Genomic DNA, 230686 nt, shown 5'->3' with positions numbered 1-230686 from the left:
CAGCAGCGGCCTGCGCGCCCCCAATCCCGCCAGTTCGCCGGCCAGTTGCTCCAGCGCCTGCTCGCCCGCCATCAGTTTGACCGGGCAGAAAAAATCGTAATAGCGACTCATGGTGCTCATCCTCTCGTTCAGCCGGTCAACAGACCCAGGTAGATGTGGCAGGCCCGGCTCAGCTTGTGGCGCGGGTCAGGATAGCGGCGCAGCAAGGGGCGGGCGATGAAGGCCGGCAGGATCAGCGCCTGCAGCTGTTCCAGGGCCCGCACCAGGTGCATGGCGACGGTGAGATCCCCCTCCACCAGCAGGCGGTTCTCGCTGAACGCCTGATTGACCCCGAGCCGAAAGCTGAGGGCGCGAAAGGCGATGGTGGGATGCTTGAAGCGCACCCGCAGCGGATGCAGCCCGCCGGTGTCGGGTGCGGGGCCGCTCTGCCAGCGGCCGGCCGCCTTGTGAATGGTCAGGCCGTGGGCCATGCCGCTCACCTCTAACCGGATGGTGAGCCCGTCCGGCAGGGGGGCGAGCTCCTGGCGTACCGCCTCGTCGATGCGGGCGGCGCGGCACAGGGTGCGGCCGATGATCCAGAGCAGGCAGCTGATCCAGAGGCGGCGACCCTGCGCCGCCAGGGAATCAAGGTGTCGGTTGTGCATAGGCGTGAACTCCCGAGATGGCGGACCAGAACAGGGCGAAGGCGCTGGCTTGCCAGTGGCCGTCCCGTCCCAGTTCAGGTTGGTCGACAAACAGCGAGGCGCAGGCCAGGAACTGGCCCTGGCACACCTCCAGCATCAGGGCCGGTGGAGCTTGCATCAATTCGCCGCTGGCCTGGCCCTGGGCCAGCAGGCGGGGTAAAAAACGCAGGGTGTCGCTCAGGATCTGGCTGCGCAGCGGGCGAGCCAGCAGGGGGGAGTGAAAAAAGCCCAGCACGAACTTGAGCTCGTGGGGGTGGGCCTGCATCCAGGCCATCGCCTGGCTCCAGTAGTGGCGCGCCTGCTCCTGGAGGGGCAGGGCGGCGTCTGCCTCGGTGATGGCGGCGCCGAGGCGCAGCTTGATGTCCTGATAGAGGCTCTGGATCAGCACCTCCTTGCTGGGAAAGTGGTGAAACAGGGTGCCGTTGGCCACCCCGGCCGCCTTGGCGATGCGGGCGGTGGCAGCGCCCTGCAAGCCATCTTCGGCACACAGGGCAAGGGCGGCATCCAGGATCTGGCGGCGCTTGTCGGTCACGGGTGTGTTCATGCTGGTCTCGTCAGCGCAAAAACAGGGCCATCATCAGCCGCTGGTGCCAGCGCCGATAAGGAGGGTGCACCATGGTGCCGGTGCTGAAGCGTCCCCGGCTCAGCACGGTCTTGGCCTTGGAGAAGGTGAGAAACCCCTCGTGGCCGTGGTAGTGGCCCATGCCGGAGGCACCGATGCCGCCAAAGGGCACGTCGTCGGCGGCCACCTGGAACAGGCTGTCGTTGATGGCCATACCGCCGGAGTGGGTCTCCCGGATCACCTTGTGCTGCAGGGCGGGATCCAGGCTCATCAGGTAGAAGGCGAGCGGACGGGGCCGCGCGGCTATGTAGGCGAGCGCCTCGTCCAGCGAGTCATAGGGCACGATCGGCAGCAGCGGGCCGAAGATCTCCTGCTGCATCAGCTGGCAGTGGTTTGGCACTTCGGTCAGCAGATGGGGCAGCAGGCGGTGGGCGCCATCGTCCCGGGCCGGGCTGCCACAGGGGTGTATCTGGGCGCCTGCCCGCTCGGCTTCGGCCAGCCAGCTGGTGAGCCGTTCATACTGGCGGCCATTGATGATGGAGCCGTAATCCGCGCTGGCCAGCCCCTGGGGATAGAGGCGGGCGAAGTGATCGCGATAGGCCTCGACAAAAGCCTGCTCCTGACCGCGCGGCAGCAGCACATAATCGGGGGCGACACAGATCTGGCCGGCGTTGAGGCTCTTGCCGAAGATCATCCGCTCCACCGCCAGCGCCAGCGGCATGTCGGGGGCGATGAGGCAGGGACTCTTGCCGCCGAGCTCCAGGGTGAGCGGGGTGAGCTGGGGGGCCGCCGCGGCCATTACCAGCCGGCCCACGGCGGTGGAGCCGGTAAACAGCAGGTGATCGAAGGGCAGGGCGCTGAAGGCGGCCGCCACCTGGGCGTCACCTTCAATCACCATCACCTCGCGCTCGTCGAAGACGCCGTCCAGCAGCTCGCGCAGCACCCGGTTGGTGTGGGGGGTGAATTCGGAGAGCTTCAGCATGGCGCGGTTGCCGGCGGCGATGGCGCTGATGAGGGGGCCGAGGCTCAGCATCACCGGGAAGTTCCAGGGCACTATGATACCGACCACCCCGAGCGGCTGATAGAACACCTCCACCCGGGCCGGTGCCAGCAGCAGGCCGGTGTGGCGGCGGTGCGGGCGCATCCAGCGCTTGATCCGTTTCTGGGTGTAGTTGATCTGCATGACGCAGGGGAGGATGTCGGCAATCATGCTGTCGTAGTCGCTGCGCTGGCCATAGTCTTTGGCCAGGGCATCGCACAGCGGCTGCTTGTGGGCGATCAGGGCACGCTTGAGCTGGCTGAGGTGGGCTCTGCGCTCGCTCAGACTCGGCATGGGATGTTGCTGACAGGCGTCTCTGAGTCTGGCTAGTCTGGCCGGGAGCGACAACTTGTCGGTGGCCTCCTGCAACTGCATCGCTTCCATGGCATACCCCGCTGGTTAGGGACCGACTGATTGGTCGGTCTAAATCTAGCGTCTTGTTAACTGGCTGTAAAGTTTTGCCCGTTGGCTTAGGATGGGGCGCGGATGACTCACCCGGCGACTGTGCTGGCCTCCACACTTTCGTGGATTTGGGGTTGGTGAATTATCCAATAAGGGGTAGTTTTTGGCTATCAACCGACAAGGAGAGAGTGTTATGACCAGGGAACTGAACAGCTTGTTGGCCCGCCTGGAAGATGTGGTCGAGCGGATGCCGGATTGCTTCAACACCTATGAATTTGCCCAGAAGCTGGCGTTGCAGCATCAGCGCGAGTTTTTTGCCGCGGGTCACTCCCTGGCCGAACAGGAGGGGCGCCTGCTGCGGGTGCTGCATGAGAAGATTGCCGAGGCCCTGGCCGGCAGTGACAAGGTGATCGAAGGGGCGCTGTTGCCCTGCGTGACCCCCTGGGGCGAACGGGCCACCTCGCCGCGCTGGCATCGCAAGCACTGAGCCATCCGTTGAATCAACAACAACAGGGCCCGTCGCGGGCCCTGTTGTTTTATGGTGGTCACTGGGTGAGGCGGCGCGCCTGCCAGTAGCGGCTGTTCCAGTAGACGTTGTCGAGGCGCGAGCGGATCACCCCCTTGCTGGTGGAGGCGTGGATGAACTCCCCGCCGCCGGTGTAGACACCGACGTGGTATTGCTGCCAGCCGGTCTTGAAGAAGACCAGATCGCCGTGCTGCAGTCGGTAGCGATCGACCGGCCGACCCAGGTTGGCCTGGGATTCAGTGGTTCTGGGCAAATTGAAGCCCATCACCTGCTGGTAGGCGAGCTGGGTAAAGGCGGAGCAGTCGAGGCCGGCCCGATCCGAGCCGCCCATGCGATAGGGTACGCCGCGCCACTGCTGATAGAAGCCTTCAAAGGCGCTGCTCTGCTGGCGTGGCGGGGCAGGCTCGGGTGTGCTGGAACAGGCGGCCAGCAACAGGGCCAGCAGGGGCAGCAGCCATTTGCAATCCATGGGGGCTCCTTCGAGACGACAACGTCTCCATCATAAACGGGGTTCGGGGCTCGAACATAGCCTTGCTTGCAAGAAACAGCCTCTGGCTACCTCAAAAGAGGCGAAAACGCAGAGGGTTATAATATTATTTGTATTCATTTGAATAATATTTGGCGATTATCTTGAATGAGTATTTCAATATTAAAGTAGTTATTCCAATCAGCCTTGGCATGAAATGATAATTAACCTTGTTGACGTCGCCCCGTGATCTGTGTCACGTTCTGTCTCAGGGTTAATTCGTTATGATGGCGCCATCAAATAAATGGCAAGGGACCCCGCCATTTTCACCGCCAATATGATGGTAGCACCACAAGATATCTCTGGGTATATTCCCGCAACTGGTTCACATAATAATATTCGGCCAATGACTGGCGTCGGCTGACAATATCACCAGACAGAGGAGGGCCATCCCATGATATCCGGTCCATAGCAGTGAGTGTTCCCTCGCACCAGGAGGCCTGCGGTATCAGGCTGTCGCACCATCGTTCAGGCCGATGGGCGCTACCGCCAAGCCAACGGGCACGGTGCGAGATGCAAGGCGCATTCAGGCGACCTTGAGGGAAGATTGCCATCAGCGCGCGACTCCCGTGTAATAGCATCGGCGCATGCCGAATCATCCACCTTAGATCGCATCGCGATCCTTGTTCTGTCAACAATAAATGCATTCTCCGCCACGCTGTTAATTCACGGCGAAAATAATGAATGTCATGACAGGCAAGCAGAATAACGCCCCGAAATATAACTGTGAATAATATGGTTATGCCGTATTCGTTCATTGTTTAAATAGCTTGGCGTGATTCGACAAGGAGATAACAATGAAAAACAAAAAACCACGCAAATTCATCACGCAAGCCCCCACTCTCAGTCTGCTCGCGCTGGCCTTGTTGGCTGGCAGCGTGCAAGCCGAAGATATTGGCGAACGTACCGACCAGGGCACCGCCATGCTGGCCAGCCTGCAATCCGAACAGGGTCTGATTTACCTCAATGCCGACGTCTGGCTGAAGGGGCAGGGGGCGACGCCGCTCATGACCCGGGATCAGCTGCGCGAGCGGGTGCTGGCACGGGGCGAGCGTCTGTTCATCGATTTCAGCGCCGTCACCGACAAGAATGAGCGACAGCAAGCCAGAAAAGCCATGGAGCAGCTGGCCGGCATCTCTTTTGATGCGGACTGGGTGCTGGTGTCCGGCTACAAGGGGGAGCTGCTGTTCACCCCGCTGGGGGGCGTCGATGATCCGGCCTTCTATCAGGTGATGGAGCGGGTCGAGAGCCTGGATGGGCAGGGCAAGCGCCACAAGCGCTCGCTGACCCAGCCGCCCGCCGCCGAGGCCGGCCTGCCCCACGTGGCCTTCTATCTCAACGTCAACCGCAAGATCAGCGATGCCGAGTGCACCTTCCCGCGCTCGCGCACTTGGAGCTGGGGCGATCGGCTGTTCTGCGATTCGCCGAACATCTCGCTGGTCTACCGGGTCAACCTGGAGCGCTCCCTGCAATTTGGCAACACCGGCTCCGCCACGCCGGATGCCAAGATAGTGCGGATCTCGCTGGACGAAGAGTCGGCCGGTGCCGGCATCCAGCTCAACGAGGATCTGAGCTGGAGCGAGAACATCGCGGACTACCTGCTGCTGGATGGCTGGGCCCGCGACTATGCCACTGATGCCATCGCCCAGGATTACCGCTTCAGCATCGAGGCGTCCAACACCAAGGCGGCGGTACTCAAGAGCCTGCCGACCAACCTCAACAGCAAGTACGAGCATCGCGAGATCTCGGGCTTCGAGGTGGGGGTCACCGGCGGGGTGGAGGTGAACAAGGATGGGCCCAAGGCCAAGCTGGAGGCGTCGGCCAAGTTCAGCCAGCAGCGCCAGCTTGCCTACAACACCCAGGATTACCGGGTCGAACGCTCGGCGCCGAGCGCCCAGAAGGTGAGTTTCAGCTGGGTTCGCGATCAGTACGCGACCGCGGAGTCCCTGCTCTCCTCCAAGACGGCCACCGTCTGGGGCATGGGGTACGACGTGGATCACAACCGCATCCAGCCGCTCAGCTACAAGGGGTTTGTGCCGAATCTGGACGTCATCTACAAGGCGGCACCGGACGAGACGGGCAGCACCGAGTTCAAGATCGACTCCTCGGTCAACATCCGCCCCATCTACACCGGCATCTACAAGCACTACTACGTGGTGGGGGCCCATGTCTCCTTCCAGGGCTTTGAAGATACCGACAAGCGCAGACGGGTGACGGCGTCCACCAGTTTCAAGGTGGACTGGAACCACCCGGTGTTTACCGGCGGTCGCCCGGTCAACCTGCAGCTGGGGGGCTTTGACAACCGCTGCCTGAGCGCAGATGCCAACCATGGGCTGAGCGCGGTAACCTGTGACGAGACCTCGGCCGCCCAGTCCTTCATCTATGACCAGTACGGCCGCTATGTCAGCGCGCAGGATACTCGCCGCTGCCTGGATGGCAACAACCTCGGCCAGCTGCAGAGCTGCAGCCTGAGCCTGGGTCAGCGCTGGGAGTGGAAAGCGGACAGCGATGCGCTCAGCAACCTGAGTGCCCACCAGCTGCTGGGTCATGACAAGCAGAGCGGGGCGCTGGGGCTCTACGACGAGAATGGCAATCCGCAGAATGTGAGCGTACGGACCCTGACCTCCTACACCCGCATCTTCGGGCCACCGGCCAGTCACTGACAGAGCAGGGCCTTGCGCCCAAGACAACAACGCCGGCAAGTGCCGGCGTTTTTTTATGAAGGACGGATCAGGCCTTGTTCTCGATGAGCGGGGCGAGCAGCTCCGCCAGCTTGTAGAAAGTCTGTACCCGGGTGGTGCTGGGGCGCCACACCAGCCCTATCTCGCGATAGGGATGTTCTCCCGGCAGCGGAATGGCCACCAGATCCGTGTTGTCGAGGATGCCGGCATCGATGGCCATCTGCGGCAGGAAGGTGGTGCCGAGCCCGGCGCCAACCATCTGCACCAAGGTGTGCAGGCTGGTGGCGGCAAATGGGTTGATCTTGCTCTTGTCCCGCAGCCGGCAGGCGCTCACCGCGTGTTCGGTGAGACAGTGCTCCCGCTCCAGCAGGAAGATGCTCTGGTTGGGCAGCTCCTTGTAGTCGAACGGGGTGTGCAGGCTGGCCGCCATGCTGGCGGGCATCACCATGTGGAAGGGATCCTGGCCGACCGTCTTGCAGTGAAAGCCGCCGATCTCCACCGGCAGCGCCAGGATCAGCAGGTCGAGCTGACCCTGTTCCAGCTGCTTGAGCAGGTTGGTGGTGGTGTCTTCACGCAGCAACAATTCCAGCTCAGGATAGGTCTTGCCGCACACCTGCAGCAGCTTGCTGAGCAGGAAGGGGGCGATGGTGGGAATACAGCCCAGGCGTACCGTGCCGTGCATGACGCCCCCCTGATGCTGGCCGAGCTCCATCAGATCCCGCGCATCGGAGAGCAAATTGCGAGCTCGCTCGACGATTTCCATGCCGACCGGGGTCATAATGAAGCTCTTGTGGTCCCGTTCCACCAGTTGCAGGTTCATCATGTCCTCCAGCGTCTGGATCCCGGTACTCAGGGTCGACTGGCTGACATGACAGGCCTTGGCGGCGCGGTTGAAGTTCTTGTGCTCGTCGAGAGCAACCAGATATTGCAGCTGTTTCAGGCTGGGCCAACGTTGCATAGGAAAACCCGATTAATGCTATCTATTTAATTTGATTTAACTAATCTACCATCGGGGCTATAGTTTGTCGCTTTAATTAGACGGACTTGGCTCTAGGTAGCCTGATCCTGACAGGATTGTTCACTTCACATAAAGAGGAATTGAATATGGTATTGGTAGGCCGTCCCGCACCCGATTTCACCGCTGCTGCCGTTCTGGGCAATGGCCAGATCGTTGACTCCTTCAACCTGGCATCCCACATCAAGGGCAAGGCAGCCGTCCTGTTCTTCTATCCGCTCGATTTCACCTTCGTCTGCCCGTCCGAGCTGATTGCCTTCGATCACCGTCTGGAAGAGTTCAACAAGCGTGGCGTGGAAGTGATCGGTGTTTCCATCGACTCCGAGTTCTCCCACAACGCCTGGCGCAACACCAAGATCGAAGACGGCGGCATCGGCCCGGTCAAGTACCCGCTGGTTGCCGACATCAAGCACGAGATCTGCAAAGCCTATGACGTCGAGCACCCGGAAGCCGGCGTGGCATTCCGTGGCTCCTTCCTGATCGACAAGAACGGTGTCGTTCGTCACCAGGTTGTCAACGATCTGCCGCTGGGCCGCAACATCGACGAGATGCTGCGCATGGTCGACGCCCTGCAGTTCCACGAAGAGCACGGCGAAGTGTGCCCGGCTCAGTGGGAGAAAGGCAAAAAAGGCATGACCGCCTCTCCGGACGGCGTTGCCAAATACCTGTCCGAGAACGCTGCTTCCCTGTAATCGGGTCGGCAAACCGGATAGTGAAAAACCGATGCCCAGGCATCGGTTTTTTTATGGCCGTGATTCGGCACTCTCGTTTCGCAACGTTGGCCAGCAACCCTTGTTTCAGCAACCTTTGTCCAGAAACCCATGCTCAGCAGGATTGTGGTTGCCGGCTACGTGCCGATAAACGACAGGCATAAAAAAGCGCGCCCTTTGGCGCGCTTTTGTCATGGGTGTCCGGACTACTCGTCAAAGATACCGAAGTGATCTTTGGCGAAGTTGACCCGCTGCTCCACGTTCATCTTCACCTGGCCCAGCTTCTCGATGGTCTTGAGGTTGGGCACCAGACCACGGCCGTTGGCGATCTGGATGGCGAGGCCCGGACGGGCGTTGAGCTCCAGTAGCATGGGGCCGCGGAACTTGTCCAGCACCATGTCGGTGCCGATGTAGCCGAGGCCCGACATCTCGTAGCAGGAGGCCGCCAGGGTCAGCAGGGTGTCCCAGTGGGGCACCTTGAGCTCATAGAGATCGAGGCCGGTGTCCGGGTGGTGGCGCAGCGGATTGCCGAACTGCACCGCCCGCAGCGCACGGCCGGTACGCAGGCACAGACCCACCCCCACGGCGCCCTGGTGCAGGTTCGCCTTGCCGTCGGACGCAGCGGTGGAGAGGCGCATCATGGCCATGACCGGGAAGCCCTTGAAGATGATCACCCGGGCATCGGGGACCCCTTCGAACGAGTAGCCGTCGAACACGTCATCGAAGTTGATGAGGCCTTCCACCAGCGCCACGTCGGGTTTGCCGCCCAGTGAATAGAGCCCGGCCAGGATGTTGGAGACATGGCGCTCCAGATCCTGCCCGTTGGAGGCGCTGCCGTTGGGCTTGTAGAACAGGCCCTCTTCCTGGCGCAGGATCACCAGGATCCCCTTGCCGCCGGAGCCGCGGGCCGGCTTGATGCAGAAGCCCGGCCAATCCTTCACCAGCTCGGTGATGCGGCTCACGTCGTGCTGGGCACGAATGGTACCGATCAGTTCCGGTACCGTGACGCCGGCATCCAGCGCGATGCGCTTGGTCTGCAGCTTGTCATCCACCAGCGGATATAGGCTGCGCGGATTGTAGCGGCTGATGTAGGAGTGGTTGCGCTTGTTCATGCCGAGGATGCCTGATTGGGACAGGCTCCACGGGGTGGTGTACTTTTCCCAGAACCACATCTGTTACTTGTCCTTACCCGGAGTGGCACCCGATTTGATCTCGTCCACCAGCGGCTTGAAGCGCTTGAGTTCGCTCAGCTTGTAGCCGGTGTAGTTGCCCATCAACAGCACGGTCGCCATCAGCACCAGCTGCAGGCCGAGGAAGTTGAAGGTGAGGTGACGGATCAGTTCGTTATCCATGGCCAGATAGGCGATGACGGCCACCAGCAGAGAGCCGCCACCCTGGCGGAACACCTCTTTCGGACCCTCTTCTTCCCACAGGATGGACATCCGCTCGATGGTCCAGGAGAGGATGATCATCGGGAAGAAGGTGATCTTCATGCCGTCGGTCAGCCCCAGCTTGAAGGCAAACGCGGAGAAGATACCGATCATCGAGATCACCATGATGATGATGGCCGATATTCGGGCGACCAGCAGCAGGTTGAGCCGCGACAGGTAGGAGCGGATCACCAGGCCGGTGCCGACGATCAGCAGGAAACCGATGAGACCGGTGACCAGGGAGGTCTGGATAAAGGCGACCGCGATCAGCACCGGCATGAAGGTGCCCGAGGTCTTGATCCCCACCAATACCCGCAGGAACACCACCATCAGCACGCCGATCGGGATCAGCAGCAAGCCCTTGAACAGGGTCTGCTCTTCCAGCGGCAGGCTGTGGATGGAGAAGTTCATCATCTCCGATTTTTCAAATTTCTGGGCCAGCGCCACGCTGACCGGCTGCTCCTGCTCGATCATCGAGAAGCTGACGCGGGAGTTGTGACCACCGGTCACGTCCAGCAGGGCGCCGGAGTTGTATTCCCACAGCAGCAGGTTGGCAGGGCGGCCCTGTTCACCGGTCTGCGGGTTGAACAGCTTGTAGTCGGTCGGGCTGTTGAACACCTGCAGGTAATCCACCAGCTCCTGACGACGGCGGCCATCTTCCAGGCTCAGCGCGTGCACGACACGGGTCGGCACGTCGGCGTTGTTGAGCAGCTCGGCGATCAGGTTGGCACGGCTCTTGTGCTTCTTCAGCAGCTCGGCGTTCTGCTCCTGCTTCTCGATCTCCTTGATGATCTCGCGCGTCAGGGTGTAGCCGTCGGCGGAGCGCTCCTGGGCACGTTCCAGGATCTGCTTCATGGCGGTGGCGTAGGGCTCGCTCTCGATCTGCTTCTCGATGGCCGGCGGCAGCGGGTTGGCGGCCGGTTTGGCATGGGCATCGGCCATCATGTCGACGCGGTAATAGAGCTCCTGACGGCCGGAGGCGCTGCGAATGGACCACTCGGCGCGGGCATCGCCATCCTTCTCGACGAAGGAGAGACCGTAGCCCGGGCTCGCGGCGTTCTCGTTCATCAGGGTGAAACCGGGCTGGGTGCCCGGAATGGCCAGGGAGGCGATCACCGGCTCGCCGGTGGCCTCGAACTCCAGCTTGGCTTCGATGGACCAGATCTGGCGTTTTTCACCCGGCGTGAGCGGTACGTCCAGCGCGATGTGGTGATAGAACGTCATCCCCAGGCCGACAATGTACAGCAGGGCTACCAGCAAATAGAACGGCTTACGGGAAACCATGGATTATTTCACATCCTTGAGCTTGGGTTTGGGTTGGATATATTCGCGGGCCACATCAACCACGGCGATGTCTTTCAAAAACTCACGGCCGAGCAGCACGGGGAAGGCCATGTCGCTGCGGTCCTTCAGGGTAAATTCGGCCTTCTCGGTCATGTCGCCGATGCGCACAGCAAGGCGCACCACCGGACGGCGGTCGAGATCGTCGGCGGAGGCCTGACGCACCCGCACATGGCGCACCAGCGGCGCTTCAATCTGGATCTTGTCGTCCATCTCCTGATGGCTCAGGAAGAAACGCACCCAGTTCTTGCCGTTGCGCTCGAAGATGGTGATGTCCTGGGCGCTGATGGAGGAGGTGGTAGCACCGGTATCGACCCGCGCCTGGAAGGCGTCATTGGCCGCGTCAACCCAGATCCACTCCGCCTCGCCGACCAGCAGCTTGCCGTCGACGGTGTGGCCCTGGCTCGGGGCCTGGCACTTCTCGGTCGGGATCGCCATGGGCTTGGGCGGCTCGGGCGGCAGGGATTCGAGCTTGCTGCCGACTTTGTTCACGGACTCTTTCATGTTGTTGACATCAGTGTTGAGCTGAACCAGCAGGTGCTGTTGCTGCACATACTGCTTCTGTTGCTGTTCCATGGATGTTTGCAGGCGCTGCTCGCTCAGATTGATCTCGTTGCGAAGCTCGGCCAGCGTCAAGGTAGGTACCGGGGGCGCTTTCTCCATACTGACACACCCGCCGAGACTGAGCAGGGAGAGCAGGGTCATTCCTTTTAATTTGCTTTTCATGTCATTCATTTAACTGTGCTTCCTGGAATTGGGTCAGTGTAACTTCCACAGCCGCCATCGGCTAGTCTTTGGCCTTTCTGGCAATCAGTACGGCACGTTTCGGTGCCGGGTGTCCTTCTACCGTGAGTGCGGGATTGGTTGGATCCAGATAATCACTCAGGGATTCATTAATCATCCAGTCGGTACGACGCTGTTCGTCGGTGCTGGTCATATTCTCGTCGACAATCCGCACATCGGTAAATCCGCAGCGCTCGACCCACAGCTTGAGGGCCGCGCTGGAGGGGATGAACCAGACGTTGCGCATCTTGCCGTAGCGATCGGTGGGCACCAGCACGTCGTTGACGTCGCCGTCGATCACCAGCGTCTCGAGCACCAGCTCGCCGTCGTCTTTCAACTGGTTGCGCAGTTGTTCGATGTGTTCGATAGGGGACTTGCGGTGATAGAGCACCCCCATGGAGAAGACGGTGTCAAACGCCCGCAGCTCCGGCAGCTCCTGAATGCCGAGCGGCAGCAGGTGGGCACGCTGGTCGTTGCCGGCGAAGTGGCGGATGGCCTCGAACTGGCAGAGGAACAGCGGGCTCGGGTCGATGCCGACCGCCAGTTTCGCCCCTTCGCCCACCATGCGCCAGAGGTGGTAGCCGCTGCCGCAGCCCACGTCCAGCACGTAGCGACCGGCAAGCGGGCTGATGTGGGGCAGTACCCGATCCCACTTCCAGTCGGAGCGCCATTCGGTGTCGATGTGGATGCCGTGTACCGTGAACGGCCCCTTGCGCCAGGGCATGAAGTGGCGCAGCAGGCTCTCCACCTTCTTGCGCTCCCCTTCGCCAAGGCTCTCGGCCGAGCCGATTTCGACCCGGCTGTGCAGCTCGATGTGGCCGGGGTCCACCTGCGGCAGCTTGTTGAGGGCGCGGTTCCAGCGCGGCAGATCACCGTGCTGGTTGTCGTGCTGCCAGGTGTGCAGCTGGGCGGGCAGGGTATGCAGCCAGTGGCTCAGCCGATTCTTGGCGATCAGCTGATAGAAGTTGGCAAAGTCGATCATGGCTGGGCAGGCTCGCTCGATTTGATGGCAATCATGGAGCCGAAGTTGAAGCACTGGAACCAGAGATCCTGATGGGCGAAGCCGGCGTCTCGCAGGCGGGCCTGATGCACCGGCAGGCTGTCGGTGCGCATCACGTTCTCAAGGGCGGTGCGCTTCTGGCTGATCTCCAGCTCGCTGTAACCGTTGGCGCGCTTGAAGTCGAGGTGCAGGTCGATGAGCAGCTCGTTGACCGGTGCATCTTCGAAGCGGAATTTTTCGCTCAGGATCAGGATCCCGCCCGGGCGCAGCCCATCAAAGATGCGCTGGATCAGGGCGGCCCGCTTCTCGGGCTCGACGAACTGCAGGGTGAAGTTGAGCACCACCACGGAGGCGTTCTCGATGGCGATGTCGCAGATGTCCGCCTCCACCAGCTCCACCGGCACCTCGGACTTGAAGCCGGAGAGGTGGGCGCGGGCGCGCTCGATCATGGGGTGGGAGAGATCCACCGCCGTGATGTGGCAGCCGGGCTGGGTGACGTGGCGACGCATCGCCTGGGTGGCGGCGCCGAGCGAACAGCCGAGGTCGTAGAGCCGGCTCTGGGGCTGGGCGTAACGGGCGGCCATCATGCCGATGGCGGAGATGATGTTGCTGTAACCCGGCACCGAGCGCTGGATCATGTCGGGAAAGACATCGACGACCTGTTCGTCAAAGCAAAAATCCCCCAATCGAGCGATAGGGGCGGCAAAAATCTGATCTTTGGTATGCATGCTGGCGCAACCTGACAGCCGGTGCGCGAACCGACTGTTTTGTTCAATTGAATCGTTGGGTGACACCGGTCCGGGCCGGGTCGTCACCGGTTCACGAACGGGGTGGCGGGCCTTGAGATCCATCGGGCCGGTTCCGTTCGCAATGGACCATCATCCTGGTCCTTTCTGAGGGCGGCACCATCTGCGGCAACGAGTTGCAGCGCACTGGCGTCAGGGCCCTGTTTATGGCGCCGAACGCCTGCCAGCAACGGATTGTACTGGGCTGGCGGTCCGGGTCCTTACTTGGGGCGCTAGTGTAGAGGAAAGGTCGGCGTTTGTCTTGACGCCAAGCCTCGTCCAGCCACAAAAAAACGGCTTTTTTTCGCGGCGGGGAAGACGGGGCGAGGCGGCTGACTAAAAGGGCAGCACGCCCTGCTGCGCGCGATCGTTTTCCCCCGGCCAGGGGGCCATCTCCTCCCCCAGCAGGCGGGCAACCTGACGGGCCAGCTCGGGGGACTGGGCGTTGTCGGACGTATGTATAAAGAGGTAGAGATCTTTTCCCTCCGCCAGCCACTGGCGCCAGTGGGGGAGCCAGCCTGGCAGGAAGGGGTGGTTGGCGGCCGGATCCGGCAGGCCGATGAGCCGCACCACGGGAGCATTGGCGGTGGCCAGCAGGTGCACCGGCAGCCTCGGCTTCTTGCCCTGGGCATCGATCATGGCTGCCGTGGTGGCCGGCACCGAGAACAGCGGCCGGCTGTCGAGCATGATGCGGTTGATGCCCTTCTCCATCAGCAGCCGGTTCAACTGCCGCTCCGCCTCGCCCTTGGCGAAGAAATCGGGGTGGCGCACCTCGAGGGCATAGCGAAACGCCGGTGGCAGCCGCTCGAAAAAGGCCGCCAGACGGGGCAGTCCCTGTGGGCCGAAGCGGGCGGGCAGCTGCAGCTTGAGCAGCCCCAGCTTGTCGTGCAAGGGCTCCAGCAGGCGGATAAAGTCGCTCACTTGCTTGTCAGCGCTCACCAGATCGCTCTGGTGGCTGATGGTTTGCGGAAACTTGAAGCTGAAGCGAAAGTGGGCGGGCACCGCATCGGCCCAGCGCCGGACCGTGTCGGGGGTCGGCGAGGCGTAGAAGGTGGTATTGCCTTCCACCGTGTTGAAGACCCGGGCATAGTGGGCGAGGTGCTCGGCGGGCTTGGCGCCCACGCCCAGCAAGTGACCTGGCCAGGCCGGGTGAGACCATTGTGGCAGGCCCAAAAAGAGGCTCATGAGGGATCCTGTCTGCGGGTTTATCTCGTTTTACCCCCCTTTTTTGCCCCGGGATGTAAAAAACAGGGCAAAGGAGGCTGCTGGCCATTTTACCCAAATGGGGGTTTTCCTCTATAATGCCAGCCCTTTTGTTTGCCAATTTGTTGTGACTCACGCCGCTGTACGCATATTGTGACGACGGCAGCGGCCATGATGCGGCCAAACAACAATCGCTTGCCGATGCCCTCCGCCCGACACCCCGGCCGCTTGCCAGCCGCCTCTGGTCGAGCCGATATCGGCGGCAGGTGTCCGATCCCGGCGGTCGGACGGTACGAGACAGATTTCAAACCGGGCAAGAACAGGATCTGGCCAGCTGTGAGACAGACGGTGCTTGCCAGTCGTGCCCGGCGACCCAGGTTAACCGTCTCTCTACAAATTCGAAGGAAGAAGTCCATGCGCTCTATCTATTGCGGACAGGTCAATGAGGCCCATGCAGGGCAGACCATTACATTGTGCGGTTGGGTCCATCGTCGTCGCGATCTGGGCGGCCTCATCTTTATCGACATGCGCGACCGGGAAGGGATCGTGCAGGTGTTCTTCGATCCGGACAAACCGGACGCCTTTGCCCTGGCCTCCGAACTGCGCGGCGAATTCTGCATTCAGGTCTCCGGCGTGGTGCGCACCCGTCCCGACTCCCAGCGCAACAGCGACATGGCCACCGGTGCCATCGAGGTGTTTGCCCACGAGCTGACCATCATCAACCGTGCCGAGCCGCTGCCGCTGGACTTCAACCAGGTCAACAGCGAAGAGGTGAGCCTCAAGTATCGCTACCTGGACCTGCGTCGCCCCGAGATGGCCAAGTACCTGAAGACCCGTGCCAAGGCCAGTGCCTTCGTGCGCCGCTTCATGGACGAGCACGGCTTCCTCGACATCGAGACCCCGATGCTGACCAAAGCCACCCCGGAAGGGGCCCGCGACTACCTGGTGCCGAGCCGTGTGCACAAGGGCAAGTTCTACGCCCTGCCGCAATCCCCGCAGCTGTTCAAGCAGTTGCTGATGATGTCCGGCTTCGATCGCTACTACCAGATCGTCAAGTGCTTCCGCGACGAAGACCTGCGTGCCGACCGCCAGCCGGAATTCACCCAGATCGACGTGGAGACCTCCTTCATGACCGCGCCGCAGGTGCGTGAAATCATGGAAGAGATGATCCGCAAACTGTGGCTGCACATCCTGAACGTGGATCTGGGCGACTTCCCGATCATGACCTTCGACGAAGCCATGCGTCGCTACGGCTCCGACAAGCCGGACCTGCGTCTGCCGATGGAGCTGGTCGATGTGGCAGATCTGCTGACCTCGGTCGAGTTCGCCGTGTTCGCCGGCCCAGCCAACGATCCGAAAGGCCGCGTGGCTGCCCTGAAAGTACCGGGCGGCGCGGAGCTGTCTCGCAAGCAGATCGACGAGTACACCAAGTTTGTCGGCATCTATGGTGCCAAGGGCCTGGCCTGGATGAAGGTCAACGAAGCGGCCAACGGCATCGAAGGGGTACAGTCCCCGGTGGCCAAGTTCCTCTCCGACGCCATCGTGCGCGAGATCCTGGCCCGCACCGGCGCAGCCGACGGCGACATCATCTTCTTTGGTGCCGACTCCAAGAAAGTGGTGTGTGATGCCATGGGCGCCCTGCGTCTGAAAGTGGGCCGGGATCTGGGCCTGCTGGAGAACAGCTGGAAGCCGCTGTGGGTCATCGACTTCCCGATGTTCGAAGAGGATGGCGAAGGCGGTCTGGCTGCCATGCACCACCCGTTCACTGCGCCAAGCGGCCTGAGCCCGGAGCAGCTGAAAGCCAACCCGGTAGGCGCTTACGCCAACGCTTACGACATGGTGATCAACGGCTACGAAGTGGGTGGCGGTTCTGTCCGTATCCACAACAGCGAGATGCAGGCCACCGTGTTCGACATCCTGGGTATTACCCCGGCCGAGCAGCGTCTGAAGTTCGGCTTCCTGCTGGACGCCCTGAAGTACGGTACCCCGCCGCACGCCGGCCTGGCCTTCGGCCTGGACCGTCTGAGCATGCTGCTGACCGGTACTGAAAACATCCGGGACGTGATTGCCTTCCCAAAAACCACGGCGGCCGCCTGTCTGATGACGGACGCCCCCAGCTTTGCCAACGCCGCCCAACTGGGCGAGCTGGCGATTGCGACCACCGTCAAGGGTGATGAATAAGCCGTTACCGGCAGCAAAGGCCGCAGCAATGCGGCCTTTCCCTTGCATTAGTCATGACCAGTGTTACTGAAATTCAAAAATAACGGAGAGTCCCTATGGCAGGTCACAGTAAATGGGCCAACATCAAACACCGCAAGGCGGCGCAAGACGCCAAGCGCGGCAAGATCTTCACCAAGCTGATCCGCGAAATCACCACCTCCGCGCGTCTGGGTGATGCCGATCCTGCCAACAACCCGCGCCTGCGTGCGGCGGTGGCGGCTGCCCTGACCGGCAACATGACCCGCGACACCATCAACCGTGCCATCCAGCGTGGCGCCGGCGGTGGCGATGGCGAACAGCTCGAGACCATCGTGTACGAAGGTTACGGCCCGGCCGGCTCTGCCGTCATGGTGGAGTGCCTGACCGACAACCGCAACCGTACCGTTGCCGAAGTGCGTCACGCCTTCAGCAAGTGCGGTGGCAACCTGGGCACCGATGGCTCTGTTGCCTATCTGTTCAGCAAGAAAGGGCTGCTGACCTTCGTGGGCGTCGATGAAGATGCCCTGATGGATGCCGCCCTGGAAGCCGGTGCCGACGACGTGGTGACCGAAGAGGATGGCTCCATCGAGGTGTATACCACCCCGAACGATTTCGGCACCGTGCTCGATGGTCTGGAAGCCGCCGGCTTCAAGCCCCAGAGCGCCGAAGTGACCATGATCCCGTCCACCGAAGCCGAGCTGGATGCCGAGACCGCGCCCAAGCTGATGCGCCTCATCGACATGCTGGAAGATCTGGACGACGTGCAGGAGGTGTACCACAACGGCTCCATCTCCGACGAAGTCGCCGCGACCCTGTAATCCGGTTCGTGAACACCCAGGGGGCAACGCTCTGTTCGCCCCCGCTAAAACGGCAGCCTCGGCTGCCGTTTCTTGTGATGGCCTGACACCTGAAGGCTGTGCCGGCCATGGCATTGCCCGCCTTAATTTTCCCTTAAGGTTGGCTTTTTAAGCTGCCTGCCGTGTCCGGGCCTCGCTGCCCCTTGCCGCCATCACCTCGGGAGGAGGGATCGGCAAGCGAGACTGCAACAAGAGGTGCCCTGTGTGGCCCCTGTCCTGCCTGGTTTGTCGGAGTATCGTTATGCGCATCACCCTGGGTGTGATGAAGGTGAATCTGTTGCTGGTGCTGTTGTTTGCACTGGTATTCAACTGGCCCATTTTCCTGCACTTTTACACCATTCTCACCAAGCTGGAACACGTCAAGACGGGCTTTGCCCTCTCGATCCCCTTCGTGCTGCTGGCCGCGCTCAACGCGGTGTTCCTGCCCTTTACCTTTCGCTATCTGCTCAAGCCCTTCTTCGTGCTGCTGATCCTGATGGGATCCGTGGTTAGCTACGCCATGCTCAAGTACGGCGTCATCTTCGACGTGAGCATGGTGCAGAACATAGTCGAGACCAACGCGGGGGAGGCGACCTCCTACTTCAATGCCTCCATCCTGCTCTGGTTCGTGCTGACCGGCCTGCTGCCGGTGTTGGCCCTGCTGTGGGTGAAGATAGAGTATCCCCGTCCCTGGTATAAGGGGCTGGGCCTGCGGCTTGGCTCCATCGCCCTGTCGCTGCTGTTTCTGGTGGGGGTGGCGGCGCTCTATTACCAGGATTACGCCTCGGTCGGGCGCAACAACAAGTCCCTCGGCAAGGAGATAGTGCCCGCCAACTATGTGCATGGCCTCTATCGCTACGCCACCGACATCCTGTTTGCCACTCCGATCCCGTATCAGCCGTTGGGCACGGATGCCAGGGTGGTAGGGCAGGGCGGCAAGCCGACCCTGATGTTTCTGGTGGTGGGGGAGACGGCGCGCAGCCAGAACTACTCCCTCAACGGTTACGGCAAGGCCACCAACAGCTTCACCGCGCGGGAATCGGGCATGGTCTCGTTTCGCAACGTGCGCTCCTGCGGCACCGCCACCGCGGTCTCGGTGCCCTGCATGTTCTCCAACCTGACGCGGCGCGGCTATGACGACATCCTGGCCCAGTCCCGCGACGGCATGCTGGATGTGCTGCAGCACGCCGGCGTCTCCGTGCTGTGGAAGGAGAACGACGGCGGCTGCAAGGGGGTGTGCAAGAACGTGCCCACCATCGAGATCGAGGCCAAGGATTTTCCCCAGTACTGCCAGAAGGGTTCCTGCTACGACGAGGTGATGCTGGAGGGGCTGGATCGGCAGATCGCGCAGATGAAGGGCAACAAGCTGGTGGCCTTCCACCTGATGGGCAGCCACGGCCCGACCTACTATCGCCGCTATCCCGCCAGTGAGCGGACCTTCGTGCCGGACTGCCCGCGCAGCGACATCGAAAACTGCACCAATGAAGAGCTGGTCAACACCTATGACAACACCATCCGTTACACCGACAAGGTGGTGGCCCGTCTCATCGACAAGCTCAAGACGCTGGAGCAGGATTACAACGTGGGGCTGGTCTATCTGTCGGATCACGGCGAATCTCTAGGGGCCATGGGGCTCTACCTGCACGGCACCCCCTACAAGTTCGCGCCGGACGATCAGACCCGGGTGCCGCTGATGACCTGGTTCTCTCCCCAGTTGCAGGCCGATCGCCAGCTGGATATGACCTGTCTGCAGCAGGAGGCGGTCAGCAAGCGCTTCTCCCACGACAATCTGTTCCACTCCATGCTCGGCATCATGGATGTACAGACCCAGGTGTATGACGGAGCGCTGGATCTGTTCAAACCGTGCCGGGCAGGGTGAATCACCGCGTCCTATTACGCCGCTATGCGGCTAATCGAACCTACGCTTGAAGAATCTATCAATAAAAACGGCAGCCACTGGCTGCCGTTTTTTATTTCGCAAGGCCTCAGCCTTACTTCTGCTCCATGATGATCTGCAGCAGGTCCCCTTCCAGCAGGGCCCGCTTCACCAGCGCGAAACCGCCGACGGTGGGCTGATTCTGGAAGCGTGCCTTCACGATGGGCAGGCCACGATGGAAGCTTGGCAGCGACTGGTGCTCCACGCAGCGGCGGATGGCCGGGAACAGGATCTCTTCGGCGGCGGTGATTTCGCCCGCGATCAGCACCTTCTGCGGGTTGAACAGGTTGACCGTGATGGCCACCGCCCGTCCCAGATGCTCACCCACGTTCTCAATGACGCTGCGGGCCAGCTCGTCACCGGCCATGGCCGCCTTGCACACCTCCTGGATGGTGATGTGCTTCTCCTGCAGCGAGCTCAGGTGGCCGCGGCTGATGAGCTCCTTCACCTTGTCAACGATGGCCTCGTTGGAGGCGATGGTCTCCAGGCAACCGAAGTTGCCGCAGTGGCAGCGCTTGCCGAGCGGCTCGACCTGGATGTGGCCGATCTCGCCGACGTTGCGGTTCTGACCGAGGAACACCTTGCCCTTGGTGATGATGCCGGAACCCGCCCCCTGGTGGACGCTCACCAGGATGGAGTCCATGCAGTCGCGGGACTCGCCGAAGAAGTGTTCGGCCAGCGCCAGCGAGCGGGTATCGTTGCCCACGTAACAGGGCAGGTTGAAGTGGTTTTCCAGAAGCTTGGCCAGCGCCAGATTGCGGATCTGGTACTTGGGGGTGTAGATGACCATGCCGGATTCCGGATTGACCAGACCCGGCATGGTCAGCGCGATGCTGATGAGGTTGCGGCTGCGATCCTGCTGGGAGTCGATGAAGGCACCGATCTCCCGCAGCAGCATGTCGACCACCGGCTGTTGCTCGATCTCGGTCACCTGGGTGATGTGCTGATCGAGCTCCTTGCCGTCGAGGTCATACAGGGCGAGCTGCAGGTAGCCGCGGCCGAGCTTGGCGGACACAAACTGGAAGCGATGCTTGATGGTGGTCAGTGAGATGGCGCGCCGTCCGCCGGTGGAGGCTTGCGGCGAGGTCTCCTTGATCAGGCCATGCTCGATCAGTTGCCGGGTAATCTTGGTCACGCTGGCCGGGGCCAGCTGACTCAACTCGGCAATTTTGACCCGCGAGATGGGCCCCTGCAGGTCGATGAGCCGATACACGGCTGCACTGTTGACCTGCTTGATAAGATCTACGTTTGCTATTTGTCCGCCAGTCATAGTGTCACTGTGTTGTGTAGTGTCCGTTAACCACGGTCCCGCAGACCGTGAAGGCCTGATCAAAGACAGTCAGGTTGGCTATTTTTCCGACCTGGATACTACCGAGACGTGAGTCCCATCCAATGGCGCGAGCAGGGTAAAGGGTGGCCATTCTCAGTGCTTCATCGAGCGGTAATCCGACCTGTTTGACCAGATTCTCCACCCCTTCAATCATGGTGAGGGCAGAGCCGCCGAGTGTACCATTCTCGTCGACGCACTGACCATCGCGGAAATAGACGGTTGCGCCACAAAAATCAAACTTCTCAAAGCCTTCCGGTGCCCCTGCCGGTGCGGTCGCGTCGGTGACCAGCACCAGTCGCTCTCCCAGCATCTTGTGCGCGAGGCGCACGTTGGCCCAGTGCACGTGATGCCCGTCGACGATGACGCCGGCGTAGACATCCTTGCGATCGTAGATGGCACCGACCACGCCCGGCTCGCGGCCGTTCACGGTCGGAGTCATGGCGTTGTAGAGGTGGGTGGCAAAGCGGATGCCGTTGTCAAACCCGGCCATGGCCTGGTCATAGTTGGCGGCGGTATGGCCCGCGGAGACCAGAATACCGGCCTCCACCAGCCGGCGGATGTGCTCCGGCTTGTTGCGCTCCGGCGCCAGGGTGATCTTGGCGATGGCATCCGCGTTAGCGCAGAAGAAGTCGATCATCTCGTCGGCGGGCTGGCGGATCTGCTCGGCCGGGTGGATCCCCTTGCGCTTGAGGTTGGTGTAGGGCCCTTCCAGATGGACGCCCAGTACTTCGTTGGGGTGCGCCGCCATGTAGTCGCGGGTGACGGCGACGGCCTGCTTCATGTCTGCGTCCGGACTGGTGATCAGGGTCGGCAGGAAGCTGGTGGTACCGGATTTCAGGTTGGCGGCCTGCATGGTCGCCAGGGTCTGGGTGGTGATGTGGCCGTTGAACATGACGCCGCCACAGCCGTTGAGCTGGACGTCGATGAAACCGGCGCTCAGGTTGGCACCCTTGAGATCAATGCGTTCGATGCCGGTCGGCAGTTCGGCCAGGCGGGAGATGGCGACAATCTTGTCGCCCTCGATGACCACCCCGTAACCGGTCAGCACGCAGCTGCCGGTGTAGAGGGTGCAGTTGGTCAATGCGTACATGGTGACTCCTTACAGACGGCCGATGTTGGCGGCTTCGAGCTGCTGGAAGTAACGCACCGTCTTGACCTTGAGCTCCATGGTGGAGGGCTCGTCACACACCATCATTCCCTTCGGGTGGAGCTGCAGGGTGGAGATGGTCCACATGTGGTTGACGCTGCCCTCCACCGCGGCCTGCAGGGCCTGGGCCTTGCCGTGACCGGTCACCAGGATCATGATCTCCTCGGCATCCATCAGGGTGCCGACACCCACGGTCAGCGCCAGCTTGGGCACCTGCTCCATGTCGCCGCCAAAGAAGCGGGAGTTGGCGATGCGGGTGTCTTCGGTCAGGGTCTTGACCCGGGTGCGGGAGGAGAGGGATGAGGCCGGCTCGTTGAACGCGATGTGGCCGTCGTTGCCGACACCGCCCATGAACAGGTGGATCTTGCCGTAGGACTTGATCTTCTCTTCGTAGCGCTTGCACTCGGCCACCAGATCCGGCGCGTTGCCGTTGAGGATGTTGATGTTCTCGGGGCGAATGTCGATGTGGCTGAAGAAGTTGTTGTGCATGAAGCTGTGGTAGCTCTCCGGGTGATCTTCCGGCAGGCCGACGTATTCGTCCATGTTGAAGGTGACCACGTTCTGGAAGCTCACTTCACCGGCTTTATGCAGTTCAATCAGGCGCTTGTAAGTGTTGAGCGGGGTGCCGCCAGTGGGCAGACCCAGTACGAAGGGGCGCTCGGCAGTGGGTTTGAACCCATTGATACGGTCAACGATGTAACGGGCAGACCACAGGCCCACTTGGCTGGCAGATTTCAACGGGATCAGGCGCATTGTAGATACCTCTGTACGGGTTGCTGCCGGGATGTCGGCGGCAAATAGACTGGGACGGATTCAAGTTGTTTTATAGCGTAAATAAAGATTGCGAACTAAGCCACATCTATCCGCCACCTTTATCTCGTTTGGGTGATAATGATCACGATTATAGGTTTATTAATTTGCGCAGCGAAATAAAAGCCCTAGACTGCCAATCAAGCCTTGATGGCTTATGCGTCAAACGTGATAAGCACTTAATTTCTAGAAAAACATTAACTAAGGAGAGGAACCGTGAACATTCTCGGTTATTTGCAAAAGATCGGCCGTGCCCTGATGGTGCCGGTAGCGGTATTGCCTGCCGCCGCGATCCTGATGGGGGTTGGCTACTGGATTGACCCGAATGGTTGGGGTGGTGACAGCGCGCTGGCTGCCTTCCTGATCAAGGCGGGTTCAGCACTGATCGACAACATGTCCACGCTGTTTGCGGTCGGTGTTGCCTATGGTATGTCCAAAGACAAAGACGGTTCTGCCGCGCTGGCCGGTCTGGTCGGTTTCCTGGTGGTGACCACGCTGCTGAGCCCTGGTTCTGTGGCGATGATTAAAGGCATCCCTGTAGAGCAGGTTCCGGCAGCCTTTGCCAAGATCAACAACCAGTTCGTCGGTATCCTGTGTGGTGTCATCGCCGCCGAGCTCTACAACCGCTTCAGCAGCGTAGAACTGCACAAGGCGCTGGCTTTCTTCTCCGGCCGCCGTTTGGTGCCGATCGTAACCTCCGTGGTGATGATCGTCGTCTCCTTCATCCTGATGGCCGTTTGGCCGGTCATTTACGGTGGTCTGGTGAGCTTTGGTGAATCCATCGTCAGCCTGGGCTCCACCGGCGCCGGTATCTACGCCTTCTTCAACCGCCTGCTGATCCCGATTGGTCTGCACCACGCCCTGAACTCCGTGTTCTGGTTCAACGTGGCCGGTATCAACGACATCCCTAACTTCCTGGGTGGTCAGGCTACCATCGATGCCGCTCTGGCTGCAGGCAAGAGCCTGGATCAGGTGAAAGGCGTGGTAGGCATGTACCAAGCTGGCTTCTTCCCGATCATGATGTTCGGTCTGCCGGGTGCCGCACTGGCCATCTACCACTCCGCCAAGAAAGAGAACAAGGACAAAGTTGCATCCATCATGATCGCAGCTGCCTTTGCCTCCTTCTTCACTGGGGTGACCGAGCCGCTGGAGTTCTCCTTCATGTTCGTGGCACCGGTACTGTACGTCATTCACGCTTTCCTGACCGGTGTTTCCGTGTTCATCGCTGCTTCCATGCACTGGATGGCCGGCTTCGGTTTCAGTGCCGGTCTGGTGGATATGGTGCTCTCCAGCCGCAACCCGCTGGCGACCAACTGGTACATGCTGATCCCGCAAGGTCTGGTGTTCTTCGGTCTCTACTACGTGGTATTCCGCGCTGTCATTGCCAAACTGGGTCTGAAAACTCCGGGTCGTGAAGATGATGAAGCTGCTGCTCCGGCTGCTGCCCAGACCACCGACCGTACCGAACTGGCACGCCAGTATCTGGAAGTGCTGGGCGGTCAGGAGAACCTGGTGACCATCGATGCCTGCATCACCCGTCTGCGTCTGACCCTGAAAGACCGCAGCATCGTTGACGAGCGCAAGCTCAAAGCCCTGGGCGCGGCCGGTGTGGTCAAGCTCGGTGAGCAGAACCTGCAGGTGATTCTGGGCCCATTGGCCGAAATCATCGCCGGTGAGATGAAGGCCCTGCGTTAATCGGGCGCCAAGCTCGCCTCAAGTCTAAGTCCATTGTTGACATAACTAAGGGCCCCGCCTCGGGGCCCCATATAAAAAAAGCCAAGAAAATCCAACCTTTACTTCAAATGAGAGCAGCAGTTATGAACTTGAAACATTCTCTGTTAGCCATTGCCATGTCTACCGTTTTCGTCAGCCAGGTACAGGCAGCCGATGCCGCCAAGCAAGCCGTGGTCGACGCCCTCGCCAGCAACCTCGTCGTCAAGTACGAAGTCGTCACCAACGACGGTGCCGGCGCCGGCCTCGACTGCCAGGCGCTGGGCTCCGAGTGGGCGAGCTGCGGCGTTGCCAAGCTGCACCTGACCAATACCGGTGCTGACGTCACCTCCAAAGACTGGAGCATCTATGTCTCCTCCATCCGTCGTATCCAGCGGGTGGACAACGACCAGTTCACCATCACCCACCTGACCGGCGACCTTTATCGTTTGACGCCAACCGAGAAGTTCCAGGGCTTTGCCAAGGATGCCACGGTCGAAGTGCCGCTGGTGGTGGAGTACTGGGTATTGTTCGAATCTGACATCATGCCGAACTGGTATGTCGCCAGCGAAGGGGCCGAGCCGAAAGTGCTGGCCAGCATGAGCAACATCGACGATGCCACCACCTACGAGAAGCCGATGCCGGCCGATGGCTGGAAGCGCACCAAGGATGACAACAACATCCTGATGAACAGCGAAACCCGTTTCGCCGCCAACCAGACCAGCAGCTTGCTGCCGGCTGGCAAGGTCGACAACCAGATCCTGCCGACCCCGATGAAGCAGGTGGTCAAGGCCGGCCCGCAGGTCGACTTCTCCACCATCAAGCTCAATGCCCTGGACCTGCCGAGCGATCGCGCCGAAGCCCTGAAGGCTCAACTGACCAAGCTGGGTGTTACCCTCTCCGACACCGGCTACCCAGTGACCATCAAGCTCGGCAGCAAGCTCAAGCAGGCCGAAGGCTACGACATGACCATCGGCCAGAAAGGCACAGTGGTGCAGGGTCATGACATCGAAGGCGCCTTCTGGGGGGCCCAGTCCCTGATCTCCCTCTTGGGGGTCAACGACAAGCTGGTTAGCCAGATGCATGTCGAGGATGCGCCGCGCTTTGAATACCGTGGCATGCAGACCGACGTGGCCCGTCACTTCAGAAGCCCAGAAACCCTGAAGAAGCTGGTTGACCAGATGTCCGCCATGAAGCTCAACGTGCTGCACTTGGGGCTGACCAACGATGAAGGCTGGCGTCTGGAGATCCCGGGTCTGCCGGAGCTGACCGACGTCGGTAGCCAGCGTTGCCACGACGAGTCTGAAACCAAGTGCCTGATGCCGCAGCTGGGCTCCGGCCCGACCAGCGACAACCAGGGTTCCGGTTTCTACAGCAAGGCCGACTACATCGACCTGGTACGCTATGCCAAGGCCCGCGGCGTGACCGTGATCCCCGAGATCAACATGCCGGCCCACGCCCGTGCCGCCGTGGTTTCCATGGAAGCGCGTTACAAGCGCCTGATGGCTGAAGGTAAAGAGACCGAAGCCAACCAGTTCCGTCTGACTGACCCGGCTGATACCTCCAACGTCACTTCAGTGCAGTTCTACGACAAGATGTCCTTCATCAACCCCTGCCAGCCGGGCGCCGCTACCTTCGTGGCCAAGGTGATGGACGAAGTGGCCCAGATGCATCAGGCCGCCGGCCAGCCGCTGACCGCCTGGCACTACGGTGGTGACGAGGCGAAGAACATCATGCAGGGCGGTGGTTACCAGGATCCGGCCGTCACCAAGAAAGAAGAGCTGGTCGCCTGGAAGGGCAATGTCGACTCCAGCAAGCAGGACAAGCCGTTCGGCAAATCCCCGATGTGCCAGAAGATGATCGACGATGGCAAGATCAAGGACGTGGCCGAGCTGCCGGTCTATTTCGCCAAGGAAGTGAGCGAAATGGTCAAGGGCCACGGCTTCTCCACTCTGCAGGCGTGGGAAGATGGTCTGAAGTACGCCACGGATGCCAGTGTGTTTGCCACCGACAAGACCCGGGTCAACTTCTGGGAAACCCTCTACTGGGGTGGCTTCAACGAAGCGATGAAGTGGGCGCACAAGGGTTATGACGTGGTGCTCTCCAACCCGGATTACCTCTACTTCGACTTCCCGAACGAGGTACACCCGGCCGAGCGCGGCTACTACTGGGCCACCCGCTTCAACGACACCCGCAAGGTGTTCGCCTTCGCCCCGGAAAACCTGCCGCAGAACGCCGAGACCTCGGTTGACCGCGACGGCAACGCCTTCGTGGCCAAGGGTGACCAGGATCCGGTCAAGTTCAAGGGGATCTCCGGTCAGCAGTGGAGTGAAACCGTACGTACCGACGCTCAGTACGAGTACATGGTCTACCCGCGTATCTTCTCCATGGCCGAGCGTGCCTGGCACAAGGGTGGCTTCGAGCTGGACTATGTGAAAGGTCGCGAGTTCTCCGGCGAGACCAAGCATGTCAACAAGGCCACCCTGAACAAGGAGTGGAACCAGTTTGCCAACGTGCTGGGTCAGCGCGTGCTGCCGAAACTTGACCAGGCCGGGGTGGAATACCGCCTCTCCGTACCGGGCGCCAAGGTGGTGAACGGCGTGCTGGAAGCGAACGTGGATCTGCCGGGTCTGCCCATCCAGTACAGCCTGGATGGCAAGAGCTGGAGCGCCTACGACGCTGCCGCCAAGCCGACCGTGGATGGCAAGGTCTACCTGCGTACCACCAGCTTCGATGGCAAGCGTACCAGCCGCGTCACCGAGCTGAACTGATAGCTCTCAATCCATAACGCAAGGTGGGTCGCAAGACCCGCCTTTCCCAAGGGCGATGGCCATCGGGCTTGGGAAAGGTTGACTGTGCGTGTGAGCCTTTGTTGTGTGTGTATTGTCTGTTTTTGTTTTTCATCACCTTGAACCCCGCCTCGTGCGGGGTCTTTTTTTCGCCAGTCAGTCAAACCAGCCACCAGTGCAGGGCGTTTTGCGGCGCCAGTACCCCGAAACGGGCAAATTCAGGTTGAGACAGGGCGCGTAATGAGGGATCATATCCGGCTTGACGGCGGGGGTATGAGGGTGCCAGCCGGCACAACTTCCGCCAGTGACGCATTTTTGAGGTGAGCCATGAGTCAGGCGAACAGCCCAACTAACTTTATTCGTCAGATCATTGATGAAGATCTGGCCAGCGGTAAGCACAGCAGCGTGCATACCCGTTTTCCGCCCGAGCCGAACGGTTATCTCCATATCGGTCACGCCAAGTCCATCTGCCTGAACTTCGGCATCGCCCGCGACTACCAGGGCCAGTGCAACCTGCGTTTTGACGACACCAACCCGGTGAAGGAAGATATCGAGTACGTTGAGTCCATCAAGCAGGACGTACAGTGGCTCGGCTTCCAGTGGAACGGCGAGATCTGCTACTCCTCCGACTATTTCGACAAGCTGCACGGCTATGCCATCGAGCTCATCGAGAAGGGCCTGGCCTACGTGGACGAACTCTCTGCCGAGCAGATGCGCGAATACCGTGGCACCCTGACCGCGCCGGGCAAGAACAGCCCGTTCCGCGATCGTTCGGTGGCCGAGAACCTGGCCCTGTTCGAGAAGATGAAGAACGGCGAGTTTGCCGAAGGCGCCGCCTGCCTGCGCGCCAAGATCGACATGGCATCCCCCTTCATGGTGATGCGCGATCCCGTCATCTATCGCATCAAGTTTGCCCACCACCACCAGACTGGTGACAAGTGGTGCATCTACCCGATGTATGACTTCACTCACTGCATCTCGGACGCCCTGGAAGGGATCACCCACTCCATCTGTACGCTGGAGTTCCAGGACAACCGTCGCCTGTACGACTGGGTGCTGGACAACATCACCATCGACTGCCACCCCCGTCAGTACGAGTTCTCCCGACTGAACCTCGAATACACCGTCATGTCCAAGCGCAAGCTGAACCTGCTGGTGACCGAGAAGCACGTGGACGGTTGGGACGATCCGCGCATGCTGACCGTCTCCGGTCTGCGTCGTCGTGGCTATACCCCGGCCTCCATCCGCGAGTTCTGCAAGCGCATCGGCGTGACCAAGCAGGACAACATCGTCGAGATGAGCATGCTGGAAGCCTGCATCCGCGAAGATCTCAACGAGAATGCCCCGCGTGCCATGGCCGTACTGCACCCGGTCAAGGTGGTGATCGAGAATCTGGCCGCCGACGAAGTGCTGACTGCCCCGGCCCACCCGAACAACGCCGAGATGGGCACCCGCGAGCTGAACTTCACCCGCGAGATCCTCATCGATGAAGCGGACTTCAAAGAAGAAGCCAACAAGCAGTTCAAGCGACTGGTGCTGGGCAAGGAAGTGCGCCTGCGCAATGCCTACGTCATCAAGGCCGAGCGGGTCGAGAAAGATGCCGATGGCAAAGTCACCTGCATCTACTGCTCTTACGATCCCGAGACCCTGGGCAAGGATCCGGCCGATGGTCGCAAGGTGAAAGGGGTGATCCACTGGGTCAGCGCCACTCACTCCCTGCCGGCCGAAGTGCGCCTCTACGACCGTCTGTTCAAGGTGCCTAACCCGGGCGCCGAAGAGGACTTCGAAGCGGCCCTGAACCCAGACTCCCTGGTGATCATCGAGGGTGCCCGCGTCGAGGCCTCCCTGAAGAACGCCAAGCCGGAGCAGGCTTACCAGTTCGAGCGTGAAGGTTACTTCTGCGCCGACAACAAGCTCTCCAGCCCGGAGCATCTGGTGTTCAACCGCACCGTGGCCCTGCGCGACGTGTGGGGCAAGGCCGAGGCCTGATAACAGAAGAGGGCAGGGGAGACCCTGCCCTTTCTTGATCTGGGAGCCTGTTTACGATCCGTGACGAGAGGTTGTCAGCAAGGTGAAGCCGCACAGGAACCGGCGCGTATAGAGATACGTGAGGGTTTTGAGCAGCAGGTGAGCCTTGAGCACGACCTCAGAGCAAGAGCTTAAACGGGTTCTAAATGACGGACGCAAAAAAGCCAGCATCACGCTGGCTTTTTTATTGTCTCTGTCGGGCGGGTCAATCTTCGTGCTTGCACTCGCCGGCGGCACAGTGGCCGTACAGATAGAGGCTGTGATTGGTCAGCCGGATGTTGTGCTGCTGGGCGATATCGCGCTGGCGCTGCTCGATCACCTCGTCGGAGAACTCGATCACCTTGCCGCAGTCGAGGCAGACCAGGTGGTCGTGGTGTTCCTGGGTGGCCAGTTCGAACACCGACTTGCCCCCTTCGAAGTGGTGACGGGTAACAATACCGGCATCATCAAACTGGTTGAGAACGCGATATACGGTAGCGAGACCAATCTCTTCACCCTGGTCGATCAGTCGTTTGTACAGATCTTCCGCACTGGTGTGCTGGCAGTCCGGCTGTTGCAGGATTTCCAGGATTTTGACACGGGGCAAGGTGATCTTGAGCCCGGCCTTTTTTAACGCTTGGTTGTTGTCTGCCATATTCTATTTATTCGCATTCTCGAAGGTGTGGTTATTCTGATTGACTGCCGCTGGAATGGCAACCACGAACTCGCTTGGCCTGTCATTATAGGTCGTAGCTCACCTAAAAATAAACCCAGTAATTCAAGGGCTTTAGCGCAGATGGCGCCATCCGGTGGAATTGGAAGGATTCTCGTGACGGCTTGCTCGTTTGGTGAATGTTGATAAAATGTAACCTTCTTCACTCTCTGGTCGGATGAGATCCATGGATTGGCTTTTTGACAATGCGGCCTGGGTGCGCCGCGCCCTCAACGCCTGGCCCCCCTTCTGGGGCGCCGGCATCAAGATAGAGACATTGAGCGATGATTTTCGCTTCTGCCGGGTCACCCTCAAGTCCCGCTGGTGGAACAAGAACGCCAACCGCACCCAGTTTGGTGGCAGCATGTTTGCGATGACCGATCCCATCTATCCGCTGATGCTGATGGGCTATTTCAAGAACCGTTATTACGTCTGGGACAAGGCCGGCAGCATCAACTACATCAAGCCAGGCAAGGGCAAGCTGGTGGCCGAATTCAACCTGACCGACGGCAAGCTGGCTGCCATCGTGGCGGCGACCGACGGGGGAGACAAGCACTTCCCCGAGTTCGAGGTGACGGTGCAGGATCAAAGCGGCGAGCTGGTGGCCCAGGTCAAGCGCACCCTCTATGTGCGGGCCAAACCGGAGCACCGAAGTGGCGAGAGAGCATGAGCCAGAAAACAACAAGGGCCCCGCGGGGCCCTTGTTGTCAGAGAGGCTGGCGAGCCTGGATCACTCCAGCTCGGCCAGGCACATCTCTTCGTGCAGCTGCTTGCACCAGCCCTTGACGCGCTCGGCGGTCAGCTCCGGCTGGCGATCTTCGTCGATGCCCAGACCCACGAAGTGCTTGTCGTCCACCAGAGCCTTGGATGCTTCGAATTCGTAGCCGGCGGTTGGCCAGTTGCCGATGACGATGGCGCCTTTGGCTTCGACGATGTCACGCAGGGTGCCCATGGCATCGAGGAAGTACTCGGCATAGTCTTCCTGATCGCCGCATCCGAAGATGGCGACCAGCTTGTTGGTGAAGTCGATCTCTTCCAGCTCGGGGAAGAAGTCGTCCCAGTCGGCCTGGGCTTCGCCATAGTACCAAGTCGGGATACCGAACATCAGCAGATCGAAGCTGTCGATGTCGGCCTTGCTGCTCTTGGCAATGTCACGGACTTCAATCAGTTGTTTGCCCAGTTCTTTCTGGATCATCTTGGCGACAGCTTCGGTATTACCGGTATCGCTGCCGAAAAACAGACCTACACTAGCCATAGTGTTTAGTTACCCGTATCTGGTGTTAATGCTTAACGGTCAGATTGTGATGCCTGCAGCATGTGCAGACTCAATCTGTTGCTTCAGGATAGATTGGATCAGCTCGGCTCGGCTGACGTTCTGTTGTAACGCAAGTTGGTTCAGGCGTTCCAGCAACTCGGCCTCCACCTTTAACTCTACCCGCTTCAAACCGTTCTCCCGATCGCGCTTGAGCTGGTTGCGCTTGTTGATCTTGAGCTGGGTCTCGCGGGGGAGTGGGTTGGTCTTTGGCCTGCCGGGGCGCTTCTCATTTGCGAACAGATCCAGTGTTGTTCGATCAGTTTGCTGTTTGGCCATACATCACAGATGAAAATAAGTTAGCCGATGCCTGAGCCTTCCCAGCCCAGTTCGATCAGCCCCTTGGCGACAAAACCTGCACAACCCAGGAAGAGTACCAACCAGACGATGAGTCGGCCGAAACGGGGCACGTTGCCGCGTTTGAGCACGTCCTGAATGGCCAGGCCAATCAATACGAAAATGGCCACAAAGAATAACTTCAGGCCCAGACTCTCAATCAGGTCGATATGTTCACTTAGCATGGATTGCGCACACTCCTTATGACGGGCGCACTATATCACAAAGGATTTGAAACTGTTAACCGCCTGTCGACAGGAAATCCACAACCAGTTTGTTGAACAAAACCGGCTTTTCCGCGTGCAGCCAGTGACCGGTCCCGGCGATGACCCGGGCCTTGGCGGCGGGGAATTGCGCCATCACCGTCTCGGTATGCTCGGGCTGCATGTAGTCGGAATCTCCCCCCTTGATGAAGAGCGCTGGGCCCTCGAAACGGCTATGTGCATCGGGCCAGCCCATGATGTTGGCGTAGTTGCGCTCAAGGGCCGGGACGTTGAAGCGCCAGCCCCAGCCGTGCCCGGCTTTGGCAAACGACTTGAGCAGGAACTGGCGTACGCCGGCGATCTCGATGTGCTGCGCCAGGATGGCTTCCGCCTCGCTGCGGCTTTGCGGAGCTTGTTTGAGGGTGGCGTTGAGACCGGCGAACACATTCTGGTGGCGAGCGTGGGGGTAGGCGACCGGCGCGATATCGGCTACCACCAGTTTGGCAACGCGTGTTGGCGCGAGCTTGGCCAGCTGCATGCCCACCTTGCCCCCCATGGAGTGACCCACGATGGCCACCTGCTCAAGCCCGAGCCGATCCAGCAGGGCGAGCAGATCGGCGGCCTGGGCCGTGTAGCTCATCTCGTCGGAGTGAAAGGAGGCGCCGTGGTTGCGCAGATCGACGCTGATGACCCGGTATTGTTCGCTCAGCGGGCGCGCCAGCAGGCCGAGGTTGTCCAGACTGCCGAACAGCCCGTGGATCAGTACGACGGGCTGGCCCTGGCCCTGCTCCTTGAAGTTCAATAATGGGTTTTGTTGCAAAATGACACCTTGTCGGTCGTGAGTGCGTTGCTCGCTGTGATTTAACACACTGGAAAGAAAAGGATTTCACTCATTGCGGAGCAAAAAAGTGTGGTTTTTTTTCTAAAAAAAGTCTGCCAGATCGGCTATCAGTGCGACGGATCACACACTTGGCCCGCTATTATGCCGTATTCTCGATGAGATTCATGCACATCTGTCCGCCCCTTGCTTGGGCTGCCGGGTTTGCCTATGTATAATCGCCGCATCCGAATTTCGACGAGTCCAGCGCATCCCTATGAAAACCATCGAGCTTGATGACGATCTCTACTTCTATATCGCCAGCCAGACCCGGCACATCGGCGAGAGTGCCTCCGATATCCTGCGCCGCCTGCTGGAACAGCCCGCCAACCAGGCTGCGCCGGTTGCCGAGCCGGTGACGACGGCCCAGCCGCACGCCGTGGCCGATGCCATGGGGCTGGAGGCGCTGCTCGACTCCGGCGAGCTGCAAAAAGAAGAGAAGTCCATCAACCGCTTCATGCAGGTGCTCAGTACCCTCTACCGGGATGACCCGGTCGGGTTTACCCAGGCCACCGAAATCAAGGGGCGCAAGCGCGTCTATTTCTCGCGGGATCCCGATGCTCTGCGCGCCAGCGGCAGCACCACCAAGCCCAAGCCGGTGCCACAAACCCCGTTCTGGGTGATCACCAATACCAACACCAGTCGCAAGCAGAACATGGTGGCCCAGCTGATGACCAGCATGGGGTATGGCGATGAGGTGATCGCCCGGGTGTGCGGCGCAATTTAACGCTTCATCAGACTCAGGCCTTGCCGGGCAAGGCCGCCATCAAGCAAGGACAACGCCATGGCACAGCATTCCCACGCCGGTCAGCCGGCCCGTTTGAGCGACCTGACCAACATCCCCCGTCTGGTCAGCGCCTACTACCTCAACAAGCCCGACATGAGCCGCCCCGAGCAGCGGGTTGCCTTCGGCACCTCCGGTCACCGCGGCAGCGCCCTGCACAACGCCTTCACCGAATCCCACATCCTGGCGGTGACCCAGGCGCTGGTGGAGTATCGCCAGCAGGCCGGCATCACGGGCCCGCTGTTTGTCGGCATGGATACCCACGCCCTGTCTGAATCCGCCTTTGCCAGCGCGGTGGAAGTGCTGGCGGCCAACGGCGTCGAGACCCGCATTCAGGCCGGTCTTGGCTTCACCCCGACCCCGGTCATCTCCCACGCCATCCTGCGCCACAACGCGGGCAAACCGGCGGCCCTGGCGGACGGCGTGGTGATCACCCCGTCCCACAACCCGCCGGAAGACGGTGGCTTCAAATACAACCCGCCCCACGGCGGTCCCGCCGAAGGGGAGATTACCAAGTGGGTGGAAGACCGTGCCAACGCCATCCTTGAGGCGAACCTTGCCGGCGTGAAGCGGATGCCGTTCGCCGAGGCCCTCAAGAGCCCGTTCGTGGCCCTGCACGATTATGTCACTCCCTATGTGGATGACCTGAAGAACGTGCTGGACATGGAGGCCATCAAGCAGGCCGGCATCAAGATCGGTGTCGATCCGCTGGGCGGCTCCGGCGTTGCCTACTGGGACGTCATCGCCAAGACCTATGGTCTGAACATCGAGGTGGTGAACTACAAGGTCGACCCGACCTTCTCCTTCATGACCCTGGATAAAGACGGCAAGATCCGGATGGACTGCTCCAGCCCGTTTGCCATGGCCAGCCTGATTGCCCTCAAGGACAAGTTCGACATCGCCCTTGGCAACGACCCTGACTACGACCGTCACGGCATCGTCACCAAGTCCGGCCTGATGAACCCGAACCACTATCTGGCGGTGGCGATCCAGTATCTGTTTACCCATCGTACCGGCTGGTCCAAAGAGTCTGCAGTCGGCAAGACGCTGGTCTCCTCTTCCATGATCGACCGGGTTGCCGGCGAGATTGGCCGCACCCTCAAAGAGGTGCCGGTCGGCTTCAAGTGGTTTGTGGATGGCCTCTACAGCGGCGAGTTCGGCTTTGGCGGTGAGGAGAGCGCGGGCGCCTCCTTCCTGCGCAAAGACGGCACCGTCTGGACCACCGACAAGGATGGTTTCATCCTGGCGCTGCTGGCGGCGGAAATTCTGGCGGTGACCGGCAAGGATCCGCAGGCCCACTACGATGCACTGGAAGCCAAGTTTGGTCGTTCCAGCTATCGTCGCATCGACGCCCCGGCCAACAGCGCCCAGAAGGCAGTGCTCTCCAAGCTGGATCCGGCGCTGGTGGAAGCCTCCACCCTGGCCGGCGAGCCCATCATCGCCAAGCTGACCAAGGCGCCGGGCAACGATGCCGCCATCGGCGGCCTCAAGGTGGTGACCGAGAACGGCTGGTTCGCGGCGCGCCCCTCCGGCACCGAGTCCATCTACAAGATCTACATGGAGAGCTTCAAGGGCGAGGCGCACCTGGACCTCATCCAGCAGGAAGCCCAGCAGATCGTCTCCGCCGCCCTGGCCAAGGCCGGGGTCTGAGTTCGACTCAAACACCTGCGGAATGTGAAAGAGGAGTCTTGATGGCTCCTCTTTTTTTATTGCGCTTGAGTTGAATGGGTCGTGCTCACGGCCTGCCGCACTGACCGGTGCTCGCCCGGCGGGCCTGCCAGCGCTTGAAGAAGTGGCGGGCCGGCAGCTTCATCAGGAACAAGGAGAGCAGGATCACCCCGATGCCGAGCCATTGGCGAGCGTCCAGTGTTTCCCCCACCATCAGCACGCCGCAGGAGACCGCCACCATGGGGTTGGTGAGGGCCAGCATGCCCATCACCTCCGGGCCGTGGCGCTTGAGCCCCCACAGCCAGGCCCAGTAGGCCAGCGCCGTGTTGAGCAGGATCAGCCAGAGCAGGCCGGGAACGCTTGCCGGCTGAGGCAGCGGCATGGGACCGGCCAGCCACCAGGCGAGCGGGATCAGCATCAGGCCGCCCAGCAGCAGCTGCCAGGCGGTCAGCGCCAGCAGATCGCTCACTGGCCAGCGCTGCATCCAGCGGCTGGACTGGCCGATGAGCAGGGTCGCCAGCAGGGCACAGGTCACGCCGACAGGGTCCAGATTGGCGGAAGGGTTGAGCAGCAACAAGACCCCGCCCAGCCCCATCAGGCCCAGCAGCAGCCATTTCAGGGACGGCCTGACGCCATCCTGCAGCCAGGCCAGCAACATCAGGACCAGCGGCAGGGTGGCACCCAGGGTGCCCGCCACGGCCCCCGGCAGCCGGAAGGCGGCCACGAACAGCAGGGCGAAAAACGCAGCGATGTTGCAAAACGCCAGCAGGCACTGCTTGCCCCAAGGCAGGGGCGGCAGGCGCGGGCGTACCAGCAACAGGAGCAGGCCGGCCGGCAACGCCCGCCACACCGCCACCCAGTAGGGGGAGTAGTCGGTCAGAGAGAGGCTGACGACGGCATAGGTGCTGCCCCAGAGCAAAGGGGCCAGCAGGGCGATCAGCATGGGCATGAACTTGTCTCTTTATGAAGTATCTTTAAGTAAAGATAAATTAGCCTCAAATTGGTTTACCATCAAGTATCTCGATAAAAAGATAAGTGGCCGAAGATGGAATCAGATCATGTAGACCTGCTGCTGGCCCAGTGGGCCCGGCAGCGACCAGATCTCGACTGCTCTCCCATGGGCGTGCTGGGACGGGTGGCGCGAATGGCGGCGATCGCCGGACGGGAGGTGAGCGAGGAGCTCAAGGAGTGCGGCCTGCTCGGCAGCGACTTCGACATTCTGGCGACCCTGCGCCGGGCCGGCGAACCGCTCACCCCGACCGTGCTCTATCAATCCGCCATGTTGAGCTCGGGGGCCATGACCGCCCGCCTCGATAAACTGGCAGAGCGGGGGCTGGTAGAGCGGCAGGCCGCCCCGAGCGATCGGCGCAGCTTGCTGGTCTGCCTGACCGACGCGGGCCGGGAATTGGTTGACCGGGCGGTGGAGCGGCACGTGGCCAACGAGCGGCGCCTGCTGGCGCCATTGACCCTGGCCGAGCAGGACCAGCTGGCCGCCCTGCTCAAGCGCTGGCTGCTGGAAAACGAGTGAACTCCGCAGCCTGGTGAGCGGTCGTCATGCGTCCGCAGACAGAATGGCCTGCATCTGGGCCAGTACCGCGTTCACCTTGGCGGCGGGCGGATGGGTGCGGCCCAGCACGCGCAATCCCCACACCATGGTCATCAGCAAGGCGGCGGTGGCGTCGACGTCGCGCCCGGCGGCCAGCTCCCCTGCCGCCTGCGCCTGGCACAAGGCTGCGCTGACCCGCAGCTCGACCTCGGCGAGGTGGCTGCTGGCGGTCTCCTGAATGAGCGGGTGGTGGCGGCCGATCTCCAGCAAGGTGTTGACCAGCAGGCAGCCACGGTGCGCCTCGCTGGCGATGGCATCCCGGGCCACTGCATCGAGCAGGGCCTGCACGCCCGCCAGCGGGGAGGCTGCCGAGCCCAGGATCTGCTCGATCTGCGCCAGGCTCTGCGCCGAATAGCGCTGCAGCACCTCCATGAACAACCCCTCCTTTGAGCTGAAGGCGCCATACAGGCTGCTGGGCTTGAGCCCCATCCGCTCGACCAGCGCGGCAATGCCGGTGTTGCTGAAGCCGGTATCCCAGAAGGCGTTGAGGGCGATTTCCAGTACCTGTTCTCTGTCAAATGATGCGGGTCTTGCCATCTCGAGTCCTGCCTTGTGAAACTCCATTTTGGAGTGATCGCTAAAAAACAACTTGACCATGGGGTGTGGCTCGCTTGATATTGTAGCGACCACTACAAAAAGGATGGTCATGATGCACACACTCGAGCAAAAAATCAAAGCGTACGATGAGCAGAAGCAGCGTCAGGTACCGGCCCCGGTACTGGCTCTGATGGAGGAGGCGACCCGCAACCTGCAGGCAAGCGGGCTGGAGCAGGGGGCGCTGGGGCGCGGAGAGCGGATGCCCGATTTCGCCCTGCCGGATCAGCACGGGGTGGTGCGCCCGCTCTCCCACTATCTGGCGGAGGGGCCTGTGCTGCTCAACGTCTATCGCGGTGGCTGGTGTCCCTACTGCAACATGGAGATGCAGGCGCTCAACGCCGTGTTGCCGGCGCTGCGCGAGCGCGGCGTGAACCTCATCGGCATGACGCCGGAAACCCCCAGTTCGGCGCAGGATACCCTCACCGCCAACGGGCTGGCGATCACCGTGCTGAGCGACGAGGGCAACCGGGTCTCGGCAGAGTTGGGACTGGTGTTCGAGCTGCCGGAGGCGCTCAGGCCCATCTATGCCGGCTTTGGCATCGACATCCCGGCGAGCAACGGCGACGAGAGCTTCACTCTGCCGGTGCCGGCCAGCTACATCATCGGTCAGGACCGCACCGTGCTCTACCACTTCATCAACGCCGATTACACCCGTCGGGTCGAGCCGGCCGCCCTGCTTGCCGAGCTGGATCGTCTGGCGAAGGCGGGGGCACTGTAAACGCACACTGCGCCCAAAGGCGCAGTGTGGATGGTTGACGAGGCGGCCCTGAGGGCCGCCTTTTTTATCCGGTCGACTCAGTAACCGCCGCGGGCATCCTTCACCGCCAGCCCCAGCTGCCAAACCGCCATGGCGTAGTGGGTGCTGTGGTTGTAGCGGGTGATGGTGTAGAAGTTGGGCAGGCCGTACCAGTACTGATAGCCGGTGCCGACATCCAGGCGCAGCAGGCTCGCCTCGCTGTGGTTGCCGAGGGTGCTGGTGGGGGTCAGCCCGGCGCGGCGCAGGGAGGCGACCGGGTAGCGGGTCTGGAAGCCGTGCTCGTAGCCGGGCAACTGGCCCTGACCGCGTACCGCCACCGGTTGCCCCTTCTCCCAGCCGTGGGCCTTGAAGTAGTTGGCTACGCTGCCGATGGCATCCACCGGATCCCACAGGTTGGTGTGGCCGTTGCCGTTGAAGTCCACCGCGTAGCGCTGGAAGCTGGAGGGCATGAACTGGCCGTAGCCCATGGCGCCGGCGTAGGAGCCCTTGGGTTCAGTGGGATCCATCCCCTCGTCGCGGGTCATCACCAGGAAGGATTCCAGCTCGCTGGTGAAGAACTCGGCCCGGCGCGGGTAGTCGAACGCCAGGGTCGCCAGCGCATCCAGGATGCGGGTCTTGCCCATCACCCGGCCCCAGCGGGTCTCCACGCCTATGATGCCGACGATGATCTCCGGCGGCACCCCATACACCTGCTGGGCACGGTTGAGCTCGTTCTCGTACTCACGCCAGAAGCTGACGCCGTTCTGTACGTTATCCGGGGTGATGAACTTGGCGCGGTAGCGATTCCAGGCGCCGGTCGGACCGGTGGGTGGTGTGGTGGTGGGGGCCTGGGCATCCATCAGGCGGATGATCCAGTCATAGCGTTCGGCCTGGGCCAGCACCCGGTGCAGCTCGGCGCCGTCGAAGCCGTGCTTTTGCACCATCCGCTGCACGAAGTTGTCCACGTTGGCGCGATTGGCGAAGTCCCCCTTGCTGACACCCGGCTGGCTCACCTGCCCGTAGAAGGGTTTGCTCGGCGGCGTCTGGTTGATGAAGGCGCTGTTGGGCTGGGGCTTGACCACGGGCTTGGCAGCCGGCGTGCTGCTGCAGCCATAGAGCATGGGAAACAGGGAGAGGGTGAGCACGGAGACAAGGCGACGCATAAGGTTCTCATGAGCCTGAAAAAGAGTGTCGCCATGGTAAAACATTGTCGTCCATGCGCAAGTGTTCCGTAGCGGGCCCTTCCCGCCGTTTGGCCTCAACGCAGGGTGTGGTAACCGCTCCAGAGCCGGGTGAGGGTGGTGATGGCGCAGAGCAGGGCAAAGCCGTAGGCGAGCGGGGCGAAAGCGGCGGGCCACAGGCACATCAGCACGAACAGGGCGATGGTCTCGCTCCCCTCGGTGAGACCGCCCAGATAGTAGAGGGACTTGTGGTGGTAGACCGGATTGTCGATGCCCCGCTTGCCCGCCATGATGGCAAACGCCAGAAAGCTCGAGCCGGTGCCCATGAAGGCAAACAGCAGGGTGGCGGCGGGCAGCGCATTGGCGGGGGCGGCGAGGGCAAAGCCCAGCACCACGGCGGCGTAGAAGATGAAATCCAGCGTGATGTCGAGAAAGCCGCCGCAGTCCGTGATGCCGCTTTCCCGCGCCACAGCGCCGTCGAGCCCGTCCAGCAGCCGGTTGAGCAGGATGGCTGCTAGCGCCCACTCATAGCAGCCAAAGGCCAGCAACGGCAACGCCAGCATACCGATGGCAAAGCCGGTGAGGCTTACCTGGTTGGCGCTGATCCCGACGCGGCAGAGCGGTCTGGCGAGCCGGGTGAGGGGGCTGCGGATAACGGGGATCAGGTGGCGGTCAAACAAGGTGAACTCCTCGGTCAAAAACAGGATTCGGTAAGCTGGAGTATGGTGCCCGGCGCATCGTCTGCGTCGTGGGTCACCAGAATGGCGGGGATGGCCAGTGCCTTGATCTGCGCGAATACCAGCGTGCGAAAGGCGGCCCGCAGCGGCTTGTCGAGGCGGGAGAAGGGCTCGTCCAACAACAATGCCTCGGGCTCGGCCAGCAGTGCTCGCAGCAGGCTGACGCGAGCCTTCTGGCCGCCGGAGAGCGCCCCCGGCAGCTTGTCCGCCTGATTTGTCAGATCCACCTGTGCCAGCGCGGCCACCGCCTTTTCTCGCCGCGCACTTTTTCCCTTGATGGTCGCAGGCATGCCGAACATCAGGTTCTCCGCCACCGTCAGGTGGTCGAACAGCAGATCATCCTGAAACAGCATGCCGATGCGCCGCGCCTGGGGCGGCAGCTGGGTGAGCTGATGCTCGCCGAGGGTCACGTCCCCCTCCAGCCGGAGCGGGCCGCTTGCGGGCAGTACCCCCGCCAGCGCCGCCAGCAGCGAGCTCTTGCCACAGCCACTGGGGCCCATCAGGGTCAACACCTCGCCTGGTGCCACCTGCAGGGCGGGCAGCGAGAGCAGCAGGTTATCCTCCAGATAGAGGCGAAGAGGGGTGGTGTTCAGCATATGGTTATTTCCAACATGAGAGTTCATCGTGAGCCGCCTCCCTTGAGCGCCGGGTTGAGTCGGGCCGGCAGCCAGAGCGCCAGCAGATAGATAGCGAGTGGCAGCAGCAGTTGCAGCAGGCCGTAGAGCCCCGCCAGCCGCCGGTTGAGGCCGCTGCCGATGGCCACCGCCTCGGTGGTGATGGTGACCACCCGGCCGGCGCCAAACAGCAGGGTCGGCAGGTATTGGGCCAGACTCACAGCTGCTCCGACGCCGAAGGCAAACAACAGCGGACGGGCCAGCAGCGGCCCTTTCACCTGCCACCAGGCTCGCCACGGGGTTGCCCCCAGCAGCAAGGCGCTCTGGGTGAGCCGCGCGTCGAACTGGCGATAAGGGCCGTGCAGGCACAAATAAACATAGGGAAAGACAAACAGCAGCTGGCTCCAGAGCACCCAGCCCCAGCCGATACCGTTGCCCCCCCACCCGAGGCTGAACCAGTCTACCCCGAGCCGAATGCCAAACAGCAGGCTGGCCTGCGGCAGCAGCAGCGGCAGGCAGATAAGCCAGAGCGGCCAGGGGCGGCGGCCCGCCTGCGCCTCCAGACTCAGCACCGCCATCACCAGCGCTATGGCTCCGCTCGCCAGCGCCAGCAGGATGCTGGTGGTCAACAGCGGCGACAGAGTCGGCAACAGGTCGAGCCAATAGCGGCCGCTCCACTGGCTTGGCCAAAGGGCGGGAAAGGGCCAGCGCCGGGTCAGCGACCAGAGCAGCAAGGCCCCCAGCACCGCCAGATTGAGGGCAATCAGGGTCGCCACGCTGCCGGTGGCAAGGGCGCGGCCAAGAGCGCTTGGGTTTGCTCGCCGGCCATCGAGCCAGCCGGGTTTGCCAAGGGTTCGATGGGCCAGCTCCAGCAGCCGCAGCAGAGCCAGCAACAGCGCCGTGATGGCGAGCAGCAACAGGGCGCCGCTGGCGGTGGCGCCGCGCCAGACCAGATCCGGGTCCTGATACCAGAGCCACAGGCGCACAGCCAGCGGAGCGGGGGCATCGGGCCCGAGCAGCTGGGCCAGATCCACCACCGCCACCCCGTAGGCGGCTACCGCATAGAGGGGCAGGCGCAGGGCGGGCCACAGCGCCGGCAGCAGCAGGCGCCACCAGATCTGGGGGGTGCTGAAGCCGAGGCTCGCCCCCAGCCACTGCTGGCGCGCCGCCCTGGCGGGGTCTTGCGCGCCGAGCGCCATCAGCAGCAGGAAGGGGGTCTCCTTGAAGATCAGTGCGAAGATCAGCCCAAGCCCGGCGGGATCGCGCAGGGTCTGCCAGTCGGGGGGCAGCGCGAACCCGGTGAGGGTCGGCGAGAGCAGGCGCAGCAACCAGCCGGAGGGGGCGAGCAGAAAGGCAAAGCCGATGGCAAAGGCAACGTGGGGCAGCGCCAGCAAGGGCGAGAGCAGCCGGCGCAGCCAACCGACGGCCCGGCTGTCGCTGTGGGCCAGCAGCAGGGCGGTCAGCAGCAGGCTGGCCAGGGTCGAGGCGGCGGCAATCCACAGGCTCAGCAGTGCCGAGTGCCACAGGCCCGGCTGGGCCAGCAGCAATTGCAGGTGGGGTCGGGTCAACCCCTCAGCCAGCAGTTGCCAGCCCCCCGCCAGCAGCGGGAGACCAAAAACCAAGGCGCACCCGGCAGTGAACAGGGGGCGCCAATCAAGCAAAGAGCGGCCGAACCGGCTCATCAGTGACCGTAGCGCTCGGCCCAGGCCGCTTCGAGCCTGAGCTGCCAGCTGGGGTGGGGTTCGGCCACCGCCTTGAAGCGCAGCGCCGGCACCGGCTGCTGGGAGGCGGGCAGGGTATCGGCCCGCAGCACGCTGGGATCGCCCCAGAAGGCGGGCTCGGCCTTGCGCGCCTGGGCGGCTGGGCTTAGCAGGAAGTTGGCGACCACCTTGGCGCCGGCGCGGGCGTTGGCATTGAAGGGGATGGCGAGGAAGTGGCTGTTGGTGAGCGCCCCTTTCGCCATGGCCACCGCCATCACGCTGGGGGGCAGGGTGCCATTTTGTACCGCGCTCTGCGCTTCCTGCGGGTTGAAGCTGATGGCCATCGCCAGCTCGCCGTCATCGAGCAGCTGGCGGGTTTCGGCGGCGCTGGTCGGAAACAGCTTGCCCTTGCGCCAGAGTGCCGGGTGCAGCTCATCGAGCCAGGCCCAGAGCGGGGCTGTGATCCTGATGAACTCGGCATCGGTCGCCTCCCGATAGAGGGGGGCGGGGTCGGGCGTCAGCTCCAGCAAGATCTGCTTGAGAAAGCTGGAGCCGTGAAACTGGGGTGGCTTGGGATAGGTAAAGCGGCCGGGGTGGGCCTTGGTCCAGGCGAGCAGGGCCGCCGCCGAGGTGGGCAGCTGTTTGACCTCTTCGCCGTTGACCATCAGGTTGAGCTGGCCGATGCCCCAGGGGGCTTCCAGCCCCTCCACCGGCACGGTGAAGTCCTCACTCACCGGCAGGGCGCCGTCGACCAGCGCCATGTTGGGCAGCTCACGGGTAAAGGGGGCGCCGAGCAGCCCCTGCTCCTTGAGCGCCTTGAAGTTCTCGCCGTTGACCCAGAGCAGGTCGATGGGGCCGCCACTGTGCTTGCCCGCCTGCTTGTTGGCCAGCAACTGGCTGACGCTCTGGGCGATGTCATCCACCTTCACCTGCACCAGCTTGACCTGGTATTCGCGCGCCAGCTCCTGGCCGGCCCACACCAGATAGGCGTTGATCTCCGGGCTGCCACCCCAGGCGTTGAAGTAGACGGTCTGCCCCTTGGCCTTCTCAAGGGTCTGCTGCCACTGCGGGTTGTCGCCGGCGTAGGCCTGGGTGAAGAGGAGGCTGCCTGCCAGCAGAGGCAGGGCGCGCAACAGCTGTTTGAACGAGGGCAATGAGTGTCGCATCTGGGTTACCTGGAGTTGAGTCAGGCGCGGCGGCGCCAGCGGTGATAACGGGTCAGCAGCGCCAGCAGGGTGGCGGGCTGACGGGCCCGTCGCCACTCGCCAGCCAGATACTTGTTCCCCTCCATCAGGGTGGGGTAGGCGTGGATGGTGGCGAGGATCTTGCCAAGGCCGAGGTGGTGACGCATGGCGAGCACGAATTCGGCGATCCGCTCGCCGGCGTGAGTGCCCACCAGGGTGGCACCCAGGATCTGATCCTTGCCGGGCACGGTGAGCACCTCGATGAAGCCCTGACGCTCGCCGTCGGCGATGGCTCTGTCCAGTTCGGCCAGCTCGAAGCGGGTCAGCTCGAAGGGGATGCCCTGCGCCCTGGCCTCTTTCTGGTTGAGGCCGACCCGGGCGATTTCGGGGGTGGTGTAGATGGCGGCCGGCATGACCCGATAGTCGGCCCGAAAGCGCTTGAACGGGCTGAACAGGGCATTGATTGCGGCATACCAGCCCTGATGGGCGGCGGCATGGGTGAGCTGGTAAGGGCCCGCTACGTCCCCCACCGCCAGAATGCTGGGGAAGTTGGTGGCAAGGAAGCCATCGACCGCCACCGTGCCGCGCTGGGTCAGCTCCACCCCCAGCGCTTCGAGCCCGAAGCCGCTGACGTTGGCCACCCGGCCCAGCGCCAGCAGCAGCTGATCCCCTGCAACGGTTTGCGTCTCATCGCCCCGGCGCAGTTGCAGCCGGATGGGGAGATCTCCCTCGGCTGCGGGCAGATAGTCGGCTCGCTCGGCGCGCCAGCCGGTGAGCACCCGCACGCCATCGCGGGCCAGCTGTTCCGCCAGCAGCGCGGCCACTTCCCGCTCTTCACGGGGCAGCAGCTGATCCGAGAGTTCCACCAGGGTAACGGGCACCCCTAGCAGGGCAAAACTCTGGGCCAGCTCGCAGCCGATGGGGCCGCCGCCCAGCACCAGCAACTGGCGCGGCGCGGTGCGCAGTTGCCAGAGGGTGTAGGAGGTGAGCCAGGGCACCTGCTCAAGGCCCGGCAGCGTGGGCACCAGCGGCCGGGCGCCGGTGGCGATAACGATATGACGGCTGGCAAGGCGCTGGCCGTTCACCTCCACCTCCCAGGGGGAGACCAGCCGCGCCTCCCCTTCGATACACTCCACCCCCAGCCCCTGATAGCGCTCGATGGAGTCGTGGGGCTCGACCTCCTTGATGACGCGGGCGACCCGTTCCATCACGGCGGCGAAATCGGCGCTGGCTTGACTTGGGCTAAAGCCCAGTTCACTGGCCCGACGCTGTTCGGCGGCAAAGCGGGCGCTTCGGATCAGCGCCTTGGAGGGGACGCAGCCGCTGTTGAGGCAATCGCCGCCCATCTTGTGCTTCTCGATGAGCGCCACTTTGGCCTTCACCGCCGCGGCGATATAGCTGGTCACGAGGCCGCCGGCCCCGGCGCCAATCACCAGCAGGTTGTAGTCATAGTGTTTTGGCTTGCGGTAGGGGGCGTGCAACCGATGCAGGGCGAGACGCCGCTGCAGACCCTTGAGCAGCATCGGCATCAGCCCGAGCAGGGTCAGCGCCACCATCAGACCGGGGGAGAGGATATTGCCGGTGCTGGTGAGGTTGGCAAGCTCGCTGCCTGCCAGCACGTAGACGAAGGTGCCGGGCAGCATGCCAAGCTGGCTCACCCAGTAGTAGGTGCTGACTCTGATGGGAGTGAGCCCCATCAGCAGGTTGACCAGAAAGAAGGGGAAGATGGGGATGAGGCGCAGGCTCAGCAGATATAGCGCCCCTTCCTGCTTCATGCCGGCCTGCAAGCTGGCCAGCTTGTCGCCAAAGCGCCGCTCGACCCAGTCGCGCAGCAGAAAGCGGGCACTGAGAAAGGCCAGGGTCGCGCCAATGCTGCTGGCAAAGGAGACCAGCAGCAACCCCCAGACGACGCCGAATACGGCGCTGCCTGCCAGGGTGAGCAGGCTGGCACCGGGCAGGGAGAGGGCGGTGCTCACCACATAGACGGCGACGAACAGCAGGGCGGCGCTGACGAAATGGCGGTCGACCAGGGCGGCCAGCTCGGCCTGACGGGCCTGCAGCTGGGGCAGACTCAGGTAGTGGCCAAGGTCGAAGGCGAAAAAGGCGCCGATGAGGCAGCCCATCACCAGCACCAGCAGCAGGCGGGAGCCTCTCATCAGGCGTCCTTGTTATCCGGCTGGGCCGGACGCACTGGCTGCACCGGCAGTTGGCAGAAGCCCTGCGGGGGGATATCGAGGGCGGCGTTGAACTTGGCCGACATGTTCTGGAAGGCGATGAGGCCGGTGAGCTCCACCATGGCATCGTCGTCAAACCAGGGCTTGAGGCGGGCGGCCTGCTCATCGCTGACTCCATCAAGCCCCGTCATCGCCTCGGTGTAGTCGAGCACGGCCCGTTCCCGCTCGTCGAACAAGGGGCTTTCGCGCCAGTTGGCGAGCGCCTCCACCTTCTCGCTGGAGCCCGCCCGCTTGATGAGGGTCATGGCATTGATGTCGACGCAAAAGCGGCACCAGTTGAGCTGGGAGACCCGCACCGTCACCAGGGAGCGCAGCACGGGGTCGATGGGGGAGCGCTTGCGGTTGATGACGCCATAGAGGGTGGCGACGGCGGCAAACAGGCGCGGCGAGCGGCCCCAGCACTTGCCCGGAATGAGCACCTGGCCGTAGTGGCGCTGTTGCAGCCAGAAAAAGGGGCGGATAAACCAGGCATATTCCCGATCGGCTTTCACCTCGACGCGCATGGATGACCTTCTTATTGCTTCAAGTTGGGTTTGTAGGCCTGACCCAGCCGCTCGTTGAGGCGGATCAGAAACTCCTCTATGCGGGCCCGGTTGGTGCCCAGGTCGCTCTGCCCCTGACGGGAGGCGGAGCGCATGTCGATGCGGGTCTCCTTGGGCCCGGCAAAGACCCGCAGCGCCACGTCATCCTGAAAACCAAACCAGCCGGTGGTGACCACCGCCTCGAGTCCTTCCGGGCTTGGCCGCACTTGCCAGCCGAGCTGCTCCATCAGGGCGTGGGCCTCGGTGATCACCTCGACCGGGGAGGCGCTGGTAAAGAGAGGACCGGGTTTCCCCTCAACAGCTTTCAAGGGGGCCGGATTAATCGGCAGATCCTGCGCCGTTCTGAGTTCGCTGGCCCAGTGCAACTGGGGCGGGTTGTTGGGATCCGTGCTCACATCGTTGACCAGCGGCGTGCGCAGCGCCTGCACCACGAAGGCCAGGGGCAACAGCAGGGGTACGGCGCCCCAGCCATTGGCGCAGCGATTGCGAGACCAGGGCAGGCGAGCCAGCAAGACGAGGGAGACGAGGGCCCCGAGCAGGCAGATGGCGAACCCCAGCCACCAGGGCCAGAGGTGAACACGGCTGCCGAGGGCGCCGGCGAGCGGCAGCAACCAGGCCAGAAGCGGCCACCACAAATATCTGGGCATAACGGGGATCCACTGGTTATGATGGACAAGTGCCCAGAAGGATAAACTTAATTGACTGATAACGTTAGTAAATTTATCTCAATCCTGCTGCTTTTCCCAAGCGTTCCGCTGTGGGCGGACAGCGCCGTGCTGGCGGCGGGGGACATGTGGCGCGCCGAAGCCGTCTACGAGACCCTGCCTGGGGTCAGCCGGGTGGAGCCGGGCTACGTCAGCCAGCTGGCGGCGACGGGGTCGAGCTGGCGGGAAGTGCCGCCGCGGCGCCAGGCGGTGCGCATCGACTATGACCCGGTCAAGGTGGGTTATGGCGATCTGCTCAACGTGTTCTGGCAGCTGGTGGATGGGCGCGATGGCGAGGGCCAGTATTGCAATCGGGGGCTGGCATTTGCGCCGGCCCTGCTGCCAAAGGATGACTATCAGTGGCGCTTGGTCCAGGTGAGCCTGACGCGCTGGCAGGCGCTGCACGGGCGGCCGAGCCGGGTTGCGCTTTGGCCGCAGAGCCGGTTCACCCCGGCGCCGGAGATGGAGGACTGGGCGGCTCGCCACCCCTGGCGTTTCGGCTTCTATGCCCGCCGCTGCGGCGGCTGGCCGGTGGAGTTGAACCCAGAACCCTGAACCGGGCCCTGAACTCAGCTGCGGTAGAGCACCTTGATAAGGTGGAAGCCGAACTTGGTGCGCACCGGGCCGAGCACGGCCAGCAGCTCGCCCTTGAACACGGCATCGTCAAACGCCTTGACCATGTCGCCCTTCGAAAACTCCCCCAGATCGCCGAAGCGCTTGCTGGAGGCGCAGGTGGAGAAGCGCTTGGCCATCTGGCCGAAGTCGGCTCCCTTGGCAATCTTCTCCTTGATCTCCAGACACTCTTTCTCGGTCTTGACCAGGATGTGCTGGGCACAGGCTTTTCTCATCGGGACGCTCCTCGGCGGTGGGCAAATCGGGGGCGCAAAGAGTACTCCAATTCCTGCCGCGCGTCAGCCGTCATGGCAAATTCAGCTGCGGGCACGGGCAGCAAGCCGGGTTCTGGGCCGTGCCTGCCAGAGGATCTCCAGCCCGAGCAGGGCATGCAGGCTCCAGATGGCCAGCGGATTGAGCCAGTTGCCCCCCAGTTGCAGGGTCGCCAGGGCGCTGCCCGCCAGCAGCAAGGTGATGCCCGGCAGGCGCCAGTGGGCCGGCAGCGGTGCCAGCATGGCCATGCCCAGCAGGATGGCGAGCCCGAACGGCAGGTTCAGCGCGGTGAAGGCCAGCGCCTGCTGGCCGTTCATGCCGGTCAGCAGGGCCAGCAGGGCGCTGCAACAGGCGAGAAAAGTGATGAATTCGAGTCGGTCGGCGATGTAGTCCGCCATCTGTTCGCTGCGTGCGTGCATGCGGTGTCTCCTCTGGTGGGATGCGAGCCTTGGTGCAATGACCCCAGTGTGGGCGAGAAGTGAGCAGGGGGGCAGCGGGATAAATCGATTGGGTTGAACGAGGCTTTGATTGGGCGATGGCAACTGTTTGATCCTGCAAGATAAAATGCACTACCTCTACGGGAGTGGGGCAAGGCGGGCGGCCCAGTGGCAAGGAGGATGCAGCTGGCGGGCCCGCTGAGAGAGGGACTTGCCGCTATCTTGACCAGTTGCCGACAGTTGATGTCGCGCCCATCGGCCAACAAGGGGTGGCGCGATACCGGGCCGGATGGGCCGCCAGGGGCCATCTGGCATGGCCGTGTTGGTCATGGATTGCCCTTTTTGGCCCGCAGTGGCATAAGTCTGCGGGGGAAAGTGTGAAAAATGCGCGGCCTGCGCGGGCAAAGGCTTCAATAATATGGCGAAATTCGGTGTCACCCCGCTCTGATGTCGGGCCGGGGATATGCTAGGATGAGGCGCGTTTGCGATCGAGTGAGCCTCATATTCGTTCTGAATATCGCATTATTTTAATCATGTTCTTCGGGGAAATTGACGTTTGACAGGATGCAATCCGCCCCTGCCTGCAGGGATCTCACCGCCCGCACGGGCCTTTCGTCGTGGGCTTCGCGCGCTGGGACTGAGCCTCTGTCTGCTGCTGTTCGTCACGCCCGCCATGGCGGCCAAACTCACCTATCAGATCAAGGGACTGAAGGGGGAGAACAAGGACAACGTCGAGGCCTACCTCAACGCCCTGCCGGTCTATCAGGAGCGCCAGTACCGTCCGGCCCGCGCCAAGATCACCGAGAGCGTGCAAAAGGCGCTGCAGGTCTATGGCTACTATCAGCCCAAGATCACCCTGAGCCGCGACAAGAAGGCGCCCGCCAAAGTGATCATCGAGGTGGAGCCGGGCAAGCCGGTCATCATCTCCCGTCTCGACATCCTGCTGGAAGGGGATGCCAGCAGCGACGAGCTCTACAGCGAGCTGTTGGACAAGCTGCCCCTGAAAGAGGGGGACCCCCTCAACCACGGCAAATACGAATCCATCAAGGCGGATCTGGGCAGTCTGGGGCTGGCCCGCGGCTACTTCGACGCCAAGATCAGCAAGAGCCAGGTCAAGGTGTTCCCGGATCAGGGCACCGCCGAGATCTACATCCTGTTTCGCTCCGGCCCGCGCTACCACTTCGGCGAGATCCACTACGACGCCACGCCGGAGGCGCTGCGCCTCATCCGCCCGCTCATCAACATCAAGAGCGGCGCCCCCTATCTGGCGATCCGGCTGGCGGAGATGTCGCAGGATGTCTCCTCCACCAAGCTGTTCAAGCAGGTGGACATCAAGCCGCTCATCAGCCAGGCCGAGGGCAACCGGGTGCCGGTGCAGGTGACCCTCTCCAACCGGGTCGATCACGAGATTGAAACGGGTATCGGCTATGCCACCGACGTGGGGCCGCGCATGAGCGCCACCTGGGAGAAGCCCTGGGTCAACCGCTACGGTCACCGGCTCAACGCCACCGCGAAGGTCTCCCAGCCCGAGGCCGAGCTCAGCTTCGACTACCAGATCCCGGTGGGCAACCCGCTGCGGGACTACTACTCGCTGCAGGCCGGTTATCAATACAAGGACAACAACGATACCCGCTCCGACCTGACCACCCTCAGCGTGCACCGCTGGAAGCGGCGGCCGGAGAGCTGGGACCGGGACGTGTTCATCCGGCTGGAGAACGAGATCTATACCCAGGGCGCCGACGAGGGCAACAGCTTGCTGCTGATCCCCGGCGTCTCCTGGTCGCGGCTGCGGGTGCGCGGCGGTCTGGTGCCCGACTGGGGCGATCGCCAGCAGCTCACCCTGGAGTTTTCCGATCCCTATTGGGGCTCCGACATCAGCTTCGTGCGGGTGTGGGGGCGCAGCAAGTGGCTGCGTACCCTGGGGGAGGATCACCGCTTCCTGCTGCGGGCTGAACAGGGGGCCATCATAGGGGACAGCTTCTCGCTGGTGCCGCCTTCGCTGCGCTTCTTTACCGGTGGTGACCAGACGGTGCGCGGCTACGGCTACGAGACCATCTCGCCGCGCGGCAGCGACGGCAAGCTGCTGGGGGGTCGCTACGTGAGCGTCGCCAGTGCCGAGTACAACTACCGCTTCAGCGACAAGTGGCTGGGGGCCCTGTTCGTGGACAGCGGTACCGCCACGGTCGACTATAGCGAGGCCTGGAAGATAGGCACCGGGGTTGGCGTGCGCTGGGTGACCCCCATCGGTCAGGTCAGGCTCGATCTGGCGGTGGGCATTTCCGAGGAGGAGAAGCCGCTGCGACTCCACTTCGCGCTGGGGCCTGAACTATGATCCGGCCACGCTCCACTCCTCTCATCTTCTGTTCTCCTGACCGGCCGCTGCGGCTGCATCTTTCGCGGGGGTCTGCACTGTGATCTGGGTAAAACGTATTTTTCTCTGGCTGATGGGGCTCATCTTCCTGCTGCTCATCGGTGTCAGCCTGCTGGGCTTCACCCATCAGGGCAACAAGTGGCTGTGGCAGCAGGCCAGGGCCGCCCTGCCTTCCCTCAAGGGGGAGCTGGTGGCGGGCCAGCTCGGCTATGGCTGGACCCTGGAAGGGGTCGGCTGGCAGGACGAGCTGGTGGACGTCACGGTAGATCGCGCCGTGCTGGACTGGGATCTGGGCAAGCTGCTGCAGGGCAAGCTCTGGATCAAATCCCTTAACGTCACCCACCCGGTGGTCAAGGTCGCCGACTCCGAACCGACCCCGGAAGAGCCGTCAGAGCCCTTCGTCTGGCACCCGCTGCCCCTGAAAATTCAGGTCGACAGCCTCCAGGTGGCGGATCTCGATGTGACGGTGCCCGGGGTGGGGGTGAGCCTCAAGTCCCTCGACATAGGCGCCACCCTCAGCCGCAAGGGGCTGATCGTGCAGGGGCCCGTGCTGGATGGCCTCAAGGTGACCCTGGCCGAGACGCCGGCCACCGAGGCTGCCAAACCGGCTGCCGCCAAGGCAAGCTCCCAAGACAAGGCTGCGGCCAAGTCGCCTGTCACCGCCAAGGCGAAGCCGGCGGATGAGAGCAAGGCGCAGCAGGCAACCAAGGCAGCCCCCATCGCGCTGCCCGCCATCCGGCTGCCTTTCCCCATCCAGCTGGAAGGATTGCAGGTCACGGCGTTTCGCTATCAGCAGGGTGAATTGATTGAAGGGCTCGACAAGCTGCTGCTGTCGGCCAGTGCCGAGGGGAGCGACATCGCGCTGCGCGAGCTCTCCCTGCGCCACGCCATGGCGGATCTGGCGCTCAAGGGCAAGATCCAGCTCAAAGACGATTATCCGCTGGCCCTGACCCTGGATGCCAAGGCCCGCAAGGGGCTGCTGGATGGCGAGCTGCAGGGGCAACAGGCCAGCCTGACCCTCGGCGGTTCGGTGGGCAAGCTGGCATTGTCGCTGCAGGCCAAGGGACAGGTGGCCGCCAGCCTCAAGGGGTCTCTGGCGGCCCTCGACCCCGACTTGCCCTTTGATGCGGGGCTGGAGTGGAAGAGCCTGGGCTGGCCGCTGCACAAGCCTGCCAAAGATGAGCCCAGCTACCGGCTGGACAAGGGCAGTTTGAGTGCCAAGGGCAAGCTCTCCGGCTACCAGTTTGCCTTGAATACCGCCGGCAAGGGCACGGACGTGCCCCCCTTCAAGCTGGCGCTGACGGGCAAGGGGGATCTGACGCAGCTGAACCAGATCAACCTGCTGCTCAACGCCCTCAAGGGGGAGCTCAAGCTGGACGGCAAGCTCGCCTGGGACAAGGGGGTACGCTGGCAGGGCACCACGGAATTCAAGGGGATCAACCCGGCCGAGCTGGTGCCCGAGCTCAAGGGGGCGCTGGCGGGCAAGATTGCCAGCCGTTTCGAGCTCGATGAGGCGGGCCACTGGCAACTGCAACTGCCCGAGCTGAAGGTGGATGGCAAGCTCAACCAGTATCCGCTGGCCATCAAGGGCAGCGCGAGCGGCAACGACAAGATGGAGTGGACCATCCCGGCGCTGGCGCTGCAAAGCGGCCCCAACCAGCTGCAGGCCAAGGGCAGCCTGAGCCAGCAGGCGTGGAAACTGGATGCGGATCTCAATGCCCCCAACCTGGCCGGGCTCTACCCCGGCCTCAAGGGGGACATCAAGGGGCAGGTGCGCCTGACCGGCAATCAGCAGGCACCACGGGTCACCACCGAGCTGGCTGCCAGCCGCCTCTATTATGCCGGCACCGATCTGAAGGGGATCGCCATCAAGGGCAATGCCCTGGTCGGTGACAAGCCGGCAGGGGAAGTGGCCCTGACGGTGGCCAGCCTGGTACAGGGGGCGACCAGCCTCAGCCAGCTGGCGCTCAATCTGAGCGGCGATCTCAACCAGCACGCCCTGTCGCTCACCATGAAGGGCGACCCGGTGGCGGCCAACCTCAAGTTGAGCGGCGGTCTGCGCGGGGATCGTTGGCGCGGTGCCCTCAGCGAGCTCAAGTTGAAGACACCGCTGCGGCGCTGGGAGCTGAGCGCGCCCTGGGCCCTCGACCTCGACCTGCCGCGTCAGCGGCTGACCATGGGGGATCTCTGCCTCGGCTCCCAGGGGGCCAGCCTCTGCGTCAAGGGCAGCCAGGTATCGGCCCAGCAGGGCAGCCTGGAGTTTGCCCTCAACCAGTTCGACCTCAAGCGTCTGCGGCCCTGGCTGCCGGACAACTTCCGCTGGCAGGCGGTGCTCTCTGCCGACGGGCGGGCCAGCTGGCGCGGCAATCAGCCGACCCTGCACGCCACCGTGCGCACCACGCCGGGCACTTTTGTGGCCGACGAGCTCAAGACCGACTATCAGCGCCTCGAGCTCGGGGTGGACTTCGAGCGCCAGCAGGCGGCGATCCGGCTCGACTTTGCCTCCGAGCAGATCGGCAACATCGATACCAAGCTCTATATCCGGGATCCGTCCGGTCGCGGCAATCTCTCCGGCCAGCTCAAGTTTGACGACCTCAAGCTGACCACCTTCGCCCCGCTCATCCCCGAGGTGCGCTCCCTGCAGGGGGTCATCTCGGCCGATGCCCGCTTCGACGGTACCCTGGCCTCGCCGCTGCTGTTTGGTCAGCTCAACCTGCTGGATGGGGAGGTGCAGACCCACTCCGACATGGTGACCCTCTCCAAGCTGGTGACCCGCCTCAAGATTGAAGGCAACCGGGCCGAACTGGACGGCACCATGCTGGTGGGCAAGGGGCCGTTGGCACTGGGGGGCTGGCTGAGCTGGGCACAGCTGCCGGTCACCGGCAGCCTCACCATCCAGGGCAAGGAGCTGGAAGCCCAGTATCCTGGCATGGGCCGGGTGCGGGTCTCCCCGGACATTGCCATCTCGCTGGGGGAGGAGACCCGGATCACCGGTCAGGTCGACATCCCCTGGGCGCGGATCCTGGTCAAGAGCCTGCCCGAGAGCGCGGTGGCGGTGTCGGACGACGTGACCGTGGTCTACGACGATCTGCCGCCGGTGCCCAAGGCGGCGCCGCTGCCGATGGCGATCAAGCTGGCCATCCGGCTGGGTGACGACGTGCGGCTGGAGGCGATGGGGCTCAAGACCAAGGTGGGGGGCGGCATCAACATCCGCCAGGATCCCTCGCGGCCGCTGGCGGGCAATGGCCAGCTGGTGCTCAACGACGGGCGCTTCAAGGCCTATGGCCAGAACCTCATCATCAAGGATGGCCGCATCCTCTTCTCCGGCCCCCTCGATCAGCCGTTCCTCAACATAGAGGCGTATCGGGATCCCGATACCATCGAGGACAAGGTGACGGTGGGGGTGCGGGTGACCGGACCGGCCAGCAAGCCCAAGATCACCGTCTATTCGGAGCCGCAGCTGGCCCAGTCCGAGCAGCTCTCCTACTTGCTGCGCGGCAAGGGGCTGCAGACCAGCGGCGAGGATGGCGGCTTCAACGGCCTGCTGGTGGCGGGCGCGGTCAGCCAGGCCAACGGCGTGGTCTCCAGTCTGGGGGAATCCCTCGGCATGAGCGACGTGGCCCTCGACACTGCCGGCAGTGGCGACAACACCCAGGTGACCCTGTCGGCCTACCTGCTGCCGGGGCTGCAGTTCCAGTACGGGGTCGGGGTGTTCAGCCCCATCGCCGAGTTCAAGCTGCGCTACGAGCTGATGCCCAGGCTCTACCTGCAGGCCATGAGCGGGGTGGCCCAGGCGGTGGATATCTTCTATCGCTTCACCCTGTAGCGGGCAGGAAGAGACAAAAACGGGAGGCACAAGCCTCCCGTTTTTATTGGTGGCATTGATGCGGCTGATGCTGATGTTGATGAACAGAGAGGGGATGCTGAAAAGCGAAAACCCGGCGCGAGGCCGGGTTTTCTTGAATGATGGTGGAGGGAGAAGGATTCGAACCTTCGAAGGCAGAGCCGTCAGATTTACAGTCTGATCCCTTTGGCCGCTCGGGAACCCCTCCACGGGGTATTGCCAATTTTGTTCACGACGGGTGCCGTGACTGCACTTGAAATGGTGGAGGGAGAAGGATTCGAACCTTCGAAGGCAGAGCCGTCAGATTTACAGTCTGATCCCTTTGGCCACTCGGGAACCCCTCCACAAGTGCGAGGCGCATACTAACAGATCTGCCGGGGTTGTGAACCCCTTGGCGGGATTTTTCCTGCTTAAAGGATCGGATTTGCGGCCGATAAAGGATGAAACCACCGTTTCCAAGAGTTATCTCATGCTACCCAGCGCCATTCGTGAGCAGTGGCTGGTGGACGAGGCCCAGCTGGGGCAACGTCTCAACCAGGATCTCCAGCACGGAGACAGGGCTGACTTTCGCCTGCATCTGGCCCTGCTGACCGATGCGGTGGAAGAGCAGCCCTGGTTCGATCCCAGGCAGCCAGCAAAGGGTGAGAGCCGGGTCTGGCGCAGCCGCTTTGAGCTGCCGCCAGCCACGCCCTTGCAGGGCAGTGCAAACGATGAAGAGGCCGCTCTGCTCAACGAGCGGCTGCAACAGGGGGGCTCCATGGTGGATGTGCGGCTCTGGCTGGCGCTGCGCTCACCGCCGCTGCTCGGCGCCCCGCCTGCGCTGGAGCCCGCCGTCTATGACAACCTCTCGCCGCTTGGACGGGAGCGCTGGCAGGGCAAGCTGGCGGATCAGCCCAGACGCGACGATCCCCTGCTGATGCTGCCGATCCTCGATACGCTCAAGGCGGGGGTGGATGCCAGGCTGTACTGGCTCAGTGGTTGCTGAAGGCGACAAACGCCGGCATTCGGACAGCAAAAAGGCGGGGAGATCCCGCCTTTGTCGTTTCTGGTTGTGCCGTGGCGCAGTTTAGGCGTCGGCTTCATCCTCTTGCGGCACTTCCTTGCCAGCCGCTGCGGCGCGACGGGCGATGGGTTTCTCGGTGTGGCGGTTGATCTGGCGCTCCAGCTTTTGCCCCAGTTCGGTGATGGCGGCGTACAAGTCCTCATGTTCTGCCTGGGCAAACAGCTTGCCGTTGGGGATGCCAGCAGTGGCTTCAACGATGAACATCAGACGCTCTTTGGAGACAATCACATGGGGTGTGATAAGAGGCACCTGAAGACGCTCGAGCTTGTCAAAACGGGATTCAATGCGCTCGCGGATAGCCGGGGTGATGTCGATGATTTTGCTGGTAATTTCGATTTTCATATTGGCCCCCTTCGGGTCGTCTTGCTTGTGTCTTCACCTTCAGATTACTCATGGCTGAACATTAAAATGTGATCTATGTCACGAACTGTGGCCTTGCTTCCGAGGGGAGGAATAAATTGTGATCTTTTCCCGTTCTGCACCAAAAAGCGCTTGAGCTCCACGAAACTGGCAGGCAGTATGGAGAAACTTGGATCGTTTCTGTCCCTTCGTGGCAGCGCCGCATGTCGACCTCATGTCCGGTTTTCACCGCTTAGTCTCGCATCTTTTGCACTTTCTCCCCGCACCGCCCTTGCCGACGTGCGCGCTGTGAATGTGGGCGCTGCCAAGTCGTCAGGGGCTTGAACGTGGTTGTTGTGGTGTTGGAGTAGTACATGAAACAGCAGGCCACTCAGATGATGTGGTTTTATGATCGGCAACACGCCCAGTGGAGTCTGTCCGATCATGCCTCCTACCAGCTCTGGCAAGGAGAGGGGCCTCACCCCTGGTTCGGGCAATTGGCGGCAGATGACGAGGCCGGCTTTGCCGACTTTCTCGCCAGGCTTTACCACTCACAGCAACCGGCCCAGTTCATCGGTCACCTCTGCGAGGAGGGTGGCGAGGTGCGCCATGTGCTCTGGAGCGGCCAGTACGTGCCGGCCCAGCAGATGTGCTGCGGCTGGATTGCACCGCTCGACACCACCCGCAGCACCCAGCTGCCTGCCGACCTCTCCCAGCAACTGCCGTTGCTGCAAGACCCCTTGTTGACCCAGCTGGCGCAGGCGCTCTCTGCCAGAACCGGGCTCGATTTCTTCAATACTCTGGTCAATCAGCTCGCCCACATCCTGGTGGCGGACGCGGTCTGGCTGGCGGAGCGCACCGGCGGCGGACGGCTCAAGGTGCTGGCTTGCCATGGCATCGACCTCAAGGAGTACGAACTCGACGGCATGCCCTGCCAGCAGGTCTATCTGGCGGGGCAGGCCTGCGTCATTCCCCTGGCGAACGATCTGCCCTCCTGTACCGGTTTCAAAGGGGGGCAGGGTTACTACGGCCTGCCGCTGTGTGATCGCAACGGCCAGATCCTGGGTCACCTGGCGCTGATCTTCTCCGATCAGAGCGCGATCCCCAATCTGGGGTCGGTGCTGACCACCTTCTCCATGCGCATGGTGGCGGAGCTGGAGCGGCTGCAGAGCGATGCCCAGCTGCGCCTGTCGGCCGTGGCGTTTGAAACCCATGAAGGGATCATCATCACCGACCCCGATTTCAAGATTTTGCGGGTCAACCACGCCTTCAGCCAGATCACCGGCTTTGACAGCCAGCGGGTGATCGGCCTGCATCTGGGCAACGATCTCTGGTGCGGGCTGGGGGGACTTGGCTACGAGCTCGGCACCCTGAGCCGCTGGCAGGGGGAGACCCAACGGCTGCACGCGGATGGCTACCCCTATCCGCAGTGGGAGATAGTCACCCCGGTGCAGGATGACAGGGGGGAGATCAGCCACTTCGTCATCTGTTTCGAGGATATCTCCGAGCGCAAGGAGGCCGAGCGCCGCATCCAGGATCTCGCCTATTACGACGAGCTGACCGGCCTGCCCAACCGCCGCCAGCTGCACGAAACCCTGGCCCACGCCTTTGGCGAGGCGAGCCGCGACTATTTGATCGGCGCCTTGCTGTTCATCGATCTGGATCACTTCAAGACCATCAACGACTCTCTCGGCCACGCCACCGGCGACTGGTTGCTCAAGGAGGTCGCCAGCCGGCTCAAGCGGCTGGTACGGCAAGGGGATTGTCTGGCGCGACTCGGCGGCGACGAGTTCGTGCTGCTGCTGCCCTCGCTCTCGGCGAGCCCCCCCCAGGCGGAAATGCAGGCCGACCTCATTGCCGAGCGGCTCATCAGCGAGATTGCGGCCCCCTACAACCATGCGGGCCAGGTGCTGCACATCGGCGCCAGCGTCGGCATCACCCTCTTCCCCGGTCGGGAGCAAGGGGTGGACGATCTGCTCAAGCAGGCGGACACCGCCATGTATCAGGCCAAGTCGGCCGGTCGCAAGACCCGGCGCTTCTTCGATGCCTCCATGCAGTTGCAGGCGGATCGCCGGCTGCTCATTCACAACGAGCTGCGTAGCGCCCTTGACCAGCAGGAGCTGACCCTCTACTACCAGCCCCAGCACATGGTGGAGGGGGGCGACATCATCGGCGTCGAGGCGCTGATCCGCTGGCAGCCGCCAGGCCGGGCTCTGGTGTCGCCCGCCGAGTTCATTCCCATCGCCGAGGAGACGGACCTTATCGTCGACATCGGCAACTGGGTGTTGTACGAGGCCTGCGCCCAGTACGTGCGCTGGGAGGAGAACGGCATCCACATCCCGCAGCTGTCGGTCAACGTCAGTGCCAAGCAGTTTCACGCCACCGACTTTGTCGATCGGATCCACGACGTGCTGGCCTCCACCGGCATGGATCCCGCCAGCTTGAATCTGGAGATCACCGAGTCCGTGGTGCTGGGGCACGCTGAAGACACCATCAGCAAGATGAGCGAGCTCAAGGCGCTCGGCATCAGCTTTGCCATCGATGACTTCGGCGCCGGTTACTCCTCCCTGAGCTACCTCAAGCGGTTGCCGGCGGACGAGCTCAAGATCGACCGCTCCTTCATCCAGGACATCCCGCGCGATGGCGACAACATGGCCATCGTCGAGGCGGTGATCGCCATGGCGCGCCACATGGGCTTCAACGTGACGGCGGAAGGGGTGGAGTCGCGCCAGCAGCTGGAGTTTCTGCAGGCCCAGGGCTGTCACTTCTACCAGGGCTACCTGGCTTCCAAGCCGCTGCCGGTGCCTTATCTGGAGCGCTACGTGCAGCGTCTTGCCCGTAGCGAAAGCCCGCTGGCCGGGGGTAAAAATAGTCTCGCCGGCGAGCTGTAGCCCCTCGGGTTAACGGGTAGAATGAGGGAATATGACACCACCGCCAACGGGCGGTGGCATTGCCTCTCAATGGAGACGTCTCTCGTGAAAGCCGTGCAGGGAATCATTTTATCGGCGCTGTGTGTGCCGGGGCTGCTGACGCAGGTTGCGGCGCAGACTCTGGAACAATCTCTCTATCGCCAGGCTTATGACGCGGTGCGGGCCGACGATCAGGCCCGTTTTCGGCAAATTCGCGCCCGTTTGACCCATTATCCGCTGCTACCCTATCTCGATTACTACCAGTTGGCCTTTCGGCCGGGGGCGGCGGAGTATGACGACGTGACCCGCTTCATCCGCGAGCACGGCGACACCCCCCAATCCAACCGGCTGGAGCGCAGTTACCTCACCTATCTGGCCCAGAGCCAGCAGTGGTCTCAGTTCCTGCGCTTCTATCCGGCCAAGCCGAACTCCACCGACCTGCTCTGCATGCACTATCAGGCGCGCTACTACACCGGCCAGCAGAGCCAGGCACTGCAGGAGGCGGGCAAGCTCTGGCTGAGTGGCCAGTCTCGCCCCGATGCCTGCGATCCCCTGTTTCAGCTCTGGCAGCAGGCCGGCTTGCGCACCCAGGAGAAGATCTGGACCCGCATGACCTTGGCCTTCGAGGCGGAGAACCCGAACCTTATCCGCCACCTCGGCGCTCAGCTTGGCAGCGGCATGAAGGCGTACGGGGATCAGATGATTACCCTGTTCGAGCAGCCCGCCAAGGCGATGAACACAGCCTATTTCACTACCGCCGCCCCCTCCAAAAAGTTGCTGCTGCTGGGGCTGGCCCGCTATGCCAACCAGCAGCCGGAAGCGGTGCTGGGTCAACTCGGCTATCTGCGCTCGCGTTTTGCGCTGAGCGCGGCCGAGCTCAAACCGGTGGAGCGGGCGGTGGCCAGACGGTTGCTGCTGGACCGTTCAACCGCCCAGCGCAACTGGCTGGATGCTACCGTAGTGCGCCAGGCCGACCCGGATCTGCTGGAGCTGCGGGCCCGGCTCGCCATCTGGGAGCAGGACTGGAAAGGACTCTCCGGCTGGGTCAAGCGGATGCCCATGGCCCTGCAGAAGGAGGATCGCTGGCGCTACTGGCTGGCGCGCTCGCTGGAGGTACAGGGCCAGCAAAAACCGGCACGGGATCTCTATCTGGAGACCGCCAATCTGCGCGGCTTCTACGGCTTCATGGCGGCGCAGCGCAGCGGCGTGCCCTATCGGATGAAGAATCAGAGCGTGGCGAAGAAGGTGCCGGACTGGCGCACCGCCAGCAGTCGCTGGCCCTTCCTGCTGCGGGTGCGCGAGTTGCTCGACATGAACGAGATCACGGCGGCGCGGGCGGAGTGGATCCACAACATGGATCGCAATCCGGTGGCCCAGCGCCTCGAGTTCGGCCACATCGCCCTCAACCAGGGCTGGCATGAACTGGCCATTCTGGCCAGCATCCGGGCCGAGGCCTGGGATGCCCTTGATTTACGCTTCCCGCTGCCGCTCAAGCACACCTTCTCCCAGATGGCGCAGGAGCGGACCATGAACACCAGCCTGCTCTACGCCATTTCCCGTCAGGAGAGTGCGCTCTACCCGCTGGCACAGTCGCCGGTCGGGGCGAGGGGACTGATGCAGCTGATGCCGACTACCGCCAAGGAGACGGCCAGCAAGCTGGGGGTGCCCTATCGCAACGAACAGCAGTTGTTTGATCCTGCCATGAACATCCGCCTTGGCAGCGCCTATCTCAAGCGGCTGCTGGATGTGTACGACGGCAACCGGATCCTGGCGGCGGCGGCCTACAACGCCGGCCCCGGCCGGGTCAAACGTTGGCGCGATCAGAGTGCGGACAAGCCGATGGATGTCTGGGTCGAGAGCATCCCCTACAAGGAAACGCGCAACTATGTGCAGAACGTGCTGTCGTTCGATCTCATCTATCAGCACAAGCTGCAGCAGCCGCTGCGCTTCATGTCCGAGCGCGAGCTGAGTCACGCTTATTGAGACGGCTGCCGCCCTGGCGGCAGCCGGATTCCCATTCCCTCCCCAAAATGGTTATTATCCCATAAGGTTTTGTTACAAAAGGAAACCTGCCAGGTGATCGGGCGCCATCTCTTGGTCTGGCAGGTTCGTTATAATCGCCCGTTCAACACAGACAGGCTCCCCCAACAAAGGAATTGATAGTGGCAACGATTAAAGACGTTTCCCGGTTGGCTAATGTGTCCATTTCAACTGTGTCGCGAGTCATCAACAACACGGCGCAGGTGGCACCAGAAAAGCGTGAGGCCGTCATGGCGGCCATGAAGGAACTCAATTTTCGTCCCAACAGCTTTGCCCAGGCGCTGGTCAGCAAGCGCTCCAACTGCATCGGTGTGCTGGTGGGGGATCTGTGTGGTGGCCCCTTCTTCGCCCAGATGATGCGCGGCATCGAGAGCGTGGTGGACAAGGCGGACAAGTTCACCATTGTCATGTCCGGCAATCACGACGAGGTGCGCGAGCGTCACGCCATCCAGGCGCTGCTGCAGCGCCAGTGCGATGCGCTGATCCTGCACAGCAAGGCGCTGCCCGACGAGGAGCTGAGCGAGCTGGTGGCGGGCAGTACCCCGGTGGTCTTCATCAACCGCCAGGTACCGGGCGCCGAAGATCGCTGCGTCTGGCTGGACAACCAGGCCGGCATCACCACCGCCTGCCAGCACCTGCTGGATGCGGGCCATCACAAGATTGCCTTCGTCACCTCGGACGATGAAGAGTTCGTCGATGGCCAGCAGCGGATGGCGGGGTATCATCACGCCTTGAAGCGAGCCGGCATTGCTATTGATCCTGCCCTCATCGGCCGCGCCTTTGCCGACGAGAACGGCGGTTACGTGGCGATGGGCGAGCTGCTGGATCGGGGGGTTGAGTTTACCGCCGTGCTCGGTTTCAACGACGCCATGGTGGCGGGGGCCATCTCCTGTCTGCTGGAGCGGGGATACAAGATCCCGCAGCAGATCTCGGTGGTGGGCTTCGATGACATTCCCTATGCCCGCTATATCTATCCCAAGCTGACCACGGTGCGTTACCCCATCGAAGAGATGGGCGGCCGGGCTGCCGAGCTGGCGCTGAGCCTGCTGGATCACAAGCCGGCCGAGGGGCTGGAGCTCAAGTTCGAGGCCGAGCTGGTCAGACGGGAATCCGTTGCCTGAGTAGCCGACATTGGCCCTGAATGGGCCAATGTCGCTCCCCTATTTTGCGGAAAAATTGAAAGCGTTTTCAGAAATCCTTTTCAACTGTGATCCGCTTCAAAGCTTTTTGGACTGCCTGCCACTAGCATAGGCCCCACGAATTAGGAGCCTGCGCTCCCGATTTTCCCGCTGTGGGAGGTAACTGGTTAATCCAGCTATTTCCTTCGTTACTTTCGACGGTCATCATGGATGGCCGTTTTTTTTTGCCAGGATTTTGTAATGACAACAAAGAGTGAATACCAGACGGGGATCGTGGGCGCTGGCTGGCTGGGGTTGCCGCTGGCCCGGGTGCTGCAGGCCGAGGGTCGCCAGGTGGCGGTGACGGTCAGCTCGGCCCAGAAAGCCGCGCAGCTGACCGCAGAGGGGCTGCAGGCCTGGCCGCTGCAACTGGGCACCGGGCTGACCGCCCTGCCGTTTCGCTGCCGCGAGCTGGTGATCTGCGTGCCGCCGAGCAAGGTTGAGGATTACCCGGCCGCCATCGGGCGGGTGGCCGAGCTGGCGCGGGCCGCCGGTGTGCAGCGGTTGTTGTTCGTGAGTGCCACCTCGGTCTGGGCACCGGGGCAGGGGGAGGATGAACACCCCATGCCTGCCCACGAGCGCGGGATGCGGATGCTGGCCGCCGAGCAGGCGGCGATGGGGGCTGGCATTCCCTGTGCCATGGTGCTGCGCCCGGCCGGGCTGTACGGGCCACAGCGTCATCCCGGCCGCTTCCTGGCGGGCAAAACCCTGGAAGGGGGCGGTCAGGCGGTGAACCTGGTGCACCTGGATGACGTGGTGGCCGCCTGTCAGCTGTTGCTGGCGCAGGGAAAGGATGGCGATGCCTACAACCTGAGCGCACCGGTGCACCCGCGCCGGGAGCAGTTCTATCCCTTTGCCGCACGTCAGCTTGGCCTGCCGGCCCCGGTCTTCATCGAGCCGGCCGGCCGGTTTCTCCCCGTCGAGGGGCTGCGCATCTGCGAGCAGCTCGGCTTTGTCTATCGCTGGCCCGATCCGGCGCACTGGTTTGCCGAGCTGGCGGCCCGGGGTCACTGAGCATTCCGCACTGTGCTATAGAGTGGGGCACAGGTGGCTCCAATGGGGTGGCGCGGCGGGCAATTGAGGTTTGCCAAGGGGGGGCTCGCCCCCTATCATGCCGCCATCCATACAGAGAGAGCGGTAAAGATGGTAGATACAAGACGTCACCCCGATGGGGAACTGTTGCTGAGAACCCTGGCAATGCCAGCCGATACCAACCCCAATGGCGATATCTTCGGGGGCTGGATCATGTCCCAGATGGATATAGGTGGGGGCATCATGGCCAAGGAGCTGGCAAAAGGACGTATTTGTACCGTATCCGTCGAGGGCATGACCTTTCACAGCCCGGTCAAGGTGGGCGACGTGGTGTGTTGCTACGGGCGCTGCTTGAAGATCGGTCGCAGCTCCATGCGGCTGAAGCTGGAGGTGTGGGTCAAGCCGGTGCTGCGTGAAAACGAGGCCCAGCGCTACTGCGTGACCGAAGGGATCTTCACCTATGTCGCCATCGACGAACAGGGAAAATCCCGTCCGGTACCGGTCTGATCCGGCTCAGATAAGCCGGGCGTTGATGATGGATATTTCCTGCTCAAACCCGGTTTTTTGCCGTATCATGCGTTCCAGCATCTCTTCCGAGCCGACGCACTGCTGGGTGTCGAACAGGCAGAGATCGCACTGGGGATCCCGTCTGATCTGATAGACGGTGGAAAGCTCCACTTGATGACAATTTCCTTGTTGATCATAAAATGTCACGCGGTACTGGTGCTGTCTCGCCATCGTTGAATTCCTTCTGGATGAGCCGGGCCGGACACGAGCTATCAGCCTAGTCGGCAGCGATGACATTTGTGATGGTCAGGACACAATGCAGAGGCAGGTGGTTGTTAGCCAATGAAAAATAGTTATCGCATTCTGGGTACGTCGCTGCTGACGTTGGGACTGGTCGGCTGTTTCGAGGTGCCGGATCAGGATCACCTGGTCACGGCGCAGGGCATCATTCCCGGCGCCAACTGCCAGAAGCCGCCGCTGGTGGCACTGGCCTCCACCGCCTTGCCACGCGAGTTCGGCATTACCGTCTGGAATCTCTACAAGGGTCAGCGTAAAAACTGGCGCGAGGGGCTGGACGAGTATGCCAAATCCCAGGATCTGGTACTGCTGCAGGAGTCGGCGACCCGCCCCGACATGCTGGAATGGCTGAAGGCCGGTGATTTTCAGTGGCAGCAATTGCAAGCCTTTACTCAGGGCGGCGTCTCCTTCGGCGTGATGACAGTCGCCAAGACGCCACAGGCGTTCGTGTGCGGCGTGCGCTCACCCGAACCGCTGCTGCGCATCCCCAAATCCGGTCTGGTCAGCCTCTACCCCTTGCAGGGGGATCCTGACGGCGTGCTGGTGGTGAACCTGCATGCGGTGAATTTCGAGCTGGGGATGGCGACCTTTCGCGAGCAGCTCAACGATCTGACCGCCCTCATCCATCGCCATCAGGGCCCGGTCATTCTGGCCGGGGATTTCAACACCTGGAGCGACAAGCGCGAATTCTGGCTGAACAAGCTGGTGGGCGAACTGGGGCTGCAGGAGGCGATCCCGGTGCCGGATCTGCGCCGGACCGCGTTCGGCCGACCGCTCGATCACCTCTACTACCGCAACCTGGACCTGGTGGAAGTGAGCAGCCCGGCGACCGATGCGTCGGATCACAACCCCATCATGGCCCGTTTTGCGGCTCAGGCCATCACCCCCTGAATCCGTACTGGCCACCAGGGTGGCCTGTTCCAGATAAAAAAATACCCCGCTTTTGGCGGGGTATTTTTTTATGAAGCGATGAACGATCAGCTGTTGTTCTTCACGAACAGGGTCAGCTCCTGACCCGGCTTGAGGTAATCGCTCTTGCCCAGCTGATTCCAGCGCATCACATCCATCACGGCAACCTGAAAACGGGCTGCGATAGAGGAGAGGGAATCGCCACGGCGCACCTGATAGACCATGGACTTGTTGCTGCTCTTGCCCTGCTTGGGCCAGACCACCAGCTTCATGCCCGGCTTCAAGGCCGACTTGGCGTTGAGACCGTTCCACTTGGCCAGCTCGTCATGGGTAACCCCGTGCGCCTGGCTGATGCTCCACAGATTGTCACCGGCACGCACCTTGTACTGGATCTTGCCGGCACTGCGGCTGGCGAGCTGCTGTGGCTTGCTCTGGGCGCTCTGACTGACCACCGGCTTGCTGCCGCTGGTCGGGATCATCAGGGTCTGGCCGCGGCGCAGGTGGTTGCCACTCAGGTTGTTGGCCAGCTTGAGCTGCTGCACGCTCACCCCGTGATTCTGGGCGATGCGAGAGAGGGTGTCGCCGCTGGTGACCTGATAGGAGCGGGTGCGGATGCGCTCGCTCTGGGGCAGATCGGCCAGGGCCAGCTCCAGGGTATCGGCATACTCGACCGGTACCAGCAGGCGATAGGGCCCCTTGGGTGAGGTCGACCAGCGCGTCAGGGCCGGATTGACCTCTTTCAGCTGAGCCGGACGCAGGCCTGCCAGCTGGGCAGCCACGTTCAGATCGATCTGGCCGCCGGTGTTGACCACCCGCAGCTGAGGCTTGTTGGCCAGCACCGGCAAGGTGACATTGTACTTGTCCGCGTTGCGGATCATGTCGGCCATGGCCAGGATCTTGGGCACATACATCCGGGTTTCGCGGGGCAGATCGAGTGACCAGTAGTCGGTCGGTCGGCCTGCCTTCTGATTGCGGGTGATGGCGTTGCGCACCCGTCCTTCACCGGCATTGTAAGCCGCCAGCGTCTGCAGCCAGTCGCCGTCGAAGAAACGGTTCAGGTACTCCAGATAATCCAGCGCGGCGTTGGTGGAGGCCAGTACATCGCGGCGGCCGTCGTACCAGTTGTCGTGGCGCAGGCCGAAGTTCTTGCCGGTCGCAGGAACGAACTGCCACAGACCCACCGCATTGCTGCGGGAACGGGCGTGGGGATCGAACATGCTCTCAATCATGGGGATGGTAATAAGCTCCATTGGCAGCTCACGCCGTTCGATTTCCTCTACCATCAGATACAGGTAGGGCTCAGCCCGGCTGGCAATGGTCGCCAGATGCTTATCATTGCGCAACAACCAATCACGCTGCTGGCGGACACGGTCGTTCTCCTGCGGATCAAACTGCATATCATCGCTGATACGCACCCACAGGTTATCGGTGTCATCCAGTTCGTCGATCTGTTCGTCTCCGAACAGGAAGCGCGCCGAATGTTTTTTATACGCTTTTTTGTTGACTTGGGGGGACTTGATCGGCTCGATTGCCGTTAGCGCCCGGTCATCCTGATGGCTCAGGTTTTGGCAGCCGCTGAGAAACAGCGCCGCCAATAAGGCCGTTCGTACCTTCATCTCGCTCAGGTCATCTTTAGGAAAAACAGCTCGCATCATAAGGGGCAATGGCCCCCTGATCAAGGTTTGTTCAAAAAACGTCCTTCCAGGATCGCAGCACGGTGAAGGTATCCTCTGGATTTTCCAAGCATTTTAAGGCGTGTTTCTCAGCAGAAAATTTCACGGAATCCTGTTCGCATCGCAGAAAAACGTTGAACTCCCGCTCATCCCCCAGCCGTGATGGCAGACTCGGCAGACCCTGCTGGCGCAGCTTGCTGATCAGCCCGATCCGCTGCTGGATCGCCTGGTTGTCCGGCTCGGCCGCGTAGGCGAAGCGCAGGTTGGAGAGGGTGTACTCATGGGCACAATAAATGAGGGTATCGTCGGGCAGGGCGGCGAGCCGCTGCAATGAGGCGTGCATCTGGGCCGGGGTGCCTTCGAACAGGCGGCCGCAACCTGCACTGAAGAGGGTATCGCCACAAAACAGCATGCCATGGCCGTAATAGGCGATGTGGCCATGGGTATGGCCGGGCACATGGATCACCTCAAGGCTCAGGCCATGCCAGTTGATCTGATCCCCGTCATCGAGCCACTGGCCGTGATGAGCGGGCATGGGGTCAAGTTTGGGACCATAGAGTCTTGCATGGGGGAAATGGCCGAGCAGGGCGGTGACGCCTCCCACATGATCGTGGTGGTGATGGGTCAGCAGGATCGCGTCGAGCTGCAGCTCCAGTGCGGCCAGCCGCTCCAGCACGGGTTCGGCATCGCCCGGGTCGACGACCAGACAGTGATTTTCGTGTCGGATCAACCAGATGTAGTTGTCGTTAAAGGCAGGAACTGTGATCACTGGATACATGAGTCTGCTTCTCTTTATGGAGGGTATCTTATATAACTGGATGGCGTTCGAACCCCAAGTTGAGCCCTATTATGCAGGTGGCACGTACCGAACAACAAATCGAGATCCCGACCAGCTGGTCGGCACTGCCCATGGGGGACTGGGTAGCGGCCGAGATCCAGGAGCGGCTCGACAGCTGGTGCCCACATCTGTTTGGTTATCATCTGCTTAAAGTCGGGGCACTGAGCGCCGAACTCTCCTGCGGCTGCTCTTCCATTCGCCACCAGATAGGGGTTGCCCCCAGCGGCAGACTGCTGGATCTCAAGGGCGACCCACTGGCCCTGCCGGTGCGCACCGGCAGCGTGGATGCCTGCCTGCTGGCCCACTGTCTCGACTTTTCGCCCGATCCCCACCAGGTGCTGCGCGAGGCTGAGCGGGTGCTGACCGACGATGGCTGGCTCATCGTCAGTGGCTACAATCCGCTCAGCCTGGTCGGCATCGGCCACTGCCTGCCTTTCCTGCGTCAACATCTGCCCTGGTCGGCCCGCATGTTCACTCCGGCGCGGGTCACCGACTGGCTGCAGCTGCTCGGGTGTGAAGTGATGTTTGACGAGCGCTTTGGCTACTCGTTCATGGGCAAGCAGAGCCGGATCGGCTGGTGGCGGGAGAGTGTGGGGCGGGATTATTGCAGGCCGTTTGCGTCCGTCTACGTGATAGCGGCGCGCAAACGGCGCTTTCCGTTGACGCCGGTACGCCGCCGCTGGCGCTTGCCCGAGTCGATTGCGACGCCGGGCATGGCGCGTCAGGGCTGGTAGCCTGTCTCGGGCGCCCTGGCTGGCGAGCGACCCTGACGGGTGAGACTGACCGGGATCAGGGCTGGTAGCCGGTATCCTCTGCCAGCTGCTTGCCACTGGCGGCCTCGCGGGCCAGCTCGTCACAGCGTTCGTTTTCCGGGTGACCGGAGTGCCCCTTGACCCAGAGCCATTCGATCTGATGGCGCGCCACTTCCGCATCCAGCGCCTGCCAGAGATCGACGTTCTTGACCGGCTGACGGCTGGCTGTCACCCATCCTTTCTTCTTCCAGCCGATGATCCACTGGGTGATCCCCTGGCGCACATACTGGCTGTCGGTGGTGAGTCTGACCTGGCAGGGCTCGTTCAGGGTGCGCAGCCCCATGATGGCGGCCATCAGCTCCATCCGGTTGTTGGTGGTGAGGCGAAAACCGCCGGCGAGCTCCTTGCGGTGCTTGCCATAGACCATGACGGCACCATAGCCGCCAGGGCCCGGGTTGCCGAGACAGGAACCATCCGTATACAAATCGATCTTTTTTAGCATGAGTCTTGGGGTAAACTAGCGGGTAAAGCCGAAGTTTGACATAGATTGGATCATGAACACACCCCAACTGAATCGCCAGATCATTCTGGATACTGAAACCACAGGTATGAACACCGCCGGTGGCCCTGTCTATCTGGGACACCGCATCATCGAGATCGGCTGTGTGGAGGTGATCAACCGCAAGCTGACCGGTAACCACTTCCACGTCTACATCAAGCCGGATCGGCTTGTGGACCCCGAGGCCATCCAGGTGCACGGCATCACCGACGAGTTCCTGCGTGACAAGCCGTCGTTCAGCCAGATAGCCGACGAGTTCATCGAGTTCATCCGCGGTGCCGAGCTGATTGCCCACAACGCGCCGTTTGACGTGAGCTTCATGGACTATGAGTTCGGCAAGCTCGGCCTCAATTTCAAGACTGCCGACATCTGCGGCATCACGGATACCCTGGCGATGGCGCGGGACCTGTTTCCGGGCAAGCGCAACAACCTCGACGTGCTGTGCGATCGCTACGGCATCGACAACTCGCACCGTACCCTGCACGGGGCTTTGCTCGATGCGGAGATCCTGGCGGACGTCTACCTGCTGATGACGGGTGGCCAGACCAAGTTGAATCTGGCTACCGAGAGCAGTGAAAATGAGAGCAATCAGGACACCAGTATCCGCCGGTTGGAGAGCAATCGCCCACCGCTCAAGGTGATCCGTGCCAGTGCCGAGATTGAGGCGGTGCACGAAGCGCGGCTGGATCTGGTGCAGAAAAAAGGAGGAGCCTGCCTGTGGCGGCAATGAGCAAGCTATGGAGCGGCCTGCTGTTATTGGCCTCGCTGACTGCCTCGGCCAACGAGGTGTTTGCCCCCTCCGACATTCCCCTGCTCGACAATCGCTTTCGCATTGATTACGGGGTGAAAGAGATCACCTTCATCGTGACGCGCAAGCCGGGCACCCCGTCGGTGATCCTGGTGCGTCCGGACGGCAGCAAGCTCTATGTGGGCAAGGTGACGCCCCCCGATGTGGGCTGGCTGGCGCTCAAGGATCAGGATCTCATCACCATCCGCGATCCCATGCCGGGCCCCTGGCAGGCCATCGGTGAGGTGGATCCGGACAACCGGGTGCGCCTGCTGTCGAACATCAGGCTGGAAACCGATCAACTGCCGACCCAGCTCTATCAGGGGGAAAGGGTCAAGCTCAAGTCCTGGCTGCTGATCGACGATGCACCGCCCAAGGCGGGCTATTACCTGACCGACCTTGGCATGACGGTGCGATTGCAACGTTTCAATGATGCCAAGCAGGAGGGTGAGCCCATCGTTGACGAAGTGCTCGGCCACTATCGTGACGATGGCAAGGGGCTTGATGAGGTGCCGGGTGACGGCATCATGACCGCCGAGGCGGTGCTGGATGTGGCTGCGGGAAAATACCGGGCCATGTACAGCACGGGCAATCAGGTGTTCTCCCGCGCTCGCTATCAGGACGTGCTGATCTACCCGTTGCCGGTCAACTATACCCTGGCGCCTCCCTCGCAGGAGTTTGGCGCCAAGCTCTCCTTCCTGATCGATGCCGATGAGCTGGATCCGGCCTCCGTGGTCATTGAGGGCAAGGCGACCAACACGGTGGGAGCCAGCATGGCGTTCAATGCGGTGGCGACCGAACCCCGGGTGGAAGTGGATCTCTCCGCCATCAAGGAGGTTGGCCAGTATGAGGTGAACGCCACCCTGTTTGGCACGACCCGGCTGGGCCGCGAGATCCAGGTCACGCTGCCGGTGAAATCGTTCAATATCTTCCCGGTGCTGGCGGCTGAGCCATCGGCGGCCTCTGCGGCTTCTGAAACCTCGGCGGCAGTGCCCAACCAGGTGAAATTCGAGGAAAAACAGAGCAGCGGTTGGCTGATCTGGTTGCTGGGTGGGGTCGGCATCCTGCTGGTCTTGCTGGGGGGCGTCGGTTTCATCTTGCTGCAAAAGCGGCGGGCACTGAAAAAAGCGATGGCGGCGCAGAAAGCCGAGAGCGAAAGCGCCAAGCCGGAAGCCAAGCTGGATCTGAACCTGCCTGAACAATAACCGGGTAACCACATGAAAAAGCCGCCCATCGAGGCGGCTTTGTTATTTATGGGAGAGCAGGTTAGCAGCAACCCTTCAGCATCAATGTTCCCCGACGTAGATGTCCTTGTGTTGATCGCGGATCTCGAGGAACTTGTCGAGGTTGGCCAGCATCAGTTCTACCAACTGGGGATCGAAGTGCTGACCTTTCTCCTCCTGGATCAGCGCCAGCACCTTGTCCAGCGGCCAGGCCTTTTTGTAGCAGCGATCCGAGCCGAGCGCATCAAACACGTCGGCCAGCGCCACTACCCGCCCTTCCAGCGGAATGGCATCACCTTTGAGGCCACGGGGATAGCCGCTGCCATTCCACTTTTCATGGTGGTTGCCGGCGATGGTGGCGCCAATCTGGAACAGCGCCAGATCGCTGCCGGAGAGCATGTCTTGTCCCAGCTGGGCGTGGGTCTTCATGATCTCCCACTCCTCGGGGGTCAGCTTGCCCGGTTTGTGGAGGATGGCGTCGGGGATGCCCACCTTGCCGATGTCGTGCAGCGGGGAGGCGCGCTTGATGAGCTCGCTCTGCTCCTCGCTCATGCCAAGCAACTGGCAGAACAGCTCGGTGTAGAGGGCGACCCGTTTCACGTGCAGGCCGGACTCCTTGGAGCGGGTCTCCACCAGCTCGCCGATCCGATAGATGATCTCGCGCTGGTTGTCGGCGATGACCTCGTTGAGCCGGATGTTCTCCAGCGCCACTATGATGTTTTCGGTAAACAGGCTGAGCAGCCCCATGTCCATCTGGCTGAGCTGACGAGTGGTCTCGATATGAAACAGCAGGTGATGACGGGGGTTCTGGCAGTAGAGCACCATCTGGTTGCCATCATAGACGTTGGCACGATTGGCCATGGCCTGGCGCAGAATAAAGGGTGCATCCGCCAGTCGCAGTGACGGGTGGCCCGGCAGCAGGGGCTCCAGAATTTGATCCCGCACTTCGTAGGCGAACTGCTTCACGTCGTAGATTTGCGACTCTTCCAGACTGAGCAGGGCCCCGAGCTGTTCCTGAGCCCCTTCAACAAACTGGCGCAGCGCCCGTTTCTCGAAGATCCCCTTGGAGGCCTCGATGACTTTTTCCAGCCCCTGGCGATTGCTCTCCAGCGTACGGATGTCGCGGTATGAACGCAGACTGGCCCGCAGCAGGGTGCGCAGCTTCTGGGAGGTGAGCTCGGTCTTGTCCTTGTAGTCGTTGATGTCGTAGTTGGTGACCACGTCATCTTCCGGGGCCTGACCGGGTTGGCCGGTACGCAGCACGATGCGCACCATCTTGTTTTGCAGATCCTCGCGCACGAATTTGACCACATCGAGGCCGGCGTGATCGACCTCCATGACCACGTCCAGCAGCAACAGTGCTACGTCCGGGGTCTTGGCGAGCAACTCCCTAGCCTGGGCGGCTGAATAGCATGCAAAAATTCAATGGGTCTATTATCGAATTCAAACTTGCTCAGGGTGATCTTGGTGATGCGATGAACCTCGGGTTCATCGTCCACAATCATCACCTTCCATCCAGCCTGCTGGTCATCGAGAAGGGGCAGATCGTCATCGTCAATAATCAGGATTTGGTCATCCATCATGCAATCCTGTTTGGGATCCTGTGCTTACATTAACTGCTTCACTAAGGATAGGAAACTTATTGAGAAATAAAATTTGATCTGTGAAATCTCTTTGTCGTCATCCTGTTCCAGCCCCATAAAAAAACGCCTCCACATGGGAGGCGTTTGACTATCTATGTGTCTGTCAGGCGGCTCTGTGATAGGCCGATGGCTCGAACAGTGCCTTGTTGGCCACCAGGTCGATGGGATCAAAATCATCGACGTTGATGGTGTGCAGGCGGCTCTCTTCGGCGCGGCGCAGCAGGTCCGCTTCGGTCTGGTTGAGTACTCCCTGCGCCAGGCCGATCTCTGCTACCTTGTCCAGTTGCATAAACGGACGCTTGATACCGTCAGCCTTGCATACTTTCTCAAACAGCGGTTCGGCAGAGAGCACATCGTCCAGCGCCTGCTCCAGCAGGCCGAAGGGGTTGCCCTCTTCGCGGGTGAGATATTGCCCCTGGGCCAGACGGCTGCGGGTTTCGCTCGGGGTCTGCAGCAGGCGGGCGACCTGGCTGTCCAGCTTGTCGCTCGGGCGCTTCAGGTCGCGACCCAGCGGCAGCACTATGACGCGCAGAGCCAGGCCAATCCAGCGATTCGGGAAGTTGCGCAGCAACTCGTCGATGGCTTCCTGGGCCTTGAACAGGGCATCTTGCAGCGCCCAGTGCAGCAGCGGCAGGTCGGCGTGCTGACGACCCTCATCCTGATAGCGCTTGAGGGCGCTGGAGGCCAGATAGAGCTGGCTCAGTACATCGCCAAGACGAGCGGAGACCCGCTCCTTGCGCTTGAGCTCGCCACCCAGGGTGCCCATCGCCATGTCTGACAGGAAGGCCAGGTTGGCAGAGAGGCGGGAGAGCTGCTGGTAGTAGCCCTTGGTCTGATCCTTGAACGGCGCGGCGGCGAAGCGAGCTCCGGTTAACCCTAACCAGAAGCTGCGCACCAGATTGCTGATGGCAAAGCCGACGTGGCTGAACATCGCCTTGTCGAAGTCCTTGAGAGCCTGCTCCTGATCCGGGTGGCTGGCGGCCAGCATCTCCGGCAGCACGTACGGGTGGCAGCGGATGGCGCCCTGACCGTAGATGATCATGCTGCGGGTCAGGATGTTGGCCCCTTCGACCGTGACGGCGATGGGGGCACCCTGATAGCCGCGGGCCAGATAGTTGTTGGGGCCCATGCAGATGGCCTTGCCGCCGTGGATGTCCATGGCATCGATGATGCACTTCTGGGCGCGGTCGGTGAGGTGGTATTTGACGATGGCAGAGATGACCGAGGGTTTCTCGCCGAGGTCGATACCGGTCACGGTCAGGTTGGCGGCGGCCCCCATGATGTAGGCGTTGCCACCGAGACGGGCCAGCGGCTCTTCAATCCCTTCCATTTTGCCGATGGGCAGCTTGAACTGGCGACGGATACGGCTGTAGGCGCCGGTCGCCAGGGCCAGCATCTTGACGCCGCCGGTGCTGTTGGAAGGCAGGGTGATGCCGCGCCCGACTGACAGACACTCCACCAGCATGCGCCAGCCCTGACCGGCCATGGCCGGGCCGCCGATGATGAAGTCGAGCGGGACGAATACGTCCTTGCCGCGGGTCGGACCGTTCTGGAACGGCACGTTGAGCGGGAAGTGGCGGCGGCCGATGTCGACCCCCTTGATGTGGGTCGGAATGAGGGCGCAGGTGATGCCGAGCTCTTCTTCGTCACCCAGCAGGTGATCCGGGTCGCGCAGTTTGAAGGCCAGACCCAGCACGGTCGCGATGGGGGCCAGGGTGATGTAGCGCTTGTTCCAGGTGAGGCGCATGCCGAGCACCTCTTCTCCTTCCCATTCACCCTTGGCGATGATGCCGAAGTCGGGGATGGAGCCGGCGTCAGAACCCGCTTCCGGACTGGTGAGGGCGAAGCAGGGGATCTCCTTGCCGACCGCCAGACGGGGCAGGTAGTAATCCTTCTGCTCGTCGGTGCCATAGTGTTGCAGCAGCTCGCCCGGGCCCAGCGAGTTGGGTACGCCGACGGTGGAGGCCAGCACGGCGCTGGCGCCGCACAGCTTTTGCAGCACGCAGGATTGGGCATAGGCAGAGAATTCCAGCCCGCCATATTTCTTCTTGATGATCATGGCGAAGAACTTGTGGTCCTTCAGGTATTGCCACACTTCGGGAGAGAGGTCGGCTCGCTCGTGGGTCACTTCCCAGTCGTTGACCATGCGGCACACTTCTTCAACCGGACCGTCCATAAACGCCTGCTCTTCGGCAGACAGCGTGCTGACCGGAATGGCGTGCAGCTTCTTCCAGTTCGGGTTGCCGGCAAACAGGTCTGCTTCCCACCAGGTGGTGCCCGCTTCAATGGCCTCTTTTTCGGTGCGGGACATCTCCGGCATGATGGATTTGTAGAGCTTGAACAACGGTTTGGTCAGCTGGTTGCGACGAAAATCCACCAAGTTGAGGGGGATGGCGATCACGGCAAACAGCGCCCAGACCAGCAGGGGGACGTGGCCATAGAGGGTGCCGACAATCAGGGCTGCCGCGGTGGCAAGCGTGGAGGTGAACAGAGACGCCCGGCGATAAGCCATGGCGCCGATCACCAGGATCACTCCGAGCAGAGTGAGGGTCGTCGTCATTTTTCGCTCCTTGCATGAGTTGCCGAAGTTGGGTGAATATGGTTGAACTGATCCAGAGGTCTGACCTGTTGGATATGGTCCCTGTTGTAATTCATACGCACAAACTTATCAAGCTGTTTACAAGCTTGTTACCTTGGCTCTGTGATCGGCATAACGTCCTGCAGAGGGGCGCGTGACGGGCAGGGGGCGACTCCGGGATTGGCTTGTGCGACAATGGCGCGGCCCATATTTTGGAAGAGACATCATGTACCAAGAACTGATCCGCAATGAATTGACCGAAGCTGCCAGCGTGCTCCAGGCGTTCCTGGCAGATGAGCAAAATCTCAAGGACATCGAAGCGGCCGCCAAGCTGCTCGCTGACTCCTTCAAGCAGGAAGGCAAGGTACTCTCCTGTGGCAATGGTGGCTCCCACTGCGACGCCATGCACTTTGCCGAAGAGCTGACCGGCCGTTATCGCGAGAACCGCCCCGGTTATGCCGGTATCGCCATCTCCGATCCCAGCCACCTCTCCTGTGTGTCCAACGACTTTGGCTATGACTACGTCTTCTCTCGCTACGTAGAGGCAGTCGGCCGTCGCGGTGACGTGCTGCTCGGCATCTCCACCAGCGGCAACTCCGGCAATATCCTGAAAGCCATCGAGGCTGCCCATGCCAAAGGCATGAAGGTGATTGCGCTGACCGGCAAGGACGGCGGCAAGATGGCCGGTCTGGCCGATGTCGAGATCCGGGTGCCGCACTTTGGTTACGCCGACCGCATTCAGGAAGTGCACATCAAGGTGATCCACATCCTGATCCAGCTGGTCGAAAAAGAGATGGCCAAGTAAGGCAGGGATCTCGAGCTGGGATAGTCGTGCCTTGTCTGGCCGTGTCCCGGCGGGATCTTGCGCAAGCGGCCGGTGTCAGCGCAGGCTGAGCCGGCCGATTGGCAATGAGATGGTCAAGTAAGCAAGGAGCCCGCAGCCTATGTGCGAACTGCTCGGCATGAGTGCCAATGTGCCGACCGATATCTGCTTCAGCTTCACCGGTCTGATGCTGCGCGGCGGCAAGACCGGGCCTCACAAGGATGGCTGGGGCATCACTTTTTACGAAGGGAAAGGCTTTCGTACCTTCAAGGATCCCGAGCCGAGCGCCCAGTCGCCGATTGCTAGGCTGGTGCAGGCGCTGCCCATCAAGAGCCGCGCCGTGGTCAGCCATATTCGGCAGGCCAACCGCGGCTGCGTCTCGCTGGAGAATACCCACCCCTTTACCCGCGAGCTGTGGGGCCGTTACTGGACCTTTGCCCACAATGGTCAGTTGACGGGTTACAAAGGGTTGGCCACTGGCCGCCATCGACCGGTGGGCGACACCGACAGCGAACACGCCTTCTGCTGGCTGCTCGATCGGCTGGAACAGAAGTATCCCCGGCGCCCTGCCAACTTCCCCGCCATGTTTCGCTACCTGGCGACCCTGTGCGACGAGCTGCGCGGCTTGGGGGTATTCAACATGTTGCTGTCGGATGGGGAGTTCGTGATGACCTACTGCAGCAACAACCTCTACTGGTTGACCCGGCGCGCTCCATTCGGGGAGGCCCGTCTGCTGGATGAAGATGTCGCCATCGACTTTCAGAGCGAGACGACACCGGACGATGTGGTGACCCTGATTGCGACCCGGCCGCTGACCGGTAATGAAGACTGGGTAAAAATGGCGCCGGGCGAGTTCAGTCTGTTTCGACTGGGTGAGCGGGTGGGTGCCAATCAGCAGTGATAATTAGCTGATCCAGAGATAAAAAAATACCAGGGTAGAATCCTACCCTGGTTCTTCGCAGCAGCCATACAGGCAAAAGGGATGAGAGAGGTGTTGCTGAGTCGCATCATTCTCACGGCCGCCATTGTTATTTAATTGTTAGTTTAATGGCAGCATTTATGTTGCAACTCGACCATCTATTGTCTGGTTAGGCGATCCTGATCACGCTTTTCTCACTCACGTCCCATTTGAGTTCGATTTTCTGACGGCGATGAGACGTGACTGAGCCGTGCCGGGCATCTATAGTATGGTCTGTTTGAATACCATCAAGAGGATGACGGAATGGAGTGGCTGGATCAGAAGGTGTTGCGACAGCTGGCGGAAGATATCGGCCAGGAGATGATGCCGGTGGTGATCTCGGTCTTCATCGAAGAGGTGGGGGAACAGCTTGCCCAGCTGCGCCCGCTCTATGAACAACAGGACTGGCCCGCACTGGCCCGGCTTGCCCACAGCATGAAGTCCTCTTGCGGCAGCTATGGTGCCCAGCTCAGTTACCAGCAGGTGGTGGCGCTGGAACAAGCCTGCAAACATGAAGATGGCGAGCAAGTCGCCCGTCTGCTGACCGAGCTGGAGCAATCCCTGCCCCAGGTGCTCTCCCACCTCGCCAACTATCACTGAGCCACTGCAGCCGGCGCATCGGCGCCGGACTTGCCATCCTCTACCCGCCCGCTAGCGTTGATTGACCAGTTGCTGGATAACCCTGTCCAGTGCCAGTTTCAATTTCAGGCGATCGTGCCGATGGGGGAGGGCGGCCTCACCCAGCTCGGCCAGGATCAATCGGCCAGCCAGCTCTGCCGGATATTCCCCCACCGGGGCCAGAATGGCATCGACCCGACCCGCTCCGACCCGTGATTCCAGCCAGCGCCACTGATTGTGCAGGCTGAGCTGGCTGGCAGGGCCATTTTCGGCGACCAGATTGCAGATGAACACCAACATGGCATCACTCTCGTTGATGGCCTGGGCCACCTCAGCCAGCAGCAGGGGCGGCATGATGGAGGTAAGAAAGCTGCCGGGGCCGAGGATGATCATGTCGGCCTGTGCCAATGCCTGTACCGCCTCGCGGGTGGCCGGTACCTCCGGGCTCAGGCTGAGGGAGAGCGGCGGGGTGTCGAGCTGATCGATGGAAACTTCCCCCAGGATCTGGTTGCCACAGGCCGTGTGGGCGCACAGGTCGGTGGGAAATTCAGACATGGGTAACAATTGTGACTCTATTTTCAGCATGTCGCTGATGAGCTTGATAGCATCAAGAGGGCGCACGCAGAGGTTGTCGAGCGCCAGCAGCATCAGATTGCCTAGGTTGTGGCCCGCCAGTTCGCCGCGACCGGCGAACCGATATTCGAACAGCAGGCTGCCGATACTGGGATCGGTCACCAGTTGATTAAGGCAGTTGCGCAGATCCCCCCAGGCGATACACTCCTGGCTCTTGCGCAGTCGTCCGGTAGAGCCACCATCATCGGTGGTGGTGACGATGCCGGTCAGGCGCGATCCCAGAAACGAGAGTGAAGAGAGCACACGGCCCATGCCGTGGCCGCCACCGATGGCGACGACCCGGTCAAAATCATTGATGTTCTTCTGCCACATGCCGTTTTCCTGTGGTTGGGCTCAATTGAATGTGATTCTAATCGATAAGACGGGATAATTGTTTGATTAAGGTATGATTTTTGCTTACCCCCAGCATCATGAACAACTAGGAGATGGTGTTGAACTTCCTGACGGCTCACTCTCTTGAAGAGACTTCCCTGCTGGCTGCCCGGCAGGTCAGTGAGCGGCTGCTCGCTCAATCACCTCATTCCCCTTCGCTGTTACTGGTCTATTTTACTCAGGCTCACGATGCCGAGGAACTGCGCCATCACTTCAAACAGCAGTTCCCGTCGTCTCGGATGATAGGTTGCAGCTCCTGTGGCGGGGTCATGACCCAGACCGGCCATCATGCCCGCCAGGGGATCGGTCTGGCAGTGGCGGCCATCTACGATGACAAGGGAGCCTACGGCGTGGCGGGCCAGGCGGGGGATGCGGTGGATGTGCGCCAGCTGCTGCGCAGTGCCATCGCCGACGGGGGGCGCCCCGGCGAGCTGCCACAACTCATCTTGCTGCATGCCAGCCCGGGCCAGGAGGAGGCGATGCTGGAGAGCATCGAAGCCGAGCTGGGCACGACGGTCCCGGTTGTCGGGGGCTCCGCCGCCGACAACAGCGTCAGCGGTGACTGGCAGCTGTGCTGGGATGAGGGCAGTACCCGCGAGGGCGTCGCACTGGCCGTGCTCTATCCCGATTGCCAGCTGGCGTTCCAGTTTCACTCCGGCTATGTCCCCACCGAATATCGCGGCACCATTACGGCCCTGTCGGGACGGGAGATCCTCACCATCGATCATGAGCCGGCGGCCGAGGTCTACGCTCGCTGGAGCGGACGGACAATCCCCTGGCCGGTGGGTCCCATCCTGCGGGAGACGACCCTGTCACCGCTGGCGAGACAGGTCGGCACCCTGGATGACATGCCCTATTACAAGCTCTCCCACCCGGAAGCCGTGACAGAAGGTGGCGGATTGCGCCTCTTTACCGATACTCAGGTCGGGGAGCGGTTGCTGTTGATGTACAGCAGCCAGGAGGGCTTGCTGCAGCGTAGTCTGAATGCAACCCGCATCGAACCCGAGTACGGCATGGCCACCGAGATGCAGCCGTTTGGCGCCCTTGTGATTTTTTGTGCTGGTTGTCGCTTGGCTCTTGGTGATAGCTTATGCCAATTTGTCGATCAATTTCATACCCGGCTGGGGGACATCCCCTTCATCACCCCGTTCACCTTCGGCGAGCAGGGCCGCCTGCCCCATGGTGAGCTGGCGCACGGCAACCTGATGGTCTCGAGCGTGATCTTCCTCGACAGCTGACATTGCGCTGGAAACAAGATGATTGGTAACACGGAACTGGAAGCCCTCGGCGACAAGCTGCAGACCACCCTGGTGGAGCTGGTGCGTTGCCGGGAACGCGAGGCCAAATACCGCCAGGAGTCGCAAACCCTGTTGTGCGGGGTGGCGACGCTGGCCGATGCCCAGACGCTGGAACAGGTGCTGGACAGCCTCATTCAGGTGCTCAAGCCCTTCATCGGCTTCGAACACGCGGATGTGGTGGCTTGGGAGGGAGAAGGCGGTATTACTCACCTCAGCACCCAGGATGGCGAAGTGGGGCGCAGCTGGCAACTGACCCCGCTCTTCTCTCGCGCCATCGAGGGAGAGACCCTGGTCATCTATGATCCAACCCAGTTGCCGGAACTGGCACCGCTGGCCGATGTGGCGGGCTGGGCAAGCGTTATGATGACGGGCTTGCGCGCTCCCGGTTTTTCCGGCGTGCTCATCTGCCGTCACGCCGTGATGGGGACCTTCGATCTCAAGAGCAAGGCGGCCATGCAGCGCTGCCGTCCACTTATCTCCCAGGCGTTGGTCAACATCGCCTATCGAGCCCGTCTACAGGAACAGGTCGAGCTGAAAACGCTGGCCCTGCAAGCGGGCGAACAGCGTTTTCGCAGCTTTGCCGGCATGGCGTCCGACTGGTTCTGGGAGACGGATACCGAGCACCGGCTGAGCTATGTATCCGCCCCCGGCCAGCAGGGGGACATGCTGGTGCATCAACCCGGCCAGAGCCTCTACGATTACGCCCATGACAGGCGCGACCCCGAATGGGGCAAGTATCGCCGGCTCATCGGTCTGCACCTGCCGGTGCGGGCGGTGCGGGCCCAGGTCAGCCTGGCCAAGGGGCCGCGCTGGATGGAGATCAACGCCGAACCCTGTTTCGATGCGGCCGGCGCCTTCATCGGTTATCGCGGCACGGCGCGGGATGTGGGCAACCAGATCCGCCGTGAGCAGGAGCTGGCCAGGGCGCGGGACGAGGCGGAGGCGGCCAACCGCGCCAAGTCGCAGTTCCTGGCCATGATGACCCACGAGATACGCTCTCCCATGAACGCGGTGCTGGGCATGCTGGACCTGCTGCAACACGCCCAGCTCGAGCCCCAGCAACAGACGCTGCTGGGCCACGCCACCCATGCGGCGCGCCTGCTGCAGACCATCATCGACGATGTGCTCGATTTCTCGAAGATTGAATCCCATACCCTGGAGTTTCACTGCGAGACGCTGCAGCCGGCTCAGCTCTGCCAGTCCCTCATCGAGCCGCTGTTGGCGCAGGCGGACAGCAAGGGCATCGACCTGCGTTGGCGGGTAGACGACGCCGTACCAGCCCAGTTGCAGGGGGATCCGGTGCGCCTCTCCCAGGTGATCAGCAACCTGCTCGGCAACGCGGTGAAATTCACCAGTCAGGGCAGCGTGTTGCTGCAACTGAGCTGGTATGAACAGCAGTTGAGGGTCTCGGTGACCGACTGCGGGATCGGTATCTCGGCCGAGGATCAGGCGCTGCTGTTCGAACCCTTCTCTCAGGTCGATAGTTCGGCCACCCGCCGTTTCTCGGGCACCGGGCTGGGGCTGGCCATCAGCAAGCGGCTGGTGGAGTTGATGGGCGGCAGCATTCAGCTGCGCAGTGCCCCTGGTGAGGGGAGCTGCTTCTGGTTTGATTTGCCGGGCATGGCGCTGCCATGCGAATGCAGCAGCCGGCCGGAGCCGGATCAGCAGCCCATTCAGGATCTGGATGTGCTGGTGGTGGAAGACAGTCCGGTCAACCAGCTGGTGGTATCGCTCATGCTGCAAAAGCTGGTTAGCCGGGTCAGAGTCGCGGCCAACGGGCTGGAGGCGCTGGCCCAAGTAGCAGAGCAACGGCCGGATCTCATCCTGATGGACATGCGGATGCCGCAGATGGATGGACTGGAGGCGACCCGGCGTCTGCGAGAACTGGGTTGTAGCGTACCCATCGTGGCGCTGACGGCCAACGCCATGGCGGAAGACAGGGCTCGTTGCCTGGCCCAGGGGATGGATGACTTTCTGGCCAAACCGATAAGTCTGATGCGGCTGCGGGAGTGTCTGCAGCGCCATTTTCAGCCCGCAGCGCCGGATCGCAGCTAAAAAAAATGGTCAACCTGGGTGGTTGACCAATTCTTCAGCAAATACTGAAGAGAGCACGGGATAAATCGGGTTGTACGATTCTATATGAAAAAGTCGTGCCAACTTTTCAGAACCAGTTTATGCGGCTTGCAGCGCGGTTATTGATTTCTATTGGGCGCTTTATTTGCAAAATGCGAAATTCTTGTTTTCATTATCGGAATATTCGCATTTTGCAATACACTTCTGACTCACTGTGCGATCAGTCGGCGCAAGAATTGACGGGCCGCTTCGCTATTTTGTTTGGCAATCAACATCTGCTTTTCATAGATCGGCATCGGCAGGATTTCGAGCCAGCGTTGGCAAAGCCAGGCCGCATCGTCAAACTGCTTGTCCGGGTAAAGTTCATCCAGCTCCGGATACTGTTCAAACACTTCCCGCAGCCGGGTCACCAGCGGCTTGTCGCTGAAGTCTGAATGGGTGCTCGGCCAGTTGGGCAGGGCTTCGACTCTGGCCCGGCGCAGACCCAGCTCGTCCGTTTCCATCTCGTGGATGCAGAAACGTTCCATGCCGAGTACGGTGACGCCGAGCAGGCCGTCATTCAGGGTGTAAAAGTCGGTGACTTTGACCCGGGTGCCGACCGGCAGGATCCGCCCGGACTTGCCAGTCGTCGTCGCCTCTTCCATCACGATGCCGAAGCCCTGGTCATCGATGAATGACTCTTTGAGCATCTGCAGGTGGCGCGGTTCAAACAAACGCAGAGGAAGCTTGCCACCAGGCAGTATGTGGGAAGGCAAGGGGAACAGTGCCAAGGGTTGAAGTTTCATGTTCCATCCTCCATTGAGTAATTGCTGAATAGGACAATGCAGCGACTGTGCCAGAGAATGAAAAAAGCCACCGGAAGGTGGCTTTTTGCTGGATGGGAGGGCGTTTAGTTGCGCTGCTCCAGGTACATGACAGCAGCTTCCACGCGGCTTTGCGCCTCGAGCTTCTTGAGCAGGCTCTTGACGTGTACCTTGACCGTGCCTTCGGAAATATGGAGCACGGAGGCGACCTGTTTGTTGGAGAGGCCCTTTGCAATTTCGCGCAGGATTTGCATTTCGCGACGCGTTAAGCTCTCCAGCTTCTGCTGCAGGTGATCCAGCTCGTAAATGTTCTCGAGGTAGGGACGCAGCGGCTCGCTCAGGATCTGCTTGCCTGTCATCACGTCCGCCAGCTGGGCCAGCAGCATCTCTGGCTCGGTATCCTTGAGCAGGTAGCCATCGGCGCCGGCCTTGAGCAGCGCCACCACGTCCTGACGGGCGTCGGACACGGTCAGGATCACCACCCGGGAGGTCACTTCCTCGGTGCGCAGCGCCTTGAGGGTGTCCAGACCGGAGAGGCCTTTCATGTTGAGGTCGAGCAGGATCAGATCCGGTTCGGACTCCTTGGCCATGGCGACGGCATCGGTACCGTTGGAAGCTTCACCGACGACTTCGATGTTTTCCTCCAGGGCCAGCAGCTGCACAATTCCTTTGCGCATGAGGGGATGGTCATCCACGACCAGAACACTATATTTCATCTCGTCCATCAGGCATCTCTTGTTAGGCTGGTGGGAAAGGTCAGATGTACGCAGGTGCCTCTGGGCGGCCTTTCGCTGATGGTCAGCAGACCATGCAGCTTGCTGGCACGCTCGTTCATGATGCTCAGGCCATAGTGGTTGACCGCCGAGCTTGCGATCCCTATTCCGACACCATCATCTGAAATCTGAACCTGGATGTTACCATCGGCGAGGGTCTCACAGCTAACATCAATCACTTGCGCACTGGCATGTTTGATGGCATTGAGCACTGCCTCACGGATCAGCTGCAAGATGTGGATGTGCTGACCGGCTTCGAGATCGGTATCGGCCAGACCGTAATGGAGCCTGATGTCGGCCTGGGTCTGCGGCTTGAGCTGCTCCAGCATCACCTTGATGGCTTCACCGAGGTTGGCGTCGCCAATGCTGAGACGGAAGGTGCCGAGCAGCTCGCGCAACTGGGTATAGGCGCTGCCAAGCCCCTCGTCGATCTGCTGCATGGCGGCTTCGGCCTTGACCGTATCCCCTTTGGCGAAGGAGCGCTTGAGCAGGGTGGACTGGATTTTGAGATAGGAGAGGGCCTGGGCCAGCGAGTCGTGCAGCTCGCGGGCGATGACGGCCCGCTCTTCCATCAGCAGCAGGCGCTGGTGTTGCAGCAGGGTCTGATCCTTGTGCAGCACCTGGGCGAGCAGCATGGAGAAGTTTTTCATCAGCCGCTCGTCGATGGGGTGGCTGCTGATGACGTCGAGCCGGCCATACTCCTGCTCGTCCATCTGCAGATAGAAGCTGACCACGGCATCCAGATCACCGGGCCAGCCCTTGCGGCCGGTGATGTAGTCCGGCATGGCATTGTGCTCGAAGCGGGTCAGCCGGATGTAGTCGATGTGCTGGTGGGCCGCCGCCCGCTCCAGCAGCTTGAGCAGGGTACGCCGGCCCAGCGGCGCCGCGTGCAGCTTCTGGGCGGTACTGTAGAGGAAGGAGAGGGTGTCGTTGGCCTGCTGCAGCTTGGCGGTCTTCTCTTCGACCTTGCTCTCCAGCTCCCGATAGAGCTTGCCGAGCTCGTCGGCCATGGTGACGAAAGCTCCTGACAGTTCCCCCAGCTCGTTTTCGCAGTGGGGGGGCAGGGTCAGGTCGAACTCCTGGCGCTGGATCTGGCGAGCGCAATAGACCAGCTGGTTGAGCGGAGCCACCACCTGCTGGCGGGTAAAGCGCACCGTGAACCAGGCGATGGTGATGATGGAGAGCAGCCCCAGCCCCTCGGCCAGCGCCAGCATGCGCACCTTGAACTCCACGTGGTACTGCATCTGGTTGACGAAGTCGTCGATGGCCGCGACGAATTGTTCTGTGTTGTCGGTGTAGCGCCGCGGGGTGGCGTTCTCGATGTGTTCGCGCATCACCTGCCACTGCTGCAGCACCTCGCCATAGGTGCGGCGCAGGGAGGCGGGAGTGATCCAGCGCTGGGTCTCCTGCAGCTCGGCGGCGTGCAGGGTCTGCTCGAACTGATCGAGCCGGCTCAGTACCTGCTGGCCCTGTTCAATCTCGTAGGCCATCCGGTAAGCCTGCATCCGCAGGGAGCCGGAGAGGTTGATCGCCTTGGCATCGGGGACCGAATAGAACAGGGTCACCATGGCCACCACGGCGATCAGGCTTGCCATGAACAGGATGAGCACCATGGAGCGCCCGATGGCGCTGCTGACCGAATGTACCTTGAACCACTTTCCCATGCCGGCTCTCTTCCTTCACTTCAACAATAACCCCACAAAGTAGCATGGGAGTGTACTCCAACTTGTGCTAGCATCGAAAAACTAGATGAACTCCGAGCGGTTTTGCCTAAGTCCTCATGATAGGGGGAAACCGCCGTCAGCCGATGTTCGAGCTGTAAGGGTCAGGAAAGAAATGCCCTGGCCTCCCGTATTTGGAAAGGTGTTTATGTCGCCACTGCAAGATGGTTTTTCCCGTCGTTTCTACTATTTGCGCCTGTCGATCACCGACGTGTGCAATTTTCGCTGTACCTACTGCCTGCCCGATGGTTACCGCCCACCGACCGGTGACAAGGCGGGGCGTCAGCCCTTTCTCTCTCTGGAAGAGATCCGCCGCGTCGTGTCCGGATTTGCCGCCATGGGCACCCGCAAGGTGCGCCTGACCGGTGGGGAGCCCTCCCTACGCCGGGACTTCACCGCCATCATAGAGACGGTGGCCAATACCCCCGGCATCGAAAAGGTGGCCATGACCACCAATGGTTATCGTTTGAAAGAGCGGGCCAGCGAGTGGTTCGATGCGGGTTTGACCGCCCTCAACGTCAGCGTCGACAGCCTGGATCCGCGCCAGTTTCACCAGATCACCGGTGAGAACAAGCTGGCGGAGGTGATGGATGGCATCGAAGCGGCGCTGGCCGCCGGCTTCAAGTCGGTCAAGATCAATGCCGTGCTGCTCAAGGGACTCAACGATCATCAGCTGGATGCGTTTCTGGCCTGGATCCGGCACAAGCCCATCGAGCTGCGCTTCATCGAGCTGATGCAGACCGGTGAGATGGATACCCTGTTTCGCGATCATCACGCCAGCGGGGCGCTCATCAAGCAGCGTCTGCTCGATGCCGGTTGGCTGCAGCAGCTGCGCGGTGCCGACGATGGCCCCGCCCAGGTATTCATGCACCCGGAGTCGATGGGCGGGGTTGGGCTCATCATGCCCTACAGCAAGGATTTCTGTGCCGGTTGCAACCGGCTGCGGGTCTCTTCCCTCGGCAAGCTGCACCTCTGTCTGTTCGGTGACCACGGGGTGGAGCTGCGAGATCTGTTGACGGCCGACGGCCAGCAGGATGAATTGCAGCAGCGGATCCGCAGCGCCCTTGTTGGCAAGGCGGCGACCCATCGACTGCACGAAGGCAATGCCGGCATGACCCCGCATTTGGCCTCCATCGGCGGCTGATCCACGGCAGCCGACAAAAATAGCCATCGATTAATAAGCAATCCTCAAATGGGGGTATTTTGCCTTGCCCCCATTGTTCTTTATTGCGCCAAGGGTTTGATCCAGCGCAAGAATCCCCCCTGATTATCTCCCTGGTGGTATATCCCTGAACTTGTCAGGGCCGCAATATACACCCACTCTTATAATAGGTATTGAAAATACCTGTCATGGGACTCACTCGTGCGCCATTACCAGCAGCAAGGAGCCGTTATGCCGGATGGGGTCAACCTGTCGCGCCGCAGTCTGTTTCGGGGTCGTCTGACATCGAATGAGCCACGGGTGCAACTGCCCTGGTCCGTCGCCTGGTCCGATTTTGCCGCCGACTGCACCCGCTGCGGTGACTGCCTCACGGCTTGCCCGGAGCAGATCCTGGTCAAGGGCGATGGTGGTTTTCCTAGCGTGGATTTTCTGCGCGGCGAGTGCACTTTTTGCGGGGAATGTGTCGCCGCTTGCAAAGTGCCGATATTTCGCCCGACCACGGAGGCACCCTGGCAATACATCGCCCATATTGAAGCCAACTGTCTGGCCCATGGCCAGGTATTTTGCCAGCGCTGCCAGGACAGTTGCGAGCCCCGGGCGATCCGTTTCTCCCCCATGCTGGGCCGGGTGCCGACCCCCAGCATCGATGCGGCAGCCTGCACCGGTTGCGGTGCCTGCGTGATGGATTGTCCGGTGGGCAGCATCCGGGTGGGGGCACCCGCTGGCGAGGAGTCCAGATGAAGCAGGATCTGTGTGAAGCAGGAGTCACAATGAAACAAGAGTTCCATGTATCGAGCCTGGTGGTGCTGACCCAGCCCTCCTTGCGTCACCAGCTCGCAGACGAGATCGCGACCCTCGAGGGAGCCGAGATCCATGCCGTCAGTGATGAGGGCAAGCTGGTGGTGACCCTGGAAGGTCCGAGCCAGCGTCCCATCATGGCGGCCATCGACGCCATCAATGCGATGCCGGGCGTGCTGTCCGCCGCCCTGATTTACCACCAGTTTGATGAGCTCGAGGCCCAGAGCAAGGAGTAGCGCCATGAGGCCGAGCCTGCGTGACTCATCGTAATGGCCGCCATGGATGCAAAGATAAAGCGATGCCGGGGTACGAGTTCGCCGCCCTGAGCCAAAACCAGTTCGATACACTCGACAACTTACGCGATAAGCAATGTGAGGATATGCCATGAAGCTGAGTCGACGCGACTTTATGAAGGCCAACGCGGTGGCGGCAGCCGCTGCCGTTGCTGGTGTCAGTGCCCCTACGCTGGCGGCCAATCTGATCACCAGTACCGACAAGACCGCCATCACCTGGGACAAGGCACCGTGCCGTTTCTGCGGTACCGGCTGTTCCGTGCTGGTGGGTTCCCAGGATGGGCGCGTCGTGGCGACCCAGGGCGATCCCGATGCACCGGTCAACCGCGGTCTTAACTGCATCAAGGGTTACTTCCTGTCCAAGATCATGTATGGCCAGGATCGCTTGACCCAGCCCATGCTGCGCATGACGGACGGCAAGTTCGACAAGAACGGCAACTTCGCGCCCATCAGCTGGGATCAGGCCTTCGACATCATGGCCGAGAAGTTCAAGGCCACCCTCAAAGAGAAGGGGCCGACTGCGGTTGGCATGTTCGGCTCCGGCCAGTGGACCGTGTGGGAAGGCTATGCCGCCGCCAAGCTGATGAAGGCGGGTCTGCGCACCAACAACCTGGATCCCAATGCCCGTCACTGCATGGCTTCCGCAGTCGTGGGCTTCATGCGTACCTTCGGCATGGATGAACCCATGGGCTGCTACGACGACATCGAGCAGGCCGACGCCTTCGTGCTGTGGGGCTCCAACATGGCCGAGATGCACCCGATCCTCTGGTCGCGCATCTCCGATCGCCGTCTGTCCCATCAGGATGTGCAGGTGCACGTGCTCTCCACCTTCGAGCACCGCAGCTTCGAGCTGGCAGACAACGGCATGGTGTTTACCCCGCAGACCGACTTGGCGATCCTCAACTACATCGCCAACTACATCATCCAGAACGACAAGGTGAACTGGGAGTTCGTCAACAAGCACACCCAGTTCCGCAAAGGGGTGACCGACATCGGTTACGGCCTGCGTCCCACCAACCCGCTGCAGCAGAAGGCCAAGAACCCGGACAGCGGCGACTCCACCCCGATGAGCTTCGACGACTTCGCCAAGTTCGTGGCGGATTACGATCTGGAGTCCGTCTCCAAGCTCTCCGGCGTGCCTAAGGACAAGCTCGAGAAGCTGGCCCAACTCTATGCCGATCCGAGCAAGAAGGTGGTCTCCTACTGGACCATGGGCTTCAACCAGCATACCCGCGGTGTCTGGGCCAACAACCTCTGTTACAACATCCACCTGCTGACCGGCAAGATCTCTACCCCGGGCTCGGGTCCGTTCTCCCTGACCGGTCAGCCCTCCGCCTGCGGTACCGCCCGTGAAGTGGGTACCTTCGCCCACCGTCTGCCGGCCGACATGGTGGTGACCGAACCCAAGCACCGCGCCATCGCCGAGAAGATCTGGAAGCTGCCGGAAGGCACCATCCCGGAGCAGGTGGGCTACCACGCCGTGCTGCAAAACCGCATGCTCAAGGACGGCAAGCTCAACGCCTATTGGGTGATGTGCAACAACAACATGCAAGCCGGCCCGAACATGAACGAAGAGGGGCTGCCCGGTTACCGCAACCCGGCCAACTTCATCGTGGTGTCCGACCCTTATCCGACCGTGACCGCCCAGGCGGCCGACCTCATCCTGCCGACCGCCATGTGGGTGGAGAAAGAGGGGGCCTACGGCAACGCCGAGCGCCGTACCCAGTTCTGGCACCAGCAGGTCAAGCCGCCGGAAGGGGCCAAGTCCGACCTGTGGCAGCTGATGGAGTTCTCCAAGCGCTTCAAGGTGGAAGAGGTGTGGCCAGCCGAACTCATCGCCAAGATGCCGGAAGTGAAAGGCAAGACCCTGTTCGACGTGCTCTATGCCAACGGCCAGGTCAACCAGTTCCCGAAAGAGCAGAGCAAGGGGGTCCTGAACGACGAGGCCGAGCACTTTGGTTTCTACGTCCAGAAGGGGCTGTTCGAAGAGTACGCCACCTTCGGTCGCGGCCATGGCCACGATCTGGCGCCGTTCGATCAGTATCACGAAGCCCGCGGCCTGCGCTGGCCGGTGGTGGACGGCAAGGAGACCCTGTGGCGCTATCGCGAAGGGTTCGACCCTTATGTGAAAGCGGGCGAAGGGGTGCGCTTCTACGGCAAGCCCGATGGCAAGGCGGTGATCTTCGCGCTGCCCTATGAGCCGGCTGCCGAAGCTCCGGACAAAGAGTACGACATGTGGCTCTCCACCGGTCGCGTGCTGGAGCACTGGCACACCGGCACCATGACCCGTCGGGTCCCCGAGCTCTATCGCGCCTTCCCGGATGCGGTGCTGTTCATGCACCCGGAAGATGCCAAGGCTCGTGGCGTGCGCCGTGGTGAAGAGGTGATCGTCTCCTCCCGCCGGGGCGAGGTGAAGACCCGGGTCGAGACTCGTGGCCGCAACCGTCCGCCCAAGGGACTGGTGTTCATGCCCTTCTTCGACGCGAGCCAGCTGGTCAACAAGCTGACCCTGGACGCCACCGATCCGCTCTCCAAAGAGACGGATTACAAGAAGTGCGCCGTCAAGGTCGTCAAGGCATAAGGCGGGGGAGCGCGAGATGAGTCGTAGTCGGCGCCAGTTTCTGGCCGACATGGCCAAGGGGGCCTGCGGTGTGGGCCTGCTTGGCGTGGGGCTCGGCGGCATGGCGCGCCAGCAGGTGCAGGCCGTACCTGCCCAGGCGCTGCGCCCGCCGGCCGCCCTCGACGAGGCGCAGTTCCTCAGCGCCTGCGTGCGCTGCGGGCTCTGCGTCGAGGCCTGCCCCTACGACACTCTCAAGCTCGCCCGGCTGTTTGAACCCGTGACCACCGGCACCCCCTACTTCAAGGCGCGCGCCGTCCCGTGCGAGATGTGTGAAGACATCCCCTGCGTGGTGGCCTGCCCGAGCGGGGCGCTGGATCAGACCATGACCGACATCGATCAGGTGCGGATGGGAGTGGCAGTGCTCATCGATCACGAGACCTGCCTCAACTACCTGGGGCTGCGCTGCGACGTCTGCTACCGGGTCTGTCCACTGATCGACAAGGCGATCACCCTGGAGCTGCAGCACAACCAGCGCACCGGCAAGCACGCCATGTTCCTGCCCACGGTGCACAGCGATGTCTGCACCGGTTGTGGCAAGTGCGAGCATGCCTGCGTGCTGGAGGAGGCGGCCATCAAGGTGGTGCCTCGGCAGCTCGCCAAGGGGGAGATCGGCCACCACTACCGGCTCGGCTGGGAAGAGAAGGCGAAGGCGGGCAAATCGCTCATCGGCGACAGGCTCACCCTGCCGACCCGCAAACCGGAGGGGCTATGAGTCGTTATCCGGGAGCCGAGGCCACCGCTAGGCTGGGCTGGTGGCGGTCACACCGCTTCCTGCTGCTGCGCCGGCTCTGCCAGTTTGGTGTGCTGACGCTGTTCCTGCTGGGGCCGCTGGCGGGCATCTGGATCCTCAAGGGCAATCTCTCCAGCTCGCTGTTGCTGGAGACGGTGCCACTCACGGATCCGCTGACCCTGCTGCAGTCGTTGGCGGCGGGCCATTGGCCCATCCCCACCCTCTGGCTGGGGGCCGTCATCGTGCTGCTGGGTTACTGGCTGGTCGGGGGACGGGTGTTCTGCTCCTGGGTCTGTCCGGTCAACCTGGTCACCGATGCCGCCGCTTGGTTGCGGGGTCGTCTTGGCCTCAAGGGCAACGGTCAGTTCAGCCGCACTACCCGCTACTGGCTGCTGGCCATGGTGCTGGTGGCACCGGCCATCGCTGGGGTGCTGGTGTGGGAGCTGGTCAATCCGGTGTCGCTCACCCTGCGCGGCCTGTTGTTTGGCATGGGGGCGGGCTGGGCCTTGCTGGCGGTGTTGTTCCTGTTCGACCTCTTTGTGGTGGAGCGGGGCTGGTGCGGTCACCTCTGTCCGGTGGGGGCTTTCTATGCCCTGGTCAACCGGGTCGGGTTCATCAAGATTTCTGCCAAGGGGCGCGAGCGGTGCAGCAACTGCATGGATTGTTATGCGGTCTGCCCGGAACGTCCTATCCTGCGCGGCCCCGTTCACGGTGCCAAGCGTGGTCACGGGCCCTTGATTGTGGCTCAGGAGTGTACCAACTGCGGCCGTTGCATCGATGTCTGCGCGGAGCAAGTTTTTGAAATCACTGTAGGTTTTGCCGTCAAGGCAGAGAAAACGTCGGAGAACACATAATGAAGAAGCTGATTGGAGCAATGCTGGCCTGTCTGATGGCTGGTTCCTTGATGGCGGCAGTCCCCGAGATCACCAACAGCACGGGGGGCATCAAATCGGAGCGGGGGAGCACGGATCTGGTGACGGATGCCGATGCGGCTCCCATGAAGAACTTTCGCAAGGATGGTGACCTCTACGATCGCCAGTACATGCATCAGCCCCCGCTGATCCCCCACGACACCCGCAACTATGAAGTGGACAACAAGGTCAACAAGTGTCTGGCCTGTCACAGCTTCAAGAACGCCAGCGCCATGAAGGCACCCAAGATCAGCCCGACTCACTTCGAGACCCGTGACGGCATGACCCTGGGCGAGGTCTCGCCGCGTCGCTACTTCTGCCTGCAGTGCCACGTGCCGCAAGCGGATGCCAAGCCGCTGGTGGAAAATACGTTTAAACCAGTTGAAGCGCTGAACTGAGGAGCCCATAGATGAAATTACCCGGTTTTGTGCAGCGTCTGTGGACCACCTTCAAGTCTCCCTCGAAGGCCGCCCTCTGGGTGCTGCTGTTGATGGGATTCTTCGGCGGGGTCATCTTCTGGGGCGGTTTCAACACCGCCATGGAAGCCTCCAATACCGAGAAGTTCTGTACCGGTTGCCACGAGATGAAGGACAACGTGTTCGTGGAGTACCGCGACACCATCCACTACGCCAACCGTTCCGGCGTGCGCGCCAGCTGCCCGGATTGCCACGTGCCGCATGAATGGACCTACAAGATCATTCGCAAGGTGCAGGCGTCCAAGGAGCTGTGGGGCATGCTGACCGGCAAGGTGGATACCCGCGAGAAGTTCGAGTCGCACCGGCGCGAGATGGCCGAGCGGGAGTGGAAGCGGATGAAGGACACGGATTCGAGGGAGTGCCGCAACTGCCATAACTTCGAATACATGGACTTCTCCCTGCAAGGCAAGCGGGGTGCCCAGATGCACTCCACCAGTCTGGCCAGCGGCGAGAGCACCTGTATCGACTGTCACAAGGGTATCGCTCACCAGCTGCCCGACATGACGGGCGTGAAGGGCTTCTAAGCCCATCTGATGCAGGCCGGGTTCGCCCGGCCTGTTCATATTCCGCCCGGTCAGGGCAAAAGCGCCGCCGTGCGCCCTTTTAATCCCCCCTCTGGCGCGAGTTTTGGTAGAATCGGCCCGCCGTGAGTCGCAGCGCGTGACCGACTGGTCAAGGTTTGGTCCTGACGGACACGAGCCTCTCCTCGCAATCGAGCGCTGCCAGCCGGGATCCTGGCCACTTTTCTTCTCTTTGCTTACGGTCCTTTGCCATCAGGAGCTGCCCATGGGACAGAAAAACAACGCATTCATTCCCCTCAAGATCGCCGTGTTGACGGTCTCCGACAGCCGTACCGTCGCCGATGACAGCGCGGGCGACTATCTGGTTTCTGCCCTGACCGATGCCGGCCACGTGTTGGCCGACCGGGCGCTCTGCCCCGACAATCTGTTTCGCATTCGCGCTCAGGTGAGCGACTGGATCGCCGATGAAGGGGTGCAAGTGGTGCTCATCAACGGTGGCACCGGCTTCAACGAACAAAACCGGGTGCCGGAGGCGGTCGGTGTGCTGTTCGAGCGCACCGTGCAGGGCTTTGGTGAACTGTTCCGCCAGCTCTCCTTTGCCGAAATCAAGGGCTCCGCCATGCAGAGCCGCGCGCTGGCCGGGCTGGCCAATCGCACCCTGATCTGCTGTCTGCCGGGCTCCCCCGGCGCCTGCCAGCTGGGATGGGAGAAGCTTGTCCAGGACCAGCTCGACGCCCGCACCAAGCCGTGCAACTTTGTCTCCCATCTTTGAGGGCCTTTGATGAACCCGACCGAACCCAAGCAGACTCAGCCCAATCTGACCCATCTCAACCAGAGCGGCGAAGCTCACATGGTGGATGTGACCGACAAGCAGGTGACCGAGCGTGAGGCTCGCGCCGAGGCATTTGTCACCATGGCCCCCGCTACCCTGGCCCTGATCCTGAGCGGTCAGCACCACAAGGGGGACGTGTTTGCCACCGCCCGCATCGCCGGCATCATGGCGGCCAAGAAGACTTCGGATCTCATTCCCCTCTGCCATCCGCTGGCCCTTACCCGGGTGGAGGTAGAGATAGAACCCCAGGCGGAGCAAAATAGGGTCCACATTCGCACCCTCTGCAAGCTGGCCGGCAAGACCGGGGTCGAGATGGAGGCACTGACCGCCGCCTCGGTGGCGGCGCTGACCATCTACGACATGTGCAAGGCGGTGCAAAAGGACATGGTGATCGAACAGGTGCGGCTGGTGGAGAAAAAGGGCGGCAAGTCCGGCCATTTTCAGCTGGGAGTGACTGACGGAGAGCAAGCATGATCAAGGTACTCTTTTTTGCCCAGGTAAAAGAGCTGGTGGCCTGCGACGAGCTGAGCCTGCCGTGCGACTACGCGAGTGCCGAGCAGTTGCGAAGCGCCTTGAGCGAGCGCGGCGACAAGTGGGCGCTGGCGCTGGAGGCGGGCAAGCTGCTGGTGGCGGTCAACCAGACCCTGGTGCCGCTGGATACGCCTCTCCATGATGGCGATGAGGTCGCCTTCTTCCCGCCGGTGACCGGAGGTTAAGGATGAGCGAGGCAACCATGACCGATCGCATTCTGGTACAGCGGGATGACTTCTCGCTGGCCGACGAATATGCCCGCCTCGCCGCCCGGCAGGATACCGGCGCCGTGGTCAGCTTTGTCGGCAAGGTGCGCGACTTCAATCAGGGGGAGCAGGTGAAAGGGCTGGCCCTCGAGCACTATCCCGGCATGACCGAGAAGGCGCTGACGGACATAGTGGCCGAGGCTCGCAGCCGCTGGCCGCTGCAGGAGTGCACCCTGATCCACCGCATCGGCGAGCTGCTGCTCGGCGATCAGATCGTGCTGGTGGTGGTGAGCAGTGCCCACCGCGAGGCGGCCTTCGAAGCCTGCCACTTCATCATGGATTTCTTGAAAACCCGGGCGCCGTTCTGGAAGAAAGAGCTGACCGCCGAAGGGGTACAACGCTGGGTCGAGGCCAAGGATAGCGACAACACTGCCGCCGCCCGCTGGCAAGCTTGACCTGTTCAAGGGGGCTGGCTCATCGGGAGCCGCGGCCCCTGTTTTCGGGGCCGCCCCCTTGGCTGGGGATACATAAAAGCGGCCCCAGTCAGGAGGTAAAGGAATGAAACCGCTGTTATCCGTTGTTATCGCCGGGGTCTGCGCCAGTGCGCTGCAGGCAGGTGCCGTGCAGGCCGATGAGGTCAAGGTGGCCGTGGCCGCCAACTTCAAGGGCACCATAGAGCGCATCGGCAAGGAGTTCACCGCCAAGACCGGCCACACCCTGGCCATCTCCTCCGCCGCGACCGGGGTGCTCTACACCCAGATCAGCCACGGCGCGCCGTTCGATCTCTTCCTCTCCGCCGACGTGAAAACCCCGCAGAAGCTGGAGCAGGAGGGCAAGGGCAGCGAGCGTTTCACCTACGCCATCGGCCAGCTGGGTCTGTGGCAGAAGGGGGGGCCTGCTCCTGACGAGGCAACCCTGCGCAGCTGGAAGGGCAACCTTGCCATCGCCAACCCGAAAACCGCTCCCTACGGCACCGCCGCCATGGCGACCCTCGATCATCTCAAGATCGATCCCAAGCAGTACCGCCTGCTGACCGGTACCAACATCGGCCAGACCTGGCAGTTCGTCGACACCGGCAACGCCGAGCTGGGCTTCGTCGCCTGGGCCAATCTGGTGGAAGCGGGCAAGACCGGTGAAGCCTGGGCCGTGCCGGCCGACTTCTATCCGCCCATCGAACAGCAGGGGCTGGTATTGAAGAAAGGGGCGGCGGTCGAGGCGCTGGTGGCCTGGCTCAAGGGGCCGGGTCAGGCACAGATCAAGGCGGCGGGTTATGCGCTGCCGAAGTAATGGCATGGCAGATCTGCTAACGGCGGGCTGGCCTTCGGGTCGGCCCGCCTGTGCGATGAAGACACTCTCTCCATGGTTGTCCGCATCTATCCGGGAGGAAGGCGATGAGTGAAGGGGATCTGCTGGCGGTCTGGCTCACCCTGAGACTGGCAGCCAGCACCACCGCCATCCTGCTGCTGCTCTCGCCCCCGTTGGCCTGGTGGCTGTCGCGCAGCCAGCACAGGCTCAGACCCGTGGTGGAGGCCCTGGTGGCGCTGCCGCTGGTGCTGCCGCCAACGGTGCTCGGTTTCTATCTGCTGCTGGCTTTCTCCCCCTCCTATGGGCTGGGTGCCTGGTGGCGCGACACCTTCGGGGCACCGCTCGCGTTCAGTTTTACCGGCCTGCTGCTGGCCTCCATCCTCTACTCGCTCCCTTTCGTGGTGCAGCCGCTCACCTCCGCCTTCGTCAACATGGGCAACAAGGAGCTGGAGGCCGCCGCCACCCTGGGGCTCGGGCCGGTGGAGCGCTTCTTTCACATCATCTTGCCGATGACGCTGCCCAGCTTCGTGATGGCGGCGGCGCTCGGTTTTGCCCACACCCTGGGAGAGTTCGGGGTGGTGCTGATGATTGGCGGCAACATCCCCGGCGAGACCCAGGTGCTCTCCATCGCCCTGTTTGATCACGTGGAGACGATGGACTATCAAAATGCCCACCTGCTGGCGGGTGGCCTGATGGGCTTCTCGCTGGTGATGCTGGTGCTGGTGTACGGGGTGCTGCAGCGCCGGCAACGGAGGCTGTTCGGATGAGCGACACCCGCAAGGCGCAACCTTTGCTGCTCAAGGCGAAGCGGGCGTTTGGCGCCTTTACCCTCGACTGTGAACTGGCCCTGGAGCTGGGGGGCATCCTCGCTCTGTTCGGCCCCTCCGGCTGCGGCAAGAGCAGCCTGCTGCGCATCATCGCCGGGCTGGACAGGGCGCCGGGTGACAAGCTCAACTGGCAGGGCAGGGCGCTGAGCGATCTGCTGCCCGAGGCGCGCCGCATCGGGCTGGTGTTTCAGGATTCGCGTCTCTTCCCCCATCTGAGCGTGCTCGGCAACCTGCAACTGGCGGCTCGCAAGGGGCGAGGGCGCTGGCAGCCCGAAGTGCTGGCGGCGCGGCTCGGCTTTGCCGAACTGCTGCCCCAGCCGGCCCACGGCCTCTCCGGCGGCCAGCGCCAGCGGGTGGCGCTGGCCCGGGCTCTGTTGGCCGAGCCTGATCTGCTGCTGCTGGATGAACCTTTTTCTGCGCTGGACAGGCGCAGCCGCATCCATCAGGCCCACGTGCTCAAGGGCTTGCAGCAGGAGAGCGGTATCCCGATGATCTTCGTCAGCCACGCCATGGAGGAGGTGAGCCTGCTGTGCGATCAGCTGGTGCTGCTGGCGGATGGCCGGGTGGAGGCACAAGGCCGGCCGAGCGAGATCTTCGCCCGCACCGATCTGTCGCTCGCCAGTCGTGACGATGCCGGGGTGATGCTGGCGGCGACCCTCTCTCACTACGATGACGACGAGCAGATGGCGACCCTGCAGCTCGGCGAGCAGCAGTTGCGGGTCACCATGACCCAGGTGCCGGATGATGGCGGCCCCCTGCAGATCAAGGTGGCCGGGCGGGACGTGGTGATTGCCACCGCCCCCATCGAACACTCCAGCCTCTCCAACTGTCTCACTACCCGATTGCTGGCCGAACGCGAAGTGCGTCCCGGCCAGACCCTGTTGCAGTTGGCGCTGGGTCAGCAGATACTGCTGGCCCGGATCACCAGCCGCTCCGCCAGACGGCTGGCGCTCGCCCCGAACCAGCAGATCTACGCCTACATCAAGGCGGTGAGCCTGGTCAGCGAAGGTTGAGCGGATTGTAGAAGAGGCAGAAAATCAGGATGGTTCAGCGGATGAGTCGAGAGGCAATGAACTGATGCGCCGCAATCAGGTGATGAAATCCAACGGTCTTGCCCTGCGCAGCGCGGGGGAGGGCCCCTTGTTGTTGCTGCTGCACGGGCTGGGTTCCTCCAGCCTCGACTGGCAGGCGCAGATCGAACGCTTTTCCGAGCACTACCGGGTGGTGGCGCTGGATCTGCGTGGTCACGGCCAGAGCATGCAGGAGGGGCCGTTCGACGTGGCGACCCTGGCGGCGGACGTGGTGAACTGGCTGGACGAACAGCCTGAGCCCGCCTGGGTGGTGGGGTTGTCGCTCGGGGCAATGGTGGCGCTGGAGCTGGCGTTGCAACTGCCCCACAAGGTGCAGGGGCTGGTGCTGGTCAACGGCTTCAGCGAATTTTTGCTGGAGACGCCAAAAGAGCAGGAGCGCTTTGCCCAGCGCCTCAAGTGGCTGCGCTGGTTCGGCCTGCGGCCGCTCGCCTGGTGGCTTGGCCGCGAGCTCTTTCCCGGCCCCGACCTTGCGCAGGTGCGTCACACCTTCCGGCTGCGTTTCGTGCGCAACAAGAAGAAAACCTACAAGGCGCTGCTGGAGGCGCTGCCCGGCTGGTCGGTGCGCGCCCGGCTCGGCAACATCTGGCAGCCGGTGGCCATCATCTCCACCAGTCACGACTATCTGCCGCTGGCCAAACGGGTGGAGCAGTTTGCCTCCCTGCCCAACGCCACCATCCACACCCCCAACGGCCACCATGCCTGGCCGGCGGAAGATCCCTCCGGCTTCAATCATCTGTTGCAGCGGATCCTCTCTACCCATTGATGATGTGGTGGAGAACAGTGACAGATAAAAAAAGCCGACCTCATGGGGCGGCTTTTTTGTTGGTGCAAAGGCTCGCTGGGGTGATTCACCCGTGCGAGCAGACCGGGCAGTCGGGGCGTTTGGGCAGCTTCATTTCGCGAAAGGTGCCGCCAAGGCCGTCGATCATCAGCAAGCGGCCGCTGTAACTGCGGCCCATCCCCGCCAAGAGCTTGATGGCTTCGAGCGCTTGCAGACTGCCCACCAGTCCCACCACAGGAGCCAGCACCCCCGCCTCGACGCAGGTGAGCGCCTGCTCGCCGAACAGGGCGCTGAGACAGGCGTAGCAGGGTTCCCCCTCCTGCCAGGTGAAGCTGCACAGCTGCCCCTCCAGCCGGATGGCGGCGCCGCTGACCAGCGGCACCCTGTGCTTGCGCGCGTATTGGTTGAGCAGATTGCGGATGGTCAGGTTGTCGGTACAGTCGAGCACCAGCTGATGGCTGGGTAGCAGGGCATCGAGCAGCGCCTCGTCGGCAACAGAGGCGTGAGTCTCCACCTTGAGCCAGGGGTTGAGCGCGTGCAGGGACTGGGCGGCGGAGTCCACCTTGTAGTGGCCGATGCGCTCATCGGTGTGCAGCACCTGGCGCTGCAGGTTGGAGAGCTCCACCCGATCGAAATCGACCAGGGTGAGCTGGCCGACCCCGGCCACCGCCAGATACTGGCTGGCAGCGCAGCCAAGGCCGCCGGCGCCGATCACCAGCACCCTGGCCTGCTTGAGCGCCTCCTGCCCCTCGAAGTCGAAGGATTTGAGGATGATCTGGCGGTTGTAGCGCAAGAGCTCGGCATCGCTCAGGATCTCGCTCACAGCAGCAATCCCCCGAACGGTTCGACGGTGACCGTCTCGCCTGCCGCGACGCGGCCCCGCTCGCGCTCAAGAACGATGTAGCAGTTGGCGCGCGACAGGGAGCTGAACACGGCGGAGTCTTGCGAGCCGGTGCTGCGCACCTCCAGGCCGTTTGGCCCCTGAGTCAGGATGCCGCGCTGGAAGTCGAGCCGGCCCGGCGCCTTCTTGAGCGGCTCTGCAGCAATGGCTGGCAGTTGAAGCGGGCGCTCGAAGCGTTGGCCCGCCAGCTTGGCCAGCGCCGGTTGCACCAGCTGATCGAAGGTGACCATAGCGGAGACCGGGTTGCCCGGCAGGCCGAAGAACCAGGCGTGGGGCAGGCGACCGAAGGCAAACGGCTTGCCCGGCTTGATGGCCAGCTTCCAGAAGCCGATTTCGCCGAGCTCCTCCAGCAGCTGTTTGGTGAAGTCCGCTTCCCCCACCGAGACGCCGCCGGTGGTGATGAGGGCGTCGGCCTCGCGATCGGCCTTCAGAAAGGCGGCGCGCAGCTGGGCCGGATCGTCCGGGATGATGCCAAGGTCGAGGCAATCGCAACCCATGCGATCCAGCATGGCCTTGACCCCGTAACGGTTGGAGTCATAGATGTCGCCGTGGGCGAGCGGGGTGCCGACCGGCTTGAGCTCGTCACCGGTACTGAAGATGGCCACTTTGAGCGGCCGACGTACCGGTACGCTGGCAATGCCGAGGGAGGCCAGCAGCGGCATCTCCCGGGCGGTGAGGCGAGTACCGGCAGCGAGCACGCTGGCGCCCTCGCAGATGTCTTCGCCGCGGCGGCGAATGTTCTGGCCGGGCACCGGCGTGGTCAAAAAGGTGATCCTGTCGCCGTCGGCCTGCGTTTCTTCCTGCATCACTACCGCATCCGTTCCGGCCGGCACCGGGGCGCCGGTCATGATGCGCACGCAGTGGCCGGCGGGCCACTCACCCTGATAGGGCTGCCCGGCAAAGGCCTTGCCCGCCATGATGAGGGGGGCGCCGGCGGCGAGATCCGCCAGCCGCACCGCGTAACCATCCATGGCGGAGTTGTCGAACGGGGGCACGGAGAGAGGGGAGGCGATATCCATGGCGAGTACCCGGCCAAGGGCCTCTGGCAGGGGCAGCTGTTCGCTGTCGCAGCAGCCATCAAGCTGTGCCAGCATGCCCTGCAGGGCGTCGCTCAGGGGGAGTAGTCCGCTGGTATCAAATCCCATGTCATGACCTCATTGTGTGATGGAGGGGGAGTAGAGGGCGGATTATCCCAAAAATCCAGCTGGATGGGCAGGTTGCTGCGGGATAAAACCGACTGGCTGCACAGATAGACAGCGACCGGAGCGAAAGGGCACCCCCGTATGGGGAGCGCCGGCGGGGTAAAATTCGCCGGATTGGCATAAAGTCAGGGAACGGGCTTGAGTTAGCTTGAATAATGACAATAATCGCCGTTTACTATTGCGCCAAAACAGAATGCCGTCATAGACAAGGCGGCCATCACAGTCCCTGAGCGTGGGAGAGGAACAAGATGACGAGCTTAAGTCGGGAAGCCCTGTTGGTCAGGGCCGCCCTCGAGGCCGAGGGCCTCGAAACACCTCTGGTGGCCAATGCACTGGACGGTCAGCAGAAGCGGGAGAAGATCGAGGGCCACATGCGCGCCATCATGGAGACGCTGGGGCTGGATCTGGCCGATGACAGTCTGGCGGAGACGCCGCACCGCATCGCCAAGATGTACGTCAACGAGATCTTCTCCGGCCTCGATTACGCCACCTTCCCCAAGGTGACGGTGATCGAGAACAAGATGAAGGTGGACGAGATGATCATGGTGCGGGACATCAGCCTCACCAGCACCTGCGAGCACCACTTCGTCACCATCGACGGGCTGGCCCATGTGGCCTACATCCCCCGTGGCAAGGTGATCGGGCTCTCCAAGATCAACCGCATCGTGCAGTTCTTTGCCCGCCGTCCCCAGGTGCAGGAGCGGCTGACCCAGCAGATCCTGCTGGCGCTGCAGACCCTGCTCGGCACCAAGGATGTGGCCATCAGCATCAAGGCGACCCACTTCTGCGTGAAGGCGCGCGGCGTGATGGACTCCACCTCCTACACCACCACCACCTCCCTCGGTGGGGTGTTCAAGACCCAGCCCGATACCCGCGCCGAATTCCTGGCCGGCCTGAAGCGCTGATCTGCCTGGAGACGTGCCGCCGCTGCGGCATGTCTCCTCGCTTTTCCCTCCCTTTTTTCTTCCCTTGACCGCCCGCTGGCTGCCAGACAGTCACCCGACGATTTTCCTCAAGGGATTGGCAGACCCGGTCGATATACCTTTTCATGGCTTGGGTGCGCTCTTTGGGAGTGCAGGCAAGCCGGCAAGGTGCCTGTTCCGGCGGTTCTCTCGACCGGGGTCTTGCTGCCGTTTCCCTGCCATGTGCCATTGCGGCTTGGGCTCGGCTGTTGGGCAGATCGGCACTTTGGCAAAACTGTTCGCCTCGTTCATGCAAGGACATAGATTCATCAAGGCTGGATGAGCCGCCATGGAGGCGGTGACCGCGGATCGTATCGCTACGGTCCAGACGAGCGTTATCTGTTCACTCATATCCAGGACATGCCATGAATACCAGTACCATGACCATTGGCAAGAAACTCACCGCCGGTTTTGCCGTGCTCGGCCTGATGATGGCCTTCATCGGTGGCTTCTCGTTGCTGCAGTTCGGCAACATGAACCGGGCGGCCATCGGCTTTACCGACAGCATACTGCCCGCCGTGGTGCGCACCAGCACCCTGGGTGAGACCATCAACACTCTGCGCCGCTATGAACTGGATGTGTTTCTGGTGGCGGCCGACCCGCAGCAGCGAACCCACTATCGGGATCTCAGCGAGCAGAGCCTGCAAGAGGTTGCCCGGCAGGTCAAAGCCCACGATGCCACCATCTGGGCAGAGGATGTGGAGGAGCGTCGCACCTTTGATATCGTCAAGCAGGACTGGGACAAGTACGTCGCCCTACACCAGCGGGTGCGGCTGATGCAGGATGGCGGCCAGCTGGCCGAGGCCCAGCAGTTGTTCATGAGCGAGGGCGTCACCCTCTATACCAATCTGGCCAAGTCGGTGGCGGATCTGATCCGCATCAACCACGGCTACTCCGTCAACTCCCGTGCCCAGGTGGTGGAGGCGTTTGACAGCGCCAAGTTGAGCATCATCATCGCCCTGCTGCTGGGACTGGGGCTGGCGGGCGTGCTGTCCACCGTGCTGACCCGCCAGATCCGCGATCCCTTGGTGATGCTGGCCCGTCAGGCGCAGCGCATCGCGAGCGGTGATCTGGGCAAGGGCGAACTGCAGGAGTGGATCCGCGGCAGTCGCTTCAAGCGTGACGAGCTGGGTCAGCTCGGCGCCGCCATCGATCGCATGCAGGGTTCGCTCGCGGATCTGGTGAGTGAGATCGCCGGCTCGGTGAGCCAGCTCAGCAGCGCGGTGGAGGAGGTGAGCGCCATCTCCGAGCAATCCGCCACCGGCATGGCTCGCCAGCAGAGCGAGGTTTCCCAGGTCGCCACCGCCATGAACGAGATGCAGTCCACCGTCAACGAGGTGGCCCGCAACACCACGGACGCCATGAGTGCCGCCAAGGATGCCTCCCGTACCTCGACCCAGGGTAATCAGGTGGTGCGCAGCGCCATCAGCAGCATCGAGGAGGTGTCGGTCAAGATTGAGCAGGCGGGCGCCGTGGTGCAGCAGCTGGAGCAGGACAGCAACAACATCAGCATGGTGCTGGACGTCATTCGCGGTATCGCCGAGCAGACCAACCTGCTGGCGCTCAACGCGGCCATCGAGGCGGCCCGTGCTGGTGAGCAGGGCCGCGGCTTTGCGGTCGTTGCCGACGAGGTGCGCTCCCTGGCCCAGCGCACCCAGAACTCCACCGCCGAGATCAGCAAGATGATCGAGGTGTTGCAGGAGCGTACCGCCGAGGCGGGCAGCGCCATGCAGCTGAGTCGCCAGCAGATGCAGGAGAGCGTGGGGCTGGCCCGGGAAGCGGGCAGCAGCATCGACACCATCAACGGTGCCGTCACCCAGATCACCGACATGAACACCCTGATCGCCACCGCCACCGAGGAGCAGAACGCGGTGACCGAGGAGCTCAACCGCAGCATCGTCAATATCCACAATGCGGCCGACGAGAACGCCCTGGGGGCTCAGCAGACCGCCCAGGCCTGTGTGGAGCTGAGCAAGCTGGCCAATACGCTGCACCATATGACCCAGCGTTTTAGCCTCTAAGGCTGACCCTTGGTCACAGATAACAGAAGGCCCCGCCAATCGGCGGGGCCTTGTTGTTTTGGCAGGTTTGCTGATCGCAGGGTCGATGAGCGCAGCGCCATCGGTCGGCGCCAGACCCTTTATCCGACCATTTAGCTCAGGCCGAGGATATTGCCGTTATCGTCGATATCGATATGACGGTAACCGGTGGCAGGCTGTCGAGGCGGTGGCTTGGCCGGCAGCTGCCACTCACCATCAACCATCAGCTCAGGCCGACTATTTCGCCGTTATCGTCGATATCGATATGACGGTAGGCCGGCAGGCTGCCAAGACCCGGCATGGTCATGATGGGGCCCGCCAGGGCATAGACGAAGCCGGCACCGGCGCACAGCTTCACCTCCTCGATGGGCACCTCGAAGTCCGTCGGCACCCCCTTGAGGGCCGGATCATGGCTGATGGAGAGCGGCGTCTTGGCCACACAGACCGGCAAGTGATCCCACCCCTCGGCAGAGAGTTGTGCCAGCTGCCGGCGCGCTTTGTCGGAAAGCTGCACGCCGCGCCCGCCATAACCGCACTCCACCAGGGTTGCCAGCTTGGCGTCCAGGCTCGCCTCGTTGGGGTAGAGCAGTTTGACTTTGCCTGGCTGCTCACAGGCGGCCACCACCGCCTGGGCCAGCTCGCTGGCACCGGCCCCGCCCTGGGCAAAGGCGCTGGAGATGGCGCTGCCACAAGCGCCGGCCTGCAGCGCCGCGCGGGCCAGCAAGGCCAGCTCGGCCTCGCTGTCGGTGGGGAAGCGGTTGATGGCGACCACCACCGGCACCCCGTAGCGGCGGGCATTGGCGATGTGCCAGCCGAGGTTGGCACAGCCCTGCTCAAGGGTGGGCAAGTCTTCCCCCAGCAGGCTCTCGGGCAGCGGCTGACCCGGGCGGATATCGAGCAGGCCGCTGTTGGCCTTGAGGCCGCGCACCGTCGCCACCAGCACCACGCAGGCCGGCGCGATGCCGGACTGGCGGTGCTTGATGTTGAAGAACTTCTCCAGCCCCATATCGGAGCCAAAGCCCGCCTCGGTCACCACGTAATCGGTGAGGCCGAGGGCCATGCGATCGGCGATCACCGAGGAGTTGCCGTGGGCGATGTTGGCAAAGGGGCCGGCGTGCACCAGCACCGGGGTCTGCTCGGTGGTCTGCATCAGGGTCGGCTGCAGGGCCTCTTTGAGCAGCACCGTCATGGCGCCCGCCACTTCCAGCTGCTCGGCGGTGATGGGCTTGCCGCTCAAGTCGCGGGCCAGCTGGATGCGGCCGATGCGCTGGCGCAGGTCTTTCAGATCGCTCGCCAGCGCCAGAATGGCCATCAGCTCGGAGGCGGCGGTGATGACGAAGCGATCCTGGCGCTCGACGCCATCGGCGGCGCCCCCTTGTCCAATCGTGAGGTGACGCAGGGCGCGGTCGTTCATGTCGAGGGTGCGCGGCCAGAGGATGTTGTCTGCATCGATATCGAGCCGCTGCAGGCCGGTTCTGGCGCTGAACTGGTCGCCGAGCTTGCGCTCATGGAACAGGCGGGCATCGAGGGCCGCCGCCGCCAGGTTGTGGGCAGCGGTGAGGGCGTGAAAGTCACCGGTGAGGTGCAGGTTCATCTCCTCCATCGGCACCACCTGGGCATGACCGCCACCGGCGGCGCCCCCCTTGACCCCGAACACCGGGCCCAGGCTCGGCTGGCGGATGGTGGCGATGCTGGGCTGGCCGATATGGTTGAGCCCCATGGAGAGGCCGAGGGTGGTCACCGTCTTGCCCTCGCCAAGCGGGGTGGGGGTGATGGCGCTCACCAGCACCAGCTTGCCCGCCGGTTTGGGGAGAGACTTGAGCAGCTCGAGGCTGAGTTTGCCCTTGTAGTGACCGTAAGGATGGAGCTGGTGCGAAGGGATGGCGAGGCGCTCGGCCAGCGCGTGAATGGGGAGACGGGGGGACTGGCGGGAGATCTCGATATCGCTTAGCATCAGCACCTCGTTGGCATGTCAGGTCAAATATGCGGCGCAGTCTAGTGGAATCAACAGGGTTATCCAATGAGTAATAATATTTTGTCCGGCAATCGTGAGCTGCATCTAACGCCCATCGAGCTGGATCTCAACACCCTCTATCACCCGCCCAAACAGCCGTTGACCGCGCTGGGGGTCGTCAGCGCCTTCATTCCGCTGTTTGGTTATGGTTGGCAGGCGATGACCCAGGATCCCGAGACCCACTTTCGCCATGAACTGGGCAAGCGCATCAACAAGCACAAGACCGACGAAGCCAATCTCATCCTGACCCTGCAGCTGGCCGGCATGCTCGACTGCCACTGCCTGCACATCACCCTGCCCTATGCCTTTGACGAGGCGCAGTTGGCGACCCTGCGCCAGCGCCTGCCGCGCTGGCAGCTGAGCCTGCACGACCTGCTGCTGGTGGCCGAGCTGCCGCTGCCTGCCGATAGCGTCGCCTCATAGCCATTCTGTCACCGCGGCAAAACTTAAGCCTTGCGATCCCAGTAGTGGGGGGCGAGATAACGCTCCTGCACGAATTCGATGAAACAGCGCACCTTGGCCGAGACGAAACGGCGGTGCGGATAGAGGGCATAGAGCCCCACCTGCCCCTTCTCCCATTCCGGCAGCAGTGACACCAGGGCGCCGGAGCGCAGTGCATCGCCGACGATGAAGGTGGGCTGCAATATGATGCCCTGGTCGTCACAGGCCGCCCGGGTCAGGGCCACCCCGTTGTTGGCACGCAGCGGCCCCTGCGGGCGCACGCTCAGCTGCTCGCCATCTCGTTTGAACACCCAGTCCGGCTGGGTCAGGGTGTAGAGCAGGCAGTCGTGCTGTTTGAGATCCTCCGGGGTGTTTGGCGTGCCCCGACGGGCCAGATAGGCCGGGCTGGCACATACCTCCAGTCGCATCATGGCCAGCGGCTTGGCTACCAGGGAGGAGTCCGGCAGGTTGCCGATGCGCAGCGCCAGATCGAACCCCTCTTCCACCAGCGCCACTCGTCGGTCGCTGTACTCTATCTCCAGCTTCAGGTCCGGGTAGCGTTCACGAAACAACGGCAGGGCGGGGGAGAGGTGCAGGTAGCCGAAATCCATCGGCACCGACAGCTTGAGGGTGCCCTGGGGCTGCTGGTTGTTACGGGTCAGCTGGCTGTGGGTCTCTTCGAGCTCCGCCAGCAGCGCCTGGGAGCGCTGGTAGTAGAACTGGCCTGCCTCGGTGGGGTTGACCTGACGGGTGGTGCGCGACAGCAGCCGGGTGGAGAGCGACTCCTCCAGCTGCTGCATCAGCTTGGAGGTCATGGCGACCGAGATGCCGAGCTGGTTGGCGGCCTTGGTAAAACTTTGACACTCCACCACCTTGATGAAGGTGCGCATGGCGGCTATCTGGTCCATCTTTCACTCTCAGTTGATAATTATTTTAATAAATCGTTGATTATCTATTCCGATATGGAGGTTAGCATCTTGGCTGTTGTTGTGAACCCCCAATATGAAGGAACGAACGGATGAAAATGACCAAGGCCCTGCTGGCCTCCTGCCTGTTTATGGCGGCTCCCCTGATGGCAGCCGATTACGACGTCGATGCGGCGCACACCACGGTGCAGTTCAAGGTGGGTCACCTCGGCTTCTCCGAACTGGTGGGCCGTTTCAATACCTTCAGCGGCACCTTCAGCATGGACGACGCCAACCCGGCGGCGGCCAAGGCGAGCTTCGAGATCGATGCCGCCAGCGTGGACTCCAACCACGAGCCGCGCGACAAACACCTGCGCAGCCCCGATTTCCTCGACGTGAAGCAGTTCCCCAAGATGACCTTCGTCAGCTCCGGCTACGAGGGCACCAAGGATAAGGGCGTACTGAAAGGTACCCTGACCCTGCACGGCGTCTCCAAGGAAGTGGCCTTCGATCTGGTCCACATCGGTGAAGGCAAGGATCCCTGGGGTGGCTACCGCAGCGGCTTCAACGCCACCACCACCATCAAGCGCAGCGACTTTGGCGTGAACTACATGGTGCCGAACATCCCCGACGAGATGAGCATCAATCTGTTCGTCGAAGGCGTGCGCAAGTAATGGGCGCGGCACTCCTGCTGCAAACCCTGGCGGCTCCTTTGGGAGCCGCTTTGCTGTCGTGGCGCTGGCCGCGGCTGGGGTATCTGTGGGGCGCCCTGGCGCTCTGGTTGGTGGGCTGCCTGCTGGGCGGTGCCTACGGGCTGCCGGTCAAAGCGTGGCAGTGGCTGCCGCTGACCCTGCTGGTGCCCGCCCTGGCGGCGCAGCTGGCCGACCAGCGGGCCGCGCTTGCGCTGTTTGCCGCTCTGGGGGCGCTGGTGTGGTGGCAGGGGCTGGCCTCGGTGCTGGCGAGCGAGCCTGCCATCTGGCTGGCGTTGCTGCCTGCCATCGCCTGGCTGGGATGGACCGGGCTGCGCGGTGACAGCCGCGAGGGGCTCGGCTTTGCCCTCGGCTTCATCTGGCTGGCGCTGGTGATCGGCATCGACGGCAGCCTGCTGATTGCCCAGCTGGCCGGCGCGCTGGCGGCTTTCGCCGGTTTCCGCGCTCTGCTCGGGGCCTTTGCCGGCAGCCAGGTGGCGCCCGCGGCGCTCGGGTTGGCGCTGGCCTTTGTGCAGATGCTCGCCTGGCAATACGTGGAAGTACCGCTGCTGGTGTTGCTGCCGGTCTGGCTGCTGCCCCTGCTGGAGTGGGCCTTGCGCAGCAAGCCCTGGATCCAGCGCTGGGCCATGTTGATCCTGCTGGCGGGCGCAGGAGCCGGACTCAGCCTCTGGAAGGTGTGGCCGGAAGCCTCGTTGTACTGATTTTTAGCATAAAAAACAGACAATTAACCCGAAAGTTGCCGACTTCGTCATAGTCTGCACAGATAAAGATTGAGCCCCATAGTGCTTTCAGATAAAAAGGATTTTCAATTATCTGGACACACACAGAACCCGGTCTGACCGGGTTCTGTTTGCCTGCTTGTTTGCGGCGCGCTAAGGAGGCCACAGTTGCGCAGTCAAGGATCTGAGCATCTGTTTTTTCGCCATTTCACCGAGCAGGGACGTCTCGACGGGCTCTGCATCCTGCTGGTTACCCATCTGCTTCCCGATCGCCCCCAGTTTATCCAGGCCCTCGATCAGATCGGGCGGATCGGCGCCATCCTGCCCAAACCCAAGTCAGTGCATGGACCGACCCTGACCTGGGCCCAGCAACACTATCCGGTACTGCCCCTCAATCGCCAGTGGACCAACACCCCGCAGGGGGTGATCGAGCACATAGCCCCGCTGGTGGCGCCCCATGAGCGGCTGATCATCCTCGATATCGGGGGCTATTTCGCCAGAACCCAGGTCACCCTCAGCGAGTATTTCGGCCCCCGTTTCCTCGGGGTGGTGGAGATGACCGAAAACGGCCATCAGCGCTACGAGCAGGAGATGCTGGCCACCCCGGTCATCTCGGTGGCGCGCAGCCCCCTCAAGCAGGCCGAGGATATCCAGATTGGCCTGAGCGTGGTCTACTCCGCCGAATCCCTGGCCCGCACCCTCAACCGCACCTTCAATGTCTGCCAGGCCGCCCTGTTCGGCTACGGCAAGGTGGGCCGCAGCATCGCCCGTGAACTCAGGTGCCGCAACCTGCATCTGGAGCTGGTGGAGACCGACGTGTTGCGCCAGGTGGAGGCGCTCTCCCACGGCTTCAAGCTGGTGGGCAAGGCCGAAGCCCTCGGTCGGGCCGAGCTGGTGATCTGCTCCACCGGCAACGGCGCGCTGGACTTGGCGGATCTGCAGCAGCTGCGCCCCGGCACCATGGTCGCCTCGGTCACCTCGGCGGACGACGAGTTTGCGTTCTGCCTCGCCCAGCTGCTCTGGCCGAGCGAGGAGGTGTGCCCCCACGTGCTGGCACTGACCCGCCCCGATGGCAGCACCATCTTCCTGCTAAACCGGGGCGAGGCGGTCAACTTCGTCCACGGCGCCGTCATCGGCGAATATGTCTATCTGGTGCTGGCGGAGATCATCGAAGGGGTGCGTCAGCTGGCGTTGCAGCCGCTGGCCCCCGGTCTGTTCGACCTGCCGCAATCGACCATGCGCACCATTGCCCGCCACTGGCTGGCCGACTTCCACGGGGTCGCCCAGTGAGTGCCTTTTTCTTAGCCGCCATTGATGGAGTGACGACATGAGCGACACGACGCTGCCCCCCCCCAAACCCCGCATCGAGATCCGCTACTGCACCCTCTGTCGCTGGATGCTGCGCGCCGCCTGGCTGGCCCAGGAGCTGCTCTCCACCTTCGACAGCGATCTGGGGGAGGTGGCGCTGGTGCCGGCCAGCAAGGGGGAGTTCCGCATCCTGGTGGACGGGGTGCTGGTGTGGGATCGGGTGGCCGACGATGGCTTCCCCGAGGCCAAGGAGATCAAGCAGCGGGTGCGCGATGTCATCGCCCCCGAGCGCGATCTTGGCCACGCCGATCGCAAGCCGGCCGCCGAGTAGGCCACAGCATCAATGACAAAGAGAGGGAGGCACAGGCCTCCCTCTCTCGTTGTGGCGTTCGCTCAATGGTCGTCAGCTGTACACGGCTCATCTTCGGCGGGAAGGCCGATATAGCGGGCCCGCTTGTGGGGCTTGAGGCGGCTCACATCCACCCACACCAGGCCGTCGATGCAGTGGTTGAAGTTGGGGTCGATGCCAAAATCCATGAACTGCACGCCGCCCGGCTCGCACAGCTCGGAGTACTGCTTGTAGAGGGTAGGGATGGCACAACCCAGGTTGTCGAGGCGGGCCTTGAGCTCCCGCAGATCGGCGCCGTAATCCAGCCCGGCAAACAGCGGCGGCGTGGCGGGGTAGGGGCGGCGCGACGGGGCGAGCGCGAGCTCGGGGGCAAAGTACTGGCGATAGAAGCTCACCAGCAGATCCTTGGCCGCCGCCGGCAGGCTGCCGGAGAGCGACACCGGGCCGAACAGGTAGCGGTAGCGGGGATAGCGGGCCAGATAGGCGCCGATGCCGAACCAGAGGTAATCGAGCCCCCGCTTGCCCCAATAGGCGGGCTGGATGAAGCTGCGGCCAAGCTCGATGGCCAGTGCCAGCCTGGGCAGCAATTTCTCTTCAAAGCCGAACAGGGTGTGGCTGTAGAGGCCGCCGAGCCCCTTGCTGGTCAGCAGTTCGGCCACCGGCGCGAAACGGTAGGCGCCGATGATCTCGAGCCGGGCCGGATCCCAGAGGATCAGGTGGTGGTAGTCATCGTCGAAGGCATCGAGATCCCGCCGCCTGCCGGAGCCTTCCCCCACCGCCCGAAAGGCGATTTCCCGCAGGCGCCCTAGTTCGCGCAGGATCACCGAATGGCTCAGCTCGTGGCGCCGGTAGAGGTAGATCCCCTGGCCATCCGGGGTATGGCCGAGCGCCTCGCAGGCGTCGATGGCCTGCTTGAGCTGACGGCGCTCCTCCGGCAGGGCGATGGGGGCCTCGGTGGTCAGCAACCCCCGCTTGCCGCGCCCGACTCGGTAGAGGTGGCTGCGCACCAGCCGGGCCGCGCTCTTGGCGGGCAGCTCCTGCACTCCGCTGGCCGGGATGCGGGCACCGATGGTGACGCCGAGGCGTTTCCCTTGCTGGCGAAACAGCTGCTTGACCAGCAACAGCCCCGCCCAGTCGTTGTGGAGCCAGGCGGCGAGATAGAAGGAGAGACCATTGCTCCCGTCCAGGTGTATGGGCACCAGCGGGGTGCGGGTGCGCTGGGCCAGCTTGATGAAGCCCGCCTGCCAGGGGCCGTCCTTGACCCCCTTGGGGCCGAGGCGCGACACCTCGCCGGCGGGAAAGATCACCAGCGCCCCTTCGCTCGCCAGGTGTTCCCCCATCGCCAGAATGGCGCGCCGGTCGGTCTTGCCGCCCAGGTTGTCCACCGGCAGCAGCAGGGGGCGCAGCGGCGTCAGCTGGGCCAGCAGCTGATTGGCCACTATCTTGACGTCCGGCCGGATGCGGCCGAGCAGGCGCAGCAGGGCCAGCCCGTCGAGGGAGCCGATGGGGTGGTTGGCGACGATGATGACCCGGCCGCTGGCCGGAATGTGCTCGAGCTGGGCCTCGCTCACCCGGTAGTCGAAGTCGAGCTCGGTCAGCGCCTGCTCGACGAAGTCGAGTCCGCGCAGGTGGGGATGGCTCGTGGCGAAGCGTTGAAACGCCTGCTCGTGCAGCAGCCAGCGCAGCCCCTGCCGGAGCAGGGGGCGCAGCAGACCGTGGGCCGAGAGGCGGGGCAGGTGTTGTTGTAGCAGGGCATCGACACTGAACATGGGCTGGGCTCCGATGAGTCGTTGCCCTAGCGTGACGCCCTTCTGTTCCCGCCCCATGGCAGCGGCATGACAGTTTGATGGCAAAGAGGGGCGCCGGTTAACCGGCTCCCCTCTTTGGTCATGGCGGTGACGATGGCCGGTTTAGCCGCGCCAGGCCGAAGTCAGGCGCACCAGCTCCACCAAGGTGGTGACCGCTTTCTCCATGGACTGCAGCGGGATGAACTCGTGCTTGCCGTGGAAGTTGTGGCCGCCGGTAAACAGGTTGGGGCAGGGCAGCCCCATAAAGGAGAGCCGTGCGCCGTCGGTACCGCCGCGAATGGGTTTGATCCTCGGGGTGACGTCGGCGGCCTGCATGGCGGCCTTGGCCAGCTCGACGATGTGCATGTGCGGCTCGATCTGGCTGCGCATGTTGCGATAGCTGTCGGTCAGGGTGAGCTCGATGCGCGCCCTGGGGGCCTCCAGCTGCAGCGAGGCGACCCGCTCCTTGAGCTGGGCCTTGCGGGCGGCGAAGCCCTCGTCGTCGAAGTCGCGGATGATGTAGTGCAGGCTGGTCTCTTCCACTGTGCCGTTCATCTGGGCCAGGTGGAAGAAGCCCTGATAGCCGTCGGTCGCCTCCGGGGTCTGCTCGGCAGGCATGGCGGCGTGGAAGCGGGCGGCCAGAGTCTGGCTGTTGATCATGCTGCCCTTGGCGGTGCCGGGGTGCACGTTGTTGCCGATAAAACGCACGGTGGCACCGGCGGCGTTGAAGTTCTCGTATTCGAGCTCGCCCAGCTCGCCGCCGTCTACCGTATAGGCCCACTTGGCCGGGAAGCGGTCCAGCGGGAAGCGGTCGGCACCGCGGCCTATCTCCTCGTCCGGGGTAAAACCGACCCAGACATCGCCACGGGGGATCTCGGGGTGGGCCAGCAGGTGGTCGATGGCGGTGAGGATCTCGGCGATGCCCGCCTTGTCGTCGGCCCCCAGCAGGGTGCTGCCGTCGGTGGTGATAAGATCCTGCCCCAGGTAGTTTTTCAGGAAGCGGTAATCGCGAATGGCCAGCACCTCGTCCCCCTTGCCCAGACAGATGTCGCCGCCCTGATAGTTTTCGATGATCTGGGGCACCACGTGCGCCGCCTCGTAGTCGGCGGTATCCATGTGGGCGATGAGGCCGATGGCCGGCGCGTCCGGCTGGTTGCCCGGCAGGCAGGCGGTGAGGTAGCCGTATTGGTCCAGGGTGACCCGGCTCAGTCCCATCTGCTGCATCTCGTCGCACAGGGCGCGGGCGAAGACGAGCTGTCCCTCGCTGCTGGGACAGGCGGGATTGGTCGCATCGGAGCGGGTATGAAAAGTCACGTAACGCAGAAAACGCTCAAGCAAGGTATCCATTGGCAAGCCTCGTACCGGTGGGGAGGGGCCATTGTGGCCAATCTGGCGGCGCGGCTTTTTGCGTCAGCGCAGTTTTTGCCGCATTTTTTGGCGAAGATCTGGCTGTAAACGTGTAAGGTGGTTCAGGCTGTGGTTGTTGATATCAAGCACAGCATAAAATATCCAATTGCTGACATTTTTAAGCGGCTTGTGATGTGGCTCGGCAGGCGCTCAGCGCTGAGGGGGTCGGGGGCGACAACGGATGGCGCAAACCGGCGTTATTTTCAGGGTGGAAAAGAGGGGGTGGACGGACTTCTTCCCCCGCTTGCCAGGCCTGCTGGCAGCAAGATTTGATCGCCTTATTAAAAGCAGTTTTTGAACACTATTTTTTATTGTCACCGCTGGCGGTAAGTGTGTACACTCCGCGCCGATCCAAGGGTAACCCTGAGCAGGCAGAGGCCGCCAGACTCCCGGAAGATCAGACGCCTATAGGGCGAGGCACGCAGCAACGACAGACACTGCTAGGGTATGGTTTCTTTAATACCGGTTAGGCTCCGGTATCAGGGAGAACAACGGACACTCAATGTCCAGCTGACCGAGTGAGCCAACGGCTCATCATCTTCCCTTGTCATGGGCGGTCACTGGTGCTGAGCTGGCTGTGGTTGTTGTCGTCTATCAACACGCACGCGTGCTGACGCCTTCGCTTCTCTTCCTTGAAACCTTCCCTTGCTGTCGTAATGGCTGCCGAATGATGAACGGACCGCGTGGCTGATGCTGTCCGTCATCAAAGTACCGCGGCGCTGTTAGCGCAGCACCGCATACCGTTGAGCTTGATGTAAAGCCACCAGCCCCACATCAAGACTCGTTACTTCCCCAAGATCCACCAGGCAGCCTAGGCTTGCCGCGATGTGCAAGGGATGTGACGGAAGGGCCTGAGTCAACCCGCCGCGTAGTGCGCGCAGGTTGCAGGAGTCGCCCTTCCCGAGCCGGCAGGCCGCCTCGGCGCGCCGCACCTTGTCATCGATGGTCTGGATGTGATTGAGGGTAACGAAGGCGGCCACCGGCCGCTCATTTGCGAGGCATAGCCCATGACTAACTGGTCCAGCAAGGACTCCTTGAAGGTCTACAACGTTCCCTACTGGGGTGCGGGTTTTTTCAACATCAATGACGCCGGTCATGTGACCGTCGCTCCCGACAAATCACGCCCTGATGCACAGATCGTGCTCTCCGACGCCATCGAACAGTTGCGTCAATCCGGGCTGACCACTCCGGTACTGCTGCGTTTCCCCGACATCCTCAAGAGTCGGGTCGATGCGCTGTTCAACGCCTTCGGTCAGGCCATTGAGAAGTCAGGCTATGAAGGGGACTACCTGTGTGTTTACCCGATCAAGGTAAACCAGCAGCGTCGCGTCATCGAGACCATCAGCCAGTCCTACAGCGACAAGCCCCGGCTTGGCCTGGAAGCTGGTTCCAAACCGGAACTGCTGGCCGTGCTGTCCCATCACCATGAGCAAGGCTCGGTGATCGTCTGCAACGGTTACAAAGACCGCGAATATATCCGCCACGCCCTCTTGGGCAACCTGATGGGCCACAAGGTCTACATCGTGGTGGAGAAGCCCTCCGAGCTGGAAATGGTGCTGGACGAGTCAGCTCGTCTCAACATCAAGCCCAACATCGGGGTGCGTGCCAAGCTCGCTTCCACCGGCTCCGGCATGTGGGAATCGAGCGGCGGCTCCATGTCCAAATTCGGTCTGTCCGCCTCCCAGATCCTGGCGCTGATCGAGCGTCTGCGCGGGCTGGGCAAGCTGGACTGCCTGCAACTGCTGCACTTCCACCTGGGTTCCCAGATCGCCAACATCCGCGACATCCAGGGCGGCATCCGCGAGTGCGGCCGTTTCTACGCCGAACTGCGTCGCCTCGGTGCCAACATCGAAGTGGTTGACGTGGGTGGCGGCCTGGGGGTGGATTACGAGGGAACCCGTTCCCAGAGCCACTGCTCCGCCAACTACAGCCTCTCCGAGTACGCCAACAACGTGGTGTGGGGCATCGGCGATGTCTGCCGCGAGTTCGACCTGCCGCACCCGACCATCATCAGCGAGTCCGGCCGTGCCCTGACCGCTCACCACGCCGTGCTGGTTACCAACATCATTGGTGCCGAAGGGGTGGAGATGAACGACATCAGCGCACCGGACGACGATGCGCCCACCATTCTGCAGAACATGTGGAAAGGCTGGCTGGACCTGCGCAGCGAAGATCCCTCCCTGCTGGAGATCTTCCACGACTCGGTGGCTGACCTGGGTGACGTCAATACCCAGTACACCATGGGCTTGCTCAACCTGGAGCAACGCGCCTGGGCCGAGATGTTGCACCAGAACACCTGTCTGGCGCTCAAAGAGCTGCTCAACCCGGTCAACCGCAACCACCGTGCGCTGGCGGACGAGCTCTCCGAGAAACTGGCGGACAAGTGCTTTGCCAACTTCTCCCTGTTCCAGTCCCTGCCGGATGCCTGGGGTATCGGTCAGGTGTTCCCGGTGATGCCGCTGGCCGGTCTCGAGCGTCCGCTCACCCGCCGCGGCATCCTGATGGACATCACCTGTGACTCCGACGGTCAGGTCGAGCACTACGTTGACGGTCTGGGGGTCGAGAGCACCCTGCCGATGCCGGTGTATGGCGAGAACGAAGAGTGCCACGTCGGCTTCTTCCTGGTCGGTGCCTATCAGGAGATCCTGGGGGATCTGCACAACCTGTTCGGTGACACCCACTGCGCGGAAGTGTGGCTCGATGACGAAGGCAAGATGGACATTCGCAACGTGGTGCGCGGCGACACCGTCGACCAGCTGCTGCGTTACGTCAACATCGACCCGTCCGTCATCCGCGAGAACTACCAGCGCATCGTCTCCCACCCGGCGCTGGACGACGCGACCCGCAAGGCCCTGCTCGACGAGCTGGAGCTGGGTCTGCAAGGCTACGCCTACCTGGAAGACGAATAAGCCCAAGGCTTGTTCACCCGCCCCGCGAGACCACGTGGTGCGGGCATAAAAAAACGGCGCCTGCGGGCGCCGTTTTTGTTGCGCATGATCCGCAGCAGGCGCCGGCGGGGTGCATCTTGGGTTGAGTGCGGCTGATAGATGTCGGTGTTGGGCCCCATGGGCCGCAGATCCGGCAGATATCCGCGTCGGCCGTCGCTTCCCTTGATCTGCATCAAGTTTGCAGCGGCCGGGTTATCTTACGGTCAGAGTGATGTTGAAGGGATGTAACAAAAGGATGTGCGTATGGAACTTGAAAGGGACCCGAGATGCTATACCGACGTCTGTATCGACGGTAAGTGGTATCACTACGATCACTGCAGCACCCACGTCTACATGCTGATGGGGGGCGCCGCGCCGAGCCTGCAGCTGGCTTATGAGCCCAGCAGCGAGGAGGAACTTATCGAGATGCTCCGCCAGCTCGCCCGCTGCTGAACTACATTGCCAGCATTGCCAGCATTGCCTGCGGCCATCGGCAGCTTGCCGCTGGCCGCGCTTCATTTATCTGCTCAATTGTCTCGGTTTTGCCCCAGCAGTGTCTTGCCGAGCGCCTGCACGGCGATGGCCGCGGCGTAACCGGCGTCCGACTTGCCTATCTCATCGGCCACATAGAGGAAGTGGGAGCGATACTTCTCCACCGCCTCGCGCGGGTTGGCCGCGTCGATGAAATCCTCTTCCACCTCGAACCCCTGCGCCAGCAGCGCCTCTTTCTCGGGCAGGAAGGTGGGGGAGGCCATGTCGATAAAGGTGTACTGCTGCCGGTTGGAGGCCGGGATAGAGAAAAACTGGTACTTCGCCATTTGCGATACCTCGCCTGAACTTGTGTGTCGTGATGCGAGCTTCCTCTCGCCGAACTTTCGTCGAACTGTTTCTCGGGCGTCGAACTGATCCCCGGGCCTGTTGCAGGCAATAAAGGTAACGTTCGAATCTTGTTGTGGCTGAAGATTACCCCGCTTTCTCCTCATCGCACAATGGGCAGTTGATACTTTTTTCGCCAAGAAAAACAATGCAGCCTGACGGTCTGAATTGGCAAAAAAAGCCAGCCCCGGCAAGGGGCTGGTGATGGGGTGAGTGACGGGGGCTGGCTCAGAGCACGAAGCTTTGCACCATGGCACGCAGCTGCTCGGTGAGCTGGTGGATCTGGCGGGCGGCGTCGCGGGCCGCGTTGGCCACCTGCAGCGCCTCGTCGCTGCCATCGGAGATGCGCACCACGTTGCGCTCTATCTCGTTGACCACGGCCCCCTGCTGCTCGATGGCGCTGGCGATCACCGAGTTGGTGTCGACCATGCTGCCCACCCGCTCGGTGATGGCACCAAAGGCCTGCTGAGCCTCCTGGGCCAGACCGACCCCCTCCTGCGCCTCGCGGCTGGCGGCGGACATGGCGCTGACCGAGGCGCGGGCGCCGGTTTGCAACTGCTCGATCATCTGCTGGATCTCGACCGTGGCCCCCTGGGTGCGGTTGGCCAGCGAGCGCACCTCGTCGGCCACCACCGCGAAGCCGCGCCCCTGCTCGCCGGCGCGGGCCGCCTCGATGGCGGCGTTGAGCGCCAGCAGGTTGGTCTGCTCGGCGATGCCGCGGATCACCCCGATGACGCCACCAATCTGGCTGCACTGCTGCTCCAGCTGACCGATGGTCTCGGCGGTGCGCAGCACCTCGCGGTTGATGTGGTCGATGGCCTTGATGGTACGCTCGACCACCGCCTCGCCTTGGCCCACCACGGCCTGCGCCTCCTGGGTCATGCGAGCGGCCTGCTGGGCGTTGCCTGCCATGTCGTGGGAGGTGGCAGCCAGCTCCTTGATAGCGGTGGCCACCTGATGGGTCTCCCCTTGCTGATCGGCGATCACCTCCTGGGAGCGGCAGGTCCGCGCGTCGATTTCGGTGGCGCTCTCCACCACGCTGACGCCGTTCTCCCGCACCCGCAGCATCAGGGTGCGCAGGGTCTGCAGAGTCACGTTGTAATCCCGGCTGATGGCCGCCAGCTCATCCTGGCCGACGATCTCGATCTGCTGGCTGAGATCCTGGGCGTTGACCCGGGCGGCGATCTCCCGCACCCGACCCACGGTGCCGCGCAAGGAGAGGTAGGCGCCGATCATCAGGTAGAGATAGACCAGCAGGATGGCGGTCAGCGGCCCGGTCACCCACCAGAAGTGGTGCTGGTTGGTGGTCATGCGCTGGTGCAGGTCCGCCTCCAGCCGCTGGCGCACCTGACCCGCCAGCGCCGTGATGGCGGCATCCAGCCCATCCCCCAGCGCCAGCACCTCCTTGCTGGAGAGCTGCACCTGCTGATCCTTCATCATCTTGTTTTCCAGGGTGTCGACCCCCTGATGGGCTTGCTGCAGCAGGGCGTCGGTCTGCTGGCCCAGCTCGCTGCGATAGGCGGGGGCCATCTCATAGAGCAGGGTCAGGTCGGCCTCCAGCTCCTGCAGGGTGGCGTTGATGAGGTCGAGGCGAAAGCGCAGGGCGCTATAGCCCTGGGCCTGAAACAGGCCGAAGTCGGCGATGGTGGCGGCCCTGTCCCGCACCTGGGCCAGCAGATCGCGCAGCTGCGGCAGCCGCTCGCTGGCGAGCACCACCATGTAGTAGGTGCCGAGCGCGGGATCCTGCACCAGGCTGCTGGCGGCGGTGATGCTCTTGTAGAGGTGGCGTACCTCGGTCAGCAGCTTGTCGTGGCGCAGGTTGCTCTGATCCACCTCGAGCCCCAGCGCCTCGCTTTGCAGGCTGGACCACTCCTGGGCGAGGGTATCGAACACGGGGTTTTGCTGTTTGGTGGCGGCGAAGGCGGCCAGGCTGGCATCGACGGCCCGGGCCGCGGCCTTGACCTCCTCCTCGCCGACCGGGTTCTGCTCATAGCCGTGCCGGGTGACTAGGTTGCGATGGGTCAGCAGGGCCTGCTCGATGGCGGGCAGCGGCGCCAGCTTGACCACGCCGGCCAGCTCCTTGCGGGCCTGGGCGTTGTCATCCTGCAGCCGACCCAGCAGGTTGGTCATGCTGTAGGCGAGCGGCAGCAGCATCAGGCAGGACCAGAGCAAAAACTTGTACTTGAAGGAGAGCTGATTGCCGAGCCGGATGGCGGGCGTGAATATCCATTTCATATGAAGCCTCGGGCCCCGACGGGGCGTGTAGCGGGATGGCTGGATATTACTCCTCGTCGGGTGGCTCGGCTGGGGGCGGGGTGGAAGTTGTGATCCCCTTGGCTTTTTCCCATGGCGAGGGGGGCTGAATGGGTCAGAAAAACGGGCCACCCTCAGGGGGGCCCGTTGCCGATTGGAGAAGGTCGTGGCTCAGTTGAACGCCAGGAAGGGCGAGACGCAGAGCAGCAGGCCGGTGACGATGATGATGTAGAGGGAGACCCCCTTGTACTTGTGCAGCGCCGGCACCTGATAGACCAGGTAGGCCGGGATGAGGCACCCCACCATGCCGAAGATGGGGCTGCAGATGGAGGTGAAGCTCAGCACCGGGGCGTTGAGCACGATGGCCCCCCAGGAGAGCAGCACGGTGAACAGCATGATGCCCTTGCCCACCAGCCCCTTGTTGATGCGATCTTCCGGCATCACCCGGCGCAGCAGGTTCATCGCCAGCCCCTGACAGGCCTCACGAAAGCCGAGATAGACGCCGAAGTAGGCGGTCATCACCGCGAAGATGTTGAGGGTGAGGCTGAGCAGCTTGAGGGTCTGGCCCGGCATGCCTTGCGCCACCATGGCCAGCGCCGAGATGTTCTCCTCGGAGGCCTTGACCGCCTGCTCGTGGCCCATGGCCAGGGTGAAGGAGACGGCGTAGAAGAACACCACCACGAACAGGATGCCAAAGGCGATGTTCATGGCGCGCATCGCCTTGAAGCGGGCCACTTCCAGGGATTTTTCCCGCGAGCGGTAGGAGATCACCATGGGGCTCAGGCTCTGGATGAAGAGAATGGAGGTGAGGGTGAAGGGGAGCATGACGATGGCATCCTTCAGCCAGTCACCGCTGGCCGGCATGGCGGTGATGTTGGCTGCATCCCACTTGCCCACCATCATCAGGCCGAGCACTGCTACCACGCTGATCTTGGTCAGCACCATGAAGGTGGAGATCTTGAACAAGAGGTTCTCGCCGCGCGAGGCCAGCGCCACCAGGGCGCAGATCAGTACCAGCCCGTAGAAGGGATTCTCGGAGAGCAGTTGCTGGGTGACCCCGAAGCTTTGCAGGAAGGAGGCGCTGTCATTGGTGATGGCGGTGGAGTAGACGAATACCCAGATCACCAGCATCACGAAGTAGAGGGCGCCAAGCAGCACGCCCCAGTTCTTGCCGAGGTAGCCGCTGATGACGCTGGGGTAGTCCTTGCACTCGGGCGAGGTGGCCAGGGTATTGATGAAGAGGCGCTGGAACATGTACATGGCCGGGTAGCCGATCACCGCCGACAGCAGAAACACCCACAGCCCCATCAATCCCACCTGCACCGGCAGGAAGACGATCCCCGCCCCGATGGCCATGCCGATGCTCATGATGACCCAGCCCCAGTCGGTGCTGTCAAAACGAACCGCTTCTTTCCATTCCAGCGTGCCCATCACGGGCCGGGTGAGTGTCGTACTGTGCGCGTCCATAAAATACCTTGTTTTTGTAGGGGTAAAAATCAGGCGCAAATATAGTTGAATAAAAAGCGGCAAAACAATGCTTTTTATCGCCCTTCTACCTAAAGAGGGAGACAGATCACGCTTTCAATTTGCGCCTGCTACCGAATTTATCGCTGTTTTTGCAGGTTTTAGTTGAATGGAATGCCTAATAAGCAAATAATGTTGAACAAGACGAGACTATTGATTGCAAAAATAATTGCATTTTAAGGAGTGGCGATATGAAAAAGATCATCGTGGCGGATGCCGCACCCGATGCCATCGGTCCCTACAGCCATGGCACTGCCTATGGCGACCTCATCTTTACATCTGGCCAGCTGCCGGTGTGCAAACAGCAGGGCGGCGTGGTGGAAGGGGGCATCGAAGCCCAGAGCCGTCAGGCGCTGGAGAACCTCAAGCATGTCTTGGAAGCCGCCGGCGGCAACCTGGATACCGTGCTCAAGACTACCTGCTATCTCGCCGAGATCAGTGATTTTGCCGCGTTCAACGAGGTTTATAAACGCTATTTCCTGAAAGATTGCCCGGCCCGCAGCTGCTTTGCGGTGAAGGATCTGCCGATGGGTGTCAGGGTGGAAGTGGAAGCGATCGCTCACATCGCTGGTTAATGTTGATAGAAAGGGTGTTCTGATGAAGCAAGCGTGGCAGCAGTATCTGCAGATTATTCAACAGGTTGTCAAACCGGCGCTGGGTTGTACCGAGCCCATCGCCGCCGCTTATGCCGCCGCCGTCGCCGCCCGGCAACTGGGCTGCAAGCCCGTCCGGCTGGAGGTGGTGGTCTCGGACAACCTCTACAAGAACTCCATGGGAGTCTATGTGCCGGGCACCGGCAAGATCGGGCTGGCCATTGCCGCTGCCGCCGGTGCCATCGGCGGCAACGCCGAGGCCGGGCTGGAGGTGCTGGCCGCCATCACGCCGGCCCAGGTCGCAGAGGCGCAGGAGTTGATCGATGCAGGCCAGGTGCAGGTGAGCCGTACCTCGGCCCCCGAGTTCATCTATTGCCGGGTCCGGCTGCTGGGCCTTGATGCAGAGGGCACCGAGCACAGCGCCGAGGTGACCCTGTGCGGCGGCCATACCCGCATCGTCGAGCAGCGCCGCAATGATGAAGTAACCTTCACGGCCGAGCAGGGCCAGGGCGGCGCCACCGGTGCCATCTGCGACGGGGTCGACATCAGCATCGCCGCCATTCATGAGTTCGCCACCCAGGTGGAGTTCGAGCAGATCCGCTTTACCCTGCAGGCCTCCGAGCTCAACGGCAAACTCTCCGACGAGGGGATGAACAACCCCTACGGCCTCGAGATCGGCCGCACCATGCAGCAGAACATCCAGGCCGGCCTCATCGGCGAGGACGTGATGAACCGCATCGTGATGCGCACCGCGGCGGCCTCCGATGCCCGCATGGGGGGCGCCAGTCTGCCGGCCATGAGCAACTTTGGCAGCGGCAACCAGGGCATCGCCGCCACCATCCCGGTGGTGGTCATCGCCGAGCGCTTCGGTGCCAGCGAAGAGCAGCTGGCCCGCGCCCTCATCATGAGCCACCTGGGGGCCATCTACATCAAGTCCCACTATCCGCCGCTGTCAGCCTTTTGCGGCAACACGGTCACCAGCGCGGCGGCCGCCATGGCCATGGTCTATCTGGCGGGCGGCAGTTTCGAACAATCCTGCCACGCCATCCAGAACGTGCTGAGCGACAGCGCCGGCATGGTGTGCGACGGCGCCAAGGCCTCCTGCGCCATGAAGGTGAGCACCTCCTCCGGGGCGGCGGTGCGCGGCTTCCTGATGGCGCTCAACAGCCATGCAGTGTCGGGGCAGGGGATCGTGGCGGGCAACGTGGAGCAGACCATTCGCAACGTGGGCCAGATGGTCAAAGACGGCATGTCTGCCACAGACAGCACCATTATTGATATCATGTCCGCCTGAGTGTCCCTGTCGGCTGCCACCCTTGCCCGGGTCGGCGGCCCTTTTATAAGGTTTCAATGTGAAGCTGCAAGAGCTGAGTCAGACCGATTTCGAGATCCTCAAGGCGATGGAGATCATCGTGGACGGCATCGCCGCTATGTATGGTCAGCACACCGAGGTGCTGCTGCACAGCCTGGATGCGCGCAATCCGTCGATCATCAAGATTGCCAACGGCCATATCACGGGGCGCAGCGTCGGTGCCCCCATCACCAACCTGGCGATGATGAAACTCAAGAGCGGGCAGGATATCTCCAGCCCCTACATGACCAAGTGCGCCACCGGCAAGACGCTGCGCTCGCTCACCACCGTCATTCGCAATGGCGAGGGGCAGGCCATCGGCTTGCTCTGCATCAACACCGACATGGATGCCCCGCTGCAATCCGTGCTGCGTACCATGATGCCGGAGTGCTTGCACGGCCACGATGGTCACGCCACCCCGGAGGTGTTTGCCCGCAACATCGACGAGGCCCTCAACAGCACCATCGACACCGTCAGTGCCGAGGTGCGCGGCAATGAGGCGGTGCCCCCGTCCCAGAAGACCCGGGTCATGGTCAACCAGCTGCACGAGCTCGGCATCTTCGAGCTCAAGGACAGCGCCCAGATAGCCGCTCGCCAGCTCGGCATCTCGGTTCACTCCATCTACCGCTATCTGCGGGAGATCAAGAAGGGCTGAGCGCGCGCCGCCAGCCAGCATTAACGGGTCAGCATTGGCCCGTTTTGTTTTTTCCGCCCCCCGCCTGCGCCTTGGCTGCCCCGGCGCATCTGTTATCATGCCTCTTCTGTCTTTGTTATCTCATTGAACCTGCTGGAGAAACCATGTCCCGTACCCTCTATCTGCTGCGCCACGGCCAGACCCGTTACAACGCCGAACTGCGGCTGCAGGGGCGCTGCAACTCCGAACTGACCGCCAAGGGCGAAGCCCAGGCCCTCGCCATGGGGGCTCGTCTGGCCAAGCTCCTGGCGGAGCCTGCCGACTGGACCCTTTACGCCAGCCCCCTCGGTCGGGCGCGCCAGACCGCGGAGCGGGTGTGTCAGCAGCTTGGCTTGGACCAAGCGCGTATCGTCTGGGACGAGCGGCTGGTGGAGTTGGGGATGGGGGAGTGGGAGAGTCGCCGGGTGCCCGAGCTGCTGGCGGCCCACCCCGAGCTGGATCTGGAACAGCCTGACTGGTATCTGCAAGCCCCTGAGGGGGAGAGTTTTCAGAGCATTCAAGGCCGGGCGCTGAGCTGGCTGCAGGATGAGCAGATCGCCGAGCGCGCCATCGTGGTCTCCCACGGCCTGTTCGGCGCCATGCTGCGCGGCGCCTATGCGGACTTGGATTACACCACCACCTGGCTGCAGGAGCTGCCGCAAGATGCCTTCTTCAAACTGAGCGACGGCCGCATCGAGCGGATCCCCTGCTGACCCAGACCAAAATGGCTCGCCATTGGCGAGCCATTTTTTTATGAGCGCAGAAGGCACGTTATTCTCGCACCAGCCTGGGCAGCGCCTGATAAAGGGCCTCACGTTTATGTGCCTGGTTGACGCCATAGTGCAGCTCACGGTGGCAATTAGGGCAGAGCGCCACTGTGTTACTGATGGTATCCGAACCCCCTTCGGCGAGTGTGCGCAGATGATGCACCTCTAAGAAGGCGCCCCCCGTGGTGGCATGAAAAGGGGCCGGTTGTGCGCAGCTTTCGCAATGGCCTGCCGCCGTCATCAATACCCAAGCCTTCACCTTTGGATCTCGCCCATAGCTTGTGTTGGTTGCATAACGCTGCTGTGGTTCTTGGATGCCGATGGGCGTGGGGAGTACTGGCTTGATCTTGTAGCGGCTCACTTGATGCTCAAAAGCAGCCTTGCCGGTATAGGGTTGGCCATCGAGTTCACAGAGCAGTCGCTCTATGATGGCGGCATTGTGGGGGCCCACGTTTTTAGCCGGTTTGAGACCTGATACCCAGGTCCGCCCTAGCAGGGCGCAGATATAGGAAATGTTCTGCATTCGATATTCGAATGCCTTCTCGGTGCGGCCAAACTGGTTAGCAAGTTCGGTGTAATAGCGTTTTTTGACGAAGGGGATGCCATTTTGCTCCATGGTGCGCATCGCCAGGTAGACGCTGACCGTCGCCCTTAGTTCCTCTTCTGTCCATGTCCCGCGCAAAACTGGCTCCTCAGCACTGTTTCTCGGTCGCCTTGAGCCCCGACATGATCGGGATGGCCCCATCCGAGTTACCTGATATGGCGCGCATCTTAATCCAATCGACACCTTATTTCAGCTGTGTTGGCACAATAATGTGTTCATCATCAAGCAATTAGCTGATAGTAAACGGTAGGCTAGAGTGGGTCCTTTAATTAGGGGCTTAGCGCAGGGGCGTCACAAACGTCAGTTCACCCAGGTCAACCACAAGGAGGTGGTGATGGATCCGGTTTCTTATCTTTTCTCGGCTTATCTCAATCTGGTACAGCAGCAGGTATCGGATATTTATGGCACTGAGCTCAAGTCGCTGGTGGTGGAGTATGAGGGGGAACAAATCCCCTTTGCCTTCCAGTTTTGGCAGCTGCAGCCGAAAAGCGTCTGCCGCAGCTACGAGCAGGATGCACGGCGCTTCAGCCAATGCACCGTCAAGGCGGCAGCGCTATTTAGCAAGCTGTGCGATCAGTTGTCGCGCCAGGATGACAGCCACTCACAGCAGCCTCAGTATCGCGCCATGTATTGCGCCGCTTCAGTTAACTACCGCCCCATGATCGCCGACATTCGCGAGAGCAAACCGGATGCGGCCCGGCAGGCTGAGCGCGCCTGCAATCAAGCCATTCTGGCCGCGATGGACAGTGATGATGAAACCCTGCTGGCCCAGCGTGATCAGGCGTGTGGTCCGCAGCAGTGAAGGCCACCGCCGCCTTCACTCAGCTAGCGGCTTTGCTCGGCCATCTTTGCGCCATTCGGCACAGTTGATTGGTAGACAATTGGGTATGATGAGGGCGCCCACAGGCCCGTCTGTCGGGCCAGCGCTATCGACACACATCAGCCAGGAGGGGACATGATCAGCCATATCGACCATCTGGTATTGACGGTCAGTGATATCGAGCGGGCCGTCGCGTTTTACAGCTCAGTGCTCAACATGGAAGCCATCACCTTCGGGGCGGGGCGCCGGGCCCTGCGCTTTGGCAACCAGAAGATCAATCTGCAACTGCTGGGGCAGGAGCCGCGCAACCGGGCGCAGGTGGGTTCGGGGGATCTCTGCCTCATCACCCGCTGGCCGCTGGAACAGGTCATCGCCCAGCTCCATTGCCACGGGGTGGAGATAGTGGAGGGGCCGGTGACCAAGAGCGGGGCCTGCGGCCCCATCGAGTCGGTCTACTGCCTGGACCCGGATCAGAACCTGATTGAGATCAGCCGTTATCCCTGATGGCGCTTGGCATCGGGTGACGGCCAGTGGATGTCGCCCTGCCGGGACGATCGGGGCAAGTGGCGAGAGGCCTCGCGCTGGCCCCATCCTGACGTACAGCCTCAATGAGCCCTGGCCAGGGCTCTCTAAAAGGGAGCCTCGCTCTCCTGCGCATCCTGTAGAAACTGTTCCCGCTCCGCCTGATAGGCGGCTTCGTCTTCGCTGTCCCAGACCGGGGTTGGCTGCTTGCCGGCCGGCGGTTGGGCTGGCGCGGTCAGCGTCTCTATCACCTTCTCCTGCAGATAGGGATAGAAGGGGTTGGAGGAAGTACGGGTGAGGGCGCCGGGGTTGACGATCAGCACCCCGCGCTCACCGCGCAGTGCCAGGCCCCCCAGGTTGATGCCGTATTGTTCCCGCTGCTCGGGCCGTGGCGCCATGCCGTAGAGGGGGTCATCCATCGGGAAGGGCAGGGCCACGTGGGAGAGGGAGTAGATCTCCCTGGGGTAGTCGATGTCGAGAGGCTGGATCTGCTCAGGCCCGCCACCGGCCGGCAAACTACTGGCCTGGGTGCGGGTGCTGGCGGGAGCCTGGTTGCCCACCACCGTCAGCCGGTAGGAGAGCGGCGGGCGCGGCAGCAGGTGGCTCAGCGCCAGTTCGGAGGCGCTGCTCAGCAATGGGCCGAACAGGGTGCCGCGGTTGATGTCGAACAGCACCAGCTCGCTGCCGTTGGCAGGCAGGAAGTGATAGAGATCGGCGATGATGGAGCGGGTACTGACGGTGTAGTCCATCACCGACTGGAAGGTGAGGGTGGGCGGGAAGGCCGCCAGCTCGCCGCTGGCGGCCTGCTCACGCACCTGCTGCTGGATGGCGTGGGTCAGCCGGTAGGACTGGCGTGCGCCGTTGACCGGAAACGAGTTGTACTTGAAGGGGTTGAACTCCGGCATGGTGTCGAGCCAGGCGGCGCTGGCAAAGGCGGGCAGCAGGGCGGGCACCGCCTTGAGGCCGGCGAAGCGGGCAAAGCGGGTCACCCCTATCATGGGGGAGATAAGTACCAGCCGATCCGGCCTTGCCAGTGCCCCAGTCTTGTCACCTTCCGCATCGAGCGCATATTTCACCGCCAGCGCCCCGCCGTTGGAAAATCCCACCAGATGCAGCGGCAGCGGGCTTGGCGCTAGCACCCTGGCCTCGCGCACCGCCAGCCGGGTGGCGGCCAGCCAGGTCTCCCAGTCGATGTCGACCAGCCCGGCCGGCACGGTGCCGTGGCCCGGAATGCGCAGCCCCAGGGCGATGAAGCCCTGCTCGCGGTAGCGCTGGGCCAGGTGGCGCAAGCTGTAGGGGGAGTCGGTCAAACCGTGCAGGAACACCGCCACCCCTTTCACCTCGCCGCTCGGGCGCAGCAGATAGGAGCGGTTCCAGTCGGTTGCAAAATGAGCCGGATTGATGGGGGCATCCTGATAGTAGCGATTGCTGTCGAGCTGCTGCTCCGGCGGCGTTCTAGCGATCACCTCCTTGGTCACCAGCTCGAACAGCTGCTGCTCGTGGGCCAGATAGGCCTGCCAGTCGCTGTTATCGAGCTGCTCGGCGCTGAGCTCGGGCGGTACCAGGGTGTGCCAGGGCTGCAGCGGCGCCGCCTGCCAGGCGAAGTAGGCTACCAGGGCCCAGCCGAGCAGCAGCAAGCCCAGCAGGCTGAGAAGAAGGCGGCGAACGAGGTGGCGGGTGCGAGCCAGCATGGGAGAGTCCTTGGCACTGATAAAAGAGGGGCGGCCCCGCGTCCACGGCGGCCGTACTAAGGGTCGAAAGCTGGCTTAAAGCCTAAGGGAAACAAGGTGATAAGTACAGACAGTGAGCGGCTCATCCGAGCAAACAGAGGGCAGCCCCGGGGCTGCCCTCTGTGGTAATGCTGTCCGTCTTCGTGGTTGCTGGCGGCGTCAGCAGACCCCTTGAGCCAGCATGGCGTCGGCCACCTTGACGAAGCCGGCGATGTTGGCGCCGCTTTCGTAGTTCACGTGACCCGTATCATCCTGGCCATAGTGTACGCAGGTGGCGTGGATGCTGGTCATGATCCCCTTGAGGCGGGCGTCCACCTCTTCCCGGCTCCAGCAGAGGCGTTGGGCGTTCTGGCTCATCTCGAGGCCCGAGGTGGCGACCCCGCCGGCGTTGGCGGCCTTGCCCGGGGCAAACAGCACCTTGGCCTCGTGCAGGCGGCGGATGGCGGCGGCGCTGCTCGGCATGTTGGCCCCCTCGGCCACCAGTTGCACGCCATTGGCAATCAAGGTGACGGCGTCCGACTCATCCAGCTCGTTCTGGGTGGCGCAGGGCAGGGCGACGTCCGTCTGCAGATGCCAGGGGGTGCGGCCGTTGAAAAACTCCAGCCCCTCTTCGTGGGCGTAATCGGCGATGCGTTTGCGCTGCTCGTTTTTGAGCGCCATCAGTCGCGCCAGTTTCTCGGGGGTAAAGCCTGCCGGATCGTAGACGGTGCCGCCAGAATCGGAGGCGGTGATGACCCGGGCGCCGAGGGCCATCGCCTTCTCGATGGCGTACTGGGCCACGTTGCCTGAACCGGACACAGAGACCGTCATGCCGTCCAGGGATTGCCCCCGGTTGGCCAGCATGGCCTCGACGAAATAGAGCAGGCCGTAACCGGTGGCTTCCGGGCGGATCAGGCTGCCGCCAAAGGAGAGCCCCTTGCCGGTAAAGACGCACTCGGCGCTGTTGGTGAGCTTCTTCATCATGCCCGCCATATAGCTCACTTCGCGCCCGCCCACCCCGATGTCACCGGCCGGCACGTCGGTATCGGCGCCGAGGTGGCGATGCAGCTCCAGCATCAGCGCCTGGCAAAAGCGCATCACCTCTCCCTCGCTCTTGCCCTTGGGATCAAAATCGCTGCCCCCTTTGCCGCCGCCCATGGGCAAGGTGGTGAGGGCGTTCTTGAAGGTCTGCTCGAAGGCGAGGAACTTGAGCACCGAGGTATCCACCGAGGGGTGAAAGCGCATCCCCCCCTTGAAGGGGCCGATGGCGGAGCTGTGCTGTACCCGGTAGCCCCGGTTCACCTGCACCTGGCCTCGATCATCCACCCAGCTCACCCGGAACTGGATCAGCCGCTCCGGCTCCACCAGCCGCTCCAGCAGGCCGTGCTGCAGGTAGCGGGGGTGGCGCACCACATAGGGCCAGATGGAGGCGATCACCTCGCTCACGGCCTGAATGAACTCCGGTTGATGGGGGTTGCGGCTGGCGACCTGGGCCAGAAAATCCGCCTGGGAGAGGGAATGACTCATCTGTAACTCCTGTAGTGAAGGGTAAAAGTGGCCTCTTGCCAGAGAAAAGTGCACACCCTGCAACCAAATTTATGGTTTTTGTCAGGCCTGGATGCAGGTGAATATTTGGTGTTTTTCGCGATTGGGCGAAAATTGTTGTGCGAATCGCCGAAAACAGCAGAAAAGAGCGCCGGAAGGGGCAGATAATTCGCGCGAATCAAAATCTTTTTATGCATTTTTGATTAATAAATAGCAAGAAAATGTTGCTGTCATTTGGCTTGGGTTATTGTTTATTGCATATTTCATGCATCTTTATAGCGTAGCGAGAGAACCCCGCACAACGGCGGAAGTGGCCATTACCATGCTGACTTCGGCGGTGCCGGCGGCAATCGAATGGCCGCGCATGACGATGCAATACCGGGGGCTGGCCGCGTGACAGGGGGCGCATTTTGCAAGAAGGGGGCGGGCCGAGTGCAACTATCCGGCGTGTGTCAGGGGGCAATATGTTAATGTGTCGGCGCTTTTTGCCGGACAGGTCGGTAACGGCCTTTTTTGAAGATGGAATGATATGCACAATTTTGAGTTAGTGAACCGGCAGTGTGCCGCCCTGATGACCCGGATCCAGGCCGCAGGCCAGTGGCAGGTGACCCATGCTGGCTGATGAATCCATGCGCCTGAACAAATACATCAGCGAGAGCGGCATCTGCTCGCGTCGCGAGGCCGACCGCTTTATCGAGCAGGGCAACGTCTTCATCAACGGCAAGCGGGCCGGGGTGGGGGATCAGGTGTTTGCCGGGGATCTGGTCAAGGTCAACGGCCAGGTGATCGAGCCGCGCGAGGCGGACAGCCTGGTCTTCATCGCCCTGAACAAGCCGGTGGGCATCGTCTCCACCACCGAGGCGGGCGAGAAGGACAACATCGTCGACTTCGTCAACCACAGTACCCGCATCTTCCCCATCGGCCGGCTCGACAAGGACTCCCAGGGGCTCATCTTCCTGACCAACCACGGCGATCTGGTCAACAAGATCCTGCGGGCGGGCAACGATCACGAGAAAGAGTATCTGGTGACCGTCGACAAGCCGGTCACCGACGAGTTTATCCGGGGCATGGGCGCCGGGGTGCCGATCCTGGGGGCCGTCACCAAGAAGTGCAAGGTGAAGAAAGAGGCGCCGTTCGTGTTTCGCATCACCCTGGTGCAGGGGCTGAACCGCCAGATCCGCCGCATGTGCGAGCACTTCGGCTTCGAGGTGACCAAGCTCGAGCGTATCCGCATCATGAACGTCAGCCTCAAGGGGTTGCCGGTGGGCGAGTGGCGCGATCTCACCGACGACGAGCTGATTGAACTGTTCAAGCTGATTGAAGACTCCTCCTCCGAGGTGAAACCGGCCAAAGGCGGGCAAGCTGCCGCCGGGCAGGGTGGTAAACCCAAGGCATCCGCCGCGCAAGCCGGCAAGCCGGCACCGGGCAAAAAACCGCGCCGGGATGATGACCACGAGATTGGCGGGCGTCCCAACGTGCCGGGGCCGTCGGCATTTGAAAGCAAGAGCCCGGCCGGTAAGGGGGCTGCCGGTAAAGGCGGCGCGGCCAAAGGTAGCGCAGGCAAAGGCGCCCCTAACAAGGGGACCAAACCGGCGGCCGGCAAACCGCGCGCCGGTCAGGGTGGGCGGCAGAAGAAGGGGCGCTAAGCCCCCCTCTCACTCCCTGCGTTGACAGTAAAAAACACCGGCCACAGGCCGGTGTTTTTGTTTTGGCGACTGAGCTAGGCGGAAGGGTTGTCCCGTGTCAACGGAGCCGTGGTTTCGTTGCTGGATTGTCGCATCGCCCTCGGGTAGTAACGCGGGTCGAGGCGCAAGACCAGCAGGCTCATCAGCACCAGGCCGGCCAGCTGCCACTGCCAGGCGGCGGCGAAGTCACCGCTCAGGTGATGCAGGCGGGCCGCCACCCAGGGGCCGGTGGCTGCCAGCATGAAGCCGAATCCCTGCATCAGGGCGCTGAGGGTGCCGGCGCGGCGCGGGTCGGGCAGGTGATCGAGCGCTATGACCATGATGAGGGAGAAGCTGCCGCCAAGCCCGGCGCCGCACAGCATGCACCAGAGGATGGGGGCGGCAGTTGGCGCCAGCCAGAGGCCGCCAAAGCCCGCCAGTTGCATGGCGATGGCCAATCCCATCCAGGGGCGGCGGTCGAGTCGGCGGGCGGCCAGCAGCGGCAGGCCGAGGCCGCTCACGGTCTGGGCCAGTGCCAGCCAGGCCACCAGCTCGCCGCCCTGCTGGGGGCTCCAGCCCTGCGCCATGTAGGCCGGCGCGAGCCAGGCAACGACGATGCCGTAACCGCTGTTGATGATGCCAAAGCAGCTTATCAGCAGCCAGCTGCGGGGCAGGCTGATGAGGCGCTGCTCGCCGCCGCTTGGCACTGCCACCGGCGTCGCGGGCAGCCGTACTCGCCAGCCGAGCCAGCCCATGGCCAGCAGCACCGGCAGGCTCCACAGCGCCAGCGCCTGGGACCAGTCGAGCCGGGCGGCGAGCTGCGGGGTGAGGCTGGCCCCCAGCGCCCCGCCCCCCATCATGCAGGCCGAGAAGATGCCCATCACCAGCGGCACCTTCTGCGCAAAGGCCTGCTTGATGAGGCCGGGCAGCACTCCCTGCACCAGGGCCGAGCCCAGCCCGCAGAGGGCGGCACTGGCGATGAGCAGGGCGCCGCTGGCCGCCTCGAAGCGCATGGCGCTGCCCATGCCCAGCAGCAGCAGGGCAGCCCCCAGCAGCTGACGCGGCCCGGTGCGACTGCGTAGGGCCGGGGTGAGCAGCACGCCGCCGCCGATGAGCCAGAGCGGCAGCAGGGTCAGCCAGGCCAGGGTATCCATGCCAAGTCCGAGCGCCTCGGCAATGTCGCGGCTCAGGGGGCCGATGGCGGTGAGAAACGGCCGCAGGTTGAGCCCGATCAGGATCACCAGCACCAGCAGGGCCTGCTGCTGGCGCCTATCGATGCGGGCCTCAACCATGGTCTGGTGCACCGTAGAGCTCGGCGGCGGCCAGCGGGCTCGGCAGCTTGATAAGCGGCAGGGGGGCTGGCGCGAGGGGCAGGCCCAGCTTGTGGTAGGCGGCCGTGCTGTCAAAGCCGAACGGGGCCGCATCCTCGTTATCGAAGGCATAATAGACGGCGGCAATGCCGTTCATCACCAGGGCGCTCAGGCACATGGGGCAGGGGTGACCGCTGGCGTAGACGATGGCGCCCGCCAGAGGCCCGACCTGGCTGGCCTGGCGCAGGGCTTCCAGCTCGGCGTGGCGGGTGGGGTCGCCATCCTGGTGCATGCCGTTGACGGCGCTGGTCACCAGCTGGTTGTCTCGCACCAGCAGGGCGGCAAAGGGGCGGCCTCCTTGCTGGCGGTTATGAAGGGCCAGTTGCAGCGCCTGCTCCAGCCACTCCTGATGGCTGGGGTTGGCGGTCAGCGACGCGATCAGGCGTGAGCCGGCGGGTTCGGCAAGGGAGTGGGGCATGACGGATCCTCGAGGCAAGGGGAGGAGACCAGCCTAGCGGGGGAATCAGTCATGGGGAAATTAAATGATAGAATGACATCCAGTGGTTTTGTAAATGGAGTCGCCATGCTGGATCCCCTCTTGCTGCGCAGCTTTGTCGCCATCGTCGACAGCGGCAGTTTTACCCGCGCCGGTGAACGGGTACACCTCACCCAGTCCACCATCAGCCAGCAGATGCGGCGCCTCGAACAGCAGCTCGGCTGCCCGCTGCTGGACCGCTCCGGTCGCCAGGTGGTGACCACGGCAGAGGGGGAGAAGCTGCTGGGGCTGGCCCGCAGCATCCTGGCCCTGCTGGCCCGGGCCGAGGAGCAGGTGGCCGAGGCCAGCCTGCAGCTGAGCCTGGGGGTCCCGGAGGATTTTGCCGCCGGCGCCATCGCCCCGGTGCTGGCGGCTTTTGCCCGCGATTACCCGCAGGTGCGGCTGGAGGTGCACAGCGGCCTCAGCCACGAGATCTGGCAGCGCTTCGAGGCTGGCGAGCTGGATCTGGCGCTGGTCAAACAGGCGCGGGGACAGGGGGCGCCGCGCGCCTGCTGGCGCGAGCCGCTGGCCTGGGTCGACAGCCGTGCCTGGCCCGCCAGCGAGCGGGATCCCTTGCCGCTGGTGGTGTTCCCGAGCGAAGGGCTCTATCGGCGGCAGGTGACCGAGGCACTCGACGGGATGGGGCGACGCTGGCGTATCGCCTACGTCAGCGCCAGCCTGGCCAGCCTGCAGGGGGCGGTGAGCGCCGGGATCGGGGTCAGCTTGCTGCCCCGGCGCTTGCTGCAGCCGGATCAGCAGGAGCTGACCCACTGGCCAGCGGTGGTGCCGGTGGAGCTGGCGCTGCACCTGGGGGCGGAGCGCGGCGAGCCGCTCACTCGCCTCTGTGAGGCCCTCATCAGCCTGTGTGATCGGGTGATGGGGCCCGCTGAGCGGTGAGGGGACGCAGGCAGATGCCTGCTTAGCGCACCCTGGTGCGCACGATGAGCAGGGTGATGAGCGCCAGGGTGAAGACGAGCGGAGCCCAGGCACCGTGATGGCTCACCAGGGTGGCGCCAGCGGCAGCCACCCCGGCCACTCCCTGCTGCAGGAAGCCGCACAGGGCCATGGCGTAGGCGCCGTGCTCGCGGCCATCGCTTACCGCCAGCGCCATGCTGTTGGGAAAGAGCACCGCCTGCCCGAAGATGATGAGGCAGTAGCAGGTCATCATGGCCACCAATCCACCGCTGCCCTGCAGGGCGCCCAGTGCCCAGAGCAGCAGCATGCCGCTGGCCGCCAGCAGTATGAGCGCGGCCCCCTGGCGCATCAGCTGGCGGCCTCCCACCTGGGCGACCCGCCGGTTGACCGTCATGGCGCCAGCAAAGTAGGCGATACCGATCAGCAACCCCAGGCTGCCGAAGGTGGTGACCTCGAGGGCAAACCCCTGCTGCAGCACGAAGGGGCTCACCTCCTGCAGGGTCACCGTGATGGCAAAGCCGATGCCGCCGGCGCAGGCCGGCCAGAAAAAGCCGGGGCGGCGCAGCAGGCTGGCGTAACGGGCCCACATGCCACCGCTCGTCGCCGCCGGATTGGGCCCCTGCAGGGGCAGGCTGCTCATCAAGAGCAGCGCCAGCACGCCAACCCCGGCCATCAGCACGAATCCCAGCTGCCAATGGGCATAACGGCTGATGAGGCCGCCTATCCACTGACCGCCGCCGAGGGCGGTGATAAAGGCGATGGAGAGCACCGAGAGGCGGCGCGCCAGCTCATCGCCGTGCCAGTGATCCCGCACCAGGATGCGGGCGATGATGGCCGCCCCGCCGGCCGCCACCCCTTGCAGGGTGCGCAGGATCAAGAGCAGCGGCCCCTGGCTGGTGGTGGCCAGCAGCAGGCTGAGGCCGACGAACAGCAAGAGTGACAGGGCGAGGGGCAGCCGGCGGCCGTAGCGATCGGCGGCGGCGCCCCAGAACAGCACCGGCAGGGCGGCGCCGATGACGAACAGCGAGATGGAGAGCTCGGCCCCTTGCCTAGTCATGGCGAGATCCGTCATCACCACGGGCAGGGAGGGAAGGTAAACGGTGGTGGCCATCTGGGCCATGAAGACGATGAGGCAGGCCAGCGTCATGATGCGGGCGGAGCGGCTCCAGAGACCGGCCTGGTCGAGACATTCCTGGTTATCCATAACAATTCTCGGGCAGTAAGGGAGCCATATCCTTGCACTGCCCGAGCGCCGAGTCAGCCCCTCGTCTGGGTTAAACCTTGCCGGTTTATCAGGGCCGCGAGCACTGGATGCTCAGGCGATGACCTGGCGCGGCAGCACGGCTAGCCAGAGTTCGACCTCGCCGCTGCCGGTGTCCGGGTCAAAGGCGGCGCCATAGCGCTCGAAGTCGGGTTTGTGGGCAGACTGGTAAGCGGACTGCGCCAGCCAGTCCAGCGCCTGCTGCCAGGTATGCGGCATGGCCGAGACATGCCCCTGATGCAGGAAGACGGCATAGGTCTGGGGCTCGATGCGCATCCGCCCCAGCGTCTTGGGCAGCACCTCCAGCGCGGCGACCTCCACCGCACACATGTATTCGCACTCGGTGGCGGTCACGCCGCAGATGACGCCATAGGCATGCTCGCCCAGCTGGCCCGGCAGCGGGCCCAGGGCGCTGAAATCGCGCCATTGGCCACCGAAGTCGGCGTGGGCGAAGGCATGGTGACGACGCAGGCCGCCAAGCAGCATGGGGCGGCCGGTTTCAAAACGGATGGGATCTGTCATGACACCTCCTGGGCAGGATGGGGTGGCAGCGCTGCTGCGCTCAGCACTCCTTGCCTTCGTTGAGCTTGCGCTGATAGTCCGCGGAGACGATGGCCAGCGCCGCCAGGGCGAGGGCTGGCTCAATCCGGTTGGTCTCCAGCAGTTCGATGAGATCCACCGCGAGCTGGACCTCGGGCGGGGCAGTTTCCAATGACATGACAGACTCCATAACGGGGAAAACGCCATTATACAGAGCCGCTCCCGGATGGGGACCTGTCTGGTGTTGCGGGCGACCCGGCTAGAGGTGCTGGCGCATCTCCTGCTCGATCTGCTCGCGCAGGGCCATCAATTTGAGGGCGTACTGTTGCAACTGCCGATCGCTCTCGTTTTGCGGTTGCCACTGGGGCACCTTGCTCGGTTTGCCGTTCTCGTCCATGGCCACGAAGATGATGATGCAGTGGGTAGTCTTGTGGCGCTCCCGGCTGGCCGGATGGCGGCTGTAGACATCCACCGCCAGGTGCATGCTGGTGGTGCCGGTGTGGATCACCTGGGCGTGCACCTCCACCAGCTGGCCTATCTGGATGGGGCGCAGAAAACGGATCCCCCCCACATAGACGGTCACCGCGTAGCCGCCGCACCAGCCGGCGGCGCAGGCGTAGCCCGCCTGATCGATCCACTTCATCACCATGCCGCCGTGTACCTTGCCGCCGAAGTTGACGTCGGCGGGCTCGGCCAGAAACTGCAGGGTCAGCTCGCGGGGTGGGGTCATGGGGGCTCCTTGATTGAGGGTCATTGCCGGTAGCTCTTGCGATAGGCGTCAGCCTGCTGGCAGGGAGCCAGGTTGTTGAGATCGGGCCGCTTGTTGCCCTCGCGCTGACCAAAGCTGGCGAACTCCTGCTGGCATTTGGCAGCCTTGCCGCCCGCCTTGATGCAGGCGTCGATCCGCTGTTGCTTGCCCTGCTCGACCAGCTGCTGCTGGGCCTGCTGGCAGGCGGCATCCAGCTTGGCCTGTTTGGCATCCCTGTCTTCTACCGCGGCCAGCAGGCTGGCCGAGAGGCTGCAACCGAGCAGCAGTATGGCAATTTTCATGGCTTTTCTCCTGAAGGGGGGCGTCCCGCGATGACCAGGGCTATCCCCCCCAGAATGCCCAGTGATGACAATAACAACCGCAGCGACCAGGACTCATCCAACCAGATGAGCCCGGCCAGGGCGGCGAGCAGAGGCACCAGCAACTGCACGCTGGCGGCCAGGGTGCGACCAAGGTGGGGCAGCACCAGATACCAGAGCGCATAGCCAAGGCCGGAGGCCAGTGCACCGGAGGTCAGGGCATAGCCGATGGCGGCGGGGCTGGTCTGCAACTGCCCGAGCAGCAGATAGAGCAGGGCGGCTGGCAGGCTGGCGCGTAGAAAGTGGCCGGCGTTGGCGGCGATTGGATCGGCAAAGCGCGAGGCCCGCAGGGTATAGCTGGCCCAGGCGATGCCGGCCAGGATCATCAGGGCCGCCCCCAGCGGATCCGGCGCACTGAGGCCGGGCAGCAGCAACACCAGCAAACCCGCCATGGCGAGCAGCAGGCCGAGCCACTGACACCGGGGCAGGGACTCCCCGCGCAGCAAGGGCGGTGCCAGCATGCTGAGCTGGACGGCGGCAAACAACAGCAGGGCGCCGGTGCCCGCCGTCAGGGTGAGGTAGGAGAACGAAAAGGCGGCGCCATAGGTGACCAGGGCCAGGGCTCCCCCCCAGTCTCCCTGGCGGGGCGACTGCTTGCGCGCGCCGCACAGCAGCACCAGTACCAGGGCACCGCTGGTCAGGCGCAGCAGAGTGAAGAGGGCGGGATCCATCCGTTCTTCGAACAGGGCCAGCCGGCAGAGCACCGAGTTGGCGGCGAACGCCATCAGGGTCAGCAGGGTCAGCAGCAACAGGCGTGGCAGTGGCATCCATTCACCTTGAGTTCAGTGGGCGCAGCCCAGCATGGAAAATCATGCAAAAGAGGAGGTCTTATGAAACAAATGCTGGAGCAATTGATGGGCGCTGGCAAGGGCTGGCTCAACGAAGGCGGCGACAGCCGCAAGGCGCAGATGAAGGGGATGGCGCAAGGGGGCCTCGCTGCCGGCGCCATGGCCCTGCTGCTTGGCAACAAGAAGATGCGCAAATATGGCGGCAAGGTGGCGGCGGTGGGCGGCGCGGCGGCGCTCGGCGGGCTGGCCTACAAGCTCTATCAGGATTGGCAGGCCCAGCAGTCAAGCCCGGCCCAGCCGACCCAGCCCCTCGATACCCTGCAAGGCAATGCGCTGGATGCCAGAGCCGCCCTGCTGGTGCGCGCCATGGTGGCGGCGGCCCGGGCCGACGGCCATATCGATGCAGCCGAGCGCCAGAAGATCCAGCAGTACCTGACCGAGCAGGGGCAACCCGATGCGGCCCGCTGGATCGATGCCGAGCTGGCCCGCCCGCTCGATCCCCACGCCCTGGCGCGGGAGGTGACCGACATGGAGCTGGCGACCGAGGTCTACCTCGCCTCCCTGCTCGCCATCGACGTGGATCACTTCATGGAGCGCGGCTATCTGGACGAGCTGGCGCGCGCCCTCAAGCTCGATGACAACCTCAAAGGCAGCATAGAGCGGCAGGTGGCCCAGCTGGATGCCCCCGCCTGACCCCCGCTCAGTACATGGATTGTCGATGAGGCCCCGTCACGGGGCCTTGTTATTTCCAGATGCCTGCCAAAGGTCGTTGCGCCCCTTCATGTCTGGCCGGGCAGCCACTATGATGGAGCCCAGACAAAAGGGAGCAGATGAGACTGTCTCATCGCTCAGGCACGTTATCGCCAGGACACAGAGGCAAGGAGCATTCATTGGAAATACGCAAGGCACGTGAGCAGGATATCGACGCCATCCTCGAGCTGAACCGGCAGATAGGAGAGATCCACTTCGAGCAGGCCCCGCGGGTCTTTTGTCCTCCATCCCCCGAGGAGCGGACTTTCTTGCTGGCGGCCATCGCCGCCGAAGGGCGGTTGTTTTGTGTCGCCGAGCAGGAGGGGGCCGTGGTGGGTTTTTTGACCGCCCGCATCGACATCAACGAGACCATCCCGTTTCTCAGCAAAGAGCCGATCTGCCGCATCGGCACCGTGGTGGTCGATGAGGGGCGCCGCTCCCAAGGCATCGGCAAGGCGCTGATCGCCCATTGCGACGAGTGGGGCAAGGCGCACGGTGCCCACCAGATCCGGCTGGAGGTGATGTCGTTCAACGAACGGGCCAAGGCACTCTACGAGGCGTTGGGGTTCAAGATGTTGTCACAGACCATGGCCAGATAAGCCCGTTTCAATCAGATAATTTCGCAAGGAACAGGCCCCGTCATGGGGCCTTTTGGTCTTTGGCGGGAGCTGAGTCCAGCTGTTGGTGAATGAGCTCGGCCAACCGGGTGAGGGCCGCCTCCAGCTGCTCGCTCCAGGGATGGGAGCTGTTGAGGCGCAGACAGTGGTTGTGCAGCCCCTTGCTGGAGAAGAGGGCGCCGGGGGCCAGTGAGAAACCGCTGGCCAGCGCCTGGGCGTGCAGGGCGCGGCTGTCGAGGCGCGGGTCAAATTCGAGCCAGAGAAAGTAGCCGCCATCGGGGGAGGAGATGCTCACTTCCCCCGGCAGCAGGCGCAGCAGGGCGGCCCGCATCTGCTGCTGGCGCTGGGCCAGGGTGTGGCGCAGCCGGCGAAAGTGGGCATCCACGCCACCCTGGCGCAGCATCTCGGCCAGCGCCAGCTGGCTTGGCACATTGGTGGAGAGGGTCGACATCAGCTGCAGTCGCTGCACCCGTTCGGCGTGACGACCGGCCACCACCCAGCCGACCCGAAAGCCGGGCGCCAGGCACTTGGAAAAGGAGCTGCACAGCAGGCTGTCGCCACTGGTATCCCAATACTTGATGGGCCTTGGCCGCTCGCGGCCGAAGTAGACCTCGGCATAGACGTCGTCCTCCACCAGCGCCACCCCGCGCCGGTTGAGCAGTGCCATCAGCGCCTGCTTGTGGTCATCCGGCATGGTGTGACCGAGCGGGTGCTGGACATTGCCCATCAGCCAGCACGCCTTGATGGGGCGCTGGGCGAGGGCCTCCTCCAGCAGGGCGAGATCGATGCCCACCCCCAGGATCACCGGGATCTCCACCGCATTGAGCTTGAGTCGCTCGATGGCCTGCAGGGCGCCGTAGAAGGTGGGGGACTCCACCACCACCCAGTCGCCGGGCTCGGTCAGCACCTGCAGGCTGAGGGAGAGCGCCTCCATGGCGCCGGTGGTGATGATGATCTGCTGGGGATCTACCGCCAGCCCCTCGCCGGCGTAGCGCTGGGCGATGGCCCGGCGCAGCGCCTCGTTGCCGGGGGGCAGATCTGCCACCGTGCTGAAGGGGTCGAGCCGGCGCATGCTGCTGGCCAGCGCCCGGCCGAGCTGGGGGTGGGGGAACAGGGTGGGATCGGCCACCGCCATGCCGAGCGGCACCAGCTCCCGCGACTTGCTCGCCTGCAGCACCTCGAACACCAGATCATTGATGTCCACCGAACCGCTGTAGTGGGCCTGCTGGGGCAGGCTGGCGGCCGGGCGGGAGGGGGCGGCCTTGACGTAGTAGCCGGATTGGGGCCGCGCCAGGATGAGGCCGCGGCTTTCCAGCAGTTGGTAGGCCTGCAGCACCGTCATGGGGCTGAGGCCATGAGTCTTGCAGCTCTGACGGATGGAGGGGATGCGCTCCCCCGGCTGCCAGAGGCCGCTCGTTATCTGCTGTTGCAGCTGATCTGCCAGCTGGCCGTATAGGGACATGGTGGGCTTAAACTGTTATAGGTGTATTTCACTATAACTGCATCTGTTATAGGTGTCATGGACCGTGATGTACTTAACGGGCGAAAACCTGTCTGTTAAATGCAACATAGAGAGTCATGCATGATAAGCCTGGATGATGTGGTCAGCCTCTCCCGAATGCAGTTCGGGGCGACGGCGATGTTCCACTTTCTGTTTGTGCCCCTCACCCTGGGGCTGTCCTGGATCCTGGTGATCGCCGAGTCGGCCTACGTGATGACCGGCAAGGTGATCTACAAAGACATCACCCGTTTCTGGGGCAAGCTGTTTGGCATCAACTTCGTGATGGGGGTGACCACCGGCATTACCCTGGAGTTCCAGTTCGGTACCAACTGGGCCTACTACTCCCACTATGTCGGCGACATCTTCGGCACGCCGCTGGCGGTGGAGGGGCTGATGGCCTTCTTCCTTGAGTCCACCCTGGTGGGGCTGTTCTTCTTCGGCTGGGACAAGCTCTCCCGCGGTCAGCACCTGCTGGTGACTATGCTGGTTGCGCTCGGCTCCAACCTCTCCGCGCTCTGGATCCTCATCGCCAACGGCTGGATGCAGAACCCGGTCGGCGCCGAGTTCAACCCCATGACCATGCGTATGGAGCTGGTGGACGTGGCCGCGGTGATCTTCAACCCGGTGGCTCAGGTCAAGTTCGTGCACACGGTGGCGGCGGGTTATGTGGCCGCCTCCCTGTTTGTGATGGGGGTGAGCAGCTGGTATCTGCTGCGCCGTATGGAGGTGCGCTTCGCCCTGCGCTCCTTTGCCATCGCCTCGGGCTTTGGTCTGGCAGCCATCCTCTCGGTCATCGTGCTTGGCGACGAGTCGGGCTATCGCACCGGCGAGGTGCAGCAGGTGAAGCTGGCCGCCATCGAGGCGGAGTGGCACACCGAGCCGGCACCTGCCTCCTTCACCCTGTTCGGCTTTCCGGATCAGGCCGCCGAGACCACCCATGCCGCGGTGAAGATCCCCTATCTGATGGGCATCATCGCCACCCGCTCCCTCGATGAGCAGGTGACGGGCCTCAAAGATCTCAAGGCGCGGCACGAGGAGCGCATTCGCAGCGGCATGCTGGCCCACGAGGCGCTCGAAACGATGCGGGCGGACGGCAGCAACCAGGCGGCGCGAGCAACCTTCGAGCGTCATCGCCAGGATCTGGGCTATGGCCTCTTGCTCACCCCCTATGCCAAGGAGATTGGCAAGGCGGACGAGGCGGCCATCGCCAAGGCGGTGGCGGACTCCATCCCCCAGGTGGCGCCGCTGTTCTGGAGCTTTAGGCTGATGGTGGGCATCGGCGTGGTGCTGCTGGCGCTGTTTGCTGCCGCCTTCCTGCAGTTGTGCCGGGGCAAGCTGGTGCAATCCCCGCGTCTGCTCAAGGCCCTGTTCTGGTCTATTCCGCTGCCCTGGATTGCCATCGAGGCGGGCTGGTTCGTGGCCGAGTTCGGTCGCCAGCCGTGGACCATCAGCGACGTGCTGCCGGTGTCGGCGTCCGTCTCCTTGCTGACCCCGGGCCAGCTCTGGTTCAGCCTGATCTCCATCTGTCTCATCTACACCAGCCTGCTGGTGGTGGAGTTGTTCTTGTTGCGTCATGTGATCCGCAAAGGGCCCGCCAGCCTGCAGACGGGTCGCTATCAAGGTGAAGTGTTGCAAAACGGGAGTCCTGCCTGATGGATTACGAAACTCTGAAATTGATCTGGTGGGGGCTGGTGCTGTTCATGCTGGTCGGCTTCGTGGTGATGGATGGCTTCGATCTCGGCGTGGCCATGCTGCTGCCGGTGGTGGCCAAGAACGACGAGGAGCGGCGGGTGCTGCTCAACAGCGTGGGGCCGGTGTGGGAGGGGAATCAGGTGTGGCTCATCGCCGGGGCCGGTGCCCTGTTCGCCGCCTGGCCGCTGGTCTATGCCGCCGCCTTCTCGGCGCTCTACGTGCCCTTCATGTTCCTGCTGTTCGGCCTGTTCCTGCGCCCGGTCGGCTTTGACTATCGCAGCAAGCTGGCGGATCCGGTCTGGCGCCGCTGGTGGGATCGCGCCCTGGTAATGGGCGGCCTGCTGCCGACCCTGGTGTTTGGCGCTACCTTGGGCTTTTTGCTGCAGGGGCTGCCGTTTCGCTTCGATACGGCCCTTCGCATCCACTATGGCGCCTTTGACTTCCACTGGCCGCTGCTGTTGACCTGCATGGGGACGGCGCTGGCGCTGCTGTTGCTGCACGGCACCAGCTTCCTGCAGTGCAAGACCCAGGGAGAGATCGCCCGGCGCTGCGCCCGCCAGAGCCTCTGGCTCGGCCCGCTGGCGAGCGGCCTGTTTGCCCTGGGCGGCGTCTGGCTCAGCCAGATGGCCGGCTACCGGGTGCTGGAGATCGGGGATATCAACGGGGCGCTCACCCCGCTGATGAAGGAGGTGGGGGTGGCCCAGCAGGGCTGGCTTGCCAACTTCGTCGCCCATCCCTGGCTCTGGTGCGTGCCGGCGCTCGGCCTGGTGCTGCCCATGGTGAGCAGCCTGGCCAGCGCCCGCGAGCTGCCGCGCACGGCCCTGCTCGCCAGTGGCGGCGCCTGCGCCAGCATGATGCTGACCATTGCCATCGCCCTGTTCCCGTTCGTGCTGCCCTCGTCGCTGGATCCGTCCAGTAGCCTGACCCTGTGGGACAGCACCTCCAGCGAGCGCACCCTCTTCATCATGCTGGGGATTGTCGGGGTGCTGATGCCCATCAACATCGGCTACACCCTCTGGGTCTACCGGGTGGTGCGCGGCAAGATGAGCGCCCAGCAGATCCGCCAGCACGGCCACAGCCTCTACTAACCCTCTTCAACCAAAGGATCATGCGATATGTGGTATTTCACCTGGATTCTGGGACTGGGCTTCGCCCTGTTGTGCGGGCTGGTCAACCTGCTCTGGCTGGAGGCGCGCTGGGCCGCCGATGAGGATCTCAAGGAGTCTTGAGACGCAGCCATGAAAAGGCCGACACAGGTGTCGGCCTTTTTGCATCCGGCTGGAAGGTTCGCTCAGGCGGGGAGGGCAACCCGGGCGGCCTGCCGCTCGCTGACATGGGTGAGGCCGTAGGCCAGCAGCACGATCAGCGCACCGATCCAGGGGGTGTGCATCAACCCCAGGTGTTCCACCACCAGGCCGCCGACGATGGAGCCCAGCGCGATGCCGACGTTGAAGGCGGCGATATTGAGGCCCGATGCCACGTCCACCGCCCTGGGGGTGTGCAGCTCGGCCTGCTTCACTACCAGCACCTGCAGACCCGGCACGTTGCCAAAGGCAAAGGCGCCCCACACCAGCACGGTCAGTACCGCCAGCACCGGGTGCGGCGCGGTGAAGGTGAGCACCAGCAGCACCAATGCGAGACCGGCAAACAGCAGCTTCAGCGCCGGCAGCGGGCCCATCTTGTCGGCCAGCTTGCCGCCCCAGATATTGCCGACGGCGACCGATACCCCGTACACCAGCAGAATGAGGCTCACCGCGCCGGCGCTAAAGCCGCTCACCTGCTGCAGGATGGGGGCGAGGAAGGTGAACGCCGTGAAGGCGCCGCCGTAACCCAGCGCAGTCTTGGCGTAGACCAGCAGCAGGGGCTTTTTGGTGAGCACCGAGAGCTGCTCGCGAATAGTCGAGGCTGCTCCTTTGGGCAGGTTATTGGGGATCAAGAGCAGGCTGCCCACCATGGCTACGAGGCCCAGCAGGCTCACCACCAGAAAGGTTTCGCGCCAGCCGAAGACCTGACCAATCCAGGTGCCGAGCGGCACGCCGGTCACCAGCGCGATGGTGAGGCCGCTGAACATGATGGCGATGGCGCTGGCCGCTTTCTCTTTGGCCACCAAGCCGGTGGCGATGGTGCTGCCCACCGAGAAGAAGACCCCGTGCGCTAGCCCGGTCAGGATGCGGGCCACAATCAGACTCTCGTAACCCGGGGCCTGCCAGGCCAGCAGGTTGCCGGCGGTGAAGAGCGCCATCAGCCCCACCAGCAACCACTTGCGCGGCACCTTGCCGGTCAGTGCCGTCAGCACGGGGGCGCCGATGGCCACGCCAAGGGCATAGAGGCTGACCAACAGGCCTGCGGAGGGGAGCGAGACATTCAGCTGCTCGGCGATGGTGGGGATAAGCCCCACGATCACGAATTCGGTGGTGCCGATCGCAAAGGCACTCAGGGTGAGGGCAAATAACGCCAGTGGCATAACAACTCCTTGGATAGGGACTCCCGACGGGAGAATGGCGCCAGTATGCCGAGGGCGTTTGTTGGTAAAAATGACGGTGACATCAAATTACTTTTGCCAAATAAGCAGCAATGGGGCCGTGGAGTGGGGTAGTGGGAGTGGTTGAAGCAGCGGAGCAAAGCGCGTAGTAGCAAGGCGTACAGACCGGCTAGGCAACAAAGAGGGAAGGGACAAGAGAAAGAGGGCAAGAGAAAGGCGGCAGGGTGGATGAGGACAACTGCACGGGTGGCAGTGGCGCGCAAAAAAAGCGGGAGGCACTGGGCCTCCCGCTTCTGCTGAAAAATACCGTTAAGCGTTATCTGCCCCCTTCTCCCCTGGCGGGAGAAGGGTTGGGGATGAGGGGCAATCTGTATATGCAGCAAAACTAGCCTAGGGTAGCCTGCTATACCGTCATCCTAGCCCTCTCCCATGGGAAGAGGGAACAATCCAGTTGAACCTGCTTATTAGTCCCAATCCGGCGCAAAGTCCGGGTTGGCACAGCGCTCGCCCCGCTCCAGGGTAGCGATGGCGGCCATCTCCTCGGCAGTGAGCGTGACCTTCAGCGCCGCCAGGTTGGCGGCCAGATTCTCCCGCTTGGTGGAGCTCGGGATCACCGCCATGCCCTGGGCCAGCAGCCAGGCCAGCGACACCTGGGCCGCCGAGACGCCGTGGTGCTTGCCGATCTCCATCAGCAGCGGCTCGGTGAGCACCTTGCCATAGGCGAGCGGCATATAGGCGGTGATGGCGATGCCGTGGGCCTGGCAGAATTCGACCACCTTGCGATTTTGCAGCAGCGGGTGGATCTCCACCTGCTGGTGGGCGATGACGCCCGGCCCCAGAATATCGATGGCTTCTTTAAGCTGGGCCACGGTGAAGTTGGAGACCCCGATCTCGCGGGTCAGGCCCCGAGCCTTGGCCTCGACCAGCTGCTCCAGATAGACCGCCATCGGCACCTCATCCTCAGGGGAGGGCCAGTGGATCAGCGCCAGATCCAGATAGTCGGTGCCTAGTTTTTCCAGACTCACCTCCAGGCTCGGGATCAGCTTGCCCGGCCCGAACTCGCTGGTCCACACCTTGGTGGTCAGATAGATATCCTGGCGGGGTACGCCGCTCTCGCTCATCAGCTGGCCCACTTCGGCCTCGTTGGCGTAGATCTGGGCGGTATCGATGTGGCGGTAGCCAAGCTCGAGCCCCTGCAGCAGGGAGTCACGCAGGGGTTGGCCGGTCAGGCGAAAGGTTCCCAGACCCAGGTTGGGCATCTTCATCATGTTATTCCTCAAATAGGTGGCAAAAGGGCGCTCAGCGGCGCGGAAAATCAGGCCTTCAGCGGCTGATAGCGGCGAATGGTACTGCCGGCAAACCAGGGCTCGGCCTTGGCGACGAATTCGGTAAAGTGGGGCTGGCCCTGATGGGCGCTGAGGGCGGCATCGCTCTCCCACACCTCGTAGAGCATCCAGCTGTGGGGATTGTCCAAATCCTGATGCAGCTGGTAGCGCAGGCAGCCAGCCTCCAGCAAGGTGGCGGCGATCAGCGGATCGAGGGCTGCGCGGAACTGGGGGGCGAATTCGGGTTTGGCTTCAAGCTGGGCAATCACAATCACGGGGGATGACATCTGAACCTCCTCGTTAAGACGGGAGTCAGTATGCCCGCCGTCTATCGCGGGAAACAGGGCAGCAGTCGCAAAACACTATTGAGACAAGAGCAGCAATGAAGGGACCGGGGCGAGGTGGTGGTGAGGAAGTCAGGGCGGTAAAAGGAGCAGGGAGCGCCGGGGCGCCCCCTTGTCATCAGGCATTGGCCGGCTCGGACCAGACCGCAAATTCATTGCCGCTGGGTTCGACGAAGTGGAAGCGACTGCCACCGGGGAAGTCGAACAGGGGGCGAATGATGGTGCCACCATGCTGGCTCACCTTGGCCTGGGTTGCTTCGATATCGGCGCTGTAGAACACCAAGAGCGCGCCGCCTTGGGCCGTGCTGCTGCACAGATCCGCCTTATAGAAACCGCCGTCCAGCCCCTCATCGGCAAAGGCGCAGTAGTCGGGGCCATAGTCGACAAATTGCCAGCCGAAGGCGGCCTGAAAGAAGGCCTTGGTGGCCGCGAGATCCCGCGCCGCAAACTCCACATAGTTCAGTTTTTCATGGGCCCTGGTCATGAGGCTCTCCCTGTTGGTGATTATTTCGGTTGCCAGCGTTTTTGCGTGCGGCTCGTGAAGTGGGGCAAAGCGTCCCAAGGGGTCAGCTTGAGCTGCTTGCGTCGAAACCAGAGCCAGGTCGCCATCAGCAGACTGAACCCTATGCCAAACAGCAGGCTCTGGCGCAAAGCAAATGCTGGCGTTACTTCATGTTGCCAGCCGAAGAACCACATCAACACCCCCCAGATAGCGCCAGTGGGGATCCCCAGAGTAAGGACATTGACCAGAAAGCGTTCGTAGTGGGGCGGCCTGATGGTGAACCCAGCTTTTCGCAGCAGCCAGATGAGCGGCGGGTTGTAGTTGAGCGTCTGCACACCCTTCTCTGCCAGCTCCCGATGGGCGGCGGCCAGCCTGCGTTCGAACTCCATGATGTTTTTCCTTGAGGGGGTTGGTGTCATACGATGCCATCTTGCCGCATTCTACTGGCAAACCATCAACGCAATGTGGGCTCGTGATCACGTTATTTATCTGTATGCTTTCCACTCACTCCAAGGCCGCCATGATGGCTGGATGGAGCCTTCTTGCGGCCACCATACCAAGGAAAATGGAGACGAAGAGAGGGAGAGGATTCCAACGGCGTCGATAGCTGCGCCAGTTGCCATTGTGGGGGCGGAAAAGTCGGTAGGTGAGAACCAACAAGCCAATGGCCATTGGAATGACGCAGTGAACTGAAAAACTGATAATGAATTTAACGAAATCGGGCAAGGTGGGGGTCCGTGTCTATAGCTTGTATTACATCTGGTGCCAATTTGCGGCGGGGTTTCAGCCTTTTCCTGCCGCGCTTTCACGGATGGGTTGGCGTGCTAGCTGTTCCCATGGGGTCAAATCAAGCTGCCTGCGCTTCAGCCAGAGCCTGATCAAGGTAACGAGGCCAAACAGGCCAGCGAATAGAGCTGTGCTGAACAAAGATGATACGAAAGATCTTCCCTCTGGGTGCCAGACGAACGTCCACATAATCAGACCCCAGATCGGCGCGATACTGAGGCTGGCACAAAGAAAATTGACCAGCCCGCCCGCGTAATAAGGTGGCTTGACGGTGCAGCCGAGTTTGCGCAACAGCTTGAACATCCATGGGTTGTAGTCATATTTCTTGATGCCTTGGTCAGCCAGAGTCTGATGGGCGATGGTTAGCCGTTCTTCAAATGTCATTGATTTGCCTTATATCGCAGCGGCGTCATATGGTGCTTTTTTGCGGCATTCTACGGATTAGGCAGGCTGAGGGATAGCAGCCATCTCAGATTATTTCTCTGCTAAATACCAGCACAACTACCAGAGCATCCTTGCCAATCCAGGGCCCCCGTGCCTATAAAGGCCCATTACTCTTGTCTGGATTGCAGCAATGAAGACCCATTCTGATGAACTGACCCTGTTTGTGGCGGTGGTGGAGGCGGGGAGTTTTCGCCAGGCGGCGGAGAACCTCGGCATGGACAATTCGGTGGTGAGCCGCGGCATCAAGCGGCTGGAAGAGAAGCTCTCGACCGTGCTGCTCAACCGCACCACGAGGCGAGTCAGCCTGACCGAGGAGGGGAGCTGGTTCTATCAGCGGGCGGTGAAGATCCTGACCGAGATGAGCGAGGCGGAGGGGCTGCTGCTGATGCGCCGCGAGCAGCCGGAGGGGGTATTGCGGGTGGATGCCGCCACCCCCTTTATCCTGCACCGGCTGGTGCCCATCATCGGCGAGTTTCGCCGCCGCTACCCCGCCATCGAGCTGCAACTGCACAGCTCCGAGGGCTTCATCAACCTGATGGAGCGGCGGGTGGACATGGCCATTCGTATCGGCGAGCTGACCGACTCCTCCCTGCGGGCGCTGCCGCTGGGCCGCTCGCGGCTGCGGCTGCTGGCCTCCCCCGACTATTTGCGTGAGCGCGGCACCCCGCGCCAGCCGGCGGATCTGCTGAGCGGGCACGAGCTGCTCGGTTTTTTGCACCCCGATCACCTCAACCACTGGCCGCTGCTGAGCCAGGAGCAGGGGGATCGCTTTCCCATCACCCCGACCCTGCGCGCCAGCAGCGGTGAGACCCTGCGCCAGCTGGCGCTGCGGGGGCAGGGGATCGTCTGTCTGTCGGATTTCATGACCGGGCAGGATCGGATGAGCGGTGCTCTGGTGGAGGTGCTGGCCCGCAGCAACAGCGGTGCCTCACGCCCCATCAATGCGGTGTTCTACTCCGATGCCCAGCGCGACATCCGGCTGCGGGTCTGGCTCGATTTCCTCAAAGAGCAGCTCGGTAGCGAGATGCTGTAGCGCCCGATCTCTGACCGGGCTGCCCGCCAGAAAGGGCCCGCCGTGCTTGGGGTCTGCCTAGGGACGATAGGGGGGTTATCATCGGGGCGGTGCTAAAAAAAGAGAGGCCGACATTGCTGTCGGCCTCTCACGTTTTTCAGCTCAAGGCTGTGTCGGTTGCCCGATCACTCCTCTTCTGCCCAGCGGCGTGAACGTTCCACCGCCTTCTTCCAGCCGTTGTAACGCTTGGCGCGATCATCGCGGTCCATCTGCGGGATGAACTCGCGGTCCACGCTGAACTTGTCTTCCAGCTCTTCCGAGCTCTTCCAGAAGCCGACGGCGAGGCCAGCCAGGAAGGCGGCGCCCATGGCGGTGGTTTCGATGCGGGTCGGACGCACCACCGGGGTGTGCATCATGTCGGCCTGGAACTGCATCAGGAAGTCGTTGGCCACAGCGCCACCGTCTACTTTCAGGGCTGCCAGCTTGATGCCGGAGTCCTGCTGCATCGCATCCAGCACATCGCGGCTCTGATAGGCGATGGATTCCAGCGCGGCACGGATGATGTGGTTGCGGTTGGCACCGCGGGTCAGGCCGACCATGGTGCCACGAGCATACGGATCCCAGTAGGGAGCACCCAGGCCGACGAAGGCCGGAACCAGATAGACGCCGTTGGTGTCGCCAACCTTGGAGGCGAAGTAGTCGGTGTCGCGGGCATCGTGAATGATCTTGAGCTCGTCACGCAGCCACTGGATGGTGGCGCCGCCCATAAACACCGCACCTTCCAGCGCGTAGTTCACTTCCCCTTTCGGGCCGATGGCGACCGTGGTCAGCAGGCCGTTGCTGGAGCGAACCGGCTCGGTGCCGGTGTTCATCAGCATGAAGCAGCCGGTGCCGTAGGTGTTCTTGGCCATCCCTTTCTCGAAGCAGAGCTGGCCGAACAGGGCAGACTGCTGGTCACCGGCGATACCGGCGATGGGAATGCGGGAGCCGCCGCCACGGGTGGTGTAGCCATAGACCTCGGAGGAGGGCTTCACTTCCGGCAGCATGGACATGGGGATGCCCAGCTCGTCCAGCATGCGCTGATCCCACTTCAGGTCGCGGATGTTGTAGAGCATGGTACGGGAGGCGTTGGTCGGGTCGGTGACGTGCACTTCGCCGTTGGTCATCTTCCACACCAGCCAGGTATCGATGGTGCCGAACAGCAGCTCGCCGTTCATCGCCTTCTCGCGGGCCCCTTCGACGTTGTCGAGGATCCACTTCACCTTGGTGCCGGAGAAGTAGGCGTCCAGCACCAGACCGGTGTTTTCACGCACGTACTCTTCCAGGCCGCGCGCTTTCAGCTCTTCACAGATGGCCGCGGTGCGGCGGCACTGCCAGACGATGGCGTTGTAGATGGGCTTGCCGGTGGCCTTTTCCCATACCACTGTGGTTTCACGCTGGTTGGTGATGCCGATGGCGGCGATCTCTTCGCTGCGAAGGCCAGTCTTGGCCAGCACTTCGGTGAAGACGGAGGATTGGGTCGCCCAGATCTCCATCGGGTCGTGCTCCACCCAGCCCGCTTTCGGGTAGTGCTGGGTGAATTCGCGCTGGGAGGTACCGACTATGTTGGCGTCCTGGTCAAACACGATGGCACGGGAAGAGGTAGTACCCTGGTCCAGAGCGACGACATATTTTTTTTCAGCAGACATGATGTTCTCCACGTTTTTATTTTCCACGTTTTTACACGTTGGGGAGGGCCGCTCTTAGGCGGCGGCCTCTTCTTTGTTAGACAGCTTGGCGGCTTCTTCGGTGGCGACGCGGTTGCCCGGCACACAGGGAGCCAACACTTTTACATAGAGGGCAGTACCGATCTGGGCACCGACGATGGGGCCGAGGATGGGAACCCAGAAGTAGGGGTTGTCACGACCACCGGTCATGGCCACGTCACCCCAGCCGGCCAGGAAGGCGAACAGTTTGGGGCCGAAATCACGGGCCGGGTTCATGGCGAAACCGGTTAACGGGCCAAGGGAGGCGCCGATCACCGCGATCAGGATACCGATCAGCAGGGCGGCGGCGAAGCCTTTGGGGGCACCGTTGTTGTTGTCACCCAGTGCCATGATGCCCAGCATCAGCACGGCGGTGATCACCATCTCGACTGCGAAGGCCTGCATGTTGGAGAGCAGGGCATTGGGGTAGGTAGAGAAGATGCCGGCGCTGCCGAGGCTCTCGACGCTGCCGCGCACCACGTTGTGGGTCACTTCCCACTGGGTGAAAAGGTTACCATAGAGGAAGTAGACCAGCGCCGCGAAGCAGAAGGCGCCGGCAACCTGGGCGATGATGTAGGGCACCACTTTGCGCTTGTCGAACCCGCAGAAGGTCATCAGCGCCAGGGTCACGGCCGGGTTGAGGTGGGCACCGGAGATACCGCCGGTGACATAGATGGCGATGGCGACGCCCAGACCCCAGGTAATGGAAATTTCCCATTGCCCGAAGTTGGCTCCCGCCAGCACCAGTGCGGCCACGCAGCCGACGCCGAAAAATATCAGCAGGCCGGTTCCGATAAACTCGGCAATGCATTCGCCAAGCAGGGTATTGGGTCTTTGTATGCTCATACCGTTATTCCTTATATCCACCCAGAGTAGGTTTGATGTTCCGTTTTGTTGTTTTTCATTCCCATTATTGCGTCCGAAAACGTTTCTTCTTGTTTTTTGAGTTGACGCAAACGTTATGCTCGTTTGCGCTCGTTCTCGGACGAGAGAGAAAATAAACCTAAATCGCCCATTCACCACTCCCTCCCCGCAGGAAATGTGGACAAGATCCCACTCATTGCTAAGAAAATGTGACGGAAAGCAAGTTGATACAGTGGTTATACCACTTAGTGGGTAGACAAAAGCCTTGCTACACAAGGGATTGCGGCTGATGAGTGATTGCTCATTTGACACTTTCTTTTGTAATAAAACTGCAATATTTCAGCCTCCATCACAGATTAAATGTTCACATATGAGCACAATAGGCTCGCTTTCGAATTAGGACTCATCTGATTGGTCAGCATGGACAGGGCACCCTCAACCGCCCACAACAACAATAAGGAAGCAGAACATGCTTAGTCTCTTCAGGCCTGCACCACACATAGACAGGCTCCCGGCCGACAAGGTCGACCCCTTCTACAAACGCATGCGTTGGCAGGTGTTTTTCGGGATCTTCTTCGGTTATGCCGGTTACTACCTGGTACGGAAAAACTTCAGTCTGGCGATGCCCTATCTGATCGAGCAGGGCTTCTCCCGCGGTGATCTGGGTCTGGCGCTGTCTGGCGTCTCCATCGCCTACGGTCTCTCCAAGTTCCTGATGGGGAACGTGTCGGACCGCTCCAACGCCCGCTACTTCCTCTCCGCCGGTCTGCTGCTGTCGGCCGGCATCATGTTCATGATGGGGACCATGCACTGGGCCACCTCCAGCATCGCCATCATGTTCGTGCTGTTGTTCCTGAACGGCTGGGCACAGGGCATGGGCTGGCCGCCCTGCGGTCGCACCATGGTGCACTGGTGGTCACAGAAAGAGCGCGGTGAAGTGGTTGCGGTCTGGAACGTGGCCCACAACGTGGGTGGCGGCATGATAGGCCCGCTGTTCATTCTGGGGATGGGCTGGTTCAACGACTGGCGCAGTGCCTTCTATGTGCCGGCTGCCGCCGCCGCCGCCATCGCGGTGATCGCCTTCTTCGTGATGCGCGACACCCCGCAATCGGTCGGTTTGCCCCCCATTGAAGAGCACAAGAACGACTATCCGAAGGACTATAACGAAAGCCACGAGCAGGAGTTTTCCGCCAAGGAGATCTTCGTCAAGTACGTGCTGCACAACAAGCTGCTGTGGTACATCGCCATTGCCAACGCCTTCGTTTATCTCATCCGTTACGGTGTGCTGGACTGGGCGCCGACCTACCTGAAAGAGGCCAAGGACTTCAGCGTCGACAACTCCTCCTGGGCGTACTTCCTGTACGAGTGGGCGGGTATTCCGGGTACCCTGCTGTGCGGCTGGATCTCTGACAAGATGTTCCAGGGCCGCCGTGCGCCGGCCGGCATCCTGTTCATGGTGCTGGTGACCGTGGCCGTGCTGGTCTACTGGTTCAACCCGGCCGGCAACCCGACCGTCGACATGATGGCGCTGGTGGCCATCGGCTTCCTCATCTACGGCCCCGTCATGCTGATCGGCCTCTATGCCCTGGAGCTGGCGCCGAAGAAGGCCGCCGGTACTGCGGCAGGCTTCACCGGTCTGTTCGGTTATCTGGGTGGCGCGGTCGCGGCCAACGCCATGCTGGGCTACACCGTTGACCACTTCGGCTGGGATGGCGGCTTCATGGTGCTGACCGCTTCCTGCGTGCTCTCCATCATCCTGCTGGCGATGACCCTCAAGCACGAGAACCAGTCGATTGCCGCCAAAGCGGCTGCCCATAAGGCATAAAACGTGATCCTGCCCTTATCGATTGGAAAAGGGATCAGGTAAACTCCCCAAGGCCCCGCATCTGCCGGGGCCTTTTTTCGTCTCATCATCGGAGTTCAAGCGTGAAGCAAACCCAACGACATCTGGAGATCCTGGACGTCCTGACGCGGCAGGGCTTTGTCTCGACCGAGGATCTGGTGACCCACTTTGACGTCAGCCCCCAGACCATTCGCCGGGATCTCAACGATCTCGCCGAGCAGAACAAGATCCGGCGCCACCATGGCGGGGCCTCCCTGCATTCGAGTACCGTCAACACCGCCTACAGCGCCCGCAAGGTGATGCAGCTCAAGGAGAAAGAGCGTATCGCCCGTGAAGTGGCCGCCAATATTCCCGACGGCTCGTCGCTGTTCATCGACATCGGCACCACCACCGAAGCCATCGCCCGCGCCCTGCTCGATCACCGCGAGCTGCGCATCGTCACCAACAACCTCAACGTGGCCAGCATCCTCACCGCCAAGGATGACTTCACCGTCATCATCGCCGGCGGCGAAATTCGCAACCGGGACGGCGGCATCGTGGGGGAGGCGACCCGCGACTTCATCGGCCAGTTTCGCATGGACTACGGCGTCATCGGCATCTCGGGCATCGACAGCGATGGCTCATTGCTCGATTTTGACTACCACGAGGTGAAGATTGCCCAGGCCATCATCGCCCACTCCCGCCAGGTGTTCCTGGCCGCCGACCACACCAAGTTTGGTCGCAACGCCATGGTCAACCTCGGCAACCTCAGCCAGATCCACGCCCTGTTCACCGATCAGGAGCCGCCGGAGAAGCTGATGCGGCTGATGTCCCAGCATCAGATCGAGTGCCACATCTGCTGAGTCGCCGTTAACCCGTTCCAGCACCAGGCCGCCATCGGGCGGCCGCTTCGTTTTCAGCCTCTACGCACTTCTGCCCACCTTCACTCCACCGCCAATGTCGTGCTGATGTTCCAAAAAGCGCGATCTCGCTCACAGCCTTGCCCCCGTTTTCCCCAGGTTGCGCCGCTTTATCACCGACCGGCAGCATTTTTAGCATTGCCAAAACAATCGCGATCACATTTTCTCCATAAAATGTTCGTTTATCATTTTTTCATGCTCTAATATGAGCGAAATCAAACATTGCGACGGTTTCGCAAGGTCAAAATAAGAAAGTAGGTGAACATGAGCGAACATTATGATCTGGTCGTCGTCGGCGGCGGCATCAACGGGGTAGGCATTGCGGCTGATGCAGCGGGGCGGGGTCTGAAGGTTGCCCTGTTCGAGGCGCGCGATCTCGCCTCTGCCACCTCTTCCAACTCCAGCAAGCTGATCCACGGCGGCCTGCGCTACCTGGAACACTACGAATTCCGGCTGGTGAAAGAGGCGCTGGCGGAGCGGGAGGTGCTGCTCGGCATGGCCCCCCATATCGCCCGTCCCATGCGTTTTCGGCTGCCCCATCGCCCGCACCTGCGCCCGGCCTGGATGATCCGCGCCGGCCTGTTCCTCTATGACAACCTGGCCAAGCGCGACAAGCTCAAGGGCAGCTGCGGCGTGCGCTTCCTGCCGCAGGATGGCCTCACCGCCGGCATCAGCAAGGGGTTCGAGTATTCGGACGCCTGGGTCGACGACGCCCGGCTGGTGGTGCTCAACGCCATGATGGCCCGCGACAAGGGCGCCGACGTGCAGACCCGCACCCGCTGCGTCAAGGCGGTGCGCGGCTCCAAACACTGGACCCTGACCCTGGAGCGGGAAGGGGGCGAGCAGTTCAACGTCACCTGCCGCGGCCTGGTCAATGCGGCCGGCCCCTGGGTCAAGACCTTCTATGACGAGAGCCTGCACGAGAAATCCCCGCGTGGCATTCGCCTCATCAAGGGCAGCCACATGATAGTGCCACGCATCCATGAGCGCGAAGAGGCCTACATCCTGCAAAACGAGGACAACCGCATCGTCTTCGTCATCCCTTATCAGCAGGACTACTCCCTCATCGGCACCACGGACGTGGAGCACAAGGGCAGCCCGCGTGAAGCCAAGATCAGCGACGCCGAGATCAACTACCTGTGCAAGGTGGTCAACGCCCACTTCACCCGTCAGATCGCCCCCAAAGACGTGATCTGGACCTATGCCGGGGTGCGCCCGCTGTGCGATGACGAGTCCGACTCGCCGCAGGCGGTGACCCGCGACTACACCCTCGAACTGTCCGGTGAATCCGATGGCGCGCCGCTGCTGTCAGTATTTGGCGGCAAGCTCACCACCTATCGCAAGCTGGCCCAGGCTGCCTGCAACAAGCTCAAACCCTGGTTCAGCCAGATGGGGGATGACTGGACCGCCAACAGCCGGCTGCCCGGTGGCGAGTTCGACTGCTCGGTTCGCGAGCTGGCGCGCGCCTTTGCGCTGGAATTTGACTGGCTCGATGATCGCAGTGCCCTGCGCATTGCCGAGGCCTATGGCGCCCATGCCCGCCTCTGGCTGCACCAGGAGCGTGGCCAGCACTTTGGTGCCGGACTGTACGAATCTGAAGTGCGCTACCTTATCGAGCGGGAGTGGGCCTGCAGCCTGGAAGACATTCTGTGGCGCCGCAGCAAGCTGGGGCTGCGTCTGTCCGAAGCCGAGCAGCAGCAACTGGCTGCCTGGCTCAGTGAACACCACCACGCCCTGCCCGAAGCCTGCTGATCACCCCCGGTGGGCGGCCCTGGCCGCCCGCCGTAAAAATGCAATAAACCTCTGTTATAACAATAACCTACATCCCATAAACAATAACAAAGAGCACCGCGCATGAAAAAACACACTCTCTCCCTGCTTGCCCTTGGTCTGGGGGCCGCCCTGGCATTGCCCGCACTGGCAGCCGATGAAGGCAAGATAGTGATCGCCCACCGGGGGGCCTCCGGCTACCTGCCCGAGCACACCCTGGAGTCCAAGGCATTGGCCTATGGCATGGGGGCCGACTATCTGGAGCAGGATCTGGTGATGACCAAGGATGACCAGCTGGTGGTGATGCACGATCACTTCCTCGATGGCATCACCGATGTGGCCGAGCGCTTCCCTGGGCGGGCCCGCCCGGATGGTCGCTACTATGTGGTGGATTTCACCCTGGACGAGGTGCGTTCCCTGCGCATGACCGAGCCGTTCCAGCTGGTGGACGGCAAGCAGGTGCCGGTCTATCCGGCCCGTTTCCCGCTGTGGAAGTCGAGCTTCAAGATCCATACCTTCCAGGAAGAGATCGAGATGATCCAGGGGCTCAACAAGAGCACCGGCAAGAACATCGGTATCTACCCGGAGATAAAAGCCCCCTGGCTGTTCCGCCACGAGGGCAAGGACATCTCCAAGGCGGTGCTCAAGGTACTGAAGGAGTACGGTTACACCAGCAAGAACGACAAGGTCTATCTGCAGTGTTTCGATACCAACGAGCTCAAGCGCATCAACAGCGAGCTGATGCCCGCCATGGGGATGGACTTGAAGCTGGTGCAGCTGATGGCCGAGACCGACTGGAACGAGACCATGGTCTATGACGCCAAGGGCAAGGCGACCCCCTACGGCTATGACTGGATGTTCAAGCCGGGCGCCATGAAGGAGATCGCCGGCTATGCCGAGGGGATCGGCCCCTGGAAGCCGATGATAGTGCCGGAGCCGGGTACCTTGGGCAAACCGACCTTCACCGGCATGGTGAAAGAGGCCCACGCGGCTGGCCTCAAAGTGCATCCTTATACCTTCCGTCAGGATGAGGGCCAGATCCCGGCCTATGCGAAAGACTTCACCGATCTGCTCAACATCTTCCTCTATCAGGCCGATGTGGACGGGGTATTCAGCGACTTCCCCGACAAGGCGGTCGAGGTGATCAAGGCTCACGGCAAATAATAAAAGAAGAGCAACACGGGAATGCAAGCGGGGCTAGGTGCCCCGCTTTTTTATGCCTGTTGGCAAGAGAAAATAGAAGGGTGTAATTATATGTTTACGTTTTTGGTGTGTGGAGCATGCGCGGATCGCTATTTTCTGGCCGAAAGGCTCTCTTTTGTGGTCATTTATCCATCTGTTAGCGAATAAATCCACTGGTTTCACTTGATTGTTTGTTTTTAATTGGTAAGGTGAGGGCGGTTGCGTAACAAAGTGCTGACTTGTGTAAACTAAAGTGAACGGTCGGCGCAATTGGCTTAAAACAGTAGAGAGAATGAGAACATGCAAAGAGATCCCCTGAACAACATCCATATCCAGTCCGAACAAGTGATGATCACGCCTGCCCAGCTCAAGGAGAAACTGCCCATCTCCGATCGCGCGCTGGCATTCGTGCAAGGGGCCCGCAATACCATCGCCGACATCATCCACCGTCGCGATCACCGCTTACTGGTGATCTGTGGTCCCTGCTCGATCCACGACATGGACGCCGCCAAAGAGTACGCAACCAGACTCAAAGCGCTGCATGACGGCTATCAGGACTCTCTCTACATTGTCATGCGGGTCTACTTTGAGAAGCCACGCACCACGGTCGGCTGGAAGGGCTTTATCAACGATCCGAACCTGGATGGCACCTTCGACGTGGAGCTGGGGCTGCACCGTGCCCGCGAGCTGCTCTGCTGGCTGGCCGAGCTGGAACTGCCGCTGGCCACCGAGGCGCTCGACCCCATCAGCCCGCAGTACCTGGCGGAGCTATTCTCCTGGTCGGCCATCGGAGCCCGCACCACCGAATCCCAGACCCACAGGGAGATGGCCTCCGGTCTCTCCATGCCGGTTGGCTTCAAGAACGGCACCGACGGCAACCTTGGCACTGCCATCAATGCGCTGCAGGCGGCCTCCAGCCCCCACGCCTTCATGGGGATCAACCAGCAGGGTCAGGTCGCGCTGCTGCAGACCCAGGGCAACCCGGATGGTCATGTGATCCTGCGTGGCGGCAAGCACCCGAACTACGACTCGGTCAATGTGTCGCTGGCGGAAGAGGCGCTGGAAAAGGCGGGCCTGCTGCCCGGTCTGGTGGTGGATTGCAGCCACGGCAACTCCAGCAAGGATCACCGCCTGCAGCCCAAGGTGGCGGACAACGTGATCCACCAGATCCAGGAGGGCAACAGCTCCATCATCGGGGTGATGCTCGAATCCAACCTGTTCGAAGGCAATCAGTCCAGCGAGCAGCCCAAGTGCGAGATGCGCTACGGTGTCTCCATCACCGATGCCTGCATCGACTGGGAGACCACGGATGCGCTGCTGGCCCGCTGCCACAGCCAGCTGTCGGTACCACTTTTGGCCAGAACCAAGGCATAAGCCGTGGTATCTTGTCAGCACTGATTGAACAAGCGAGGTGTCACCGGCCGAGGCGGTGACACCTTGTTGCCTCTTGAATCACAGGGCGTCGCTGCGGGCGGCGCCGCAGGGACCGGATATGGCTGAAGAGTTGAATGCCCTCAGGGACAAAATCGATGCGGTGGACAAGCAGCTGATCGATCTGCTGGCTGCCCGTCTCGCCCTGGTGGGGGAAGTGGGGGAAGTGAAGAGCCGGCACGGCCTGCCCATCTATGCACCGGATCGGGAGGCGAGCATGCTGGCCCGCCGCCGCGCCGAGGCCGAGGCACTGGGGGTGCCGGGGGACCTTATCGAGGATGTGCTGCGTCGGGTGATGCGCGAATCCTATATTCTGGAGTCCGCCAGCGACAAAGAGCACCACTTCAAGTGCATGAAGCCTGAGCTCGGCAAGGTGGTGATCATCGGTGGCGAGGGGCAGCTTGGCCGCCTGTTCGGCAACCTGTTCAGCCTCTCGGGCTACCGGGTCGAGACCCTGGGTCAGGCCGACTGGCCGCGCGCCGACGAGATCCTGCACGGTGCCGGGCTGGTGATGGTGGCGGTGCCCATCGACGTCACCTGCGAGGTGATCGACCGGCTCGGCAACCTGCCGGCGGACTGCCTGCTGGTGGACGTGACCAGCGTCAAGAGTGAACCGCTTGCCCATATGCTGGCGGTACACCAGGGGCCGGTGCTGGGGCTGCACCCCATGTTCGGGCCGGATGTGGCGAGCCTCGCCAAACAGGTGATCGTCTGCTGTCAGGGGCGCGAGCCCACCGCCAGCCAGTGGCTGCTGGAGCAGATGACCATCTGGGGGGCGCGTTTGCAGCAGGTGGAGGCCAAGGCTCACGACGAGGCGATGACCTTTATCCAGGCGCTGCGCCACTTCGCCACTTTCGCCTACGGCTGGCACCTCTCCCGCGAGCAGGCCAACATCGATCGTCTGCTGGCGTTGAGCTCCCCCATCTACCGGCTGGAGCTGGCCATGGTGGGACGGCTGTTCGCCCAGGATCCCCACCTCTACGCCGACATCATACTGTCGTCGCCGCAGAATCTGGCGATGATCCGCCGCTACTACCAGAACTTCGGCGAGGCGCTGGGCCTGCTGGAGCGGGGGGACCGGGAGGGTTTCATCGAGGCCTTCAGCCAGGTCTCCGGTTTCTTCGGCGAGCGGGCGGACGAGTTCCTGCGTGAAAGCCGCACCCTGCTGGCGCAGGCCAACGATCGTCGTCATCACGGCTGAGAATAACCAAAAGCAAAAGGGGCCTGTCGGCCCCTTTTGCTTTTGCACTCCCGCTTGTGCACTGTACCGCCTCTATTCTGGCTGCGGCAAGCGCAGATCGGCGCCATCCCAGCCCAGCGGCAGGGTCAGCAACTGATCGATCAGCTCCCGCCGATCGGATTTTTCCAGATAGGCGAGGTAGAGCGGACGGCTCAAGGCCTGGGCGCCTTCCACCAGGTGCAGGCGCCCCTGCTCCAGGAAGGGGCTCACCATGCGCCTTGGCAGATAGGCGGCGCCGCCGTTGGCCAGCACGAACTGCAGCGCCATGTTGGCGGAGCTCGAGTGCAGCACCGGGGTCTTTTGCAGGCTCTGCAGCCGGCTGGGCTGGGGTTCGAAACTGGTTCCCCAATCCAGATGAATGTGCGGCATCTGCATCAGGCTGTCGGCGTTGGCAGCGGCATCCCGGCTCACCAGCTCGAACACCAGCTCGCCGATAGGGTGCAGGGCAATCTCGTCGATCTTGGTCGGCTCGGAGAGCAGGGCGAGATCGAGGGAGCGCTCCAGCAACTGGCGGCACAGGTGCTCGCGGGAGGCTGTCTCGAGCCGCACCGCCAGACCGGGGGCCAGGGCATAGACATGGTTGAGCCAGTCGTTGAAGTCGAGCTCCCAGAACACCGCGGGGGCGCCGATGGCGAGCTGCTGGCTGAAACCGGGGGAGAGGGCCACATCCTGCTTGGCGCGGCCCAGGGTATGCAAGATGGCGTCTGCGTAGGGCAGCAGACGCTCACCGGAGGCGGTCAGGCGGATGTTGTTGCGATGACGGGCAAACAGACTGACCCCGAGTTGCTGTTCGAGCTGGCGGATCCGAAAGCTCACCGCCGACTGGGTCAGGTAGAGATTTTCAGCTGCCCGGCCGAAGTGCCGGGTCTTGCTGACCTCGATAAACGTCCGAAGCAGTTCGGTATCCATTAATCGATGGACTCGTCGCTGCCACCACCGCTGCCACCTTCAAAGCCGCCACCACCGGTCTCCTCGTTGGCACCGCCAGCGACGGTGCACAGCCGGTGCACGCGCTTGGGACCGATCACCTTCAGATACTTGAACCACACCTTGGCGTGGGGGTTGCTGCCGGCGGCGCCGGATTTGACCTGTTCGATAAAGGCGCTTTCTACGTCATCGCGCGGGGCCAGATTGCCCTGATAGAGCGCGAGCATGGCGGTGCCGTATTTTTCCAGACTGTCCGCTTCGGCCACAGTGAATTCGCCACTGCGACGCAGGCCACGGGGAAAATGTTTGAAGTCGTTGAAACGCTTGTCTGATTCGAAGCTCATAGTGCTCTTTTTCTGGTTAGTTTGACCTTTGCGGGCAAGTATCATCAGGCCGTCGCAGAGTGCAAAATCAATTTTTTCACTATATGGATAAATATCTTTAATCGAAAGCGGTTTAGCCATGATCCAGTGGGCCTGAGCCGGGGGGAAGGGCAAAAAAGTGAGAAAAAAAGCGGAGTTATGTCAGGTTCTGTAAAGGTTGGAGCCTCTGGTCAGACGACATTTGGCTAAAAATAAAGCGCCATTCGGCGCTCTATTTTGTTGTATTCATGAACCAAAGCGGGAGGTTTGGTCTCGATGGAGACTCACTCTATCATGGCTGGCTGAGCCAGGGTGTCGGCACGCCACAGACGGTAGCGCACTTCATACTCCTGCGGTACGTAGAGCACGAACGGCAGCTTGGAGTTGTAGTTCACGAAGAAGCCCTGACCGTAGATCTGGACGAAGGTCTCTTTCTTCTGGCCATCCGGGCAGGCCATCAGGGTGCTGATGGGATCGGACACCTTGCCGAGCATCAGGTAGTTGTAGCCCCAGCCTTTGACGCTGTGCTGTTCCAGGTTGCCGGCAAAGCGCGGCACATTGCAATCGACCATCATTTTCTTGCCGACCTGCAGCTCGACCATCATGTCGGCTTCGTTCTCGACTTCCGGCAGGCGGATCACCACACGTTCCTGGTTCACTTCGGCGGCCGGGAACATGCTGATATCAAATTTTTTCGGTTCGGCGGCGAAGGCATGGCCGCCCAGCAACAAGGCGCCCAGCAGGCTAAAACGCAATACGGTTTTCATCTGTACCTCATGGGGTTGGTTCAACGCCGCTAGACTAACCGCTCTGCCCGTTTCATGCCAGCGATCTGCTACGTAAAAACTGCGTAAAATGACGCAGATCCGGCACACAATGACGTGTTCTGGCTATTTTCTGACAGGACGAAAGAGAGGCGAAGCGACAGGCCGGGTGCCAAACATGGGTGGCCAGCCGGGATCCTGTGCTCATCGGGATCCCCTGGCCACCCGGCTTCATCAGCGCACCAGCAACACCTGCTTGGCCCAGGCGCCGGGCGCCCGCATGCCGACGGCGCCGCTGGTGATATCCAGATAGGCGACCCCCTTGCTGGCCGGCACCGGGGTCGAGGACCAGAGGTAGACGTAACCGTCGTTCACCTCTTTTCCTTCACCGGCCATGGCGCGGGGGAAGATGGTTTCGTTGAGCGCTGGCTTGTAGCAGGCGGACTCCAGCACGCTGGCCAGCTCCTTGATGGTGGGCAGGCGCCAGCCGCCGTGGCCGCCGAAGTGGTAGAGGGCATGGCTCGGCTCGGTGCGGATCCGCTCGGCGGTCAGCAGGGCCTGCTGCCAGTAAAGCCGGGTCGGCTCGCCTTGGCAGCTCTGGTTGCGCCAGGTCTGGCCGAGCTGGCAGCGCATCCAGGTCAGGCCGGTGGATCGATCCGTGACGGTGCCGTTGCCGCGGTCGATGAAGCGGGCGGTGGGGCTGGTTCTGGGCATGCTGTCATCACAGATGGCGGTGGCCAGGGCGAGGGGGCTGCCAAGGGTCAGCAGCAGGGTCAACATCAAGCGGTTCATCGGGTTACCTCCGCCACCAGTCGCAGTTGCAGACCGTTGGCATCATCGCTGTTTTGAACTGTGGTGGCGTAGTCGGTGCCGGCGTCATCGCCAAGGAAGATATGGGCAATGGCGCTGATGGGAGCGCTCTCCAGCCGGCGCGAGGGGGTCAGGGTCTGGCTCCAGTAGTAGCCGCTGAAATCCTTGCTGGTGGTGCCGACATCGGGGAAGTAGCGCACGTCCATGCTCACCGGCTGGTCGTCCTGGCGGGCGAGGGAGCCGTAGTGCTGCAGGCTCATCAGCTCGCGCGAGTGGGGCATGCGCCAGCTGGTAATGCCGCACAACTGCTGGGCGTTGAGCCACTGGCGGTACTGCTCCGTGGTGCAGATGGCTTCGCCATCCGGGCAGGCGTAGTCCAGTTCTTGCTGGGTGGGGTGATAGTCGCCAAGCTCCCAGGCGAAGGTACGGTGCAGATCGCGCGGGCTGGCGGGATCATCGAGCTTCTTCTCCCAGACCAGGCCGGTGTTGAGATCTTCCACGCACTCCCAGACGGGGGCGTCATCAGCCAGCGGCTGGCCCTTGCCATCCAGCTTGCGATAGTGCAGCGGCGCCTTGTTGAGGCTGGCCTCCTGCCCCGGGTGATCGGCGGGCTCCTGGGTGAGCAGGTAATCGACCCCGTCCGTGTAGGTGGTGACGCCACTGCCGGTGATCAGTGGATGGGAGTGCTGTTGCAGCAGCCGGGCGCTGACGTGCTCCTGCTGGCTGGCCAGCTCGCCGTGCAGGGCAAAGTGGCTGGCCAGCTCGGGCAGCAGGCTGCCGATGGCAGGCCACACCAGCATATGCAGGGTGGCGGTCGAGAAGCCCTCCTGCGCCTTCAGGTCGGTCTCGACGACTGCCTGCAGCAGCTGGCCCAGCGCCAGGTTGAAGTCGCTCAGCCGGGAGAGGGCGGCCAGATCCTGGTCCGGTTGCAGCGGCGCCAGCGCACTCAGCAGCTGGTCGAGGGCTTGCCTCGGGGGCTGCCCCTCGGCGATGCGGTATTGCAGCAGGGTGCTGAGCGGGCTGGGGGTCAGATGCTGGCCGTCGAGCCGGGCGGCGGGGTGCAGCAGCACGGGGGCGGCCGGGTTGCTTGGTAAAAACAGCAAGGTACTGGTCAACAGCGCCGGGGCGCTGCCGCTCAACCGGTGAGTACCGGCCGCGCCGCTGACACTGGGCTCCCCCGCATCACAAGATGCATTCTGGTTGAGGTTGACGCAGAGGGTGCCGGCTTCGGGCAGGGTCACGGTCAGGCTGTAGTCGGGGGCCGCCAGCGGCGCCTCGTCCGAGCCGCCACCGCCACAGGCGGTGAGCAGGGGGGCCAGCAGGCAGGCCAGGCGGGAGTAATGTGGTGTCATCTCTTGTCCTTGGGCAAGGGGGCCTTGGCCCCCTCTTCTTATATATGGGATGGGGTGGATTCAGGTGCGCTGGCGCAGGCGGCGCCAGAGCGTCAGCGGCAGCAACCAGAGCAGGTTGGCTGACCCGCCGCCGCTGCCGTCGTCCACCTGGAAGTGGATGATGCCGTCATCAGGCGGAGTGACCGGCTTGCTGCACTGGGCGCCGGTGCGCTGGCTGATGCTCCAGCCGTTGATGCGGCCCCGATTGCCGGGCTTGCTGTCCACTATCTCCAGGGTCCAGCGGCCGGCCAGCGGCTCCCCTTCCAGCGCGCTGAAGGGCTGCAGGGGCAGCAGCTCGGTGGGGAACACCCCCTTGAGGCGCGGCAATGGGCTGTAGCCCTTGTTCCAGATCTGGATGCGGGTGCCGGAGGGGGAGTTGAGCCAGATCTCCAGCTCATCGAGCGCCGGGTGTTGCAGATCCAGGTTCAGTTGCAGCCGGTCGCTCACCCTGGCCTCGCTGTTCTCTATCAGCAGGCTGGTTTCACTGAGGCCACGCACCTCGTCGCTCATGGCATCGCTCAAGGTGAGCGGCTGGCCGCTGGCACGGCTGACGATGGGGGCGCCGATGGGCAGGGTCAGAGACTGCTGCCACTGGCGCTCGGTCGGGCTGGTGCCGCTCATGGAGAGGCTCACCGGCAGCACCACCTCGTCGCCACAGGCGAGCGGGCTCTGGGCCAGCAGGCGCAGGGTGGTGGTCATGCTGGCACCCGCCGCGAGGGTCGCCGGTTGCCAGCTGTAAGGATCGGCCTGCAACCCGGTTGGCAGGGTGAGAGCCAGCTCATTGAGGGTGACCGGCGCCTTGCCCTGGTTGGTGAGGGTCAGCTGCACCGACTGGCGCTGCCCCAGCTCGATGACGCTGCCATCACTGAGGCCCACATTGACCGGAGCCTGCAACAGGCCATGCTGGCGAAACGCCTGCTCCAGCAGCCTGGCATAAGGGCGCGCCGGGTAGAGCCGGGCGGCGGTATCCACCGTGATGCGGGCCAGTTGCGGCATGCGGATGGCCGGGCCGAGACCGAAGTGGGACTCGATGATCAGGCGATCAAACTCGTCCCGCGCCCCTTCGCCCTGCTCGGCGACCGCGGCCAGCAGCGCCTGGAACAGCGGGGTGCCCCACAGCTGGTCGCCATTGCTGCCGTTGATGGTGCGGTGGGCCGGGTAGTTGTAATCCGGGTGGTAGCGGGCGCGCAGATCGTCCAGCTGACGTGGGGTGCGGTCGGTGAAGCGGGCATCCCAGTTGAACACCATGGCGGGTTCGAACTGGCGGCCGGCTTCGCTGCGCTGGCGGTGGCTGGCGGCCAGGTAGTCGCTGAAGCCTTCGCCGATGGCGCCCCAGTCCGCCTCGTCCCCGAGATCCGGCACTATGTGATGCTGCACCGCATGGCCGAACTCGTGCCAGATCACCATGGGATCCTCGGCATCGGGCACGCCGCTGCGACCCAGCTCCAGCCGGCGCTCGAACGGATCGTAGAGGGAGTTGTCCTGATAGCCGGCCTCGGTGTCGATGTCGAGCGCCCCCGGAATGAGATCGACAAAGCCGAGGCGCTTGAGGTGGCGCTGGGCCAGATCCAGGTGGTAGTAGGCGTTGATGTCGGCAAAGCCGCGATCATCGCGGGTGAGACGAAACGCCTGCGGGTTGTCGGCGCTGAAGGGGGCGGTGTCCGGCTCCATGGCATCCACCACCCGGGCGTGGGGGCCGCTCAGCAGATAGCGTCCACCCGCCAGGGTGACCGGCAACGGCACCTTGTCCTGATAGGCGGCGTCCGCCAGTTGCAGGGCTTCGTGCCAGACCAGGCTGGCATCGCGCAGCTGGGTACGGGGATCCGGATCGAATACCCGAGCCTCCAGCTGGGTGTCGCCGGCGTCGGCGACGCGGCTGGCCCGGGTGGTGGCCGCATCCATCCAGCGACCGAGCTCGCGGCTGCCGTCACAGCTGGCGAACAGCTGCACATAGCTGGCCTTGGCGTTGCCCGCCTGATGCTCGCGTACCCGTTGGCGCAGGGCCGGCACCAGGGTGTCGCCGTCACGCCAGTACCAGGCCTCGACCGGACCAAGGGTGTCGATGTCGCTGCCGCCATCGCGCAGCTGCTCCAGCAAGGGATCCAGAGTGCCAGCGGCGTCACAGCCGGGTTCGCTGCTCTGCAGCGGCCGGCTGTTGTGATAGATGCGCCAGGGCTTGCCTGTTTGATCGACGCTGACGGCGGCCTGGATGGTGGCCACCGGCAGGCCGTTGACCAGCTGGCGGAAGCTGTAGTGATGACCGAGCAGACTGGCCCGCTCGTAGTCGGGGGCCAGGCTCACACCCAGGCGCTGTTCGAGCCACTGCTTGGGTGTGGTGGTCAGCGGTTGTTCATCGACAAACTGCAGCTCGGCCGCCAGCAGCGGCTGGGAGAGCAGGGTTGCCGCCAGCCAGAGGGCCAGGGAAGAGGGTTTCATGGTTTACTCCAACACAAAAATGAGAAAAGGGATCACCGGCGGGCGCCCGCCAGGGTGAGCAGGAAGGCGTACTCGCGGGCCGCCTGCTGGCGCGCGTTGCCCGGGCTTATGCGGTGGCCGCCGTCGAGGGCCGTGCTGAGCAGATAGGGGCCCGGCCCCGTGCTGTGTTCCCGCAGGCGGGCCACCCACTTGAGTGGCTCCCAGTAGGGCACCTGACTGTCGTGCAGCCCGGCCGTCACATAGACGGGGGGGTAGGGGGCCGCATGCAGGTTGTCGTAAGGGCTCAGACGGCGCATGGCGGCGTAATCGGCGGCAATGGCCGGGTTGCCCCACTCGGCGTACTCCTGGCGGGTGAGCGGCAGTTCGGGATCGCTCATGGTGCCGATGAGATCGACGAAGGGCACCTGCAACACGGCCCCGGCGAAGCGGGTCGGCGCCTGGTTGAGGGCCGCCGCCACCAGCAGGCCGCCGGCGCTGCCGCCCATGGCGAACAGCCGGGCGGGGTCGATGGCGGGATCCCGGGCCAGCGCATCGGCCACGGTCAGGAAGTCGTCCACGCTGTGCTGCTTGTGGCGACCGCGTCCGGCCAGATACCACGCATCCCCCAGCATGCCGCCGCCGCGCACGTGGGCGATTGCGTAGACGAAGCCGCGATCCAGCAGACTCAGCACCTGGGGCTGGTAGTAGGGGCGCATGGGGGTACCGTAGGCACCATAGCCGTAGAGCAGCAGTGCCTTGGGAGTGTGGATGTCCTTGCGCCACACCAGGGAGACCGGCACCTTGACGCCATCCTTGCCCACCACCCAGCGCCGCTCGCTCTGGTAGGGGGAGGGGAGGGCGGCCCGGGGGTCCGGCAGCCAGCGGCCGCTGGCGAGATCGAGCTGGCGCTGGTGCGGCGGCTCGGCCATGCCCTGGCGGCGGATCAGGAGCTGCCCGCTGGCGGGGTCGTGGGCGCCCTGGATCCAGGCCGTGCCGGCCCCCTCGGTCAGCAGCAGGCGATGGCTGAGCCGGCCGCGGCCATCCAGCACGTCGAGCCAGTCATCCCCGTGATGGCGATACTGCAGCACCGTGTAGTCGGCAAACAGGCGCCACTTCTCGAGGCTCCTCTGCTCGCCAGACCAGAGCAGTTGCCACTCTCCCTTGGCCACCTGGCTCAGGTCGGCCACCTGATAGAGGCCGAGGGCACCGTCCCGGTTGCTCTTGAGCAGCACCCGCTCCCCCTGGGTATCCAGGTAGTACTCGAGGCCAGCCTGACGAGCCTTGAGCAGAGCCGGCGTGCCCGCGTCCAGCAGGTACTGCTCCGCGCTGTCGTGGTTGTTGCTCTGCAGCAGCAGGTGGCGCCGATCCGTGGTGTGATAGAGGCTCAGCAGCCAGGCAGGGTCCGCCTCCTGGTGGATCTGCTGCTCCTTGCCATCGCGCCAGGCCCACAGCTGCCAGGGGTGCAGGGTGCGAGGTTCGTTGGCGATGGTGTAGAGGGTCTTGCCATCCAGGCTCCAGAGCAGATCGCTGGCCCTGTGGGTCAGGGTGGCCAGGGGCTTGCCGTCGGCCAGATCGAGCAGGGTGATGCGGTAATCCCGATCGCCCTGCAGATCTTCGGCCAGGGCCAGCCAGCGCCCGTTCGGGTGCAGGGCCCAGCTGGCGAGCTCGTAGTAGCCGCTGGCCGGCTGGCGGGCCGCCAGCCGTTGGCGGGGCTCAGCCTGCTCGCCGCCTCGCTGCCACAGGCGGCCGTCGGCTTCCATCCGCCACTGGCTGCCCGCCTCGCGCAGCCACTCTTGCGGCATGGACTCGCCGCGCGTTTGTGCCTGCCACTCGGCCTGCAGCGCCTGCTCCAGCGGTCGCTGCGCGGCGAGCAGCTGCTCGGTCCAGCGGTTCTGCTCGCCCAGCAGGGCCAGCAGGGCGGGATCCTGACGGCTGTCGTCGCGCCAGCCGCCATAGGGATCGAGCCGGGCCCGCTCCCCCGGCATCGGCAACGGGCGGTGAGGAATAAGCGGGGCCACGATCGGCGCCGAGGTGACGACGGCCTGGCTCTGGGTATCGGCAGGTGCAAGGGCGGCAGACTGGGCGGGCGCCGGATTGGCCAGCAGGCTGGCCAGCATCAGGAGTGCGTGCATCAGAGCCCCACGAAGGTGTAGCGCAGGCTGGCGCTCAGGGAGCGGCCCGTCTGGGTGTAGAGGCCTGCATCCGTGCCCGCTTCCTGCCCGGCGACGTCCTGATAGCGGGTGTAGCGGGTGTCGAGCAGGTTGTCGAGCTTGAGGTTGGCCTTGAGGGCGTCGGTGATCTGCCAGTCGGCGGTCAGGGCGAAGCTGAGCCAGCCTGCGGTTTTCAGGCACTCGCCCTGCTGCTGGGTCAGGCTGTTGCCACAGCTAGGTACCCGGCTCATGGCGGCGGCGTAGTCGGCCTGCAGCCCCAGGCTCCAGTCGTTGGCCTGATAGCTGAGGCGGGTGTTGCCCTCGAGCGGGGTGAGGTTGCGCGGTGATTCGCCCTGGCTGGTCTTGCCGTCGACCCAGCCCAGCTTGGTGGCCAGCTCCCACTGCTGGGTCAGCCAGTAGCTGGCGGCGATCTCGGCGCCCCAGGTTTCAGACTTGGCGACGTTGCGGTATTGACGCAGCATGACCCCGTCGCTCAGACGAAAGCCCACCTGACGCCAGTCGACGAAGTTGTAGTAGCGGTTGTAAAAGAGGGCCGGCTTGATGCTCCACTCATCCCCTTCGCCGCTCACCCCCCACTCGAAGCTGTGGCTGGTCTCCTCCTTGAGGGCCGGGTTGGCGATGATCTCGAACGGCGGCAGGGCAAAGTAGTGGGGGATGTTGCCGTACACCTTGTCGTAGGAGGGGGCGCTGAAGCCGTTGGCGTAGCTCAGCCAACTGCGCCACTGCTCGTTGAAGCGGTAGCTGGTGGCCAGGCTCGGCGAGATATGCCAGCTGTGGTTGCTCTCGCCCCGGCCGTCCTGCGGGCTCAGCCACTGCTGATCCATGCGCAGGGTCGGGGTGAACTGCCACTGGCCCAGGGTCGCCACGTCACCCAGCCAGATGCCGGCCCGATCGGTGCGGGCGCTGCTGAAGGGAGCGGACTGGGTGGGCTGGGGGATGCCGGCTTCCAGCATCAGCTTCTCCACCGGTCGCTCGTGCCGGGTGCGCGCCAGCTCGATGCCGTAGCTCAGCTTGTGCGCGATGGCACCGGTGACCAGATCACGGCGGATATCCAGCTCGCTGCCGATCAGCTGTTCGGTGAAGGTGGCCAGCTCCCGCTCGCTGCGATAGCGGGGGTAGCCGCTCAGCTCGTCATTTTGCAGCAGGCTGCGCTTGTTGGCGGTGTTTTTGGCGTAGTTGCCGTGCAGGTTCCAGGTAAAACGGTCGGCCAGCGGGTGGCCGAGATCCTGCGCCTCCCAGCTCAGCTTGCCGCCCTGGGAACGTTGGGTACCGTTCTCGCGATACTGGCGCACCTGCCACTTGCCGTCGGGCTGGGGAATTTCGCGCGGCCCCTGATCCCGCTTGGCATTGTCTTCGAAGTAGTCGAGCTCGAGGCGCAGCAGATGCTGTTCATTGAGGGTCAGGCTGGAGCTGGTGGAGGCGCTCAGGCCATCGAGATCCGCCGGGATGCGGCTCTGGTCGTAGTTGGCGGTCTCGTGTCCCTGCCAGCCGGAGAGGCGCAGCAGGTGGGCGCTCTCGCCCCAGCGGGCCGCGCCGGTGGCGCTCAGTTTCTGCTTGTCGCTGCTGCCGTCGTGCAGCACCTTGCTGCTGAGGTAGGCATCCTGCCCCTGCAGGTAATCTTCCGGCTGCTTGGTGGTGATGACCACGGTGCCGCCGATGGCGTCCGAGCCGTGCAGGGCGGAGCCGGCTCCCTTGGCCACCTCGATCTGCTTGACGTCATCGAGATCGAAGCTGAAACGGCCCACCTTGTCGTTGAGGTCGTCGGCGCCGAAGCCGTCGCTGACCCGGACCCCATCCTTGATGATCAGCACCCGGTTGCCACCGATGCCGCGGATGCTGATGTTTTGCGGCCGGCCCGCCGAGCCGGTCACCGAGACGCCGGGTTCGTTCTTGAACACGTCGGTGAGCTCGGTGGCTATCTGGCGTTCCAGATCCTCTTCGGTGATGACGGTGATGGAGCCGGAGATGTCGGACAGTTTCTGTTCGACCCGCTGACCCTTGACCACTATGGTCTCGCGCGCCTTGGGCGGGGTGGTGCCGGAGGTGTCTATGCCGGCGGGATCGCCGGCGGCCAGTGCTGTACCGGACAGCAGCATGGGCCAGTAGTGAAGCAGTGTTTTCATGTTGAGAATAATTATTATTTGAGCCTGAAGGCCGCGGATTATTGCAGAGAGGTCCAGCCAGATCAACGATTGATAATCATTATCATTTTGTTTTTATGATCCTGATCAGACTGCATTTTTTGATGAGGGCATCAGTAGCGATGCGGGCCAACGTTTGCGCCTGCAGGGCGCTGGGCGGGCAGGCAGGGGATGAAACGGGGTAGGGGGGCAAGGTGTTGGCTGAGGGGGCTGCAGTTCATGCCAAGGTGATATCGGCAATAAAAAACCCGCTGCAGGAGCGGGTTTTCAAGGGGCATGAGGCGGCTATCAGGGGGCGCGATAGAAGCGGTTCAGCTCGTTCATCACCTGGATCATGACGCCCATGTCGGGGGTGCCGTGCTTGATGGGACGGTAGCTGTTTCGCTCCAGCAGCTCGAAGTCACCCTGCTTGTTGAAGTGGGTGATGGTGTTGCCCTGATAGATGGCAAAGTCGCGCTGATCCCCCGCCAGCAGCCAGTTGCGCGGGCTGGTGTCGAACAGGTTGCGGCCGATGCTGTAGTCCCGTGGCGCATTGCGCACCCCCAGCATGCTCTGCATCAGGGTCGGTACCAGATCCAGGTGGCTGCTCACCGGGCTCGTCGGCAGGGTATCGTTGCCGGGCCAGGCCAGCACGAACGGCACTTGCACCTGATAGGGCGAGTAGTTGGTGCCATAGCCCCAGCTGTTGTTCTGGGTTTCGTTGAACTCCTGACCATGGTTGGCTGTGACCACGACGATGGTCTGCTCGCCAAGCCCCTGCTGTTGCAGCTGGGCCAGCATCTGTTCCAGCAACTGGTCGGTATAGAAGACCGCGTTCTTGTAGCGGTTCTCCAGCTTCACCAGATTCTCGGCCTGATAGGCGGTGGCCGGGTTGAACTTGGTGAGCTCCGGCTGGAAGGGCCCCTTCACGTTGGCCGGCAGCTGGTAGTCACCCGGGCTCGACAGATAGACCAGCGAGAACCAGGGGCGGTCCGGCGAGCGCTTGGCAAGCCACTGCTGCCAGTCGCCGATGAGCTGGGTGTCGTCGGTCTGCTCGGAGACGAACACCTGCTTGCGCAGGCCGGAGAGAATGCTCTGGCGGTACTTCTGGGCATCTTCCAGCGCGCCGAACAGGCCGAACTGGTAGTCCTGGCGCAGCATCTCGTCGAACAGCACCGGCGGTGTCTTGTCGTTGCGAATGTCGTCGTAGTAGTGACCCGGCAGGCCGTAGAACAGGCTGAACATCCCCATCACATCGTCGTTGCCGCCGCTCATGTGGTTGGCAAAGTTGAGGTGCTGATCCGCATAACGCTGCAGATTGGGCATGTTGATATTGTTGAGCATGTCGGCCCGCAGGGAGTCGACCACCACGATCAGCAGGTTCTTGTGGGTCAGCGGAGCGTTGACGCTGAGCGGGCGCAGCGGGTAGCGCAAGCGGCTCGCATTGTCACCATCCTGTGATTCGGCCTTTTTCTCGTACTGATCCAGATCCAGCCAGCCGTGCTTGGCGAGGAAGCTCTTGGCGGTCATCGGGTAGGAGAGCGGGAAGTTGGCGCGCTGCATGGTGATGGGCTGATACAGGGTGGCATCGGCCCAGCTGTTGACCACGTGGGTCAGGATGAAGCAGACCAGCAGGGCCAGCCCCACCTGATTGCCGTACTGACGGCGCTTGCGCTTGTTGATCTTGCGCCAGACATAGGCCGACAGCAGCAGCTGCACCAGGAAGATGGTGGGCACCGCCACGAAGATGATGCTCCAGATCGAGCCCTCCTCGGTCTGGGCCTGATCCAGCAGCAACTGCCACACCTGGCCGTTGAGGTGGAATTTGAACAGCTGGAACACCTGGGTGTCGATGAGCAGCAGCACCAGCGCCAGGGTGGCGATGATGGCCGAGATGAAGCGCAGCGGCTTCTCTTTGGGCAGCACGAAACTCAGGGGGAAGATCGTCAACAGATAGGTGACAAAGCTCAGAAACGAGAAGTGACCGATCCAGCTGATGATGAGATAGGTCACGCCGAGCGTGGTCGACGGCCAGCTGATCGCCCCCAGGTAGCGGGTGGCAATCAGCATGGCCAGAATGATGTTGAAGAAGGAGAACCAATGCCCCCAGGTGATCAGGCGAGAAACATTATCACGATAGGGGTTGCCGGTTTCGACCATAGTGATCCATCTGCTTGAAAAACATCAAAGAATGCGAAGAGACTCAGTGAGCATCGTGGCGATGATCCACCGAGGCGGTGAGCGCCTGGATGTATTTTTCGGTGATCGCCTGACGCTGGGCCGGGGCCATGCCATTGATGATATTGGTGGTCAGGTTGCCGAGCACCATCAGACTCAGATCCACCGGCGCCTTGTGCTTCTCCAGGGCGGTGATCAGGTCGTTCATCAGGGCGTCAAACTGCTCGTTATTGTACTTTGATACGATGGGCATAATCTTGGGTTCATCTCGGTTCAAAGCGCCTTATAATACTTCACCCTTTCGGCTAACACTATGGCTTTGTGACATGAGTCTCGATATCGACAAGATCATTCTTCACTCCCTGCGCCAGGGCGGCGATGGTCAACCTCACGCCGACACCCGCAGCCAGCTCCTGCCTGCCGATGAGGCGGTACAGGGGCTGATGGCGGAGCTGCATCGCATTTACAACGGCAAGGGGGGCAAGGGCTTCGGCTTCTTTGCCGACCCCGAGGCCGCCGTCGCCGAGCTGGCGGAGGGTGAGAACGCCCCCAAACAGCCTTCTCCGCTCTTTCGCATCGCCCTCGAACGGCTGCTCGGCGAACAGACCGACTTCGTCCCCTTCTCGGTCGAGATGACCCAGCTGCTGGTCAAGCAGCTGGTGGAGCACGCCCTCGACGAGCAGGGGGTGCTGCTGTTTGCCAAATACAACTACGTGGGGGTGGATTATCTGATGATCGCCCTGCTGGAGGGCAAGGAGAGCGTCACCGTCAGCGAGGCGCTGGAGCTGCGTCACATCCAGTATCTGGATATCGGCAAATTGAACCTGGTGGCCCGCATCGATCTGACCGAATGGAAAACCCAGCCGGATTCACGCCGTTATATCACCTTCAGCAAGGGTCGGGTCGGCCGCAAGCTGGGTGACTTTTTCATGGATCTGCTGGGTGCCCGCGAGGGGATGGATGCCAAGATCCAGAATAAGGGGCTGCTGCAGGCGGTGGACGATTATTGCGACAGCCGTCAGCTCGAGCCGGCCGAGCGCAACGACTACAAGAAACAGGTCTTCAAATATTGCACCGAGCAGGCCAGCGCCGGTGAAGAGATCGAAATCAAGGAACTGTCGGCGGAATTGCCGGGCGATGGAGATCTCGATTTTTACAGCTTCATCGGTCAGGAGTACGAGCTGGAAGATCGCTTCCCGGCCGATCGTTCGACCCTGCGCGGCTTGACCAAGTTCGTCGGCTCCGGTGGCGGGCTGACTTTGAGCTTCGAGCAGAAGCTGCTCAACAGCCGGGTGTTCTACGATCCCCAGACCGATACCCTGACTATCAAGGGGGTCCCGCCCAACCTCAAGGATCAGCTGCTGCGCCAGTCGTAATGTGATCTGCTTTCCAGTTTTGGCAAAAAGACACCGCACTTCGCTGCGGTGTCTTTTTATTTAACGGGGTAGGCAGCAGCGAAACCAACTCGGTGCTTTGTTAACAAATTAAACAGAATAATCCCCGTGAAAGGGTTTTCAGTGAGGTGAAAACCCTTTCACTCGTGTTTTTTTATTTCTCTTTGGTAATTTAATTTCTTAATTTGGCGATAAATATGCCAATAAATGGCGATAACCCCCTGAAATAAGAAAATGTTTTCAGAACTTTCTGGAAGAAAATACGTAATTGCGTTTCAAAAATGCGAGTTGCGTCATGTGAGGCGGTAACGGCTTGGGATAATATTCATCTCGCACACAATGCTCTTACAGCGCGGAACTAATACAAGGAAAGGCTCATGAAAAAGAAATTGCTGTCATCCCTGATCGGTCTGGCTACTCTGGGCGTGGCTTGCTCTGCCACTGCCGCCATTGACGAAGGTCAACTGACCATCTGGATTAACGGTGACAAGGGATACAATGGTCTGGCCGAAGTAGGTAAGAAGTTTGAAGCCGAAACCGGCATCAAGGTGACGGTTGCGCACCCTGATCAGGTGGAAGTGAAATTCCAGCAAGCCGCTGCCACCGGCAACGGCCCGGACATCTTCTTCTGGGCTCACGACCGTTACGGTGAGTGGGTCAAGGCCGGTCTGCTGGTCCCCGTGACCCCGAATGCAGCCACCAAAGCCAAGTTTGAACAGTTCGCCTGGGATGCCATGACCGTCGATGGCAAGACCTACGGCTACCCGGTTGCCGTGGAAGCGGTCAGCCTGATTTACAACAAGGATCTGCTGCCGGAGCCGCCGAAGACCTTCGAAGAGATCGCCAAAATTGACGAGACTCTGAAGAAGAACGGCAAGCGCGCCATCATGTGGGCCTATGACACCCCCTATTTCAGCTACCCGCTGGTGGCTGCCAACGGTGGTTATGCCTTCAAGAAAACCGCTACCGGTTATGACGTGAAAGATACCGGCGTGGCCAACGCGGGTGCCAAGGCCGGTGTCGGCTACATCTCCGAGATGATCAAGTCCGGTCACCTGGAAAAAGGCATCGACTACGGTGTGATGGACGCCAAGTTCAACAAGGGCGAAGTGGCCATGATGATCAACGGTCCCTGGGCCTGGAGCAACCTGGACAAGAGCGGCATCAAGTACGGCGTAGCGCCGCTGCCGACCCTGAAGGGTAAACCGGCCAAGGCCTTCGTCGGCGTGCTGGGTGCCACCATCAACGCCGCCAGCCCGAACAAGGATCTGGCCATCGAGTTCCTGGAAAACTACCTGCTGACCGACGCCGGTCTGGCACCGGTCAACGCCGACAAGCCGCTGGGCGCCGTGGCGCTGAAGTCCTTCCAGAAGACCCTGGAATCCGACCCGCACATCAAGGCAACCATGCAAAACGCCCAGAATGGCGAGCCGATGCCGTCCGTGCCTGAGATGAGCCGTTTCTGGTCCTCCTTCGAAACTGCCCTCAAGAACGTAACCTCCGGCCGTCAGAGCGTTGACGAAGCCTTGGATACCGCTGCCAAGCGTATCGTTCAGTAAGCACGCACTACCCGGGAGGCCGCAACGGCCTCCCACTCTCTCAAATCTCTCTTGGCGTTATAAAGGTTAATTGGCATGGAAGTAGTACCTTCTATTGAATCCTATGCCGGTCCGAAGGATAAGCACACCTGGCTTAAGTGGACCATTGCTGCTCTGGTAGCCATCCTCAACGGTTATGCAGCCGTGATGATGTACGCCAGCGGTGAGTGGGTATTCGCTCTGCTGGATCTGGTGGTGGTCTCCGTCGGTCTGTATGTCTTCATGAACAAGAAGACCTATGCCCACCGCTATATCTTCCCCGGTGTGGCCGGCATGGTTGTTTTTATCATCTTCCCTCTTGCCTACACGATCGGCATCGCCTTCACCAACTATTCGGGATCCAACCTGCTCTCCATCGAGCAGGCGCGGGATTACCATCTGAAAAAAACCTACAAGGTGGCGGGCGGTGAATTCGATTTCACCCTCTTGGGTGGTGAGAACAATCAGTTTCAGCTGCTGCTGAAACAGGACGACCAATCCTTTATCAGTCAACCCGTTACCCTGATGAGCAACAAGGCCCGTGAACTGGCTGTCCGCGAGGGCAGAGTCCATGAACCGGTGCAGGTTGTTCAGCTGCAACACCTGGCAGGGGAGGCCGTGGACAAGGTGGCTCCCATCCGGGCCATCGTCGACCATCGCACCCACCTGAGCGCACTCGATCTGGTGCTGCCGGATGGCGGAACCCACCTGACCTTGAGCAGCCTGCGCAAGTTCGCCGCCCAGAAGCAGCAGTACACCCGTCTGCTGGACGGTGCCGTGCTCAAGTCCGGGGTGGTGATCAAAGACAGCAACCTGCTGCGTGACAACCAGAGCGGCGAGCTGATGCTGCCCAACGGCGACACCGGCTTCTATCAATACATCGACGAGCAGGGCCAGTTTGTCGGCAAGAGCGTGGCGCCAGGCTTCGTGGTGAGCGTGGGCTGGAAGAACTTCGCCCGCATCGTCACCGATCCGGGTATCCAGGCACCGTTCCTGCAGATCTTCATCTGGACCGTGATCTTCTCCGCCTGTTCGGTGGGCTTCACCCTGGCCATCGGCATGGTGCTGGCCTGTCTGGTGCAGTGGGAGTCCCTCAAGGGGCGCGGCTTCTACCGGGTCATGCTGATCCTGCCCTATGCCATCCCGGCGTTCATCTCCATCCTGGTGTTCAAGGGCTTGTTCAACCAGAACTTCGGTGAGATCAACCTGTTCCTGGAAGCGGCGTTCGGCATCAAGCCGGACTGGTATACCAACCCCTTCCTGGCCAAGGTGATGATCCTCATCGTCAACACCTGGCTTGGCTACCCCTACATGATGATCCTCTGCATGGGGCTGCTCAAAGCCATTCCGGAAGATCTCTATGAAGCGTCCGCCATGGACGGTGCCGGTCCGGTGCAGAACTTCTTCAAGATCACAGTGCCGCTCTTGATGAAGCCGCTGACGCCGCTGTTGATTGCCTCGTTCGCGTTCAACTTCAACAACTTCGTGCTCATCCAGTTGTTGACCAACGGCGCGCCGGACATCATAGGCGCCAGCACCCCGGCCGGTACCACCGACTTGCTGGTGAGCTACACCTACCGGATCGCGTTCCAGGGCTCGGGTGGTCAGGACTACGGTCTGGCCAGTGCCATCGCCACCGCCATCTTCCTCATCGTAGGTGCGCTGGCCTTGCTCAACCTGAAATTGTCCAAAGCCGACAAGCAACTGTAAGGAGGCTTCAACATGGCAATCGTACAACCCAAATCAGTCAAATACCGGGTGTGGGCAACCCACCTGGTGATGTGGGGCTTCCTGGCACTGATCATCTTCCCGCTGATCATGGTCATCGCCATCTCGTTTAGAAACGGCAACTTCGCGGTAGGGGAGATCATCCCCTCCAACCCGACCCTGGATCACTGGAAGCTGGCGCTGGGCATGTCCATCACCAACGCCGATGGCAGCATCACGCCGCCGCCGTTCCCGGTGCTGACCTGGTTGTGGAACTCCATCAAGATCGCGGGCATCACCGCCCTGATGATCGTGGTGCTCTCCACCACCTGTGCCTATGCCTTCGCCCGCCTGCGTTTTCGTGGCAAGTCCACCATCCTGCAGGGCATGCTGATTTTCCAGATGTTCCCGGCGGTGCTGGCACTGGTGGCCATCTATGCGCTGTTCAACAAGATTGGTGACTACATCCCCTGGTTGGGTCTCAACACCCACGGCGGCCTGATCCTGGCCTACATGGGCGGCATCGCCCTGCATGTCTGGACCATCAAGGGCTACTTCGAGACCATCGACTCCTCTCTGGAGGAGGCGGCGGCCATCGACGGTGCCACCCCGTGGCAGGCATTCCGCCTGATCCTGTTGCCCCTGTCGGTGCCCATCCTGGCGGTGGTGTTCATCCTGGCCTTCATCGGTTCCATTACCGAGGTGCCCATGGCCTCCATCCTGCTGCAGGATGTGAACAATCTGACCCTGGCGGTCGGGGCTCAGCAGTACCTCTATCCGCAGAACTACCTGTGGGGCGACTTTGCCGCGGCGGCCGTGCTGTCGGGCTTCCCCATCACAGTGGTGTTCCTGCTCGCACAGCGCTGGTTGGTAGGTGGTCTCACTGCCGGCGGCGTGAAAGGTTAAGGTTCATGGCCGGGGGAGCCGACTCCCCCCGCCATCACGATTTGCAAAGATTCAAGAGCGGAGCTCGACATGGCTGAAGTAGTACTCAACAACGTTCGCAAAAATTACGACCCGGCTGTTCACAAGGACACCCTGCGCAATATCAACCTGGCCATCAAGGAAGGGGAGTTCATCGTCTTCGTCGGTCCGTCCGGTTGCGGCAAGTCCACCTTGCTGCGGATGATCGCGGGTCTGGAAGACATCACCAGCGGCGAGCTGACCATCGGTGGTCGTTACATGAACGACGTGCCGCCGGTAGAGCGCAACGTGGGCATGGTGTTCCAGTCCTACGCCCTCTATCCGCACATGAACATCTACGAGAACATGGCCTTCGGCCTCAAGCTCAAGAAGATGGACAAGGAGAACATCCACAAGCGGGTGATGCGTGCCGCCGAGATCCTGGGTCTCGAGCCGCTGCTGGACCGCAAGCCCAAGGCACTCTCCGGCGGTCAGCGCCAGCGGGTCGCCATCGGCCGCTCCATCGTCCAGCAGCCGCAGGTGTTCCTGTTTGACGAACCCCTCTCCAACCTGGATGCCGCGCTGCGGGTCAAGATGCGCATCGAGATTGCCAAGCTGCACAAGGAGCTCAACTCCACCATCATCTACGTGACCCACGACCAGGTGGAGGCGATGACGCTGGCCAACCGCATCGTGGTGCTGAGCCCGCTCAAGGGCGAGGCGACCACCAACCTGGAGCAGTTCGGTACCCCGCTCGAGCTCTACCACAACCCGGACAACAAGTTCGTGGCCGGTTTCATCGGCTCTCCCAAGATGAACTTCCTGGCCGGCGAGCTGGTGGAGATTGGCGAGCAGGAGTGCGTGGTCAAGCTGACCACCGGCGATACCGTGCGTGCCCGGGTCGATGCCCGCAGCGGCGCGGTCGGCGACAAGGTGGAGCTGGGCATTCGTCCCGAGCACCTGGTGCCGCTGGATCACCCCCATGCCGACAGCAAGGTGAGCGGGGTGGTGCAGGTGGCTGAACACCTGGGGGCCGAATCCTTCGTCTACATGGACGTGGCAGGGCACGACTTCACCGTCAAGGCCAGCTCCGACGTGGACGTGGCCACAGGCCAGCAGTACAGCGTCGGCATTCCGGCCGAAGCCTGCTACCTGTTCGATGCCAAGGAGCAAGCCTTCCCGCGCACGGCCAAATACATCCGCACCTGATCAGGGGCGGCTGCCGAGGTTTTCCTTTCTTTAGATTCAATGCCTTTTTGCCGGTCGCAAGACCGGCTTTTTATTGCCTGCCGTTTGGCGAGAACGGCAGGCAAGGTGGCAGGGCTCAACCTTCGAGTGCGGCGGTAATGTCGGGCACGAAGTGCTGGTTGGCCAGCGGTGGGCGCTCATACCCCTCGGTGTTGATGGGGGGCAGGGTGATGGGCTCGTAGTGGATCGCCTCATAGGGCACCTTGCCCAGCAGGTGGGAGATGCAGTTGAGGCGGGCGCGGCGCTTGTCGTCCGCCTCCACCACGAACCAGGGACAATCCTCGGTGTCGGTGTAGGTGAACATGTCGTCCTTGGCGCGGGAGTACTCCACCCAGCGCGAGCGGGACTGCAGGTCCATCGGGCTGAACTTCCAGCGCTTGATGGGGGTGTTGATCCGCTCCTTGAACCGTTTTTCCTGCTCCTCGTCGCTGACCGAGAACCAGTATTTGATCACCGTGATGCCGGCGCGGATCAGCATCCGCTCGAACTCGGGGCAGGCCCGCAGAAACTCGCGATACTCGTTGTCGCTGCAAAAGCCCATCACTCGCTCGACCCCGGCCCGGTTGTACCAGGAGCGGTCGAACAGCACCATCTCGCCGGCGGCGGGCAGGTGCGCCACGTAGCGCTGAAAGTACCACTGGGAGCGCTCGCGGTCCGAGGGGGCGGGCAGCGCCGTGACCCGGCAGACCCGGGGGTTGAGGGGTTCGGTGATCGCCTTGATGACGCCCCCCTTGCCGGCGGCGTCGCGGCCCTCGAACAGCACCACTACTTTCAGCCCCTCCTGCTTGACCCACTCCTGCAGCTTGACCAGCTCCTCCTGCAGATGGGCCAGGTGATGCTCGTAGGTCTTCTTGTCCAGGCGCGGGCGTTTCTTGCTCTTGTCCTTCGGCATGCTCTTCTCCTTATTGACACTTTTCCAGATTGCACCAGGCAGGCGTCACTGCCAAGAGGGTCGTGCTACACTGCCGCCCCGTCAATAGTCGGCACCAGAAACAGGAGAAAACATGAAGCAATTTATGGAGATCGCGGGCCGCCAAATGGCCTATCTGGACGAGGGGCAGGGCCCGGTACTGTTGTTTGGCCACAGCTACCTGTGGGACAGCGCCATGTGGGCGCCGCAAATCGAGGCCCTCAAGGGGCAGTATCGCTGCATCGTGCCCGAACTGTGGGGCCACGGCGATTCCGACGCGCTGCCCGAGGGGGCCTGCACCCTGGCAACCCTGGCCCGCGATCATCTGGCGTTGCTCGATGCGCTCGGCATCGATGAGTTCGTGCTGGTGGGTCTCTCCATCGGCGGCATGTGGGGCGTCGAGCTGGCACGCATGGCTCCCGCACGCCTCAAGGGCCTGGTGCTGATGGACAGCTTTGTCGGCCTCGAGCCGCAGATCACCTGCGAGCGCTACCTCGGCATGCTGGCGATGATCGAGCAGCTTGGTACCATCCCGGCCCCCATCGTCGAGCAGGTGGCGCCGCTGTTCTTTGCCGACCAGCCGGATGCCGACCTGATGAGCGGTTTCAAGGCGCGTCTCGCCGCCTGGCCGGCCGACAAGGTGGCCGCCATGGTGGCGGTGGGTCGCAGCTTCGTGACCCGCGAGGATCGCATCGAGTGGCTGGAAGCGATCAGCGTGCCTGCGCTGGTGATGACCGGCAGTCAGGACAAGGCGCGGCCGGTGCTGGAAGGCTATCTGATGGCCGAGGTGCTGGGTTGCCCGTTCAAGGAGGTCCCGGCGGCCGGCCACATCGCCTCGCTGGAGAACCCCGCCTTCGTCAATGATCAGCTGGGCGCGTTTCTGGCTGCGCTGTAAGCCTGAATTGGCAGCCTGAGCAGGCTGCACTATCAGCCTGACGATGATCGTGAAAAAGGGAGCCGAGGGCTCCCTTTTGTTTGTTCGTATCTCACGGCGAATCACAGTTACCAGATATAGCCGAGGGCAAATCCTGCATAGAGTTCGCCATCGTGCTGGACGATGGGGCTGTTTTTAATATCCCGATCATACAATTCGTAGTTCATGGCAAACATGCCAATCCAGTTGGGGCTGAAGCGATAGCTGGTGATGAGCGCCGCCATGGGGGAGAGGGTTGGCCCCGTATCCCAGGCCGGGCGCTGGGCGGTGGCCTCGCTTTCGGAGATGCCGCCGAAGTAGTAGTTGGCCATCTTGTCGCTGCGCAGCATCACCCCCATCCCCGGCATGATCAGCAGGTTGTCGCGCTGGATGGGGAAGTCGGCCCACAGCAGTAGCTCCTGACCCTTGCTGCGGCCGGTGATGTCGCTGTTGGCCCGCACGGTCAGCAGGGCATAGGGAGTGATGATGTTGCCACCGATCCCGCCTTCCAGCTGCCCCTTGCGCTCGTCCATGCCGGTAAACGCCGGTTCATCGGCGGGATCCAGGTTGCCAAAGCGTACCCGGCCATAACCGTAGAGGGCGACGCGCTCATCCTTGTGCAGGTAGTAGCGGGCGCGGTCTCCCAGGTACATGAATTGCTCGCCGAAATAGAGAAAGCCCGGGATGGGGTAGAGGGTGTTGTCCTGCGCCTGATAGCGGGCCTGCCCGCCTAGGAGGACGGCGCCGCCCACCAGCCCCCGCGGCACCGGACTGCTGGGGTTGGCACTGGAGAGCAGATCCAGCGAGCCGAGGTCGATGTCGGCCCGAGCTGGCAGGACGGTGAGGAGCAGGGCCGCCAGCCCTGCCCGTTTGATGGATTGCAACACGCGCATGGACACTCCGTTGTCACTGATGATGGGACGACTATCGCACTATTTGGTCGAGGCGGGCAGCTCTTCGCGCTTGGGCCAGGCGTTGAGCACCGCCTTGACCAGGGTGGCGAGGGGAATGGCGAAGAAGACCCCCCAGAATCCCCACAGGCCGCCGAATACCAGCACGGCGATGATGATGGCCACCGGATGGAGGTTGAGCGCCTCGGAGAAGAGGATGGGCTCCAGCACGTTGCCGGTGAGCACCTGAATAACGGTGTAGACCACCATCAGCCAGGTGAACTCCGGCGTCAGTCCCCACTGGAACAGGGCCACCATGGCCACCGGTACCGTCACCGCCGCGGCGCCTATGTAGGGGATCAGCACCGAGAAGCCGACCGCCACCGCCAACAGTACCGAGTAGCGCAGCCCCAGCATGGCGAAGGCCACATAGCTGATCACCCCGACGATCAGGATCTCGATGACCTTGCCGCGGATGTAGTTGAGGATCTGCTCGTTCATCTCCACCCAGACCCGGTTGACCAGGGTGCGGTTGCGCGGCAGGAAGCGGCGCAGTCCGCCCATCAGGATCTGCTTGTCCTTGAGCATGAAGAACACCATCAGCGGCACCAGGATGGCGTAGATGAGGATGGCCACCACGTTGATGAGGGAGCTGAGGGAGGCGCTCACCAGCTGCTCGCCCCCGGTCAGGATGCGCTGGCGGATGTTGTCGATGATGGTCTCCACCAGGGTGACGTTGATGAGCTCGGGGTACTGCTCCGGCAGGGTACGCACATAGTCCTGGGCATGGGAGAGCATGGCCGGCGACTCCTTGGCGAGGTTCAGCCCCTGGCTCGCCAGGGTCGGGATGAGCCCGAGGAACGCCATGGCGGTGAGGGCGATGAACAGCAGCAGGATGAGACTGGTGGCCAGGGTGCGCGAGAGCCCGGCCCGTTGCAGCCGGCTCACCGGCCACTCCAGCAGGTAGGCCATCACCAGCGCCACCAAGAGCGGCGCCAAGAGATCACCGAACAGCCAGAGCACGGCGAAACAGGCCACCAGCAGCAGGAACAGGGTGACGGCATCGGGATCGGAGAAACGGGTCTGATACCAGCGCTTGATGACTTCTAACATGGCGACATCCTTAGGTTACTGGGGCTTGCCGTGGTGCTTGGCCCCGACCACCAACTGCAAAGAGAGGGTATTGTCTGGCGCCTCCTGCAACGTGAAGGCATGACCCTGGCGTTGCAGATAGGCGGGAATGTCCTGCCGGGAGCCGGCATCGGCCAGCCGGATGGACAGGGATTGACCGGCGTTGGCCTGACGCAGCCAGAGCTTGAGCCGGATCAGCGGCTCGGGGCAGCGCCAGGGGGTCAGGTCGAGGTATTCCATGGAGGCTCCATCGCGCGTGAGGCGGCTATTATGGCCGTGATGAGAGCGCGAAACAACGCTTGTAGCCCTTGATGGGCAAGGGTATTCTGCCGGTGTCCCGGTAGGGTCTGATTGGAGATAGAGATAACGTGGCACGCTTTTCCCCCCTGATGGCATCGCTCCCCCTGCTGGCTTCCCTGATGGGTGCCACTTTCCATGCCCAGGCCAACAACCAGCTTCCCGACATCGGCACCGCCGGGGTGGCCGCCCTGCCCATCGAGCAGGAGGTGCGCTACGGCAACGCCTTCATGCGCTTTGCCCGGGCCGGCTTGCCGATCATCGATGATCCCGTCTTGAGCCAGTACATCGACGATCTGGGCCAGCGGCTGCTTTCCAACGCCGATGGCGTGCGTTTCCCGTTCACCTTCTTTCTCATCAACGACCCCAGCATCAACGCGGCCGCCTTCCTCGGCGGGCGGGTCAAGGTGCACACCGGCCTGTTTCTCTATGCCGACAGCGAGAGCGAACTCGCCTCGGTACTGGCGCACGAAATCACCCACGTGACCCAGCGCCACATCGCCCGCTACATGGAAGCGCAGGCGAGCAGCTCCGCCATGACCCTGGCCGGGCTGGTGGGGTCCATCGCGCTGGCGGTGATCAACCCCACCGCGGGCATCGCCGCGCTGCAGACCACGCTCGGTCTCTCCATGCAGTCGGCCATCAACTACACCCGCGACAACGAATACGAAGCGGACCGGATCGGCATGAAGACCCTCTACGACGCCGGCTTCGATCCTATGGGCATGGCCAACTTCTTCCAGAAGCTGGCGGCCGAGTATCGCTATGCCAGCAAGCCGCCTGAGATGCTGCTAACGCACCCGCTGCCGGAGACCCGGATCAGCGAGGCGCGTGCCCGGGCGGGCAGCTATGGCCGCCGGGATCTGCCGCCGAGCCTCGACTTCTGGCTGGCCAAGGTGCGCATCCAGGTGCGTTTTGGCACCGAAAGTCCACAGGCCCTGCTCACCTATTTTGACAACCGCCTGCAGAAGGGGGACTACCCGCTCAAGGATGCGGCCACCTACGGCAAGGCGCTGGCGCTGCTGCAGCTCAAGCGCACCGATGAGGCCGACGCCCTGATGCAGGAGCTGGCGACTCGTCATCCCGAAGATCTGTTCGTGGTGGATGCCCTCACCGACATCGACTTGGCCAAGGGGCGCAGCGCCCAGGCCATCGCCCGGCTCGAGAAGTTCCGCACCCGCATGCCGGACAACGAGGTGGTGGTGGTGAACCTTGGCAACGCCTATCTGGAAGGGGGCAACTACAAGAAGTCCATCGCCATTCTCGACCCCTATGCCCGCGAGCACGAAGAGAACAACCTGGCCTGGAGCCTGCTCTCCGATGCCTATCGCAAGGCGGGCAGGATGACCGATCTGCACATGGCACGGGCCGAGATGCTCTCCCTGCGCGGTGACTACCAGGCGGCTATCGACGAGCTGATCGTGGCGCGCGGTACCACCAACGACAAGTTGACCCTGGCCAGACTGGAGGCGCGCATCACCGAGCTGGAGCGGGCCAAGAAGGATCTCGACAGTCTCAAGGGCTGACGGGCCAGCGGCTCTCACCCACAACAAGGGCGCACCTCGGTGCGCCCTTGTCGTTTTATGATGGCGAAGAGAATGGCGGGAACGCCAGCCGGCTGGCGCCGTCAGCGGCTTTGGCGTCAGTGGCCCACTGGCTTGATGGATGCCCTGAGGGCCTCGATCCGCGATGAGTTGAGCTCACCCACCAAGGTCTGCTGGGGCTTGCCCTCGCCATCGAGCAGATAGCTGGTGGGCAGCCCGGCGGGGTGGGGGAAGGGGAGGCTCGCCTCCTGCCTGGCGATGAGCAGCGGCACCTTGATGTGGTACTGCCCGGCCAGTTTGGCGAGCTCGGCCGGGGTGGCCGGGTCGTAGTTGACCATCACCACGGTGATCTGTCCCTCCCGAGCCAGTGCCTCCAGCAGCGGTATCTCCCGCAGGCAGGGAGCACACCAGGGGGCGAAGTAATTGACCAACAGCGGCTTGCCGGCAAAGTCGGCCAGGGCCACCGGCTGGTTCTGGCTGTCGGTGAACGGAGGAGCCGGGCTGCAGGCTGTCAGCAGGCCGGCCACAATCAGCCAACAAATTCGTTTCAATTCCTGCACTCTCGCGCTTACCCTGACCATCAGTTTCCCCTACAATAGCGCCGTTTCTTGTCCCATCTTGCGATTAATCAGGGAGTTATCATGAGCGAGACCCAAATCTACCACAATCCGCGCTGCTCCAAGAGCCGTGAAACCCTGGCCTTGCTGGAACAGCACGGGATCGCCCCGGATGTGGTGCTCTATCTGGAGCAGGCCCCGAGCGAGGCAGAGATCCGCACCCTGCTGAGCCAGCTGGGGTTCAGTGATCCGCGTCAGCTGATGCGCACCAAGGAAGAACTCTACAAGGAGCTGGGGCTTGGCGAAGTGAGCGGTGATGACCTCATTCGCACCATGCACCAGTATCCCAAGCTCATCGAGCGGCCCATCGTGATCAAGAACGGTCAGGCCCGCATCGGCCGTCCGCCCGAGCAGGTGCTGGAGATCCTCAAGTGAGCACCCGCTTCGCCCGCCTGCTGACCCTGGTCGGCTTCTTTGGCCTGCTGGGCTGGGTCATCCTCTGGCATCTGTGGCTCTCGCCCCACCCGGACCTCAATCCCTGGCTGCTGCCGGTGATCTGGACGGTGCCGCTGCTGTTCCCGCTCAAGGGGATCGTGCAGGGCAACCCCTACACCCACGCCTGGGGCAACTTCGTGTTGATGCCCTACTTCCTGCACGCCCTGACCCTGATCACCACGGATGAGGGGGAGCGTTGGCTGGCGGTGGTGGAGCTGGTGTTCACCGTGCTCGCCTTCATCGGCACCATCTATTACGCCCGCCTGCGCGGCCGCGAGCTGGGCCTGAGCATTCGCAAGAAGAAGGGTGAGCCTTCGGCGCAAGACCACTGAGGCCCGCGTCAGTGCGCCTGCCCTGTGCAAACCGGACCTGGAGTCCGGTTTTTTTTATGGATGCGCAGCCCCGGCATGACCGGGGTTGACGTGACAGCGGGTGGGGCAAGGGCTTGCTGGCAACGCAGATGTCCGCTGTATCTCGCTGATCTTGCAGCAACTATGTCGACCTGATCACATCTTGGCCGCCGCGAGGTGGGAGGGGGGCGGGCGGCTGACTATCCTCATTAAGCTCCCATACAGCGGCAGCCGTTAGCCTGTCCTTTTCACCAGCCTTGAGTGATGCACCCTATGAAACGCCAATCCCGCCCCTTGCTCCAGAAAACCCTGTTGGCCTTGACCATGGCCCTGTCGGTCAGCTCGCTGGCCGATGCCTGCACCCGCGCCGTTTATCAGGGCGACGGCGGTCTGGTGGTGACCGGCCGCACCATGGACTGGCGCGCCGCCATGCCGACCAACCTCTGGGCCTTGCCGCGCGGCATCGAGCGGAGCGGGGCGGCCGGGCCGCACTCCATGACGTGGAACGCGCGCTATGGCTCCCTGGTCGCCGCAGGGTTTGACGCGGGTACCGCCGATGGCATGAACGAAAAGGGGCTGGTGGCCAACCTGCTCTACCTGACAGAGTCCGAGTATGTGACTCCGAGTGACAAGGATCCGCGCAAGACGCTCTCCATCTCCCTCTGGGCCCAGTATGTGCTGGACAATTTTGCCACCGTCAGCGAGGCGGTCGCCGCCCTGTCGAAGGACGAGTTTTATGTGGTAACCACCCTGACGCCGGATGGCAAGCCGGGCCAGCTGCACCTCTCCATCTCGGATGCCAGCGGCGACTCGGCCATTTTCCAGTACGTGGATGGCAAGTTGCAGATCCACCACGACCGCCGCTATCAGGTGATGACCAACTCCCCCGTGTTCGACAAGCAGCTGGCACTCAACGAGTACTGGGAGGAGATAGGCGGGCTCACCATGCTGCCGGGCACCAACCGGTCGGCGGATCGTTTTGCCCGGGCCTCTTTTTATATCAAGACCCTGCCCAAGACGGATCAGGCCAATGAGGCCGTGGCCGGTGTGATGAGCGTGATGCGTAACGTCTCGGTGCCCATGGGGATCAGCACTCCGGATCAACCCAACATCTCCACCACCCTGTGGCGCAGCGTGTCGGATCAACAGCATCGCCGCTACTTCTTCGAGCTGACCCATCTGCCCAACACCTTCTGGGTGAGCATGGACCAGCTGGACTTGAGTGCGGGCGCCCCGGTCAAGAAACTCCCGCTGACCGAGCGTCAGCTCTATGCGGGGGAAACGGCGGACAAGTTTGTGCCGGCCAAGGCGTTCACCTTCCTGCCAGCCACGCCAGGGGCCTGATGAAGCGTTGGTAGAGGGCCCCATACGGGGCCTTTTTTATGGCTATGTCCCAATTACGTGTTGCATGGGGCGCCCCAGCGCCTCATGCAAGCAACGTGAGACATTCACTTCCCGCCCATACCGCTCCAACATCCTTCGCCAACCCAGATAATTCCTCAGGTAGTGGGTCGCTACCCCATGGAACCGCTCCATCCATTCCTTCAATCGCCTGTGGTAACCATTCACATGCTGGATGTGATACGCCCCCACCACTCGCTCTCCCGCACGGTTGTGCACCACTTGGTGGGTCATGCCCTGCGACTTGCTGAAACTGGCATACACCCCAGCGCCATCGCTGCACAGGACGGCATCCAGGGCGATAAGCGGCTCAAGCACCGTCTTCACTGCCCTGGCATTCAGCTGCTCCAACTGGAAGTCAGCCAGGTGACCTGCTCGGTCTTGCACCACCATCACCGGGATGTAATCCGGCCCTGTGCCTCGGGTACAGCCTTTGCCGCCACGATGGCGGGCCGGGCGGGGTAATCCGCACTGGCCTTTGAAAGATTCCAAGAAGAAGGTCTCATCAATCTCGACGATACCCTCCTCCCGTACTGCCTGGTGGCTAGCCATGGCCTTCAGGAAACGGTGGCGCCACAAAAAGGCGGTGTTTTTACCGACCCCGCAGTGCATCGCCGCCTGCCGGACAGTCAGACCGTCGATAAGGGCCTGTGCATAGTCTTCCCAGCATTGTGGCTTGCGAAGTCGGGCGAGAGGCGTGTTGGTGAGAACGGAACTGGTGCGCAGACACTGCTTGCAGCGATAACGGCGCAGCCCGCGAGACCCGCCAGGAAGCCAACTGTGTGGTCTCGGCCTGGCAGTGAGGGCAACATTGGCATGCGGGGAGTTGAGTTGCCAGCGAGGTGATGGGGTGAGGGGTGGTGAGTTCATGTTGCGCGAGACGACGCTGACGCAAAGTGAGCAATGGGAAGAGGGACAGTAGCTGTTGAAAGGCTTGGGTATCCATGATGGAGGCCCTCAAGGTGATGACCTACTTCAAGGTTAGCCTTTCAACACATAACTGGGACAGAGCCTTTTTTATGGTCGCAAGCCGGCGTGGCCGCCGGTCTCGCGATAGTGGGCCAGCTGCTGCACGCTGTGGCTCATCAGCTGGGGGTAGAAGCGCAGAAAGCCCACCTCGCATTCATGCCATTGCGCCTCCTTGAGGGTGAGCAGCGCATCGCCGAGCGGCAGGGGGCGGCGCAGCCGGCGGCCGATGCCGTTGAGGGCCTGTGCCAGCCCCTCTTTGTGCTGATAGGAGGCGATCCAGTCCTGCTCCGCCATCCGTTGGAGGGGCAGCGGCAACCCATTCGGCAGGCGGTCTGCATCCACCAACAGGTGCCGGTAACTCTGCTGCAGGAAGCGGGGCAGGGCCTCGTCATGAAACTGTGGCCAGTGCAGGCTGAGCCAGTGGTCGTAGAGCATATCCACCAGGATGCCGCCAAAGCGGCGCCAGGGGGCCTCGAAGCAGGCCACCGCCGCCCTGTGTTCGGGGTGACTGTCGGTGAAGGCGTCTACCTTGCGGTGCAGCCAGATCCCCTCGTCGAGTTCGGTACCGAGCGCGCTCGGAAGGGCGCCCTTGACGAAATCTCCCAGCAGGTTGCCGGTGAGGGAGCTGTGGGTATGGGCTGCCAGATGCAGGTGAGCGAGATAGTTCATGAAGGGTGACGTCAGCCAGGGGGATTGTCGCTGAGCCTAGCGGATCCGGCGGCCCTTGCCTACGGGAATGGGCGCTCGGCCGTGCGGAAGTGCTTCCCTCCATGACCGCCGGCTGGGTAGAGTGCAGCATGGCTGGCGTTTTGTGGCGCCCATCATCATCACGAGGAGCATGCACATGTTGACCCTGATCGAGGGCGCCGAACTCTATGGCCCGACTGCGCAGGGCCTCCAGGATCTGCTGGTGGCCGATGGCCGCATCGCCTGGATGGGCCGGGGCTTGTCAGTCCCCGCCGACTGGCCGCTGGCGCGGGTGGACGGCCGCGGCCGCTATCTGGTGCCCGGGCTGGTGGATCCGCTGGCCCACATCACTGGCGGTGGTGGCGAGGGGGGCTTTGGTTTTCGCACCCCGGAGCTGGCGGCAAGGGAGGCGCTGAGCGCAGGGGTCACCACCCTGGTGGCGGCGCTCGGTACCGACAGCCTGACCCGCAGCCCGGCCCAGGTGCTCGGCAAGGTGCGCGAGTTTCGCGCCGCCGGGGTGAGCGCCTTCATGTATACCGGCTCCTACCATCTGCCGGTCAAGACCCTCACCGGTACGGTAGAGTCCGACATCATGCTCATTCCCGAGGTGCTGGGGGTGGGGGAGGTGGCCATCAGCGACCACAGATCCAGTGCGCCGACCCACGACGAGCTGGCCCGGCTGGTGAGCGAGGCGCGGGTAGCCGGGCTGCTTGCCGGCAAGAGCGGGGTCAGCTTCTTTCATCTGGGGGACGGGCGCGGGGCGTTGGCGCCGCTGCGGGCTTTGCGTGATGGTACCGACATCCCGCTGCGCCAGCTCTATCCCACCCACTGCAACCGCAACCCCTGGCTGTTTGCCGAGGCCATCGAGTGGGGACGGGCCGGCGGCTGGGTCGATCTCACCACCTCGAGCTTCCCGGACTTGCTGGACGATGGCGAGCGGCTGGCGGCAGACGCCCTGGTGGAGCTGCTGGCGGCCGGGGTACCCGCCGATCGTATCAGCTTCAGCTCGGACGCCAACGCCAGCCTGCCGCGCTTCGATGGCGAGGGGCGTCTCATCGAGCTGCGCTGCGGTCAGATCGGCAGTCTGTGGCAGGCGCTGGTGGAGAGTTGCGACAAGGGGGTCGCGCTGGAGGTGGCGCTGGCGGTGGTGACGACCAATCCGGCCAGGGCGCTGGGGCTGGCGACCAAGGGCATGCTGGCGGTGGGGCAGGATGCGGATCTGCTGCTGATCGACCCCGATACGCTGGCCATCGAGCGGGTGATGAGCGGCGGTCGCTGGCGCACCTGAAGGCCGCTAGTTGACGGTGAGCCTGTCATGCCCGCCCCCTCTTTTAAACGACAAGCCCGGCAGCAGTGCCGGGCTTGTCGTTGTTGGCGGTAGGTGGCTCAGGGGCAATCAGATGGCGAGGAAGCCCAGGATCAGGATCGGGCCGAACAGGCTCAGGATAAAGCCGGAGACGATGGCCACCGGCACCACCTGGATGCCGCCGGATTTCTGGATGACCGGCAGGGTGAAGTCCAGCGCCGTGGCGCCGCCATAGCCGATGGCGGCGGAGGGGTGACGGCGCATCAGTATCGGAATGATCAGGATGGCGATGAGCTCGCGCCCCAGATCGTTGATAAAGGCGGCGGAGCCCAGCACCGGCCCCAGTTTGTCGGCCACCAGGATGCCGGAGAGCGAATACCAGCCGAAGCTGGAGCTGAGGGCCAGGCCGTGGGTCAGCGGCATGCCGAGCAACTGGGCGGCCAGCAGGCTGCCCAGCCAGCTGCTGAGGATGACGGTGACGGCGATCTTCATGCCCCAGGGGTTGAGCAGGATCTGGCGCAGCCGCATGCCGGAGTTGCGCATCTGCACCCCGATGAGAAACAGCAGCAGCATCAGCGCCCACTCGCTCCACTTGTCGATGGGCAGGGCGCGCAGGTCGACCAGTAGCCCCAGCAAGACGCCACCCAGCACCACGAAACAGAGCTGCAGCGACTCCCACAGCAGGTGCAGCTTGCTCGGCATCGGGCCGTCGCTGGCCTCGTGGGTGGGGGGCGAGCGCCTGTCCAGCCACCAGAGGGCCAGCAAGTTGCACAGGGTAATGGCGGCGAGCATCACCCCGGCCACCTTGAAGATCACCGCCAGATTGCTGCTCAGGTTCTCCACGTAGGCGAGCCCCAGCCCCATCAGGAACAAAATGAGATAGACCATCTTGCCCAGCGACTGATTGACCAGCTTGATCAAACGGGCAGAGGAGAGGGGTACCAGATAGCCGATTACCAGCGGCAGCAGGATCAGCAACACATTGAGCAACATCGGGGCCTCGATCACAAAAACTGACAAAAATGACACCTTATCATCACTTATTGGGCCTGTGTCACATATTTGTGTGTTTGCCTGCTCCATCCGGAGCTTTTTTATCAATATGTTATGTTTTTGGTGCGAAATGAGGCCCGCTGTTGGGGCGCCGGCCCATTCTGGTGCGGCTAGAACGGGGTCTGACAGGCCCATTTTTCAACAGGATGCGTGTGCTGCATGGTTGAATAAAGTCAATCCGGGTGGCTTGCGACCAAAACGTAGGAATCTTCTTGCCAGCCTTGCGTTGTGGGTATAAAAAGGCGGTGTCGTCAGGCAGGCTTGATTAGCGTTTTATGCAGACAAAGTGCTGAAAAATACCTGTTTGGCCAATAAAAATACAGACAAAACACCAAAGACCTCGGTTCTGTATTGTTTTTTAACTATCCGAGTGATATTTTCGCTGAAGGTTGCCATCGGTTAACTTTTTGTTAAATAAGCGATGGCGTGAGTCACGCCCCAGCGGCGTCTAGGGACAGACAAGGTTGTAATGGATGAGCGACGTTGCCGCACTGGAAGTTCGTGATCTGCACAAGTATTTCGGCACCCACGAAGTGCTCAAGGGCATCGATATGACCGCCCACAAGGGGGATGTGATCTCCCTTATCGGCTCCTCCGGTTCGGGGAAGTCGACCTTTCTTCGTTGTATCAATTTGCTGGAAACACCCTCTTCCGGCACGGTTTCCCTCCATGGCGAACTTATTCGCATGAAAACCAACCGGGCCGGTGAACGGTTGCCGGAGGACGTGCGCCAGGTGGAGCGCATTCGCAGCCGCTTGGCCATGGTGTTTCAAAGCTTCAATCTCTGGTCCCACATGACCATCATGCAGAACATCATCGAGGTGCCGATCCAGGTGCTCAAGGTGCCCCGCGCCGAGGCGATGGCCAAGGCGGAACACCTGCTCAACCGGGTGGGACTGTGGGAGCGGCGCGACTACTACCCAGGTCACCTCTCCGGCGGCCAGCAGCAGCGGGCGGCCATTGCCCGGGCGCTGGCGGTGGAGCCCGAGGTGATGCTGTTTGACGAACCCACCTCGGCGCTCGATCCCGAGCTGGTGGGGGAAGTGCTCGGCCTGATGCGCGAGCTGGCCGAAGAGGGGCGCACCATGCTGGTGGTGACCCATGAGATGTCGTTTGCCCGCGATGTGTCGAACAAGGTAATGTTTTTGCATCAGGGCCGCGTGGAGGAGGAGGGCAATCCCAAGGAGATCTTCGCCCATCCCAAGTCCGAACGGTTCAAGCAATTCATCTCCTCCATCTATTGATGGCCGGGGCTGATCCCCAATAATCTGCAATTGCAACAGTCGATGATTTTATCAAGGAGAGATACATGAACAAGCTGATGCTGGCGACCGCCATAGTCACTGCCCTGTCTTCCGGCAGCCTGATGGCCAAGGAGTGGAAAGAGGTGCGGATCGGGGTGGAAGGTGCCTATCCCCCCTTCTCCTGGACCGAGCCGAGCGGCGAGGTGAAAGGTTTCGACATCGACATCGCCAACGCCCTGTGCGAGGAGATGAAGGTGAAGTGTACCCTGATCAAGCAGGACTGGGACGGCATCATTCCGGCGCTGCTGTCGCGCAAGTATGACGCCATTATCGCCACCATGGACATCACCGAAGAGCGCAAGAAGAAGGTGGACTTCACCCAGAAGTACCAGCACATTCCGGCTCGCTTCGCCGCCAAGAAGGGCACCGAGATCAAGCTCGACAAGGAGTTCATGAGTGGCAAGACAGTGGCCGTCCAGCGCGCCACCTCCATGGACACCTATATCACCGACAACTTCCCCAACGCCACCATCAAGCGTTATGGCACCGCAGACGAGGCCTATCTTGATCTGAAATCCGGCCGGGTTGACTACGTGATGGCCGACTCCGCCGCCATCAGCGACGGCCTGCTCAAGAAAGAGGGTGGCGATGCGTTTGAGTTCATCGGCCCGAAACTGACTGATCCCAAGTGGTTTGGCGAGGGTGCCGGCATCGCGGTGCGCAAGGCCGACAAGGATCTGAAAGAGAAATTCAACGCCGCCATCCTGGCGCTGCGTGCCAACGGCAAGTACAAGGCGATAAACGACAAGTACTTCGACTTCGACGTGTACGGCGAGTAACCCCGAAGGCGCGCTACCCCGGTAGCCGCCGGCGCAATTGCGGCGAATCATCACGACAGGTTGACCCTAGTCTGTAGTCATCGGGCCCGTTGTCTCTCGCAAGGGAGCGATGGGCCCGCTTAGTTGCAATGGAGCTGCATGTGTTTGGTTTGAAAGGATATTGGGACGGGAGATCCCGCTCAATGAGTTGCAATGGAGCCGCATATGTTTGATTTGAAAGGATACGAAACCTCCCTGCTGGAGGGGGCCTGGGTCACCCTGGAAGTAGCGCTGGCCTCCCTGCTGCTGGCGCTGGTGCTCGGCATGCTGGGGGCGCTGGCCAAGCTCTCCCCCTACAAATGGGCCCGCGGTTTTGCCACCGCCTACACCACCGTCATTCGCGGCATCCCCGATCTGGTGCTGATGATGCTGCTGTTCTTCGGCGGCCAGGTACTCATCAACAACCTCTGTACCTGGGTCAACGAGAGCTACAACAACTACCTGCTGGCGAGCAATCCCAATCAGGAGTGGGTCTCCCTGCTGCCCGATTACATCGACATCAGCCCGTTTGCGGCCGGGGTGGCCACCATCGGCTTCATCTTCGGCGCCTACATGACCGAGACCTTCCGCGGCGCCATCCTGGCGGTGGACAAGGGAGAGCTGGAAGCGGCCCGTGCCTTCGGCATGCGGGCAACCCAGGTGTTTGTGCGGATCCTGTTTCCCCAGATGATGCGCCACGCCCTGCCGGGGTTTGGCAACAACTGGCTGGTACTGCTGAAAACCACGGCGCTGGTCTCCATCATCGGGCTCGATGACATGGTGCGCAAAGCGTCCCTGGCAGCGGGTTCGACCCAGCTGCCCTTCACCTTCTACATGGCGGTGGCCCTGATCTTCCTGATCTTCACTGCGGTCTCCACCTCGGCACTGAAATGGGCCGAGCGTCACTATGCGATAAAGACGAGGTAAGCCATGGATTTCTCAATCATTCTCACCGAATGGCCCACCTACTGGCAGGGCCTCTACACCACAGTACTGCTGGTGGCGGCTTCCCTGATCCTCGGGTTGATGCTGGCGGTGCCGCTCGGCATCCTGCGCAACAGCCGCAACTGGCTGATCAAGGGGCCGATCTGGGCCTATATCTACTTCTTTCGCGGCACCCCGCTGCTGGTGCAGCTGTTCATCATCTACTACGGCGCCGCCCAGTGGGAGTGGCTGAAAAACAGCGTCGCCTGGGATCTGTTTGCCGAAGCCTGGTTCTGCGCCCTGCTGGCGTTCACCCTGAACACCGGGGCCTACACCGCCGAGATCGTGCGCGGCGCCGTGCTCAACATGCCCAAGGGGCAGATTGAAGCGGCCAACGCCTTCGGCATGACCCGCTGGCAGACCCTGACCCGGATCATTTTGCCCAACTCGTTTCGCCGGGCACTGCCGGCCTACAGCAACGAGGTGATCTTCATGCTGCAGGGCTCGGCGGTGGCGGGTATCATCACCATCGTCGATCTGACCGGCGCCGCGCGGATCATCAACTCCCGCTACTACAGCCCGTTCGAGGCGTTTTTGACCGCCGGCCTGCTCTACATGCTGCTGACTTTCGTCATCGTCTGGCTGTTCAAGAAATGGGAAGCCCGCTGGCACGCCCACCTGCGCCCCCGCACCGTGTAAACGCCATAAAAAAAGCCCGCAATTGCGGGCTTTTTTGTGGCTGCGTGTTGCTCAGCGGCCCAGGTATTCCCGGTCGAAGAAGGTGTTGACCCAGTGGGGGCGGTAGATGGCGAGCAGGGTCATGGTCATGCCGTTGAGTAGGGCTTCGGGGAAGAGCAGCAGTGGCCAGATGGAGAGGTAGTCGGCGCTGATGGTGTACCAGGGGTAGGTGTCGCTGAGACCCATCAGGAGGGCGCTGGCCACCACCTTGACCGAGATGGAGAGGGCGCCGCCAAGAAAGGCTACCACGAACAGGTAGACGAACAGATGGCGCGGCAGCCAGGCCCAGCTGGCCAGAAACAGCAGCCAGGTGGTGGCGACCGGCAGGGCCACGCCGATGAGGGCCTGCCAGCCGATCTCGGCCAGCGGGATGACGCCAAAATAGCTTAGCACCAGCAGGGTGAGGCAGGGGGCGAGCAGGGCGAGGCGCCAGCCCAGCAGCAGGGTGAGGCTGGTGAGGCCGAGAAAGTGCACATCCAGCCCCTCGTGCAGGCCGGCCCGCAGGGTCCAGAGCGGCACCAGCACGATGGCGCCGCCGAGGCAAAGATGCTGATAGAGCGGATTGTGGTAGAGGGTGCGCAGCAAGGTGCCGCGCAGGCTGAATATGAGCAGCAGTACCCAGAGCAGCAGGGCGGCGGCTTGTCCTTCACTCATGGCAGATCCTTGTCCGGTGACGGCATGCAGGTGGGCGAAGCCCGATGTGAAAGGGGCCGGCGTTTTCCCGGCCAGCCCCTGAGCTCTCAGTATTTTACGTTGTTGTGATATTTGGCGAGGATGCCCTGGACGCGGTCCATGGTCTCCTTGCTGGGCGGTTTGATCCCGTTGAGATCATAGGTGTCGCCCAGTACGTCCCACTTGTGCTTGCCAAGTTCGTGATAGGGCAGTAGCTCCACCTTCTCGACGCACTCGCCCAGTTCGGCGATGAACTGGCCGAGCCCTTCGGCACTCTCGTCGTCGTCCGACCAGGTCGGCACCACCACGTAGCGGATCCACATGGTCTTGCCCTTGGCGGCCAGATAACGGGCAAACTCCAGGGTGTACTTGTTGCTGACGTGGGTCAGCGGAATGTGCTTGTCGTCGTTGATCTGCTTGATGTCGAGCAGCACCAGATCGGTATTGTCGAGCACCTTGTCGAGCTGCTCGTCGTAGTGGCGCACGAAACCGTTGGTGTCGAGGCAGGTGTGGATGCCCTTCTCCTTGCAGGCGGCGAACAGTTCGGCGATGAAATTTTGCTGCAGCATGGCTTCGCCACCGGAGGCGGTGACGCCGCCGCCCGAGGCATTCATGAAGTGACGATAGCTGGTGATGTCGCTCATCAACTCCGGCACTGTCACCTCGCGGCCGCCCTGGGTGTCCCAGGTGTCGCGGTTGTGGCAGTACTTGCAGCGCATCAGGCAGCCCTGCATGAACACGATGAAGCGTATTCCGGGGCCATCGACGGTGCCGCAGGTTTCAACGGAATGGATCCGGCCAATGACCCCGGATGCATCGGCGGTCACACTGGTTTCAGCGGCGGTGGCGCTGACTTCGACAGCGGGGATCCGATTAATGACAGACATAGACGACTCCAATGATTCGAGCAGGGCGTTATTTTATTACATAAAGCCCTATAAATCCTACATGTTTAGCCCGGTACCGCGGCACCCAGCAGGCTCTCTAGGGCTTTGGCGGTGAGCGGCCGGCTGGTCAGGAAGCCTTGATAATGCTGGCATCCGAGGGATTTGAGGATGGCGAGCTGCTCTTCGTCCTCCACCCCTTCGGCGGTGACGGTAAAACGAAAAACCTTGGCCAGTTCCAGGATCGCCTTGACGATGGCCTTGTCCTGTTCGCTGTGTACCAGGGTCTGGATGAAGCTTCGGTCGAGCTTCACCTCGTCCGCCGGCAGGTCGCGCAGATAGGCGAGCGACGAGTAGCCGGTGCCGAAATCATCGATGGAGAGCAGAATGCCGAGCTCCTTGAGCTGGCGCATTCTGGCGATGCTCTCCAGCCGGTTCTCCAGCACCACGGATTCAGTCACCTCCAGCAGCAGGCGGGAAGGAGGCACCCCGGTATCGCGCAGTATGTATTCCACCTGCTGCACGAAGCCGACGGTGTGGAACTGGCGGGCGCTGACGTTGACCGACAGATGGGGAATGGCCAGCCCGCGGTTGAGCCAGAAGCTGTACTGGGCGCAGGCGGTCTTCATCACCCAGTAGCCGATGTCCTGGATGAGGCTGGTCTCTTCGGCAATGGGGATGAACTCCGCCGGCGGCACCATGCTGCCGTCGCTGCGCTGCCAGCGCAGCAGCGCCTCGATGCCGGACAGTGCGCCGTTGTCGACCCGGTATTGTGGCTGATAGTGCAGTTGCAGCTCGTGGTGGCGCAGGGCGTCGCGCAGCTGGTTGTTGAGCGCCAGCTTGCTCTTCTCCTTCTCCGCCATCGCTTCGCTGAAGAACACATAGTTGCCCTGGCCGGATCGCTTGGCCATGTGGGTGGCGGTGTCGGCCTGCTGCATCAGCACCAGGTGATCCTTGTCCTCGCTGGAGAAGAGGCTGATCCCCACCGAGGCGCTGCAGTGCAGCTTGTGATCCTCGATGTCGAACGGAATACGAAACAGCCCCATCAGCTCGCGGGCGAAGTGCTCGGCCAGGATCTTGGCGGTGACATAGCCCTGGCCCAGAGCGGTGAACAGCAGGGCGAATTCGTCCCCCGAGATGCGGGCCAGCACCAGGTTGTCCTGCGGCAGCCCCTTGAGCCGCTCCACCACCGCCTGCAGCAGCAGATCGCCGCAGGCATGGCCGAGGGAGTCGTTGATCGACTTGAAGTTGTCCAGATCCACCAGCAGCAGGGCGCCCCACTGGCCGCTGGCCTCCTGCAGGGTACGCTGCATGATGTCGTTGAGGCTGCGGCGGTTGTAGAGGCCGCACAGATCGTCGTAATAGGCGAGCTGCTCGATGTGGCGCGCCGCCTCCTTCTCCTTGCTGATGTCGTAGAAGCTGCAGACGTAGTGGCTGATTTCGCCGTGCTCGTCCTGCACTCCGCTCACCATCAAGCGGACCGGGAACAGGTGGCCATCCTTGTGCAGGCAGCGCTCTTCGCCCATCCAGAACTCCTGGGCCGCTACCGCCTGGCGCACATCCTGTTTCAGGTGATCGCCATAGTAGGTGGGCCTGAGCCGGACGATATGCTGGCCGATCATCTCATCATCGGCAAAACCGGTGATGCGGGTAAAGGAGTTGTTGACCTTGAGGATGATCCCCTTGTGATCCATCACCAGCAGGCCGTCGTGGGTGTTGAAAGCCACCTCGGCCAGCCGCAAGGCTTCGTCGGCGGCCAAGCGTTGCAGTTCGACTGCGGCCCGCTCGTGCTGGCTGCTGAGAGCGTCGAGCAGTGGCATGGGGTCCGCCAGCGGCGTGTCGAGCAGCAAAGTGAGCTGGCCGATGGGGGCACCGTGCTGGCCGTGCAGCGGAATGCCGACATAGACGCTGGCATTGAGTGCCAGCAGCTGGCTGGCCTGGGGATAGCGCAGCGGCAGGTCTTCCACATAGACCGCCTGGCCGTGTTGGAACAGCTCCTGGCCGGGGCCCGGGTCCATCTGGATGGGTTTGAGCACCGAGAAGGTCTCCCCCTCCAGCACGCAGCGCGGGATCATCCACAACTCCTGGCCGCGGGGCTGGTACTCGCCGATCCAGCCGATGCGGGCGCCGCTGACGCTCATGCCCCAGCGCACCAGCGCGCGGCAATAGGCGATGCCGGTCAGCAGGGTGAGCTCGGCCGGCAGGGCCAGCACAGGGTTGTGCACAGGTTCGGGGAGCGGTTGCCAGTGGCCGAGCAGCTGGGCGCTGTGCCGCACCAGTTGCAGCATCTCCTCGCTGAGCGGGGTGGCGTTGAGGTATTCGAGGCTCAGCACGCCGATGAGTTTTTCCTGCTCCAGCAACGCGCCGTCGAGGCGTGAGCTCACCCCCGCATTGGCCAAGTAGTAGTGCTGGCTCAGCATGGGTTGGTGCGCCGCCTCCGAAAAGCTCAGGGACTTGCGGGTGCGCAGGGCGCGGATGTAGCGGCTGTCGCTGCGAATGGCGGCCACTTCGTCGGCCCCCAGGGTGAAGACCGGGGTCAGCTGCTCGCTGCCGAGGGGGCCGTTGGCCTGATAGTGCCAGAGGATGAGGCGATCGGCCCCCAGGCTCTCCTTGAGGGTCTCCAGCATGGCGGCAAACTGCTGCTGGCTCGCCATCTGGCTCAGGCGCGGCAGGTGCAGTGCCAGATCGGCCACCGGCTCCTGGCGCAGGGTCTGCAGGCAGATGAGCCAGAAGGCATCTTGTTCGTGGGAGAGGGCAACGTGCCACTGCTGGCCGGCAAAGCGCAGCACCAGCTTGCCGCCCTGGCCGCTGGTGAGCGCCTGCTCGATGGGCAGACGCAGCGCATCCGGCAACTGGGCCGGCCAGGGGCCTCTGGGCTCATCGAGCCAGTAGAGCGGGGTTTGCATCACATCGGTCAGAGCGACCAGCCGCTGGCTGCGCACGTCCAGACGAAAGAACAGCGGTGTCTGGCTGGCAGAAGAAAGGTGACTGAGCGCGGTTGACGACATGAACTGATAACATCCTGTTGAACGACTGTCGGGTGGCAAGAATACTGCAAAATCGGTACAAACAAAATTTCATTGAGTTCTAAATTAGAAAATACTAATTTAATGGCAATCTGTGGTTGACTGGAGTCTTGCTGATGAAACGGATCCTGATTGTAGGCGGTGTGGCCGGTGGTGCCTCTGCGGCGGCCAGAGCCCGCCGTCTGAGCGAAGAAGCGGAAATTGTGATGTTCGAGCGGGGCGAGTTCGTCAGCTTCGCCAACTGCGGGCTGCCCTATCACATCGGTGGCGACATCCCCAGCCGGGATGCCCTTCTGTTGCAGACCCCCCAGAGCTTCAAACGCCGCTTCAACGTGGATGTGCGGGTCTTTCACGACGTCATCGAGATAGACAAGGCCGGCAAGAGCCTGCTGGTGCGCAACCTGCTGACCGGCGAAGAGCGCCGTGAAGCCTATGACGTGCTGCTGCTGAGCCCGGGCGCGGCCCCCATCCGGCCTCCGTTCCCCGGTATCGACAGCCCGGGTGTGCACACCTTGCGCAATATTCCCGACATGGATCGCATTCTGGCGGCGCTGGCGCACGAGCAGCCGCGCCATGTCACCGTGGTGGGGGGCGGCTTCATCGGGCTGGAGATGATGGAGGCGCTGCACCAGCGCAAGCTGGATGTCACCCTGCTGGAGCTCTCCGATCAGGTGATGGCGCCGGTGGATAAAGAGATGGCCAACATGCTCCATGCCCGTATCCGGGAGGAGGGGATCGATCTGCGCCTGCGCACCGGCCTCTCGGCCATCGAGAGTCTGGATGTGCTGGCGGAAAAAACCGCTGCCGTGGCCACTGAACAACGGGGTGGATTACGCCTGACCCTGAGCGATGGCACCCGGCTCGATACCGGCCTGTTGATCCTCGCCATCGGTGTCAAGCCCGAGACCCTGCTCGCCGCCAAGGCGGGGCTGGAGCTGGGGCCGCGCGGCGGCATCAAGGTGGACGCCGGCATGCGAACCTCGGATCCCTTCATCTATGCGGTGGGGGATGCGGTGGAGGAGACCGACTTCGTCACCGGCGAGTCTGTGCTGATCCCGCTGGCGGGCCCCGCCAACCGGCAGGGGCGCATCGCCGCCGACAACATGCTGGGGCGCAGCGAAACCTACAAGAAGACCCAGGGTACCGCCATTTGCAAGCTGTTCGATCTGGCGGTGGCCAGCACCGGCCTCAATGAGAAGCGGCTGCTGCAGCTGGGGCTGCCGTTCGAGAAGGCCTATGTCCACCCGGGCAGCCACGCCGGTTACTATCCCGGCGCCCACCCGGTCAGCCTCAAGCTGCTGTTTGCCCCCGATGGCAAGATTTACGGTGCCCAGGCCATCGGCAAGGACGGGGTCGACAAGCGCATCGACGTGCTGGCGGTGGCCCAGCGCGCCGGTCTCACCGTGTTTGATCTGCAGGATCTGGAGCTCACCTATGCGCCGCCCTTCGGCTCGGCCAAGGACGTGATCAACATGGCCGGCTTCGTGGCCAGCAACCATTTGAAGGGGGATACCCTGCTCTGCCACGCAGCTGAGGTCGAGGCCCGTCACCCCCATCAGCAGGTGCTGGACGTGCGCAATGGTCCCGAACTCGAGAAGCTGGGTCGCATCCCGGGCGCCCTGCACATCCCCCTCGATGAACTGCGCGGCCGCCTCCATGAGCTGCCCAAGGATAAAGAGCTGCTCATCAGCTGCCAGGTGGGCTTGCGCGGTCATGTGGCCTGTCGCCTGCTGAGCCAGCACGGCTTCAAGGTCAAGAACCTCTCCGGCGGCTTCAAGACTTGGCAGATGGCCACCGCCGAATAGCGTTGGCCGAGGAGGGCATCAGGGGCAATGCCAGCCAAAGGCCACTCGGGAGAGTGGCCTTTTTGTTTTCATTGCTTAACGGATGGATGGCTAGTGCGGCGTGTTGCCCAGTTGCTTGCGAACATGGTGTTGCAGGATCGCCAGCATGCAGGCACCGGAGAGGCCTATCATCAGGGCGCCATTGACCGCCTCGAGCGGCCCGAGCAGCTTCCACCGTGCACTCATGACGATGTCGCCATAGCCCAGGGTGGCGAAGTTGACGCCTGAGTGATAGACGGCCTCCTGCAGCGTGTTGAACTCGCCCAGCCACAGGAACAGGGCACCCCAGATGCCAATCTGCACCAGATTGCCCAGCATCACCAGGGTGATGATGCCAAACAGCGCCAGCACCCCGGCCAGCATGCCTTCCCGTTCGCTGAACCGCTTGACGTAGAAGCGGATACACCAGACGGACATCAGGGATTGCAGCAGCATGTTGGCCAGGATCACCGGGATGCCGACCAGAAAAATGGAAAACATATCACTCTCCTATCGATGCTTGTGCCAGTGGCCGGCCGACGGGCCAGCACTGTTCAAGCAGCCAGATACAGAGCCAGCCGTAGCCGGCCACCAACAGATAGAGGCCGCAGCGCATCGCAGCCGCCAGCCAGACATCCTTGCCGGTGGCACTGTCCTCGATTGCCGGACCAAACAGGATCAGCGCGGTGATCCAGGCGTTGCTCCAGAACGAGGGTGGAAAGTGACTTGGCACCAGCAGCACCAGCCGTCGTGCCAGCCAGAGTGTCATCAGGGCCAGCAGCAGCACCAGCATCAACAGCGAGGGCCAGAGGCCGAGCCCCAGCCAGAGCACAAACGCCAGCAGGGCGCCCGTCAGCGTCGACAGCACCAGCTCCTTGCCCGCCTCTTTGGCGGTGAGCGAGCTGCTCTGCTGAGCCAGCATCACCGTCTTCATCACAGCCGGGATATAGAACGCCGGATTGCCGAGCGCCAGCAGCCACACCGGCAGCACGATGGCCACGGCCCGTAGCGCGAGGCGATCGGGATGCTCGGGGGAGCTTGGTTTGTGAGGCTCAGCCCCCGTTGGCATCGGTTGGGGTGGAAACAGAGCATGGGCCACCCGGTTGACCAGGGTGCCTATGAGGATCCCCAGCGCCATCATCTGGGCAAGGGCGATGGCAAGTGCCTGCTCGATGAGGCCGGCCACCGGGATCACAGTGATGGCCATGATGAGCAGCATGGCGGCCGCTCCCTTGTCCGTCAGCGCCTGTTGCATCAGACCATGGAGCAGCAGTGCGACGAGCAGCACCGCCGCCAGCGCATAGTGGGTCAGCAGGGGCACCAGCAGCACGCCGCCGACCATCACGGCCAGCAGCAGGGCGCCACCCAGCAACCCTTTGCCAAGGCCGAGCGGCTCGCCGGGGCGACACAGCACCACCCAGGCCATGATGACCCCGAGATGCGGCATGGGCAGCGCCAGCCCGTAGCAGATCAGGGTTGCCAGTGCGATGCCGGTGCCAATGCGCAGTACTGTCCTGTCGGCGTTATGCATGGGAGCCTCAGTAGAGGAAGGAGCAGAGGCTCATCAGCCGGATATGGAGCGAGCCCAGCAGGTTCATCACCCAGCTGCCGCCGGCATTCCCACCGGTATAGACCAGCACGTCGGCCTGACCGCCGACCCGCAGCGCCTCGACCGGGGGGAAGTCAGCGGCCTTGAAGGCGATCTTGACCGGGAAGCGCTGAGCCTGGCGCAGCCAGTCGCGGTTGTTGTCCACGCTCGGCAAGGTGCCCGCCGGTTGACCCTTACCATCGCTCACCCCGTAGCCGATGCTGCGCACCTCCCCCTCGAACAGGCGGCCGGGCAGGCTGTCGAGCAGGATGGCGACCCTGTCACCGGCGTGAATGTTGCCGAGGTTGTTCTCCGTCAGATCCGCCGACACCCAGACGTCGTGGATGGCGATCAGGGTCATGGCCGGGGCACCGGCACCGATAAACTGGCCTGCATCCGTGTGAAGATCCGTGATGAGACCGCGGCCTGGCGCCACCACCCGGGTGTTCTGGCGATCCAGCTCGGCCTTGTGTACCGCCGCACGGGCGCTGAGCAGCTGGGAGTTGTGATCGCCGTTCGCCCCGGCGGCCTCGATGGCGCGGCGCACGTCGGCCTGGGCTGCCGCCACCTGGCTCCTGGCCGTCTCGCGGCTGGCCTGGGCTACCTCGAGGCGACGCACCGAGATGGCGCCCGGATCTTCCCGATAGAGCCGCTCCTGCCGCTCGGCGTCCTTGGCCGCGTTGTCGTAGGCGGCGCGCATGGCCATCAGGGCCGCTTCGGCCGCCTTGACCCCTTCGCTATTTGCTCTGACACCGCTCAACACCGTCTGGTAATCGGAGCGCGCCTTGGCCAGCGCGATGTCATAGGGTTCGGCATCGATCTCGAACAAGGGGGTGCCGGCTTCCACGTCCTGATTGTCGCGTACATATACCTGCTTGATCTGGCCGGATACCTCGGCGGCGACGGGAACCACGAAGGCCTGCACGCGAGCCTGGGAGCTGTAGGGGGTCAGCCGGTCAGCCAGCAGATACCAGATGAGCAGCAGGAGGATGAGTACCAGCAAGCCGAGCGTGGCGCGGCGGCTGGCCTGGCCGGGGGAGGCGGAGCTGTCAGTCATTCGAGGTTACCTTTCGGGCAGAGGATGAGGGGTGGGCGGCGTCGAGCAGCGGGGCCCAGTCGGCGCGCTTGCGCAAGCGGGCTTCCACTGCCGGGCTGACAAGAGGACGTTCTCGCCCCTGTTCCCAACCGCCACCCAGTGCCTTGTAGAGGGTGATGAGATCGCGCATCCGGGCGCCACGGCTGTTGACCAGCCGCTCTTGCTGATTGAACAGGGCGCGCTGGGAGTCGAGTACCCGCTGGAAGTCCGCCATCCCCTCGCGATACTGGGTGTTGGCGATGTTGAGGGAGCGGCGGGCGGCCTCGCCGGTCTGGGTCAACAGGGCGATCTCGTCCTGGCCGTTGGCGTAGGCCACGGCCGCGTCGTCCACCTCGCGTGCCGCCTTGAACACGCTGTCGCGATAGCGTTCGTGCAGTTGCTGGAAGCGGGCGTCCTGCACCAGGATCTGGTTGCCGAGCCGCCCCTGATCGAGCAGGTTCCAGCTCAGCGATGGCCCGGCGGCCCAGGAGAAGGTGCCGCTCTCCCCGCTGGTAGCGCTGATGCCCAGGGTACCGAGCAGGGTGATGGAGGGGTAGAGTTCGCTCTCGGCCACGCCGATCAGCGCCGACTGGGCGGCCAGCTGTCGCTCCGCCACCCGCACATCGGGGCGACGGCGCAGCAGATCGGCCGGCAGTTCGGTGACCAGTGCCAGCTCGCCCCGGGGGATCTTGCCGGTATCTGCATTCATCTCGGGCAGGGGCCCCGGGGCTCTGGCGAGCAGGGTCGAGAGGGCATTCTGGCTCTGGCGCAGGCTGGTTTCGAGCTGCGGAATGCCGGAGAGGGTGCCCAGGTACTGGGTCTTGGCCTGCTGCACGTCCAGTTCGGCGCTGTTGCCGCTCTTGAACAGCCGTTCGGTGATCTCCAGGCTGCGCTGCTGGATGCGGGCATTCTCGCGAGCGATCTGCAGTCTGGCCTCGACGGTGCGAATGCTCACATAGAGCTGGGCCACCTGGGCCGCCAGCAGGACCTGGATGTCATCATATTGCGCCAGGGTGGCGAAGTAGTTGGCATCCGCCGCCTCGATCCCGCGCTGGAACTTGCCCCAGAAGTCGAGTTCCCAACCGAGGTTGAAGCCGGCGCCATAGCTGCCACCCGAGCTGCTGTGGCCGTTGCGGGTCTGGCCCGCCTGCAGCAGCTCGGCGGTGCCGATGGTGGCCTGGGGGCCGAGCAGGCTCTCGGCGATGCCGAGCTGGGCCCGGGCCTCGAGGATCCGCAATCCCGCTATCCGCACATCCGGGTTCTTGATGAACGCCTCTTCCACCAGCGTGCTCAGCACGGGGTCATGCAACCGGGTCCACCACTGGCGATAGTCGGTGGCCGAAGATACCTGCTGGCCCGTGCTGGCGGGGTGCCAGCCACTCATCTCCTCGACGCGGGGGGCCTGATAGTCAGGGCCAAGCAGGGTGCAGGCACTCAACAGCAGGCATGCGCCCCCCGTGAGCAGAGGGCGCATGGTATGACGCTGGGCGGCCATGGGGCTATTTTTCCGCAGTAGCCAGACCTTCGTTGACCCAGGCCATGAAGATGCGATAACCGATGGAGAGCAGGGTGGCCCCGATGAACATGCCGAGGATGCCGCTGGTGGCCATGCCGCCAAGGGCGCCCAGCAATACTACCGGCATGGGCGCATCGACCCCGCGCCCCAGCAGCAGCGGTTTGAGCACGTTGTCGGCCATGCCGGCGACGATCAGCAGGACGCTGTAGAAGATGTTCAACAGGGTGCCGTGATCGCCTGCGCTCCACATGTAGGCGATGGCGGGCCCCGTTACCAGGATCACGGGCACCTGGGCGATACCGAGGATCAGCGCCAGGACGAAGAAGATGCCGACCGCCGGGATCCCTGCCAGCATCATGACGATCCCCGCCAGCAGGGCCTGGATGAAGGCCACTCCGATGACCCCCATGGCCACGGCCCGGATGGTGCTGGTGCACAACTTGGTCAGCGACAATCCCTTGCGTTCATCCGTGATGCGCATGGCGATGCGATCGGCGCTCAGGGCGCCCGGAGCTCCCCAGGCCATCATGATGCCGGCCACGATGAAGGAGACGACGAAACCCAGCAGTCCACCCCCCATGCTGGCCAGCATGCCGACCACCTGCTTGGCGAGATCGCCGAGTTGCGGCTTGTAGCTGATGAGGAGGCTGGGCAAGTCCACCGATGCCTTCAGCCAGATGGCGTGGAGCTTGGTGCCGATCAGCGGGAGGCTGGCGATGTCGGCGGAAGGCGCCGGGATCTGCAGGGTGTTGCTGTCCATTCGCTCCATCAGGGCGCTGACGCTGTCACCCAGGGAACTCAGCATGGCCACGGTGGGAACCACGATCAGCAGGATGCCCAGCAAGACCAGCAGGGTGGAGGCCCGCCCCTGTTTTCCCCCCAGCCGCACGGCAAAGCGCTGGTGGAGAGGATAGAGAGTGACGGCCAGGATCAGGGCCCACAACATCATGTTCATGAAGGGGGAGAACACGGTGAAGCAGAAAGAGCCCAACGCCAGGATCAGGCCGAACTTGATGAACATATCCAGGAACCGGGCAACCAACCGCTTTTCGACGATGGACAGATCGTTATTTTCCATTCTGGTATGACTCCAACGAGGGATGAGCACACAACCGTGCTTGTCTGACGTGAAGGACTGCCCAGCAAGCGGGTTGTATGGTAATAAATAGACTGAGTTCAGAGTGTAGGGGGTATTTCGAGGCTGCCCCCGGTTTATTTGTTGTGCCGACAATCCATGTTTAATAAATATTTAACTGATTGATATCTAGTCGATTGGTTCAATGGCGCTGATGAGGCTGGATAATAAGGAGTCCGATCACCTGCGGCACCAGAGAACAGTTGTTTCCAGTCTAGTCTGCAGCCGGAAAACGGGGCGGATTTGCCTATATAAAATAGCGTCGGCAGCGTGCGCAGTAGAATGGCGGATATTGCGGCCCTGTCATGGCTGGATATTTCTGTTGCCACAGATGGCGGTGAGGAAGACGTGTCCGCAGCCAGGTGCTCGATGTTGACAGTTGGACATTGACAGGAAGCATGCTGACGGCATCCATGTGTTGATGTGTACCAAACCGGTGCTTGTCATATTTTGAAACATGTTTTCCGCCGGTTTGCCGTTACAGATTAAACCCCGGTACAGCTTGCGGTGGTTATAACCCTGTCAACGTGAAGACAATACCGCCATTGGTAGGGTAGGTCTCACTGCGAACACTAACCGGCTTGTGGCGACTCGAACGCAACTTATTTCTCGCTGAGGTTGTTTGCCTGTGCCATGCTGGCAATCGCCATCCAGGGCGTTGCTTGGCGCGGGCTACCAGCACTGGCATCTACACGTGTCTTCCGCCCTTGACGGTCCACCCCGTTTTCATCTCATGCAAAGGGATCTGAATGAACAAATCCACATGTTGCCAGGGGCTCTCCATCGCCGCCATGCTGGCCCTTTCCTCGGCCATCACGCCGGTAACGAATGCAAGAGAGAGTTTGCCGACGCAGGCCCATCTTCTCTCCAGCCAGCTGCTGACCCAGCTCAATGATACAGTGGCAAGTGACAGCGAGCGTCTGATCGCGCTTTACAAGGACTTGCACCAGCATCCCGAAATTGGCTACACGGAGGTGCGCACCGCCGGTATCGTCAGTCAGCAGTTACGCGAGTTGGGGTTCGACGTCACCGAAGGGATCGCCAAGACCGGGGTGGTCGGGGTGCTCAGAAACGGGGACGGTCCGACGGTCTGGTATCGGGCTGACATGGATGCGCTGCAGGTACGGGAGGCGACTGGGTTCGATTATGCCGCCAAGACCAAACAACGCCTGGCAGATGGCAGCGAGATCGATGTGATGCATGCTTGTGGTCACGATGCCCATGTCACCTGGTTGCTTGGCATGGCCAAGGCCATGGTCGCGCTCAAGCCCGCCTGGTCAGGTACCCTGGTGGTATATGCCCAGCCTGCGGAAGAGCCGGGGACCGGGGCGCAGAGCATGGTGGATGACGGTCTGTGGCAGCGCGGTTTCCCCAAGCCGGATTACGCCTTTGGTGCCCACGTGGTACCTGGCCCCACCGGGCTGGTGGCCAGCGCGGCGGGAGTGCGGATGGCGGGGGTCGATCAGCTCGACATTACTTTTCACGGGGTAGGCGGTCACGGTTCGACCCCCGAGCTGACGCTGGATCCCGTGGTGATGGCGGCCCAGGCTGTGCTGGCCTATCAGACCATCATCAGCCGCAATCTCGATCCCCAGCAACCAGCGGTGCTGACGGTGGGTGCCATCGAGGCGGGGCGTGACAACAACGTGATCCCGGCCAGTGCCGTGCTCAAGCTCAATCTGCGCTGGTTCAGCCACGAAGTGCGTGAACTGCTGCTGCGGCGTATCGACGAGGTCAACCGGGGCATCGCCATCGCTGCCGGGGTACCGGATGACAAGTTGCCGACCCGGCTGATGAAAGGCAGTGCCGGTGCCGTGGTCAATGATGCCGAGTTGATGAGCCGAGTCACGCCTGTCTTGCGTCAGCTGCTGGGGGAGCAGAACGTGATCAGCGATTTCCCCTCTGCCATGGGCTCAGAAGATTTTGCCGAAGCCTTCAAGGGGATGAATGTCCCTTATGCCTATCAATTCATCGGAGTGGCACCGCCCGCGGTATTTGCCAAGGCCAGGGCGGAGGGAAAAACCTTCCCTTATGGGTTGCACAATCCCGACTTCTTCGTGGATCTCGCCGCCATTCCGGTCGGGGCCAGGGTCAATACGGCGACCGCGCTTAGCGTACTGGCCAAATCGGCGGGTCCGGCACAATAGCTGCGTCGAGCATTGACTACTGGTAAATAAAGGCAGGGTGTCTCGCGAGATCACCCTGTCGTCATAGTGGCAGTTACCTCCTGTGTTGTTGCAAACATGGCAATGAGTTTTGTGTCAAGCGAGCCTGATCCCTTATCCTGTTGGCTATTGCGCTGCACTGGCAGCGAGCCAATCAGGGATGACATTTATGCGCCGCGTCGACTCTCACCCTCGCCTCTCTTGTTCCTCACCGCAACAGATGACCGCCCCCGGGCGCCGCTGGCCAGCCCTGCTGCTGGCGGGATTCACGGCGCTGCTGCTGAGCGGCTGCGGCCCCGACAAGCCTGTCGCCAATACGCCGACCACACAACTTGCCGCCCAGCAGGAGGCCGGGGCGCCGAGTTCAGTTGTGCAGGCCAATGCCCGCCAATATCGGGATGCCCCGGCGCTGGCGCTGGTCTTCTCCGGCCCCTTGGTGCCCAAGGCAAACTGGCAGAGCTGGCTTGGGGTCAGCGAGGGGGGCAAGCAGGTGCAGGGGGAGTGGATCCTCGCCGACGATGGCCGTACCCTCTATTTCCCTAACGTCCAGCCCGATAAAAGCTACGAAGTGAGCCTCAAAGCGGGGCTGGGCCCATCCCCCCAGAGTTGGACCCTCAAGACCCGTCCGTTGGAGGCGGGGGCATCCTTTACCGCCAGCGGCATGGTATTGCCGCTGCGTGACGAGCTGCGCCTGCCCATCAGCGCGGTCAACGTGGACGAGGTCAATATCGATTTCTTCCGGGTCGATGCGGAATATCTGCCCCGTTTTCTGGCCGAGTATCGCCCCGGTGCCGGCATGGGCAACTGGGAGCTTGAGCAGATCACCAAGCGGGCCAAGCGGGTGTTCAGCGGCCGCTATGCACTGGAACTCGATGCCAACCGGCGCGAGATCCGCCTCATCAATGTGAAGGAGCCGCAGCTGGCCGAAGCTGGCGTCTACTTTGCGGTGATGTCGCCCCTTGGCAACTACGACTGGCGCAAGGAGACCACCTATTTTGCGGTGAGCGACATGGGGCTCAGTGCCCGCCGTTACCGCGATCAGCTGGAGGTGTTCGTCAGCTCCCTGGCCAGCGCCGACCCGCTCAAGGATGTGCAGCTCTCCCTGCTCGACGAGAAGGGCAACCGGCTGCAGGTGCAAACCACGGATCCGCAGGGCCATCGCCGCTTCGATCAGGTGCAGGGGGCTCGTCTGCTGCTGGCCGAGCAGGGCAACCATCTGGCGGTGCTGCGCCTCGATGGGGCGGCGCTCGATCTCTCCACCTTCGATCTCGGCACCCAGCCCTGGCAGGCCCAGCAGCTCTATCTGTTCAGCGGGCGCGACCTCTATCGCCCCGGCGAGCGGCTCGACAGCGAGATCCTGCTCAAGGGGCAGGATGGCCAGCTGCTGCCGGGCATGGCGGTGGAGCTGGAGGTGAAACAGCCGGACGGCCAGCTGCTCGAGCAGAAACGGCTGCTGCCGGACAACCTTGGCGCCGCCCATTACGGCCTGCGTTTGCCTGACGATGCGCCGCTCGGGCGCTGGACCATCAACCTCAAGACCGCCGCCGGTAGCCGCTTCGAGTGGCCTTTTCTGGTGGAGGAATTTCTGCCTGAGCGCTTGAAACTGCAGCTTGGCAAGGGGCCGGATGGGGAAGTCATGGATCTGGACGCCGCCCTGACGTTGCCACTGCAAGGCGACTATCTCTACGGTGCGCCGGCGAGCGCCACCAAGGCCAAGGCGGAGGTGAAGATCAGCCGCGCCACCATGCCCTTTACCCAGTGGCAGGAGTTCACTCTGGGTGATGCGCTGCTCGCGGAGCAGGCCAAGGATCTTGAACCCCTCAATCTCACCCTTGATGCGCAGGGGCAGGGGACGTTTTCGTTAGCTGATGAGCTCGACAATGTGCGCGCCCTCGGGCCGCTGGAGGTGGCCTATCGGGTGTCGCTCGCCGAGCCCGGTGGCCGCGCCGTCAATCGCAGCCGCACCCAGTATGGCTGGCCCGCAGGCAGCCAGTGGCCAGCGCTCAAGGCCGACTTCGTGGCGGAGCGGGTAGAGGGGGGCAAGCCGCTGCCCTTCCAGATCCTCAACCTCGATGACAAGGGCCAGCCGGTGGCGGGGCCGGTGAAGGTGCGCCTTGTCAACGAGTACCGCGATTACTACTGGCACTACGCCGATGGGGAGGGGTGGAAGTACGAGTTCAACAGCCAGCCCTATCTGGAGCAGGAGCAGACCCTGCAGCTCGATGGCAAGGGGCCGACCCCGCTCACGCTGCAACTGGAGGCGGGCTGGTATCGATTGGAAGTGGAGAACAGTCAGGGCCATCAATCGAGCCTGCGGGTGGAGATCGGTAGTTACGCCTGGGGCGGCGGTGGCGAGCAGGCACGGCCTGACAAGATTGCCATCACCCTCGACAAGCGCGCCTATCTGGCGGGTGACAAAGCCAAAGTGACGCTGGTGGCGCCGCGCCCCGGCAAGGGGTTGCTGCTGGTGGAAGATGGTGACGGCCTGCGCTGGTGGCAGCGTATCGAGCTCAAGGGTGCCGGTGGCGATGCCAAGGATGCCCGCGGCGAGTTCGAGATCCCGATCAGCCCCGAGTGGCAGCGTCACGATCTGCACATTTCGGCCCAGATCGCCGCGCCAGACAGCGCCTCCAAGCCGGTCAGTAGCCAGCAGGGACAAAGTCTGCGCTCGGTCGGTCTGGTGCCGCTCACCCTGGACCGGGAAGCGCGCCGTCTGCCGCTTACCCTGAGCGCGCCTGATAGAGCGGTGCCGCTCACCCGGCTGGAGGTGACCGCCACTTCCACCCCCAACAGTCAGGGCCGCGTGGTGCTGGCTGCGGTGGATCGGGGCGTGCTCAACATCAGCGACTACCAGCCCCTCGACCCATTCGAGATCTTCTTTGGCCGCAAGCGCTTCGCCCAAGATTTGTTCGACAATTATGGCCAGGTGATCCCGCCGCAGGATGGCAAGTTGGCCCGCCTCAACTATGGGGGGGATCGGGCGCCGCTGAAAAAGGGCGGCGCGCTGGAGAGCCGGGTCGAGATCGCCGCACTGTGGAGCGGCGAGGTGAGTTTTGATGAGAGCGGCAAGGCGGTGATCCCGCTCGATCTGCCCAACTTCAACGGCGAGCTGGCGCTGATGGCGCTGGCCTGGAACGAACAGCAAGTGGGTGAGGCCGATCGTGCCGTCAAGGTGGTGGCACCGCTGGTGGCCGAGATCGGTTGGCCGCGCTTTGGCGCCAGAGGCGATGAGACCCGGGCGCTGGTGCAGCTGCGCAACATGAGCGGTGAGGATCAGACCCTCTCCCTTGTGTGGACTCTCAATGGCGGGCTCAAGGCACACGGCGAGCTGCCCGGCACCCTTTCCCTTAAAAGCGGCGAGGAGCAGTGGCTGACCCTGCCGCTCACCGTGACTGGGGCGAACGGCGTGGCAAGCCTGCAGTTGGTGGCCCGCGGCAAGGATTTTGCCATCAGCCGCGACTGGTTTTTGCCGCTGCGCTCCCCCTGGCCGGCCGAGACTCGCCAGCGCTACCAGATGCTGGCTCCCGGCCAGCAGATGAGCTTTGCGCCAGCTGAGCTGGCCGGTCTGGATCGCGCCAACCTGCAAGGGCTGCTCAGCCTCTCCGGCACTCCCCCCTGGGATCCGGCAGCCCAGTGGCAGGCGCTGGCTGACTACCCCTACGCCTGTCTGGAGCAGACCTTGTCCCGTGCCTGGCCTTACTTGCTGACCACGGCGGATGAGCGGGCCGCCTGGAGCAAACCCGCAGAGGGCAAGCAAGCGGCGAGTGAGGCGGATGTGCAGCGCGCCCTGCTGCAGCGGCTGCAACGGTTGCAACTGCCAAGCGGCGGCTTTGGTTTGTGGGATGGTCGCTCCGACGAGGAGCAGTGGCTCACCGCCTATGCCGCCGACTACCTGCTGGCGCGCAAGGAGGCGGGCGACGCAGTGCCGGAGGCGATGCTCAATCAGGCGCTGAACCGGCTGCAGAGCTATCTCACCGACAGCCAGTACGGCGAGCGCTGGAGCAGTGCCCCCGAGCACAGCCGTCTTGCCTATCAGGCTTACAGTGCCTATGTGCTGGCCCGGGTGGGTAAGGCCCCACTCGCTACCTTGCGCCTTGTCTGGGAGCAGCAGGCCGATCACGCCCGTTCCGGTTTGCCGCTCTTGCACCTCTCGCTGGCGCTCTCGGTCATGGGGGATGAGCAGAATGCCGCCAAGGCCCTCAGCCGGGCATTGGCGACCGAGCGCGGGGACGACTATCTGGGGGATTACGGTTCACCGCTGCGTGATGAAGCCCTCGAGCTCTCCCTGCTGCGCCAGCACAAGCTGGCTGCGGAGCGCTGGCCGGCCCTCAGTGCCAAGGTGGCCGATACCCTGGCTCACCGTCAGTGGCTCAGCACCCAGGAGCGGCTCGCCTTGTTGCGACTCGCCCGCTTCGATCCGGCCGTCGACTGGCAGGCCAAGGTGACTTCCTCTCTTGGCAGCGGAGCCCTGAGCGGTTCGGCCCCGTTGCAACTGGGTGCCCCCGAAGCACTGGCGGCGAGCATCGTCACCAACGAGGGCAAGGGCTCCCTCTATGTGCAGCGCACTCTGGTAGGTTACCCCGAACAGGCACCGGCACGGGTCAGCAAGGGGATGAGCGTGACCCGCAGCTGGTTCAACAGCGACGGTCAGCGTTTTGATCCCGCCAAGGTGAAGGTCGGCGATCTGGTGGTGGTGCGGCTCAACGTCAGCAGTGAATCGGCAGTGCCCGATGCCCTGCTGGTGGAGATGGTGCCCGCTGGCTTCGAGCTGGAGAACCCGGCCCTTGGCAACAGCATCAAGCTCGAAGAGCTCTCCATCGAGGGGAAACCGGCGTGGCAGAGCGAGTGGAACGACTATCTCAAGCATCAGGAGTTTCGTGACGACCGCTACACGGCGGCGCTGGATCTGAGCGAGGGGAGCAACCAGCAGCTGATTTACCTGATGCGGGCGGTGACGCCGGGTCGCTATCAGGTGCCGCCGACCCAGGTGGAGGATATGTACCGGCCCGAGCTTAGGGCTGTGGGTGAGGATATCCATGAGGTAACTATCTCTGAGTAGCTGGCGCTTGATGAGTCGCAGACGCCTTCTGAGCAACGTTTCTTCCAGTGAGCGGGTTCGCCCGCTCACTTTCTGGCAGCATGGTTGGCTGAAATTGGGTCGCAGTGGCCGCGCTGGCTGGCGCTGGCTTGGTCGCCTGCCACGCTGGCTGCGTGTCTCGGTGCTGGGAGTTGTAGCACTGCTCCTGTCATTGCTGGTGCTGGATCGACTCTTCCCGCCGCCGCCACTCGACCCGGCCTACGCACGGGTGGTGCTCGACATGAAGGGGCGGCCGCTGCGCGCCTTTGCCGATACCAGCGGGGTGTGGCGCTACCCCGTGACCCTGGAGCAGGTCTCCCCCCGCTATATCGAGGCACTGCTGGGCTACGAGGATCGCTACTTCTGGCGTCATCCCGGGGTCAATCCGGTGGCCATGGTGCGCGGGGTCTGGCAGTGGCTGCGCTATGGGCGCGCCGTGTCGGGCGGCTCGACCCTCACCATGCAGGTGGCTCGTCTTATCGAACCCTACCACAGGAGCGTGCCCGGCAAGTTGCGCCAGATGGCGCGCGCGCTGCAGCTGGAGTGGCACTACGACAAGCGCACCTTGCTCACCGTCTACCTCAACCGGGCGCCGTTTGGCGGCAACCTGGAGGGGGTGCAGGCGGCAAGTTTTGCCTATCTTGGCAAGAGCGCCGCCAAGCTGACTTATGCCGAGGCGGCGCTGTTGGCGGTGCTGCCGCAGGCTCCCAGCCGCAACCGGCCGGACCGGCATCCAGAACGGGCCCGCACCGCCCGCGATAAGGTGATGCAGCGGCTGGTGGCGCAAGGCGTCTGGCCCGAACAGGTGTGGTTGGAGGGGCGCATCGAGCCGGTGCTGGCTCGCGGCCACTTCACGCCGATGGAGGCGCCGCTGTTTGCCCGTCTCGCCGCCGACAATCAGGCCGGGGCGCTGGTGCACACCACCATCGACGGCGATCTGCAGCGCTGGCTGGAGGGGCGGGTGGCGAGCTATATCCGTCGCTTCCCCGAGCAGACCTCAGCGGCGTTGCTCTTGGTAGATAACAAAACCATGGCGGTGCGCGCCTATGTGGGCAGCGCCGAGTATGGCAATCTGCGTCGCCACGGTTACCTCGACATGGTGCAGGCGATCCGCTCTCCCGGCTCCACCCTCAAGCCCTTCATCTACGGTCTGGCCATGGACGAGGGGTTGGTGCACTCGGCCTCCCTGCTCTCCGATGCGCCGAGACTGGGGTCTGATTATCGCCCCGCCAACTTCTCCGGTGCCTTTCAGGGGCCGGTGACCCTTGCGCAGGCGCTGCAGCAATCCCTCAACGTGCCGGCGGTGCAGGTGCTGGAGGCGCTCGGGCCGGACAAACTGGTCAGCCGCCTCGACAACGCCGGGGTGCGGCTGGCGCTCTCCGACAAGCCCAATCCGGCCATTGCGCTGGGGGCGGCGGGGATCCGGCTCGAGCAGCTGGTGGCGCTCTACAGTGCGCTGACCCGGCAGGGGCAGGTGGCGATGCCGGTCTGGCTGGCGGGGCAGCAGGCTGTGTCACGTCCCTTGCTGAGCCCGGGGGCCGCCTGGATCATCTGGCAAATATTGAGCGCGCAGGGACGCTCAGATCAGCCCTTTGCCAGCGAGGCGACTGGCCGGATCAACCGGCTGGCTTGGAAGACCGGCACCAGCTATGGCTATCGCGACAGCTGGGCGATGGGGGTCTCCGGTCGCTGGACCATCGGCGTTTGGCTGGGGCGCCCAGACGGCACCCCCATGCCCGGTTTCTACGGCCAGAGCGCGGCAGTGCCGCTGCTGCTCTCGGTCTACTCGCGATTGGCTGACAACAGCCCTCTGCCGGTGCAGCCCAACACGGTGAGCGAAGCCGAAGTGTGCTGGCCGCTGGGGCGCAAGGCCAGCGCGACCTTGCCGCAGACGTGTTTGCAGCGCCAGAGCGCCTGGTTGCTGGAAGGGCGCGATCCTCCCACCTTGCCGGATCCCATGGATTGGCCCTCGCCGCTGCGACAGGTCGCGCTCACTGCCGAAGGCAAGCCGACGCTGACCCGTTGCCAGGATGCGGTGCAATCCGGCTTTCGGGCGCTTTGGCCATTGTCGCTGGAGCCGTGGCGGGTGCCCGGTGAGCGGCGTCAGGCGCTGCTTGCCAGCGGTTGCAAGGGAGAGGGGCAAAGTACCGAGCTGCAGGCTCCCATTCGCATCGTGGCGCTGGGGGAGGGCAACCTTATTCGCAGCCAGCGCTATCGGTTGCAGCCCAAAGTGCTGGGTGGTGTCGGCAAGCCGGCCTGGTTTCTCAACGGCCAGCGGCTGCGTTGGGATGGCGATCAGGTGCTGAGCGTGGCGGGTCGTTATCAGTTGGTGGTGGTGGACGAGGCGGGCAACAGCGATCGCATCGAGTTTCGGCTGGAGAATCCCTCCTGAGGGGAGGCGCCTCTCTTTGGGGTGTCAGAATATTGACGACATCGGGGGATGGCTCCGATGTCGTCAGCGGATTGTCGATTTCCTAGCAGGGCGTCGCGGACTCAGGGCTTGACCTGACCCAGTCGGGTGAAGAAGTGCTGACTCTTGCGCTGGTGGAAGTGGCTCTTCTTGATGGAGTGAAACACCAGCTTGCTGTCCGGATGGCTTGCCTTGAGGCGATGGATCATCGCCATGGCAGGCAGGCCGGTACTCACCAGGGTAGTGAGCGGCAGGCTCTGGGTCTGCGGCCCCAGCAGCTGGTTGAGCCCCTGCTGGGCCTGCTCGAAGCGGGTCAGCACGGCGGGCTCGGCGTAGCCGCTGCCCAGCATGGCGAGCAGGGCATCGAGCGCCTGATTAAACTCGGCCAGCTGCTGGCGAAAGCCGCTGCGACTGCGCAGGGCGATCAGCTCTGCAAACGGGATGTCGGCCAAGTGAGTGGGTACTTGCAGCGGGATTTCGAGGTGGAAGCAATCCTGACCACCCCGGTTGTGATAGCGGGATTCAAGCAGGTGCAGCAGCCGGTCCAGATAGTCGTGATCGGTGATGAGGGCCCCCTCATTGGCGAGTGCCCACTCGCGGGCGAGCCGCATGGAGAGCAGGTTGGCAAAGCGGCGCGCCATCCTGAACCCGCCTTCTTCCCGGCTGGCAAAACCGTGTGCCAGGCAAAAGCCGTGCAGCCGCTCCAGCCCTGCCTGGGCCGGGCAGAAGCAGTCGTGGTTGGCAGGCTGGCGCCAGCGACCGATCAGCTCCTTGTTGCCAAACACCTTGTGACGCACGAAGTCGGGGGCGAGCAGGCTGCTCAGCTGACTCTCCAGCTGGGGAGTGATGGCGGCAAAGAAGGTGGCATCCGGCCGCTCGGCCAGCAGATCCGTCTCCTGCTCGAGGGTTTGCAGCAGGGCGGTGAGGCCGCTCTTCTCACTGACGGTGAAGACGAAGGCGAGCCGCTCCAGATAGAGCAGGGCAAACTTGAGCCACAGCTCGTCGCGCACTTCCATGCCGGGGTAGTAGATGTAGGTCTTCATCGAATGGGTCTGTGGTCAGGAATGTTGCCGGGACGCAGGTTCGGGAATATACGCAAGATTGCCTTGGTGCGGCAAACATTGCGTGGGGGAATGTGAGCAAACGCTCATCCAGTAGGCGCTGGCCACAAAGTTCTGATATAATTCGCGCCCTTAAATCAAGGTCACCCGAGTCATTACCATGAAGTTCATTATCAAGCTGTTCCCGGAAATCACCATCAAGAGCAAGTCGGTTCGCCAGCGCTTTATCAAGATCCTGCAGGGCAATATCCGCAATGTCCTGCGCCGCTTCGACGACGATGCCCGGGTGCGGATGGATTGGGACAAGCTGATCGTGAGCTCCCGCAATGACCAGTTCCGCGAGCAGGCCATCGAAGCTTTGGCCTGCATTCCCGGCATTCAGGCCTTCCTCGAGGTACAGGCCAGCAAGTTTACCGACCTGCACGACATCTTCGAGCAGGTGAAAGCCGTGTGGGGCGACCAGCTCGAGGGCAAAACCTTCTGCGTGCGCGCCAAGCGCCACGGCAAGCACGAGTTCTCCTCCCTCGAAGTGGAACGCTACGTGGGCGGTGGCCTGAACCAGCACTGCGTGAGCAACGGCGTGCGCCTCAAGAACCCGGATGTGAAGATCAACCTCGAGATCGACGGCGAAGAGCTCTTCATCGTCAGCGCCATCCATCAGGGCCTGAGCGGCATGCCTATCGCGACCCAGGAAGATGTGCTGAGCCTCATCTCCGGCGGTTTTGACTCCGGTGTGGCCTCCTTCCAGTTCATCAAGCGCGGCTGCCGGGTGCACTACTGCTTCTTCAATCTGGGGGGGGCCGCTCACGAAATCGGCGTCAAGCAGGTGGCCTATCACCTGTGGAACCGCTTCGGCTCTTCCCATCGGGTGCGCTTCACCGCGGTGGACTTCGAGCCGGTGGTGGCCGAGATCCTCGAGAAGATCGACAACGGCCAGATGGGCGTGGTGCTCAAGCGGATGATGATGCGTGCCGCCGCCAAGGTGGCCGACGAGTTCCAGATCCCGGCGCTGGTGACCGGCGAGTGCGTGGGTCAGGTTTCCAGCCAGACCCTCACCAACCTGAATGTCATCGACCGGGTGACCGACAAGGTGATCCTGCGCCCGCTCATCACCTGGGACAAGCCGGACATCATCAGTGAAGCCCGCCGCATCGGCACCCTGGAGTTCGCCGAGACCATGCCGGAGTATTGCGGTGTCATCTCCAAGAAGCCGACCGTGAAGGCCGAGCTCTCCCGTATCGAGGCGGAAGAGGAGAACTTCGACTTCGCCATTCTGGACAAGGTGGTGGCCGAGGCCCGTTACCTCGACATTCGTCGCATCGGTGAAGAGACCGCCGCCGAGGTGCAGGAAGTGGAGACTACCGCCGAGAGCGGCGACAACGAGGTGATCCTCGATATCCGCTCCATGGACGAGCATGACGAGAAGCCGTTGCTGGTAGAAGGGCGTGAGGTCATGCATATCCCCTTCTTCAAGCTGGCCACCGCCTTTGGCGATCTGCCCAAGGAGAAGACCTACCTGCTCTACTGCGATCGCGGCGTGATGAGCAAGCTGCAGGCGCTCTATCTGAAAGAGAAGGGCTTTGCCAACGTCAAGGTGTACCGTCCGTAATGTGGCATTCATGCATGCATAAAAAAATCCGGCCAATGAGCCGGATTTTTTTATTTCACTCGGGGGAGATGATGTTCGTTAAGGGCAGGGCACCGGGGTAAAGGTGGATTGCCCCTGACAGCGCCACCCCATCTCCGCCTGGCGCATCTGCCACAGGTTGTTGCTGCGAAACAGGGTCAAGATGTAGATCATGTCGCTCTTGGTGCCGTCGAGGGCAACGGAGAGCACCAGATCGTTGTCCAGCTGTTGTGCCTGGATGCGACTGGGGATGTCGCTGTGGCCGACAAAACGCAATGCCACTTCACGATAGTCATTGACCCAGCTCTGCTGGGCAGTGCTTGCCTGTCGGATCTGCTGGTTGAACTGCTGCACCGGGGTGGAAGCGAGCCGTCCAAACAGTACCTGCGCTTCGGCCTGCGCCGTTGCCACATTCATCAATAGCAGTGATGTGATGAGTCCAAGTTTTTGCATGAGGGATTCCGGCTTACAACACTGGACCTTATGACAACAGAAAAGCCTGCTTGGTTCAACGCAACCTGGCCAGGAGTGCGACTCTACCCCTGGCCACAATATCAATTGCGCTGCAGGGAGAAGGTGGGCAGTGACAAATGCCAATAGATGGCCGCCACCCGCAAACCGAACACCGCCGTCATGCAGATGAGCATGGCGGTCACCCGATCCACGTTTACCTCCAGCGCCAGGGTATAGAGGATGCCCCCCAGGATGCAGGCGGTGGCATAGATCTCTTTTTGCAAGACCATGGGCACCTCCCGGGCCAGCACGTCCCTGATCATGCCGCCGGCCACCCCTGTCATGGTGCCCATCAATACGGCGATCAGCCCCGATGTACCAAAGTTGAGGGCTTTTTGCGCCCCGATCACGGTAAAGAGTGCCAGCCCGAAGGCATCGGCGACCGGCAGCACGTACCAGGGCATGCGACGGGGCAGCTTGACCATCCACATCCCGATGAGTGCCGTTGCTATCACTACCCAGATGTAGAGCGGGTCGCGTACCCAGAAGACGGGGGTGGCCCCCAGGATCATGTCGCGAATGGTACCGCCCCCGATGGCGGTGACTGCCGCCAATACCATGACGCCAAAACCGTCCATCCTGAGACGACCCGCCACCAGAACCCCCGAAAACGCGAATACCGCAGTACCAAACATGTCGCTGATGTAAACAATCTGCTCAACCAGTGTTTGCATGGAGAACAACTCACGTCCAATTGTTGATGGGGTCGCGATTTTAGGGGGATTGCGGCGTCTGACCAATGGCTGCCAGCAAGAAGTGGGAGCCAGACCAAGTTTTTGCCGGCGGTGATGATGCCGGTTGGTGTCATGGCGCCAGAGTTGTGCCAGATCGCCGGCAAGGCGCACGCTGCTTCACCCACCGCCCTCGGTTGTTTGCATCATGAACCTTGCAGGAAAAACAGAGCATTTTTTTCCTCAAGTTCAACGAGAACATGCCGATAAATAGGGTAAGCGGCGTTAATGCGATGAAGCGTTGAAAATAATGCTAAAGACATCGAAAAAGAGGCCGTTAAATAAGAGGCATCGAACAGGAAAGACAATAAAGTTCGAGCAAATTAAATAGTAAATTTAATAGCTTAGGAGAATAGTCATGGGTCTTTATATCAATACGAACGTTTCATCGCTTAACGCTCAGCGTAACCTGATGAACACCAACAAATCTCTGGATACATCCTACACCCGTCTGGCATCCGGTCTGCGCATCAACAGCGCCAAAGACGATGCCGCCGGTCTGCAGATTTCCAACCGTTTGACCTCCCAGATCAATGGTCTGGATCAGGGCAACCGCAACGCCAACGACGGTATCTCCGTCGCCCAGACCGCCGAAGGCGCCATGGAGGAAATCACCTCTATGCTGCAACGAATGCGTACCCTGTCCCAGCAATCCGCCAATGGCTCCAACAATTCGGATGACCGAGTGGCATTACAGGCTGAGTATAAACAACTGAATACAGAAATTAACCGTATTGCAAAAGACACAACGTTTGGCGGTCAAAATTTACTCGATGGTAAGTACAAGGGCACTTTTCAAGTCGGTGCGGATGCTGGGCAAACTATTTCTTTTAGACTAGACAAATTCGCATTCTCGCTAAGTGGAATTGCTGGTGGTACTACAGGTAAAGCAACAGTAGTTGCTGATACGACCACTAGTGATGCTTTCAAGGTAACTAAATCAACTACAGGGAATGTAAATTTTAGTGATATCAAGTCAATTACCAGCTCATTAAATGCACAAAAATCAATGGCTAACCTAGACTTTATGATTAAAGCAGTTGATAGTAAAAGGGCTGACTTGGGCGCAGTACAAAATCGTTTTGATTCTACCATTCGTAATCAGGCTAACGTGTCTGAGAATGTCAGCGCTGCGCGCTCACGTATCCGTGATGCTGACTTTGCCACTGAAACTGCCAACTTGACCAAGCAGAACATTTTGCAGCAGGCAGCCTCGACCATACTGTCTCAGGCGAACCAGCGGCCGCAGTCTGCACTTTCCTTACTACAAGGCTAACAAAAGAAAACAGGGCGGTTGTTCAGGCCGCCCTGGTCAAGAGATGGAACAAAGGGGTGTTCGGGTCGCACTCTGTTCTATCGTGAGAGAAATGCTTCTCTACTACTTATGTATTATGCAATGCCAAGTGTTGTCCAGTTGTTCAGTTCTGTCACGCTTGGTCATATTCTCCTGAGCGTATGCTCGTTTTAGGCCGGTTTACCGGCCTCTTTTTATTGTGCCGTCAAATTGACGCCACCCCACCATAGAAAGCACAAACTGTGCCAACATTCTGATTTCATCTCCTTCGCACCAGCGTTAGGGCGTACTCCCGAGCACTGGGGACGGCTTGCCACCATCTTGCCGCTTGCCGGATAAAACTTGCCGCTTTAGGCAACAATTTTCCTAAAGCTTATGTGAATGTTGCCGCTAACTAAGATGAAGCAATCGAGGGGTGTTCGGAATCCAACGTTTGCACTACTGCGGGTGGCCTGTTCGTTCAAACAGACACCCGCCAGAAGAATCAGGCTCGTTCAACCTGTTCTTCTAACGGTGGGACGCCGCTTTGGCGGCGCAACCCGCAGTCGCATGTTCTTCGGGAGAATATTTTATGGCCATGTATATCAACACGAATACTTCATCACTGAACGCCCAGCGTAACTTGATGAACACCAACAAGTCCCTGGATACGTCCTATACCAGACTGGCTTCCGGTCTGCGTATCAACACCGCCAAGGACGATGCTGCTGGTTTGCAGATCTCTAACCGCTTGACTTCACAAGTCAACGGGTTAGATCAGGGTAACCGTAACGCGAATGATGGTATCTCTGTTGCGCAAACGGCAGAGGGTGCAATGGATGAGATTACCAACATGTTGCAACGTATGCGTACGTTATCACAACAATCGGCTAACAGCTCCAACAACTCGGATGATCGAGTAGCATTACAAGCTGAATATAAGCAATTAAATACAGAGATAAATCGTATCTCCAAAGATACAACTTTTGGCGGTCAAAATTTACTTGATGGTAAATATAAAGGCACGTTTCAAGTTGGTGCTGATGCTGGTCAAACCATTTCATTTCGATTAGATAAATTTGCGTTTACTCTAAGTGGCATCGCTGGTGGGACAACAGGCAAAGCAACAGTGGTTGCTGACACAACGACTAATGATGCTTTTAAAGTGACAAAAGCCACTACGGGCAATGTGTCTTTTACTGATATTAAATCTATAACAAGCGCCTTAAATGCACAGAAATCAATGGCTAACTTGGATTACATGATTAAAGCTGTGGACTCAAAGAGGGCAGAGCTTGGTGCGATTCAGAATAGGTTTGATTCGACCATTCGCAACCAGTCCAATGTGTCCGAGAACCTGAGCGCTGCACGTTCTCGTATCCGTGACGCAGACTTTGCGACCGAGACAGCCAATCTAACCAAGCAGAACATTCTGCAACAGGCAGCGTCCAGCATCCTGGCGCAAGCCAACCAAAGACCGCAATCTGCTCTGTCCCTGCTGGGCTAACAGAAAAGCAGTGATGAGAAAGTAAAAGGAGCGACGATATGGCCAATGAAATTGGGATCCCGTCATCGGTCACTCCTTCTTCTCTTCAGTCAAGTAGCAAGAGCGGCCAATCGGCCGCTCAAGTGCTATCTGGCACGACGGAAGAGCAGCGGGTGACGGCACAACAGGATGTGAAAGAACAGCAGGATGCTCTGAATGGTGAAAAAATCGCCAAACAGGGTGTATCCAATGCCGATATTGAAAATGAGGTCCAAAACTTGCAGGAGTTCAGCAAGTTGCAAGGTTGGACTGTCAATTTCAGTGTTGAGAATGATCTGGATCAGGTGGTCATCAAGGTGATGGACGCCGAGACCAAGTCAATGATCCGGCAGATCCCGAGTGAGGAGCTGCTGGCCATCAGCAAGCGGATCAAGGATCTGCGTGAGGGTGATGTATCCGGCGGCGGTTCGCGGGTCGGGCTGCTGCTCGATAACGAGATCTGATACGAAAAAATTAAGAGGAGAGAGAGTATGCCCACCATTACGTCTGCCGGTGCCGGCTCCGGACTCGATTTGGAGTCAGTGATTGCTGCCAGTGTCGATGCCAAAAAGGCACAACTGATGCAGCCCATCACCACCAAGAAGACCAACACTCAAATCACTCTCTCCGGTGTGGGGCAGCTGAAGTCTGCCATCGCCTCGTTCGTGACCACTCTGCAGGCCATGGCGAAGGATGATGCGTTCAACAAGCGATCCATCAACATTACCCAGGACAAGGACAAACCCGTGCTCAAGGTGGAGAGCAAGGCGGGGGCCTCCAACGGTCAATATGACATCAGTGTCGAACAATTGGCGAAGTCCAGTAAATTTGACGGTACCTTCGACTCGTCGACGACCCCCCTCATCACCCAGGACGGGAAACTGACGTTCAAGGCTGGCGATAAAATGTTCGATGTCGACGTCAAAGCTGGCGATTCGTTGCAATCCATCCGAAAGCGCATCAACAATGACGCAGACAACTTCGGTCTGAGCGTCAACATCATGAATACCTCAGATGGTAAATCCAAGCTGATGATCGACTCCGGGGTCAGCGGCGACGGCAAGGATCTGCAGATCACCGGCAGCACCACCGAGTTGACCGACAACCTGGTGTCCAAGTTGACCCAAAGCCAGAGCGCTCAGGATGCCAAGATCAAGGTAGATGGCAACGCCCTGACGAGTGCGACCAATACCTTTGATGGCACCATAGTCGGGCTCAAACTGACCGTGCTCAGAGAGTCGGATAGCACGACCTCTACCGATGTAGGTGGCAATCCGGTCAAGACCTACAGCTCGAACAAGGTTGACATTAGCACTGACAAGGCCGGTATCAAAGATATGGTCAAAAGCTTTGTCGATGGTTACAACGCGCTGGTGAAGAAGAGTAATGAGTTGGGCAAACGTAGCTCTATCGTTGCTGGAAAAAACCAAAATGATGGTGGAGCGCTGGCTGGTGATGCGACAACACGCGCAGTGATCAACATGATGGGCGGTGCTATCAACGAGCCCTCACAAAAATCCTCAACCTATTCAACGATTTTCCAGATGGGTATCAAGATGGATAACAAGGGGGTATTGTCTATCGACGATACCAAGTTCAGCGAGGCCATCGACAAGAACTTTGATCAGGTGGTTGCTGTGTTTGGCGGCAAGGATGGGGTTGCAGGCAAGCTGGCCAGCCAGCTGGAAACCTACTCCAAGACCGGTGGCCTGTTGGCCAAACGGGAAGATTCGCTCAATACCGATCTGCGCGAAGTAAGCCGCAAGGAGTCGGATATTACCGCCCAGCTGACCAAGTATCAGGAGACCTTGCGGGCCCGTTATGGCAGCCTGGACAGTATGCTGGCTAAGATGAACAAGTCGGCCTCTTATCTGAATCTGCTCAATACCAAAACGAATTAATACGTAGTCAGGAGCCGTGCCTCTTATGTATCGGAAAAATATCAAGGCTTACACCACCCAGAATCTGCAGTCCGAGCTGGCGGTGGCAGATCCCTACCGGGTGATCCAGCTGTTGATGCAGGGTTGCCTCGAGCGTCTTGCCCAGGCCCGTGGTGCCATCGAACGTCGTGATTTCGAGGCCAAGTCCCAGTCCATCTCCAAGACCATGGCCATCATCAACGGTTTACAGGACTCTCTGGATCTTTCTTATGGTAAAGTTCCAGAGGATCTTTTTGCTCTGTATGACTATATGAAGGTACGGATGATGGATGCCAGTCGCGACATGGACATGGCCGCCATCGACGAGGTGATGAACCTGATGCTGACCATTAAAAGCGGTTGGGATGCTATACCTGTCGAGATGCGTGAAAAGGCTTTAGCTCAACAACATATTGGTAGACAAAATGAGCTATAACCGTTTCCCTGAATTAATGACAGTAGGTCGAGAGTTGCTGACCTTATTGGAAAATGGGGAAGTGAATGCAGCTGAGTTGTTAATTGATCGTTACCTAGAAATGTTTAATGATTTTTTTCAGAATGCTAAATTAGAACTTGTGATTGACATAGAGCAGCAGCAAGCATTGTTAGAATTTCAATCTATCTATAAACAAGTAGAAAATACTAAGAACCAGACTGAAGCTGCTTTGTTGAAAATTTCAAAAGCAGGTCGAGCATCTGATCTTTACAAGCTGAATCTAGGTTAGTGATCTATGATGGATTTTAATAAAAAAATTAATGAAATAGAAAGTGAGTTAACCCGTCTCGAGCGCCAGAAAGAGCAGGAAGCTGCTATGCTCGATGTACTACCAGTTCGTTATGAACTGAATATGATGGCATTAGAAAAATACATGCCAGATATATATAATTTTTTCAAAGATTATGTACCCGAACGTGCATTTCGATTTTTTTGTACTGAAAATGGAGAGCCAAATGTTCTCTGGTTATCAGAAAATAAGGCTCTCTATGGTAATGAGCCATTTAAAGATGCTGAGGAACAAGTTAAATATATATTTCAACACAATAAGTTACAATGCGTTAATTTTGTAAAGGACTGGTTCGTTGGTGGTCGTATACATATTAAATATAACAATGCCATTGCTGATTTGAAACCAGATATAACACGCTGTGATATGACTTTAAATAATTTTGTTGGCTTTGATATACCAATGGTAGTCATGTATGGTATAGGCCTTGGTTATCAGCTTGGATATTTGTATGAAAAGTTTAAGATAAAAAATCTTTTTGCTTTTGAGCCTGACTTAGATATATTTTATGCTTCTCTTTTTTGTTTTGACTGGAGTGCTCTTCTTGATTTCATGAGTAGGGAATCAATAAGTTTGCATATATTCCTAGGTGTTGATGAAAACCTCCTTGTGGGAGATATGATTAATGCCCTGAGTAGTAAAGGCGCATTTTGGTCATCAGCATATTTTTCGTTCGCACATTACAATTCAGATAAAATAAACAAATTGGTTGCTAGGGTTGAGAAGGAGTTTCACTTACTCAGGAGTGGGTGGGGGTTCTTCGATGACAATATATATTCATTGGCTCACAGTCGTATCCATCTATTAAATGAAGATTTTTTCTTAAAAAAAGAAAGAGATATGTCTTTTTTGAAAGATATACCAGCTTTTGTTGTTGGGAATGGACCTTCTTTAGATAAAAACATAAATTTTATTAAAAATTTATCAGATCAAGTAATTATTATTGCATGTGGTTCTGCAGTTAGTGCACTTTATAAAGAAGGAATTCAGGCTGATATATATGTTGCAGTTGAAAGAACCAAAAGTTCAGCTGACTTTCTAGACATAATGAATGCACGAAACTACTTGCGTGAGATGGCTTTCTTAAGTGTTGATGTCATTCATCCAGATTGTAAGAAGTTTTTTAGAAAAACAGGTTTAGCTTTTAAAGCAGATGAGCCTATTTATACATACTTATCGGCTTTATCAGAACAGAAATATGATACTCTAGATTATTCCAATCCTTTTGTTGGTAATTCAGGTTTAAATTATGCCTTGTTGTTAGGGTTTAAAAATGTATACTTGTTTGGTATTGACAATGGCTATAAAAATATAGAAACCCATCACTCCATATTAAGCCTATACTATAATGATAAAAAAGAAAGTAAAATTAAATCACATGTAGAAGATGCATTTTTATCCCCTGCAAATTTTGGCGGTGTAGCCTATACCAATAGGTTGTTTTCTCTTTCAGCATACAGAATGTCCCAACTCATTAGTGAATTTAAAAATACTATGTGTATGAATTGTAGCGATGGGATATATATTGATGGAGCAATTCCTCTTCATGCGGAAATGCTTAACCTTCATTCAAGAAAAATAGATAAAAAGAAGATAGTTGATAATATTTTTGATTGTGGGTTTATCAAGTTTGATGCCAGCAATCTAGATTTTGACATCCTACTAAATAAACCATTGTTTATTGATTTGATGGATATGTTCAGAAAGGACTGGAATGATGTATCTAGAGATTTCAATGATATATTATCATTGATGCAAAAACACCATGATTATTTGTATTATATTGGGCGTACCAGAGAAAGACACATATACAGAGTGCTAATTGGTTCATTGAATTATTTTTATGCCAATATGATTACACTAATGCTAATTATCATTGAGGTTGAGGGTAGCCTATTTAAGGAGAAGGTTGAGCAGGCGTTAAAAATATTAGATTCTTTTTTTGTTGAGGCTTGCGACCTATATTGTAATGCTTTTGAAAATGTCGATGATAATTATTTTACAGGCTTGAATGTTTTTAAGCATGACTGACAGTTTTAACGACATATAATCTGCTGGTTTGATACCTAAGTTGCTGTTCAGAATAGTATAGTACTGAATAAGGATGGGTTTACCTCACAACGGTAGATACATCCTATCCTCACGACGAGACCTGTTCAAAGGCCTCCCGGCTGACAGCAACTAACGTGGTTGTACCTTAGAACCCCGTTAAGAAAATTTCAATGTAATCTAAGATATTATCAGTACGGTAGCGGCATTTCTAATGCGATCTTTTTTCTTCAAACTGAAGAGCGATTCAGCTACCGCATTGTCCAGTTGTCACGTCGGCTCATAATTGGTGCTAGGTTGTTGGCCTGGCAGAAAGGCTGCTAGTCGTCACTATCATATTAGTTACTCTGGCCCCAGAGTGCACGATGACCTTGCTGTCTGGTTTACGCTGTCATTCGGCCATCAGCTGTGCACCCAACGCGAACTCGCGTGAAAGGATCTGTTTTATCCACCAGACCACCATTTTACAAGTAAAATATCTATAACTATAGCCAGATACAGCCAGCCAAATCAAGTGCGGATATAGGTGGTATTGGTAACCAAACCTGATTTACCCATATAACAATAACTTATCGCTGTATACAATTAGGTGCAGTGGTGGAAGATCTACGGGATACCCTACGTGGCGATTTATAGCCGAAAACCGTTGTGATCTGATTTATTTGCATAAGCTATCCCACCCGTTTTTACCACAGGTTTTGCCGTACTCATTCAGGTTGCCATCAATCTAGCGATAGCCATACACTGCGGCCTAAAGTGTGTGGGTCACGAATGAGTGTTTCTGGGGGCAGGTTGTTTTGAACACGTGAATAGCATCGAATGGTGCTGCTATGTATAAAAATAAGCCCAAGCGACATTTATTACCAGACACATTGTCATGACACTCCATACAGAGCGTGCTCGCTAATAAAATGATACTTCAGTCGGGCTCTCTTGTAAATTTCTGAGCGACCTTTTCAGTATATTCCACTTTTCTTTGATGCATTTTAACTGTACCCATAGCCTCAGGACCTCACTCTTTTCTTCCAGTAAGTCTCGAGCATGCTACTCACTATTATCCGGTTTGATGGCCCTCAGCCATTTATAAAAACTGTGTGCAGAAATCTCCAGCAAGTCATAGATTTCTACTCATTGAATAACCAAGAGCAGTTATCTAACGCACGGCTTTTCATTTAAAATTCAGGTGTAAATCGTGGAGTGCCCATACGCCCCTCTTATGCTAAAACTCTAGGGCTGGATCGTCTACTAGGGTGGGGACAGTCCACATTGTTACAATTATTGAAGTTGATGGTCGGACCAATCACGAAGAAGTCGTCGAACTCGAACGCGTAATAATGGTCCCCATTTGGGAATATTATTTGGTGAAATTTTCCTCGGAATGAATATCGATGATCTTATGTGACAGGTTTGGCGCCGTAGCACTGGTAAGATCCGAGATACGGACCAATGGCAATTTTGGAACAAAAATTCTTCCACCTTCATGCGATCAGAATTATTCAACATGAAGTATATCCCTTGATGCAAGGTGATATAGGCGCGGGTCATTTTTCTAATTGATGGTGGGTAAAGTATCTTCGCACTAGCCCATCTTCTTTGAAAAAATGGGGCGATAGAACAACTATAACTGACCATATCGCCATAGTGGGTTATGACAAAACTGGTAGGATTATAATGTATAATTGTAATATAGTTTGCTGTCATGAAGGATTTATTGGATGCCGGCAGTGGCGCCGTAGGAATGGATTGGGTTTGCGTCCTAGATGAGTTTTCAGCAATATGAACATTGGTTTTGATGCACTCTACTGGGTTGTATTCAGCAGCTGTAACCTGTTGCAAAGCTACTGCATCGTGAATTCAGATAATAAGTGCAATGCCCATGGTGCATAGGAGAGAGGCGGTCAACTACCAGTTAGGGTACGCTTCT

The 230686-nt window shown here is 61.8% G+C and carries 205 protein-coding genes, 2 tRNA genes, 3 pseudogenes and 1 riboswitch (1 of these 211 cut by a window edge); of the genes and pseudogenes, 105 read left to right on the top strand and 105 right to left on the bottom strand.

Translation table 11 applies throughout. The features are described 5' to 3' along the window. The 4 genes in view from PG899_RS01045 to PG899_RS01030 are tightly spaced (at most 17 nt apart) and all read right to left on the bottom strand, a layout consistent with a single transcriptional unit that may run on beyond the window. Positions 1-111, bottom strand: partial view of an iron-containing alcohol dehydrogenase gene (locus PG899_RS01045; protein WP_077095595.1) — the 5' portion only. It extends 1074 nt beyond the left edge of the window; only the first 111 of its 1185 coding nucleotides appear in the window; its start codon is at positions 109-111; its stop codon lies off the left edge, out of view. 17 nt (positions 112-128) lie between these two features. Next, positions 129-644 carry an SCP2 sterol-binding domain-containing protein gene (locus PG899_RS01040; protein WP_044799644.1) on the bottom strand — a complete coding sequence of 172 codons (516 nt, stop codon included), beginning with the start codon at positions 642-644 and terminating at the stop codon, positions 129-131. Further along, positions 625-1227, bottom strand: a complete 603-nt coding sequence (locus tag PG899_RS01035) for a TetR/AcrR family transcriptional regulator (protein ID WP_077095594.1) — start codon at positions 1225-1227, stop codon at positions 625-627. The genes PG899_RS01040 and PG899_RS01035 overlap by 20 nt, the downstream gene beginning before the upstream one ends. Positions 1228-1237: 10 nt before the next feature. Continuing rightward, positions 1238-2668, bottom strand: a complete 1431-nt coding sequence (locus tag PG899_RS01030; protein WP_024943819.1) for a coniferyl aldehyde dehydrogenase — start codon at positions 2666-2668, stop codon at positions 1238-1240. 211 nt (positions 2669-2879) lie between these two features. Here PG899_RS01030 and PG899_RS01025 point away from each other — a divergent pair, with 211 nt between their 5' ends. Next, positions 2880-3173, top strand: coding sequence for a hypothetical protein (locus PG899_RS01025; RefSeq protein ID WP_005299095.1), 294 nt, complete (start codon positions 2880-2882; stop codon positions 3171-3173). A gap of 58 nt (positions 3174-3231) precedes the next feature. Here PG899_RS01025 and PG899_RS01020 read toward each other — a convergent pair whose 3' ends face one another. Next, positions 3232-3681 (bottom strand): C40 family peptidase, encoded by a 450-nt coding sequence (locus tag PG899_RS01020; protein ID WP_011705408.1) that lies wholly within the window; start codon positions 3679-3681, stop codon positions 3232-3234. An 854-nt stretch (positions 3682-4535) separates the two neighbouring features. Here PG899_RS01020 and ahh1 point away from each other — a divergent pair. Beyond that, entirely contained in the window at positions 4536-6401 is a 1866-nt protein-coding gene (ahh1, locus tag PG899_RS01015) for a hemolysin Ahh1 (protein WP_077095593.1), read from the top strand. 67 nt (positions 6402-6468) lie between these two features. Here the strand turns inward: ahh1 and PG899_RS01010 are convergent, their stop codons facing one another. Then, positions 6469-7377: a hydrogen peroxide-inducible genes activator gene (locus PG899_RS01010; RefSeq protein WP_011705410.1), complete on the bottom strand. Its 909-nt coding sequence runs from the start codon at positions 7375-7377 to the stop codon at positions 6469-6471. A gap of 146 nt (positions 7378-7523) precedes the next feature. Here PG899_RS01010 and PG899_RS01005 point away from each other — a divergent pair, with 146 nt between their 5' ends. After that, positions 7524-8126 carry a peroxiredoxin C gene (locus PG899_RS01005; RefSeq protein WP_005299113.1) on the top strand — a complete coding sequence of 201 codons (603 nt, stop codon included), beginning with the start codon at positions 7524-7526 and terminating at the stop codon, positions 8124-8126. A 224-nt stretch (positions 8127-8350) separates the two neighbouring features. On the opposite strand, the gene PG899_RS01000 is transcribed toward PG899_RS01005, so the two are convergent. The 6 genes from PG899_RS01000 to PG899_RS00975 all read right to left on the bottom strand — a co-directional run bounded on the left by PG899_RS01000 (position 8351) and on the right by PG899_RS00975 (position 14668). Continuing rightward, positions 8351-9316, bottom strand: a complete 966-nt coding sequence (locus PG899_RS01000; RefSeq protein WP_011705412.1) for an alpha-L-glutamate ligase-like protein — start codon at positions 9314-9316, stop codon at positions 8351-8353. 3 nt (positions 9317-9319) lie between these two features. Further along, positions 9320-10858, bottom strand: a complete 1539-nt coding sequence (locus tag PG899_RS00995; protein WP_011705413.1) for an inactive transglutaminase family protein — start codon at positions 10856-10858, stop codon at positions 9320-9322. A gap of 3 nt (positions 10859-10861) precedes the next feature. Continuing rightward, on the bottom strand, positions 10862-11650 hold the full coding sequence (locus PG899_RS00990) for an ATP-dependent zinc protease family protein (protein WP_039213166.1): 789 nt from the start codon (positions 11648-11650) through the stop codon (positions 10862-10864). 52 nt (positions 11651-11702) lie between these two features. Next, the gene (gene cmoB, locus PG899_RS00985; RefSeq protein ID WP_179101336.1) at positions 11703-12680 is read right to left on the bottom strand and encodes a tRNA 5-methoxyuridine(34)/uridine 5-oxyacetic acid(34) synthase CmoB; all 978 of its coding nucleotides are present in this window, start codon (positions 12678-12680) and stop codon (positions 11703-11705) included. Further along, a complete protein-coding gene (gene cmoA, locus PG899_RS00980; RefSeq protein WP_011705416.1) occupies positions 12677-13426 on the bottom strand; it encodes a carboxy-S-adenosyl-L-methionine synthase CmoA in 750 nt (249 codons plus the stop codon). Before cmoA ends, cmoB begins: the two co-directional genes overlap by 4 nt. Before the next feature lie 393 nt (positions 13427-13819). After that, complete coding sequence (locus PG899_RS00975; protein WP_077095591.1) at positions 13820-14668, bottom strand: DUF72 domain-containing protein; 849 nt, start codon at positions 14666-14668, stop codon at positions 13820-13822. A 432-nt stretch (positions 14669-15100) separates the two neighbouring features. Between PG899_RS00975 and aspS the strand changes: the two genes are divergently transcribed. From aspS to PG899_RS00960, 3 genes are all read left to right on the top strand, one after another. Continuing rightward, entirely contained in the window at positions 15101-16867 is a 1767-nt protein-coding gene (gene aspS, locus PG899_RS00970; RefSeq protein WP_179101335.1) for an aspartate--tRNA ligase, read from the top strand. Positions 16868-16962: 95 nt separating this feature from the next. Next, entirely contained in the window at positions 16963-17703 is a 741-nt protein-coding gene (locus PG899_RS00965) for a YebC/PmpR family DNA-binding transcriptional regulator (protein ID WP_011705419.1), read from the top strand. 280 nt (positions 17704-17983) lie between these two features. Beyond that, entirely contained in the window at positions 17984-19600 is a 1617-nt protein-coding gene (locus tag PG899_RS00960; protein ID WP_077095590.1) for a phosphoethanolamine transferase, read from the top strand. 112 nt (positions 19601-19712) lie between these two features. Here PG899_RS00960 and nagC read toward each other — a convergent pair whose 3' ends face one another. From nagC to nagB, 3 genes are read right to left on the bottom strand one after another with little or no spacing between them, the layout of a single operon-like run. Then, positions 19713-20927 carry a DNA-binding transcriptional regulator NagC gene (gene nagC, locus PG899_RS00955; protein ID WP_016350209.1) on the bottom strand — a complete coding sequence of 405 codons (1215 nt, stop codon included), beginning with the start codon at positions 20925-20927 and terminating at the stop codon, positions 19713-19715. A gap of 4 nt (positions 20928-20931) precedes the next feature. Further along, complete coding sequence (gene nagA / locus PG899_RS00950) at positions 20932-22077, bottom strand: N-acetylglucosamine-6-phosphate deacetylase (RefSeq protein WP_077095589.1); 1146 nt, start codon at positions 22075-22077, stop codon at positions 20932-20934. 9 nt (positions 22078-22086) lie between these two features. Beyond that, positions 22087-22887 (bottom strand): glucosamine-6-phosphate deaminase, encoded by an 801-nt coding sequence (nagB, locus tag PG899_RS00945; RefSeq protein WP_016350211.1) that lies wholly within the window; start codon positions 22885-22887, stop codon positions 22087-22089. A gap of 273 nt (positions 22888-23160) precedes the next feature. Between nagB and nagE the strand changes: the two genes are divergently transcribed. The 3 genes from nagE (at position 23161) to glnS (ending at position 29432) form a co-directional block, all read left to right on the top strand. Continuing rightward, a complete protein-coding gene (gene nagE / locus PG899_RS00940) occupies positions 23161-24639 on the top strand; it encodes an N-acetylglucosamine-specific PTS transporter subunit IIBC (RefSeq protein ID WP_016350212.1) in 1479 nt (492 codons plus the stop codon). A gap of 122 nt (positions 24640-24761) precedes the next feature. After that, on the top strand, positions 24762-27425 hold the full coding sequence (locus tag PG899_RS00935) for a beta-N-acetylhexosaminidase (protein ID WP_077095588.1): 2664 nt from the start codon (positions 24762-24764) through the stop codon (positions 27423-27425). Positions 27426-27770: 345 nt separating this feature from the next. Then, a complete protein-coding gene (gene glnS, locus PG899_RS00930) occupies positions 27771-29432 on the top strand; it encodes a glutamine--tRNA ligase (RefSeq protein ID WP_039213175.1) in 1662 nt (553 codons plus the stop codon). Positions 29433-29676: 244 nt separating this feature from the next. Here the strand turns inward: glnS and fur are convergent, their stop codons facing one another. Next, positions 29677-30105, bottom strand: coding sequence for a ferric iron uptake transcriptional regulator (fur, locus tag PG899_RS00925; protein WP_011705427.1), 429 nt, complete (start codon positions 30103-30105; stop codon positions 29677-29679). 244 nt (positions 30106-30349) lie between these two features. Here fur and PG899_RS00920 point away from each other — a divergent pair, with 244 nt between their 5' ends. Then, positions 30350-30832, top strand: coding sequence for a DUF4442 domain-containing protein (locus PG899_RS00920; protein ID WP_016350215.1), 483 nt, complete (start codon positions 30350-30352; stop codon positions 30830-30832). Between the two features lie 60 nt (positions 30833-30892). On the opposite strand, the gene fldA is transcribed toward PG899_RS00920, so the two are convergent. Genes fldA through PG899_RS00900 form a run of 4 tightly spaced genes read right to left on the bottom strand, consistent with a single transcriptional unit; the run spans position 30893 to position 32815 of the window. After that, on the bottom strand, positions 30893-31417 hold the full coding sequence (gene fldA / locus PG899_RS00915; RefSeq protein WP_011705429.1) for a flavodoxin FldA: 525 nt from the start codon (positions 31415-31417) through the stop codon (positions 30893-30895). 39 nt (positions 31418-31456) lie between these two features. Further along, positions 31457-31753, bottom strand: a complete 297-nt coding sequence (gene ybfE / locus PG899_RS00910) for a LexA regulated protein (protein ID WP_011705430.1) — start codon at positions 31751-31753, stop codon at positions 31457-31459. A 20-nt stretch (positions 31754-31773) separates the two neighbouring features. Continuing rightward, positions 31774-31995: a DUF2788 domain-containing protein gene (locus PG899_RS00905; protein ID WP_011705431.1), complete on the bottom strand. Its 222-nt coding sequence runs from the start codon at positions 31993-31995 to the stop codon at positions 31774-31776. A gap of 55 nt (positions 31996-32050) precedes the next feature. Further along, positions 32051-32815, bottom strand: coding sequence for an alpha/beta fold hydrolase (locus tag PG899_RS00900; protein ID WP_077095587.1), 765 nt, complete (start codon positions 32813-32815; stop codon positions 32051-32053). A gap of 292 nt (positions 32816-33107) precedes the next feature. Between PG899_RS00900 and seqA the strand changes: the two genes are divergently transcribed. Beyond that, positions 33108-33617 carry a replication initiation negative regulator SeqA gene (gene seqA / locus PG899_RS00895; protein ID WP_077095586.1) on the top strand — a complete coding sequence of 170 codons (510 nt, stop codon included), beginning with the start codon at positions 33108-33110 and terminating at the stop codon, positions 33615-33617. Positions 33618-33674: 57 nt separating this feature from the next. Next, positions 33675-35324 carry a phosphoglucomutase (alpha-D-glucose-1,6-bisphosphate-dependent) gene (gene pgm / locus PG899_RS00890; protein ID WP_077095585.1) on the top strand — a complete coding sequence of 550 codons (1650 nt, stop codon included), beginning with the start codon at positions 33675-33677 and terminating at the stop codon, positions 35322-35324. An 85-nt stretch (positions 35325-35409) separates the two neighbouring features. Here the strand turns inward: pgm and PG899_RS00885 are convergent, their stop codons facing one another. Continuing rightward, positions 35410-36291: a DMT family transporter gene (locus PG899_RS00885; RefSeq protein ID WP_077095584.1), complete on the bottom strand. Its 882-nt coding sequence runs from the start codon at positions 36289-36291 to the stop codon at positions 35410-35412. A 96-nt stretch (positions 36292-36387) separates the two neighbouring features. Between PG899_RS00885 and PG899_RS00880 the strand changes: the two genes are divergently transcribed. Further along, complete coding sequence (locus PG899_RS00880; protein WP_024943804.1) at positions 36388-36870, top strand: MarR family winged helix-turn-helix transcriptional regulator; 483 nt, start codon at positions 36388-36390, stop codon at positions 36868-36870. A 24-nt stretch (positions 36871-36894) separates the two neighbouring features. Here the strand turns inward: PG899_RS00880 and PG899_RS00875 are convergent, their stop codons facing one another. Further along, positions 36895-37485 carry a TetR/AcrR family transcriptional regulator gene (locus PG899_RS00875; protein WP_179101334.1) on the bottom strand — a complete coding sequence of 197 codons (591 nt, stop codon included), beginning with the start codon at positions 37483-37485 and terminating at the stop codon, positions 36895-36897. A gap of 112 nt (positions 37486-37597) precedes the next feature. On the opposite strand from PG899_RS00875, the gene PG899_RS00870 reads away from it, so the two are divergent. Continuing rightward, entirely contained in the window at positions 37598-38263 is a 666-nt protein-coding gene (locus tag PG899_RS00870) for a peroxiredoxin-like family protein (RefSeq protein ID WP_077095583.1), read from the top strand. Between the two features lie 77 nt (positions 38264-38340). Here the strand turns inward: PG899_RS00870 and mltB are convergent, their stop codons facing one another. From mltB to PG899_RS00830, 8 genes are all read right to left on the bottom strand, one after another. Further along, positions 38341-39444, bottom strand: coding sequence for a lytic murein transglycosylase B (mltB, locus tag PG899_RS00865; RefSeq protein WP_011705439.1), 1104 nt, complete (start codon positions 39442-39444; stop codon positions 38341-38343). A gap of 95 nt (positions 39445-39539) precedes the next feature. Continuing rightward, positions 39540-40142 (bottom strand): CDP-alcohol phosphatidyltransferase family protein, encoded by a 603-nt coding sequence (locus PG899_RS00860; protein WP_077095607.1) that lies wholly within the window; start codon positions 40140-40142, stop codon positions 39540-39542. 14 nt (positions 40143-40156) lie between these two features. Continuing rightward, entirely contained in the window at positions 40157-40795 is a 639-nt protein-coding gene (locus PG899_RS00855; RefSeq protein WP_077095582.1) for an ATP-binding cassette domain-containing protein, read from the bottom strand. 23 nt (positions 40796-40818) lie between these two features. Continuing rightward, complete coding sequence (locus PG899_RS00850) at positions 40819-42495, bottom strand: ABC transporter permease (protein WP_190283650.1); 1677 nt, start codon at positions 42493-42495, stop codon at positions 40819-40821. Beyond that, positions 42495-43679 carry an ABC transporter substrate-binding protein gene (locus tag PG899_RS00845; RefSeq protein WP_190283649.1) on the bottom strand — a complete coding sequence of 395 codons (1185 nt, stop codon included), beginning with the start codon at positions 43677-43679 and terminating at the stop codon, positions 42495-42497. Before PG899_RS00845 ends, PG899_RS00850 begins: the two co-directional genes overlap by 1 nt. 20 nt (positions 43680-43699) lie before the next feature. Beyond that, entirely contained in the window at positions 43700-45853 is a 2154-nt protein-coding gene (locus PG899_RS00840; protein ID WP_077095579.1) for an FAD-dependent oxidoreductase, read from the bottom strand. After that, positions 45853-46434: a carboxymuconolactone decarboxylase family protein gene (locus PG899_RS00835; RefSeq protein WP_077095578.1), complete on the bottom strand. Its 582-nt coding sequence runs from the start codon at positions 46432-46434 to the stop codon at positions 45853-45855. The genes PG899_RS00840 and PG899_RS00835 overlap by 1 nt, the downstream gene beginning before the upstream one ends. Before the next feature lie 11 nt (positions 46435-46445). Next, positions 46446-47120: a DUF1499 domain-containing protein gene (locus PG899_RS00830; protein WP_077095577.1), complete on the bottom strand. Its 675-nt coding sequence runs from the start codon at positions 47118-47120 to the stop codon at positions 46446-46448. Positions 47121-47171: 51 nt separating this feature from the next. On the opposite strand from PG899_RS00830, the gene PG899_RS00825 reads away from it, so the two are divergent. Next, positions 47172-47732, top strand: a complete 561-nt coding sequence (locus PG899_RS00825) for a peptide-methionine (S)-S-oxide reductase (RefSeq protein WP_077095576.1) — start codon at positions 47172-47174, stop codon at positions 47730-47732. Positions 47733-47746: 14 nt separating this feature from the next. Here the strand turns inward: PG899_RS00825 and PG899_RS00820 are convergent, their stop codons facing one another. Together PG899_RS00820 and PG899_RS00815 are read right to left on the bottom strand one after the other, a co-directional pair. Further along, positions 47747-48025 carry a peptidylprolyl isomerase gene (locus PG899_RS00820; RefSeq protein ID WP_077095575.1) on the bottom strand — a complete coding sequence of 93 codons (279 nt, stop codon included), beginning with the start codon at positions 48023-48025 and terminating at the stop codon, positions 47747-47749. An 81-nt stretch (positions 48026-48106) separates the two neighbouring features. Further along, positions 48107-48481 carry a hypothetical protein gene (locus PG899_RS00815; protein WP_029301378.1) on the bottom strand — a complete coding sequence of 125 codons (375 nt, stop codon included), beginning with the start codon at positions 48479-48481 and terminating at the stop codon, positions 48107-48109. A 574-nt stretch (positions 48482-49055) separates the two neighbouring features. Here PG899_RS00815 and tamA point away from each other — a divergent pair. Continuing rightward, a complete protein-coding gene (gene tamA, locus PG899_RS00810) occupies positions 49056-50831 on the top strand; it encodes an autotransporter assembly complex protein TamA (protein WP_077095574.1) in 1776 nt (591 codons plus the stop codon). 79 nt (positions 50832-50910) lie between these two features. Next, on the top strand, positions 50911-54696 hold the full coding sequence (gene tamB, locus PG899_RS00805) for an autotransporter assembly complex protein TamB (RefSeq protein ID WP_190283648.1): 3786 nt from the start codon (positions 50911-50913) through the stop codon (positions 54694-54696). Between the two features lie 141 nt (positions 54697-54837). Here tamB and PG899_RS00800 read toward each other — a convergent pair. Further along, a tRNA-Tyr gene (locus PG899_RS00800) sits at positions 54838-54922 on the bottom strand. Positions 54923-54973: 51 nt separating this feature from the next. Then, positions 54974-55058, bottom strand: a tRNA-Tyr gene (locus PG899_RS00795). Positions 55059-55183: 125 nt separating this feature from the next. On the opposite strand from PG899_RS00795, the gene PG899_RS00790 reads away from it, so the two are divergent. Continuing rightward, a complete protein-coding gene (locus PG899_RS00790) occupies positions 55184-55699 on the top strand; it encodes a VC2046/SO_2500 family protein (RefSeq protein ID WP_077095606.1) in 516 nt (171 codons plus the stop codon). Between the two features lie 81 nt (positions 55700-55780). Here the strand turns inward: PG899_RS00790 and hpf are convergent, their stop codons facing one another. Continuing rightward, positions 55781-56119: a ribosome hibernation-promoting factor, HPF/YfiA family gene (hpf, locus tag PG899_RS00785; protein ID WP_016350234.1), complete on the bottom strand. Its 339-nt coding sequence runs from the start codon at positions 56117-56119 to the stop codon at positions 55781-55783. Positions 56120-56490: 371 nt separating this feature from the next. Here hpf and PG899_RS00780 point away from each other — a divergent pair, with 371 nt between their 5' ends. From PG899_RS00780 to yciA, 5 genes are all read left to right on the top strand, one after another. Then, complete coding sequence (locus tag PG899_RS00780) at positions 56491-59007, top strand: putative bifunctional diguanylate cyclase/phosphodiesterase (RefSeq protein WP_077095572.1); 2517 nt, start codon at positions 56491-56493, stop codon at positions 59005-59007. An 84-nt stretch (positions 59008-59091) separates the two neighbouring features. Next, positions 59092-61008 (top strand): transglycosylase SLT domain-containing protein, encoded by a 1917-nt coding sequence (locus PG899_RS00775; RefSeq protein ID WP_077095571.1) that lies wholly within the window; start codon positions 59092-59094, stop codon positions 61006-61008. 179 nt (positions 61009-61187) lie between these two features. Further along, positions 61188-62186 (top strand): LacI family DNA-binding transcriptional regulator, encoded by a 999-nt coding sequence (locus PG899_RS00770; RefSeq protein WP_190283647.1) that lies wholly within the window; start codon positions 61188-61190, stop codon positions 62184-62186. A gap of 258 nt (positions 62187-62444) precedes the next feature. Next, positions 62445-63257, top strand: a complete 813-nt coding sequence (locus tag PG899_RS00765) for an NAD-dependent epimerase/dehydratase family protein (RefSeq protein WP_077095569.1) — start codon at positions 62445-62447, stop codon at positions 63255-63257. 129 nt (positions 63258-63386) lie between these two features. Then, positions 63387-63782: an acyl-CoA thioester hydrolase YciA gene (gene yciA / locus PG899_RS00760; RefSeq protein ID WP_005299258.1), complete on the top strand. Its 396-nt coding sequence runs from the start codon at positions 63387-63389 to the stop codon at positions 63780-63782. A 6-nt stretch (positions 63783-63788) separates the two neighbouring features. Here yciA and PG899_RS00755 read toward each other — a convergent pair whose 3' ends face one another. Beyond that, positions 63789-64013 carry a hypothetical protein gene (locus PG899_RS00755; RefSeq protein ID WP_005299261.1) on the bottom strand — a complete coding sequence of 75 codons (225 nt, stop codon included), beginning with the start codon at positions 64011-64013 and terminating at the stop codon, positions 63789-63791. 111 nt (positions 64014-64124) lie between these two features. Between PG899_RS00755 and PG899_RS00750 the strand changes: the two genes are divergently transcribed. After that, positions 64125-64970: an endonuclease/exonuclease/phosphatase family protein gene (locus PG899_RS00750; protein ID WP_016350239.1), complete on the top strand. Its 846-nt coding sequence runs from the start codon at positions 64125-64127 to the stop codon at positions 64968-64970. An 86-nt stretch (positions 64971-65056) separates the two neighbouring features. Here PG899_RS00750 and PG899_RS00745 read toward each other — a convergent pair whose 3' ends face one another. Beyond that, positions 65057-66604 carry a LysM peptidoglycan-binding domain-containing protein gene (locus PG899_RS00745; protein ID WP_011705461.1) on the bottom strand — a complete coding sequence of 516 codons (1548 nt, stop codon included), beginning with the start codon at positions 66602-66604 and terminating at the stop codon, positions 65057-65059. Positions 66605-66674: 70 nt separating this feature from the next. Further along, positions 66675-67439, bottom strand: a complete 765-nt coding sequence (gene gloB / locus PG899_RS00740) for a hydroxyacylglutathione hydrolase (RefSeq protein WP_077095566.1) — start codon at positions 67437-67439, stop codon at positions 66675-66677. Between the two features lie 71 nt (positions 67440-67510). Between gloB and PG899_RS00735 the strand changes: the two genes are divergently transcribed. Beyond that, positions 67511-68233, top strand: a complete 723-nt coding sequence (locus tag PG899_RS00735; RefSeq protein WP_016350242.1) for a class I SAM-dependent methyltransferase — start codon at positions 67511-67513, stop codon at positions 68231-68233. A 55-nt stretch (positions 68234-68288) separates the two neighbouring features. On the opposite strand, the gene rnhA is transcribed toward PG899_RS00735, so the two are convergent. Beyond that, a complete protein-coding gene (gene rnhA, locus PG899_RS00730) occupies positions 68289-68753 on the bottom strand; it encodes a ribonuclease HI (RefSeq protein WP_011705464.1) in 465 nt (154 codons plus the stop codon). A 52-nt stretch (positions 68754-68805) separates the two neighbouring features. Here rnhA and dnaQ point away from each other — a divergent pair, with 52 nt between their 5' ends. Both dnaQ and PG899_RS00720 read left to right on the top strand, forming a co-directional pair. Beyond that, on the top strand, positions 68806-69540 hold the full coding sequence (gene dnaQ, locus PG899_RS00725) for a DNA polymerase III subunit epsilon (RefSeq protein ID WP_011705465.1): 735 nt from the start codon (positions 68806-68808) through the stop codon (positions 69538-69540). Further along, positions 69537-70802 carry a TIGR03503 family protein gene (locus tag PG899_RS00720; protein ID WP_077095565.1) on the top strand — a complete coding sequence of 422 codons (1266 nt, stop codon included), beginning with the start codon at positions 69537-69539 and terminating at the stop codon, positions 70800-70802. Before dnaQ ends, PG899_RS00720 begins: the two co-directional genes overlap by 4 nt. A gap of 81 nt (positions 70803-70883) precedes the next feature. Here the strand turns inward: PG899_RS00720 and PG899_RS00715 are convergent. Further along, positions 70884-72325: pseudogene (locus PG899_RS00715) on the bottom strand (HD domain-containing phosphohydrolase). On the opposite strand from PG899_RS00715, the gene PG899_RS00710 reads away from it, so the two are divergent. Then, positions 72233-72436, top strand: coding sequence for a hypothetical protein (locus PG899_RS00710; RefSeq protein ID WP_232105318.1), 204 nt, complete (start codon positions 72233-72235; stop codon positions 72434-72436). The pseudogene PG899_RS00715 and the gene PG899_RS00710 overlap by 93 nt on opposite strands. A gap of 130 nt (positions 72437-72566) precedes the next feature. Here PG899_RS00710 and fadE read toward each other — a convergent pair whose 3' ends face one another. Next, positions 72567-75023, bottom strand: coding sequence for an acyl-CoA dehydrogenase FadE (fadE, locus tag PG899_RS00705; protein WP_077095563.1), 2457 nt, complete (start codon positions 75021-75023; stop codon positions 72567-72569). A gap of 244 nt (positions 75024-75267) precedes the next feature. On the opposite strand from fadE, the gene lpcA reads away from it, so the two are divergent. The 3 genes from lpcA (at position 75268) to PG899_RS00690 (ending at position 77422) form a co-directional block, all read left to right on the top strand. Next, complete coding sequence (gene lpcA / locus PG899_RS00700; protein ID WP_011705469.1) at positions 75268-75846, top strand: D-sedoheptulose 7-phosphate isomerase; 579 nt, start codon at positions 75268-75270, stop codon at positions 75844-75846. Positions 75847-75985: 139 nt separating this feature from the next. Then, the gene (locus PG899_RS00695) at positions 75986-76765 is read left to right on the top strand and encodes a class II glutamine amidotransferase (protein WP_042067710.1); all 780 of its coding nucleotides are present in this window, start codon (positions 75986-75988) and stop codon (positions 76763-76765) included. Between the two features lie 321 nt (positions 76766-77086). Beyond that, entirely contained in the window at positions 77087-77422 is a 336-nt protein-coding gene (locus tag PG899_RS00690; protein ID WP_011705471.1) for an Hpt domain-containing protein, read from the top strand. 51 nt (positions 77423-77473) lie between these two features. Here PG899_RS00690 and PG899_RS00685 read toward each other — a convergent pair whose 3' ends face one another. Next, positions 77474-78385 (bottom strand): gluconeogenesis factor YvcK family protein, encoded by a 912-nt coding sequence (locus tag PG899_RS00685; RefSeq protein ID WP_043167498.1) that lies wholly within the window; start codon positions 78383-78385, stop codon positions 77474-77476. Between the two features lie 113 nt (positions 78386-78498). Between PG899_RS00685 and PG899_RS00680 the strand changes: the two genes are divergently transcribed. Together PG899_RS00680 and PG899_RS00675 are read left to right on the top strand one after the other, a co-directional pair. Continuing rightward, entirely contained in the window at positions 78499-79683 is a 1185-nt protein-coding gene (locus PG899_RS00680) for an FIST signal transduction protein (protein ID WP_077095562.1), read from the top strand. Positions 79684-79701: 18 nt separating this feature from the next. Next, positions 79702-81798, top strand: coding sequence for an ATP-binding protein (locus tag PG899_RS00675; protein WP_179101332.1), 2097 nt, complete (start codon positions 79702-79704; stop codon positions 81796-81798). A gap of 227 nt (positions 81799-82025) precedes the next feature. Here PG899_RS00675 and PG899_RS00670 read toward each other — a convergent pair whose 3' ends face one another. The 3 genes from PG899_RS00670 to narQ all read right to left on the bottom strand — a co-directional run bounded on the left by PG899_RS00670 (position 82026) and on the right by narQ (position 85056). Continuing rightward, the gene (locus PG899_RS00670) at positions 82026-82601 is read right to left on the bottom strand and encodes an LON peptidase substrate-binding domain-containing protein (protein ID WP_011705475.1); all 576 of its coding nucleotides are present in this window, start codon (positions 82599-82601) and stop codon (positions 82026-82028) included. A gap of 104 nt (positions 82602-82705) precedes the next feature. Continuing rightward, a complete protein-coding gene (gene narL / locus PG899_RS00665; protein ID WP_011705476.1) occupies positions 82706-83344 on the bottom strand; it encodes a two-component system response regulator NarL in 639 nt (212 codons plus the stop codon). After that, positions 83344-85056: a nitrate/nitrite two-component system sensor histidine kinase NarQ gene (narQ, locus tag PG899_RS00660; protein ID WP_190283646.1), complete on the bottom strand. Its 1713-nt coding sequence runs from the start codon at positions 85054-85056 to the stop codon at positions 83344-83346. Before narQ ends, narL begins: the two co-directional genes overlap by 1 nt. Before the next feature lie 78 nt (positions 85057-85134). After that, positions 85135-85274, top strand: a riboswitch (molybdenum cofactor riboswitch). Here narQ and moaA point away from each other — a divergent pair. The 16 genes from moaA to PG899_RS00580 all read left to right on the top strand — a co-directional run bounded on the left by moaA (position 85262) and on the right by PG899_RS00580 (position 98179). Beyond that, positions 85262-86257: a GTP 3',8-cyclase MoaA gene (moaA, locus tag PG899_RS00655; RefSeq protein ID WP_077095560.1), complete on the top strand. Its 996-nt coding sequence runs from the start codon at positions 85262-85264 to the stop codon at positions 86255-86257. It overlaps the preceding riboswitch by 13 nt. 249 nt (positions 86258-86506) lie before the next feature. Continuing rightward, positions 86507-87016 carry a ferredoxin-type protein NapF gene (gene napF / locus PG899_RS00650; protein WP_077095559.1) on the top strand — a complete coding sequence of 170 codons (510 nt, stop codon included), beginning with the start codon at positions 86507-86509 and terminating at the stop codon, positions 87014-87016. Positions 87017-87045: 29 nt separating this feature from the next. Continuing rightward, the gene (locus tag PG899_RS00645; protein WP_011705480.1) at positions 87046-87309 is read left to right on the top strand and encodes a chaperone NapD; all 264 of its coding nucleotides are present in this window, start codon (positions 87046-87048) and stop codon (positions 87307-87309) included. 148 nt (positions 87310-87457) lie between these two features. Next, positions 87458-89947 (top strand): nitrate reductase catalytic subunit NapA, encoded by a 2490-nt coding sequence (gene napA, locus PG899_RS00640; RefSeq protein ID WP_077095558.1) that lies wholly within the window; start codon positions 87458-87460, stop codon positions 89945-89947. A 16-nt stretch (positions 89948-89963) separates the two neighbouring features. Further along, positions 89964-90698, top strand: coding sequence for a ferredoxin-type protein NapG (napG, locus tag PG899_RS00635; protein WP_077095557.1), 735 nt, complete (start codon positions 89964-89966; stop codon positions 90696-90698). Continuing rightward, positions 90695-91570, top strand: coding sequence for a quinol dehydrogenase ferredoxin subunit NapH (gene napH, locus PG899_RS00630; RefSeq protein WP_011705483.1), 876 nt, complete (start codon positions 90695-90697; stop codon positions 91568-91570). Before napG ends, napH begins: the two co-directional genes overlap by 4 nt. Then, entirely contained in the window at positions 91570-92025 is a 456-nt protein-coding gene (locus tag PG899_RS00625; RefSeq protein WP_005299342.1) for a nitrate reductase cytochrome c-type subunit, read from the top strand. The genes napH and PG899_RS00625 overlap by 1 nt, the downstream gene beginning before the upstream one ends. Before the next feature lie 11 nt (positions 92026-92036). Further along, the gene (locus PG899_RS00620) at positions 92037-92627 is read left to right on the top strand and encodes a cytochrome c3 family protein (RefSeq protein ID WP_011705485.1); all 591 of its coding nucleotides are present in this window, start codon (positions 92037-92039) and stop codon (positions 92625-92627) included. Positions 92628-92889: 262 nt separating this feature from the next. After that, entirely contained in the window at positions 92890-93396 is a 507-nt protein-coding gene (gene moaB / locus PG899_RS00615) for a molybdenum cofactor biosynthesis protein B (RefSeq protein ID WP_077095556.1), read from the top strand. A 9-nt stretch (positions 93397-93405) separates the two neighbouring features. Next, positions 93406-93930: a cyclic pyranopterin monophosphate synthase MoaC gene (moaC, locus tag PG899_RS00610; protein WP_011705487.1), complete on the top strand. Its 525-nt coding sequence runs from the start codon at positions 93406-93408 to the stop codon at positions 93928-93930. Then, a complete protein-coding gene (gene moaD, locus PG899_RS00605) occupies positions 93927-94172 on the top strand; it encodes a molybdopterin synthase sulfur carrier subunit (protein WP_077095555.1) in 246 nt (81 codons plus the stop codon). Before moaC ends, moaD begins: the two co-directional genes overlap by 4 nt. Before the next feature lie 2 nt (positions 94173-94174). After that, on the top strand, positions 94175-94648 hold the full coding sequence (gene moaE, locus PG899_RS00600; RefSeq protein WP_077095554.1) for a molybdopterin synthase catalytic subunit MoaE: 474 nt from the start codon (positions 94175-94177) through the stop codon (positions 94646-94648). 103 nt (positions 94649-94751) lie between these two features. Beyond that, entirely contained in the window at positions 94752-95480 is a 729-nt protein-coding gene (modA, locus tag PG899_RS00595) for a molybdate ABC transporter substrate-binding protein (RefSeq protein ID WP_077095553.1), read from the top strand. Between the two features lie 104 nt (positions 95481-95584). Beyond that, positions 95585-96265: a molybdate ABC transporter permease subunit gene (gene modB, locus PG899_RS00590; protein WP_016350259.1), complete on the top strand. Its 681-nt coding sequence runs from the start codon at positions 95585-95587 to the stop codon at positions 96263-96265. Next, entirely contained in the window at positions 96262-97338 is a 1077-nt protein-coding gene (gene modC, locus PG899_RS00585; RefSeq protein ID WP_077095552.1) for a molybdenum ABC transporter ATP-binding protein, read from the top strand. The genes modB and modC overlap by 4 nt, the downstream gene beginning before the upstream one ends. 64 nt (positions 97339-97402) lie before the next feature. Beyond that, positions 97403-98179 carry an alpha/beta fold hydrolase gene (locus PG899_RS00580; RefSeq protein WP_016350261.1) on the top strand — a complete coding sequence of 259 codons (777 nt, stop codon included), beginning with the start codon at positions 97403-97405 and terminating at the stop codon, positions 98177-98179. A gap of 85 nt (positions 98180-98264) precedes the next feature. Here the strand turns inward: PG899_RS00580 and moeB are convergent, their stop codons facing one another. Both moeB and moeA read right to left on the bottom strand, forming a co-directional pair. After that, positions 98265-99020, bottom strand: a complete 756-nt coding sequence (gene moeB, locus PG899_RS00575; protein ID WP_077095551.1) for a molybdopterin-synthase adenylyltransferase MoeB — start codon at positions 99018-99020, stop codon at positions 98265-98267. Beyond that, positions 99017-100243: a molybdopterin molybdotransferase MoeA gene (moeA, locus tag PG899_RS00570; RefSeq protein WP_077095550.1), complete on the bottom strand. Its 1227-nt coding sequence runs from the start codon at positions 100241-100243 to the stop codon at positions 99017-99019. The genes moeB and moeA overlap by 4 nt, the downstream gene beginning before the upstream one ends. A gap of 305 nt (positions 100244-100548) precedes the next feature. On the opposite strand from moeA, the gene folE reads away from it, so the two are divergent. Continuing rightward, a complete protein-coding gene (gene folE / locus PG899_RS00565) occupies positions 100549-101205 on the top strand; it encodes a GTP cyclohydrolase I FolE (RefSeq protein ID WP_011705496.1) in 657 nt (218 codons plus the stop codon). Positions 101206-101627: 422 nt separating this feature from the next. After that, on the top strand, positions 101628-103283 hold the full coding sequence (locus PG899_RS00560) for a methyl-accepting chemotaxis protein (protein ID WP_077095549.1): 1656 nt from the start codon (positions 101628-101630) through the stop codon (positions 103281-103283). Between the two features lie 241 nt (positions 103284-103524). On the opposite strand, the gene PG899_RS00555 is transcribed toward PG899_RS00560, so the two are convergent. Further along, positions 103525-105255, bottom strand: a complete 1731-nt coding sequence (locus tag PG899_RS00555; RefSeq protein ID WP_077095548.1) for a formate--tetrahydrofolate ligase — start codon at positions 105253-105255, stop codon at positions 103525-103527. Positions 105256-105321: 66 nt separating this feature from the next. Between PG899_RS00555 and PG899_RS00550 the strand changes: the two genes are divergently transcribed. Next, complete coding sequence (locus PG899_RS00550; protein WP_077095547.1) at positions 105322-105738, top strand: hypothetical protein; 417 nt, start codon at positions 105322-105324, stop codon at positions 105736-105738. Positions 105739-105761: 23 nt separating this feature from the next. Here the strand turns inward: PG899_RS00550 and PG899_RS00545 are convergent, their stop codons facing one another. Continuing rightward, positions 105762-106664, bottom strand: a complete 903-nt coding sequence (locus PG899_RS00545; RefSeq protein ID WP_005299405.1) for a LysR family transcriptional regulator — start codon at positions 106662-106664, stop codon at positions 105762-105764. 110 nt (positions 106665-106774) lie between these two features. Between PG899_RS00545 and PG899_RS00540 the strand changes: the two genes are divergently transcribed. The 4 genes from PG899_RS00540 (at position 106775) to PG899_RS00525 (ending at position 109729) form a co-directional block, all read left to right on the top strand. Then, a complete protein-coding gene (locus PG899_RS00540) occupies positions 106775-107335 on the top strand; it encodes a YceI family protein (protein ID WP_011705502.1) in 561 nt (186 codons plus the stop codon). Further along, positions 107335-108072, top strand: coding sequence for a hypothetical protein (locus tag PG899_RS00535; RefSeq protein ID WP_077095546.1), 738 nt, complete (start codon positions 107335-107337; stop codon positions 108070-108072). The genes PG899_RS00540 and PG899_RS00535 overlap by 1 nt, the downstream gene beginning before the upstream one ends. 186 nt (positions 108073-108258) lie before the next feature. Then, positions 108259-109380, top strand: coding sequence for an adenosylhomocysteinase (locus PG899_RS00530; RefSeq protein ID WP_270696770.1), 1122 nt, complete (start codon positions 108259-108261; stop codon positions 109378-109380). A gap of 37 nt (positions 109381-109417) precedes the next feature. After that, positions 109418-109729, top strand: a complete 312-nt coding sequence (locus PG899_RS00525; protein WP_077095544.1) for a SelT/SelW/SelH family protein — start codon at positions 109418-109420, stop codon at positions 109727-109729. Between the two features lie 62 nt (positions 109730-109791). Here the strand turns inward: PG899_RS00525 and PG899_RS00520 are convergent, their stop codons facing one another. The 3 genes from PG899_RS00520 to PG899_RS00510 form a co-directional block, all read right to left on the bottom strand. Continuing rightward, positions 109792-111516, bottom strand: coding sequence for a lysophospholipid acyltransferase family protein (locus PG899_RS00520; protein ID WP_077095543.1), 1725 nt, complete (start codon positions 111514-111516; stop codon positions 109792-109794). A gap of 141 nt (positions 111517-111657) precedes the next feature. Next, complete coding sequence (pepT, locus tag PG899_RS00515) at positions 111658-112881, bottom strand: peptidase T (RefSeq protein WP_041218310.1); 1224 nt, start codon at positions 112879-112881, stop codon at positions 111658-111660. A gap of 782 nt (positions 112882-113663) precedes the next feature. After that, positions 113664-113921, bottom strand: coding sequence for a hypothetical protein (locus PG899_RS00510; protein WP_143238953.1), 258 nt, complete (start codon positions 113919-113921; stop codon positions 113664-113666). Positions 113922-113948: 27 nt separating this feature from the next. Here PG899_RS00510 and speA point away from each other — a divergent pair, with 27 nt between their 5' ends. Beyond that, positions 113949-115850, top strand: coding sequence for a biosynthetic arginine decarboxylase (gene speA / locus PG899_RS00505; protein WP_024943754.1), 1902 nt, complete (start codon positions 113949-113951; stop codon positions 115848-115850). A 282-nt stretch (positions 115851-116132) separates the two neighbouring features. After that, positions 116133-116321, top strand: coding sequence for a hypothetical protein (locus PG899_RS00500; RefSeq protein WP_011705509.1), 189 nt, complete (start codon positions 116133-116135; stop codon positions 116319-116321). 74 nt (positions 116322-116395) lie between these two features. Here PG899_RS00500 and PG899_RS00495 read toward each other — a convergent pair whose 3' ends face one another. The 3 genes from PG899_RS00495 to PG899_RS00485 form a co-directional block, all read right to left on the bottom strand. Next, a complete protein-coding gene (locus tag PG899_RS00495; RefSeq protein ID WP_179101331.1) occupies positions 116396-116686 on the bottom strand; it encodes a hypothetical protein in 291 nt (96 codons plus the stop codon). Positions 116687-116972: 286 nt separating this feature from the next. Next, positions 116973-118979 (bottom strand): methyl-accepting chemotaxis protein, encoded by a 2007-nt coding sequence (locus PG899_RS00490; protein WP_179101330.1) that lies wholly within the window; start codon positions 118977-118979, stop codon positions 116973-116975. Between the two features lie 189 nt (positions 118980-119168). Then, positions 119169-120464: an amino acid permease gene (locus PG899_RS00485; RefSeq protein WP_041218311.1), complete on the bottom strand. Its 1296-nt coding sequence runs from the start codon at positions 120462-120464 to the stop codon at positions 119169-119171. A 248-nt stretch (positions 120465-120712) separates the two neighbouring features. Between PG899_RS00485 and PG899_RS00480 the strand changes: the two genes are divergently transcribed. The 4 genes from PG899_RS00480 (at position 120713) to PG899_RS00465 (ending at position 123851) form a co-directional block, all read left to right on the top strand. Continuing rightward, entirely contained in the window at positions 120713-121096 is a 384-nt protein-coding gene (locus PG899_RS00480) for a Rid family detoxifying hydrolase (RefSeq protein ID WP_005299455.1), read from the top strand. A 22-nt stretch (positions 121097-121118) separates the two neighbouring features. Continuing rightward, on the top strand, positions 121119-122408 hold the full coding sequence (locus PG899_RS00475; RefSeq protein ID WP_270696766.1) for an L-cysteine desulfidase family protein: 1290 nt from the start codon (positions 121119-121121) through the stop codon (positions 122406-122408). A 58-nt stretch (positions 122409-122466) separates the two neighbouring features. Next, positions 122467-123120: a helix-turn-helix transcriptional regulator gene (locus tag PG899_RS00470; protein WP_005299461.1), complete on the top strand. Its 654-nt coding sequence runs from the start codon at positions 122467-122469 to the stop codon at positions 123118-123120. Positions 123121-123263: 143 nt separating this feature from the next. Continuing rightward, positions 123264-123851, top strand: coding sequence for a histidine phosphatase family protein (locus tag PG899_RS00465; RefSeq protein ID WP_077095539.1), 588 nt, complete (start codon positions 123264-123266; stop codon positions 123849-123851). Between the two features lie 58 nt (positions 123852-123909). Here the strand turns inward: PG899_RS00465 and PG899_RS00460 are convergent, their stop codons facing one another. Further along, positions 123910-124587: an HNH endonuclease gene (locus tag PG899_RS00460; protein ID WP_232105234.1), complete on the bottom strand. Its 678-nt coding sequence runs from the start codon at positions 124585-124587 to the stop codon at positions 123910-123912. Positions 124588-124843: 256 nt separating this feature from the next. Between PG899_RS00460 and PG899_RS00455 the strand changes: the two genes are divergently transcribed. After that, positions 124844-125311: a hypothetical protein gene (locus PG899_RS00455; RefSeq protein ID WP_190283645.1), complete on the top strand. Its 468-nt coding sequence runs from the start codon at positions 124844-124846 to the stop codon at positions 125309-125311. 153 nt (positions 125312-125464) lie between these two features. Then, positions 125465-125833, top strand: coding sequence for a VOC family protein (locus PG899_RS00450; protein ID WP_010634411.1), 369 nt, complete (start codon positions 125465-125467; stop codon positions 125831-125833). Positions 125834-125958: 125 nt separating this feature from the next. On the opposite strand, the gene PG899_RS00445 is transcribed toward PG899_RS00450, so the two are convergent. Then, entirely contained in the window at positions 125959-127542 is a 1584-nt protein-coding gene (locus PG899_RS00445; RefSeq protein ID WP_190283644.1) for an alpha/beta hydrolase, read from the bottom strand. Between the two features lie 198 nt (positions 127543-127740). Continuing rightward, positions 127741-129087, bottom strand: a complete 1347-nt coding sequence (gdhA, locus tag PG899_RS00440) for an NADP-specific glutamate dehydrogenase (protein ID WP_077095535.1) — start codon at positions 129085-129087, stop codon at positions 127741-127743. Positions 129088-129716: 629 nt separating this feature from the next. Here gdhA and rluF point away from each other — a divergent pair. Beyond that, complete coding sequence (rluF, locus tag PG899_RS00435; RefSeq protein ID WP_024943742.1) at positions 129717-130751, top strand: 23S rRNA pseudouridine(2604) synthase RluF; 1035 nt, start codon at positions 129717-129719, stop codon at positions 130749-130751. Between the two features lie 74 nt (positions 130752-130825). Here the strand turns inward: rluF and PG899_RS00430 are convergent, their stop codons facing one another. Together PG899_RS00430 and PG899_RS00425 are read right to left on the bottom strand one after the other, a co-directional pair. Further along, positions 130826-132061, bottom strand: a complete 1236-nt coding sequence (locus PG899_RS00430; RefSeq protein WP_024943741.1) for a cyanate transporter — start codon at positions 132059-132061, stop codon at positions 130826-130828. Then, entirely contained in the window at positions 132054-132557 is a 504-nt protein-coding gene (locus PG899_RS00425; protein ID WP_024943740.1) for a nucleoside deaminase, read from the bottom strand. Before PG899_RS00425 ends, PG899_RS00430 begins: the two co-directional genes overlap by 8 nt. Positions 132558-132662: 105 nt before the next feature. Here PG899_RS00425 and PG899_RS00420 point away from each other — a divergent pair, with 105 nt between their 5' ends. Next, positions 132663-133511 carry a LysR family transcriptional regulator gene (locus PG899_RS00420; RefSeq protein ID WP_024943739.1) on the top strand — a complete coding sequence of 283 codons (849 nt, stop codon included), beginning with the start codon at positions 132663-132665 and terminating at the stop codon, positions 133509-133511. Positions 133512-133533: 22 nt separating this feature from the next. On the opposite strand, the gene PG899_RS00415 is transcribed toward PG899_RS00420, so the two are convergent. From PG899_RS00415 to PG899_RS00390, 6 genes are all read right to left on the bottom strand, one after another. After that, the gene (locus PG899_RS00415) at positions 133534-134733 is read right to left on the bottom strand and encodes an MFS transporter (protein ID WP_024943738.1); all 1200 of its coding nucleotides are present in this window, start codon (positions 134731-134733) and stop codon (positions 133534-133536) included. 111 nt (positions 134734-134844) lie between these two features. Continuing rightward, on the bottom strand, positions 134845-135312 hold the full coding sequence (locus PG899_RS00410; RefSeq protein WP_024943737.1) for a GyrI-like domain-containing protein: 468 nt from the start codon (positions 135310-135312) through the stop codon (positions 134845-134847). 40 nt (positions 135313-135352) lie between these two features. Next, positions 135353-135508 carry a pleiotropic regulatory protein RsmS gene (gene rsmS / locus PG899_RS00405; RefSeq protein WP_005299504.1) on the bottom strand — a complete coding sequence of 52 codons (156 nt, stop codon included), beginning with the start codon at positions 135506-135508 and terminating at the stop codon, positions 135353-135355. A gap of 81 nt (positions 135509-135589) precedes the next feature. Continuing rightward, entirely contained in the window at positions 135590-136060 is a 471-nt protein-coding gene (locus tag PG899_RS00400; RefSeq protein ID WP_024943736.1) for an acyl-CoA thioesterase, read from the bottom strand. A gap of 20 nt (positions 136061-136080) precedes the next feature. Continuing rightward, positions 136081-136380, bottom strand: a complete 300-nt coding sequence (locus tag PG899_RS00395) for a hypothetical protein (RefSeq protein WP_024943735.1) — start codon at positions 136378-136380, stop codon at positions 136081-136083. Further along, entirely contained in the window at positions 136377-137225 is an 849-nt protein-coding gene (locus PG899_RS00390) for an EamA family transporter (protein WP_024943734.1), read from the bottom strand. Before PG899_RS00390 ends, PG899_RS00395 begins: the two co-directional genes overlap by 4 nt. 63 nt (positions 137226-137288) lie before the next feature. Between PG899_RS00390 and PG899_RS00385 the strand changes: the two genes are divergently transcribed. Both PG899_RS00385 and PG899_RS00380 read left to right on the top strand, forming a co-directional pair. Next, complete coding sequence (locus tag PG899_RS00385; RefSeq protein ID WP_024943733.1) at positions 137289-137939, top strand: tellurite resistance TerB family protein; 651 nt, start codon at positions 137289-137291, stop codon at positions 137937-137939. Between the two features lie 137 nt (positions 137940-138076). Continuing rightward, positions 138077-138595, top strand: a complete 519-nt coding sequence (locus PG899_RS00380; RefSeq protein ID WP_080688695.1) for a GNAT family N-acetyltransferase — start codon at positions 138077-138079, stop codon at positions 138593-138595. 40 nt (positions 138596-138635) lie between these two features. On the opposite strand, the gene PG899_RS00375 is transcribed toward PG899_RS00380, so the two are convergent. Next, a complete protein-coding gene (locus tag PG899_RS00375) occupies positions 138636-140075 on the bottom strand; it encodes an aminotransferase-like domain-containing protein (protein ID WP_024943731.1) in 1440 nt (479 codons plus the stop codon). Between the two features lie 120 nt (positions 140076-140195). Between PG899_RS00375 and PG899_RS00370 the strand changes: the two genes are divergently transcribed. The 3 genes from PG899_RS00370 to cydX are packed head-to-tail and all read left to right on the top strand — an operon-like array spanning position 140196 to position 143035. Continuing rightward, positions 140196-141767 carry a cytochrome ubiquinol oxidase subunit I gene (locus PG899_RS00370; RefSeq protein ID WP_024943730.1) on the top strand — a complete coding sequence of 524 codons (1572 nt, stop codon included), beginning with the start codon at positions 140196-140198 and terminating at the stop codon, positions 141765-141767. Beyond that, complete coding sequence (cydB, locus tag PG899_RS00365) at positions 141767-142894, top strand: cytochrome d ubiquinol oxidase subunit II (RefSeq protein WP_024943729.1); 1128 nt, start codon at positions 141767-141769, stop codon at positions 142892-142894. The genes PG899_RS00370 and cydB overlap by 1 nt, the downstream gene beginning before the upstream one ends. A gap of 27 nt (positions 142895-142921) precedes the next feature. Beyond that, positions 142922-143035 (top strand): cytochrome bd-I oxidase subunit CydX, encoded by a 114-nt coding sequence (gene cydX / locus PG899_RS00360; protein ID WP_005310033.1) that lies wholly within the window; start codon positions 142922-142924, stop codon positions 143033-143035. Between the two features lie 62 nt (positions 143036-143097). On the opposite strand, the gene PG899_RS00355 is transcribed toward cydX, so the two are convergent. The 6 genes from PG899_RS00355 to PG899_RS00330 all read right to left on the bottom strand — a co-directional run bounded on the left by PG899_RS00355 (position 143098) and on the right by PG899_RS00330 (position 147629). Then, a complete protein-coding gene (locus PG899_RS00355) occupies positions 143098-144270 on the bottom strand; it encodes an MFS transporter (protein ID WP_024943728.1) in 1173 nt (390 codons plus the stop codon). 482 nt (positions 144271-144752) lie between these two features. Next, positions 144753-145556 (bottom strand): 2,5-didehydrogluconate reductase DkgB, encoded by an 804-nt coding sequence (dkgB, locus tag PG899_RS00350; RefSeq protein WP_024943727.1) that lies wholly within the window; start codon positions 145554-145556, stop codon positions 144753-144755. 47 nt (positions 145557-145603) lie between these two features. Then, positions 145604-145900, bottom strand: coding sequence for a putative quinol monooxygenase (locus tag PG899_RS00345; RefSeq protein ID WP_024943726.1), 297 nt, complete (start codon positions 145898-145900; stop codon positions 145604-145606). 175 nt (positions 145901-146075) lie between these two features. Continuing rightward, complete coding sequence (locus PG899_RS00340; protein ID WP_024943725.1) at positions 146076-146441, bottom strand: VOC family protein; 366 nt, start codon at positions 146439-146441, stop codon at positions 146076-146078. A 20-nt stretch (positions 146442-146461) separates the two neighbouring features. Next, on the bottom strand, positions 146462-146848 hold the full coding sequence (locus PG899_RS00335) for a DUF6404 family protein (RefSeq protein ID WP_024943724.1): 387 nt from the start codon (positions 146846-146848) through the stop codon (positions 146462-146464). Positions 146849-147242: 394 nt separating this feature from the next. Beyond that, complete coding sequence (locus PG899_RS00330; RefSeq protein WP_024943723.1) at positions 147243-147629, bottom strand: DUF6404 family protein; 387 nt, start codon at positions 147627-147629, stop codon at positions 147243-147245. Positions 147630-147819: 190 nt separating this feature from the next. Between PG899_RS00330 and PG899_RS00325 the strand changes: the two genes are divergently transcribed. After that, positions 147820-148722, top strand: coding sequence for a LysR substrate-binding domain-containing protein (locus PG899_RS00325; protein ID WP_017409919.1), 903 nt, complete (start codon positions 147820-147822; stop codon positions 148720-148722). Positions 148723-148886: 164 nt separating this feature from the next. Here PG899_RS00325 and glpK read toward each other — a convergent pair whose 3' ends face one another. Together glpK and PG899_RS00315 are read right to left on the bottom strand one after the other, a co-directional pair. Continuing rightward, positions 148887-150389 carry a glycerol kinase GlpK gene (glpK, locus tag PG899_RS00320; protein WP_024943722.1) on the bottom strand — a complete coding sequence of 501 codons (1503 nt, stop codon included), beginning with the start codon at positions 150387-150389 and terminating at the stop codon, positions 148887-148889. 54 nt (positions 150390-150443) lie between these two features. Then, complete coding sequence (locus PG899_RS00315) at positions 150444-151292, bottom strand: MIP/aquaporin family protein (RefSeq protein WP_011705540.1); 849 nt, start codon at positions 151290-151292, stop codon at positions 150444-150446. A gap of 487 nt (positions 151293-151779) precedes the next feature. Here PG899_RS00315 and glpT point away from each other — a divergent pair, with 487 nt between their 5' ends. The 6 genes from glpT (at position 151780) to tyrA (ending at position 159636) form a co-directional block, all read left to right on the top strand. Continuing rightward, complete coding sequence (gene glpT / locus PG899_RS00310; protein ID WP_011705541.1) at positions 151780-153135, top strand: glycerol-3-phosphate transporter; 1356 nt, start codon at positions 151780-151782, stop codon at positions 153133-153135. A gap of 101 nt (positions 153136-153236) precedes the next feature. After that, the gene (locus PG899_RS00305) at positions 153237-153995 is read left to right on the top strand and encodes a DeoR/GlpR family transcriptional regulator (RefSeq protein ID WP_011705542.1); all 759 of its coding nucleotides are present in this window, start codon (positions 153237-153239) and stop codon (positions 153993-153995) included. 321 nt (positions 153996-154316) lie between these two features. Then, entirely contained in the window at positions 154317-155804 is a 1488-nt protein-coding gene (glpD, locus tag PG899_RS00300; protein WP_011705543.1) for a glycerol-3-phosphate dehydrogenase, read from the top strand. Positions 155805-155906: 102 nt separating this feature from the next. Then, positions 155907-156986: a glycerophosphodiester phosphodiesterase gene (glpQ, locus tag PG899_RS00295; RefSeq protein WP_024943720.1), complete on the top strand. Its 1080-nt coding sequence runs from the start codon at positions 155907-155909 to the stop codon at positions 156984-156986. A gap of 318 nt (positions 156987-157304) precedes the next feature. Continuing rightward, entirely contained in the window at positions 157305-158378 is a 1074-nt protein-coding gene (locus PG899_RS00290; RefSeq protein WP_024943719.1) for a 3-deoxy-7-phosphoheptulonate synthase, read from the top strand. Between the two features lie 118 nt (positions 158379-158496). Next, entirely contained in the window at positions 158497-159636 is a 1140-nt protein-coding gene (gene tyrA, locus PG899_RS00285) for a bifunctional chorismate mutase/prephenate dehydrogenase (protein ID WP_024943718.1), read from the top strand. A 72-nt stretch (positions 159637-159708) separates the two neighbouring features. Here tyrA and hdfR read toward each other — a convergent pair whose 3' ends face one another. The 10 genes from hdfR to PG899_RS00235 all read right to left on the bottom strand — a co-directional run bounded on the left by hdfR (position 159709) and on the right by PG899_RS00235 (position 173066). Then, on the bottom strand, positions 159709-160584 hold the full coding sequence (gene hdfR / locus PG899_RS00280; RefSeq protein ID WP_016350308.1) for an HTH-type transcriptional regulator HdfR: 876 nt from the start codon (positions 160582-160584) through the stop codon (positions 159709-159711). Beyond that, positions 160584-160946: a DUF413 domain-containing protein gene (gene maoP, locus PG899_RS00275; protein WP_016350309.1), complete on the bottom strand. Its 363-nt coding sequence runs from the start codon at positions 160944-160946 to the stop codon at positions 160584-160586. The genes hdfR and maoP overlap by 1 nt, the downstream gene beginning before the upstream one ends. 302 nt (positions 160947-161248) lie before the next feature. Further along, positions 161249-161731, bottom strand: a complete 483-nt coding sequence (eco, locus tag PG899_RS00270; protein WP_005299572.1) for a serine protease inhibitor ecotin — start codon at positions 161729-161731, stop codon at positions 161249-161251. A gap of 231 nt (positions 161732-161962) precedes the next feature. Further along, positions 161963-162520: an Lcl C-terminal domain-containing protein gene (locus PG899_RS00265; protein ID WP_024943716.1), complete on the bottom strand. Its 558-nt coding sequence runs from the start codon at positions 162518-162520 to the stop codon at positions 161963-161965. Beyond that, positions 162517-163890, bottom strand: a complete 1374-nt coding sequence (locus PG899_RS00260) for an Lcl C-terminal domain-containing protein (RefSeq protein WP_024943715.1) — start codon at positions 163888-163890, stop codon at positions 162517-162519. The genes PG899_RS00265 and PG899_RS00260 overlap by 4 nt, the downstream gene beginning before the upstream one ends. A gap of 60 nt (positions 163891-163950) precedes the next feature. Next, a complete protein-coding gene (locus tag PG899_RS00255; protein WP_024943714.1) occupies positions 163951-166365 on the bottom strand; it encodes a proprotein convertase P-domain-containing protein in 2415 nt (804 codons plus the stop codon). 32 nt (positions 166366-166397) lie between these two features. Then, positions 166398-168476: a prolyl oligopeptidase family serine peptidase gene (locus PG899_RS00250; RefSeq protein ID WP_270696750.1), complete on the bottom strand. Its 2079-nt coding sequence runs from the start codon at positions 168474-168476 to the stop codon at positions 166398-166400. Then, complete coding sequence (locus PG899_RS00245; RefSeq protein ID WP_024943712.1) at positions 168476-170638, bottom strand: TonB-dependent hemoglobin/transferrin/lactoferrin family receptor; 2163 nt, start codon at positions 170636-170638, stop codon at positions 168476-168478. The genes PG899_RS00250 and PG899_RS00245 overlap by 1 nt, the downstream gene beginning before the upstream one ends. A gap of 306 nt (positions 170639-170944) precedes the next feature. After that, entirely contained in the window at positions 170945-172795 is a 1851-nt protein-coding gene (locus PG899_RS00240; RefSeq protein WP_016350314.1) for a DUF3413 domain-containing protein, read from the bottom strand. A gap of 43 nt (positions 172796-172838) precedes the next feature. Further along, on the bottom strand, positions 172839-173066 hold the full coding sequence (locus PG899_RS00235) for a DUF1414 domain-containing protein (protein ID WP_011705556.1): 228 nt from the start codon (positions 173064-173066) through the stop codon (positions 172839-172841). Positions 173067-173139: 73 nt separating this feature from the next. On the opposite strand from PG899_RS00235, the gene yejK reads away from it, so the two are divergent. From yejK to PG899_RS00210, 5 genes are all read left to right on the top strand, one after another. Beyond that, entirely contained in the window at positions 173140-174189 is a 1050-nt protein-coding gene (yejK, locus tag PG899_RS00230) for a nucleoid-associated protein YejK (RefSeq protein ID WP_024943711.1), read from the top strand. Between the two features lie 395 nt (positions 174190-174584). Next, a complete protein-coding gene (gene malE, locus PG899_RS00225; RefSeq protein WP_011705558.1) occupies positions 174585-175766 on the top strand; it encodes a maltose/maltodextrin ABC transporter substrate-binding protein MalE in 1182 nt (393 codons plus the stop codon). 75 nt (positions 175767-175841) lie between these two features. Beyond that, complete coding sequence (gene malF, locus PG899_RS00220; protein ID WP_024943710.1) at positions 175842-177494, top strand: maltose ABC transporter permease MalF; 1653 nt, start codon at positions 175842-175844, stop codon at positions 177492-177494. A 12-nt stretch (positions 177495-177506) separates the two neighbouring features. Continuing rightward, a complete protein-coding gene (gene malG, locus PG899_RS00215) occupies positions 177507-178397 on the top strand; it encodes a maltose ABC transporter permease MalG (RefSeq protein ID WP_005299600.1) in 891 nt (296 codons plus the stop codon). A gap of 69 nt (positions 178398-178466) precedes the next feature. After that, positions 178467-179603 carry an ABC transporter ATP-binding protein gene (locus PG899_RS00210; RefSeq protein WP_011705560.1) on the top strand — a complete coding sequence of 379 codons (1137 nt, stop codon included), beginning with the start codon at positions 178467-178469 and terminating at the stop codon, positions 179601-179603. Positions 179604-179718: 115 nt separating this feature from the next. Here PG899_RS00210 and ppk2 read toward each other — a convergent pair whose 3' ends face one another. Beyond that, a complete protein-coding gene (ppk2, locus tag PG899_RS00205; protein ID WP_011705561.1) occupies positions 179719-180534 on the bottom strand; it encodes a polyphosphate kinase 2 in 816 nt (271 codons plus the stop codon). A 112-nt stretch (positions 180535-180646) separates the two neighbouring features. Between ppk2 and PG899_RS00200 the strand changes: the two genes are divergently transcribed. Next, entirely contained in the window at positions 180647-181447 is an 801-nt protein-coding gene (locus PG899_RS00200; protein ID WP_024943709.1) for an alpha/beta fold hydrolase, read from the top strand. Between the two features lie 107 nt (positions 181448-181554). Here the strand turns inward: PG899_RS00200 and PG899_RS00195 are convergent, their stop codons facing one another. The 3 genes from PG899_RS00195 to PG899_RS00185 are packed head-to-tail and all read right to left on the bottom strand — an operon-like array spanning position 181555 to position 183726. Further along, a complete protein-coding gene (locus tag PG899_RS00195; RefSeq protein ID WP_024943708.1) occupies positions 181555-182358 on the bottom strand; it encodes a MipA/OmpV family protein in 804 nt (267 codons plus the stop codon). 39 nt (positions 182359-182397) lie between these two features. Then, complete coding sequence (locus tag PG899_RS00190) at positions 182398-183468, bottom strand: AI-2E family transporter (RefSeq protein WP_017409935.1); 1071 nt, start codon at positions 183466-183468, stop codon at positions 182398-182400. Positions 183469-183483: 15 nt separating this feature from the next. After that, a complete protein-coding gene (locus PG899_RS00185) occupies positions 183484-183726 on the bottom strand; it encodes a sulfurtransferase TusA family protein (RefSeq protein ID WP_017409936.1) in 243 nt (80 codons plus the stop codon). A gap of 128 nt (positions 183727-183854) precedes the next feature. Between PG899_RS00185 and PG899_RS00180 the strand changes: the two genes are divergently transcribed. Continuing rightward, positions 183855-185309 (top strand): beta-barrel assembly-enhancing protease, encoded by a 1455-nt coding sequence (locus PG899_RS00180; RefSeq protein ID WP_348981351.1) that lies wholly within the window; start codon positions 183855-183857, stop codon positions 185307-185309. 116 nt (positions 185310-185425) lie between these two features. On the opposite strand, the gene PG899_RS00175 is transcribed toward PG899_RS00180, so the two are convergent. Then, positions 185426-185908 (bottom strand): TlpA family protein disulfide reductase, encoded by a 483-nt coding sequence (locus tag PG899_RS00175; RefSeq protein WP_024943707.1) that lies wholly within the window; start codon positions 185906-185908, stop codon positions 185426-185428. Positions 185909-185968: 60 nt separating this feature from the next. On the opposite strand from PG899_RS00175, the gene arsC reads away from it, so the two are divergent. The 3 genes from arsC to PG899_RS00160 all read left to right on the top strand — a co-directional run bounded on the left by arsC (position 185969) and on the right by PG899_RS00160 (position 188073). Further along, on the top strand, positions 185969-186319 hold the full coding sequence (gene arsC / locus PG899_RS00170; RefSeq protein ID WP_024943706.1) for an arsenate reductase (glutaredoxin): 351 nt from the start codon (positions 185969-185971) through the stop codon (positions 186317-186319). After that, positions 186316-186711, top strand: a complete 396-nt coding sequence (locus PG899_RS00165; RefSeq protein WP_016350325.1) for a DUF2069 domain-containing protein — start codon at positions 186316-186318, stop codon at positions 186709-186711. The genes arsC and PG899_RS00165 overlap by 4 nt, the downstream gene beginning before the upstream one ends. Positions 186712-187002: 291 nt before the next feature. After that, positions 187003-188073 (top strand): linear amide C-N hydrolase, encoded by a 1071-nt coding sequence (locus PG899_RS00160; RefSeq protein ID WP_024943705.1) that lies wholly within the window; start codon positions 187003-187005, stop codon positions 188071-188073. Positions 188074-188115: 42 nt separating this feature from the next. On the opposite strand, the pseudogene PG899_RS00155 reads toward PG899_RS00160, so the two are convergent. Both PG899_RS00155 and PG899_RS00150 read right to left on the bottom strand, forming a co-directional pair. Further along, a pseudogene (locus PG899_RS00155) lies at positions 188116-189076 on the bottom strand (IS1595 family transposase). A 71-nt stretch (positions 189077-189147) separates the two neighbouring features. Beyond that, positions 189148-189768: an acyl carrier protein phosphodiesterase gene (locus PG899_RS00150; protein ID WP_024943704.1), complete on the bottom strand. Its 621-nt coding sequence runs from the start codon at positions 189766-189768 to the stop codon at positions 189148-189150. Positions 189769-189943: 175 nt separating this feature from the next. Between PG899_RS00150 and iadA the strand changes: the two genes are divergently transcribed. Next, positions 189944-191074 (top strand): beta-aspartyl-peptidase, encoded by a 1131-nt coding sequence (iadA, locus tag PG899_RS00145; RefSeq protein ID WP_024943703.1) that lies wholly within the window; start codon positions 189944-189946, stop codon positions 191072-191074. 108 nt (positions 191075-191182) lie between these two features. Here the strand turns inward: iadA and PG899_RS00140 are convergent, their stop codons facing one another. After that, a complete protein-coding gene (locus PG899_RS00140; protein WP_024943702.1) occupies positions 191183-192085 on the bottom strand; it encodes a lysine exporter LysO family protein in 903 nt (300 codons plus the stop codon). Between the two features lie 533 nt (positions 192086-192618). On the opposite strand from PG899_RS00140, the gene PG899_RS00135 reads away from it, so the two are divergent. The 4 genes from PG899_RS00135 to PG899_RS00120 all read left to right on the top strand — a co-directional run bounded on the left by PG899_RS00135 (position 192619) and on the right by PG899_RS00120 (position 195869). After that, complete coding sequence (locus tag PG899_RS00135) at positions 192619-193389, top strand: ABC transporter ATP-binding protein (protein ID WP_011705574.1); 771 nt, start codon at positions 192619-192621, stop codon at positions 193387-193389. Between the two features lie 65 nt (positions 193390-193454). Then, on the top strand, positions 193455-194228 hold the full coding sequence (locus tag PG899_RS00130) for an ABC transporter substrate-binding protein (RefSeq protein WP_011705575.1): 774 nt from the start codon (positions 193455-193457) through the stop codon (positions 194226-194228). Between the two features lie 204 nt (positions 194229-194432). Then, positions 194433-195173 (top strand): ABC transporter permease, encoded by a 741-nt coding sequence (locus PG899_RS00125; protein WP_011705576.1) that lies wholly within the window; start codon positions 194433-194435, stop codon positions 195171-195173. A gap of 3 nt (positions 195174-195176) precedes the next feature. Next, the gene (locus tag PG899_RS00120) at positions 195177-195869 is read left to right on the top strand and encodes an ABC transporter permease (protein ID WP_011705577.1); all 693 of its coding nucleotides are present in this window, start codon (positions 195177-195179) and stop codon (positions 195867-195869) included. 51 nt (positions 195870-195920) lie between these two features. Here PG899_RS00120 and PG899_RS00115 read toward each other — a convergent pair whose 3' ends face one another. The 3 genes from PG899_RS00115 to PG899_RS00105 all read right to left on the bottom strand — a co-directional run bounded on the left by PG899_RS00115 (position 195921) and on the right by PG899_RS00105 (position 200472). Beyond that, the gene (locus tag PG899_RS00115) at positions 195921-196562 is read right to left on the bottom strand and encodes an energy-coupling factor ABC transporter permease (RefSeq protein WP_011705578.1); all 642 of its coding nucleotides are present in this window, start codon (positions 196560-196562) and stop codon (positions 195921-195923) included. A gap of 86 nt (positions 196563-196648) precedes the next feature. Then, positions 196649-197467 carry a pyruvate formate lyase 1-activating protein gene (gene pflA / locus PG899_RS00110; protein ID WP_011705579.1) on the bottom strand — a complete coding sequence of 273 codons (819 nt, stop codon included), beginning with the start codon at positions 197465-197467 and terminating at the stop codon, positions 196649-196651. A 65-nt stretch (positions 197468-197532) separates the two neighbouring features. After that, complete coding sequence (locus tag PG899_RS00105) at positions 197533-200472, bottom strand: sensor domain-containing phosphodiesterase (RefSeq protein WP_024943701.1); 2940 nt, start codon at positions 200470-200472, stop codon at positions 197533-197535. 134 nt (positions 200473-200606) lie between these two features. Here PG899_RS00105 and PG899_RS00100 point away from each other — a divergent pair, with 134 nt between their 5' ends. Beyond that, on the top strand, positions 200607-202295 hold the full coding sequence (locus PG899_RS00100; RefSeq protein ID WP_024943700.1) for an FAD-dependent oxidoreductase: 1689 nt from the start codon (positions 200607-200609) through the stop codon (positions 202293-202295). 90 nt (positions 202296-202385) lie between these two features. Here the strand turns inward: PG899_RS00100 and PG899_RS00095 are convergent, their stop codons facing one another. From PG899_RS00095 to PG899_RS00075, 5 genes are read right to left on the bottom strand one after another with little or no spacing between them, the layout of a single operon-like run. Continuing rightward, a complete protein-coding gene (locus PG899_RS00095; protein ID WP_024943699.1) occupies positions 202386-202814 on the bottom strand; it encodes an ion channel in 429 nt (142 codons plus the stop codon). A gap of 1 nt (position 202815) precedes the next feature. After that, a complete protein-coding gene (locus PG899_RS00090; RefSeq protein ID WP_024943698.1) occupies positions 202816-203844 on the bottom strand; it encodes a DUF2955 domain-containing protein in 1029 nt (342 codons plus the stop codon). Between the two features lie 7 nt (positions 203845-203851). After that, entirely contained in the window at positions 203852-204958 is a 1107-nt protein-coding gene (locus PG899_RS00085) for an HlyD family secretion protein (protein WP_024943697.1), read from the bottom strand. Beyond that, a complete protein-coding gene (locus tag PG899_RS00080) occupies positions 204951-206471 on the bottom strand; it encodes an efflux transporter outer membrane subunit (RefSeq protein ID WP_024943696.1) in 1521 nt (506 codons plus the stop codon). The genes PG899_RS00085 and PG899_RS00080 overlap by 8 nt, the downstream gene beginning before the upstream one ends. 4 nt (positions 206472-206475) lie before the next feature. Further along, positions 206476-207570 carry an AI-2E family transporter gene (locus tag PG899_RS00075; RefSeq protein WP_016350339.1) on the bottom strand — a complete coding sequence of 365 codons (1095 nt, stop codon included), beginning with the start codon at positions 207568-207570 and terminating at the stop codon, positions 206476-206478. An 806-nt stretch (positions 207571-208376) separates the two neighbouring features. Here PG899_RS00075 and PG899_RS00070 point away from each other — a divergent pair. From PG899_RS00070 to pbpC, 3 genes are all read left to right on the top strand, one after another. Continuing rightward, positions 208377-209774 carry an amidohydrolase gene (locus tag PG899_RS00070; RefSeq protein ID WP_024943695.1) on the top strand — a complete coding sequence of 466 codons (1398 nt, stop codon included), beginning with the start codon at positions 208377-208379 and terminating at the stop codon, positions 209772-209774. A 187-nt stretch (positions 209775-209961) separates the two neighbouring features. Further along, the gene (locus PG899_RS00065) at positions 209962-214851 is read left to right on the top strand and encodes an alpha-2-macroglobulin family protein (RefSeq protein ID WP_024943694.1); all 4890 of its coding nucleotides are present in this window, start codon (positions 209962-209964) and stop codon (positions 214849-214851) included. A gap of 10 nt (positions 214852-214861) precedes the next feature. Further along, positions 214862-217261: a penicillin-binding protein 1C gene (pbpC, locus tag PG899_RS00060; protein WP_024943693.1), complete on the top strand. Its 2400-nt coding sequence runs from the start codon at positions 214862-214864 to the stop codon at positions 217259-217261. A gap of 101 nt (positions 217262-217362) precedes the next feature. Here the strand turns inward: pbpC and PG899_RS00055 are convergent, their stop codons facing one another. Next, on the bottom strand, positions 217363-218322 hold the full coding sequence (locus PG899_RS00055; RefSeq protein ID WP_024943692.1) for a hypothetical protein: 960 nt from the start codon (positions 218320-218322) through the stop codon (positions 217363-217365). A 178-nt stretch (positions 218323-218500) separates the two neighbouring features. Here PG899_RS00055 and thiI point away from each other — a divergent pair, with 178 nt between their 5' ends. Next, entirely contained in the window at positions 218501-219949 is a 1449-nt protein-coding gene (thiI, locus tag PG899_RS00050) for a tRNA uracil 4-sulfurtransferase ThiI (protein WP_024946451.1), read from the top strand. Positions 219950-220027: 78 nt separating this feature from the next. Here thiI and PG899_RS00045 read toward each other — a convergent pair whose 3' ends face one another. Next, a complete protein-coding gene (locus PG899_RS00045) occupies positions 220028-220420 on the bottom strand; it encodes a hypothetical protein (protein ID WP_039214967.1) in 393 nt (130 codons plus the stop codon). Positions 220421-220521: 101 nt separating this feature from the next. Continuing rightward, positions 220522-221154, bottom strand: a complete 633-nt coding sequence (locus tag PG899_RS00040; RefSeq protein ID WP_024946450.1) for a trimeric intracellular cation channel family protein — start codon at positions 221152-221154, stop codon at positions 220522-220524. 415 nt (positions 221155-221569) lie between these two features. On the opposite strand from PG899_RS00040, the gene flaA reads away from it, so the two are divergent. From flaA to PG899_RS00005, 7 genes are all read left to right on the top strand, one after another. Beyond that, positions 221570-222487 carry a flagellin A gene (flaA, locus tag PG899_RS00035; RefSeq protein ID WP_024942783.1) on the top strand — a complete coding sequence of 306 codons (918 nt, stop codon included), beginning with the start codon at positions 221570-221572 and terminating at the stop codon, positions 222485-222487. Between the two features lie 589 nt (positions 222488-223076). Beyond that, positions 223077-223991 (top strand): flagellin B, encoded by a 915-nt coding sequence (gene flaB / locus PG899_RS00030; protein ID WP_024942782.1) that lies wholly within the window; start codon positions 223077-223079, stop codon positions 223989-223991. A 38-nt stretch (positions 223992-224029) separates the two neighbouring features. Then, positions 224030-224473: a flagellar protein FlaG gene (locus tag PG899_RS00025; RefSeq protein WP_024946098.1), complete on the top strand. Its 444-nt coding sequence runs from the start codon at positions 224030-224032 to the stop codon at positions 224471-224473. 27 nt (positions 224474-224500) lie between these two features. After that, a complete protein-coding gene (gene fliD, locus PG899_RS00020) occupies positions 224501-225910 on the top strand; it encodes a flagellar filament capping protein FliD (protein ID WP_024942780.1) in 1410 nt (469 codons plus the stop codon). A 25-nt stretch (positions 225911-225935) separates the two neighbouring features. Continuing rightward, positions 225936-226364: a flagellar export chaperone FliS gene (fliS, locus tag PG899_RS00015; RefSeq protein WP_024942779.1), complete on the top strand. Its 429-nt coding sequence runs from the start codon at positions 225936-225938 to the stop codon at positions 226362-226364. Next, positions 226354-226653 (top strand): hypothetical protein, encoded by a 300-nt coding sequence (locus PG899_RS00010; protein ID WP_024946099.1) that lies wholly within the window; start codon positions 226354-226356, stop codon positions 226651-226653. The genes fliS and PG899_RS00010 overlap by 11 nt, the downstream gene beginning before the upstream one ends. 6 nt (positions 226654-226659) lie before the next feature. Next, positions 226660-228744, top strand: coding sequence for a motility associated factor glycosyltransferase family protein (locus PG899_RS00005; RefSeq protein ID WP_232105232.1), 2085 nt, complete (start codon positions 226660-226662; stop codon positions 228742-228744). Between the two features lie 109 nt (positions 228745-228853). Here the strand turns inward: PG899_RS00005 and PG899_RS24270 are convergent. Beyond that, positions 228854-229967: pseudogene (locus PG899_RS24270) on the bottom strand (DDE-type integrase/transposase/recombinase). Positions 229968-230686: the final 719 nt, after the last annotated feature.

Source organism: Aeromonas sp. QDB39, assembly GCF_027707585.1.
Taxonomy (GTDB): domain Bacteria; phylum Pseudomonadota; class Gammaproteobacteria; order Enterobacterales; family Aeromonadaceae; genus Aeromonas; species Aeromonas hydrophila.
This window is presented reverse-complemented; position numbering and strand designations above follow the sequence as displayed.

Bases quoted from the DNA above. Each gene is read 5' to 3' on its own strand.
- PG899_RS00780 (WP_077095572.1), top strand. From the start codon at position 56,491: ATGAAACAGCAGGCCACTCAGATGATGTGGTTTTATGATCGGCAACAC.
- PG899_RS00490 (WP_179101330.1), bottom strand. From the start codon at position 118,979: ATGAAATGGATATTCACGCCCGCCATCCGGCTCGGCAATCAGCTCTCC.
- PG899_RS00935 (WP_077095588.1), top strand. From the start codon at position 24,762: ATGAACTTGAAACATTCTCTGTTAGCCATTGCCATGTCTACCGTTTTC.
- PG899_RS00390 (WP_024943734.1), bottom strand. From the start codon at position 137,225: ATGCCACTGCCACGCCTGTTGCTGCTGACCCTGCTGACCCTGATGGCG.
- PG899_RS00100 (WP_024943700.1), top strand. From the start codon at position 200,607: ATGAAACGGATCCTGATTGTAGGCGGTGTGGCCGGTGGTGCCTCTGCG.
- fur (WP_011705427.1), bottom strand. From the start codon at position 30,105: ATGGCAGACAACAACCAAGCGTTAAAAAAGGCCGGGCTCAAGATCACC.
- PG899_RS00105 (WP_024943701.1), bottom strand. From the start codon at position 200,472: ATGTCGTCAACCGCGCTCAGTCACCTTTCTTCTGCCAGCCAGACACCG.
- PG899_RS00315 (WP_011705540.1), bottom strand. From the start codon at position 151,292: ATGAGCATACAAAGACCCAATACCCTGCTTGGCGAATGCATTGCCGAG.
- PG899_RS00410 (WP_024943737.1), bottom strand. From the start codon at position 135,312: ATGACAGATCCCATCCGTTTTGAAACCGGCCGCCCCATGCTGCTTGGC.
- PG899_RS00765 (WP_077095569.1), top strand. From the start codon at position 62,445: ATGACAACAAAGAGTGAATACCAGACGGGGATCGTGGGCGCTGGCTGG.
- glpD (WP_011705543.1), top strand. From the start codon at position 154,317: ATGAGCGAACATTATGATCTGGTCGTCGTCGGCGGCGGCATCAACGGG.
- moaC (WP_011705487.1), top strand. From the start codon at position 93,406: ATGAACCCGACCGAACCCAAGCAGACTCAGCCCAATCTGACCCATCTC.
- ppk2 (WP_011705561.1), bottom strand. From the start codon at position 180,534: ATGCCGAAGGACAAGAGCAAGAAACGCCCGCGCCTGGACAAGAAGACC.
- PG899_RS00370 (WP_024943730.1), top strand. From the start codon at position 140,196: ATGATAAGCCTGGATGATGTGGTCAGCCTCTCCCGAATGCAGTTCGGG.
- fldA (WP_011705429.1), bottom strand. From the start codon at position 31,417: ATGGCTAGTGTAGGTCTGTTTTTCGGCAGCGATACCGGTAATACCGAA.
- thiI (WP_024946451.1), top strand. From the start codon at position 218,501: ATGAAGTTCATTATCAAGCTGTTCCCGGAAATCACCATCAAGAGCAAG.
- PG899_RS00415 (WP_024943738.1), bottom strand. From the start codon at position 134,733: ATGGATAACCAGGAATGTCTCGACCAGGCCGGTCTCTGGAGCCGCTCC.
- napA (WP_077095558.1), top strand. From the start codon at position 87,458: ATGAAGCTGAGTCGACGCGACTTTATGAAGGCCAACGCGGTGGCGGCA.
- PG899_RS00680 (WP_077095562.1), top strand. From the start codon at position 78,499: ATGGTGTTGAACTTCCTGACGGCTCACTCTCTTGAAGAGACTTCCCTG.
- PG899_RS00545 (WP_005299405.1), bottom strand. From the start codon at position 106,664: ATGGACCAGATAGCCGCCATGCGCACCTTCATCAAGGTGGTGGAGTGT.
- glpT (WP_011705541.1), top strand. From the start codon at position 151,780: ATGCTTAGTCTCTTCAGGCCTGCACCACACATAGACAGGCTCCCGGCC.
- rluF (WP_024943742.1), top strand. From the start codon at position 129,717: ATGCTGGCTGATGAATCCATGCGCCTGAACAAATACATCAGCGAGAGC.
- PG899_RS00965 (WP_011705419.1), top strand. From the start codon at position 16,963: ATGGCAGGTCACAGTAAATGGGCCAACATCAAACACCGCAAGGCGGCG.
- PG899_RS00075 (WP_016350339.1), bottom strand. From the start codon at position 207,570: ATGGAAAATAACGATCTGTCCATCGTCGAAAAGCGGTTGGTTGCCCGG.
- tyrA (WP_024943718.1), top strand. From the start codon at position 158,497: ATGGCTGAAGAGTTGAATGCCCTCAGGGACAAAATCGATGCGGTGGAC.
- PG899_RS00260 (WP_024943715.1), bottom strand. From the start codon at position 163,890: ATGACACCACATTACTCCCGCCTGGCCTGCCTGCTGGCCCCCCTGCTC.
- PG899_RS00580 (WP_016350261.1), top strand. From the start codon at position 97,403: ATGCGCCGCAATCAGGTGATGAAATCCAACGGTCTTGCCCTGCGCAGC.
- pepT (WP_041218310.1), bottom strand. From the start codon at position 112,881: ATGGATACCTTGCTTGAGCGTTTTCTGCGTTACGTGACTTTTCATACC.
- PG899_RS01025 (WP_005299095.1), top strand. From the start codon at position 2,880: ATGACCAGGGAACTGAACAGCTTGTTGGCCCGCCTGGAAGATGTGGTC.
- PG899_RS00045 (WP_039214967.1), bottom strand. From the start codon at position 220,420: ATGCAAAAACTTGGACTCATCACATCACTGCTATTGATGAATGTGGCA.
- PG899_RS00120 (WP_011705577.1), top strand. From the start codon at position 195,177: ATGGATTTCTCAATCATTCTCACCGAATGGCCCACCTACTGGCAGGGC.
- fliD (WP_024942780.1), top strand. From the start codon at position 224,501: ATGCCCACCATTACGTCTGCCGGTGCCGGCTCCGGACTCGATTTGGAG.
- moaB (WP_077095556.1), top strand. From the start codon at position 92,890: ATGGGACAGAAAAACAACGCATTCATTCCCCTCAAGATCGCCGTGTTG.
- PG899_RS00430 (WP_024943741.1), bottom strand. From the start codon at position 132,061: ATGGTTGAGGCCCGCATCGATAGGCGCCAGCAGCAGGCCCTGCTGGTG.
- PG899_RS00815 (WP_029301378.1), bottom strand. From the start codon at position 48,481: ATGCACGCACGCAGCGAACAGATGGCGGACTACATCGCCGACCGACTC.
- moaE (WP_077095554.1), top strand. From the start codon at position 94,175: ATGAGCGAGGCAACCATGACCGATCGCATTCTGGTACAGCGGGATGAC.
- folE (WP_011705496.1), top strand. From the start codon at position 100,549: ATGACGAGCTTAAGTCGGGAAGCCCTGTTGGTCAGGGCCGCCCTCGAG.
- PG899_RS00265 (WP_024943716.1), bottom strand. From the start codon at position 162,520: ATGAACCGCTTGATGTTGACCCTGCTGCTGACCCTTGGCAGCCCCCTC.
- PG899_RS01020 (WP_011705408.1), bottom strand. From the start codon at position 3,681: ATGGATTGCAAATGGCTGCTGCCCCTGCTGGCCCTGTTGCTGGCCGCC.
- glpK (WP_024943722.1), bottom strand. From the start codon at position 150,389: ATGTCTGCTGAAAAAAAATATGTCGTCGCTCTGGACCAGGGTACTACC.
- PG899_RS01030 (WP_024943819.1), bottom strand. From the start codon at position 2,668: ATGGAAGCGATGCAGTTGCAGGAGGCCACCGACAAGTTGTCGCTCCCG.
- PG899_RS00830 (WP_077095577.1), bottom strand. From the start codon at position 47,120: ATGCCCAGATATTTGTGGTGGCCGCTTCTGGCCTGGTTGCTGCCGCTC.
- moeA (WP_077095550.1), bottom strand. From the start codon at position 100,243: ATGGGATTTGATACCAGCGGACTACTCCCCCTGAGCGACGCCCTGCAG.
- PG899_RS00540 (WP_011705502.1), top strand. From the start codon at position 106,775: ATGAAAATGACCAAGGCCCTGCTGGCCTCCTGCCTGTTTATGGCGGCT.
- PG899_RS00345 (WP_024943726.1), bottom strand. From the start codon at position 145,900: ATGTCATCCCCCGTGATTGTGATTGCCCAGCTTGAAGCCAAACCCGAA.
- PG899_RS00500 (WP_011705509.1), top strand. From the start codon at position 116,133: ATGGAACTTGAAAGGGACCCGAGATGCTATACCGACGTCTGTATCGAC.
- PG899_RS00250 (WP_270696750.1), bottom strand. From the start codon at position 168,476: ATGCACGCACTCCTGATGCTGGCCAGCCTGCTGGCCAATCCGGCGCCC.
- PG899_RS00330 (WP_024943723.1), bottom strand. From the start codon at position 147,629: ATGACATTTGAAGAACGGCTAACCATCGCCCATCAGACTCTGGCTGAC.
- yejK (WP_024943711.1), top strand. From the start codon at position 173,140: ATGAGTCTCGATATCGACAAGATCATTCTTCACTCCCTGCGCCAGGGC.
- mltB (WP_011705439.1), bottom strand. From the start codon at position 39,444: ATGCGTCGCCTTGTCTCCGTGCTCACCCTCTCCCTGTTTCCCATGCTC.
- flaB (WP_024942782.1), top strand. From the start codon at position 223,077: ATGGCCATGTATATCAACACGAATACTTCATCACTGAACGCCCAGCGT.
- PG899_RS00395 (WP_024943735.1), bottom strand. From the start codon at position 136,380: ATGAAAATTGCCATACTGCTGCTCGGTTGCAGCCTCTCGGCCAGCCTG.
- seqA (WP_077095586.1), top strand. From the start codon at position 33,108: ATGAAAACCATCGAGCTTGATGACGATCTCTACTTCTATATCGCCAGC.
- PG899_RS00140 (WP_024943702.1), bottom strand. From the start codon at position 192,085: ATGTTGCTCAATGTGTTGCTGATCCTGCTGCCGCTGGTAATCGGCTAT.
- PG899_RS00335 (WP_024943724.1), bottom strand. From the start codon at position 146,848: ATGGAGTTCGAACGCAGGCTGGCCGCCGCCCATCGGGAGCTGGCAGAG.
- PG899_RS00720 (WP_077095565.1), top strand. From the start codon at position 69,537: ATGAGCAAGCTATGGAGCGGCCTGCTGTTATTGGCCTCGCTGACTGCC.
- PG899_RS00840 (WP_077095579.1), bottom strand. From the start codon at position 45,853: ATGAGAGGCTCCCGCCTGCTGCTGGTGCTGGTGATGGGCTGCCTCATC.
- PG899_RS00620 (WP_011705485.1), top strand. From the start codon at position 92,037: ATGAAATTACCCGGTTTTGTGCAGCGTCTGTGGACCACCTTCAAGTCT.
- PG899_RS00690 (WP_011705471.1), top strand. From the start codon at position 77,087: ATGGAGTGGCTGGATCAGAAGGTGTTGCGACAGCTGGCGGAAGATATC.
- yciA (WP_005299258.1), top strand. From the start codon at position 63,387: ATGGTAGATACAAGACGTCACCCCGATGGGGAACTGTTGCTGAGAACC.
- fliS (WP_024942779.1), top strand. From the start codon at position 225,936: ATGTATCGGAAAAATATCAAGGCTTACACCACCCAGAATCTGCAGTCC.
- ahh1 (WP_077095593.1), top strand. From the start codon at position 4,536: ATGAAAAACAAAAAACCACGCAAATTCATCACGCAAGCCCCCACTCTC.
- PG899_RS00375 (WP_024943731.1), bottom strand. From the start codon at position 140,075: ATGTCCCTATACGGCCAGCTGGCAGATCAGCTGCAACAGCAGATAACG.
- pflA (WP_011705579.1), bottom strand. From the start codon at position 197,467: ATGTCTGTCATTAATCGGATCCCCGCTGTCGAAGTCAGCGCCACCGCC.
- PG899_RS00625 (WP_005299342.1), top strand. From the start codon at position 91,570: ATGAAGAAGCTGATTGGAGCAATGCTGGCCTGTCTGATGGCTGGTTCC.
- PG899_RS00880 (WP_024943804.1), top strand. From the start codon at position 36,388: ATGGAATCAGATCATGTAGACCTGCTGCTGGCCCAGTGGGCCCGGCAG.
- glnS (WP_039213175.1), top strand. From the start codon at position 27,771: ATGAGTCAGGCGAACAGCCCAACTAACTTTATTCGTCAGATCATTGAT.
- modB (WP_016350259.1), top strand. From the start codon at position 95,585: ATGAGTGAAGGGGATCTGCTGGCGGTCTGGCTCACCCTGAGACTGGCA.
- malF (WP_024943710.1), top strand. From the start codon at position 175,842: ATGGAAGTAGTACCTTCTATTGAATCCTATGCCGGTCCGAAGGATAAG.
- PG899_RS00845 (WP_190283649.1), bottom strand. From the start codon at position 43,679: ATGCGACACTCATTGCCCTCGTTCAAACAGCTGTTGCGCGCCCTGCCT.
- PG899_RS00520 (WP_077095543.1), bottom strand. From the start codon at position 111,516: ATGTTCAGTGTCGATGCCCTGCTACAACAACACCTGCCCCGCCTCTCG.
- PG899_RS00695 (WP_042067710.1), top strand. From the start codon at position 75,986: ATGTGCGAACTGCTCGGCATGAGTGCCAATGTGCCGACCGATATCTGC.
- PG899_RS00245 (WP_024943712.1), bottom strand. From the start codon at position 170,638: ATGAAAACACTGCTTCACTACTGGCCCATGCTGCTGTCCGGTACAGCA.
- PG899_RS00125 (WP_011705576.1), top strand. From the start codon at position 194,433: ATGTTTGATTTGAAAGGATACGAAACCTCCCTGCTGGAGGGGGCCTGG.
- PG899_RS01040 (WP_044799644.1), bottom strand. From the start codon at position 644: ATGCACAACCGACACCTTGATTCCCTGGCGGCGCAGGGTCGCCGCCTC.
- PG899_RS00455 (WP_190283645.1), top strand. From the start codon at position 124,844: ATGGATCCGGTTTCTTATCTTTTCTCGGCTTATCTCAATCTGGTACAG.
- gdhA (WP_077095535.1), bottom strand. From the start codon at position 129,087: ATGAGTCATTCCCTCTCCCAGGCGGATTTTCTGGCCCAGGTCGCCAGC.
- PG899_RS00135 (WP_011705574.1), top strand. From the start codon at position 192,619: ATGAGCGACGTTGCCGCACTGGAAGTTCGTGATCTGCACAAGTATTTC.
- PG899_RS00685 (WP_043167498.1), bottom strand. From the start codon at position 78,385: ATGTGGCAGAAGAACATCAATGATTTTGACCGGGTCGTCGCCATCGGT.
- PG899_RS00025 (WP_024946098.1), top strand. From the start codon at position 224,030: ATGGCCAATGAAATTGGGATCCCGTCATCGGTCACTCCTTCTTCTCTT.
- cydX (WP_005310033.1), top strand. From the start codon at position 142,922: ATGTGGTATTTCACCTGGATTCTGGGACTGGGCTTCGCCCTGTTGTGC.
- malG (WP_005299600.1), top strand. From the start codon at position 177,507: ATGGCAATCGTACAACCCAAATCAGTCAAATACCGGGTGTGGGCAACC.
- PG899_RS00425 (WP_024943740.1), bottom strand. From the start codon at position 132,557: ATGCCCCACTCCCTTGCCGAACCCGCCGGCTCACGCCTGATCGCGTCG.
- PG899_RS00380 (WP_080688695.1), top strand. From the start codon at position 138,077: ATGAGACTGTCTCATCGCTCAGGCACGTTATCGCCAGGACACAGAGGC.
- PG899_RS00355 (WP_024943728.1), bottom strand. From the start codon at position 144,270: ATGCCACTGGCGTTATTTGCCCTCACCCTGAGTGCCTTTGCGATCGGC.
- flaA (WP_024942783.1), top strand. From the start codon at position 221,570: ATGGGTCTTTATATCAATACGAACGTTTCATCGCTTAACGCTCAGCGT.
- modA (WP_077095553.1), top strand. From the start codon at position 94,752: ATGAAACCGCTGTTATCCGTTGTTATCGCCGGGGTCTGCGCCAGTGCG.
- PG899_RS00190 (WP_017409935.1), bottom strand. From the start codon at position 183,468: ATGTTAGAAGTCATCAAGCGCTGGTATCAGACCCGTTTCTCCGATCCC.
- cmoA (WP_011705416.1), bottom strand. From the start codon at position 13,426: ATGCATACCAAAGATCAGATTTTTGCCGCCCCTATCGCTCGATTGGGG.
- moaD (WP_077095555.1), top strand. From the start codon at position 93,927: ATGATCAAGGTACTCTTTTTTGCCCAGGTAAAAGAGCTGGTGGCCTGC.
- PG899_RS00670 (WP_011705475.1), bottom strand. From the start codon at position 82,601: ATGAAACTTCAACCCTTGGCACTGTTCCCCTTGCCTTCCCACATACTG.
- PG899_RS00555 (WP_077095548.1), bottom strand. From the start codon at position 105,255: ATGCTAAGCGATATCGAGATCTCCCGCCAGTCCCCCCGTCTCCCCATT.
- PG899_RS00755 (WP_005299261.1), bottom strand. From the start codon at position 64,013: ATGGCGAGACAGCACCAGTACCGCGTGACATTTTATGATCAACAAGGA.
- PG899_RS00065 (WP_024943694.1), top strand. From the start codon at position 209,962: ATGCGCCGCGTCGACTCTCACCCTCGCCTCTCTTGTTCCTCACCGCAA.
- malE (WP_011705558.1), top strand. From the start codon at position 174,585: ATGAAAAAGAAATTGCTGTCATCCCTGATCGGTCTGGCTACTCTGGGC.
- rsmS (WP_005299504.1), bottom strand. From the start codon at position 135,508: ATGTCATTGGAAACTGCCCCGCCCGAGGTCCAGCTCGCGGTGGATCTC.
- PG899_RS00450 (WP_010634411.1), top strand. From the start codon at position 125,465: ATGATCAGCCATATCGACCATCTGGTATTGACGGTCAGTGATATCGAG.
- napH (WP_011705483.1), top strand. From the start codon at position 90,695: ATGAGTCGTTATCCGGGAGCCGAGGCCACCGCTAGGCTGGGCTGGTGG.
- modC (WP_077095552.1), top strand. From the start codon at position 96,262: ATGAGCGACACCCGCAAGGCGCAACCTTTGCTGCTCAAGGCGAAGCGG.
- PG899_RS00820 (WP_077095575.1), bottom strand. From the start codon at position 48,025: ATGAGAAAAGCCTGTGCCCAGCACATCCTGGTCAAGACCGAGAAAGAG.
- lpcA (WP_011705469.1), top strand. From the start codon at position 75,268: ATGTACCAAGAACTGATCCGCAATGAATTGACCGAAGCTGCCAGCGTG.
- PG899_RS00990 (WP_039213166.1), bottom strand. From the start codon at position 11,650: ATGAATGACATGAAAAGCAAATTAAAAGGAATGACCCTGCTCTCCCTG.
- PG899_RS00560 (WP_077095549.1), top strand. From the start codon at position 101,628: ATGAATACCAGTACCATGACCATTGGCAAGAAACTCACCGCCGGTTTT.
- napF (WP_077095559.1), top strand. From the start codon at position 86,507: ATGCCGGATGGGGTCAACCTGTCGCGCCGCAGTCTGTTTCGGGGTCGT.
- PG899_RS00885 (WP_077095584.1), bottom strand. From the start codon at position 36,291: ATGCCCATGCTGATCGCCCTGCTGGCCCCTTTGCTCTGGGGCAGCACC.
- PG899_RS00475 (WP_270696766.1), top strand. From the start codon at position 121,119: ATGAAGCAAGCGTGGCAGCAGTATCTGCAGATTATTCAACAGGTTGTC.
- dkgB (WP_024943727.1), bottom strand. From the start codon at position 145,556: ATGATGAAGATGCCCAACCTGGGTCTGGGAACCTTTCGCCTGACCGGC.
- speA (WP_024943754.1), top strand. From the start codon at position 113,949: ATGACTAACTGGTCCAGCAAGGACTCCTTGAAGGTCTACAACGTTCCC.
- eco (WP_005299572.1), bottom strand. From the start codon at position 161,731: ATGAAAACCGTATTGCGTTTTAGCCTGCTGGGCGCCTTGTTGCTGGGC.
- PG899_RS00150 (WP_024943704.1), bottom strand. From the start codon at position 189,768: ATGAACTATCTCGCTCACCTGCATCTGGCAGCCCATACCCACAGCTCC.
- PG899_RS00920 (WP_016350215.1), top strand. From the start codon at position 30,350: ATGGATTGGCTTTTTGACAATGCGGCCTGGGTGCGCCGCGCCCTCAAC.
- PG899_RS00975 (WP_077095591.1), bottom strand. From the start codon at position 14,668: ATGAGCCTCTTTTTGGGCCTGCCACAATGGTCTCACCCGGCCTGGCCA.
- PG899_RS01005 (WP_005299113.1), top strand. From the start codon at position 7,524: ATGGTATTGGTAGGCCGTCCCGCACCCGATTTCACCGCTGCTGCCGTT.
- PG899_RS00195 (WP_024943708.1), bottom strand. From the start codon at position 182,358: ATGCGCGTGTTGCAATCCATCAAACGGGCAGGGCTGGCGGCCCTGCTC.
- nagB (WP_016350211.1), bottom strand. From the start codon at position 22,887: ATGCGCCTGATCCCGTTGAAATCTGCCAGCCAAGTGGGCCTGTGGTCT.
- PG899_RS00835 (WP_077095578.1), bottom strand. From the start codon at position 46,434: ATGCGCGTCGAGGTGAAAGCCGATCGGGAATATGCCTGGTTTATCCGC.
- PG899_RS00115 (WP_011705578.1), bottom strand. From the start codon at position 196,562: ATGAGTGAAGGACAAGCCGCCGCCCTGCTGCTCTGGGTACTGCTGCTC.
- PG899_RS00070 (WP_024943695.1), top strand. From the start codon at position 208,377: ATGAACAAATCCACATGTTGCCAGGGGCTCTCCATCGCCGCCATGCTG.
- PG899_RS00645 (WP_011705480.1), top strand. From the start codon at position 87,046: ATGAAACAAGAGTTCCATGTATCGAGCCTGGTGGTGCTGACCCAGCCC.
- ybfE (WP_011705430.1), bottom strand. From the start codon at position 31,753: ATGGCCAAACAGCAAACTGATCGAACAACACTGGATCTGTTCGCAAAT.
- dnaQ (WP_011705465.1), top strand. From the start codon at position 68,806: ATGAACACACCCCAACTGAATCGCCAGATCATTCTGGATACTGAAACC.
- PG899_RS00535 (WP_077095546.1), top strand. From the start codon at position 107,335: ATGGGCGCGGCACTCCTGCTGCAAACCCTGGCGGCTCCTTTGGGAGCC.
- PG899_RS00790 (WP_077095606.1), top strand. From the start codon at position 55,184: ATGCTACCCAGCGCCATTCGTGAGCAGTGGCTGGTGGACGAGGCCCAG.
- PG899_RS00420 (WP_024943739.1), top strand. From the start codon at position 132,663: ATGCTGGATCCCCTCTTGCTGCGCAGCTTTGTCGCCATCGTCGACAGC.
- rnhA (WP_011705464.1), bottom strand. From the start codon at position 68,753: ATGCTAAAAAAGATCGATTTGTATACGGATGGTTCCTGTCTCGGCAAC.
- PG899_RS00010 (WP_024946099.1), top strand. From the start codon at position 226,354: ATGAGCTATAACCGTTTCCCTGAATTAATGACAGTAGGTCGAGAGTTG.
- fadE (WP_077095563.1), bottom strand. From the start codon at position 75,023: ATGACGACGACCCTCACTCTGCTCGGAGTGATCCTGGTGATCGGCGCC.
- hdfR (WP_016350308.1), bottom strand. From the start codon at position 160,584: ATGGATACCGAACTGCTTCGGACGTTTATCGAGGTCAGCAAGACCCGG.
- PG899_RS00200 (WP_024943709.1), top strand. From the start codon at position 180,647: ATGAAGCAATTTATGGAGATCGCGGGCCGCCAAATGGCCTATCTGGAC.
- PG899_RS00255 (WP_024943714.1), bottom strand. From the start codon at position 166,365: ATGAAACCCTCTTCCCTGGCCCTCTGGCTGGCGGCAACCCTGCTCTCC.
- PG899_RS00960 (WP_077095590.1), top strand. From the start codon at position 17,984: ATGCGCATCACCCTGGGTGTGATGAAGGTGAATCTGTTGCTGGTGCTG.
- PG899_RS01000 (WP_011705412.1), bottom strand. From the start codon at position 9,316: ATGTGGTTCTGGGAAAAGTACACCACCCCGTGGAGCCTGTCCCAATCA.
- PG899_RS00745 (WP_011705461.1), bottom strand. From the start codon at position 66,604: ATGAAGGTACGAACGGCCTTATTGGCGGCGCTGTTTCTCAGCGGCTGC.
- PG899_RS00085 (WP_024943697.1), bottom strand. From the start codon at position 204,958: ATGACTGACAGCTCCGCCTCCCCCGGCCAGGCCAGCCGCCGCGCCACG.
- PG899_RS00005 (WP_232105232.1), top strand. From the start codon at position 226,660: ATGATGGATTTTAATAAAAAAATTAATGAAATAGAAAGTGAGTTAACC.
- glpQ (WP_024943720.1), top strand. From the start codon at position 155,907: ATGAAAAAACACACTCTCTCCCTGCTTGCCCTTGGTCTGGGGGCCGCC.
- napG (WP_077095557.1), top strand. From the start codon at position 89,964: ATGAGTCGTAGTCGGCGCCAGTTTCTGGCCGACATGGCCAAGGGGGCC.
- PG899_RS00040 (WP_024946450.1), bottom strand. From the start codon at position 221,154: ATGCAAACACTGGTTGAGCAGATTGTTTACATCAGCGACATGTTTGGT.
- PG899_RS01010 (WP_011705410.1), bottom strand. From the start codon at position 7,377: ATGCAACGTTGGCCCAGCCTGAAACAGCTGCAATATCTGGTTGCTCTC.
- PG899_RS00325 (WP_017409919.1), top strand. From the start codon at position 147,820: ATGAAGACCCATTCTGATGAACTGACCCTGTTTGTGGCGGTGGTGGAG.
- PG899_RS00870 (WP_077095583.1), top strand. From the start codon at position 37,598: ATGCACACACTCGAGCAAAAAATCAAAGCGTACGATGAGCAGAAGCAG.
- PG899_RS00850 (WP_190283650.1), bottom strand. From the start codon at position 42,495: ATGAGCCGGTTCGGCCGCTCTTTGCTTGATTGGCGCCCCCTGTTCACT.
- PG899_RS00175 (WP_024943707.1), bottom strand. From the start codon at position 185,908: ATGGTCAGGGTAAGCGCGAGAGTGCAGGAATTGAAACGAATTTGTTGG.
- gloB (WP_077095566.1), bottom strand. From the start codon at position 67,439: ATGTATCCAGTGATCACAGTTCCTGCCTTTAACGACAACTACATCTGG.
- PG899_RS00235 (WP_011705556.1), bottom strand. From the start codon at position 173,066: ATGCCCATCGTATCAAAGTACAATAACGAGCAGTTTGACGCCCTGATG.
- narQ (WP_190283646.1), bottom strand. From the start codon at position 85,056: ATGGGAAAGTGGTTCAAGGTACATTCGGTCAGCAGCGCCATCGGGCGC.
- PG899_RS00160 (WP_024943705.1), top strand. From the start codon at position 187,003: ATGAAACGCCAATCCCGCCCCTTGCTCCAGAAAACCCTGTTGGCCTTG.
- PG899_RS00290 (WP_024943719.1), top strand. From the start codon at position 157,305: ATGCAAAGAGATCCCCTGAACAACATCCATATCCAGTCCGAACAAGTG.
- PG899_RS00130 (WP_011705575.1), top strand. From the start codon at position 193,455: ATGAACAAGCTGATGCTGGCGACCGCCATAGTCACTGCCCTGTCTTCC.
- pgm (WP_077095585.1), top strand. From the start codon at position 33,675: ATGGCACAGCATTCCCACGCCGGTCAGCCGGCCCGTTTGAGCGACCTG.
- maoP (WP_016350309.1), bottom strand. From the start codon at position 160,946: ATGAGCTTCGAATCAGACAAGCGTTTCAACGACTTCAAACATTTTCCC.
- PG899_RS00525 (WP_077095544.1), top strand. From the start codon at position 109,418: ATGAGCGACACGACGCTGCCCCCCCCCAAACCCCGCATCGAGATCCGC.
- nagA (WP_077095589.1), bottom strand. From the start codon at position 22,077: ATGTACGCATTGACCAACTGCACCCTCTACACCGGCAGCTGCGTGCTG.
- PG899_RS00855 (WP_077095582.1), bottom strand. From the start codon at position 40,795: ATGCTGAACACCACCCCTCTTCGCCTCTATCTGGAGGATAACCTGCTG.
- cmoB (WP_179101336.1), bottom strand. From the start codon at position 12,680: ATGATCGACTTTGCCAACTTCTATCAGCTGATCGCCAAGAATCGGCTG.
- PG899_RS00240 (WP_016350314.1), bottom strand. From the start codon at position 172,795: ATGGTCGAAACCGGCAACCCCTATCGTGATAATGTTTCTCGCCTGATC.
- PG899_RS01035 (WP_077095594.1), bottom strand. From the start codon at position 1,227: ATGAACACACCCGTGACCGACAAGCGCCGCCAGATCCTGGATGCCGCC.
- PG899_RS00710 (WP_232105318.1), top strand. From the start codon at position 72,233: ATGCAAAAATTCAATGGGTCTATTATCGAATTCAAACTTGCTCAGGGT.
- PG899_RS00465 (WP_077095539.1), top strand. From the start codon at position 123,264: ATGTCCCGTACCCTCTATCTGCTGCGCCACGGCCAGACCCGTTACAAC.
- PG899_RS00495 (WP_179101331.1), bottom strand. From the start codon at position 116,686: ATGGCGAAGTACCAGTTTTTCTCTATCCCGGCCTCCAACCGGCAGCAG.
- PG899_RS00995 (WP_011705413.1), bottom strand. From the start codon at position 10,858: ATGGTTTCCCGTAAGCCGTTCTATTTGCTGGTAGCCCTGCTGTACATT.
- PG899_RS00550 (WP_077095547.1), top strand. From the start codon at position 105,322: ATGAGTAATAATATTTTGTCCGGCAATCGTGAGCTGCATCTAACGCCC.
- iadA (WP_024943703.1), top strand. From the start codon at position 189,944: ATGTTGACCCTGATCGAGGGCGCCGAACTCTATGGCCCGACTGCGCAG.
- PG899_RS00185 (WP_017409936.1), bottom strand. From the start codon at position 183,726: ATGGAATACCTCGACCTGACCCCCTGGCGCTGCCCCGAGCCGCTGATC.
- moaA (WP_077095560.1), top strand. From the start codon at position 85,262: ATGTCGCCACTGCAAGATGGTTTTTCCCGTCGTTTCTACTATTTGCGC.
- PG899_RS00675 (WP_179101332.1), top strand. From the start codon at position 79,702: ATGATTGGTAACACGGAACTGGAAGCCCTCGGCGACAAGCTGCAGACC.
- PG899_RS00095 (WP_024943699.1), bottom strand. From the start codon at position 202,814: ATGTTTTCCATTTTTCTGGTCGGCATCCCGGTGATCCTGGCCAACATG.
- PG899_RS00875 (WP_179101334.1), bottom strand. From the start codon at position 37,485: ATGGCAAGACCCGCATCATTTGACAGAGAACAGGTACTGGAAATCGCC.
- PG899_RS00400 (WP_024943736.1), bottom strand. From the start codon at position 136,060: ATGACCCCACCCCGCGAGCTGACCCTGCAGTTTCTGGCCGAGCCCGCC.
- PG899_RS00735 (WP_016350242.1), top strand. From the start codon at position 67,511: ATGCAGGTGGCACGTACCGAACAACAAATCGAGATCCCGACCAGCTGG.
- PG899_RS00480 (WP_005299455.1), top strand. From the start codon at position 120,713: ATGAAAAAGATCATCGTGGCGGATGCCGCACCCGATGCCATCGGTCCC.
- PG899_RS00080 (WP_024943696.1), bottom strand. From the start codon at position 206,471: ATGGCCGCCCAGCGTCATACCATGCGCCCTCTGCTCACGGGGGGCGCA.
- cydB (WP_024943729.1), top strand. From the start codon at position 141,767: ATGGATTACGAAACTCTGAAATTGATCTGGTGGGGGCTGGTGCTGTTC.
- narL (WP_011705476.1), bottom strand. From the start codon at position 83,344: ATGGACGAGATGAAATATAGTGTTCTGGTCGTGGATGACCATCCCCTC.
- PG899_RS00210 (WP_011705560.1), top strand. From the start codon at position 178,467: ATGGCTGAAGTAGTACTCAACAACGTTCGCAAAAATTACGACCCGGCT.
- arsC (WP_024943706.1), top strand. From the start codon at position 185,969: ATGAGCGAGACCCAAATCTACCACAATCCGCGCTGCTCCAAGAGCCGT.
- PG899_RS00445 (WP_190283644.1), bottom strand. From the start codon at position 127,542: ATGCTGGCTCGCACCCGCCACCTCGTTCGCCGCCTTCTTCTCAGCCTG.
- hpf (WP_016350234.1), bottom strand. From the start codon at position 56,119: ATGAAAATCGAAATTACCAGCAAAATCATCGACATCACCCCGGCTATC.
- PG899_RS00090 (WP_024943698.1), bottom strand. From the start codon at position 203,844: ATGCATAACGCCGACAGGACAGTACTGCGCATTGGCACCGGCATCGCA.
- pbpC (WP_024943693.1), top strand. From the start codon at position 214,862: ATGAGTCGCAGACGCCTTCTGAGCAACGTTTCTTCCAGTGAGCGGGTT.
- nagC (WP_016350209.1), bottom strand. From the start codon at position 20,927: ATGACTGGCGGACAAATAGCAAACGTAGATCTTATCAAGCAGGTCAAC.
- aspS (WP_179101335.1), top strand. From the start codon at position 15,101: ATGCGCTCTATCTATTGCGGACAGGTCAATGAGGCCCATGCAGGGCAG.
- PG899_RS00485 (WP_041218311.1), bottom strand. From the start codon at position 120,464: ATGGACGCGCACAGTACGACACTCACCCGGCCCGTGATGGGCACGCTG.
- PG899_RS00340 (WP_024943725.1), bottom strand. From the start codon at position 146,441: ATGACCAGGGCCCATGAAAAACTGAACTATGTGGAGTTTGCGGCGCGG.
- PG899_RS00750 (WP_016350239.1), top strand. From the start codon at position 64,125: ATGAAAAATAGTTATCGCATTCTGGGTACGTCGCTGCTGACGTTGGGA.
- PG899_RS00385 (WP_024943733.1), top strand. From the start codon at position 137,289: ATGAAACAAATGCTGGAGCAATTGATGGGCGCTGGCAAGGGCTGGCTC.
- PG899_RS00055 (WP_024943692.1), bottom strand. From the start codon at position 218,322: ATGAAGACCTACATCTACTACCCCGGCATGGAAGTGCGCGACGAGCTG.
- PG899_RS00905 (WP_011705431.1), bottom strand. From the start codon at position 31,995: ATGCTAAGTGAACATATCGACCTGATTGAGAGTCTGGGCCTGAAGTTA.